Source organism: Mesorhizobium sp. WSM4821 (genome assembly GCF_055901555.1).
Window position 1 is genome coordinate 6,341,605 of the sequence record NZ_CM148371.1, and the last position, 227,926, is coordinate 6,569,530.

A 227,926-nucleotide genomic window follows, 5' to 3' on the forward strand; every position below is an offset into this window, starting at 1 on the left:
AAGTGGGCAGCGCCCCGGTCTCCGACGTGAATCCCGAGCAGGACCTGGCTCGTGTGTGACGTCCCGCGGTAGCGGTGGTCCGAAACAAACTTTCCGTGCGTGAAGGCGAAATCGCTTCCGACAAGGGCGCTGGTTCTGCCTGAGAACGGACCGGTGCGCAGCGGCACAAGTTCAAGGTCCACGCCGCTCATTGGCTGCGCAAGCTTTCAAAATCGGCGAAGGAAGCGTCGAAGTAGGTGATTCCCTGGCTCATTGCTCCGGCTCCGAGTGGGCTACGGCGCCGACTTTGGGGGTGAAGAGCAGGCGGAAGTCCGCTCCTTCTTTACTTCAGTTTGGCCTGGCGCAAAATGGATAGTCAGCATCGCCGCTCGGCGTCTATCATTCTATTGCCCGCCATAGCGAGCGGCGCCACGTTTAAGTTGCGTTGCCCTGGCAGGGCGTTGGGATACAGGAAACATCACGGGAGGCAAACATGCGCAACATCGTCCGGCTGATTGGCGCTTTGACTGCAGCGGCGTGTCTGCTTGTGCCCACAGTGCAGACCAATGCCCAGACATTGCCGAAGGACGTGCCGACCAAGGAAGAACTCGCCAACGACAACAATCTTTTCCTGAAGCTGGCGCGCAAATTTCTCAAGTGGGACGAGCCCGAGGAGCCGGTCAGGATTGCCGGACCCATTTATTTCGTCGGCACCAAGGGACTTGGCGCCTTCCTGTTCACCACCTCGGAGGGGCACATCCTGATGAACACCGGCATGCCCCCGTCAGGGCCGATGATCGTCGACTCTATTCGCAAACTCGGTTTCAAACCCGAAGACATCAAGATCATGATCAATGGCCACGCCCACGTCGACCACGCCGGCGCCTTCGCCTATTTCAAGAAGCTGACTGGTGCCGAAGTCACGATCATGAAAGACGATATCCCGCTGATCGAGAACGGTGGCCGAGGCGACTTCAAATATGCCGACGATTTTTCCTATGAGGGCGTCAAGGTCGACCGCGTGCTGACCGACGGGGACACAGTCAGGCTCGGTGATCTCCTGTTCACCGCCTATCACACGCCCGGCCATACGAAGGGCGCGACCACCTGGGTGCTGAACATGGTAATTGATGGAAAGCCCTTTGTTGTGGCGTTCCCCGACGGGGCCGGTTTCAACCCGGGCTACCGGTTGGCGAAGAACCCTATCTATCCCGGCATCAACACCGACTATCGCCGCACACACCATTTCCTTGAGCTGCTCAAACCCGACATCTGGCTGGCGCAGCACAACGAATATTACGACTTCGAAGGCAAGCGAAAGCGGGCCCAGACGGAAGGCGTGAGCGCATGGATGGATCCGGAAGGGTACAGGCGATTCATCGCCGGCAAGAAACGCGCCTTCGAAGACGAGGTCGACGTGGAATTGGGCGCTCCCAAAACCGGTAAAAAATAGAGCCTTTCTTGTACAAGTCCCTGAATTGCGGAGGAATTTCGATGCAAAATGCCCGTATCGCCTCAGCACCCTGGCAGGCGGCGCCAGTTATTTTAGCGATCGCGCTCGCCGCCCTGGAGGCATTGAGCCCCGCGCCGGCCACTGCGCAGGAAACTTCAGGTGGTAAGCCAGCGACGGTCACCGTCGGCAACTTCATCCGCGCCGAGACCGACTTCTACTTCAAGACGCGAGAGTTCGGCAAACTGAACCATAGCCGGACCATGGCCGCGATCGACGAGCAGGACGTGGTCCGGATGAACCGCGACACGCTTTACTCCTCCGGGGTGTTCGATCTCGATGCGGCTCCGGTGACCATTGCGCTGCCGGACCCTGGCAAGCGCTTCATGTCGATGCAGGTCATTTCCGAGGATCACTACACCCTCGAAGTCGTCTATGCGCCGGGGAGTCACACCTACACCAAGGACAAGGCGGGCACTCGCTATGTCTTTCTGCTTGTCCGCACGCTTGCCAATCCCGAAGACCCGGCAGACCTGAAGATTGCCAACGCCCTTCAGGATCAAATCAAGGTCGATCAAGCGAGTGTGGGAAAATTCGAGGCGCCGGACTGGGATTCCGCATTGCAAGCCAAGGTGCGCGATGCCCTGAATGCGCTCGCCCCCCTGCGCGAAGGTGACAAGGGCGCCATGTTTGGCACTCGAGAGGAGGTCGATCCAGTCGCACATCTCATCGGCACGGCCATCGGGTGGGGCGGCAATCCCGACTACGCTGCTGTCTACAGCAGCTTCTATCCGAAGGGCAACGACGGCAAGACAGTGCACAAACTGACCGTCAAGGACGTGCCGGTGGACGGCTTCTGGTCGATCAGCCTCTACAATGCCAAGGGTTTCTTCGAGAAGAACGACCTCAACGCCTATTCCATCAACAATCTCACGGCGAAGCCGAATCCCGATGGCTCTTTTGCCGTCCAGTTCGGCGGTTGTCATGATGACACAGCGAATTGCCTTCCGATCATGGAGGGCTGGAATTACACGGCGCGCCTCTACCGTCCGCGCAAAGAAATCCTCGACGGCGGTTGGAAGTTTCCGGAAGCTCAGCCGGTTACCGAGTGATGCGCGCAGATCCGCATTGATGAAACCAGCTCTCTGTGGAGAGGTAGAGTGCGATGAGGGGAAAACTCAGCATCCTGTCAGCGGCGACCCTGCTCTGGTTGTGCAATGATGCGGCCGCCATAGACGACGGGCCGCGCGGCTACCAGCTTGTGCCGGAGGGCACCAACGCGATCACGGTCATCGGTCTCTTTCAGGAAGGCAACCAGTCCTTCGGTCCCGGCACCGCGCTGAGCGGAGCCGACATTGATATCGATATCGGCCTCGTTCAGTACACGCGTTCATTCAACATAGCAGGTAATCTGGGAGCCCTGTTCGTTGTGCTTCCGGCCGGTAAGGTCTCTGGGACCCTGCATACTGCCGTTGGCGATCTCGAAGGTGAGAGTTCCGGCATCGGCGATCTCATCGTGGGTGGAGTTGTGGGCCTGTATGGCTCTCCGGCCCTGCCCAAGGCCGAGTGGGCCGCCTACGACCCGGGACTGTCGATAGGGCTGCTGGGCAAGGTGTATGCGCCGACCGGCGCATTCAGCGGCGACAAGACAATCAATCTAGGCGCGGATCGCTGGGTTGGACAGATCGGCCTGCCGATGAGCTACTATTTCGGAACGTCGATGCTTGATCCGGAGTTGGCAACGCTAGAGCTGGTGCCGTCGGTCACGTTCTTCAGCGACAGCGGTGATACCAGCCAGGACCCGATTCTCACACTTGAGGGGCATGCCACCCGCAATCTCGGCAGCCGGTTCTGGGCCTCCTTGGACGGACTCTACGTGTACGGTGGAGAGACATCCACGAACGGCATATCGAATGGCGACACGCAGGAGTCCTTCGCCCTGGGCGGGACGCTTGGGGTGAATGTGACGCCGTCGTTCTCGATCAAGTTCAGCTACGGAGAATTCGTGTATCACAATACCGACGGCTTGGACGGCCGGAGTTTCCGCGTTGTCTCGAACTTTGTCTTCTGACTTGACGCGCTTCCCCGGCAGGCGAATGTCTGCTTCGAAAATTCGGCCTGAACGCCGGCTTCTGGCGCTACTTGCTCGTTTATGAGCGACCGCGTCCACCACTCTGAGCAGGAGTTCTCGGCGATGGACGCCGTAACATACCTCCTGACTCACAAGGATTTCAGAAAGGCCATGAGATCCTTGTCCTCCTTCCATGAGCGAGGGGGTCGTGGCTGACCGACTTCGCAAAGAGCTATGGCGTTGGCTTTCAGCGTGAGGTCGATTTCGGCATAGATATTGGTGGTGCTGATCGAGACATGGCCGAGCCAGGCGCGAATGGTATTGATGTCCACGCCAGCGAGGACGAGGTGGCAAGCCGTCGTATGCCGGATCACATGCGGGGTTATAGTTCTGTCAGCCAGTTCCGACACCCGGGCCGCGCAACGCTGGATAAGGCGATAGACTCCGAAGCGGGTAAAAGGCGTTCCGAGCCTGCTGACAAACACGGCGTCATCGACCGAGCGACCGATTATCTCGTCTGCCAGAACTCGTTCGGTTTCAGGCCACAGTGGGCACTGGCGCGTCTTGTCGCCCTTCCCGTGCAGGGTGGCGAGATCGTGACCGCCGTTTCCGCGCCCGATCTGCAGATCGCGCACCTTCAGTTGCGTGGCTTCGGAGACACGCGCCCCGGTGTTGTAGAGAAAGAGCAGAAGCGCGTATTCGCTACGCCCCCGCCTTGTCTTGCGGTCGGGCACGGAGAGCATGGCCTCCATTTCCGCCCTGGTCAGCCATCCGACCGGTGGCGGCATCGACTTCTTCGACGCGATGGCCCGGATATGACCGCACCATTCGACATGGGCCGGATCCCGGCTGCCGATGAAGCGGGCAAACGCCCGGATGGCGGCAAGCCTCTGATTGCGGGTCCGGACTGAGCATCCGCGATCCTCCTCGATATGTGTCAGGAACTGCAGTACATGCCGGGAGGTGAGATCACGGACGGCCAGCCGGTCCACGGGCTTGCGCATCTTGCGGCTGACAAACGGCAGGAGAAGGCTGAAGGTGTCCCGGTAGCTCTTGCGGGTGTTCCGGGCCAGATTGCGTTCGGTGACGATATATTCGCACAAGAAGCGCCGGATCCATGGACCAAGGGTTACGTGTTCAGGCATCCTGACCTCCGGCCGCGTAGCGAGCAAAACGCAGCGACGCCTGCTGCAAAAGCTCCGGCGTCATCGACAGATAGATCTTTGTGCCCTCCAGATCGGAATGGCCGAGATAGGTGGAGAGTACAGGTAGCAACCGTTGCACATCCGCTCCCTGGCGATACCAGGCAGTCAGGCTGTGAACCGCGAAGCTATGCCGGAGGTCGTGCAGGCGCGGGATCTGTCGCCCGCCTGCCGTGCCGTGGACCCCGGCGATACGCCGCAGCGTGTCGAATGCGGCCTGAACGGTGCTGCTGGCGAGCCGCGTGCCGTCCCGATTTGCCAGAAGGAAGAAAGTCTCGCCTTGGGCAAGCTCGCCGCGCCGCCGCAGCGGCATATAGTTGGTCAGCACTCCTGCAAGCTGAGGTCCGATCGGAACAAGACGGCTCTTGTAGAACTTCGTGGCGCGTATGGTCAGAACGCGTTCCGCCAGATCGACGTCCGTCAGCGCGAGTCCCGTCGCTTCACTGAAGCGCAACCCGGCTCCGTATAGCAGGAGCAGCAGGGTCCGGAACGTTACTGCGTCGAGCTGAACTGCACCGCGCCGGCTTCTCTCGACGGTCGCCGGGTCCAGGAGCCGCCGCAACTCGTCATAAGAGTAGATATACGGCGGCTTCCGGGGCGGCGATTTCGGTTCGCTGTTCGGCAACGGCGAGCGCGTCGCATGACCACGGCTGACCGCATGACGCCAGAGGCCGACAAGCGCGTAAAACTTGTTCTCGCGATGTCGGGCCAGTGGCCCTTTGCCTGCCAGAAAGGCCAGAACCTGGTTCGAAGTAACCGCATCGCACGTGGCATCCCCGTTTGCGTATCGAAGGAGGTGGCGCAGGAGGTTCGCCCCGGTCGTGAACTTGGCGCCATGAGCCCGTCGCAAGAGGATGTATTGCTCGATCACCTCTCGGAGCATCATGCCAGCCCCTCCAGATCGAGAGCGGCCACCTCTCGAAGAGATGCGAGATCAACCTTGGCATAGATCGCGGTGGAGGACGGATCGCGGTGTCCGAGAAAGTCCCCGATCACCTTCATAGACATGCCCTGGTCCAGAAGATGCTGGGCTGCAGCATGCCGTAGAACATGCGTACCTCGTCGACCGGAGACGATGCCAATGCCCGCCAGCCGCTCACGGACCATCTTGCCCAAAGTCGTTCTGCCAAGCGGTCGGATCGGCGCATGCGCGGTGAAGAACAGGCTGCGCCCGAAGCCGGATGGCCGTGCCTCTTGTATGTAGCGCAGGATGGCATATCCGGCCTCATGCGACAGCGGCCAGAGATGGGTTCGCCCGGGCTTTGGACAGCGAACGCGGAGCATCCCGTTCTCCCAGTCCAGATCGTCCAGTTGCAGGCCGCGGATTTCCCCGGCCCGCAGCCCATAAACGATGAGCAGCATGAGGATGGCCCTGTCGCGCTTGTCGACAGGACGATCCCTTGCAACTGAGGCCATCAGGCGCAGCACGTCTACGCGCTTTATGCCCTTTGGCACGGTCTCGTCCGACATGAACCGGGGCGCCATGATCCCCGCGGCCAGCCCGGTCCGACACCAGCTGCTTGCTTCGGCAAACAGGAAGAACGCCTTCAGACGCTGAGCGTAATCGTGTATCGTTCGGCGCTTCCAGACTCCTCGCCTGTGCTCTGCCGCAATGACATCATCGATGTCAGTCATCCGGACGGCGTTCAGAGGAACACCCTTCCCAGCCAACCAGAACAAGAAGTGGTCGGCGGCGGCGCAGTAGTCTTGGATGGTCGCCGTGGAGAGGCCGCGCTCCCGGCGCAGCCACCTCTCAAAGATCACGATCTCTGCGTGATGTGGGTGATGCGTATGTTCGGGCTCGTCGAGCCATCCCAAGAATCGTAGCCATTGGGTTCCGCGACTGACAAAGCGTGTTCTCGCCTTGGACGAAGCTGCCCGAGCATATCGGTGTCCTTTTGGCAGCGCCCAGATAGCTGCTGCGGCTTCTATTTGGGGAATGCTGACTCGGCCGCCTTCTCGCAAATCCAGTAGTCGGATGAGGCTGAGTTGATCGTTCGCACTCTTACGCAAGGTTGTTCGGCAAGCGCCCAGTTCATTCAGGTGTCGAAGGTACTGCGCGCGCGGTTCGGACAGCGGTGCTGCTTGATATCTCTCAGCGGTTCGGGGAAAGAAGATTGCTTCAAACATACTTGTGCCTCCAGGTTGGTGGAGGCTCAAGCTTTCGCACCGAGCACCGTGATGAAAGCGCTGCTGCGTAGAAGGTGCCAATCATCCGCAGGTAAAGCAGCAATCCTGCCGTACGAGTTGGATGCGCAATGTCCTGCGGAGCGCGCGGAGGCCGAATGCACGCAGGTCCTCGTTGAAGTCGCCCATCCGCGGAGACAGGGCAAGCGCCTCGATGCCCGCTGCTTCAGCACGTTCGGTCAATGCCGCGAGCGCCGTGTCGCCCGCGGCGTCGGCGTCGCGGGCGATGTAGAGCCGACGCAGCGCTGGCGGGAGCAGAAGGGCGGCAAGGTGATTGGCCGAGAGCGCGGCCGCCATCGGCATGGCAGGCAGCGCACAGCGCAGAGACAGCATCGTCTCGATGCCTTCGCCGGTCACCATGACCTCGCCCGGCGCACCGAAGCGAACGGCATGGCCGAGGAGACCACCCATCGCCTTCCTTTGTGTGTCGATCGGAGCTTTGCCTAGCCGGACGGCATCGAAGCCGTCGGGATCGAGCCAGGTCCGATGCGCGCCGGTGATGCGGCCGTCGAGATCGGTGACGGCGGCGATCATCGCCGGCCAGGTCTCGGTCGGCGAATGCTCGTCCGGCCGGTAGTAGCAGTGCGGATGGAACCGCAGCGCTCTTGCATCGTGGACAGCCTTGATGCCGCGATTGCGCAGGTAGGTCTCGACGAGCGTCCGGTGGATCGGCTGCGACATGGCGAAGAGCCGCTGCGCCGCTTCCGGCGATCCGACGGGGATGGGTGTGCGAACGGGCCTTGGGGCGCCGTGCGGTTCAGCGCGCGGCAGGCTCAGAAAGCGTCGCGCCTCATCGACGACATCGCGGAAATCGATGAGACCGCAGCTCTCACGGATCACGTCGAGGAGATCGCCATATTCGGCCGAGGCGGCATCGGTCCAATGCCCGGCGGCGCCGGGACCGGATTCCGGCCCGCTGAGCCGGACGAACATCGACCGGCCGGGCGTGTTGCGAACGTCGCCCACCGTCCAGTAGCGGCCCTGGCGCCGCCCGTTGGACAGGTAATGGCGGCAGACCGCCTCGGCATCGCGGGCGAGGCAACGCGCCAGTTCGGAAGCGTCGCGGGGCATCACGACACCTCCCGCGCGCTGACATTATGTTGCGTCGACGCCGTCAATCGCCCGTGGGACAGCGCCCAATCGCGCGGGCGCAACATAACCCTCGGCGCAACATATTCGGTCTTATGTTGAACTGCACATAAGACTGACGCCGCCACCGGTGAGCACGGTGACCTTCTCGACGTCATCCGCGAGAGCTGCGGCTTGGTCGACTTCAAGGACATCGCCGACGAGGCGCGCGCCTTCCTCAGCATGCCGCCGCCTGGGTCACAGTGTCAATCGCCCCAACGGGCGGCACGAGTACCGACAGGGTCGGCCGAGGCAGCCCGCCGTCTCTTCGGCATGTCAAAGCCGATTTTGGGCACAATCGTGGAAGCGTATTTGCGCGAGCGTGGTATTTCGCTTTTGCAGAAAACCGAGAGCTTGCGGTTCCACCCCCGCTGCTACTATCGGTCTGACGAGCACGGCCCGACAGAGACCTGGCCGGCCATGATCGCCGCCGTCACCGATCTGGATGGTCGCATCACCGGGGCGCATCGGACCTGGCTCGATCCCGACGGCTTCGATGCCGTCCGGCTCGGCAAGGCTCCGATCGACACCCAAAGGAAGGCGATGGGTGGTCTCCTCGGTCACGCTGTGCGTTTCGGCTTGGCGGGCGAGGTGATGGCGGCCGGCGAAGGCATCGAGACGATGCTGTCGCTGCGCTGTGCGCTGCCTGCCATGCCGATGGCTGCCGCGCTCTCGGCCAACCACCTTGCCGCCCTCCTGCTCCCGCCGGCGCTGCGCCGGCTCTACATCGCCCGCGACGCCGATGCGGCGGGTGACGCGGCGCTCGCGGCATTGACCGAACGCGCCGAAGCTGTGGGCATTGAGGCGCTTGCCCTGTCTCCGCGGATGGGTGACTTCAACGAGGACCTGCGCATATTCGGCCTCGGCGCGCTCCGGCGGACATTGCGCATCCAGCTCGCGCCACAGGATGTCGTTCGCCTCATGCGCCGAAAAGCAGCCAAGACGAGGTGACCGTTGGCGTCCGGGTTGTCCTGGCCGATCCGGCGAGAGGCATCAGTACCGGTCCGGCTCGACGGTGGAAACCGCCCTTGGGCAGCGGTGGCAATCGTTGCTAAGAGCCCATCACCGACATTCGAGCATGGCAGGGCATACCTTAGCACCGCGCAGTGCAAGAGAGTTCGCCGTCGCGCCCCACGTTCGCCATTCAGCGGAATTGCCCACGATTCCTGAAAGCTGCCGCCCGTACTGGCGACGCTGAACATCCCGATGCTGGTGGGTTTGCAGACCGTCCGCTAGACATGGTGAGCGAAAAGGTCATCCCTGGCGCTTTCACAATGTGCTCGCTGGACGACGCAGTCTTCGTCTGGATCGTCCAAACGGCTGGCGAACATCGTTTCGACCTGCGCCTTCGAAGGCGCAACTCAATGGCCAGACGGCGAAAGCAGGGCGTGGCAACGGCCACCGCTACTCCGGCTTCAGCCGCTCAATCCTGATCTCGACCCGGCGGTTGATGTCACCAGCGCCGAGTCGCGCCTCGAATTCGACGGTGCGTATCAAGCCCGGCGTGGGATCATACGTCACAATTCCGCCCTCGACCACGCTCAGTCCGTCGGCGGTGGCCTGTGCCACGACGGCCTCCGCCTCGGGAACGTCCAGCCCGCCAGCCTGGGCGGCCAGGGTGGCAAGCTCGGGGCCGAGCGTGTCGCGGGCCGCCTGCGGGCTGGGTGTGATACGCCAGACGAACAGCAGATCCTCGCTGCCCTCCTCCCGCCCGCCATAGGTCTCGAGCTTCGATCCGGGCACGAAGAACCACGCCGGGAGATCCAGCCCTTCCGTCACCATCCATGTCGCATCCCGGCGAAACGGGCGCAGGTGCGCCACCGAAGTGACCCAGAGCGGGCGCATGACGGCGCCGATCCCGTCGGGCTCGAAGACCGGCAGCAGACGCTCGATCGCCGCCGCGGTTGCTGGGTCCGTCAGACCGGGCAGCCGCTCGGCGAACCGAACCTTCACTCGCGGCCAGTCGATTTCGACCGGCGCGCCGAGCCGCAGCATCTTGAAAGGATAGGTTTCGTTTTCGATCGCTCTGGCGAAAAGGTAGGCGATATCGCGCTCTACATTCTCGACCGCCCGGACCGCACGAATAGAATAACTTCCTGTCATCATGTCCGGCGGTTCCTCGCCGGTCAGCCGCAAATGCAGTTCGTGCGTCCATTCCGCGCGCCGCTGGTTGCCGCGGAAGCTATGTTCCTGGACACTCTGGATGCGAAAGACGATGTCCTCGTCCATAGGCGGGAAGAACCCCAGGCGCACGAGGTCTTCGGAGTTGTCCTGAGCAATCGCTCCGAAGGCGACGAGGAACGTCAGGACAAAGCCGCACAGTCTGAAAACCGCCATAGGTCGTCCTTCCTCCGGTGGGGCGAGTAGGGTGGATTACCTATGGGAGGCCGGCGGCTGTCAAGTTCGGGCTGACCGGCGCCCGGCAAGGCAACGGCGCAACGCTCCTGGCCGCCGTGGACGTTCAGCCGGCGACACCGTTGCGTTAGCTTAGCTAGTCGCTGGGCGCCTCTTTTCGAACTTCGTGGTGAAGCGCGACCATGCCGCTTCTGTAGGTTTTCACCTCTAGCAGATGAAGCGCTCCCGCCGCCTATTGCAGCCTTTTAAATCTACCTCGTATCTGGCAAGGTTGTTCAGCCAAGCCACCGGACAATTTCGTAGGCCAGCATCGAACGGTGAAAGCCCTTCAGATTTAATTCGCCAACTGTAACGGCTTCAACAAATGGCTCCACGGCGCCGAAGACCCGTTGGCTAACGAGGATCTGACGTGATTTGGCCTGCTCGCACAAGCGGGCGGCATGGTTTGGGATGGTGCCGATGACCGCATAATCCGAGCGCTGGTCGAAGCCGATTTGCCCGATGGTTGCGTGGCCCCGTGCTATACCGATCCCGAAACCAAGCAAATAGCCACGTTTGCGCCATTGTTCCGAATGCTCGTCAATTGCATCACGCATCCCCGCTGCCATACAGACGGCTTTTTCGGTGTGGTCAGCGCAGAGCAAAGGGTCGTTGAAGACGACAAGTAGACCATCACCGACAAAGCGCTCCAAAGTCCCTCCGTGGCGCGTGATTAACTCGCCTAGACAGGAATGGTATTCACCAAGAACTGTCATCACCTCTTCCGGTTCGGCTGTCTCGGCGAAGGCTGTGAAGCCGCGCAGATCGCAGAAAACTACTGTCACCTCGCGCCGGTGGCTTTGGAGAAGCGTGTCGCCATCGCCCGCTGCGACGATGAGGTCGGCGACCTGCGCCGGCAAAAATCGCCTGAGCCGGCCCATTCGCTCGATTTCCGTTACCTGTTCAGCCACCGTTTGTTCAAGGGAGCGATTCCATTCCGCCAATTGGGCGGCCTGATCCTCCAGGCGCTGCGCCTGGCGCTCGACCGTATCGTGAAGCGCCTTTTGGCGCAGCATCGAGCGTACACGCGCCAGTAGCGCTCTGTGCTCAAAGGGCTTGGTCAGATAGTCGTCCCCGCCGGCGTCCAATCCTTCAACCACGTCCCGCGTATCGGCCTTCGCGGTCACAAGAATGACCGGGATCGACCGCAAGGAGACGTCCTGCTTGAGCAGGCGAACAACACTTATGCCGTCGAGCTTAGGCATCATGATGTCGAGGAGGATCAGATCCGGCTTGAGATCACGCGCCTTCGCAAGCCCTTCTTCGCCATCCGCGGCAGTCGCCACTTGATAGCCGTTAGCTTCAAGGCGAACGCGCAAGATTTCGAGATTTTCTGGAGTATCGTCGACGCTAAGAATTAGAGGCGGATTGTGCAAGGTCCCATCCCTCTCTCACGCAAGGAATCCGCGAACCTTTGCCAGCAACTCCCGCGGGCTGAAAGGCTTGGCAAGGTAGCCATCGCATCCCGCAGCAAACGCTTTCGCCTCATCGCCCGACAACGCATAGGAAGTGACGGCAATGATCGGAATATGCCGGAGAGCCGGGTTGGCCTTGATACGGCGGGTAGCTTCATACCCGTCTATCACGGGAAGCTGAATGTCCATGAGGATCAGGTCTGGCCTCACGGCTGCTGCGGCGGCGACGCCCGCAGCACCGTCCGCGGCCTCTATCAGTTCGTATTCGGTGGTGGCCATGAGATCGCGGATGATCTGGCGGTTGTCCTCGGTGTCTTCCACCATCAGGATGCGTTTGCTCATGCCGCCTCCGCGCTTCCCCCTACCCGGATCGGTATCTTCAAGCGGAACGTCGAGCCTGAACCGGGGACGGACTCGACGTCTATGGTTCCGCCATGCATTTCGACGATACGCTTCGAGATCGCCAAGCCTAGACCCGTGCCGCCCTTCTGCCTGGTGCTGCTGCTGTCTACCTGCTGGAATTGTTCGAAGATGAGCGCCTGGTCCTTGGGCGCGATGCCGGGACCTGTGTCTCGCACTGTGATCTCGAAGTGTCCATCGATCGCATCGGCAACAATGTCGATCGCACCCGTTTCGGTAAACTTGACGGCATTGCCTGCAAGATTAAGCAGCACCTGGGTCAAGCGGCGTTCGTCCCCGCGTCCGATTGGAAGTTTCTCGGCAACAGTCGCCGCCAGCATGAGACCTTTCGCTCGCGCTAGCGGCTCCACCGCCGTAACGGTGGATCGAACAATCTGCCCGACGGAGTAGTCCTCGATCGCCAGCGTTAGCTGGCCGGCTTCGATCTTTGAAAGATCAAGCACGTCGTTTATGAGTCCCAAGAGATGTCGCCCGTTTGCTTGCACGCGCGCCACCGTCGTCTTTGCCTTGTCCGGGAGCTCGCCATAAATCCCATCGAACAACAGTTCGGTAAAGCCCAGAACTGAATTGAGCGGCGTCCTGAGCTCGTGGCTCATATTGGCGAGGAACTGGGACTTGTGGCGACTGGCTGCCTCCAGTTCTCGGCCTTTTTCCTCAACCTCGCGGAACAGCTTCGCGTTTTGAATAGCAAGTACCGATTGGGCCGCAAAGGTTTCCATCAGGTGGACGACTCGTTCGTCGAATTCCCCTGGCTGACGGCGCCTGACGACAAGGGCGCCGACGATCTTGTTCGGTCTGAGCAGTGGGACTACCAGGACGCCGCGATATCCGGCGCCGAGGACGATCTTCTGAACGGCAGAGGGTGTTCCTTCGCTGAGATCGGGTACCTGGACAGGCGCGCGGCGCCATGCGGCATCGCCGATCCCCAGGTCGTTCAGCCCGATGCCCTGGTCGGAAATCTCGGCAATTAACTCGTCACTCATCCCAAAAGTCGCGCGCAGGCGCAATTGTTGCCTCGTGCCACTGAACACGTAAATAGTGCCCGCATCCGTGTCCGATAGTTGCACCGCCTTCGCTACGATCGTCCGCAGCACCGTGTCGAGATCGAGCGTCGAATTGACCGCTTTGCTGAGCTCGCCGAGCGCTTCCAGTTCGCCGACCGAGCGTGCAAGCTCGGCCGTGCGTGCCTCCACCTCTTGATAGAGTAGCCCCAGCTGCTCGGACGTCTGGTTGACATTGCCGGCAAGCACTCCAAGCTCGTCACGATTAGCGACGATGACCTGTTGCGCAAACTCTCCAGCCGCCATCTGGCGAAGACGCGTTTCGATCTTCTTGACCGGTTCGATCAGCGACCATGAGATAATGTATCCAAGGCCGAGTGCCAAAAGGATGCTGCCGACGGCAAAGGAAATGACGATCGACCGGGAGGTGCCATACGCCCCCTCCGCCGTTTCGATGGCGGCCACCATGTCAGCCTCGGCGATGTTGACCAGTTGGTTAGTTAAACGCTCAAGTCGGTCGGCCAATGGGACGATCTGGGCCATCTGCGTCTTGCGCGCCTCAGCCGTATGGCCGGCGCGGACCAAGCCTACCACACGCGTCACTTCGTCTGTGAACCGGTTGTAGTCCTGTCGGACTTGCCCTAGTAGTTCCGCTTCTTCCGTAGCGACGAACTCCATACGGTCAAGGTCGTACCCAAACTGGCTGAGCTGGCGGACGGCCGTGTCCAGCATCCTGTCGTCCTGAAGCAAAAGCGCGGTCGAGATGCTGTAGAGCTGGTTTGTCGTGTCGTGCTGGACCTGGCGAAAAGCTGCGATCTTGCGCTGCAGCTTGATCAGCTCATTTGTTTGATTGTTGACCCCGCTCAGCACCTGCAACCCGACGGCCCCGAGCACGATCAGCAGGCCGACGATCGACAGGAACGCGATCAAGAGCTTGGTCTGGACGCGCGCCGGCAGCCGGGCAACCCAGCCAACAAGCCGGTTCGTTATGCTATTTGGATTCGTCCAAGAGGCTGAGAAGGTCATCCCGGAACTCCTCCAGGTCGAACCGGACACCAAGATACTGTACTCGCAAGATGCCACCGGGGTCCACGAGCGACGTCAACAAGGTATGGTCGACATCTCCGTTCGCCGCCTTCTTCGCGATGACCCCGTATTTCCGTCCCACCTCATGGACGACTGCCGGATCACCGGTAAGAAACGACCAGCCCTTCAGGTCGGCGCCAAAACTCTGCGAATATTCCTTCAAGACATCGGGCGTATCGCGCTCCGGGTCGACGGTGATCGAAACGAAGGCGATTTTGGGTCCGAATGCACTACCCAACTTTTCCTGCACGCTGGCCATATGGGCGGTCAGCATGGGGCAGACGTCGGTACAGTACGTATAGATGAATGAGACGGCGACCACCTTGCCGCGAAAGTCGTGCAGCGACACCTGCAAATTGTCCTGCGATACCAACGTAAAGTCCGGCGCCTGTCCGATCGTCGGCAGGCGCTCGTCGTGCGGCGCGTCGTGCGCGTGTGCCGACCCGGCCATCAGCGCCAGCAGCAAGATGCGCGCCGGCCACTCGCTCACGTTTTCATCTCGCGCTTGACCTCGTTGAAAAGGCGCCAATCCGTGCCGTTCGCGATGATCTCGTTTGGGCTCGACTTGACAATCCCGGCTTCATGCAGCCGCAGCGAGAAGAACCTCATCGTGTCCTCGGGATCGAAGTCGCGCCAATTGGAGTATGGGAGATCGCGGAGCGACTGCACGGCGTAGTCGTATTGTTCGGTGTGTCCGCCGTCCACCAGGAGGCGTGCCACCCGTTCCGGTTCGGCCGCGCAGATGTCGGCCGATTTGATGATGGCCCGGATGACGCGCTTGGTGGCCGCTGGATTTTTCTCGGCATAGGTGGCGTTGACCGCCAGCATGCAGCAGTAATATTGCGACCATGGCCGGTCCTTGGAACTGTCGAGGATGACGTGACCGACTTTGCGGGCGCGGAGGTCTTGAGCTTCAGGCGGAAAAGCCAGGAAGGCGTCGACCTTGCCCTTGGCGAAGAGCTCCGCCGGCTTTGCTTCGCCGACGATCCATTCGATGTCGCGTTGCGGATCGAGGCCGACATAGGTCGCCATGGCACTGACGAAGATATGCGGATCTGACGACAGGTTGCCGCCGACGCCGACTTTTCGGCCCTTGAGATCCGCGATGCTCTTGATGTCCTCGCGTCCGAACAGCTCGTAGCAGCCGACATGCACTCCGGAGATCACCTTGATCGGGGCGCCAGTGTCGACCGGAATGATTAGGGCTGTGGCAAAGTCAATGCCGAAGTCGATGTCGCCGCGCGCCAGCATCTCGGTCTGGGCGATACCGGCTTCGGCGGCCACGAAGCCGAAATCCGAGAGCCCCTCTGCGCGGATCAGATCCTCGGCGACGTACTGCGGAGCAATGCAGATACCAGGCGCCGCCGCAAAGCGGGCGATCGTGGTTTCAGGTGCCGCTTCGGCGGCGGCCGCGTTGCGGCCCTTTGCAAGACCCGCACCTGCGAGCGCAGACAGGCCTGTGAGGAAACGGCGACGGTTCTGGACAATCTGCACGAGTCTCTCCTTCCCTTGAAAAAGGCGCCGCGTGTCGTCGATAGGTCTACGTCTTCAGCTCACGCTTGAGCTCGTCGAGAAAGCGCCAGTAAGTGCCGTCGGTGATGATCGTTTGCGGGCCCGGCTTGACGATGCCCGTCTCCTGCATGCGAAGGGCGTAGAAGCGGATCGTATCCTCCGCATCGTATTCCCGCCATTTGTCAAAGCGCGCGTCGGTCATCGCCTGCAGCGCGTAGTTGTAGCTGCTAGCGAAGCGCTTTTCGACCACGACTCTGGCCACTTGCTCTGGATCAGACACACAGAGGTCGACGGCCTTCAGCATGGCGCGCAGCACGCGCTTCGTCGCCACTGGATATCTTTGAACAAATTCCGAAGTTCCGCAGAGCATGCAGCAGAAGTATTGCGACCACGGGCGGTCGATGCTCGTGTTTAGAATCACATGGCCCAGCTTCCTGATGCGCATTTCCTGCGGTTGGGGCGGTCCAGCGAGAAATGCATCAATCTTGCCGGCGGCAAACATTTCCACTGGGTTGACGTTCGGGGTGGCAACCCAGTCGATGTCGTTGTTGGGATCAAGCCCGACGCTTGCCGTCATGATCACCAGGAGCATGTGCGGAATCCCCAGAATTGCATCGACGCCGACGCGCTTGCCCTTAAGGTCCTTAACGCTGCGGATGCTGTCATTCGCGAACAGTTCGAGGCAGCCTGCATGCATGCCAGCCAGTACCGTGATAGGCACGCCGTTGGCGATCGAGCGGATATGTGCGGGCGGGAAATTCCAATCGAAATCCAGTTCGTTATTGGCTATCCAGTCCGCGGAATCGGGGCCCGTGCCTGATGTGAGGAACTGTACGTTCATGATGCCTTCGGCGCGCAGCAGCTCCTCCGAAACGTACATGGCCGCCTGGCAATCTGAGACATTGGGGAACGCGGGCAAACGGACGCTGGTGACTTCCGGCGGCGCCTCGGCCTGCGCTCGTGTCGTCGTGCCGATAAGTCCCGCGGCGCCTACTGCCGCAGCGCCGGCCAGGAAATGACGGCGGTTCTGGAAGACCTGCATGAGCCTCTCCTTCCCTCGATCGGTCGCACGGCGTGTTGGCGACTGCCTACGTCTTCAACTCCTTCTTCAGTTCGCTGAAGAAGCGCCAGTCGGTGCCTTGGGCCAAGAGCTTCTGGGGGGTGTTCTTGAGCATCCCGACCTCGTGGAGGCGCAAGGCGTAGAAGCGCAGGGTGTCCTCAGCGCTATACTCGCGCCAACCGTAGGGGAGCCCCTTTATGACCTGGAGGGCATGGTCATAGCGCCTGGTATAGCCCTGCTCCACCAAGTACTGGGCGGACTGCTCCGGCTCGCTGGTGCAGAAATCCGCCGCTTTCAAGATGGCGCGGAGGACGCGTTTGGTGGCCACTGGATACGTGCGGACGAACTCCCGGTTCCCAGCCAGCATGCAGCAGAAGTATTGCGACCAGGGCCGATCCACGGTGCTGCTAATCACCACATGGCCGATCTGCCGCTCCCGCATCTCCTGCGGTTCGGGGGGAAAGCCTAGGTAGGCATCGATCTTCCCCTCACTTAGGAGCCGGATGGACTCGGGTCCCGGATGCGTGACGAAGTGTATGTCCTTATGCAGGTCCAGGCCCACATAAGCCGTCATAGCGGCGAGAAAGACGTATCGGCTGGAGTCCAGCGCTGGCACGGCCACGGTTTTCCCCTTGAGGTCGCGGATCGACTGGATGCGATCGGTGCCGAACAGCTCAAAGCAGCCGACGTGGAGTCCTGCCAGGATGACGATGGGATCCCCCGCTTCCAGGCGGAGAAGGAGCGGGGCGGCGAAATGCGCACCGAGGTCGGCTTCACCAGAGGCGAGGGCCGGCGCGATGTCTGCGGTACCCTCTTTTTGGAGGTAGTGCACCTCGGTGAACCCTTCGCTGCGCAGCAGTTCTTCGGCTACATACTGGGGCGCCTGACAGATGCTGGGAATCCGGACGAGCCGGATCCGCGTCGTCTCTGGCGGTGGCTCTGAGGGGAGCGATTGCTGGACCCCAACTAGGCTCGCGGCGCCGGCTGCCGAAAGGCCGGCCAGGAAGCGCCGGCGGCTTTGGATGACTTCCATGTCCACGTCTCCCCTTGAGACAAATGGGATCAGGTTTTCAGCTCACGCTTCAACTCGTCGAGGAAGCGCCAGTCCGTTCCGTCGGCGATGATTTGTTGCGGGCTAGATTTGATCACGCCCGTCTCCTGCATGCGCAGTGTGTAGAACCGCAGGGAGTCTTCAGGATCGAATTCGCGCCAGCGGTCGTACCGGATATCCTTGAGCGTTTGGAGCGAGTAGTCATACGATGGGACGAAATCGCCATCGACCATCTGCCGGGCCACCCGTCGCGGATCCGACACGCAGAGGTCGGCGGCCTTGAGGATGGATCGCAAGACCCGCTTGGTCGCCACCGGGTACCTGTTCACGTAGTCCGTCGTCGCGGAGATCATGCAGCAGAAATACTGAGACCACGGGCGGTCGACGGCATTGTTGAGGATCGTGTGGCCGATCTTCTTGGCGCGCAGCTCCTGCGGCTGGGGCGGCGTCCCGAGGAATGCGTCGATCTTCCCTTGGACGAAGAGTTCCGTGGGCTTGACGTCTTCAGTCAGGACCCACTGGATATCGTTGACGGGATCGAGCCCGACATAGGCGGACATGAGGGACAGCCACACGTGTCGCGAGTTGTTGAAACCATCAACGCCCACTCTCTTGCCCCGCAGATCCGTGACGCTGCGGATACTCTCGTTGGCGATCAGTTCGAGGCATCCCGAATGCAGGCCGGTTAGCACCTTGATCGGCACGCCAGCATCGATCGACGCGATTTGGTTCGGCGGGAAGTTGACCGAGAAATCCGTCTCACCACGTGCAATCCACTCCGATTGGTCGATGCTCCTATCGCCTTCTACGTAGCGGACGTCGGTGAAGCCCTCTGCGCGCATCAGTTCCCCGGCGATGTAAGCGCCTGCCCAGCAGTAGGAACCACCAACCCACCGCGGCAGACGAACCGTGGTCGTTTCCAGCGGCGGTTCCGCGTGGAGTGACTCGGGAAGACCGACGATACCGGCAGCGCCTGCTATTGCAGCGCCAGCCAGGAACCGGCGGCGGGTTTGCATGATCTGCATCGGAACGATCCCTCTCTTCCGAACTGCAAAAAGGCAATTCTGGCCGGAACCGAGCAAAAGAGGTTTCGGCAGAGGCAGGTGGTCTCGTGAGCGCGACGAGTAGTTGTGGATCTAGCGCGCCCAGTCCGATGCGGGAGTCTTGTGCTCTCAGTCGCCGGCTCATCTATTAGCAATCGACGATATGCCACGATACGCTCAATTTGCGTTGGTTGCGAGCGCAAACTTACTCCGCCAAACGTCCTGCCACCGCCTCGCGGCCAGGAGACCGTTAGCGCGGTTGCGAATGCCACTTCGAGTTTACCGCGCGGCCGGACCAAGCCATCGACGTTGAGCCCCAAGAGGTACCAGACGCCGCGATATGCGGCGCCGAGGACGAACTTCTGAACGGCAGAGGGCGTTCCTTCGCTGAGATCGGGAACCTGGACGGGTGCGCGGCGCCACGCGGCATCACCGATCCCCAGGTCGTTCAGCCCGATGGCCTGGTCGGAAATCGCGGCAATTAACTCGTCACTCATCCCAAAAGTCGCGCGCAGGCGCAATTGTTGGCTGGTGCCACTGAACACGTAAATAGTGCCCGCATCCGTGTCCGATAGTACACCGCCTTCGCTACGATCGTCCGCAGCACCGTGTCGGGATCGAGCGTCGAATTGACCGCTTTGCTGAGTTCGCCGAGCGCTTCCAGTTCGCCGACCGAGCGTGCAAGCTCGGCCGTGCGTGCCTCCACCTCTTGATAGAGTAGCCCCAGCTGCTCAAGGCCGATGGTCGACAAGAATGCGATTGGGCGCTGGCGCAATCATCAGCAACCGTTCGCCGCGTCATGTGAATGCGCCGGCCAAGCAACGAGCAGCGCCAATAACAAGACGCGCGCCGGCCACATATTCATGTCTTCAACTCGCGCTTGAGCTCATTGAGGAAGCGCCAATCCGTGGCCTTGGCGATGATCTCCTGGGGACTCGCCGCGATAGCGCCGGCCTCGCGCAGGCGCAGTGCATAGAAGCGCACCGTGTCTTCCGCGTCATAGTCCCTCCACCGCTTGTAGGGGACCTCGCCGAGGGCTTGGAGCGCATAGTCGTAATTGGCGGTGAATTTTCCCTCGACGAGACGGCGCGCGACCATGGTGGGGTCGGCCACGCACAGATCGGCTGCCTTGAGAATGGCACGCATCACCCGCTTCGACGCGACTGGATTGGCGGCGACGAAGCCGGGATTGCCGGCCAGCAGGCAGCAGAAATACTGCGACCACGGCCGGTCGAGCGCACTGTTAAGGAGGACGCGGCCAGCCCCCTTGGCGCGCAGCTCCTGCGGCTCCGGCGGAAAGCCTAAAAAGGCATCGACATCGCCACGCAGGAATAATTCCTTCGGCTTCACCTCGGGATCGCTCACCCAGACGATGTCGCGCACCGGGTCCAGCCCGACATGGGCCGCTATGCTGACGATGAATAGATGCGGACTCGATCCGAGTGCCTGGACACCGACTTTCCTGCCCTTGAGTTGGAGGATGCTGTCGATGCCTGGCTGGACGAACAGCTCGAAACAGCCCGGATGAACGCCGCCCATCAATGTCAGCCGGTGCCCCTGATCGACGGCGACAATCGTGGGTGCAATGAAGTTCAGGCCGAAATCGATCTTGCCGCTCGCCGTGTCTGTCGCCATCACAGTGCCAGGCTGGGTCTCGACATAATCCACATGCGTGAAACCCTCGGCATGAAGCAGATCCTCCGCGACAAATTGCGGCGCGAGGCAGATGCCGAAGGTCTTGCTCAGGCGAATCCGGCTGGTCTCGGGCGGCGGGTCGGCGCTGGCCGGGGTCGCGGCGCCGACGAGGCCGACAGCACCGGCTGCCGAGAGGCCGGCCAGAAAGCGGCGGCGGCTTTGGATGATCTGCATCAGAACGCTCTCCGAACCGCGAAAACGAGCCTGGACCGGAATCGAGCAAAAGAAATCCGGCAGAGGGTGACATCTTGTCGGCGCGCCCGAAGGCCTGTGAGCTAGAGCGCGCTAGCCAGTGAAGCATTCATACACCCTATTTCGGCGGCTGTCAGTGGCGGCTTCGAGCTGCTTCTGGACGGCCGAGCTTACCGTCCCGGGGTGACCGGATCGGATCACGTCACGACAATATTCGCACTCGCCGAGGAACGCGACCCCCGGCCTTCGAGAGGGCGATCGGCCGGCAAGCGCTCCGACCGGCAATGCCTGCGGCCGGCTATTTTCCGCCGCCCTTCGGGCTTTGCAGCGCGAAACAAAATAGCCGGCCTGCGTCATCCTGCGCTGCCGCTTCGGCCCGCGCTTCGCTGCGGGTGCAGGTCATCGCGCCCGCCGGCTTTCGTCGCCAGAAGGCCGCGAAGGTCGCGGTCATATCCGGCGAAGGAGCATCCCATGACCGACCACGATCACGATTTCGAACCCGCCCACGCTTCATCCCCCATCGACCATGTCCTCACCGAGCTCCAGCTCTATGGCCACCGCCCGTTTTGCGATGAACCAGATCCTCGGCCACTTCCGGAAGGCAATGTCGTCGCCGGCGCGATCACCGATGTCTTCCAGGCGCTGGTGGTGGCACTCGCCGATACCCGACTCGAACCCGACCTCGATGATCTTCTCTGGTCGGCCGTCAATGTCTTTCACCGCGCCACCGGCCGCATTGAACGCGAGCTCGACGACAACGAGCAGGGGCAGCTCCGCAGCCAGCGCGAACAGGACGGCAGCGAAGTGAAATCGGTCGAACTGGAGCGCCTGACGGCCGAGGGCCAGACCCTGATCGAGCGCCGCAACGTCTTCGAGCTGATGCGTGACCATGCCGCCGATCTCTACGAACATCATATTGGAACGAGCTGGCGACCGCGCTCGGGATCGATGGTCAGCCATCGCAACCTGACGGCAGCGATGATCGACAGCCGCGATTTCCTGCACGCCAAGAAGCGCGCCGAAACGCAGGTCCTGCTACCACCAGGGCCGAAGATCGCCATCACCGGCGGACTCGACTTCAACGACCACAGTCTGATTTGGAACAAGCTCGACCAGGTTCACGCCAAGCACCCCGACATGGTGCTGATCCACGGCAAGTCATTGAAGGGCGCCGAGAAGATCGCCTCCCGCTGGGCGGACCATCGGCAAGTGCCGCAGATCGGTTTTGCGCCCGACTGGACGAGACATGGCCGTGCCGCCCCCTTTAAACGCAATGATCAGATGCTTGAGGTCATGCCAATCGGCGTGATGCTGTTTCCCGGCACTGGCATCCAACACAACCTTGCAGACAAGGCCCGCAAGCTCGGCATCCCAGTCTGGCAGTTCGTCGGCGAATGAGCGTCGCCGAACTGCCATAGCTTGCAAGAACGGTGCGGCACCGGCGAGAGTCAGGTGCTTTTGTGGGATTGCCTGCGCATTCCTTGAGAACGAGAATCTCATGACAACGAGGACCTTTGCTAATTTGAGAAAGCGCCGTTCGCATTTGCTTCGACCACGTCCCGCAGAGCTGCGGATTGGCCAACCCAAATGCCCGGCCCTGAGGCTATGCCTCTGCATCGACGGGTCCGTGGCCACGCAAGACGGGAATGCTTTTTTCCGTACGCACCAAAGCACCGGCGTCCACATTGCAGAGCGGTCTTTCGCGGGCGACAATTGCCGGCGATCAAGCCAGCTATGGCATTGGTAAGGCGCATTGTGCCGCCGCAACGGGCAGTCCCCTCTCTCGTTTGGCGTTCGCACTCGGCACGTCCGTGATGGAGGCTCCGGAGCGGCGAGAAAGGCTTCCTGCTGGCTCATCACCGGCGTTGGCTCACTTCACTATTGGCACGCGAGCAGCTCGGTCAGATCAAAGCTCCCCAGATTGAAGCGTTTGGACCAGGTCGGCGTAACAGGCCCTGCTTCAACGTCAGCAATCGGCATCGGTGCCATGCGTGCGCCATTGGCTCAGCTGACGAATCCGAACGTCGGCGCACAGGAGACATTGCCGCCGGTTGCCCAGCCAACGAGCATTGAAACCGGGATGAATGCGCCACATTCTCCGTTGATCCGTCTGTACCAGGTCGACCGCTCCAAACGGTCTCTCACTGGGCTGATCTGGCCGAAGGACGGCTGCGCCTCGACCGCCTAAGCCGCAACGGCGCGATCGCGACTTTCTTCCCCTGGGCTGCGCCCATTCCTCGCGGACAACAAAGTCGCTCCCGCGCCGTCCTCCGCTGCCGCTTCGGCCCGCAATCGGGTGCGGCGCCGGTCGCCTCCTGCCTGTGGATCGCCATCGAGACCGCAATGGTGCGGGCTCGGAAACAGTGATCAAGGAGAACGAACATGGCGACCATCGGCACTTTCAAGAGGGTTGGCAAGAAAGAGCTCACCGGCGACATCATTACCCTTTCGCTCCAGGCCAAGAACGTCCGCATCGTTCCGGCGGCTCACCGCGCCGGCGACAACGCACCCAGCCACCGCGTCCTGTATGACGGGTTTGAAATCGGGGCTGCCTGGTCCAAGCGCTCCAGCGAGGGCCGCGACTATCTCGGTTTGAAACTGGACGATCCGAGTTTCACCGCTCCGATCTACGCCAACCTGTTCGATGACGAGGAAGACGAAGGCTACGTCCTCATCTGGTCTCGCTCCAACGGCCGCCGCAACGGAGACTAGGCCGCCTGAGCACCTCGCCCGCCCGGACGACCGGGCGGGCCAGGTGCCTTTTAGGCGACCACTCGGCTCATGCCTGACCTGCGCTTGCGCAATCGCGCCGAACCAGACATGGCCCGGCTCTACTGGGTTCGGCCCGCCTCACAAGGCGGCTATGTGAATCTGGCGGTGCGCCACGCTGATCGCCACTTGCCGTCTGCTCCGCTTTGCTGAATCAGCACAGCGGTTTGCCGATTCTCCAACTACCCAACGTCCGTATCGCCACAGATGTTGACTGCGAACCCCTCGACCAGACGAGGGCATGTGGAGAGGACTTGGAACGTTGCAGGACAACTGGACCGGTCCGGCAGCCTATGCGCACATGCCGGATTATGAGGCCGCCGATTTCGCTGCCGAGTATCTGATCCGGAACGACGAATTCGTCGCCGAATGCAGCCAGCTTGTGTCGCGGGGCGCACATATTGGAGAGCTTCTCGGTCCGCCCGACTTCGCCGCCCGCTGGGGCGCGCGATTTCTCAATGGCCGCTGATGAGCTTCCGTCAGCTGACGATATCGTCTGGACGGAACAGGCCTCGCCGCGCGTGCTCCGCGCCACGCGGATGCCTGCCTCGATTGGTCCCTCGCATCAGAGCGTCTATCCCTCCAGGCTCAGCAGCGCCACCATTTGGAAGCAGGGTGACGGGTTTCAGCTGCTTTGGCCGGCTTCGGCGCGAACGCATCAGCTGGTTGCCGAGGGCTGCGACAGCTCATCGGGCATCAATGCCATTGTCCTGCCGCTCGACCCCGCCCTCGAGACGCGGCTCGATGCAGCGCGCCAGTTCTGGCGGGCATTGACCGGTCGACCGCTCGCTCCAGCCTACGGTGCACTGCCGTACCAGGCGAAGATCAGGCATATCCTCAATCTGCGCGCTCATGATGGTCGTCGGGCCGGCGCAACGTATCGTCAGCTCGCCGAGGCACTGTTGTCGAAAGAGCCGATCGCGCCACGGGATTGGCGCGATCATCATCTGAGGCACAAGGTCCGGGCGATCCTGCGGCGAACGGATCGCATGGTAGCCGGCGGCTATCGCGACCTTCTTTTCTATCCACACAGCCGCGGCCGAAAATCCGATCGCTGAAGCCTTTTCGCAGGGGTAGCAAAAACGCACCCCCTAATCTTTGCCCTCCCTTGTGCTTCCTCATTTCGACCATGCTCCATTTCGCGCGTCCCGGCAGGCCAGGACGACAGCAAAACCGAATGGAGATCGAGCGATGTCGAAGGGTCCCGCGGACGCGCCCCAGAAATACCTGCGCACGAAGGAGGCAGCACCTATTGTCGGGCTTTGCGCCCGCACTCTCGAAAAGCACCGGACGTACGGCACAGGCCCGAAATACCGCAAGATCGGCGGCCGTGTCCTCTACGATATCGATGATCTGCACGCCTGGATCGCGCTAGGCGCGCGCACTTCCACCAGCGATGCGGACGCGACCTTTGTCCCGCCGGCCAAGCCTCATGCGGCCCTTGCGCCAGCCTATGCCGCCCGCCGCGCTCGCGTCTCCTGAAACGCGGTGCAACGACAATGTGGCGGCACTTTCACGACCGCACCCGGCGTGAACTGCTTCATGCTCGCGCCACCGACATCGCGTCATGCGACGCACAGGAGTTGATGTCCTGGCCTGACTTTTCGTTGGCAACATCGCTGCGCGTGACACCGATCGATTGTCGCAAGGGCGAGATGTCGATCGGCACCGGGGCGACCATCGAGCCCAACATCCTGCGCGAGCGCTGCTTGTCCGTCGCTCATTGGCAGGCTGGCACCACCGTCCTGCTCGCCGCGGGCGGATGGCCGAATATCGCAAGGATCGACATCGATCCCGCCGACGTTTCGCCGAACCATAGGCGTCCGTCCCATGGCCGGCACGCCGCACGAGAAGCGCCCAGCTCCTACACCCGCCAGCGCCATGACGCTTGGCTGCTGCGCCGGCGGACTGGGCTATGAGTGTGCGCCCGGCGACCATCGCAGCGATGTTCGGCGGCGCGGTTCTCATAACCCTGCCGGCCTGGATTGGCCATCGGCCGCAGTTCATCTGGAACGCATCAGCGAGCGTTCCGATCGGGTTCTACCGGGTCGAGCCGTACGGCAGGATCGGTGTTGCCGACATCGCCATCGTCATGCCGCCCAAACCGCTGGCGGACTTCATGGCAAGACGCGGATATCTGTCGAAAAACGTGCCGCTGCTGAAGCGCGTGCTTGCCCTTGGTGGACAGACCGTTTGCCGTCGCCGCACCGCTATCATCGTCGGCGGCGTGACCTATGGACATGCGCGCGAGTATGACAGTCGCGGCCGAGCGCTGCCGCTCTGGCAGGGCTGCCGCGTGATCCCCGGTGACGAAGTCTTCCTCATGAACTGGGACGCAACCGACAGTTTTGACGGTCGCTATTTCGGGCCATTGCCGCTCACGTCGATCATTGGCCGCGCGGTCCCGCTGTGGACTTGCGACGACACCTTTTCAGCGCCGATCGCTTCTGATGATCCCGTGCCCGGCGGGCTGGCCAAGGCTCGCTCCACCCCTCTTCAACGCTCACGAAAGGAGTACTGCAATGGCCATGATTGGCACCTTCACCCGCAACGATGACGGTTTCTTTGGCAACATCACGACGCTGGCACTCGACGCAAAGCTCGCCATCCTGCCTGCCGAGAAATCGGATGCAGAAAACGCACCCGACCATCGCGTCTTCTGTGAAGGCATGGAGGTTGGCGCAGCGTGGGATCGTAGCGGCGACAAGGCCGGCGCCTATCTCTCCGTCTCGATAGACGATCCATCCTTCACGCAGCCATTACGCGCCAATCTGTTCCAGTCCGATGCGGAGAAGGGCGCCTGGCGCCTTTACTGGAGCCGGCCATCGAAGAGCAACCAGCGAGGCTGATCGGATGCTCTGGCTGCGCTTCAGCTGTCTTGCTGCGGTAAACCCGTTGTTCGATCGGGCGGCGATCAAACCGTTCGTCCCGGTCGCCCATCAGGCGGCCTACGCGCACAGCGAAGGTCAGGGCAAGCCGGGCGCTTGCCCACCGTTGCGGACGCTCATCGCATCAAAATTTGACGAGAGCCGGACCGGCCGGCGAAGGCTCGCCCGCGGCGGCACCGAGCACGGCGGCAAGCTGGCGGCGCACCAAAACAGCGGTGCTTGCGCTGTCATCTGCCAGGGCATCACAGCGCTTTGTGCATGCGTGATGCTGACCGTTTCAGGGTCCGCTATAAGCGCAGAACCTCGCCCGCATAAAGGACAGCCGGCGCACTCCAACGGCAGGACCTCGTCCACAGATCCCTGGTCGGCGCATATCCGCGAGGCAGCGAGACGATTTGCCATTCCCGAGCGGTTGCTTCGCGCCGTCATGCATGTCGAGAGCGCTGGTGATGTTCATGCGATGTCGAGCAAGGGCGCGATGGGCCTGATGCAGATCATGCCAGGAACATGGGAGGAACTGCGCATCAAGCATCATTTCGGCGATGATCCTTATCAGCCGCGCGACAACATTCTTGCCGGCGCTGCTTATCTGCGTGAGATGCTCGACCGCTTTGGCGGTAACGGCTTTCTCGCTGCCTACAATGCCGGCCCGGCGCGATACCAAAAGCATCTTTTGACCGGTCGCCCGCTGCCACGTGAGACGATCGACTACGTCAGGAAACTCGCGCCGCTGATTAGAGGTACCGTCTCCATTCCGCCGCGTGCACGACAAGGAGCAAACAAGGCGAGTGCACTCGATTCGTCGGTTTTTGTGCAAATCAGCGCCATCGGCAATGTCGCCGCGCGGCATGGCAAGTGCGGCGCGCTTGTTGCCGCAGAAACGATGTTCGCGGGCATCCATTTGCCCTCGATGTGCGCGACAAGGGCCGTTTCTGTCGTTGATCTGACCGCGGTCGAGCCACAGCCGGATGACACTGGATCCGCGTCAAAACCTCTCCTTGCCGGCCTGTTCGTGCAGCGTTCTTCACAGCGATTGCGATGATTGCCACATTGCTGGTCAATCGCATTGCGGCCTGCTTCGTCGCGGAAGTTGCGGCAGGATGGCTGGCAACGGAACGAGCGGATAGGGGTGGCAAGATAAAGGGCACGATGTGCGCTTGGGTCGAATGGCGAGAACGCAAGGGTTTCAGAGGCGGTTTCGCGATGTGCGCAGATTTCGCGCGATGTGCGCCAATCGCCACTTTCTGGATTCTTCCGCTAGATGCTGCACCTCGCGGGGAAAACGGCCATGAACCATGAGAACGACTTCCGCGTGCGGCCAGGTCGTATCCGTTCCAAGGCTGGCCAGCGCGCGCGACCCTTCATCTTTCAGGCGCTCGCGGCGGCACAGCGTGCCGGTGGTACCACTTCACGCAAAGGCCATTTGATCTCGCCGCGCCACTCGACTTTTGGACGGGGTCGCACGGCGAGTATCTGCGCCAATCGCCTCATCACCAGTCGCTCGCGCGGCGGCGTCGTCAAAGCCCGCGTGGTGCGTCAGTTCGGCCGCGCCGCGCCGCTCGTCGCCCATCTCAAATATCTTCGCCGCGAGGGCGTGACACGCGACGGCGAGGACGCGAGAATGTTTGGTCCCGATACGGACGAAGCCGACCACGATGGCTTTGCCGAACGATGCAAGGAAGACCGGCATCATTTTCGTTTCATTGTCTCACCCGATGACGCCGTGGAACTGGGCGACCTGAAAGGCTTCAGCCGCGACCTGATGGCCGACATGGAGCATGATCTCGGCACGAAACTCGACTGGATCGGCGTCGACCACTGGAACACCCAACACCCGCACGTTCACATTCTCGTCCGCGGTGTCGCAGACGACGGCGAGAACCTCGTCATCTCGCGTGACTACATCCGCCAGGGCATGCGCGACCGCGCCGGCGACATTCTCACCCAGACGTTGGGGCTCCGCACCGACCAGGACATCCGCCAAACCATCGAACGGCAGGTCGAGACGGAGCGCTGGACACAGCTCGACCGCCAGCTTGCCCGCGACATGGATCGTCATGGCATCATCGATCTCGCTCCGCCCGCGGACCGCCCGCCCGACGAGTTCCTGGCAGTCAAGGTCGGGCGGCTGCGCCGGCTCGAAAACCTTGGCCTTGCCGACGAAATCGGTCCCGGCCAGTGGATGTTGGCCGATGAGGCCGAGGCGACAATGCGCTCGCTGGGCGAGCGAGGCGATATCATCAAGCGCATGCACCGCAGTCTCGCCGAGCACGGCATCGACAGGGAACCATCGGGCTATGTTCTCGCAGCCGAGCAGGTCGAGACGCCGGTCACTGGTCGGCTGCTCGAACGTGGCTTGGATGACGAGCTGGGCGGTTCGGCCTATGCCATCGTCGACGGCATCGACGGACGTGTGCATCACGTGCGTTTTCATGATCTCGACTTAACCGGAGACTGCGCGCCGGGCTCGATCGTGGAGTTCTGGCGATATGAGGATGGGAAGGGACGTGCCAGTGTCGGGCTCACCGTGCACTCCGATCTTTCAGTCGAAGACCAAATCCACGCTTCCGGGGCGACATGGCTCGACCGGCAACTGGCCGCCCATCAGCCGGCCGAGCTCGGCGACGGTGGCTTTGGTCAAGACGTAAGACAGGCGCTTGAGGCCCGTGCCAATCACCTGATCGAGGAGGGCTTGGCCTGGCGCGAAGGGCAGCGCGTGATCCTTGCGCGCAACCTAATCGACACTCTGCGTAGCCGGGAAGTCGATGCGATTGGCTCACAGCTCGCTGCCGAAACCGGCCTGCCCTTCACTAAGGCAGCAGATGGAGATCATGTGACCGGCATCTACCAGCGGCGTATATCGCTCGCTTCCGGCCGCTTCGCGATGATCGATGACGGGCTCGGCTTCAGTCTTGTGCCCTGGTCGCCATCGCTCGACAGACAATTGGGCAATTATCTCTCTGGGGTGGCGCGCGGTGATGGCATCGGCGTGGATTGGAGCCTCGGAAGAAGGCGCGGCCTCGGGCTGTGAGGTTCCCAACTGGCGCGCAAATTCAGACCTTTGCTCTGTCTGGAATGCGCTGATCCAAGGCATTTCCAGCTTTCACTGCAAATGCTCGCGCGGCCATGAACTGCCATTTACTTCGCGCGAAGGGCACGGCGGTTTGTTTGCTCCCCAGACAACCACCATCCGCTGCGGCCCTGACCGGCCGCCTATGCGCTCAAGCGAAACCGCGTGACGTCGATGGCCGCATTCATCAGCGTCTGTGTGTAGCTTGCTTGTGGATTGCTGAAGATCGCCTCGGTTGGTCCTTCCTCAACGATCTTGCCCTGCTTCATGACGATGATGTAGTCGGCCATGGCGCGCACGACGGCAAGGTCGTGGCTGATGAACAGGTAGGACAGTTCGTGGTCGGCCTGCAGCTTACGCAGCAATTCGACGATCTGCTTCTGGACGGAACGGTCGAGCGCCGAGGTCGGCTCGTCGAGGACGACCAGCTTGGGCTTGAGGATCATCGCCCGCGCAATGGCGATGCGCTGACGCTGGCCGCCGGAGAATTCGTGCGGGTAGCGATTGCGCGCATTCGGATCGAGCCCGACCTCGCGCAAGGCCTCGACCGCGCGCAGATCGCGTTGCCTGCCCGACAGGGTCGGCTCATGCACCAAAAGCCCTTCGGTGATGACCTGGCCGACGGTCATGCGCGGTGACAGCGAACCGAACGGGTCCTGGAAGACGAGCTGCAATTCACGCCGCAGCGGTCGCATGGCCTGACGGTCGGCGGCGGAAATATCGCGATCGCCGAAGCGGATAACGCCATCGCTCGGCAGGAGCCGCAGCAACGCCCGGCCAAGCGTCGATTTTCCCGAACCGGATTCGCCGACGATGCCGATGGTCTGGTTTCGTTTCAGCCGGATCGAAATGCGATCGACCGCGCGCAGCATCAGCGGCTCTCCGGCAAGAAACCCGCCGCCGATCCTGAAAGTCACTTCGACATTGCGGCCTTCGAGCAGCACGGGCGCATTTGGTGGCGGCGGCGCCTTGGCTCCGGTCGGCTCGGCGGCCAGCAGCATCTTGGTATAGGCATGCTGCGGGCTGACGAAGATCGCCTCCGCCTCGCCCTCCTCGACGACCTCGCCGTAGCGCATGACATAGACGCGGTCGGCAAAGCGCCGGACAATACCGAGATCGTGGGTGATGAAGACGATCGCCATGCCGAGCTTGCGCTGCAGTTCGGCGAGCAGCATCAGGATCTGCGCCTGGATCGTCACGTCGAGTGCCGTCGTCGGCTCGTCTGCGATCAGGATGTCGGGATCGTTGGCCAGCGCCATGGCGATCATCACCCGCTGGCGCTGGCCGCCCGACATTTCGTGCGGATAGGATTTCATCCGCCGCTCGGGATCGGGAATATGGACCAGCCGCAAGAGCTTGAGCGCCTCTTCGCGTGCTTGCGCCGCGCCAAGCCCGCGATGCCGACGGATCGGTTCGATCAGCTGGTTGCCGATCGAATAAAGCGGATCGAGCGAGGTCATCGGCTCCTGGAAGATCATGCTGATCTTACGGCCGCGGACCTTGTTCAACTCGGACTTGCTCAGGGTCAAAAGGTTGCGGCCGCGATAGTCGACGACGCCTGTCGCCTCACCGTTCGAGGCCAGCAGGCTCATCGCCGCCATCATCGTCTGGCTCTTGCCGGAGCCGGATTCGCCGACCACGGCGACGGTCTCGCCTGCATTAACGTGGATGTTGATGCCCTTGACGGCTTCGACCGCGCCATCAAGCGTGCGGAAGCGGACCCGAAGGTCCTTGACGCTGAGGATGGTTTCGGAAGCGGCCATCTCAGCGATCCCTGGGGTCGAGTGCGTCGCGCAGGCCATCGCCGACGAAATTCAGCGCAAACAGCGTCGAGACGAGGAAGAAGGCGGGGAACAAGAGCAGCCAGTTGGCGGAACCGATGTTCTTGGCGCCGGTCGAGATCAGCACGCCCCAGCTGGTCATCGGTTCCTGCACGCCGAGCCCGAGGAACGACAGAAAACTCTCCAGGATGATGACATGCGGCACCAGCAGCGTCATGTAGATGACCACGGGGCCAAGCAGGTTGGGAATGACGTGGCGGATCAGGATGCCACGCTGGCCGACACCCATCGCTTCCGCCGCCTGGACATACTCCTGCCGCCGGATCGACAGCGCCTGACCACGCACGATGCGCGCCATGTCGAGCCACAGCACCGCACCCACCGCCAGGAACATCAGCACGAAGTTACGGCCGAAGAACACCACCAGCATGATGACGAAGAAGATAAACGGCAGCGAATAAAGCACATCGACGATACGCATCATCACCTCATCGATCTTGCCGCCGGCAAAGCCGGCCGTAGCGCCGTAGAGTACGCCGATGACGCCCGCGACGACCCCGGCGAGCAGGCCGATGGCCAGCGATATGCGCCCTGCCATCAGCGTGCGCGACAACAGATCACGGCCGGTATTGTCGGTGCCGAACAGGAAATATTGCTGCCTGATCGAAGCACTCATCACCGCTTCAAGGCCGTCAGGTGATTTGCTCTCCATCTTCGTGTCGTCGAAGGCATCGGAACGGTCGAGATAGCGGACATTGCGGTCGTCGATCGGCTTGGGCGATGTGATGGTGACGAAGATCCGATTGCCTTCCTGCCGCCACTGCTTGATATCGACGCGCATGCGCTTGATCGCCTCATTGAGCGCGGTTTCGATCTTGTCGGCCTTCGGATAGGCCTCAAAGCTCGGCGGCGTGCGCACATAGTCGGCGTAGATGGTGGTGTATCGATGCGGCACCAAAGAGGGCCCGAACGCGCTTATGACGGCGATGAAGGCAAGATAATACAGGCTGAACATGGCGGCGCGATTGGCCTTGAGACGCGCCCAGGCATCGCCCCACAGGGAGCGGCCGACGACGGCCGGAGCGGTGGCTGCGATGTCAGTCATAGCGCACCCTCGGATCGACGACCGCGTACATGACGTCGACGATCAGGTTGAAGACGATGGTGAACAGCGCGATGACCACCACGGTGCCCATGACCAGCGTGTAGTCGCGATTGAGCGCGGCATCGACGAAATAGCGGCCGACGCCGGGAATGGAGAAGATCGTCTCGACGATGATCGAGCCGGTGAGCAGTGCGGCCGCCGCCGGACCGGTGAAGGAGACGATCGGCAGTATGGCGCCGCGCAACGCGTGCTTGACGACCACCGACCAGTCGGAGAGGCCGAGCGCGCGCGCGGTGCGGATGTGGTGCGAGCGCAACGATTCGATCATCGAGCCGCGCATCAAGCGCGCGACGATCGCGATCTGCGGCAAGGCAAGCGTCAGCACGGGGCCAATCTTGTTGAGCAGGGCGCCGTCGCCCCAGCCGCCGATCGGCAGCAGCTTCCAGGTCAGACCGAACAAAAGCTGGATCACCGGCGCGATGACGAAGGTCGGGATGGTGCTGCCGGCGGCTGCCAGCGCAATGACCGAGTAGTCGGCAAGCTTGTTCTGGTTGAGCGCGGCAATCGTGCCGAGTATGCTGCCGAGCAGCAGCGCCAGGATCAGCGCCGAGGCGCCGATCTGGATTGAAACGGGCAGGCCCCTGGCAAACAATTCGGTGACGGTGAAGTCCGGCATGTTGTAGCTCGGACCGAAATTGCCGCGCAGCAGATTGCCGAGATAGTGGAGATATTGCAGCCAGAGCGGGTCGTTCAGGCCGAACTGCGCTTCCAGATTGGCCTTGATCTCGGGGCTCAGACCCCGCTCCTGATTGAACGGGCCGCCAGGCGCGACGCGTATCAGGAAGAACGCCATGGTCACGATGACGAACAGCGTCGGAATGGCGGTCAGGAGCCGCCTCAATACGTAACGCAGCATCGGTTCCCCGCTTTGCTGGCAGACCGGAACCGCCGCCCCTAACGCATGACCCCGACCGAAGGTTCGGAAAGGATCATGCGCAAAATCAACGTGTTACAGCGTCCGTTGCGCGTCCCGAAGGACGCGCGGCGCTGTAAGGGAGCGGCAGTTCGGCCAAGGAAATCAGTCCTTGGAGATGAAGCGCGACGGATGCACGGCCATGACGTTGTCCTCGTAGCCATGAAGCTTCGGGGAAACGATTTCCTTGTAGCTATAGTAGAGAAGCGGGATGTTGCCGACTTCGTCGACGAGGATACGTTCAGCCTCGGCGAGTTGCTTCATACGCTCTTCGGGCTTGCCGCCGGCGGCCGCCGCCTTGTCCATGGCCTCCTCGAATTTCGGGCTGTTGTAGACCGAATAGTTGTTGCCACTGGCCTTGCGGGAGATGCCGAGGAAGGTTTCCGGATCCTTGTAGTCCGCAATCCAGCCGGCACGCGCCACGTCATAATCGCCCTTCTGCTCGAGGAAGGAGTAGTGGGTCTTGGTGTCGGTGTTGAGCAGCGTGATTTCGACGCCGAGCGGCTTCAACTGCTCCTGAACCGCCACCGCAGTGTTCTTGTTGTTCTCCGAAGTGTTGTAGCGAATTTCCATCTTAAGCGGCTTCTCGGGCGTGTAGCCGAGCTTCTCGAGCACTTTCTTGGCTTCGTCCTCGCGGTCGATCTGCGACATGTCGGCGAACTTCGCCACCGCCGGCGTATAGCCTTCGATGCCTGGAGGCACCATCGAATAGCCGGGCAGCATCGAGTTCTGCCAGACCTTTTCGGCAATGAATTCGCGGTCGATTGCCATGGAGATGGCGTTGCGCAGTTCGACGTTGTCCCACGGCGCCTTGTCGATCTTGATCGCAAAATAGAATGTGCCGAGGTAAGGCCCGACGTGAATCTGGTCGCCAAACTTGGCCTTGAGGTCGGCGAGCTGTTCGGTCGGCAGGTCGTCGTAGCTATCGAGTTCGCCGGCCTCGAAGCGCTTCATCGCCGACGAACGATCTTCGGTCGGGATGTAATTGACGACATCGACCTTGACGGTCGCAGCGTCCCAGAACTTCGGATTCTTGACCAGCTTCATGTGGTCGTTGGGGACCCACTCCGCCAGTGTATAGGCGCCGTTGGAGACCAGGTTGCCCGGCTTGATCCAGTCGGCGCCGAGCTTTTCGATGGAGGCCTTGGAGACCGGATAGGCGGCCTGGTGGGTCAGCATTTCAAGGAAATAGGGCGTGGGCGCCTTCAGCGTCACTTCCAGGGTATTGGCATCGATTGCCTTGACGCCCATCTCCTCGGGCTTCGCATTCTTGGTGTTCACCTCTTCGGCGTTCTTCACGGGATAGAGCATCGAAGCGTATTCGGCGCCGGTGGCCGGATCTTCCAACCGCTGGAAAGCGTAGACAAAATCATCCGCGGTCACCGGAGCACCATCCGACCAGACAGCGTCCTTGCGCAGCTTGAAGGTGTAGACGGTGCCGTCATCCGATACGGTCCAGCTTTCGGCAGCGCCCGGAATGACATTCGCCTTCTGGTCTTGCATGACCAGCCCCTGGAACAGGTCACGCAAGACATTGGCTTCGTAGATGGTCGAAGTCTTGTGCGGATCGAGCGACTCGGATTCGGCGGCGGTGCCGCGGTTATAGACGACCTCGGCGAAAGCCGGCGTGTAGAACGTGCCGGCAGCCAAGGCCATGGTTGTGGCGAACACCGTCGCCTTCAGCATCTTTTTCAGCATGAAGTTCTCCCTGTCGAGGCGGCCTTCAGCTACGCCTCTTGAGTGTTGACGCCCCGAAACCGATTGGCATGGCCTCTTTGAGCGCGCCGCTGGTTCCCTTTCCGGCAGCTGGTGGTCGAACAGTAACGTGGAGATTTTTTATTTCAACAGACTCTCTGGGTCACCCAAAGTAAGGGGCGCCGACAGCTGCTTGGCGATCGGCAAAACAGCCGCCAAAACCATGACTTGGCCCCGTTTCCCCACTTCAAGCGTTCGGTACCGGTCAGAACCTGTCGTCGATTCCACTTTGCCGAAATGTTTTAATGCGCCTTTAAGCAACCATGGGTTACATCTTACGCGGACTTCGGTCTGTTCCGATGGGCGAATGGTATGCACAGGGTAAAAACCAAGACAACTTCCGTAACGCGGCGTAAAACGCGCCAGCTAACACTAAAATTATGCCAGTTTAGAGAGCCGTCCGGAACTTCCGCAATTGAATTCGCTTTGCTTTCGCCCATTTTCATTTTGCTTCTGCTCGGAATGGTTGCATACGGCATCTATTTTGGTGCTAGCAATTCCGTGCAGCAAATCGCGGCTGACGCCGCACGCACGGCAATCGCCGGGCTGAACGAAGCCGAGCGCCAGGCGCTGGTGACCAGCTTTGTCAACAACAATGCTGGCGGATATCCCTTCGTTGAATCCGGCAAGCTGACCTATCAGGCCAAGGACAGCACGGCCGACGGAAAACAGTTCGTGGTGTCCGTGCAATATGATGCCCGCAACCTGCCGATCTGGAATCTGTTCCCGGCATTGTCCATGCCTGGAACCACGATCTCACGCCGATCGACAATACGGGTCGGAGGCATCTGAATGACGGAAACTTTGCTGGAAAGGATCGGCCGGGCTGCCCGCTCGATGCTTGGCGACCTGAAGGCGAACTTCACCGTCATGACGGCGCTGAGCGCACCGTTCGCGCTGGCGCTGGCTGCCGTCGCCGTCGATGAAGGCTCGATCTATGTGGAGCGCCGGGAGGCGCAGGCAATGACCGATCTGGCGGCAATCACCGCCGCCTCGAACATCAACAACATAGAGGCCGCGGTGGTGACCACGCTCGGCGACAACGGAATGCCGGGTATCGTCGTTCAAAAAGTAGGACAGGCGATCGTTCCCACCCTTGGAAAGACCATAGTGTCGGTCACCGCCGGCCGATATTCGCCAGAGTCGTCGCTAGGCGTCGACAAGCGCTTCGAAGCCGGCAAGACGCCCCACAACGCCGTCCATGTCACGCTGCACAAGGTTGCCACCCGTTATTTCGCGAGTTCACTCATCCCCACGCCGGTGATCGGCACCCAAGCCATTGCCAGCATGACGGCGCAGGCGAGGTTTTCGGTCGGGTCCAGGCTTCTCAGCGTCAATGGCGGTATCCTCAACGCGCTTCTCAGCGGGCTGCTTGGTGGCAATATCTCGCTCAGCGTCATGGACTACAATGCGCTGATCTCGACCGACATCAGCGTGCTTTCCTTCGTCGACGCCCTTGCCGTCCAGTTGCAGCTGACGGGCGTCAGCTACTCGGAGGTGCTGGCGTCGAAAGCGACGGTGGGCCAGATCGTCACGGCCATGGCTAACGTCTCGCCGGTTGGCAGCACCAGCAAGCTCGCTTTGCAGACGATCGCGTCCAGGGCCACCAGCACGGTGAAGATCCCACTCAATCATCTTGTCGATCTTGGGTCAGCCGGCGAACTGGGCCTCGGGCAAGAGTCGGCCGGCCTGGCGATCGACGCCAATGCCATGGGCATGCTGACCAGCGCCGCTGCGCTGGCGAACGGCTCGAGGCAGGTCGACATCAATCTAGGCGCCACCGTCCCAGGGCTTACCTCCACCACCCTGTCCATCGCCATCGGCGAGCCCGCGCAAGTCTCGCCTTGGCTGACAGTCGGCGACGGCACGGTGGTGCGCACCGCGCAGACGCGGATCAAGCTGGTGGCATCCGTCGGCATCGGCAATTCGAATCTCGGCGGCGGCATCAGCCTCCTGTCCGTCAAGCTGCCGCTGCATGTCGAGGTGGCTCATGCCGAGGCCGAGCTGACCGACATCAGCTGCCCGACGGGGCATCCCGACAGTTTGAAGGTTTCCATTGCCGCACGTCCGGGCGTAGCCTCGCTGCACCTTGGCGCCAGCGACGCCGACAACAGTCCCACCGCCTTCGCCGACTTCAGCAATCCGCAGTCGTTCCAGGCTGCCGAGATCGCAGGCGTCAGCGTCAAGCTCCTTCTGATTAACCTTCCCCTGCTGCAAGTGAACGGTTCGGCAGCGGTCGCGATTACCAACACCGATCCGACGACGCTGACCTTCAACAAAACAGAAATCGCCAACAAGGCGATAAAGACGGCTTCCACGAAAAACCTGACGCAATCCCTCACCACGTCGCTGGTCAACAATTTGTCGCTTTCGGTCGGGGCGCTGGGTCTCGGGCTTGATGTGACTGCCCTGCTTGGAACGGTAAAGCCGGCAGTTGTGACGTTGCTGAACGGTGTGACTGCACCTGTCGACGCATTGGTTTATAACGTGCTTGCGGCACTGGGCGTGCGCGTCGGCGAGGCCGATGTCCGGATCATGGGCGCGACTTGCGGACGCTCCGCGCTCGTTCAATGAGAGGCCGGTAGAAAGATCAGCCGGCTCGTCCGAGAAAGCAGCTTAGCGGCGGCAGTGACAGAGCGTCGTCCTGCAAGGTGGCACCAGCACCAAGGTCGATCGTCTCTGCGACACCGATATCCTGCGGCAACGGCCAGCTGGCCGGCTCGTCGGCGAAATTGAAGACGCACAGCAGCTTTTCGTCGCCGCCTTCGCGCATGAAGGCAAGCACATCGCCCTCGGCATCGAGAAACTGGATCGAGCCCCGCACCAGCGCCGCATGCTGCTTGCGCAAAGCGAGCATCGCCCGGTAGCTGGCCAGAACCGACTTCTCCTCACCGTCCTGGACATCGACCGCACGGGCGCGATGGCTTGCCGGGACCGGAAGCCACGGCTTGCCGGTTGAAAACCCGGCATTGTCAGCGCCAGCTTCCCAGACCATTGGCGTGCGGCATCCATCCCTGCCCTTGAGCCCGGGCCAGAAGCGGATGCCATAGGGATCGCGCAGATCCTCGAACGCCAATTCCGCCTCTTCCAACCCGAGCTCCTCGCCCTGATAGAGGCAGATCGAGCCGCGCAGGCACGACAGCAGCGCGATCGAGAATTTCGCCACCCTCTCCGGATCGCCGCCGGGCCTTGTCCAGCGCGTCACGTGGCGAACGACGTCGTGGTTGGAAAACGCCCAGCACACCCAGCCGTCGGAGACCGTACTCTCGAAAGCCTCGACGCAGCCGCGCACATGCGCTGCCGAAAACTGCGGACCGAGCAGGTCGAAAGTGTAGCACATGTCGAGCTTGTCGCCGCCGGCGGTATAGGCGGCGAGCGTCTGCAGCGAACGGGTTTCGTCACCGACCTCACCGACAGCGGCGCGTCCCTCATATTCGTCGAGCAGCGCCCGAAACCGCCTGAGGAAGGCGAGGTTTTCCGGCTGCGTCTTGTCGAACAGATGCTCCTGATAAAGGTAGGGATTGGTTTCGGTGTTGGTGCCGGCGACGCTTGTCGCCAGTGGCGGGTTGCTGCGCAGCCAGCGGTCGTGGACATAGTAGTTCACCGTATCCAGCCGGAACCCATCGACGCCGCGCTCCAGCCAGAACCGCACCGTTTCCAGCAGGGCGTCCTGAACATCCTGATTGTGAAAATTGAGGTCCGGCTGCGAGGCGAGGAAATTGTGCAGGTAATATTGCCTGCGGGTCGCATCCCACTCCCAGGCTGGGCCGCCGAAGACCGACAGCCAGTTGTTGGGCGCGGTGCCGTCCGGCCTCGGATCGGCCCAGACATACCAGTCCGCCTTGGGGTTGTCGCGGCTCGCGCGGCTTTCGACGAACCATTCGTGCCGGTCGGACGAATGCGACAGGACCTGGTCGATGATGATTTTCAGGCCGAGACGATGCGCCTCGGCGATCACCGCGTCGAAATCCTGCGATGTGCCGAACGCCGGATCGACGGCTGTGTAGTCGGAAACGTCGTAGCCCATGTCGGCCATCGGCGACTTGAAGAAGGGCGACAGCCAGACGGCGTCTACGCCGAGCGACGCGACATGAGCCAGTCTTGAGGCAACGCCGCGCAGATCGCCGCCGCCGTCCCCGGTCGTGTCCTGGAAGGAGCGCGGGTAGATCTGGTAGATGACGCAGCCACGCCACCACCCGGCATTGCCGTCAGCCATCATATTTCTCCTCTGAGCGATGTCTTGCGCTCGATCATGAAGACGACAGTTCGCCCCGGCACGGGTTGTGAGATGTCTGCCTCGCTGGCGATGGCCGGGCGCCAGAAAAATCCCTCACGCTGCGGCAGCGTGAACATGCATTTGCGGCGGTCGCCGTTGATGGCGACTGCAAGGCGGCGATCTTCGCCACCGACGCCACCGAGCACCATGACAAGGCGGTGCCGCTCCGGATGGTGCCAGGCAGTTTCATCGAACGGCTCGCCCGTTTCGCTCAGCCAGGCAACGTCCGATGTTTCCGACCCGGCGGGCGGCTGTCCGGTCAGGAAATGCGTGTTGGAAAGCGCTGGGACCCAACGACGCATCGCCGCGAGCAAAAATGTGAATTGTTCCAGCGCCTGATCGCGCCCCATCCAGTCGAGCCAGGTGATCTCGTTGTCCTGCGCATAAGCGTTGTTGTTGCCATGTTGGGTGCGGCCGAATTCGTCGCCGGCGGTCAGCATGATCGTTCCGCGCGAGGCAAAAAGTGTCGCCAGTAGAGCGCGCCGGTCATCGAGGCGCGCCTTGGCGATGGCCGCATCGCCGGTTTGACCTTCGACGCCGTTGTTCCACGACAGGTTCTCGTTGTGACCGTCTCTGTTGTGCTCGCCATTGGCGTCGTTGTGCTTGTGCTGGTAGGCAACGATATCGGCCAGCGTCATGCCGTCATGGGCGGCGATGAAATTGACGCTGCGACTTGTCCGCTGGCTGGTCTTGGCAAAGACGTCAGACGAGCCGGCCAGCCGGGTCGCCAGCGCGCCGACCATGCCGCGATCGCCGCGCCAGAAGCGTCTGACGTCGTCGCGATATTTGTCGTTCCATTCAAGGAAGGGCGGCGGAAAATTGCCCAGCTGATAGCCATCCGGGCCGATATCCCAGGGCTCGGCGATCAGCACCCGGTCACAAAGCACCGGATCGTCCCGAATGGCCCTGAGCAATGGTGCCGCGGCGTCAAACCTGCCCTCGACCCGACCCAGAATGGGCGCCAGATCGAAGCGAAAACCGTCGACGCCGGCACCGCAGACAAAATGACGAAGCGTGTCGAGGACCATTTCCTGGACGACCGGATGGCCGCAGGCGACGGTATTGCCGGTGCCGGTGTCATTGATCAAACGGCCGTCTGCTGCATGCCGGTAGTAGGCACGACTGTCGAGGCCGCGCAGCGACAGCGTTGGTCCAAGCATGTCGCTTTCGCCGGTGTGGTTGAAGACAAGATCGAGGATGACGCCGATGCCGGCCTCGCGCAGCGTGGCGATCGTCTGTCGCAATTCCGCCAGACCGCCTGGCGCAAGGCGTGGATCGAGCGCCATGAAGGTCACGGGATTATAGCCCCAGGCGTTACGGAGCCGGAGCGGCGGCAAATGCCGCTCGTCGATCGATGCCGTCACCGGCATCAGTTCGATCGCCCCGACACCGAGTTTTTTCAGGTGCTCGACGATGGCCGGATGGGCAAGGGCTGCAATCGTCCCGCGCTGGCGCTTCGGGATGTCCGGATGCAGCATGGTGAAGGCGCGCACCGGCACTTCGTAAATCAGGCCGCCCGGCTGGAACAGCGGCGCCACGACAGGGACCGGCTTCGGCAAGTTCGCGGCAATCGCCTTCGGCAGAAGTGGGGCGGTATCGGTCCCCTCGCCGCGGCGAGCGGCGAGCCGGTCGTCATAGGCATAAGGCCTGTCGATCTCGACGGCATAGGGGTCGACCAGCAACTTGTCGGGATCGAACCACAGCCCTTGCTCGGGCACATAGTCGCCATCGGTGCGAAACCCGTATCGAGTGCCGGCGGCGAGGCCGGCGACGAAAAGCGCGTGAACGCCCTCGCCCTGCGGCTGGAGTTCGAGCCGGTCGACCTCCCTGTTGCCCTGCCCATCGAAGACCGAGACCCAGAGCCGACGAGCCGATCCCGACCATGCGGCAAAGCGGATGCCGCCTTCCGAGACAATTCCACCAAATCGCGGCCGATGATCGGCCGGTATTCTAGATGGCATCAGGTGATGACGCTCGGCTTGGCGCGGCCGGTATGGCTGCGAATCCCGGCAATATCATCGGCTGCCGCAATCAGATCGGCAAGCGCCTCCTGCGTGTCTAGATCGTGCCTGGACGTGTCCGGCTCGTAGCGCTCGATATAGACGCGCAGCGTCGCGCCTGAGGTGCCGGTGCCGGAGAGCCGGAAGACGACGCGCGATCCACCCTCGAACAGCACCCTGATGCCCTGGTTCTTGGAGACCGAACCGTCGACCGGATCGTGGTAGGCGAAATCGTCGGCGCTGGCGATCTTCATGCCGCGCACGCTGGTGCCGGGCAGCGAGCCAAGCTTGGCGCGCAATTCGTCGACAAGCGCGTTGGCGCGGTCGGTCTCGACCTCCTCGTAGTCGTGGCGCGAATAGTAATTGCGGCCATAGGTAGCCCAGTGCTCGGTGACGATCTGCTTGGCGCTTTCGCCGCGCACCGCAAGGATATTGAGCCACAAAAGCACGGCCCACAGCCCGTCCTTTTCGCGGACATGGCTGGAGCCGGTTCCGGCACTTTCCTCGCCGCAGATCGTCGCCATGCCGGCGTCGAGAAGATTGCCGAAGAATTTCCAGCCGGTCGGCGTTTCATAGATGCCGATGCCGAGCTTTTCGGCGACGCGGTCGGCTGCACCGCTGGTCGGCATCGAGCGGGCAATGCCTTTCAGGCCGGCCTTGTAGCCGGGCGCCAGATGGGCGTTGGCGGCGAGCATGGCCACCGAATCCGACGGGGTGACGAAAATGCCCTTGCCGATGATCAAATTGCGATCGCCGTCGCCGTCGGAAGCGGCGCCGAAGTCCGGCGCATCCGGTCCCATCATCTCGTCATAGAGATGCTTTGCGTGGACCAGGTTCGGGTCTGGGTGGTGGCCGCCGAAATCCTCCAATGGCTTAAAGTTGCGGCAGGTGCCATTGGGAGCGCCAAGCCGGCGTTCAAGAATCTCCTTGGCATAGGGGCCGGTCACTGCATGCATGGCGTCGAAGCGCATGCGGAAACCATATTTGAAATTGGCGCGGATAGCGTCGAAATCGAACAGGCTTTCCATCAGTTCGGCATAATCGGCGACCGGATCGATCACCTCGACCGTCATGCCGCCCGCCTCAACCGTGCCGATTTTGTCGATGTCGACGGTTGCGATATCGGCGATCTTGAAGCTGGAGATCAGCTTGGTCTTTTCGAAGATCGCGTCGGTCAGTTTTTCCGGCGCCGGCCCGCCATTGCCGGCATTGTATTTGATGCCGAAATCCTCGTGCGGGCCGCCCGGATTATGGCTGGCCGACAAAATGATGCCGCCGAAAGTCTTGTATTTGCGAATGACGTGCGAGGCCGCCGGTGTCGACAGGATGCCGCCCTGCCCGACCATCACCTTGCCGAAGCCGTTTGCCGCCGCCATGGCGATGGCCATCTGGATGACCTCGCGGTTGTAGAAGCGGCCATCGCCGCCGATCACCAGGGTCTTGCCTTCGAACCCGTCCAGCGCATCGAAAATCGACTGGATGAAGTTCTCGGCATAGTGCTCCTGCTGGAACACCGGTACCTTCTTGCGCAGTCCGGACGTGCCGGGCTTCTGGTCCAGATATGGTTTGGTGGCGACGGTTCGTATCATGCTTCAGGCAACCCTTTTCGAAAGCAGCAAGCGATAGAGTTCAACATATTTTTCGGCGCTTTTGTCCCACGACACATCAGCCTTCATGCCTTGCCGCTGCATCGACGTCCAGACCGTGGGATTGGCGTGCGCCTCCACCAGCCGGCGGATCGCGTGCAGCAAGGCGCCAGAATCGGCGGGTGCGAACTGGAAGCCGGTCGCCACGCCCGCTGAAACGGCCGCTTCATTGGCGTCGATGACCGTGTCGGCAAGCCCGCCGGTGCGGGCGACGACCGGCACGCAGCCATAGCGCAGGCCGTAGAGTTGCGTCAGCCCGCACGGCTCGAAGCGCGACGGGATGACGATGGCATCACAGCCGCCCTGCATGATGTGGGAGAGCCCCTCGTCGTAACCGACGACGACGCCGATGCGACCGCGATGGCGGGCGGCGGCGGCCAGCAGCGCACCTTCCAGACCGGCGTCGCCGGATCCCAGGATCGCCAGGCGCGCGCCCCTGGCAACGATCCCGTCGACGGCGGCCGCCAGTATGTCCATGCCCTTTTGCCAAGTGAGCCGGCTGACGACGCAGACGATCGGACTGTCGTCGCGGTCGAGGTTGAAACGATCCTCGACGGCGGTGCGGTTGGGGTGCCGCGCCTTCAATGTCTTGGCTGTATAGTTGGATACCAGATGCTTGTCGGTTTCGGGGTTCCAGGTCTCGGTGTCGATGCCGTTGACGATGCCGTAGAGATCGACGGAGCGCATATTGACGAGCCCATCGAGGCCCATGCCGAACTCCGGCGAGCGGATTTCCTGCGCATAGGTCGGGCTGACCGTGGTGATGGCCCAGGCGGCCTGCAGCCCGGCCTTGAGGAAACCGACGCCGCCATAATATTCGACGCCGTCGAGCGCCATGGCGGCCGCAGGCAAGCCAAGCTCGCCAAAGATGGCGGCGCCGAACTGGCCCTGAAAGGCGAGGTTGTGAACGGTGATCATCGACGGCGTGCCGACCGCCTTGCCGTAGCGCATATAGGCCAGCGTCATTGCCGACTGCCAGTCATGGGCATGGACGAGATCCGGCTGGTAGCCTGAGATGGCGCCGCCGGCGATGTCGCCGCCGGCCTGGCTCAAGGCTGCGAAACGGCGCCAATTGTCAGGCCAGTCGGCGCCGGTCGCATTGCCATAGGGACCGCCGGGGCGATTGAACAGATGCGGTGCGTCGAGCACGAACAGGTCGAGCCCGGCGATCTGGACGGCATGGACCGAAGCCTTGCCGCCCTGCAGCAGCGGATATTGGTGAATGGCCTTCTTTTTCTTGAAGGCATCCATCACCTGGGGATAGCCGGGAACAAGTGTGCGCATCGTCACGCCCTTGCCGGCGAGCGCGATCGGCAACGCGCCGGTCACGTCGGCAAGCCCGCCAGTCTTGATCAGAGGGAATATTTCGGGCGTGACCGAAAGGACCTGCATCCACTACAACCCCAATTTGTCGATCATGGCCTGCGTGACGAGGCAGATGCCCTTTTCGGAAACGCGGAAGCGCTTGGCATCGAGAGCCGGATCCTCGCCGACCACGAGCCCCTCCGGAATCCTTACGCCATGATCGACCACCACGCGCTTCAAGCTTGCGTTGCGGCCGACATGGCAGTCGGGCAGCATGACGACTTCCTCGAGCGTCGAATAGGAATTGATGCGCGCGCCGGTGAAGATCAGGCTTCGCTTCAGTGAGGCGCCGGAGACAATGCAATCGCCCGACACCAGCGAGGAGACGGCCATGCCGCGACGGCCATCCTCGTCATGCACGAACTTTGCCGGCGGCTTCAGTTCGGCATAGGTCCAGATCGGCCAGTCGCGGTCGTAGAGGTCGAGCTCAGGCGTAATATCGGTGAGATCGATATTGGCTTCCCAATAGGCGTCGACGGTTCCGACATCGCGCCAATAGGCCTCGTTCTCGGCGGTCGAGCGCACGCAGGATTTGGCGAAGCGATGGGCGATCGCCTTCCCATGTTCGACGATGTAGGGGATTATGTCCTTGCCGAAGTCGCGGCTCGAGCCGGGTTCGGCGGCGTCACGGCGCAATTGCTCCATCAGGAACTTGGTCTTGAACACGTAGATGCCCATCGAGGCCAAGGCAAAGTCCGGCTTGTCGGGAATGCCGGGCGGATCGGCAGGCTTCTCGATGAAGGAGATGATGGTGTCCTTGTTATCGACATGCATGACGCCGAAGCCGGTCGCCTCCATGCGCGGCACTTCGAGGCAGCCGACGGTGACATCGGCGTTGGCGTCGACGTGCTGGCGAAGCATCAGCTCATAGTCCATCTTGTAGATGTGATCGCCGGCCAGGATGACCATGTATTCGGGGCCGTAGGCCTCGATGATGTCGATGTTCTGGTACACGGCATCGGCCGTGCCTTCATACCATTGCGTTTCCGATACGCGCTGGCTGGCCGGCAGGATGTCGAAGCTCTCGTTACGTTCAGGCCGCAGGAAGTTCCAGCCGCGCTGCAGGTGGCGGATCAGCGAATGCGCCTTGTACTGGGTGGCGACGCCGAGGCGGCGGATGCCGGAATTGAGCGCATTGGAGAGCGCGAAATCGATGATGCGCGTCTTACCGCCGAAATAGACCGCGGGCTTGGCACGCCGGTCGGTCAACTCCCTGAGGCGGCTGCCGCGGCCGCCGGCGAGCACATAGGCCATGGCATCGCGCGCCAGCGGTTGGGTTCGTTTTATCTCTGCCATTTTTATCCTCCCAAGTTACTCGCTGCGAGATGATATCGCTCACTCCGGAACAAATTCGAGCAAGATCGTCGACAACGGCGGCAGCAGCATCGTCGCCGATATGCTTCCTCCCTCCGCCCGAGCCTCGACAGCGCCGCCATTGCCCTTGCCGGAACCGCCATAGTCGGCGGCGTCCGTGTTGATGATCTCGCGCCATTTTCCGGCCATCGGCAACGGCACGCGGTAATCGTCGCGCGGCACGGGCGTGAAATTGGAGATGACGGCGACCGGATTTCCGCCCGGTGCGCTGCGCAGCCAGGCAAAGACGGAGTTCGCGCTGTCGTCGACGATCAGCCAGGAAAAGCCCTCCGGCTCGCAGTCGCGCGCGTGCAAGGCCGGGCGCGAGCGATAGAGATAGTTGAGATCGCGCACCGTCTGCCAGACGCCGCGGTGGAGCCTGAAATCGAGCAAATTCCAGTCGAGCGCGCGCGCCTCGCTCCACTCGCGGCGCTGGGCGAACTCCTGCCCCATGAACAACAGCTTCTTGCCGGGGTAGCCCCACATGAAGGCGTAATAGGCGCGCAATGTCGCAAATTTCTGCCAGTCGTCACCGGCCATCTTGCTAAGCAGCGTCCCCTTGCCGTGCACGACCTCGTCATGGGAGAGCGGCAGCACGAAATTCTCTGAGAAGGCGTAGACCAGGCCGAAGGTGATGTCGTTGTGGTGGTGCTTGCGAAAGATCGGCTCCTTGGAGAAATACTCCAGCGTGTCGTGCATGAAGCCCATGTTCCACTTGAAGCCGAAGCCCAGTCCGCCCTCATGCACCGGCTGCGAAACCTTCGGCCATGAGGTCGATTCCTCGGCGATCGTCATCACGCCCGGATGGTGACCGTAGACCTCCTTGTTCATCCGCTGGAGGAAGCTGACCGCTTCGAGGTTTTCGCGCCCGCCCTTTTCGTTGGGGATCCATTCGCCGGCCTTGCGCGAATAATCGAGGTAGAGCATCGAGGCGACGGCATCGACCCGCAAGCCGTCGACGTGGTATTTCTCGGCCCAGAACAGCGCGTTGTTGACGAGGAACGAGACCACCTCGCGACGGCCGAAATTGTAGATCGCGGTGTTCCAGTCGGGATGAAATCCCTTGCGCGGGTCGGCATGTTCATAGAGCGCGGTACCGTCGAAATTGGCCAGGCCATGCGCGTCCACCGGGAAATGCGCCGGCACCCAGTCGAGGATGACGCCGATGCCGGCGCGGTGGGCGCCGTCGACGAACCGGGCAAAACCGTCCGGATCGCCGAAGCGGGCCGACGGCGCGTATAGGCCCGTCGTCTGGTAGCCCCAGGACGGATCATAGGGATGTTCGGAGATCGGCATGAATTCGATATGGGTGAAGCCGGTCTCGACGGCGTAAGGGATCAGCCGGCCTGCCAGTTCATCCCATGACAGGAAGCTGCCGTCGTCGTGAAGCTGCCAGGAGCCGGCGTGGACCTCATAGATCGACACCGCCTCGCGTCTGGGGTCGGCGTTGCGCCAGAAATTGCGGTGCGCCTCGTCGCCCCATGCATGCGCCGGCGGCAGCGCCGTCACTGACGCGGTCGCCGGGCGCAGTTCGGACCTGAAGGCGAACGGATCGGCCTTCAGCGGCAGCCTCACGCCATCGGGCCCGATGATCTCGTATTTGTATGGCCGGCCGGCGCCGATGTCGGGAATGAACAGCTCCCAGATACCTGTGTCGCGTCGGTCGCGCATCGTATGCCTGCGACCGTCCCATTCGTTGAAGTCGCCGACCACCGAAACGCGCCTGGCATTGGGCGCCCAGACGGCGAAGTGCACGCCGGACGCACCCTCATGATCGATGAGATGCGCACCGAGCTTGTCGAAGAGCCTGAGGTGCGAGCCCTCGGCGATGTAGTAGTCGTCGAGCGGACCGAGCACCGGACCGAACGAATAGGGATCGGTCAGCCACCAATCGCCGCCGGCATTGCGCGCATGATAGCGCAGCGGCTGGCGCTTTCTGAGCGACAGCCTGCCCTCGAAGAAGCCGCCTTCGTCGCGTCTGGAGAGTTCACCGGCTTTCTTGCCGGTCAGCGTATAGGCAGTGACGAACTCGGCATGAGGGACGAAGCAGCGGGCGACAAAGCCCTTGTCAACTTCGTGCACACCCAGGACAGCAAAAGGGTCGCCATGCGTACCTGCGACAATCGCCGCGACATCGCCGGCTGACGCCAGTCCATCCGGCCCGCTTGTCGCAGCGGTCGCGCGCGGCTTCCTCATCAGGCAGTGACCCTCCCCGGGCATCCGGACCACGTTGTGCGTGGCCTCATGCAATCATATCAGACGGGCACGTTCCAGATGTCTTTCGCATATTGGCGGATCGTGCGATCTGACGAGAACCAGCCGACGCGGGCGACGTTGCGGATTGCCCTGGCGTACCAATCCGGGCTGTTGCGCCAGACGGCGTCGACGTCGCGCTGGGTGGCGGCGTAGGCATCGAAATCGGCCGCCACCATGAACCAGTCGCTCTGATAGAGGCCGTTCATCAGGTCGCGGTAGCGTTCGGGATCGTCAGGCGAAAAGACGCCCGACGAAACGGCAGCCACGGCCTGCGCCAGTTCGGAAGAGGATTCGATCACGGATCGCGGATCATAGCCGTTGCTGCGCCGCTCGGCGACCTCGGCGGTGGTCAGGCCGAAGATGAAGATGTTGTCATCGCCGACGCATTCCTTGATCTCGACATTGGCGCCGTCGAGCGTGCCGATGGTCAGCGCACCGTTCAGCGCGAACTTCATATTGCCGGTGCCGGAGGCTTCCATGCCGGCGGTCGATATCTGCTCCGAAAGGTCGGCGGCCGGCATCATGATCTCGGCCAGGCTGACATTGTAGTTCGGCACGAACACCACTTTGAGCAAGCCGCGAACCGCCGGGTCGCGGTTGATGACCCTGGCGACGTCGTTGGCGAGTTTGATGATCAGCTTGGCGTTGTGATAGCTGGGCGCTGCCTTGCCGCCAAAGAACTTGACGCGGGGCATCCAGTCGCGCTCGGGATGGGAGCGGATCTGGTCGTAGAGCGCGACCGCCTCCAGAATGTTCAGGAGCTGGCGCTTGTATTCATGAATGCGCTTGATCTGGATGTCGTACAGCGCAGAGGGGTCGACCTTGATGCCGAGGCGGTCGGCGACGAGATTGGCAAGCCTGACCTTGTTTGCCCGCTTGACGGCCGCGAACTTGTCGCGGAAGGCGGCGTCGTCGGCAAAGGCTTCGAGCTCCTTGATCGCGTCGATGTCGTCGAGGAACCGGTCGCCGATCGCCTCGCGGGTGAGCGCGGTGAGACCGGGATTGCACTGGATCAGCCAGCGCCGCGGCGTGATGCCGTTGGTCTTGTTGTTGATGCGGTCGGGATAGAGCTTGTGGAGATCGGCAAACACCGTCTCCTTCATCAGCTCGGTGTGCAGGGCCGACACGCCGTTGATCGAGTGCGAGCCGACAAAGGCCAGATTGCCCATGCGCACCCGGCGGTCGCCGTTTTCCTGGATCAGCGAGATGTGGCTGATCTGCTCGTCCGAGAACCGGTTGGCGGCGCGCGCCTCCAACAGCACTTCGGCGTTGATGGCGTAGACGATCTGCATATGGCGCGGCAACAGCCGCTCGAACAGCGGCACCGGCCAGCTTTCCAGCGCTTCAGGAAGCAGCGTGTGGTTGGTGTAGCCGAAGGTGCGCTTGGTGATGTCCCAGGCCTGGTCGAAATCCATGCCGTGGACGTCCATCAACAGGCGCATCAGTTCGGCCACCGCGATGGCCGGATGGGTGTCGTTCAGATGGATTGCCGCCTTGTCGGGCAGCGACTGCAAGTCGCCATACTGGCTGAGATGCCGCTGGACAATGTCCTGCAGCGAAGCGGTGGAGAAGAAATATTCCTGCCTCAGCCGCAGCTCCTGCCCGGCCTTGTGAGAATCGGCGGGGTAGAGGACGCGCGACAAGGCGTCGGCCTTGTTGCTTTCGGCAAGGGCGCCGATGTGGTCGCCGGCATTGAACTTGTCGAGCAGGATCGGATCGACCGGCATGCCCGACCAGAGGCGCAGCGTGTTGACGCGTCTGGCCCGCCAGCCGACCACCGGCGTATCATAGGCGACGGCCAGAACATGTTCGGTCGGCTTCCATACGTGGCGCTCGAGCCGGCCGTCCTTCGAGGTGATCGATTCCACCGCGCCGCCGAAGCCGACCTCGAAGGAGCGTTCGCGGCGCTCGAATTCCCAGGGGTTGCCGTGATCGAGCCAGGTCTCGGGCAGTTCAACCTGCCAGCCGTCATGAATTTCCTGGCGGAACATGCCGTTGGCGTAGCGAATGCCATAGCCATGCGCGGGGATATCGACTGTCGCCATGCTTTCCATGAAGCAGGCGGCGAGCCGGCCGAGACCGCCATTGCCAAGGGCGGCATCCGGTTCGAGCGCGGCGATGATGTCGAGATCGACGCCAAGCGAAGACAGCGCCTCGCGCATGTTGTCCATCAGGCCGAGATTGGAAAAGGCGTCTCGCATGAGGCGACCGATGAGGAATTCGAGCGACAAATAGTAGACGCGCTTTTCCTGCTGGTCGTAGGCCTCTTTCGTCGCCTGCATCCAGTGATCGACGATATGATCGCGCACGACCTTGATCGAGGCGGTGAGCCAGTCGTATTGCGTCGCGACGCTGGTGTCCTTGCCGAGCCTGTATTTGAGGGCCTTCAAGACTTCGTCGGCGAGCGCCTTGGGATCGGAGTTTTCGAGGATGGGAGCTTCGGATGTCATCGCGCGCGTCATGCTGCCTCTTTGTGCGGTTGCCATGATCATACCGGCTTTCACTATTCCTCCCACCCCATGCTAGTGCATCTCACTAGATGTTCAATCGATTTAGCCTGCCACGGGGCCAACCGGCCCTGCGGCAATTTGGCGGCTCAGGCGGCCAGGGCTGCCTCCGGCGGAAGCTTCGCTCCGGTCATGAAGGCGACGGCGTCGGACATCGTATACTGCTTGGGATCGATGACACACAGGCGACGGCCCAGCCGATGGATGTGAATGCGGTCGGCCACCTCGAAGACATGCGGCATGTTGTGCGAGATCAGCACGATCGGCAGGCCGCGCTTCTTGACGTCGAGGATCAGTTCGAGCACGCGGCGGCTCTCCTTGACGCCTAACGCCGCCGTCGGCTCATCCATGATGACCATCTTCGAACCGAAGGCGGCGGCGCGCGCCACCGCCACGCCCTGGCGTTGGCCGCCCGAGAGCGTTTCCACGGCCTGGCTGATATTCTGAATGGTCATCAGGCCAAGTTCGGTGAGCTTGTCGCGGGCGCGCTTTTCCATTGCCGGCCGGTCGAGCATGCGCAGCCAGTCGCCGAGAAAGCCCGGTTTGCGGATCTCGCGACCGAGGAACATGTTGTCGGCGATCGACAGCGCCGGCGACAGCGCCAGGTTCTGGTAGACGGTTTCGATGCCGGCTTCACGGGCCTCGATGGGCGACTTGAACAGCACCTGCTTGCCGTCGAGCTCGATGATCCCCTCGTCCGGGATCACGGCGCCCGAGATCGCCTTGATCAGCGTCGACTTGCCTGCGCCATTGTCGCCGATCACGGCCAGGATTTCTCCTGGATAGAGATCGAAATCGCAGTTGTTCAGTGCCGTGACGCGGCCGTAGCGCTTGAGGAGGCCGCGTGCGGTGAGGATGGGCTCTGGGGTCATGGTTACACCGAAACCTTTCTGATCCACTGGTCGATTGCCACGGCGCCGATGATCAGCACACCGGTGAGCAGCACTTTCCATTGCGGATCGGCGCCCAACATGTTGAGGCCCATTGAGACGACGCCGACGATCATCGCGCCGAACAGCGTGCCCAGAATAGAGCCGCGTCCGCCGAAGAGGGAAATGCCGCCGATCACCGTCGCGGTGATCGCCTGCAAATTGTAGTCGGTGACGGCGGCGGACGGCGAGATCGAGCCATTGCGGCCGATTGAGACCCAGGCGGCGAAAGCGGCGATCAGCCCGGCAAGCGTGTAGACCGAGATCAACACCTTCTTGGTCTGGATGCCCGACAGCTTGGCCGCCTCCGGATCGTCGCCGACGGCGTAGACATGGCGGCCCCATGCCGTGTGATTGAGCACGTACCACAGGATCAGCACCAGCACGACCATGGCGATGACGCCGAACGTCAGCACCGCCGTGCCGACCTTGAAGTTCAGGCCAAACAGATGCAGCAGCGGCGCCTGGACATCGACGTCGGCGTCGCGGATCGTCTCATTGGCCGAATAGATGAAGTTGGTGGCCATGACGATGTTCCAGGTGCCGAGCGTGACGATGAAGGGCGGCAGCTTCATATAGGCGACCAGCAGCCCGTTGAGCAGCCCGCAGGCGCCGCCGGCGGCAAGCCCGATCACCACGGCAAGCAAGGTCGGCAGACCATAGGTGACCGCGCAATTGCCCATGATCACGGCCGAGATCACCATGATCACGCCGATTGACAGGTCGATGCCGGCTGTAAGGATGACCAGTGTCTGCGCAGCTCCGAGAATGCCGACGATGGCGATCTGCTGCAGGATCAGCGTCAGCGTGTAGGACGAAAAGAACCGCCCTCCGATCGTGAGGCCGAAAACAGCGATCGCCAGAACCAGCACGATCAGCGGCACCGCAGCCGGAGTGGAATGCAAGAAATGCTGGATGCGCTTGACGACCGACGTACCGTGCTCGTCAAAAGCAGCGACGCTGTCGCTGCTTGAGATTGCCTTCTCGAATTCCTGGACCTGGCTCATGTTTCCTCCCGTTGGGCTTCAGCTACGCCGACGCCCGTTCACCGTTCCCGATCTGCCGTCGGATTTGTTCGCGCTCGCGGTTGCGCATCGTCCACCCGAAGCGGCCGGGGATCAAGCCCCGGCCGATCGGTTGCGTTGCCTGTCAGAGCTGCATCAGCCCCAGCACTTGGCGAGGCCTTCCTTGGTGTCGATGGACTTGACACCGTCTGCGGGCTTGTCGGTGACGAGGTTGACGCCGGTATCGAAGAAATCCTTGCCTTCGGTCGGCTTGGGCTTCGTCCCGTCCTTGGCGAAAGCGGCAATCGCCTCGATGCCGAGTGCCGCCATCTGCAGCGGATATTGCTGAGAGGTCGCGCCGATCACGCCTTCGGCAACCGATTTCACGCCGGGGCAGCCGCCGTCCACCGACACGATCAGCACGTTGCCTTCGAGGCCCACGGCCTTGAGCGCCTGGTAGGCGCCGACGGCTGCCGGTTCGTTGATGGTATGGATGACGTTGATGCCGGGGTCCTTCTGGAGAAGGTTCTCCATCGCCTTGCGGCCGCCTTCCTCGTTGCCGTTGGTGACGTCGTGGCCGACGATGCGCGGATCGTCCTCGTCGCCGATCTTGTTGGGATCCTTCACGTCGATGCCATAGCCCATCATGAAGCCCTGGTCGCGCAACACGTCGACCGTCGGCTGCGAGGGCGTCAGGTCGAGGAAGCCGATCTTGGCGTCCTTCGCCTTGTCGCCGAGCGTCGCGGCGGCCCACGCGCCGATCAGCTTGCCAGCCTCCAGATTGTCCGTCGCGAACGTCGCGTCGGCGGCGTCGAGCGGATCGAGCGGCGTGTCCAGTGCGATCACGAGCAGACCGGCGTCACGTGCCTTCTTCACCGCCGGGACGATGCCCTTGGTGTCCGACGCGGTGATCAGGATGCCCTTGGCGCCGTCGGCGATGCAGCTTTCGATCGCCGCGACCTGGCTCTCGCTGTCGCCGTCGATCTTTCCGGCATAGGCCTTGAGGTCGACGCCGAGCTCCTTGGCCTTGGCGGCCGCGCCTTCCTTCATCTTGACGAAGAAGGGGTTGGTGTCGGTCTTGGTGATCAGGCAGGCGCCGACATCGGCGGCGGACGCAGCCGAAGTGAACGCCATCAGACCCAGTCCGGCCGCCGCAAAAACGGTAGACTTCAGTAGTGCTGTCTTGGTCACGATTTTCCTCCCAGTGGAACCATTCCGGCATCCAGACGACTTTTCCCAGCGCCGATGCCTGCCCCAACACAATACCAGGCCGAGGTCGCTGTCAATAATTAAATCACTCTTATTTATTATTGACAGCACTGCATCGTTCACCCATTCTGGCTCAAAAGCATTGCGGGGAAAACGGGAGGAACAGGGGTGGAGACCGGCATTACCAGGCACGGTTCGCCCGAGGCAGCCGACAGCCGAATTCATCGCGGCACCAACCAGAGCGGCATGCGCGACCACAATGAGCGGCTGGTGCTGTCGCTTGTGCGTCAGCACGGCAGCCTGGCCAAATCCGACATTGCGCGCATGACCGGGCTTTCGGCCCAGACGGTTTCGGTCATCATGCGCGAGCTCGAGGAGGACAACCTGCTCGTCCGCCAGGCGCCGTTGCGCGGCAAGATCGGCCAGCCGTCCATTCCGATGGCGCTCAATCCCGATGGCGCCTATTTCATTGGCCTGAAGATCGGCCGCCGCAGCGCCGAACTCGTGCTGATCGATTTTCTCGGCAATGTGCGCTCCATGCTGCAGCATTCCTACCGCTATCCGGCACCGCGCGAGACGGTGGAATTCGTCACCACCGGCATGAAGACGATGCGCGGCGAACTCACCCCGGCGCAGGACAAGCGCATTGCCGGACTTGGCATCGCCATGCCGTTTGAATTGTGGAACTGGGCCGATACGGCAGGTGCGCCGCGCGACGTCATGGACGAATGGCGCCACCGCGATATCCGCGCCGACATCCAGGCGCAGTGCGAGTTCCCGGTCTACCTGCAAAATGACGCCACCTCGGCCTGCGGCGCCGAGCTGGTGTTCGGCAAGGCGGGCGCGGCGCGCGACTTCATCTATTTCTATATCGGTGCCTTCGCCGGCGGCGGCATCGTGCTGAACGGTCACCTTTTCGGAGGGCCGACCGGCAATGCCGGCGCTCTTGGGTCGATGCCGGTGCCCGGACCGGACGGCAAGCCGACCCAATTGATCGACGTGGCATCGATCGCCATGCTGGAAAAGGCGCTCAACGCGCGCGGCGTCGAGGCCTCGCATCTGTGGACATCACCGGAGGATTGGGGCGAGATCGGCGTGGAGCTCGACGACTGGATCGCCTGCGCCTCGCGGGCGCTCGCCTATGCCATCGTGGCGGCGTCCTCGGTTATCGATTTCGAGGCAGCGGTGATCGACGGATGGATGCCGAAGGCCGTGCGGCGCCGGCTCGTCAATGCCGTTATCGAAGCCATCGGCAAGATCGACGGCGAAGGCCTGAAGCTCCCGGCCGTGCGCGAGGGGACTGTCGGCATTCATGCACGTGCGCTCGGCGGGGCCAGCCTGCCGCTTTCCGAGCGCTTCCTCATTGGTTCGACCATGATTTCCAGGAGCACCTGAAATGGAGGCGATCCGCGCCAAACACGCGCCGGACCGCAACGTGGTTGCGCTTGCCGGCGCAGACTTTTATCTAGGGGGGAGGTCCGCGCACGCGATCGTCGCGACAAGCGAGCCGCGGCTCTACGCCAACATCGTCATCCGCGAGGATGTAATCTATCCGCCGGAGAACAGGAAATCATGATCCTCTGTTGCGGCGAAGCCTTGATCGACATGCTGCCGCGCACCACGACGGAAGGCGAGCCGGCCTTTGCCCCCTATGTCGGCGGCGCGGTGTTCAACACGGCAATAGCGCTTGGCCGGCTGGGAGCGCCCGCCGGCTTCTTTTCCGGCCTGTCCTCGGATCTGTTTGGCGGCCAGTTCAAGGACGCGCTGAGGGCAAGCAGGGTCAGTTCCGACTATGCGCACACATCGCCCCGGCCGACCACGCTTGCCTTCGTACGGCTGGACAACGGTCAGGCGACCTACACGTTCTACGATGAAAACACCGCCGGACGCATGCTGACCATCGAGGATCTGCCGGAACTCGGCAGCGAGGTCGAAGCCATGCTGTTCGGCGCCATCAGCCTGATCTCGGAGCCGGCCGGATCGGCCTATGAGGAATTCATGCGGCGCGAGCACAGCCGCCGCGTCATGATGCTCGACCCCAATATCCGGCCAAATTTCATTCCGGACAAGGCCAGGCACCTCAGGCGCATCCGCTCCATGATGGCCATGGCCGACATCGTCAAGCTGTCGGACGAGGATCTCAACTGGTTCGGCGAAGCCGGCTCGCACGAGGACGTCGTTCGTAACTGGCTGGATCGCGGCCCGACGCTGATCGTTGTCACCCATGGCTCAGAAGGCGCTGCCGGCTACACCAGGGATCACAAGGTCACGGTCGTGCCGGACAAGGTCGAGGTGGTCGATACGGTCGGTGCCGGCGACACCTTCAACGCCGGCATCCTGGCCTCGCTGCACGAGCAGGGCCTGCTGTCGAAACAGGCGATCGCCGATCTGCCGGAAGACGCCATCCACAAGGCGTTGGCGCTCGGCGCCAAGGCTGCGGCGGTGACCGTGTCGCGGGCCGGCGCCAATCCGCCATGGCGGCAGGAAATCGCCTGATTTGGACGGCGATGCGCCCCGCTTGCCGATCACTTTATGTTTCGCCGGCCGGGCGCGACGCGATTTGAAGACCGCAGGATGCCCGACGAAGCCCGGATTTCCGGCATCTTCAAGGGCACGTCGCAAACCAGAGGTAACAGGCTGCGACACTTGAGCAATTCGCGGTTTTGCCCGCGCGGGTTTCTCGGCCGCGCCAAGTCTGCTACCAGCGGCCGGTTATCTGGCTAGGACCTTTTCGAGGCCGACATGCAGTTCATCGATCTTGGCGCGCAGCGCGAACGAATCCGCGACAGGCTGAAGGCAGCCATCGACCGCGTAGTCGACGAGGGACGCTATATCCTGGGACCTGAGGTCACCGAATTCGAAAACAAGCTCGCCGCCTATGTCGGCACCAAGCACGTTGTTGCCTGCGCCAACGGCACCGATGCACTGCTGCTGCCGTTGTTTGCGGCTGGCATCGGCCCGGGCGACGCGGTGTTCGTGCCGAGCTTCACCTTCGCCGCCACGGCGGAAGTGGTGGCGCTTGCCAAGGCCGAGCCGGTTTTCGTCGACGTCGATCCCAACACCTACAATATCGACGTCGCCAGCCTCGAGGCGGCCATCGCCATGATCAAGGCGGAAGGCCGGCTGAAGCCGAGGGCGATCATTCCGGTCGACCTGTTCGGGCTCGCCGCCGACTACGAGGCGATCATGGCCGTTGCCAACCGCGAAGGGCTGATGGTGATCGAGGATGCCGCGCAAGCGATCGGCGGCTCGATCGGCGGCAAGATGTTGGGTTCGTTCGGTGCGGTTGGCTCGACCAGCTTCTACCCGGCAAAGCCGCTTGGCTGCTACGGCGACGGCGGCGCGATGTTCACCAATGACGATGCACTGGCCGAACAGCTCCGCTCGTTCGCCTTCCACGGCAAGGGCGAAACCCAATATGACAATGTCCGCGTCGGCATCAATTCGCGGCTCGACACGCTGCAGGCGGCGATCCTGATCGAGAAGCTGGCCATTCTCGAAGACGAGATGGTTGCCCGGCAAGCGGTCGCCAACCGTTACGCCGAAGGCCTTGACGACATCGTCAAGGCGGCGGTCAACCTGGACGGCGGCCGTTCGGCCTGGGCGCAATATGCCATCGAGACGCCGAAGCGCGACGGGCTCAAGGCGCATCTCGGGGAAAAGGGCATTCCGTCGGTGATCTATTATGTGAAACCCCTGCACAGCCAGATCGCCTACCGCGACTACCCGCGCGCGCCGACCGGCCTTGCCGTTTCGGAGGAGTTGCCGAAGCGGATTCTGTGCCTGCCCATGCATCCCTATCTGAGCGCGGCCGACCAAGACCGGATCATCGAGACGATCCGCAACTATATCGGGTCGAATTCGGCGCACGTAGCCGCCGCTTAAAGTGTCTTCAGAGCCCGTTGCATCTACATTGGACGTGACGGAACGGATTTGCCCGCAAGGAAGGCATGATGCCGGCAATATCGGGCTGGCCTATGCGGGCGAGAGGGGTCGCCACTAACTGGCGCGTTCGCGTCCTGAGCCCCGCAGCGCGGGAATGCGCATTGCAGGTACCCTGCAAATCAGTCGCGGATGCCGCTACATTGTTAAGGGCACCTCCAATTGCACCGAGCATCAAAGACCCCGTGACCGAACAGCTCGCCCGCACCCTGGCCGAGCGCACTGGCGAGACGATTCACAAATGCTACCAGGCGTGCACTTGAGGAGTGGCGCTACCTGTAGAACAGGACCTTGCCACCAGGAATGAGTTGTCGGCAGAAGTCGTAGTCGGTGATGTTCCGAGTCAACAAGACAAGCCTCGATTTCGATGCCTGCAGATACAGAGTGCAGTAATGCAGGCAGCGCAGCCCGCGGCAAGCGAAACGCACCGCAGCTCGCAGTTTGGCCATGATTTGAAATTCAGTCCTGAAGGACGACCCGAAGCGAATGGCCTTGGCGTCAGCTTCCTGATCAAGCACGCGCTGAACCGTCTCTGGCGGCCGTCGTCATGCCATTCGCGAGCACGCCAATGATAGCGCGCCCGACACCGGAGCGTCCATCAACAGGAATCTTGCGTTTAGCCAGGGCGGGAATGCGGCAGATCAGGCTATGTGTTATCCAGTCGCATTCTGCCGTAACCTCTCGCCCGGTAGACGAGCACAGAGATCAGCCAACTCACCACGAAGATGCCGACAATCGCATAGCCGAAATTGGCAAGATTCTGATTGATACCTTCAACCATACCCCAAACTCCGCCTTGCAGACCAAGCTTGTCGGCGAGGATCCCGAGCGCCTCAATGCCACCAATGAAGATCGCGATCGCCGCTGAGGCAATTGTAATGGTGAGATTATACCAGAGCTTTCGCATCGGATTGACAAACGCCCATCTGTAGGCGCCCGTCATGAGAATGCTATCGGCTGTGTCCATGAGGGACATGCCTGCTGTGAAAAGAGCTGGAAAGATAAGAATCGACCACAATGACACACCCTGCGTTGCCTGGGTTGCGGAGATGCCGAGCAGGCCGATTTCCGTAGCGGTGTCGAAGCCGAGAGCGAAGAGAAAGCCGATCGGATACATGTGCCAAGAGCGAGAGACGATGCCGAACAGCGGGCGAAAAATGCGGGCGATAAAGCCACGCCCGGCAAGCAGGGCGTCGAGATCTTCGTCGACGATCTTTTCGCCGCGCCGCGCTCGGATGAAAGCCGCCCATATGCGTTTGAGGATGAACAGATTGGCGAGGCCGACCACGAGCAGGAACAAGGCCGAGACGCCGGTCCCGATCAACCCGCCGAGGTTATGAAACTCATCGAGTTCGCCTTGCATCATCGTGGCCGACGCAGCGATGGCAACGGAGCCCAAGACAACGATGCTTGAGTGGCCGAGCGAAAAGAAAAAGCCGGTCGCGTAGGGTGCCTTGCCCTCTTGCATCAGCTTGCGCACGACGTTGTCGATGGCTGCAATATGGTCGGCGTCGAATGCGTGCCTGAGACCAAACAGATAGGCGAGCAAAGCGGTGCCGAGCAGCGCCGGCCGGTCGGAGAAAGCGACCCAGGCCCACACCCATGCCGCGATGTTGGCGGCAATCAGCAAGACGTAGGTCATCACCGCCTTGGTTCTGACGCGGTCCGGCCGGTCGTCGAAAGGATTGGGCAGACGCCGCTCAGCTGACTCCTGGTTCATCGCTGGCGCCATGAGTGCGGCTGCTTCCGTCATTTTCACCCCTCCCCGCTCCATGGATGGCCAGCAAAGTCTTCGCTAAGATGTTGCACACCCAGGACCTAAAGCCGTAGCTGCGCCGCTTCATGGTGAAGCCATTCGTACCAGCCCCCGAGCCCTACCCCCGTCTTTGCAGACACGCTAAGCGTCACGATCTCGGGATTGATCCGGCGCGCGTTGGCGATGGCGCTTTCCACGTCGAAATCGACATGCGCCAGAAGATCGATCTTGTTGATGATCATGACCTTGGCAGCGCGGAACATGTGCGGATATTTCAGCGGCTTGTCATCGCCCTCGGTGACCGAGAGTATGACCACCTTTGCATGTTCGCCGAGGTCAAACATCGCCGGGCAGACAAGATTACCGACATTCTCGATCATGACCACGGAACCGAACGCTGGTCTCAGTTCGACCAGCCCCTTGGCCAACATATCGGCTTCGAGATGGCAGCCGGCGCCGGTGTTCACCTGGATGGCGGCAGCGCCCGCAGCGCGGATGCGTTGGCCGTCATTGGCAGTCGCCTGATCACCCTCGACGACTGAGATGAGCATGCGTTCCTTGAGATCGCGGATGGTGCGCTCAAGCAGCGTTGTCTTGCCGGAGCCGGGCGAGGAAACAAGGTTCAGCGCCAGGATCTCGCGACCGGCGAACCAGCCGCGATTGCTGGCGGCGAGTGCGTCGTTCTTAGCCAAGATTTGCGTTTCGAGTTCGACCACAGAGGTCGGGCCATGTCCGTGCCGTTCATGGCCCTGGCCGTGATCATCACCCGCCTGCCCGTGACCGGGACCGGCATGGTCGTGGCCAAGCTCGTCATGGGTATGACCATGAAAATGGCTGTGCTCGTGCGCATGATCGGGATGATGGTCGTGATCCGGGCTATGGCCGTCGCCATGATCATGCGGTTGGGCGTGGCTGTGGTGATGATCCTGACCGTACCGATGCTCCATTGCGCTGCCGTGCGCATGGGTATGACGATGCTCTCCGCGCAGAGCGGTTTCTTTGCCGGTCTGAAGGTTGAGGATTCGGGTTTCGTCCTTGGCGCCGCAGCCACAGGTTCCGCACATCAGGCAGCCTCCTCGATTTCCATTTCCCGGATCTTCAGCTCCTCGCCTGCCAGCCGGTCGATGGCATGGGAGCCGCAGGCACAAGCCTGGTAAAGGCTGGCGGTCTCGAACGTTGCGCTGCAGGTCCGGCAGCGGGCGCGCCCGGCGATTTTGCGAATGTCGAGCCGGGCACCGGCGAGCAATGTGCCCTGGGCGACGATGTCGAAGCAGAACAGGATGGCGTCCGGCATGACCCCGGATAACTGTCCTACATCAAGTGTCACGCGCCTGACGCGTCGACCCTTGGCGGCTTCCTCGACGATGGAGACGATGTTGCGCGTGATGCCAAGTTCGTGCACGGGCCTTCCTCAACAAATCCGCGGTAGTTGTTCGCCGACCAGCATGTCGACGATGCGCCGTCCGCCAAACAAGGTCTGCATGGTTACGCGCCCAGGCTCGCCGAGGCCGGCATGGCCGATGATTGCGGAGCCCTGGCCGTGCGGATGCGCCGATAATGCGGCAAGTGCGGCTTCACTTTCTTGGGCCGGCACCGCAATGACGATCTTGCCTTCGTTGGCGAGGTAAAGCGGGTCGAGACCGAGTATCTCGCAAAAGCCGCGCACTTCATCGCGCAGCGGCGTCGCCGCTTCATCGATCTCGATCGACACTGCGGAGGCGTCGGCGATCTCGTTGAGCACCGTGGCGATGCCGCCGCGCGTTGCATCACGGATACAGCGGGTGCCGGGGGCGGCGGCGAGCAGCAACTCGATCAGTTCATGCAGAGCCGCACAATCGCTCCTAATCGACGCTTCCAGCGCCATGTCGCCGCGCGCACACAGTATCGCCGCGCCATGATCTCCGAGCAGTCCGTTGACCAGGATAGCATCACCCGGTCTGACAAGATCGATGCCGAGTTCAAGCCCCGGCCGAATCACCCCAATCCCGGTGGTCGTTATAAAGATCTTGTCGCATGCGCCGCGCTGAACGACTTTAGTGTCGCCCGTGACGATGGCGACCCCGGCCTGGCGCGCCGCTTCCGCCATCGATAGCGCGATGCGGCGCAGCATCTCGAGCGCCATGCCCTCCTCGATGACGACAGCACAGGAAAGATACAGCGGCTTGGCGCCGCCGACCGCGAGGTCGTTGACAGTGCCGCACACAGCAAGCTTGCCGATATCGCCGCCGGGGAAGAACAGTGGGTCGACAACGAAGGAATCGGTGGTGAAGGCGAGGCGGTCGCCATGTGTTGCCAGCGTCGCCAGATCAAAGCGGGCCTGGTCTTCCAGCACTTGCGCAGCGCCAGCTGAGAAGGCGCTGATGAAGACATCGTCGATAAGGTCTTTCATCGCCTTGCCGCCGCCGCCATGGGCAAGCGTGACGGTCGGGATGAAAACGCGTCCCAGCACGCGTTTGGGCGGAGGTGGCCGCATGTTCATGATACGATCACCGGCTGGCCAGCGGACGACCGGACCGCGGTATGCTTCTTGACGCCGCCATATTGGTAGTAAGCAGCGCAAGCCCCTTCGGATGAGACCATGAGGGCGCCGAGCGGCACCTCCGGGGTGCACGCGGTGCCAAACACTTTGCACTGCCACGGCTTGATGACGCCCTTCAGGACCTCGCCGCACTGGCAGGATTTGGGATCGGCTATCTTGACACCAGGGATGGCGAACTTGCGCTCGGCATCAAAGCGGGCGTAGTCATCGCGAACCCTGACGCCCGAATGGTCGATTGACCCGAGTCCCCGCCATTCGAAGAACTCGCGCAGTTCGTAGACCTTGCCCACCGCAGTGAGAGCGGCGTTGTTGCCCGCCTCAGGAACAATACGGGCATACTGGTTTTCGATCTCGGCGCGGCCATCCTTGATCTGCTTGAGCACCATCCAGATCGATTGCAGGACATCGAGGGGTTCGAAGCCGGCGACGACCATGGGCCGCTTGTAGAAGTCAGCGATGAATTCGTAAGGGGCGGTACCGATGACCATCGAGACATGGCCCGGTCCCAGAAAACCGTCGAGATGCAGATCCGGGCTGTCGAGGATCGCCTTGATCGTCGGCACGATGGTGATGTGGTTGCAGAACACCGAAAAGTTTTCGATGCCGTCGGCTTCGGCCTGCAGCACCGTCAGTGCGGTGGACGGCATTGTGGTTTCGAAGCCGAGCCCGAAGAACACCACCTCTCGATCCGGGTTCTTCCGCGCCAACGACAGGGCGTCCATCGGCGAATAGACCATGCGTACATCCGCGCCATCGGCCTTTGCCTGTTGCAGGCTCTTCTTCGAGCCTGGCACGCGCATGGCGTCACCGAAGGTCGTAAAGATCACTTCAGGCCGTTCGGCGATGGACACGCAATCGTCGACCCTGCCCATCGGCAGCACGCATACCGGACAGCCCGGCCCATGCACGAGTTCGATGGCGTCGGGCAGCATGCCTTCCAGCCCGTAGCGGAAAATGGAGTGTGTGTGGCCGCCGCAGACCTCCATGATGTTGATCGGGCGCGTCCGGGCGATCTCGATGGTTGCGACAAGCTTGTCGATCTCCTTGATCAGCACTTTCGCCTTCTGCGCGTCGCGGAATTCGTCGGTGTATTTCATTGGGCGCTTCCTTTTGCGGCGGCGGAGCCGCGTTCGTCGGCAAGCAGCGTGTGCACGAGGTCCCACAGGATATGGTAGGCGGCGACATGGCATTCCTGGATGCGGTGGATCGAGGTCGACGGCACGACCAGCAGATGCTCGACGGTGCCCGATGTCTGCATGCGCCCGCCGTCGCCACCGGCCAGGCCGATGGTGTGGACGCCCATCTCCCTGGCCTTGGCGAAGGCCGCGACCAGGTTCTGCGAATTGCCGCTGGTCGAGATGCCGATCAGCGCATCGCCCTTGCGGGCGTGTGCAAGCAACTGACGCACGAAGACATGATCAAAGCCGAGATCGTTGCCGACCGCCGAAATCATCGCCAGATCGGCGACGAGATTGGTGGCCGCCAGCGCCGGCCGGCCGGCAGTAACCGGATGAACGAACTCCACCGCGACATGGGACGCATCGCAGCTCGAGCCGCCATTGCCCATGGAAAACAGCTGACCGTTGTTGCGGTAGACATCCGCCAGCGTGCGAGCGGCCGCAACAAGAATGGCGGCCTGCCCGGCGAAGAAGCGCTCATTGGTCTCGCGTGTGTCGCGGGCTTTCTCGGCAACGGAATGCAGCAGCGCCGCATTCATCTTTTCCGGGTCCTGGGTCTTGCCGTGCAGGAAAGGATAAAGCCCTTTCAGTTCGCTTTCGCTGGACATCTTCACATCCTCCTAGTGGACCGCCGACAGCCGCATGGACTCCATCTCGGCTTGCGCTTCGCCGAGTTCGGTGAGGATTTTCAGTGTTTCGGCTGCTTCACGCTCGTCGATGCGGCTCATGGCAAAGCCGACATGGATCAGCACCCAGTCGCCGACGCAGTCGTCGACCGAATGGTCTTCGTTGACGATGCAGGCGATGTTGATTTGTCGCCTGACGCCGCTGACGTCGACGGTCGCCAGTTTCTTTGCATGATCATCGATCTTGAGGATTTTTCCAGGGATGCCAAGGCACATTGTCAGCTCGCTTTCTGTCGGACACTGCCGGTGTCAATGAGACGTGCGGCCGCGATCACGGCCTGGCCGAACGCGACGCCGCCATCATTGGACGGTACGCGTGAGTGCGTCAGGACGTTGAAATTCATGTCTTCAAGCCGGCGGATGACCTGCTCGAACAGCACCTTGTTCTGGAAGCAGCCGCCCGACAGGGCCACCGTGCCAAAACGCGGCGGGGCGCCGTCTTCGTCGCGACGCGCGAGCTTCAATGCCATTGCGGCGATGGATTTCGCCAGACCCTTGTGGAAGCGCGCCGCGATGACGGGTGCTGGAGTTTTCAGGATCAGATCGCCAAAGACCGCGTTCCACATGCCGAGCGGCTCAATGTATGGCAGGCCTGAACCTTGCAGGTTGGGAATCGGCAACGGATAGGAGAGAGCGTCGCCCTCGTCGTCAAGCGCGTGCGCCGAGACCATCGCTTCCAGCCGCGCGGCCGCCTCGCCCTCGTAGGCCTGACGGTCGAAACAGATTCCGAGAGCGGCAGCGACTGCGTCGAACAGGCGGCCGCAAGATGATGCGTTGGGCGAATTGACGGACGCCTTGATCATGGCGTCGACGCTTGCCAGCGGCTTGGCGCTGAGCGCGGCAAACAGGTCCAGTTCGCCGAAATTCATGGCGAAGGCCGGCCATCCCATCTCGGACATGACATGGGCATGGAGGTTGCGCCACGGCTCGCGTATGGCTTTTGCCCCGCCTGGCATGGCGACCGGCTTGAACGTGCCAAGCCGTTCGAAGCGGCGATAGTCCGCGAGCAGGAACTCGCCACCCCAGATCGCACCATCCGATCCGTATCCGAGCCCGTCGAGCACGATGGCCAGGACAGGACCGGCGTTCAACGGCCGCCCGTTTTCAGCGAGGCAGGCGGCGGCATGCGCATGATGATGTTGAACCTCGACCAGCGGCAGGTTTTCGGATCTGGCGGTGGCGCGCGCCAGTTTCGCTGACAGGTATTCAGGATGCAGGTCCGCGGCCAAGGCCGCCGGGCGATGATCGAAAAGATCGCGATAAAGGACGAGGTTCTTGCGATAGTCGTCGTAGGTCAGTGCGTCTTCAAGATCGCCCTGGTGCTGCGACAGCACGGCGCGGGCGTCCTTGATCAGACAGAAGGTCGCTTTCAATTCAGCGCCGTAAGCCATGATTTCAGGCGCCGGCTCGAAGCCTGGCGGCAGCGCGATCGACGCAGGCGCATAACCGCGCGCGCGGCGCAGCAGGCGTAGTCTTCCGCCCATGTGGCGCACAACGGAATCGTCGATGCGGTTGGCGATATCGCGATTGTGGGTCAAAGCGTATGGTGCGATCGAGGACAGTTTTGCTGCCGCCTCAGCGTCATCGATAAGCTGTGGTTCGTCGGACAGGTTGCCGCTGGTCATGACCACCGGCCGGCTCATGCGCCTGAGCAAGAGCAGATGCAATGGGGTTGAAGGCAGCATGAACCCAAGGGTCTTCAGGCCGGGCGCGATCTCGTCGGGCAGTTTTTCGGGCCCGGTAGCGGCAAGCAGGACAATTGGCGCCTCGCGGCTTGCAAGGGCCGCCTCTTCTGCAGCACTGAGCGTGGCGTGGCGACGAACCACATCGAGGTCACGGGCCATCAGCGCGAAGGGTTTTGCGTCGCGGCGCTTGCGTTGACGCAGCAAGGCCACCGTCTCCGGCCGGGTGGCGTCGCAAGCAAGCTGGTAGCCGCCAAGTGCCTTAATGGCGACGATCTCGCCCTTCTGGATCAGGCTCAATGCGGCGTCCACGTCGTCGAGCATCGAATGCTGTTCGAAGGAGAAGGCTCGGCCATCGAAACGGATCAATCTTGCTGCCGGTCCACAGACATGGCAGGCCGTCGCCTCGGCGTGGAACCGGCGATCGGCAGGATCGCGATATTCGGCGCCGCAAGCCTCGCAGAGCGGAAACGGCGCCATGGTCGTGGTGGCGCGGTCGTAAGGAATGCCGCGAACGATGCTCAGTCTTGGCCCGCAATGGGTGCAGTTGGTGAAGGGGTAGCGGAAGCGCCGCAGGAACGGATCAAGCACTTCCGCCGCGCAGGCGCCACACATGGCCGCGTCGGGCGATATTTCGGTGCGGGCGGCAGCACTCGTGTCGCTGTCGACGATGACGAAGCCGAGCTCCAGTTTGCCGTCGCAAGGGCGGGTCTCGATCGCCGTGATCTCGGCCAGTGGCGGTGGCGACGCCCGCAACTCCTCGACAAGCGCGGCAATGGTCGACGAGACGCCGCGCACGCGGATCAACACGCCCTGGCTGTCGTTGAGCACGTCGCCGTCGAGGCCCAGCCGACTGGCAATCCGCCAGACTGTCGGCCGGAAACCGACGCCTTGCACACGGCCGCGGACCCTAATCTCGACACTGCTCGTCGCGTCGGCCATCCGCAGCGGCGTGTTCATGACGCCGCCTCCCACAGCAGGACGCGATTGTTGCCGGTATCGGCGATCGCCAGCGTTTTCCCCGATGTGGCCAATGCGAACGGCCAGCAAACGCTATCGCGGCTGGCAAAGCGCCAGCGATTGTCGCCCTTGTCGGCAAATCCGGACTGGGCGGCAAGACCGCAAGCAGCCCTGTCCATGCGCAGATCATCGAGCGGATAGCCGATCAACCGCGAATTGGCGGTGTCGGCGCAAACCAGGGTGCCGTCACGGATCGCTATGCCATAGGGCATGTTGAGTGCGCGATTGTTCGGATGATAGGAGGCCCTGTTGTGATCATTGCCGTCGAAGCCGGATTGACCCAGCACGAAGCTGCACGGCGCGCCGTCGGCGTTCGGCATGGAATTCCAGACCATGATGCGGTTGTTGCCGGCGTCCGCCACCAGAATTTTGTTGTCCTCGACAGCGATGCTGTGCGGCCAGCGCATGCCGACAGCACCGCCAATCCCGGAGGCATTGTCATCGCGGGTCGCTGCGTCGGCCTGGCCGAGCACCAGATCGGCAGGCTGGCCGTTGCGCTGGGGGATGGAGTTCCAGACCAGCACACGACGGTTTCCGGTGTCGGCAACAAACAGCCGGCCATTGGCAATTGTGACCCCATAACACCAGTTCAGCGTATCGGCCGCGGCGGTTGCCGCGCCACGGTTGGCGGCGCCGCTGGAAAAATCGGCCTGCCCGAGCACCAGGTCCGCCGGCTGGTTCGAATGCTCGGGCAGTGTGCGCCAGATCAGCACACGATGGTTCCATGCGTCGGCAATGGCGAGCACCTTGCCATCCGTCGATAGCCCCGTCGGCATATTCAACGTGGCGGGACCGAGCGGCCCATGCGCGTTGCGACCTTCGGAATAAAAATCAGGCTGGCCGATCAGCAGATCCGCGTCGGCATTGTCTGCAGACGGCACCTTGTTCCAGATCATCAGCCGATGATGGCCGGTATCGGCAACGAAAAACGGCCCACCGTCCGGTGCGAAGCAGACGCCACGCGGTCCAAACAGCGAATTTGGTTTGGGCCTGATGGGGTCTGGAAGTCCGTCGGAAGCGATCTGGTCACCGAGAACGGTTCGCGCACCGCGCGGATCGAGCAGCTGTTGTGTAACGGTGCCCGGGAGAGGACGGCAGTAATCGGGCGCCAGGGAGACGCGTATCATGACGACAGCCTCACCTCGACGCGGTTGCCGATGACGCGCACGGCATGCGGCTGAAGCGCCACTTCGGGGGCCGTCAGGCACTCGCCGCTGGAAAGATCATACTGGAAGCCATGATATGGACAGGTGATGATGCCTTCATCGACACTGCCGCCATCCAGCTCCATGCCAAGGTGGGCACAGGCATTCTGGAAGCAGGAAACGACCTCCTCCTGACGCGACAGAATCACATTCTGCCCGCCGACCACGAGGGCACTGATGCCGCCCTGCGGGATCTCATCAAGGCGACACACCAGATGCCAGCCGCCGACGGCGCCGAGCGCGAACGGGCTGACGAAGCGGACACTATCATTGTCGACAGCGTTGCTCATGCCCTTGATCTGAACGATATCGGTGATCTCGGGACAGGCTTCCTCGACTGCCTTTTTTACGCCGGCATGGAAAGTCAGAGCCGAGGCCGGACAGCCGTCGCAGGCACCGACAAACCGCACCTCGATTGCCGGCGGCCTGACATTGACCAACTCGACATTGCCCCCGTGCGAGGTGAGCATCGGGCGCACCCCGTCCAGCGCCGCCTCTACCCTCTCGCTGAGGCTGGGCTTGAGGATGTTGTGGCGGCGCAGCACCGCATAGACGACCTCGTCGGCAACCGCCTGCTTCATCGCCGCGAGCGCCGCCGGCTCGTCCTTCAACACCCGCACAAGGCGCCGCAACGCCTCCCCATGCAGGCCTTCTATGGCGCGGCGGTATGCCTCGACGGCGTTACGCTGCGTCTCGTCCCAGCTCGAAAAGATCGCCTCGACACGCTCGATGTCGCCGGCAAGACCGTCGAGATCCTCGCGCTTGGTCGGGATCTGATCGATGGCGTTCATATCAACGGTACTTGAGGTTCTTGAACAGGTACGGTTGCAAGGCACCGCCGATCAGGCAGGCGAGCGCAGCTGCGGGTGCCAGTGGCAGGCCGGCCTTGGCAAGGACAATGAGCAGCACGGCGGTTATCGTCGCCCCTATCGCTGTCTGGCGATAGACTTTGCCGGGTTCGGAGAAAAGCCTTCCCCGAAAGAAGAGGGTGATCGAACTTTTTGCCATTTCCAACATGATTGCCCCTCAGCCGATCAGCGCCAGAATTATCAGTCCGACGATTAGTCCCGGCACACCGGCGACCGGTCCGTAAAAACCGCCCATCATGGCGGCGAGTTCGTTGCCCAGCGACTTGCCGCCAATGGCGATACCGCCGATCGCTCCGCCGATGCCGGAGCAGACCAGTCCGATGATTAGCGCAAGCACCGCGCCAGCTGCCGTCAGTTCAACTCCTGCCACGTCAAAGCCTCCTTATGTTCGGTTCAGTTGAGTTGTCGGTGTTCCCCGCCACCCTGTTCATCGCGATCGCCAGGCGAGGCCGAGAGCAGTTCACGCTCGATCTGCTCCAGGGCTTCAGCGACGGTGCGGGCCTTCTCGGCCTGCCCGCCGGCGCTAAAGATCTCGCGGCTCTCGCGATAATATTCCCGAGCGGCGAGCACATTGGCGCGGTTGCCGTCCTGCGGCCGTTCCGGGTCATCGGGGAGGTTCCAGAGACAATTCGCCTTGTTGGAGACCGTGTTGGCGTATTCGAGCGGCATCGTGGCTCGCACGCGAACCTTCAGAGCCTCGTCATAGGCATCGAGAGCGCGCAGGTTGTTCTCGATCGTGTGGCTCGAGGACGCGTATTGCAAAGCATTGCCGAGGTTGTTCTGCAACATGGCGTACTCCGCAGGATGATCGATCAGATTGACGATCTTCAATCCTTCTTCGAATGCCTGCACAGCGAGCGCCTCGCGCATTTTGGATCTGGCATCGGTGAACGGAATGGAGAGAAACGCTGTCGCCAGATTGTTCTGAAGGATGGCGAATTCCTTTGGGAAGCGTGCCTTGTCGAACGTGCGCAGGGCCCGTTGATAAGCCGAGATGGCGTCGGTGATGCGCGCCTTGTGCTGCCCGGCAAGATTCTGGATGGCGAGACCGAGGTTCATCTCTGCCTCTGCCAGTTCTTCTGGCCGACCGAAGTCGACCAGGCATGGCATGGCCGCCTCGAAGGCGGCGCGGGCTTGTTGCAACGCTGCCGTTCCTTCGTCGGGGAGGATCAGAAGAGCCGTGCCCTTGCGGGCGAAGATACGAGCCGCAAGCAGGCGTTCGTCCTGCGGGCAGACCCTGAGCGCCCGATCGTAAAGGTCAACTGCCGCCAGGATCTGCTCAGCGTTCTTGGGGCGCTGCTGGAGGCCCATGGCGATCTCCATGAGCATCTCGGCACGCTCGGCGGGGCTCGCCGATTCGTCTTCTGCCGCAGCTATTGCTGCGCGCACCTCATCCTCGGCGCGAGTGCTTTGCAACTGAGTTCCTCCGCGGCTGCTTTGGCGCAGCTTATTTTCTTGGCAAAACGCTAGCTTAGTTTTCCGAAGCTGTCTACTTAAATTGCCAACTGATAACTTAGTTTACAAAAACATGTCCTTTGCCACCAGCGCGGCCTGCTCCAGCTCCCAGTGGGCGAAGAATTCGCGAGTCGATTCGTCGTCGTCGATTCCATGCTCGCGGAAGAAATCCGGCGCAAAGACCAAGCGGTCCCCTGCCCCGTTACGACGCTTCAGCAGATAGCCGCCAGAAGCAGCGTGACGAACAGGCAGGATTACCAGGTCGTCGTTGCGCCGCAGCAGGATGACGCTCTCCAGGCCCGCGAAGTATCGGTCGCATGTTGCCGCAGAAAGGTAGAGCCCGCCGCGGCGGATCTGCACACTGGCGGGGGGCACGCTCATCGGGGCTCCCTCGCCAGCCTTTCGCTGATGAGCACCTCGACGCGCCGTGAAACCTGCTCAGCCGACGCAGAGACATCGTCCGACAGCCCAATGCCGAAGCCGAGTTCAGCGGCCTCAATCAAAAAGACTGTCACGTCGTTCGGAAACTCTTCTCGGAAAATCTGCCGTCCGGCATAAAGGGCCGCGTCCCAGCGGAAATCATGAAGGTTGAGGCCGGCGACATAGGGACGTTCAAGCACGGCGCCAGGCACCTCGTGAATGGCGCCTGCTGTCACCCCGGTTTTTGACGCGTCGACCACGATCAAGCAGGTGCAACCGCGCGCGGCAAACATGACCGACATGCCGTCCGTCCCGGCGTCAAGCAATCTGACATCCGGTCCTTCGAGATTGCGCTGCCGCAATGCGCGTATGACCTCTACACCCACCCCATCGTCCTGCCGGTTCAGATTTCCGCAGCCTATGACGATGATCATTGCCTTGCACTCATATGCGCCAGAGCCGGCAGGACCACTGCGGTTCAACCGGAACGGCAAGTTGCGGGAGTTCGCAGAAGCGCCGGTGGACCAGATAGTACATGCAAGTCTCGCAGGCTTGCTCGATGCCGTCGTGCTCCACTGGCTTGAGGGTGAAGCCCGCGATCACCAGTCTGGCCGCCATGTCCCCGCCAGCCAGGCGCAAACGGCCAAGGATCTCGGCCGCGCTGTCCTGGCTGTCGGCGCGTGGAAAAACTTCCGTTTTCAGGCCGCCGGCAAGCAAAGAGCGGATTTGGCCCGCCACGCTCTCGTTAATTGCGTTCGCCACCGGTTCCTCCTTCCGCGCGGCCTGCTAGACCGCTTCAGGGGCCTAGATGCGCCAAAGCCTACACCACCAATCGGCATCGACCGGCACTGCCAATTCCGGCAGGTCGCACCATTCGCGGTGGACCAGGTAATACATGCATTCCATGCAGCGCTGCTTGTCGGGACCATAGGGCTGGTCGACGAAGCCGCTGATTACCATCTTGCCCTCGATGTCGTCGGCCTTCAGCTGACGCAGTTCGGTCAGTATCGCGGCAAACTCCCTTTCCGTTTCGGGAAAAGGTTCGGTCTGCGTCTTTAGCCCGCTTTGCATCAATTGGGCCATTTTGCGCAGCAGAGCATGCTGTTGCTCGCTATTCATTGCCTGCGCTCCCGGGTTCGTGTGCAGCGGATACGATCGCCCGGCGCGCGGCCGGACGATCGAGGCTGAGGGCGCTCGACGCGTTGCGTCGGATCAAGCCGTACGAAAGCGTGCGAGTTCTGTCCCGGTGCTGGCATCATGGGCGTGCACGGTACAGACAAGACACGAATCATACGAGCGGCAGACATGGCCGACCTCGACGGGATCGCTTGGATCCGCGATCGGCGTGCCGATCAGCGCCTGCTCGATCGGGCCAAGCTCGCCACCGTCCGATCTTGGGCCGACATTCCAAGTCGTCGGCGCGATGATCTGGTAGTTCTTGATCTTGCCGTTTTGCACCTCGATCCAATGACAAAGCGCACCGCGGATGGCTTCGGTGGCTCCCCAGCCGCGACCGTCCTTTTCTGTCGGCTTGACGTACCATGGGTCATTGAGGCGAAACTCGCGCAGCGCATGCTCGGCCTGCCGATAGAGCTTGACCCCCTCATGCATCCGGGCGAAGTGACGCAGCATGACACTGGCCCCGCCGAGCTTCTTGTACATGTCAAGAACGAGCGGGTCGTGATGCTGCCAGCTTTCTCCATGGGTGCCACCTGCGATCAACTGGCGGGCCAGAGGTCCGGCCTCGAGCCGACCGTTGTCGTCATGGCGCACTGCGGTCGACCATGAATACCGATTTTCGTATTCGACGGGATTCTTGCCGACGGCCTTTGTCGAGCGGTCGAACGGATGCTTTCCGCTCGGCTCGTCATACCAGGCGTGCAAAACGTCTTCTCTTGTGTGGACCTGGTCCATCAGCTTGTGGGTATCGGCCGCGCCATCGTAGACGCCGCTTTTCATCAGCAGGGAGGCGTTGCGGTTTTCGATCGTCGGCCGATTGTACTTGTCCTCATGCGGCAGGTAGCCCCACGAAACGTACTTTCCATGACCTTTGCCATATTTGTCGACACCGACGTCCATGCTCATTCGCCAAAACATGCCCAGGTCCGAGTTCGCGTGTTCCGGGCGCTCGTCGAGCCATGCCATGAAGTCGTCATAGGAGCGAATTTGCTCGTACCTTTCGAAGGAGCAGCCGAGCCAGACCGGCTCCATCCAGTTGCGGCGGAAATGCTCGAGGATAGACCAGGCCCGGGTTACGTCAGTAAGCGTGGGCGCACACATCACACCGCCAGGCACCATGTAGCTCGAATGCGGCCACTGGCCCCCGAGCAGGGCATAGATCTCGACGGGCCGGCCAGAGATTGTCACGCCAAGCTCATAGTTGGTGCCGGTGAATGGCGACCAACGCTTGACCGCTTCCTCATAGTATTTCGAATGCGAATAGTTCTTGTGGGTGTAGTCGATCATGAACAGGCCGTAGTGGTGTCTTGGCAAACTCTGCAGGCTTTCGACGATCTGCCCGAGATTGCGCGCAAGGATGGCGTTGCGGGGGACCTCGGCTTTCCAGGCCGTATCGAGCGCCCAGGCCGCGCAGGTCAGGTGCGAAGCGCCGCAGATGCCGCAAGCGCGCGGCGTGACGACCAGCCCCGCCTGCGGATCCTTGTCCCGCAAGATAATCTCGAACCCGCGAAACAGTTCGGCTTGCGTCCAGGCATTGACGACGACGCCATTTTGGATGTCGACGCGCACGTCGAGATCGCCCTCGACGCGGCCAACAGGAGAAATATCGAGTGATTGAACTGCGGCTGACATGGTCTTCCGGACCTCCCTGAAAAATTAGATTTCTGGCAATCGGTGACTTCAGACGACGAAGATGTCTTCCTCGGCCCAGCGCGGCGAAGCCGCCTTGGCTGCGGCCGTCAGCTTGATGTAACCGGTCTTGTCGACCCCGGTCGGCATGTCCTTTGGGACACCCATGACGGTCTGCGTCTTGAATACGGTTCCCGGAGCCAGATCGAAGAAAGGGAATTCGGGCTCGGTGCAGCCCATGCACGGCATCCCCGCTCGCGTCTTGGACGATTGCCGATTCCACAGAATCCGGTTGCAGGGCGAATGCGTCATCGGCCCGCGGCAGCCGAGGTCGTAGAACAGGCACCCTTTGCGCTGACCAAACTCGGTCGCAGATACCTTGTAGGCGAAATGCATGTTGCGGGTGCACCCCGTCTGCGTGAAGGAGGTAAAAAAGGTCTTCGGACGCTGGAACTCGTCCAGCGTGAGATCTCCGCCGCGGCCGGTAGCCACCGCGACCACGATTTGCGTGATCCAGTCCGGGTGTGCCGGACACCCCGGAATGTTGATCACTGGCAGGCCGGCCTTGGATTTGAAATCCTTGCCCAGGAAGCCGCCATGGCCCCGCTTGAGGAATTGCAGGCCTTCGCTTTCGGACGGGTTTGGCGCCGTCGCGGGGATGCCGCCCCACGTCGCGCAGTCGCCAACCGCGACGACAAAGTTGGCGACTTTGCACAGATCGCTTACCCAGTCGCGCATGGGACGCCCAGCGAAGCGGTTCCATTCGCCGGTCCCGTTGGGGGCGTTTACGACGGTGCCCTCGAACACGAAGATGTCGAGCGCCAGCGCGCCTGAGGTAAGCGCCTTCAGCATCTTTTGCAGGTTCTCGCCGAGTTCGAGCCCGAGCGAGGGATGCCACAGCACATTAATACCGAAGTCGGTAACCAGATCGCACGCGCTCGGTTCCTCGGCATTGAGAAACGACATCGTGTTGCCGGAGCATGCTCCGCCTTGGAGCCACAAAAGATTGGCCATTCTCTCCTCCACAGCCTGTAACGAAGCAATGCTGTATGCAGCGCCTCCAATTACGGTGAGGCAAGCGCCGTGCCAGCCGGGCAGGAGTATGAGGAAGTTGTTGGATTCCAATCCGTTAGCGTGCCTCACGGCGACCTGGCCGCGCTTTCGGCCCCGGTGCCAGGGTGCAAACTAACTTTGCTGGTGGAAACTAGGTTGTGGATGAACCCCAGGGCGTCACGGACTCTTTGCTATCCGTGACGATTGCCGCAGGCAGGACACGTGACTTCAAGCAGATAGCCATACCAGATCCCCTGGCAGCGACTGCACCAATGGCCCGTCGCCTGCTGTTCAGGCGCGCCGATCGTCCTGGCCATTGCCCCCAGCCCCAGATATTTGATCGGCTTGTGACGGCTTGAAGGCAGAACCCGTGATTGCGGAAAAGGAATTATGTCTGGCTGCGGCGGGGAAGTGGGGACGTCGGCTTCGCTCATGGCGCGCTCCTAAAATTCCACCCTCGGAAATTTGTCATATGGCGCGGATGATCGAATTGTCACCTCGTTTGAACAGCCACATGCTCGAGGCTCGTGCGAGCATCCAGCGCCATCGTGCCAAGCCAGCCAAGCCTTCATCGGTGTTGCTGGCCGGGTTCGTTCAAGCTGTAGCGTTTGATCTTGTTTGCCAGGCCAACCCGCGACAGCCCAAGTTCGTTTGCCGTGCGGCTCTGATTCCAGTGATTGCGAGCAAGCGCCCTGCTCACGATCTGCTTCTCGAGGCTTTCCACTTGATCCTTCAACGTCACTCCCTCCGGCAGAAAGGCAACCGCTTCCGAACTGCGCCGGGGCGTGGCAGTCAGCAGCGTCGCTGACATGTTGCGGGTCGTCAGATACTCACCATCCTTGGCCAGAGCCACCATGCGGCGGATTTCATTTTCCAATTCCCGGACATTTCCCGGAAATTCCCCGCCTGAAAGCTTTTCAATGGCGTTCGCCGTGATTCCCAGGATCTTCCGGCCAATTGCATCGGCATGTTTTGCCGCAAAAAACTCCGCCAGGGGTCCGATGTCTTCGGGACGTTCTCTCAGCGCAGGGACTTCGAACTCGAAGCCCTTCAGCCGGAAATAGAGATCCTGCCGGAACTCGCCGCGTGCGACCAGATTTTTCAGGCGCCGGTTGGATGCCACGATGATGCGGACGTCACAGTGTGTGACCCTGTCCGACCCAAGTGGCTTGACCTCGCCCTCCTGGAGAAATCGCAGCAGGCTCACCTGAAAGGACGGCGACACTTCGGAAATCTCATCCAGGAAAACCGTCCCGCCGTCGGCTGCGCGAAACAGACCCAGCCGATCCGAGATAGCCCCGGTAAAGGATCCACGCTTGTGTCCAAACAATTCCGACTGCAGCAATTCGTCTGGCACGCCTCCACAGTTCTGGACGAGAAGAGGACTTGCACGGCGCGTTGAGTTGTAGTGGATCGCCCTGGCAAGCAGTTCCTTGCCTGTGCCCGTCTCGCCTTCGATGAGGATCGGCAGCTCGGTCTTGGCCGCTTGCCTCGCCAGTTCGCACAATTCAGCCATCTTCTCACTGACATAGACGAGCTTTTCGAAACGCTGGCTTTCCGTTCTGAAGACGGCATTCTTCCGCTCACCGAAGATCAGTCCGTCGCCCGAGATCTTGAACTCTCGCGACAGGATACGATGACGGCGTGCCAGTTCGCGGGTTTCCAGCGCCCTTTCGACGACCAGGCCCAATTGCGAAGCATCAACCGGCTTCAGCAAAAACTGGTATATCGCCGCCTGTGACAACGCCATTTCCGAGATGCAGTCCGACTTCGAGGTCACATATAGGCGAATGATGTCGGGATGAGACACCCGAAGACTGGTGAGGAACGTGAGACCAGCATCTTCACCCTCATGATCCTCCGCAATAGCGAGATCTACGTGAATTGTGGCCATCGCCGTCAAGGCTTCGGAAAAGGAGTGGGCCAGGACGACCCGGTACGCGTAGCGCTCAGCCAAGACATGGAGGGGCCTTGCCCAGTCGCTGCCCTGCCGCGATACGATGACGACGGTGCCCGGTTCATCCATATAAGTTGGTTTCCATTTTGCTCACCTTGTTAGCAAAAGGGGGCGACGGCTTCAATTGCCTGAACGGTTGCTGCTCCTGCCAAACACGGCCGGGTTAGGCGCCGACGCACATTCGCCGCGTGAGAGACAGCAAAGCAGAACGGATCGAGGCGATCCATCAGCAGACCTTCGCTTCTGCGCCGAGCCGGGCCTAGTTTACTAGGCTGTCGCGGAACGCCCCGCCGGCCCGAGGCATGGCAGACGACCCGCGCAGCGATCCTGCTGCCGTAGCTTTGAGGAGCGTCCGCGGCTCCCCCTGCTGGGCTAGCGACGCTATAATCGTCAGGTTGGCCTGGCCACTTTGCCGCTGGCGATGAAATGCGGATTGGCGAAGTCCTCGTCATCGCTCTGGTTGCGCTTGCCGTAGGCTAGCGGCTGGCCGTCGAGCGTGCGCGTCATGCCGCCGGCAGCGCGCAGCACCGCGTCACCTGCCGCGGTGTCCCATTCCATGGTGCGGCCGAAGCGCGGGTAGACGTCGGCCTCGGCGGCGGCGACAAGACAGAATTTCAGCGACGAGCCGACCGAGACGATTTCGGCTGCGCCGACCGTGCGGATATAGGCTTCGGTCTCGGGCGTATTGTGGGATCGGCTGGCAACGATGGTCAGTGGCGCCACACCGGCCCTCGCCGAAATCGGCCGCCGGCCGATGATCTGGTAGTCGCCATTGACTTCAATTGCTTCCGCCCTGCCCGGCCGGCCGGAAAAGAAGCGACCGGTGCATGGCGCGAAGACAACACCGATCTCCGGCACGCCATGGCGAACGAGCGCGATGTTGACGGTGAAGTCGGTCCTGCGGTTGACGAATTCCTTGGTGCCGTCGAGCGGATCCACCAGGAAGAAGGCGTCGTCGAGGTCGGGCGGCAGAATGCCGGCCGCTGTCTCTTCCTCAGCCACGCAGGGGATGTCGGGGAACGCGGCACGCAGTCCAGCGAGGATGATCCTTTCGCTCTCGCGATCGGCCTCGGTTACTGGCGAACTGTCTGATTTCTGATCGACGGCGCAGCCGGCTTCGAAAACACGCATCACCTCGCGGCCCGCCGCCAAGGCAAGGCGCTGGAACACGCCGAGCATCAGTTCGTCGTCAGATTCCGCCGCCGCTGTCGTATTGGTTTTCGGCAATGTCGCGCTCATCCAGCCAGAGTTCCAGAGCCTCTACCATCTCCTCGGCAGATTTGCCGAGTGTCTTGAGATGGATTTCGGGTTTCTCAGGGGCTTCATATGGTGAATCGACGCCGGTGAAATTCTTGATTTCGCCACTCAACGCCCGCGCATAAAGGCCTTTCGGGTCGCGTCTGGCGCATTCCTCAAAGGGCGTGTCGACGAACACCTCGACGAATTCGCCGTCGGCCATCAATTCCCTGGCCATGCGCCGCTCGGCGCTGAACGGCGAAATGAAGGAAACGATGACGATCAGCCCGGCATCGGCCATCAGGCGCGCCACTTCGGCCACCCGCCGAATATTTTCAACGCGATCGGCGTCGGTGAAGCCAAGATCGCGATTGAGGCCGTGGCGGACATTGTCGCCGTCGAGGATGTAGGTATGGCGGCCGGTGGCGAACAGCTTCTTCTCGAAAAGGTTGGCGATGGTCGATTTGCCGGAGCCCGAAAGGCCGGTGAACCAGAACACCGCGGGGCGCTGGCTCTTCATATCGGCGCGGCCGTGCTTGCCGACATCGAGCGATTGCCAGTGGATGTTCTCAGCACGGCGCAGCGAATGCAGGATCATGCCGGCGCCGACAGTGGCGTTGGTGATGCGGTCGATCAGGATGAAGGCGCCGGTCGTGCGGTTCTCGGCGAAAGTATCGAAGGCGATCGGCGCCCGCGTCGAGATGTTGCAAATGCCGACCTCGTTCATTTCGAGCGACTTGGCGGCTTCATGGGCGAAGTCGTTGACGTTGACGCGGTATTTCAAGTCGGTGACGGTGGCGCTGGTCTGATCGGTCTCGGTGCGCAGGATGTAGGAACGGCCCGGCAGCAGCGCATGCTCATTGAACCAGACGATGTTGGCGGCGAACTGGTCGGCGACCTGCGGGCGCGCTGATGGCGACACCAGCATGTTGCCGCGCGAGACCTCGACCTCATCGTCGAGAACAAGGGTGATGGCCTGACCGGCGACCGCTTGGCTCAGGTCGCCGCCATGCGAGACGATACGCCGGACATGAGAAGACTTACCGGATTTGGCGACAACGACCTCGTCACCTGGTGAGATAGAACCAGACGCAATCGTGCCGGCAAAACCGCGAAAGTCGAGATTGGGGCGGTTTACATACTGCACCGGAAAACGGAACGGCAGTTCGACAACGGCTTCATCGACCGACACGGTTTCCAGATGTTCGATCAGCGTCGGGCCGGAGTACCATTCGGTCTTATCCGAGCGGCGGGTAACATTGTCGCCATAACGGGCGGACATCGGGATGGGCACGATCGTCTCGAAGCCGAGCTTGTGCGAGAATTGCCGATAGTCCTCGATGATCCGTTCGAACACGGCCTTGTCGAAGCCGACGAGATCGATCTTGTTGACGGCGAGCACGATGTGCCGGATGCCCAGCAGCGAGGCGATGATCGAGTGGCGCCTTGTCTGGCGCAGCACGCCCTGCCGGGCGTCGATCAGCACGATGGCCAGATCGGCGGTCGACGCGCCGGTTGCCATGTTGCGCGTGTATTGTTCGTGACCAGGTGTGTCGGCAACGATGAATTTGCGTTTCGGCGTGGCGAAAAAGCGATAAGCGACATCGATGGTGATGCCCTGCTCGCGCTCGGCCTCGAGGCCATCGACCAGCAGCGCGAAATCGACATCGTCGCCCGTCGTCCCGTGCTTGCGCGAATCCCGCTCGAGCGCGGCAAGCTGATCCTCGAAAATCTGCTTGGTATCCGAAAGCAGGCGTCCAATCAGCGTCGACTTACCATCGTCCACGGAGCCGCAAGTCAGGAAGCGCAGCAGCGACTTTTGTTCCTGCACCGCCAGATAGTCACGAATGCCGTCGGTGGAGGCGAGGCTCTTGGCCATGATGTGGCGCATGCTCAAAAGTACCCTTCGCGCTTCTTCTTTTCCATCGAACCGGCCTCATCACGGTCGATCAGGCGGCCCTGCCGTTCGGAGGTGCGCGCCGTGAGCATTTCGCCGACAATGGCCTCCAGCGTGTCGGCGTCGGATTCGATCGCGCCGGTCAGCGGATAGCAGCCAAGGGTTCTGAAGCGCACCAGCCGGTTCTCCACCGTCTCGCCCGCGCGTAGTTCCATGCGGTCGTCATCCCTGAGAATGAGCATGCCGTCGCGTTCGACGACCGGTCGTTCCTTGGCGAAATAGAGCGGCACGATCGGGATGTCTTCCTGGAGAATGTACTGCCAGATATCGAGTTCGGTCCAGTTCGACAACGGAAAGACCCGGATCGATTCACCGGTCGCGATGCGGGTGTTGAAAATCTTCCACATCTCCGGCCGCTGGTTCTTCGGATCCCAGGTGTGTTGGGCGTTGCGGAAGGAGAAGATCCGCTCCTTGGCACGCGACTTCTCCTCGTCACGCCGTGCCCCGCCGAAGGCAGCGTCGAAGCCGTATTTGTCGAGCGCCTGCCGCAGCGCCACGGTCTTCATCACATGCGTGTGGGTGTTCGAGCCATGATCGAACGGATTGATGTTGTCCCGCACACCATCCTCGTTGACATGGACCAGGAGATCGAAACCGAGCTTTTGTGCCATCTGATCGCGAAAGGCGATCATCTCGCGAAATTTCCAAGTGGTGTCGACGTGGAGAAAGGGAAAGGGCGGCTTGGCCGGATAAAACGCCTTCATCGCGAGATGCATCAGCACGGAAGAATCCTTGCCGACAGAATAGAGCATCACCGGCTTGGCGAAGGTCGCCGCAACCTCGCGAAAAATATGGATGGATTCGGCTTCGAGCCGCTGAAGGTGCGTAAGCGCGATGTTCATGGACTGTGAGCGTTCTCTTCGTGCCATCCAGATCTTGGATCGATGCATCAGGCGCAATTTTCAGCCGCCCGGCTCAAGCTTCACGTCTGGACAATCTTATTTTCGTTTAGGCGTTCTAGCAGATCGCCCTTGTTTATAACAATGCAAGACAGGCCTGCCCCAGAGTGGTTCGGGAATGAATTTTCCACGCAAGAGGCAGAACCCGGAAATTCCTGCTCAACGGGCTGATGGCATTGCGAACGTCAGAAAAATACTGCCCAGGTCAGGAAAGGCGCCCGGCAACCGCTTATACCTATTGCTATCGGTTCTCGCATCCGATGACGACAAGCTTCACGCGACGCCTTTCCCCGCTTCGCCCAGCCGCTCGCCGGCGTAGCGCTCGCGTCGAATCGAGGCCTACCACTACTCGTTCTGAAAAAAGCAATCGACCGTCCTGGCGAGGCGCTGTCGAAGTTCAGCGCCGAAGAGCTCAAGTGCCTTCCGACTCTAAGATGCTGCGAATGTCGGCCGCGATGCCCAGCCTGCTACGACGAAGTTTCAATTGGAACAAACAGCTTGCCACCGTTGTGATCGACCTCGATCATATCGTTCTTCTGAGCCAAACGGGTTGCAAATCCTTTGTGAAAGATAATGGCGTTCATATAGGCAAACGTCATTGCAAGCGCCTCGGTCCGCAACGGATAATCAACAAGTGAATGGATGAGAAGAAAAGATACGGAGAGAAACGCAGCCTTTTGAAGAGGATCCCGACGAACTTTAATAAGCGATATAAAAAGAATTGCGAAATAAAGCGCTATAAAAAGAACCGCAATAGCTCCGCCTTCGAAAGCGATTTCGAGATATTCATTGTGAGCATGATTTACGTATTGCTTAAAAATCATATCTTCCTTTTCGTATATTTGGTAGGCCTTTTGAAAATTTCCAAATCCAACGCCGGTTGCCCAATTCTCTTTGATCCCCTCAATGGTGGTGCGAGCAAACTCTCCTCGCCCGAAAGCGGGATCAATCGCGTCGGCATCGATCTTCGTCCATGCGCCGATCGTGTAGGCTGAAAGTCCTATGAAAATCGCCAGTATGCTCAATCCACTCGTCCTGGAACGCGCTGAAAGAAAGACGATGGATAGTACGGTGATCGCCAATCCAATCAGGACACCGGCACGCGAACCGGCGGCCAAAAGCAGCAGCAAAAGTGTGACCAGTCCGAGCGATCCAGACACAAGGTATCCGCGGAACAGACCGTAATAAACAACGAAGGGGATAGAAACAAAAAGTAGTGCCGAAAAATGGTTCTGGTTGGCAAAAAGCCCGGCATTGATCGTAAAAGGCAACAATCCCTCTATGGCGATGTCGTCAGAGAGCGAATATTGAATCGCGCCTGCCAAGCCATTGCAGATAACACCCATAAAAAAGAACGGCAGTAGTGCATGAACCTGCTCGGGACGCAAACGCAATACGCTCAAAAAAAACGCCGCCGACGCCACCAGATACAACAGGCATTCGATCGTCCGTCCAACTCCGACACTGACGAAACGAAATCGGGTCTCTCCAACCAGTCTGGAATCTGCGAGCAATAGTTCCGGTCGCAATCCGCTGATCATCGCCGCAGGCAGCGGAACAATTTGCAAAATCACCAGCGCCACAGCGAGGATAAGGAACCACAGGACAGCACGAGGGATTCTCTGGCCAGACGCCTGTGAAAAGACAGCCGCCGCCGAGATGATTGCCGCGACCTCAATTAGCGCGTCCGTATCGAGGCCGCTTGCGGTCCCTCCACCGATCAGCAGCGATAAAAAAAGAACCGATCCAAGGAGATATTTATCCCGTTCCGAGGGTCGATCGCTCAAGATGAAAGTCTCTCAATGCTCAATTTGTGCATTATCAACGTGCCGACATATCGAAAGCGCCAGCTCTCGGCAATGGCAGCAGTTTCCAACTTTAATAATTGCATGGGGCACCCAGCTGGTCCAACCGAAAAACCCTGACTCAGCGCTTGACGATTGTACGTACCCTCAGGAATATTGAACCGTGCTATTTCGCCAGCCTGCCCCACGCACCTGACAGACCAGAACAACTCTTTTGGAAGCTTCAGGTTTCTTGCAGAAGCGGCCATAGAAATCTTGTAGGAGCCAGGAGGCAATTCGATATACTGCTGAAGAGCTGTGTTCTTGACGGGCGTATTCAGGAAGCGAACCGTCGCTCCACCCTCACCTTCGACCGCATTTTGGGATGTTGCAAACGTTACTTCCAGGCCAGACTGGTCGCCGACCTGCCAATCAAAAGGCTTGCCGCTAGACACAGGTTCAAATGTGCTGTTGAAAATGTATCCGCCCAATTTCCGTTCTTGATCGGACAGGCTGAAAAGAAACAATCGATATGCTTGCTCATATTCCTTTTGACTGATGTAACCGTGGATTACATAGGACAATTCGCTTGAATTTGGTGGCGCGCTTGACCCAGTCAAATCGAGCAACAGCCGATTTGCGAAATCGAGCCCGTCGGGGGTTTTTCCCAGCGCAACCAACAGATTGGCTCTCCAGGGTGCCGCAGCACTGATGGCTGCCAGCACAGCCTCGTATCCATCGGGGTCCGATAGAATTGCCGGCAGCCCCTCGGCGATCGCCGGAAATTGATTTGGCCATCGCCGCAGCAAAATATCGATCTCGCCGACGGCCTTCGACAGATCGCCTGCTTCAATCGAGCGGCTTATTGATCTCTGGAGCGCGTGGATTTCAGTCTTGGATAATTTTCGAGCTTGATCGAAAAATTCATAGGCTTGGTCTTTTTCACCCTGTCGGTACGTGATCTCGCCAATCAGGCTGTAGAGACGTGCGTCCGCAAGGTCAAAACGAAGCGCGCCTTCGGCCTTGGCACGCAATGCGTCGAGATCGGGAGCATTGCTTATGTCATTTAGGTCGTCGGTAATCTCGCCTATTAAGGCATTGACATTCAACGGATACAGCGCGAGGGAAACCGTTGGCGTTTCGGTTTCAAGAAACCGACTTAGCCCGATCGATGAAACCGCCAACGCTAGCACGGATGCGACGAACCAAACGCCTGAACGCCGGAGATTTCGCATAGGCAGGCTGGTCTGCTCCGTCATCGACTTTGCCCTCAATTTTCGGAGTGCTCGTACCGTAGTCATAATACTGGTAGTTCATATATTTGTAGGCGTAGTTGTAATCGAACTTGTTCACCGCAAACTTCGACATCGCGGCTCCGACGACGTTCGCGCCGGCAGCTCGCAAGCGTTTCAATGCCGTCTTCGCCGACTTGCGTGTCACCTGGTTGGTGGAGATGACCATCAATGTGCCCTCGGCAAGCCGGCTGAGGATGGGCGCATCTGAAAGCCCGACAATCGGCGGGGCATCGATTATGACGAGATCGAAGCGCTTGCCGAGATTGGTAATAATCAATGCCATCTTCGGCGAAGACAACAGGTCCGCGGGGTTGGGCGGGATCGTTCCAGAGGTCAGGACAGTCACATTGGGATATTTCGTCGCCCTGAAAATGCTCGCCAGATCCTCCTTGCGGACGGTGTTCGTCAGGAGATTGCTCAGTCCGATTGTGTTGTCGAGGCCAAACAGCCGGTGAAGGTTGGGCTTTCGAAGATCGCCGTCGACGATGAGAACTCGCGCACCGAGCGCGGCAAAATCCTGCCCGAGCTTGAACGACGTAGTCGACTTGCCTTCCGACGGTTCCGAACTCGTGACCAACAGCGATCGCGGCGCGCCTTCGGCGCCGGAGAACTGCAATGACGTTCGAAGCGAACGGTAGGCTTCGGACAGCCCTGATTTTTGATCGGCGATGCTGGCCATGAGTTCCCGGTCATCGACAAGCGGCAAGATGCCGAGCATCGCCAATCCCAATTCCTTCTCGATCTGCTCAGGATTGGTAAAGGTGTTGTTCAACAACTCAATGATATAGATAATTGATGCGCTCATAGCGACGAAAAGAGCCAGAGCGATCGCAAGATTGATGCTCAGGCGTGGAGAATAAGGGCGATTGGGTAGCGTCGCGAAATCGACGATCGCAGCACTTTGTGTCTTGAGCTCAGAGCTCACACCAACCTCGTTCAGCTTGGCAATAAGGTTATCATACTGAGATCGATTCGAATCAACTTCTCGTTTCAAGATCGTGTACTTGATGTTTTTATCGTTGAAGATAACCTGCTGCATCTCCATCTCGGCAAGTTTTGACTTAAGGTCGGCCTCCTTGTTCTGAGCTTCCTGGTATTTCTGCCGTAGAGAATCGGTTATAGTCAAAACGCCATTGTCATAAAGCCGTTGCAGTTCCCTGATCTGCGCCTGAAGCTGCTGCATTTCGGGGAAGCCGGGTTTCAATATGCCCAACTTCTGCTGATACTGGCTGGTCAAATCGGCCAATTTTTCGGTGATCTTCTGCAGGCCTTCGCTTTCCAAGACTGGGCCGAGGCTCGCCCCGCGACCTTTGTCTATCTGGTCCACCATCCGTCCGGCATCGAGACGTTCCTGGATTGCTGTCGCCAGCGCGGCGTTCAGAGTCTCGATATTCGACCCTATCAGCGATTTTTCGTCGCCGGTTATCGTGATGCCTACATCCTTTGCATATGCAACGAGTTCCTCCTCGGACTTTTGAAGCTTCTGCTTTACCTGCAAAACCTGTTCCTGGATGAATTGCCGGGCCAAGTCTGAGGTTTCGCTGGTCTGATCAAGGCGCTGGTCTATAAAACTTTGCGCGACCTGATTGGCTATATCGCTTGCATATTTCGGTTTCTGGTCGGCAAACGTAATCGACAGCAGGCTTGTATTGGTGACCAGAGTGACCGTGAGGTCATCTAAAATGCGCCTGATCGCAATTTGCTCACGTTCCTCCGGGGTCTTCTCCTCTATGGAGGGCGATTTGGAAATTCCGAAAGCACGATAGAAAATATTGCTAAGCGAGAAGTTCGGCGTCGGAAACAGAAAGTCCGGTTTTTCACTGAGCCCTAGTTGGAATACCACGCGCTGCGCCAAAGCCCGACTTTTCAGCTTTTCCCGGGCAGTTTGAAAGGCCCGCATGTCGCTGGTTTCAGAAACCACCTCAATGTCTTGGAAGACCTTGGCCGAAGGAACCAGCACCTCTAATTGCGTTGTTGCCCGATATTTTGGCGTCTGCATCATGGTTACGATAACGCCAGCGACAAGCCCGCCCGCTACCATCATGACGATCAGCCACCGATACTGGACAACGTAGAAAAACAGTTTGAGTGGATTGAAGCCCTGTTCCTGCTCCGCGTAATCGCGACCATACGGGCTATAGTTTTGCGCACCGTCATAATACAGGTCAGCAGACAGGGCTTGGCCATGCCCTGGGCCGGCAATTTGATGCTGTCTATTGCGGTCAAGCATGGTGCGAAGTAATCCTAGATTATTTGTATCCTGAATTCTGACAGGCCATGGTTATATTCATGGGATCACCGCAATTCGGGCTGCGCTCGAGGCGACGCCAAGGGCGTCCTTGAGGTTGTTCATGGCAATTTTCGATTTCGAGGCGAAGACGACAATCTTGTCGCCGCCATAGATGCGCGGATTGCGGCTCTTGCCGGCACGAATCTGCTCCACATTGTAATTAGCGACCAGAGTATTTTGGCCGACATTGCGGTAGACAAAAACTTTTCCCGCATCGCCAACCGCGTTGAACCCTCCGGCAAGGGCGATCGCATCGATGAGAGAAGAATTGCTCGACACCGGAAAGATACCAGCCCTAGCGACTTCGCCATCGACGGTAATGCGCTGTCCGATCGATTCCTTGACGAAGACCGACACATCGGGCGACTGCAGATAGTTGGCGCCGTAGGCCGTTTCGATTTCCTGCTCCAGTTGACGGACGGTCTTCCCTGCCGCGGTGACGCTCCCGATAAGTGGAAGCGAAATCTGCCCGCCGGCGTCGACTTGAACGGTTCTGTTGAGGTTGTCGACCTGGAACACATTCACCTCGAGCACATCGTTCGGAGACAAGGGCTGCTCGTTGCCGTTCTGGGTGTTCTGCGGCGCAGGCAGGTCCTTTACGACCTGCAGGGCACCGCCGCTTGAAAGCGCCGCCGACGTTGAAGCCAATTGCAGCGCATCGATCGAAGTCGGCGAGGACGGTGTCGTCGATGAAGTGCTAGTGCAGGCAGACATCGTGAGCGAAGCGAGCAACACATAGGTCGTGCCTGTACAGCTTTTTGCGAAATGAAAAACGCTCATTGCGCTGCCCCCCCCTTCAACAAGCGACCCAAACCCGCAAGGCGACTGACGTTGCCAGGGCTTGGCTTTTTCGCGCGTGACTTTCCGACGGGCTCTAGAGGTCGGTTCGCCAATATTTCGCCTGGACGTTTCACCACCATATTGCGCGCCTCGTCTTCCCCACATCGCTTCCCAACAACGGCGACGGCCTGCGAGAGCCCTGGCGGCCTGCGGGTGGCGCCATGGGCGTCCGATGCGATAATATCTACCCTGCCTTCGTCAATCAGCTTTTCCGAGTAGTAAAGTGCGGTGCGTCCAAAAGCACCAACAATCGAGCCTGCCGTAAGCTGAATAAGGCAGCCGACTGCGTTCAACCTCTCGACAACATCGTAATTTGCCTTAATCCAGGTTAACCGCTCCGGATGGGTAAGAATCGGAATGAACCCGGCGGTTATGAGGCGCAGAGAAAGTTCTTCCAGTCTTGGTGGCAAAACGTGGTGCGGCGGTTCGAATAGAAAATAGCGAGACCTATTTAAAGTCGGCACATTTCCGAGCACCAATTGCTCCGGAAGATCGGGCGCTACATGAACGTCGGCACCAACATAAAGAGCAAGCGGTATCGCGGCGCGGCGTAACGCCTGGTCCAGCGCTTGAACCGATCGGGCAATATTTGCCGATCCGTTTTCGTACATGCCTGGCACGACATGCGGCGTACATGCCATATGGGTCGTTCCGTCGGCCACCGCCAGCCGCGCCATTTCCAGCGATTCGGCAAGACTGGGCGAGCCGTCGTCGAGACCGGGCAAGATATGGGAATGCAGGTCGATCATTGGCGTTTCCGGCTGCACCGACGCAACGTGGCAACTTCGCCCCCAAAAAACACAGATTCGTCACCCGCTGGAGTGCGAATGACGCATCTAGCAAGGTTGCGCAATGCGTTAGATGCCAGATCCAAGCCACTCGCCGACAGCGTTATCATAACCATGCAAGCTGAGATCGGCGCTACCGCGCCATCAGCCGCAGCCCCGCTTAGTTGGCCGAGGCGACTCACCGAAGATGAAGCGCATTCGGCTTCCACTCTAACAATCGAGCGGTATGGTTAATGAATCCCATCAACATCCCCGGCTCCAGCCGGCGCGCCAGAGCTATGGCGCACAGGGCGTCGGCAACGCAATACAGCAGTCAGATGCCTCTGCTGTATTGTCCTGTTGCGCCTAACGGCTGACGCCGTTGTCGTCATCCTGCGTTGCGGCCAAAACACCGGCGCCGAGAGCTGCACCGCCAAAAATACCAAGCGGAATGTTGGACCGAGCGCCGCCCGGGGCAATCTGACCCGTATGCTCAGGGCTCACACCAACGGCAGCGGTCTGCTCGGAGCCCACGACCCTCAGGCAGATATTGTTCTCAACACGGGAAATGTCGAGGCTTGAATTCGCCGGCACATCGAGGTTGCAGCCACCGACATTGACGGAAGCCGATCCCCTGGCACCGACCACCACGCGACTGCCGAAATCCAAAGCACCTCCCGCCTTGGCAGGACCATAACCCGCAGCTTGCGAAACCATTACGTCCCCATCGGCGCGCCCGATAGAACCGATTGAACTGGCTGTTGCCTGATAAATTGTCGTGCAGGTGCATGACGCATCCTGCGCAAAAGAAGAAACCGGGCCGAAACCTATCGAGGCGATAAATCCGGCCAACACACTTTTAACCATAAGGTTCATTCTTTCGATCCTTTTTGTCCCGCCACATCATCAGCCCCGCCCAGATCACTGAAGGTACAGTTCAAGCGCGTAACAGCTTTTTGCTTTGATTCCAACCAGTTTCGCAGGTGCGAAATGGCTTTTTGGTCTCTCCTGTGTTTCATTCGACACACTCGCTTGGCAGGTTTCAAGTCTACGATTTTCACTGCCGGACCGCTCGGGAACTGTCGGAAAGGCAGATCTGCTTCCTGGCCTTTGATGGCCACCATCACGCCAATGCTTGATGGAATTATGGTCGATCGTGTTTGACGTCAGGCGATTATCGTACATCTTGCCCTTTCGTTTCATGACGGTCGCATTTCGTGGCAACGCGGAGGGCAGTTGGTGAACCCGTGAGCTACAAGCCCGATAAGAAGGTTTTATAGGTCGAACCCGCCTGCAGGGCTGTCCGCACAAGATACCGTTCTCGGCAGGTTTCGCGGCCAAATCCGTGCCATCGGACGGGAGGCATTGCAAGACGACAGCATCACCAAACTTTGAAGCAACATTGCCGTTGCAAGGCGTCTCCTTGCCGACCGGCTTGCAGGTCAGGGCGAGCCCTTGGAAGTCCCGGCGCGCTGCCTGCGTTACCATGGCACGCATGGACCGCGGCTCGGTAAACGCCACGCCGCACAACACAATCTCAAGTCGAAGCGTACCGACGCTCTATATCTTTGTGTTTGAGCATCGGGGTTCCCCAAATCGGTACCCAACCCACTTTTGGGTCCGATGCTCTAGCGAAACGTCCGCACGCCCGAACCATTGATAATGGCTGATGGCCCGGTGTTTGGTTCAAAACTCGACGTTTGGCTCAAAAAACGTCGGCCCATTTCATCAAAGAGACCTTCTGTTCCGTCAACCGTTCCGCGGGCGGGAAATCGGAAACGATTTTCGGAAAGAGCCACCCGCAGAGTCAAATGTTAGGGCGCTTTTTAAGCGCCCAAAAGGACACCTGGCGCCCTACCGAGCCTCGCCGGCGGTGCTGTCCAGATATCGCGTCAGCGCACAGACCAGATGGTAGAAGATGCTTGCCGGCACGTCGCTGGCCAGTGACCGGCCACGCTCATCGATTCGGTCTACCCACAGGCCGAGCGGTGCTGGGTTGATGTGCCAACGGAACAGGCGACCGACACGCGCTTCGATCTCGGGCTTGAGGTCGGGGCCCCCTGAACCGTCCAGTGCAATCGCCGCCTTGATTGCTTCGGACTGCGGCCAACTGCGCGACACAAGGTCGAGTGGCAAGCCTTGCCGCGAGACGGCACCATAGGCAAGGCCGGTGGCGCGATTGAGGCCGTTTGCGATGGCCGAGGCATAGAGCTTTCTGGCAAAGCCGGTCAGTTCGCCTTGGCCGGTGCGCCCGGCAAAGTCAACCAGCAGCGAGGCCCATTCGAAATGGTGGCCGGGTTCCGTCCATGCGCCCTTGTCGCCCTCCGCCGGCCTCCACTCGGCGTCGAAATATTCGCCTAGCGTCCAGCTTTCCGGGTCGAAGAAATGGCTGCGAAACAGATCGACGATGCGCGCAGCGCGGCGAAGATAGGCGACCTCGCCGGTCGCCTGATACCAGGCCAGGAAAGCCTCGAGCAGATGCATGTGTGGGTTGGAGCGGCGATCGCCCTCGCCGCTCGACGTTTCGAGAAAACCGGTCATGCGGTGATCCTCGAGATGCGCGTCGAGAAACGAAAACGTTTCTTCGCCAAGCCGCAATGCATCGGGATTGCCGGCCATATGGGCATGCGCCAGCGCCAAGAGAACGCAGGAATGGTCGTAGGCATCCTCGGTGAAGTCGGCAACCGTTCCATCGATGTTAAGCGTGCGCACCCAGCCGCCATTGTCGGTGCGGCCGTTCCTGTTCATGAATTCGATGCCGTGGCTGATCAACCGGTCGGCAGGCCCGTCCCAGCCGCGCGCCTTGGCGACTGCGAACGCATAGATTTGCCTAGCCATGGTGCGCATGCGCTTGGGCTTCATCAGCGGTGTGGCGTCAAAGCCGAGAGCCTCGTGGAAGCCGCCATGGCGCTCATCGACCCCGACCGTGGACCACAGCGGCACCGTCTCTTCAAACAGCCAGTGGTGAACGCGGCGCCGCCAGGCGCCGCTTTCGATCACGCGGTCGTCTGCGGGCGTGAACCTGGTTTCCAGCCGACCACTCTTTTCGAGCTGCTCGACGATCTTCTTGACATTCTGGCTGCGGCTGACCGGGGCGACGAATGTGGCGTCTGCGGTCGAGACGATGGCAACGTCCTTCAAGCCGATGGCTGACAGCAAGCGACTGTCGCTGCGGATGTAGGAGTTTTCGCAGTCGATGGCGACGACATCGCCGACGATGACGTTGCCCTCTTGGTCGGAGGGACCAACGTCGAGCAGCGACTGCCAGGAACCCAGATCGTTCCAGCGGAAGCCGACCGGCACCATGGCGATGTCGCTGGCGCGCTCCATGATCGCATAGTCGATCGACGTCGAGGGAATGGCGGCGTAGAGTTCCAGAGGCATGTAGAGACCGGAAAGATCCGACGTGGCTGCCTGGTAGGCAATCTCGGCCGCCTTCCATATCTCGGGCTCGAAAGCCATGAAGGCGTCGCGCATGGCACTGGCGCGAAACAGGAAGATGCCGGTATTCCAGTAGAAATTACCCGCCGCCAGGTAATTCTGCGCGGTCGCGAGGTCTGGTTTCTCGACGAAACGCGAGACGTCCCAGATGCCATCCTTCTCGCCGGCGACCTCGATATAGCCGTAACCGGTCTCGGGGTGGCCAGGCTTGATGCCGAATACCACCAGCCGGCCCGCGCCTGCCGCGCCGGAACCGTTTTCCACGCTCTGCCAGAATTGCTCCGCGGTCGCGATCTCGTGGTCGGACGGCACCACCAGCACCAGGCTGTCGCCATATTCGGACAAGGTGTGCAGGGTCGCCAAGGCAACCGCAGCGGCGGTGTTGCGGCCGGTCGGCTCGAACAAGGGGCCGCCGCCGGAAAGGTTGAGGCCGGCGAGATCGGCGTGGACGCGGTCGGCGTGCCGCTCCGAAGCGATCAGGAACACCGGCGTTTCGCCGGCCGGCCGCGCCGTCAGCCGGCGCAGCGTCTTGGCCAGCATCGAGCCATCGCCCGAGAAATCATGGAACTGCTTGGGATTGTCCTCGCGCGACAGCGGCCACAGCCGTGAGCCAACGCCGCCGCTCATGACAAAACTGACGATCCGTTCGGTCATTGGATGATACCTCTGACATTTTCAAACAAAGCTAGGAGCGCTGCCGCGTAGTCTCGGCGGCCGTTTTTTTGCCGACTTTGCAGGACGGCGACTCTGTCGCGGACAACGCGTTGGCGCTGCCCGGCTTCAAGGAGACGCTGCGCCATACGTTAGCAATCTATTGAAAAAAGTATGACTATGGATTTTAGATTCCGGAAGGCAGTTCCCATCGGTTAACAGCGACTTCAAATGCCAGCACACTTAACGCGGGGCTCGGCAAAGTGCCCCGCAATGATAGGTGAAGGCCTTAGTGGCGAGGCTTTGGCTGATGTTGATGAGCGCTCGCCTCAAAGCCATTTTCACGACCGCTTTTGCAGGCGACGTAAAGAACCTGTGAACAGCAAAATCGTGGTCGAAAACTTCCATTTTGACCACTTCAAGACCGGTACTTTGAAGGAGAATCATGAACGATGCTGGGGAATAGCAATTGATATGCCCTATGTTCAGCGTCTGTTGCAGACCTTTTCGTGATGTTCGCGCATGAAGTTCGCAAGGAACTTCAATGTAAATCCATGATTTCGCTACTCTTGCAATCTCCGCTAACAGCTGCCGTGGCTCCATGACGTGTTCAATAACATGACTTGCGTACACGACATCAACGCTCTTGTCGGGAAAAGGCAACCGTGACCCGTCGTACTTAGACAGATGAACACTTGAAGGTACATTTTCGGCATTTTCATCGGGGTCTATTACATCGATCCCATAGTGGGAAGTAAACATAGCTCTCCTTGACAGCTCTATAAGAACAGCTCCTGTCCCGCATCCGACCTCAAGTACTTGTTCATATCTTTCATCCGGCAAAAGAGAACAAATGTTTTTAACTTTCTCAACTGCACATATTCTTTTCCATTGCTTTTGACTTTCGCTATAAGCACCCTCGTAGTGCGAATTATGATCAATAATTTTGAAAGGCTCTAGAATCATTCCCATTTCCTCGAATAGCAAACAAGATGGATGATGGTCCTACACTCGACACCAGGGTATCACCATCACCAAGTAGAGCAAGGCGCGGCGATCACTCTCCAGCCAATGCTGCGCTCGCGATGCAGTCGAGCGTCGAAATAGCTTCCTCAAGGAAAAACGCCGGCGCTTAGGAGTCGTAGAAATACCCCACCCGCCAAATCGAACCACGGCGCCAAGTTGTGGCTGGAGGCCCAGCCTCTGTGGACAAGTGCAGGTTCCTCGACAACAACAAATGCCATGAAGTTGCCGCGGCGCTCGACGATCCGACTGTTCGAGGAGTTTTGCGACCGAGGCCATGAGGGGAGCGCACAACAACGCTGCTGGTCGTGAAGACTGGCTGTCTTGACCTTGTTTGCGTCCGCCTTGGTGTGCAATATCGGAGCAAACTGGAGGAGAGATGTTGAGCCTCAAATCGTTGTTCCACAGGATGCGCGCATCGCGCGCAGGCCGCTATCTGAACATCCCATTCAGGGTCGCGGGGGCAGCAGGAGTTGTCGGGCCGCCAGTGTGGCGCGCTGCTAAATGGATATTCACATCTCGTGAAGATACGAACTATACTTATGAATTGACGGAATTGTCGCATACGTATCTTGCCCATGCCGTCGCCACTGTTACCGGATGCTCCTTTGAGGATGCCAAGGGGTACCTCAATGAGCCCCTAAACGACAAGGATTTGACTTCGCATATTGCCACCGGCATACAAGTATATTCCTCAGCGGCGGACAAGAGAGCTCACTTCGCGCGCCGTCTCGGATGGTATGCCGTCGTGAGGGCTATCAAGCCGGCCTTAGTGGTTGAAACTGGCGTAGACAAAGGGCTTGGGTCGGTTCTCCTTGCAGCGGCGCTCTTGAAGAACGGAACTGGCGAATATATCGGAACGGACATCGTTCCCGAGGCCGGACGTTTACTAAGCGGGCGCTATGCGTCCGTTGGCAAGATAGTCTACGGGGACAGCCTCAAAAGCCTTCGGCAGATCGACTGCGCGATCGATGTGTTCATAAACGATAGCGACCATTCGGCTTCGTATGAGGAGGCAGAATACTGTCTCATTCAAGAGAAGCTAAGCGCGCGCGCCATAGTGATCGGCGACAATTCGCATGTGACCAGTAAGCTGGAGGAGTGGTCAAGGGCAAACGGTCGCCGCTTCCTCTTTTGGGCCGAAAAGCCACACGACCATTGGTATCCCGGTGCCGGGATCGGCTTTTCGTACACATCCTAATCCGAACCACCGGCGAGCTATCCAGCCTAGCTGCGTGACGGCCCGCCGGGAGAAACGTCACATGAAAAGGGCGGGAGCGCGCTCGCGCCGCAGCAGGCGGGCCTTGAGCCACCGTTGCGCTGGAACCTCGAAGTGGCGGTGCACAACAACTGCCAATCCGAACACTGCCACAAGAAAGGCCAGCAGAAACAAAGGACTGGCGGCTACATGCTGCTTGTTGATGCCGAGCACGTCCAAGCCGGTGATCAACGCGATCTGCAAGGGGACATGGAGCGCGTATGTCCCGTATGTGGAGTTTCCGAGCCAGTCGAACCTCTCCATCCTCGGTGAAAAGATGGCATCGAGTGCGCCGGCGATTAGCGTGATGCTGGCGAACAACAGAACCAACTGACCTTGGTGGACACTACTGAGAATGGTCCACCGGGAGGCGAAAAAAACCGGGACCAGTGCGATGCCTGCTGCTAGCGACAGCCTCGGCGAGCGATGCACCATGAGGAAACAGACTGTGCCCAGATAGAACATCGTCGCGCATTTGCTGAACTCGCCTCCCAGTTTGAGAACGGCCAACGCAGCGGCAAGGACAACGAAGCCTGACGCGACCAAAATCGGCGCTGGTTTGAGAAGTGGTAGACTGAAAAAAAACAGCACGTAGATGGCGACTTCTACTGAGACGGACCATGATGGGGCGTTGAACGAGTACCCTGACTGAAATCCCCACCACTGGATCATCAGAGCGTTCAGACCAAAATGATAGGCGTCGTTTTCTGAGTAGATCTGGCAATGGCCAACCGCCTGCCAAGACCAAAATTGCAGCACGGCGACCATAACCAGTGTGACCGAATGAAGTGGATACAGCCGGGCAAAGCGGCTCACGAAGTATGTCCAGCCATCCGTACCAGCGGCCATGTAGGTCGCGGCAAACACGAAGCCGCTGATCGCCCAAAAGAATTCAACAGCCCACGCACCATGCTCGTACAGCGGCCAAAGCAGATCATAGAGAGGTTGCGCCGACCGGCTCTCGAACGCCGGGCCTCCGCCTGCGACCGGGTAGTAGAAATGCTGATAATGCCAGATCAGAACCGAAAACGCAGCACCACCTCGGCAAAGGTCAACGACTTTGTATCTTTGCAAGAGCTTCTTCCAGACCGTCTACCGCTACTCGACCTGCGTCGCGACCACGACACGAAATAGATGTGGCCGAGCCTTCTCGCTCATGCAGGCGGATTCTAGCTATCGCATGCAATTTTTCCTGGGCCATTACTGTCCCGCCTGAGTTAACTCATCAACCGATCCCATTACAGAACCGGAAACCTCAAAGATCGAGACCAGTCCCGAAAGGTAGTCCGAAAACATATCCTACGTTTCCCAAGAAAGTTTGTGAATAAAACTGTATTCTTCGCCGGTAGGCGAAACAGAAAAAAGCCCATAGCCTAAGGATTTCAGCGTAGTTATTGCGTCGCGGCTTTTCTGCGCACCGACGGTCGGGAAACGATGGTGAAACTCCACGAGTAACTGTTTTGGACGAATATCGGTATTCTCGAGATCCTCGATGACACGATATTCAGCTCCCTCGATATCCATCTTCAGTAAGTCAATTCGTTTGTGCCTAAGCTCCTGCATGATGGTAGTCAATCTCTTCACCGGCAAGGAGATCGATTGTGCATCCGTCCGCGGACGTTCCAGGATAGTATGGGAGACGTGATTGGGATTTTCTGGTGGGTTGAACAATATACTACCGTCGAAATCCGCAAGACCGTATTCATGAAGCTGGAACTGCTGAGGGAGGGCTTGCCCATGTACCCAAGTAATAGACTTTGGGGTTGGGTCGAACGCATGCACGTCCATTCCAAAGCGATGTATGATCCCAAGGTCAAACGACACATCTTGCCCAACGCCAAAGGAATAGACAATAGATTCCTTACCGAGAAACTTCCCAACAACATCCCAGCCGCCGTAGCTAGATCCAAAGCGCTCGTAGGCACATTTATAATCGGGCCTGACAAAAAAATCACGCCCTGCCAGATAGCGGACGGCGCGCTTAGCTGCCTGCAAGCCCATCATTCCAGACTTCCCTTTGGGTTTTCAACACCGCCCCCTAGGATCATTGCCATTTCGCGATCGAAGCGGCTGATAGAAAACCGTTTTTCCGCAGCTAACGCAGGCCCCTGACGGCGAGCTACAAAGGCTTCTGGGTCAGATAGCTTTTCGCGAAATAGGTCCCGCAACGCATCCAATATTGCCTCGGTTGAACCCACGGGTGTGAAACGCGCTGGATAATCACCCAGGGTCTCTCGCAACGCGGGAATGTCCGACACTACGATCGCTCTGCCCGCGCACATGGCTTGAATGATGGCTAGCGGCTGGCACTCGCTACGATATCGAGATGGAAGAGAGACGACATCAGCGCCGCCTATCATGGCGTTCGCACTATCGGGGGCCAAAAGGCCACGATACTCAAACCAACGTTCTGACTTTAGGGCAGCTAGCCGGTCGCGGACCTCCTGCTCACTCAGACTATCATCGCCAATCGGCCTTCCAATCGAAACCAAACGCACAGCATGTCCCTCTTCTGACAGCCTGCGCACTGCGTCCGCAAGCAAAAAGAAACCCTTGCTGGCCATGATATTGGAATTCCAAAGCACGACAAAAACTTGCGGATCATCCGCAGCCCTCGGCATATCGCCGATGCTGACGCCTGCCGACATGCAATAATTCTCACAAAGGTGAAGCGGCATCCCGGTAATCTTGCGCAGTGGTTGTAACAGGTGCGCCGAAGGTACGATGATCTCGCAACGTCTATAGAGCGCTCGCGCCAGTGGCGACAATGGCCGCGACATCAGTAGGTCGAGAATATCAGAGCCATGCGCGTGCACCACAACGCGCGCGCCCAGCACACGTGCCAGAAGGGCAGGTACGTCGCGCAGAAACCCCCAATCGGAACGTGAGCAGACCAAATAGAGAGTGTTTATCTGCCCACGAGCTACCGCGGCCCAGAGCCTCAGTACGGCGATAGCCCATGAAAAAACCGATCCAAGCCCGGACCCACTATAGACGTACTCCCTCCATGCAAATCCGGGTTGCTGCCGCACTACGCGTGCAGTGACTAACGCCTGCCCTGTGACGTCCAAATAGTCTGCAGACCAAAGACCGACAGTCCTAGCAGCCTGCATCGCCGATACTTTTGTTAACATTGTCGCTAATATACGTCTTCAAGATATTCTCAAATCTCCCTCGCATCAAAATTTCGAAATACGTTCGATCATTTGCTGAAACCGTGCTGACATGTCCTTAGTATTATAGGTCGCCTCAGTAGTCTCTATCGCACCAGAAGACAGCATGCAGAGTTTCTCCGGATCATTGATTGTCGTAACGATTGCTTCGGAGAGAGAGCAGACATCGCCCTGGGTGAAAGTAACGCCATTGAAGTTAACTCTCAGAGCAGCGTACTCCGGCATCTGCTGATTCGGGTTGTCGTGCAAAATTGCCGGTAACCCATAAGTAAATGCATGAATCAAACTCAATCCAACACTTCCAGCGTATATAAAAACCTTACATTTATTTACTATATCTGCGATTTTTTCTTCATCAGTCGTTGCGCCATGCCAGCAGACACGGGAACCTAGACCTAGTGCGTCGCATTCCTTCTGAAGTTTAAGCCCGTCTTCACCATCTCCAATCAGGTCTAACGTTACGTGCGAGCATTCCGGCCGCGCCAATGCCTCCAGAAGGAGGTTGGCACCAGATTTTGAAGTCAATCGGCCAATAAATAGCAGGTCGCGTGTACGATGCTCAACAATGTAAGGCAATCTTAATCGACTTATTGGTTCGGTGTTAACACCATTGTTGAGTGCGTAAATTGGCATCTTGCCGATACCAAATGTTCGACGATAAATAAACACTTCTTTATCTGTGTAAAATAATAGAACGTCAGCTAGCTTCATTAACCAATAACGCAGTTTAAGCCGCCACGTCTTGCTTGTCGATGACCAATAATGGCCCCACCATATAGATTTTGTGCCGATTATCCTTGCCTTTAAGAGAAGAACGATTGTTGAAAGCGTTCGGGGTGCCCCGCAGATTACCAGAAGATCAACATCAGTTAGTTTAATCTTCACCGCACCAACCTGCCAATCGAGACCTACACCAACGGAGCGAATACTACCTAACTGCCGAAACCAGCGCAGCTCGGCTGCGTCACTCGTCAAAACGCCAAGGCCTTCCCTTGAGGCGTAAACTACGAAACGATCGCCAAATTGCGATGCCAATCGCTCAAAAAAATCAACGCGATATACCGGTAGTGCCGGCTGCACCACGACTATCCGCCCTATTCGAGGATTTGTATTAGGCATCTGAAGTTGCTCATCACAAGGATCCGCCTCGTTCTTGAACCCGATCGGAACCCGCAAAGCTCCTATAAACACACGTTGTCTTCGCACAGAATTGCCAATCCCACGGCCCGCCAAACGCAGCTTATGTTTCGTTCTGCCGCATCAGGCTTCCGATAGCAAGCTCTACTGGACGAGCGTACGTCTCCGGCATAACGTCGTTCGAATCGTAAAAAAACTTGCCAGCCGGCTATACCGGATACTGAGTATTATGTTTTTCAAGTCCGTGTTCTGCATGGTATGCTTTCTGATTAGCTTGTGGCCCGCGACGGCGAAGACGCGCGCTCAGTTCAAGCTGTTCGAGACCCTGGTTTTCTCCGGCCGGCCGCCCGATTTCCGCCTGTTCGGGTTCGAACATCTCACCATCGTCGATCCCCATGTTCTTGGCTTTGACGTTCCCAAAGCCGGTCATGTGCAACAAGCTCTGGCCTTGCCGAGGAGTAACCAGCATTTAGTGATTGACATCGAACAATGGCCGTTGGACGGCTCCGATGCGGATAGGAAAGTGTCAATCGCCAAGTACCAGGCGGCGCTCAGCGCTTTCAGGCGGGCCGATCCAGGCGTCAAGCTTGGGCTTTACAGCGTTCTGCCAATACGGGACTATTGGCGAGCAATTGGCCGGCGAGGCGATGATGGATTCGGGGACTGGAGGTCTAGGAACACCGAAATCGCCGCCGCTCTTGTGCCGCATGTCGACGAGCTCTTTCCCTCCCTCTATACGTTTTACGATGATAAGGACGCTTGGGTAGTCTATGCGCGAGCCAACATCGAAGAGGCGCGAAGAATCTCGCAGGGAAAGCCGGTCTATTGCTTCCTATGGCCGCAATTTCACAAGACTTTTGCCTTTCTTCCAGGCGATTACTGGTATGCCCAACTGGATACCTGCAGGACATTCGCCGACGGGATCGTTATCTGGGGCACAATGACTGGCAAGGCAGGCTATTCGCCCGAGAGATGGGACGAAAAGGCGGAATGGTGGCAGGCCACCTTGAGGTTCCTTCGCGAGTTGGACAAGATTCCCTAGAGCCTGTCATACGCGGGCGTGGAACGAGCGTTGAGCGATTCTGTTCGGGCGAGAAAGCGCTGCCAGCGAGCGCTCGGGTTCGAAGTTCTTGCTGGCCGCCAACAGAACAGAGGTCAGTACAAACAGGCTGTCTGCCGCCCATATCGCGCCTGAAGTTTGGAGGAATGCGAAGGACACCATGTACATTATCGCGTAAAAGGTAAGCTGAGCCCGAAATTTCATTGCTCTAGAAATTGATATGCCAAATATAAGATAGAGCGGAACGGCCCCCACCAATCCAAGTGCCATAAGTACTTCGATGAGGATGTTGTGTGGGTAGAGGCCGGGGCCCCAGTTCATATCGATGAAGTGCTTCCCGATAATCGGGCTGTCGAGGAAGTCGGAAATCGCCGTACTTTGGACATTTAGGCGTGCCAACGCCCCTGTGTCCCATTGCGCGTTGACAAGATCGGTCATGCGTTTAACCAGAAAGTTGTCCTGAGGCAGGTACATCAGACCGCCAAGCGCGAAAGGCATCAGAATTGCTAAACGCGATGGACGGGCAATAGCGTAGACAGCCGCGGCAACGACCAAGCCAACGAACCCAGCTCGCGACCCCGATAGGAACAGAGCGACTCCTGCGCCGACCAGAATCGCGGCATACACGGCATACGCCATCAGGCGCGGTCTGTATTCGACCATGTAAAAGAGCGACGCAATCGCCACGGTACAGGTAAAGTGCCCAAGTGCAACCGCATTGACGAATTCGGAAGCATACCGAACGTTAAATTCGTCCCAACCTTGGGTGAATAAAAGTCCGCTCCGATATGCAAAGAAGTATGCCGGAAGAAATAATACTCCAGAACAGGTAAGCAGAAACACAATTCTCTTTTGGGACGTCAGTAAGTATTCAGAATACGATCCAAGAGCCACAGTCGGTATAGCGACTGACGCCAAGTAAACCTGGATAGCTACGAGCGCGTAATCGTTGTACTGATATGCATAGTCGTAAACAAGCCTAATAAAATACAATACCAGAAATGCTGCCAAAAGTCCATTGATCTTAAATCTCTTATCAGAAATTGCTTTCGCAATGAGGAATATACTTATTGATGCTATAAGTATCCTAATAACAATAGAAACTGTGCGATTATCTACGCCGGTAACGGTCGTGTAGATTCCCATCAGCGGGTAGCCCACCAATGCCCATAGAAACACGGTTTCCACTAACCGCTTTTGAATTGATATGAGCATTTCACTTACTCAGTTTTTTATCGCAAGAAACAAGCGGCATCGCAGAACCATGCGATGGAGCTGATTAGCCTGCGGGTCTTGTGGCGCTGATGACAAAGCCGGAACAGAAGACGCGCCAATTCAAGACTGAGCAGAGGTTCTCGAACAGAGCGACGCCGAGATAGGCGGGTAAGAAGAACGCGAAATAATCGCTAGCGCGATAAAACGGCATGATGTCGACTTTCTCGAATCCTTCACCGCGAAACAGTCCCGCCATTTCCGACGGAGAGCAACGGTCAAAAAAGGCCGGATAGCCGGTAATATCGACCGCAGACGGCCTGAGGTGAGGGATTAGCCTCTTTTGCAGGACGGGTCCGACGAGCCGCAGCGCTACCGAATACGGATGCCATTTCGATGGAATGTAGTGATGCATCACCCCCCCCGGCCGTAGGACCGAAAACATGGAGCGCGTCGCCGCCTTGTTATCCGGTACATGCTCCATCAGCGTGATCGAAATCAGCATGTCCGCTTCGACATCGACTGGCTGTTCGATCGACTGGACAACAAATTGATCGTAAATGCGATAGCAATCGGGCTTTTCCTCGATGTCGAGACCGATATAGGTGAAATCAGAACTCCGCTCGAGAAGTGGCCGGTCAATGCCGCCGACTTCGAGGATCGCCGACGGTTTTAGGCGCGCAACATCCTCAGCGATACGGCGCTCAAGCTCCGCTTTATAAGACGGCGCGCCGAAAACTCGGGGAAAGCGGCGTTCGAGCCATGCTGCAGCATTCCTGTTCCAACCGATAAATGTCTTGAGAATCACCGAGCTCCTTTTCCTGCCAAACCAGGTGAAACCTGGACATCGAAAATAGATCAAGATCTTGCCACAGGTTGCACGAGCCAGCCCCTAGGTCAGCTCGCTTTGTTCTTCTTTCTTAGTGAACTGCCTTCTGACGTGCTTCACGAATACATCAGAAAGAGGCGCCCCACCACGGAAGCTCGTTTCGCGGGCCGGATCGTCATTTACCGCAACGATTGCCTGGTTCGGATAGGTGATCCGAGGCACCTGTCCAAAAAAGGCTGCCCACAGATTGAAGTTTGAGCCTGCTCCGATGATCGCGCTGGCCTGGGCCATTTCCAGCATGTGCGTGACCGATTCCGCGTGATTGGCTCGGCGCACATTCGGGAGACGAAGCAGCGGAACAAGGTCCGTCTCATCTCCGTCGGAAAAGACATGAGCAGGCATGTTCGTGCCCAAACCCTCACGAAGGGCGACGAGGCTATCGCAATACCATTCGATCGGAAGCCTTTGATTGTGCGTCCCACCCTCGGCCCGGTTCACGTTGAAACGGGAGAAGTCGCCAAGGCGCACATGGACAGCGAGAAAAGGGGCGGCTGGTGCTTTCGGCAGGTATTTTTTGCGGGTGATCCTTCGAAACGCGCCATGAAGCACGGGACCGTAGCCGCGAACCTCATGGAAATACGTCTCGAAATTTGATCCCACGATATTCTTAAAGACAACCACCGTGTTACTGCCGTCACATGCCGCGGATGCAGCCGCCTCTGCCGGAACCTTTCGTGCGGTTGCGAGGAGTGTGGTGCGCCATGGCTCTCCCACATAGCCTTTGTTGGTAAAAAGCTTAAAATATTCGCGCTTGTCCCGCTCCCGGCGCAAATAGGGACCGATACGCGGACGGAACCAACGCGGTCCGAGCATCCGCGCATCGTTCTTTCGGCACCATATCTCACAGCGAGCCCAGGCAAGCATGCTGTGACCAAGGCCGAAGCGGCCAATATCGGGATAGCCGTAGAGATGTGCCATGAGCGTCTGCTTCCCTACCGAACCTGCTGGAAATCAATCAATATTATTCGGCAGATAGATCGCGTCAGCCCGACGGCCGAACGATTGTGATGCTGATTGCGGATAGCGCAGAGCCGATGGTCGAATGCTCTAGATGCGACGAACACGAGGCCCACCCTCATAACCTTGCGCTTCCGCTCTCTACTGCCTGCAAGCTGACCATTCTCGTTGCACGATCAGCCAGCACAAGGTGAATGGCATAGGTGACAGCGGTCGCCAGTGCGTACCAGATCATGACAGTAGCCGGATTGTCGACGCCCACCCAGCCGAGCCCGCCGAAGACGCATAAGGTGAAAAGGAACCGGCCTATCTCCCAAGTGAACTGAAGCGACTGGCGATCGATAACGACAAGGGTCATAGTCAACGCCGTGGCGACAAAGCGCACATACGCGATTGGAAATCCAATCACACAGAGCTTGCCGGCCACAACCCAGTCGGCGCCAAAGATGAGCGGGACGAGGTTTGGCGAAAGCACCATCCCGAGCACTGTCGGCAACAGACCGATGGCAAGAAGCTGAATGAGCGAACGTCGAAACGCTCCATTCAACCCTTTTTTGTCAGTACGGTAAAGTGTTGAGAGCTCGCCGGTGAAGACCTGCGAAACGGCCACCGAGATGACGCCAACCGGCATCAGGATAAACCGCTCGAGGAGTGCGTACTGTCCTGCGGTTTCCAGATTGAACAGTGCGAGAAAGGCGAATGGCGCGACCGCGGCACTAAGAGATGACAGAAGGGTTCCTGGGAAGGTGAGGAGGCCATATTTTTGGAAACGAATTGCCGTAAACTTCATCTCTGAAAAAGAAAGCGGAGAGATCAAAGTACGCCAGAGTCTGCCACTCTCAAAGAGAACACTGATGGCCCCAAAGGCTCTGCCGAACACATCGGCAAGAACGAGACCAACACCGGTAAAAGGAAGAAAGGCAAACCCAAGCGCACCAACTGAGAAGCCCACCGATTGCAGGATTTTAGAACGTGCGCTTAGACCATAGTTACGATCGCGAATGGGCAAGAAGGTGAGCATTTGGTAGATTCCCGCGACGGCCATCGCAACGGGTAGAAAGAAGACAATGCCCTGCAGGGGTGACAGGACGCCCGGTATCAACAAATCAACAGCGCCGGCGGCAAGAAAAGCGACCATGCTGGTCCAGATACAGAGCCGAAACGTCAATTTTAACAGATTTTCAAATACCCTTCCAGGTCGCGCGCTCAGAAGCGCGACCTCGTAGCGGAAAGCCACAAACATAACCGCCACGTTGAGTATCGAAACATAGATCTGATACCGGCCGAATGCTTCAGCATCATAGAGCCGTGTCAAGATGGGAAGAACGGCAACGGCAATGATCTGCGCGATGACGGACCCCGACAGGACGGTCAAGATGCTTCGGAACATTCCAAATCGCCAAATGTGAAAGTGTGAGCAATTTTCGCCTGCTCCTGGCGATTCCGGCTGACCAAGCGAGTTGTCGGGAAAAGCAAACTTGTCAGGCTAGCCTCCGGCGCCTTGGCAAGTTCTGAATCCAAGCTACTCGAAACACGAGTATGGCGAACGTTTCGCTCATTCATCTTGCTTTTCTTTTGCGAACGGCAACGAACTGATCATTGAGAACGCCATGAATCCATTCAGGCGCAGGCAAAACGTCTTCCAGCTTCTCCATCACTTCAGCCTTCCGCGGCCATCCCGGCTCGACGCCAAACAGGCGAAAGTCATCCACGACAACCGCGCAGAAGTGGTCCAGGTTCGCTTGGATAAGATCAAGCTCCTTCAACACCGGTTCGGGTTCGTCACCTTGACCGGTGATACCTCCGCTGAAATGACCGTCCAGAAAGATAAGTGCGTTGTTCACCCGTGCAGCTATTTCGGGCAGCAGCTTGGCGCCGTCGCCGAGCAACAATTCCACATTTTTCCGCCCTGCACAGCGCTTGCAGGCTTGGTGATACAGTGCTTCGTCAATTTCGACTGAGATCACCTTCTCGAACAGACGAGACATTCGCTTTGTCGTGACGCCCTTGTAAGAACCAATCTCCACCGCGGTCGTAGCACCAGTCATGTCCCTGCATGTTTTCATGTTGTGCAACTTCGTCAACGAATGCGGGACAAACTGTCTATTGCGCAGCTTCGCAACGACGTCGAGGACATAGCCTCCGATCGGCTCCAGAATGCTTTTGGGATCATTCATCAGACAGGGTTCTTCATGCTTGATTTATCGCCTTGTTTCGACAGGAACTGCCCGACTTTCCGCGCCGGCTTCGCAAAAAGCGCATAGTCGACAGGGCCTGATCCAAGCCAACGGCGGCGAGAACGCAGCGCTTCCAGATTGTGTCCGATGTGGGAACGGAAGCTGCTCGTGCTTGTCCCCCCAATCATCATGTCGACAAGGACCTGATCCAGTGTCGCGACCTTGAATCCATGAAGCTCGACCGCCCGCAGCATCCAATCGTAGTCGGAGGATACTTTCAGCGTCAGATCAAAGCGGCCAACCTTTTCAGCAACACCGCGTCGAACGTAAAAAGTCGGATGAGCTGGCATCCAACCCGACCGGAACCCGTTGCGAGGTCTGGGTTCTGCCCGCCAGCGGCGGACCACCCGCTTGCTGTCATGGTTGTCCACAAAATCGAGATGGCCGTGGACAATATCGGCGTCAGCGAGCGCCACGCTGATCTTGCCAAGCACGGAACGGTCATGGAACGCGTCGTCTGCGTTAAGAGCCCCGATTGCCTCGCCTGTGCAAAGTGCAAGCCCCTTATTCAAAGCGTCATACATGCCGCGGTCAGGCTCGCTGATGATTTGCAATCCTTGCCTGGTATAGGAGCGGACGATCGTGAGGGTTTCGTCGGTCGAGGCTCCATCGATGACGATCAGTTCCTTGTTCTCGTGATCTTGGGCAAAAAAACTGTCAAGCGTATGACGAATTGTTGCCGCCGAATTCCAGCAGACCGTTAGAACGGAAATCTTCATGTTCACGGGACTTTCCGCACTACTGTGCCGCCTTGCGACTGTGCTCTTCGTCAAGCCGGCGATGCTGGTGTTCGCGCGCCACTACCTTGAGATCGGACTGAACCATCTCGCGCACCATGTCACCAAGAGACGTGGTTGCCCTCCAGCCAAGCACACGTTCGGCCTTCGAGGGATCGCCGATCAGCAGGTCGACCTCGGTCGGCCGGAAGTAGCGTGGATCAACCTCCACCAATATCCTGCCGGTCTTCGTGTCGATACCCTTTTCGTCGATCCCGGAGCCGTTCCATTGAATGCGAGCCCCCACTTCGGCGAAGGCGAGTTCCACAAATTTTCGAACGGAATTTTTCACCCCTGTCGCCAAAACATAGTCGTCAGGAACGTCTTGCTGGAGAATTCTCCACATGCCCTCGACATAGTCGCGCGCATGCCCCCAATCGCGCTCAGCGGACAGATTGCCGAGATAGAGCTTGTCCTGAAGGCCAAGGCTGATGGCGGCAGCGGCTCGGGTGATCTTGCGCGTGACGAATGTTTCACCGCGCAGCGGGCTTTCATGGTTGAACAGGATCCCGTTGGAAGCGTGAATGCCATAGGCTTCGCGATAGTTTACTGTGATCCAGTATCCATAGATTTTAGCTGCTGCATAAGGCGACCGAGGGTAAAAAGGTGTCGTTTCCTTTTGCGGGATCTCCTGCACCTTGCCGTAGAGCTCGGACGTCGAAGCCTGGTAAAAACGCGTATTCTTTGTGAGCCCAAGCAAACGGATGGCTTCCAGGAGACGCAATGTGCCTATCGCGTCGGCATTAGCCGTATATTCCGCAGTCTCGAAACTCACCTGAACGTGTGATTGCGCAGCGAGATTGTAGATCTCATCCGGCTGCACTTCCTGAATGATGCGGATCAGGTTTGTTGCATCGGTCATATCGCCGTAGTGCAGCGAGAAGTTCACGCTGCTTTCATGCGGGTCCTGGTAGAGATGATCGATACGGCCCGTATTGAATGAAGACGATCGCCGTTTGATGCCATGGACTGCATATCCCTTAGCAAGCAAAAGGTCGACAAGATAGGCGCCATCCTGGCCAGTAACGCCAGTGATCAATGCAGTTTTTCGGCTCATTTCTTCCCTTTCGGCGGCTCTAGAAACACAACCAGAGCGTACTTCAGTTAAACGATCCGGCGTTCGACCAATGGAACCAGTTTAAATTCAACTTGGTTATTATCTGGATCCAAACCCGCTTAGCATCGTTTTTAGGGTCCTTAGCACAATAACGATATCCAGCCATGGCGAGAAATTCTTGATGTAATAGAAATCATAGTGCAGCTTCTCGACCTCGTCGTCGTCGTCCGACACATATCCCTGATTCACCTGAGCCCACCCGGAAATTCCTGGTCGAACGATATTTCGGTAGCGATAGAACGGCAGCGCCACCGAATAATGAGAAGACAACACCGTTGCCTCGGGCCTCGGCCCAATCCAGCTCATCTCCGAACGGACGATGTTTATCAACTGCGGCAGTTCGTCAATTCTGGTTCGTCGAAGGAAGCGACCGAGCCGCGTGACCCGGCTGTCACCCGGCTTCGTCACAGCAAGACTGCGAACATTTGCCGCCTCAGGTGCGCTTACGGTCATCGTTCGGAACTTGTACACCGTAAACGATCTTCCTCCGTAACCGAGACGCTCTTGGCGAAATATGGCAGGGCCAGGGGATTCCAGCCTGATCATTAGGGCGATCAGGATCAAAAACGGCGCCAGCAGCATCAGAGCCAAGACTGCACTGACCCAATCGATCGCCTGCTTGATTTTAATGTAGGCCTGATTCGGATTGAGCGAACCCAACGTGTTTTCGGATAAATGCTCGATTTCGACGCGACCAGTCAGCGATTCACTTATCTGCTTGACGTGATAGACGGGAACGCCTGCAAGAGCCTGGTCAGCTATGTAGCGTTCCCAATCATCGGATAGCTCGGCACGAAGGTCGGCAACGACGCCGCTTACGCGGTCAATGACAGTGTCGGGGGAGCCGAGCCAATGCCAATTCACTCCGCCAATCACTTCAAGACGATCCACAGCCCCGCCTGGAACCACGGCGAGGCTGTATGGATCCAGGCGCCGGCTCAAGATGCTCAAACCGAAATACCAGAAGATTGACAGCGTCAAACTACCCGCTGCCTGGAAAGCACTATAGTCAATTCGAAAGAGGAAAATTACCAAATACACAAGTCCGTAGGACAGAGCAAATGTCGGCATAATATAGCCGGCAGCCGCGACGCCCGGCAAATTGATTATTCGACGGAAGAACAAAAACCCTGCAGTATGTGCGACTATACCAGCAAAAATCGTAATCTGAATGTTCGAATAGTACAATATATTTGGATCAATCAGCATCCTGACTAGTGCGGGAGTCATAATTGCAAAAGCCAATCCACCAAGAAGTTGAAACCTGATCCGGTGTAGCAGGTGCCGTTGATTTTGCGGCTTTATGATGGGGGCGTTCAATTCTAGGCACCCTCTGGAAGATTGCCAATCAACTCGACTATTCTCAATTTTTGACTCGACAATTCTTATGACCCGACCGCACGGATTTCAATCAAAATACATCGACCGGTCAGATCGACATACCGAGCCGGACCAGCAGCCTTCACTTGACCCATCTATTTCGCCGGCTTAATCAAAATGTGTAGTCTCTCCAACAATGGCTACCGCACTCCCGGGTGAAACCCGAGAGCGAACTTTGCAACAGCTCGCACCGCACGACCGGGAGTCAATTGCGGCTATGCAATCGCGACGAGTTCCCTCGAATCCAGGTCAACAGGGATTTCGCCGTTCATGATGGCAACCAGAACCCGGGCCCTTCCGGCTGGATCGAGCCGATCAAGGCGACCGATCATCTCCGCGAAAGGACCTGAAAGAATCCGAACCGATGCGCCCGCAATCAAGCCTCCCCTGAAATCAAGCAGGCCGTCCTTGCCGGTCAGAGCTATGAACCGCTCCACCAACCCTGACGGGACCGGCAATGGGCGTTCTCCCTGCATGATGAGCGAGCGCACACCGAACGTCCCATTGACCGAGCGCCACCGCTGCAGCGCGACATCGAGGGCGATGAACATGTAACCTGGAAAATATGCCGCCGGTCGCGTCTCGATGCGCCGGGCATGACGTGTTGTCTTCTCGCAGCGAGGCACAAACGGGTCAAACCCCTGCATACGGAGGTGCCGTTCGGCGAGGTCTTCTTTTCCCGGAAACACGCTGGCGGCATACCAGCGTACAGCGATGCCGGTTGCGGTCCGTTGTGAAACATTCACCTTCGCCGTTGTTCCTTCCGAGCGAATCACACGTCTCTCTCTGGCGGTTCGGCATTTTCAGCGGGAACGGGTACGACAGCTTGAGGACACCAGCAAGCAACCATTTCGCGAGAATGATAGCTGTTGGTCGAAAAAATACTTCAATATGCCTATTAACTTTAGCTTCGCCTAATACACCTAGGCCAAATTAGTCCAGCCGCCTTCGTTTTAGCTATTCTAGCTACGGTATCGAGCAATTGCTTCGATGCGTAGCTTCCTGGCTACGCTGCCTTGCGGCGACTCACTGGGCTGTTCTGGTCGTTAATCTGTCGACTTGACCACAATGTGACGGAAGGCAGATGCCAATGGCGTTTCTGTCCAGGCCATTCATTGTTCGTCGTCGTCACGCCTGCCTGCGTTGACGAAAAGCCTCGACAGGGGGCAGCTGAACTGAATCATTCCCACGCAACCACATCACTGCGGTTGCGTAGACCCGATCAGCGCGGCGTCCGATTCATCGACCGGAGGTCAGGAGCGGTTGAGCAGCGACCAGACAGCTGGCACGAGGCTCGCTGCGAGGGCGACCTTGATCAGGTCGCCGACGATGAAAGGCACGACGCCGAACTGCCATGACTTTTCCGGGCCGATGAGCAGTGCCAGCCAGGCAAAGCCCATCGCCATCATGACGATTTCGGCAACCAGAATCGCGTTGAAGAGCTTGATCGGATGGCGATCCCAGCCGCGATCGGCGGCCCAGCCGACGATCGCCGCCATGACCACGAAGCCGGCAAGATAACCGCCGGTCGAGCCGACCATATAAGCGATGCCGATGCCCTTTTCCGGCGTGCTCTGGAAGACCGGAAAGCCCATGGCGCCCTCCGCCATGTAAAGAAGCAGCGTGGCGACGCCGAGGCGCATGCCGAAAGCCGCGGCGATTAGAAAGACGGCCAAGGTCTGCATCGAGATGTCGACCGGTCCGAGCACGACTTTCGTCTTGGCCGACAATGTCAGCACCAGCGTTCCAACGATCGCAAGCAAAAGCTGCGTTGCCAGGCGAGCCGCGCCCTTTTCAGGCAGAGCGAGAGAAACAAGCGGACGCATCGTCGTAGCAATTGCCATGGTCTTCCCCATTCCGGACTGCCGCAGATCGCGGCCTTGCGTTTTCCTATATTGGCTTCCGTGCTATGCGGCAATCGGTTTTGCCCACCACTCGACAGAGTTCACGATATTCGCATGGCGCTGAAATTCGACACAAGCTTCGACCCGTTCTACGGCCAGGGCTTAACCGTTGCGCCCGACGTGATTCGGGTTACCGCCCCAAATCCTAGCCCGTTCACCTTTCACGGCACCAACAGCTACATCGTCGGGCGCAAGACGCTGGCGGTGATCGATCCGGGGCCGGATGACGACGCGCATCTCAAGACATTGCTCGAAGTAATCGCAGGCAGGTCGGTCAGCCACATTTTCGTCAGCCACACGCATCGCGACCATTCTCCGCTGGCGGCCCGGCTGAAGCAGCGCACCGGTGCCATTGTCATGGCCGAGGGCCCACATCGCCCGGCAAGGCGCTTGCGCATAGGTGAGGTCAATCCGCTCGACGCCAGCGCCGACACCGCCTTTAACCCGGATGTCGCGCTTGCCGACGATACGGTGGTCAGCGGCGACGGCTGGGCAATCAGAACGGTGCTGACGCCGGGCCATGCCGCCAATCACGCTGCCTTTGCTCTGGAAGGAACCGGTGTGCTGTTCTCGGCCGATCACGTGATGGCTTGGTCGACCTCCATAGTTGCACCGCCCGATGGCGCCATGGCCGACTACATGATCTCACTGGATCGGCTGATCGACCGCGGCGACCACCTGCTGCTGCCCGGTCATGGCGGGCCGGTGACCGCGCCGCGCAGCTTCATGCGCGGATTGAAGAGCCATCGCAAAATGCGGGAACGCGCGATCCTGGAGCGGATCAGAAGCGGCGACCGGACGATCAAGGACATGGTCGAGGCGATCTATCGCGATACCGACCCGCGTCTCCATGGCGCTGCCGGACTGTCCGTGCTTGCCCATCTGGAGGATTTGGTGGCGCGCGGTTTGGTGAGCACCGACGGCGACCCCGCCATCGACGGCATTTTCACACCCGTCGCGTAGGCGCTACCCGGCCGGAGCCGTGCCCACCTGGCCGGCGACCTCCTGATCCAGCTCGGTGAGGAAATCAACGATGCGAGCCGCATTGTCGCCAAGGTCGTAGCGGCCGTAGCGGGAGGCCGAACGCATGTCGACGATGATCGCATCGCCATCTTCGGCAACGCGGATGGCGACATCTGCGGGAAGACCGACGACGAAGCTGCTGGCCAGGGCGTTGATCGTCACCTCGCTTTGCTCGTTCGCGTCGGGTAACGGCGCCGTAAGCCGCCAATCCCGCCGATCGAGCACGGTTTCGAGCGCCTGCAGGACACGATCGAAAGGCAGATTGTAGCTGCGTCCGGTGACTAGCGGATAGGTCTCGGCCTGCAGGCGCTGTTCCCCCGGGGTGGGTGGCGAAGGCGCGTTCATATCCCCGGTCCGGATGCTGGCGTTGAGCACCGGCGGATCGTCGAGATCCGTCGAGATGTCCCTGAGCGGCGGATAAACCGCTGCCCAGTAGGCAGCAACTCCATAAGGGGCAAGCACCAGAAGTGCGAGCAACGTGCCGACGGTAAGATCGCGACCGCCACGGTCGCCGAAATTCCACAGTCTCGAAAAGGCAAAGCCGGCGAACAGCAGCGCAAAGGCGGCAAGCAGCGCGACAATGCCGAGCACCCAAAGGAAGGCCGGCGTCTCGACAAGGTCAAATCGATGGCCGACAAGCACGGTCAGAAGCAGGACCGCCGAAAAGGCGCCTGTCCGCCGCGACCAGCCGGCCGCCCTCGACGTCTGTCGCTGGGAAATTTCCATTATTTTCGGACTGCTCCAACCCGAACGTATGAGCCCTTTGGCGGTGGCTTGAAGGCGAAAGCACCATCTCCGTCAATCCGTCGGAAGGCAATAGTCCCTGAATCGCTGACGCAAGGTGATCTTCTGGATCTTGCCGGTTGCGGTGTGGGGGATTTCGGCGACGAAGACGACGTCGTCGGGCATCCACCACTTCGCCACCTTTCCGTTCATGAAAGCGAGGATATCCGTCCTGGTCGGCTCCCGGCCCGGCTTGCGGACAACAACAAGTAACGGCCGTTCGCCCCATTTTGCATGTTGGATGCCGATGGCCGCCGCTTCCGCCACGTCCGGATGACCGACCGCGAGATTCTCGAGCTCTATGGTCGAAATCCATTCGCCGCCCGATTTGATTACGTCCTTGGCTCGGTCGGTGATCTGCATATAGCCGCCCGGGTCGATATGGGCGACATCACCGGTATCGAACCAGCCTTCTTCATCAAACTGCTCAGATGCGACGCCGCCATAGTAGGCGCGCGCGACTGCAGGTCCGCGGACCTTCAAGCGCCCGAATGTTTTGCCGTCCCAAGGCAACGGGTTGTTGTGGTCGTCCGTCACCTTCATTTCGACGCCGAAGGGCGGGTAGCCCTGCTTGCTCTGGACGTCGAGCCGGGCCTCGCCCTCGAGCCCGGCATAGTCCGGCTTCATCGTACACAGCGTGCCGAGCGGCGACATTTCGGTCATGCCCCAGGCATGGATGACCTCAACATCGTAATTGTCCTGGAACTTCCTCGTTATCGCACGAGGGCAGGATGAGCCGCCGATGACGACCTTCTTCAGGTAGGGGAGTTTCTTGCCGGTCTCCTCCAGATGCTGGAGCAACATCAACCACACCGTCGGTACGGCGGCGCTGAACGTCACCTTTTCGGTGTCGAGCAACTCATAGATCGAGGCACCGTCCATCTTGCAGCCAGGCATGACCAGCTTGGCGCCAATCATCGGCGCGCTCTGGCCAAGGCCCCAGGCGTTAGCGTGGAACATCGGCACGACCGGCAGTATGGTGTCGCGCGCCGAGAGGCCCATCGCGTCGGGCATCGCGGCGATCATCGCGTGCAGCACGTTCGAACGGTGGCTGTAGAGGACGCCCTTCGGATCGCCTGTCGTGCCCGAGGTGTAGCACATGCCGGCGGCGGTGTTTTCATCGAACGTCTTCCAGACGAAGCCGCCGTCGGCCTCGTCAAGCCATTCCTCATAGGCAACGACGTTCGGCAGCGCCGTTTGCGGCATATGCGCCTTGTCGGTCAGCACGATCACCTTTCTCAGCGATTTGACCGCGCCGGCGATCTTTTCAAGCAGCGGCATGAATGTCAGGTCTACGAAGATCGCCTTGTCCTCGGCATCGTTCATGATCCACACGATCTGCTCGGGAAAGAGGCGCGGGTTGAGCGTGTGATAGATCGCGCCGACCCCCATGATGCCGTACCAAGCTTCGATGTGTCGCGCCGTATTCCAGGCCAATGTCGCGATGCGGTCGCCAAGGCCAAAGCCATCACGCTCGAGTCGCTCGGCGACCTGCAAGGCGCGGCGATGAATTTCGGCATAAGTGGTTCGGACGATCGGACCCTCGATCGAACGCGAGACGATCTCGCGTTCGCCGTGCTGCCTGGCTGCATTGTCGATAAGCTTGTGGCAAAGCAGCGGCCATTCCTGCATCAGTCCGAGCATTTGTTCCTCCCTTTGTTTTTCATTCCATTGTGGGACGAACCAGCGGATTGTCTAGCCATAACCGGGCCCAAGCGATGCATTGATTGGCAAGACAGGGGAAACCGCCACAATCCGGCCATCGTCGGCGTTAACTTTGATTAATGGGCAGGGGTGTGTGAAAGAGGTTCGCATGGACGCGCAACTCGACGACAAGGCTCTCGAAAATACGCTTGCCGAAAGTCTGGCCGATTTGGCGCCGGACGCCATAACCATTACCGAAGACGAATTCGTCGAAGTTGTCGGCGGCGCCCTTGAGGCGGTCGGCGGCACGCTGCTGTTCAAGATGTGTGTTCAGAACGAAGGCGAGGGCCAGCACGTTGCCGCGGCATGCGTTGGCGATGGCGGTAACCGTCAGTTCCTGCTTCTCACCTTGCCGACCGGCGGTGGCGCGCTCAAGGTCGAAACCGTGTCGAGAAGCACCAATCCGGTCGCCGGTATTGCCGCCGCCTACGCCGGGTTGATGGACGCGTTTCAAGCTGCTGCCTGATCTGTCATCGTCAGAGCCGGCTCCACGAGAGATCTGGCAACGCCAAGGCGATGGTGTTCGCGCCTCGCATTCGACGGCGGCCTTGCGCAACGGAGGCGCACGACACACATTAAAGCGCGTCGCGTCTGAAGGAATGCGCTTACGTTTGTTTTTGTGCATGTCGTTATTCCAAAACCGCTGAACACTTTGGGCGACGTGCATTAGGTCGATGCAAGGAGAACCAGCCATGGACCAGATCGCCAATCCGTCGCCCGGCTTTCAACGCAACCCGGATAAGGTGATTACGGTCGAGCCTTACATCGGAACTGTGACCGTGCGCGCCGGAGACGCCGTCATTGCCTCGTCCACCAAGGCCAAGATGTTGACCGAGTCTCCCTACCCGTCAGTCCTCTATATCCCGTTCGAAGACATCGATTTCGAACAGCTTCGTAAGACGGACCTGTCGACTCATTGTCCCTATAAGGGCGATGCGAGCTATTGGAGCGTGCTGCCTACAGCAGAGGCAGGCAAGGATGCGATGTGGGGGTATGAGCACCCTTTCGACGAAATGGTCGAAATCCGCGACCACGGCGCGTTTTATCCCAACAAGGTAACGATCGAAACCGCGCCAGGCTGAGCAGAGGCGGCTCGATCCAGATCCTGTGCCGTCAATGCCGACGTCATCGGGCTGGAAAAGGGCCGCCAAAGGGAAGGCGCCGATCAAAGGCGGTATCGCTGCCGGAGCCCGCCTGCGTCCGAAGCGTTGGCCTGCCCCGGAGCCTGCCGATCAAGGCCGGGAGCGACATGCGCCACCACGAAACGGCTCTGGCTTGACGGGCTGGCTTCGGTTCGGCCTCGTCTCGACAAGCAGGCAGTTCCCTCGCCGGACATGATCTCCCCTATCATCGGGAAGAGCATCAACGAGCGTTCCCGGACGCTGCTTCCGCTTCGACATCAGGCGAACCCGTTCGAAGACAGGTGAACACCCGAAACCAGAATCGGAACTCCTGTGTCCACCCGTCGCAATGCGCCGTGAAGGCGCACCAGGCGATTGCGGTCGCGGCTGTCTTTCCCCAAAGAGCTTTCGCTGCCTCAGCAGCTTCAGGTACGGTCCATTTCTCCAGGGCGGCGTCGCGGCGGAAGGCGTCCATCAGATCGGGAGCGCTCGCCGCCGGATGGGGAGATGCCGTAAGAGCGTCCAGTGCTGGCAATTCCTTGGCGGTTGAAGGGTGACGGGCGGCGGACGCTTCGCTGCAAGTTGAGGGATTCTCGGCTGAAGCCGGAAGTTCGGTTGGACGGATCTTCATAGCTCATCTCCTTCTTCAGGCGCGGAAACAGCAGCCAGCCCGCGCCTGCGGAGCTTGGGACGCTGCTCGTCGTGAAATTGAAAGAACTGTTCCGGCATCGTCTGCTGGGCGATGCGCACCAGATCGTTGAGCGCCGAGCGGATTTGAGGCCAGGGGAACTCGGAGCATTCTTCCCAGGTCTCGCCCTCGCGCAACACCGCATCGAGCTTGCCCGCCACGCCGACGAGAGTCGTGGCGGGGGTGGTTGAGAACGCTTCCACCAAATCCTCTGCCCTATCGCCAGCCTTGCGCTCGGCCCTTAGCGCGGCGGCGTAACCGATGTCCTCGCCGGCTGCATCCCAGCGTGCCTGATGCCCCGCGAAATCAGCTTCGGCCTTGTCGCGGAGAGCCGCCATGTCCGGCCCTTTGCCGAGCACGTCATTGAGCGCCTCGATCGAGTGGAGCGTCACGTCCTCACCCTCGGGCAGGCGGACGGTCACACAAGGAAAGCCGACGCTCTCGACAAGTCTCGTCTCCAGGCGCTGCTGATTGCGGCAAAGCCGCTCGGTCAGCTTGTGGGCTGCCTGCCACTCCCGCCAAAGCGCCAGTGCTGGATCGGAAGGCACATTCGTCCTCCCGGCGTCGCCAGCGAACGCGTTATCTTCAAGCCTCCGCGCGGTGGTAGCCACCACTGTTCCCGCAAGCACTTGCCTGCGAGTGACGAAAGGCAGAGTCATGCTATTGTCGGAATCACCCATGATCCGAGCTCTAATCAGCTTGGGTTGTGGCCAGGCCGGGTAGGGTGTTGCACCACCTTATTCGGCCGCTGAACGCCACAGTTTTAAACGAGACGAGCGGCTTTATCAAGTCTTTTAGCATCAAATGATGCCTAAGGTATAATTGGATGATTACGAGTGAGCAATTGCGAGCAGCCCGCGCACTTTTGCAATGGGATCAAAAAGCCCTCGCGGCGAGATCAAAAGTCTCCATAGCAACGATCAAGCGGCTCGAGCCGCTCGCCGGCGCTTTGAAGGCCAATCAGGTTACAATCGAAGCGCTTAGGCGAGCATTGGAAGCCGGTGGCGTCGAATTCATCCCAGAGAATGGCGGTGGGCCTGGAGTGCGGCTTGCCCGACGAACGGACAGCAAATGATCATCATTACAGCACAACACGCAATGCGCGGATTTCCTCCCCGGATAGCCGACATTGAGCGCAACCGGCTGTCATTACCCGAAGAAGCTGACGTTCCTACCCACGCCCCTCAACCCGACGTCTGACCCGACCAACGCTCAGGACGCCAGAGCCTTCCCAACCTGCACCGCCGCCTGCGCGGCAGCCAGCCTGGCGATCGGGACGCGGTAAGGCGAGCACGACACGTAGTCGAGGCCAACCTTCTCGCAGAAATGAATCGACGCCGGATCGCCGCCATGTTCGCCGCAGATGCCGAGCTTGATCTCCGGCCGCGTCGCCCTGCCCTTTTCTACCGCGATCCGCACCAGTTCGCCGACGCCTTCAATATCGAGCGACACGAACGGATCCTGCTCGATGATGCCCTTCTGACGATAGGTCTCCAGGAACGAGGCCGCATCGTCGCGTGAGATGCCGAAGGTGGTCTGCGTCAGATCGTTGGTGCCGAAGGAGAAGAATTCGGCCGCCTCGGCAATGACATGGGCGCGGATCGCGGCGCGCGGCAGTTCGATCATCGTGCCGGTGAGATAGTCGATCTTGACGCCGGTTTCCTCCATCACGCTCTTGGCGACGGCATCGATCCGCGCCTTGACGTAGTCGAGTTCCTTCACCAGGCCGACCAGCGGCACCATGATTTCCGGAACCACCAACGCGCCGGCCTTCCTGCCGGCCTCGACGGCGGCCTCGAAAATGGCGCGCGCCTGCATCTCGGCGATTTCGGGATAGGAAACCGCAAGCCGGCAGCCGCGATGGCCAAGCATAGGATTGAACTCGTGCAGGGCCTCGGTGCGCTGCCTGAGCTTGTCGGGCGACACGTTCATGGCGGCGGCGACTTCGGCCACCTCTTCCTCGGTCTTGGGCAGGAATTCGTGCAGCGGCGGATCGAGCAGGCGGATCGTCACCGGCAGGCCGGCCATGATCTCGAACAGTTCGAGGAAATCCGAACGCTGCATGGGCAAGAGCTTGTCCAGCGCCGTTCGCCGGCCCTTTTCCGTGTCGGCCAGGATCATCTCGCGCATGGCCACGATACGGTCGCCCTCGAAGAACATGTGCTCGGTGCGACAAAGCCCGATGCCCTCGGCGCCGAAGGAACGCGCCATGCGCGCGTCAAGCGGCGTCTCTGCATTGGTGCGCACCTTCATGCGGCGCGCGGCATCGGCCCATTCCATGATGGCGGCGAAATCGCCCGAGAGCTCAGGCTGCAGCATCGGTACCGCGCCTTTCAGCACCTGGCCGTTGCCGCCGTCGATGGTGATGATATCGCCCTTGCGGAACGTCGACCCCATCGCCATCAGCGTACCGGCTCTGTAGTCGACGCGCAGCGAGCCCGCGCCAGACACACAAGGCTTGCCCATGCCGCGCGCCACCACCGCGGCGTGGCTGGTCATGCCGCCACGCGTGGTCAGGATACCTTCCGCCGCATGCATGCCGTGGATGTCCTCGGGACTGGTCTCGATGCGTACGAGGATCGCCTTGCGGCCTTGCGTCTTGAGCTCCTCGGCGTCGTTGGACGAAAAGACGATCTCGCCCGTGGCAGCCCCCGGAGAAGCCGGCAGGCCGATACCGATCACATCACGCGCCGCTTTCGGATCGATGGTCGGATGCAGCAACTGGTCGAGCGAGGCCGGATCGATGCGGGCGACGGCCTCCTCCTTCGAAATCAGCTTGTCCTTCGCCATTTCGACGGCGATCCTGAGTGCGGCCTTGGCGGTGCGCTTGCCGGATCTTGTCTGCAGCATCCACAATTTGCCGCGCTCGATGGTGAATTCGAGATCCTGCATGTCGCGGTAGTGCTTTTCCAGACGGTCGGAAATGGTGACGAAAGTCTGGAAGGCTTCCGGCATCAGCTTCTGCAGCGACGGCTTGTCGGAGCCGGCGGCAATGCGCGCCGCCTCGGTGATGTTTTGCGGCGTGCGGATGCCGGCGACGACATCCTCGCCCTGCGCGTTCACCAGGAACTCGCCATAGAGCATCTTTTCGCCGGTCGACGGATTGCGGGTGAAAGCAACGCCAGTGGCCGAAGTCTCGCCCATATTGCCGAAAACCATGGCCTGGACGTTGACCGCGGTGCCCCAGCTTTCGGGAATGTCGTGCAGGCGCCGGTAGGTGATGGCGCGGTTGTTCATCCAGCTCGAAAACACGGCGCCGATCGCGCCCCAGAGCTGCTCGTTCGGATCCTGCGGAAACGGCTTGCCGAGTTCCTCCTCGACCTTGGCCTTGTAGAGCGCGATCACGCCCTGCCATTCGATGGCGGTCAGTTCGGTGTCGAGTTCACGGCCGAGCCCGCCCTTCTGGTCTTCAAGGATTTCTTCGAACACCTCATGGTCGAGACCCATGACGACATCGGAATACATCTGGATGAAACGCCGGTAGCTGTCGTAGGCAAAGCGCGCATCGCCTGAATCGGCGGCCAGCGCCTCGACCGTCTCGTCGTTGAGACCGAGATTGAGCACGGTGTCCATCATGCCGGGCATCGAGGCACGGGCACCGGAACGCACCGACACCAAGAGCAGTTTCGAGGGATCGCCGAAACGGCGCCCGGTCAGCCGGCCGATATGATCGAGGGCGACCGCGACATCCGCTTCCAGCGAGGCCGGATAGCAGCGCTCATTGGCGTAGTAGGCGTTGCAGACCTCGGTGGTGATGGTGAATCCCGGCGGCACGGGCAGGCCCAGGCTACACATTTCGGCCAGGTTGGCGCCCTTGCCGCCAAGAAGGTTGCGATCGCCGGCACGGCCTTCCGCAGCGCCGTCGCCAAAGGTGTACACCCATTTGGTCATGCTTGCTCCCCGGTTGCAGGAGATTGAAAAGATTGACGAAGCCGAAGTTCCGCCGCGTCTTACCCGAGCGATATGATGCTGCAGTGTGAAAGGCAAGCGTCGGCAGAGCCAGTCGGCTTCTACAATCGATTAAGAAAAAGCGATGCCAAAAAGACTTGCGGCTCGGCGGCCATTTGATTAGAACATAACAGGAACCAAGGGCAACACCATGAGACTGACCGGAAAACTTGATTATCTGGAAATGCCGGCAACTGGTGGAACGCTGGACAGGCTGAAGGCTTTCTACAGTGCCGCCTTTTCCTGGTCTTTCACCGACTACGGCCCGACCTATTCGGCGTTTTCGGAAGGTCTTGACGGAGGCTTCCAGGCCGATGCCGACGACGCGCCCGCCAAGCCGCTTCCCGTGCTTTATTCTAAGGATCTGGAGGAAACCCTGGACGCCGTCGAAAATGCCGGCGGCACGATCGTCAAGCCGATCTTCTCGTTCCCCGGCGGCAGGCGGTTTCATTTCGTCGACCCGGCCGGAAATGAAATGGCCGTCTGGGGTGAATAGCCAAAAGAGACCGGATCCAGGCCGATGATTTCGAACCGAAACGCTCGCCGGCGGATTGGTCGCGGTACTCGTCATTCTCGGCATTGAGGTTTCCGTCGGCTCGTCTTATAAGGCCGCGCGCGCAGCGGGCACGTTCCGGCTGTTGGGGCGTAGCCAAGTGGTAAGGCATCGGTTTTTGGTACCGACAATCCCAGGTTCGAATCCTGGCGCCCCAGCCAAACTGCAAAGGTCCGTTCCGGGCACATAAGGTTACATTTTCTACCGGAGACAAAAGCGGGCGGCCGTTCACTATCCGGTTGTTGTCCGCCAAGCTGACAATCACGTTTCTCGGCCTGCCTCGCGGAAGTCCGGCGTCCAGACACTTGCGATGCGCAAGCCCGAAAATCGGCCCGATGAGGAAAGTGGTGCCGCGGACGGGCTTTCAGACGCTCACTGGTAGGGCATGCTCGCCCTCGTCCGCGAGCGTGGCGAGAAATGATCGCCGCCATTCTGCGGCGTCATTGCGCCTTATGCGCTTGAGCAGGGCGCCGTGCCTAGCAATCCTTTCCTCAAGAGGCATCGCGAGCGCTCTTGCGATCGCGTCAGCAACCTCGTCGGTGACATACGGGTTTACGATCAAGGATTCCGCAAGCTCTTCAGCCGCGCCTGCAAAACGCGACAATACAAGCACTCCGGGATTGGCTTCATCCTGGGCGGCTATGTATTCCTTTGCGACGAGGTTCATTCCATCACGTAGGGGCGTGACCAACCCGACCTGGCTGGCGCGCAATAGGCCAGCTAGCCGCGAGCGCGGTATAGCTCGGTGGATGTAGCGGATCGGGGTCCACGCCAAATCCGCGTATTTTCCATTCACGGAGCCAGCGGTTGCTTCGAGCTGTGCCCGTATCTCCGCATAGGCGCTGACCTCCTCGCGCGTGGGCGATGCAATCTGCAAATAGGTTACCGCCCGCTCGCATTCGGGGTGCCTTTCCAGAAGGCACGCGAAAGCCTGCATACGGCCGGGCAGACCTTTGGAGTAGTCCAGCCGATCGACGCCGATGATCTGCTTGAGACCCAGAATCTGGCGGCGCATGGAATCGATCTGTACATCCTCCGACGCCTCGTTAGCCATTCGTGCGAACGAATCGACGTCAATGCCTATCGGAAAGCACCTTGAAAACACGGTCCGGCCATTGGCCTCAGCGGCGCCATGTGCATCAAATATGGTCGAATTGGTCGCGTGCGCAGAGCGCCGAAAATTCGCCACGTCCGTCTCGGTCTGGAAACCCAGCACGTCATACTGAAGCAGATCATCGATGAGTTCTTCGCGGTCGGGCGTGGCGGCAAATAGGTCAGGCGGCGGGAACGGTATGTGGAGGAAAAAGCCGATCCGATTCCGGAATCCCAGCCGCCGCAACTCGGCGGCCAGGGGGATAAGATGGTAGTCGTGAACCCAGATCAGGTCGTCGTTGCCCGACAGCAGCACAGCGAGCGCCTTCGCGAAGCGTGCATTGATCTGCCTGTAGGCGCATAGAAACTCTCTCCGGTGGTTCACTAAGTCGAGCCGGTAATGGAAAAGCGGCCACAGCGTGCTGTTGGCATAGCCGTTGTAGTACAACGAAAACTCCTGGTGCGGCAGGGCAAGCGCAGCCGTCTCGATCCTCCCCACGCGTTCGAGCTGGATCAGCGGTTCGTCGCTCGCGGCAGAGTCCCGATACTCGGCGCTTGCTCCTAGCCATAGACCTCCACGCTCGGCCAGCGCATCCGCAATGCCTACTGCGAGCCCGCCGGCTTGCGACAGATCGCGAATATTCCCCAGCCTATTCGAGACGACAACCAGTCGACGCGACATGGCATCATTGGAGGCTTCGGTAAGGTTGTCATTTGGTCGCTGCACCAAGAGCAATTCCTAGGCGGGAAGGCCGCCTTGGGAACGGTCTGAGCATGCGATTGTTCCACGAAATTCACCTTGGAATTTCCCGGCGATACCAGACGAATAACAGCTCAAATCTGCCCATCACAGCCGCAAGCCTCCCGTCATGGGGCAACCACCGAAGCGACACCCATTTCCGGGAAATACATATTCTCAATCGGCTGGGATGAGGCCTCCAGCTGGGTTTTGATCCCCAGTTCGACCTGATGCACTGAGGCTGCAAAAGCGCGAAATCGACGCTGAGGATATAGGTCGTGGGCTTTTCCCCCGATCCATAAGCGGCCGCGCCATGGAGCGACCAATGAGGCGGCCCGTCTGAGGTGTTACCCATTGGCCTGCGCCTGATGCTAATCCAGTTGTTCCGATGAAACAAAGCAGTTCCGGTGCCAAGCGCAATCGATCCGTTGTGGGGGCATCCAAGTCTCTTTGATTATGCCGGTTTGTGCGCCGAAAGCCCCGCCATGGTGGGACCAAGACGCAGGCCGATCGGAGCGGGTGTCGCTAATGTCCCGTTTTGGCGGTGATGTCGTATGTGCCGTGGTGCGTTCTGCCGAACAGCATTTGATTGGCGACCGAGGTCGACAGCATCGCGATTAGAGCTGCCAACACCATGAACAGGATCCTGTTTCTGTCATCCATCGTCGATTTCGTCGCGATTTGAAAACCATACTGCACGACGCGCAAGGCTGCTCGCAACCTGCGAATTCGGTAATGCCAATGCCCGGATTCAAGGCTTCCGCGATCACACCATAGGCTAACGCGATCATACAGTTCACAATACAACTACAAGCGGTCGATTCCTTAGCCGATGTAGCCACTTGCGAAGGCCCGCGGCAGGTCGCTCCCGTGGCGGGCTTTTCGCATGGATTTTATCCAGGACCAGGTCTTGCGCGTTACGTGCAAGGTCTGGCGCTACCATGGTTTGCGAATGTCCTGGAGATGTTCCGTTGCTTTAGCCAACCAACAAAATACGTGATCATGAGCGCGTCAGTCGCCTCACCGGCTGGACTCCAGCGGCGAGTAAACACGCCCTCCATTCAAGGCGGCGGTCCCTCCCTGGGATGAGGCATCGGTGACCCTCAGCCACTCCCAAAGCCCGCGCCCCTCTGGCGGAGAGAGCGCGGGCCGATCGGAAGCCCGATCTTCGGCAAGCGGTTGTGGGCACCACCTGCCGCAAGCATCAACCCGTTAGAGATGACTAATGTTCCGTCAGGCCGTCAGAGGGCCGGGCAACGGCACTGATCCAACCGGTACTCAGGCTCGCTATTAGCGGTCGGCGAGCCAATGGATCATGTTTGCCATCAGCCTGCCGTAGAGCGGCCAGCCAAGAAAATCCTGCGAGAGCCAGTGCGGCCCGATATCGGTCGCCCAGGCAATCGTGCGGCCGCGGCCATGGTTGCGAACGGCAAGAAGCGGCCAGTCCGTGCCGCGATGGTGGCAGGTGGCGAGAAGTTCGGACAAGCCGTCCTGCCTGAACTCCAGTTTGTTCATGCCGAGGATGGGCGGCAAGGGCCCCTCGACGCCGGCGAAGATCGGATGCGACGACTGCAGGATGGAGGCCTGCAGGCCCTGCGGCGCCTCCATACCATCACAGAATGGCAGGCAGCGGACGGGCAGCACGTCCTCGACAGGCGTGTCGTGGAACCGCGCCGTTGCGAACATGCCTTGAAAGCCCATGTAGCCGCCGGCCAGCATCAGACCGCCGCCATTTTCGACATAGGTTTTCAGCACTTCGAGGCGGTTGACGCCGACACGCCCGGCGCGGGCATCCGGCGTGACCAGCAATGTCAGAGCGCCGACGTCGGAGATCACCACTGCCTGAAATTGGGCGAGCGCATCGAGGTCATAGGGAAACTCCGCCGCGCAGCGGTCGCCGCCGATCTGCGTGACGGCGATGCCTTCGGCAGCCAGTGCGGCGTTGAAGGCTGTTGCGCCATTTGTCGAGGTGGCACTGGTCAGCACATCGCCGCCGATAGCGACCGATGTCATTGCCGCAAAAGTTTCGCCTGCAAGCAATATCTTCATTGCCGCCCCTCACTGTTTTCATTCGAGAGAATTCAGGAAAGGCGCCGGACAGGCCGGCGCCCTCCCCGTGGCTTGAGCTCTAGAGAATCAGAACTTGAACTCGGCCAGATTGTCGGGGGTAACGATCTTGGCTGGACCCAGGATCAATTCGCCGCCGGCGCCAATCGTATATTCGCCGAGCCTGCCAGCTTTGAATTTCTCACCCTCCTTGCCGGTGATCTTGCACTGCGCAAGTGCCTGGGCCGTCTGATAGGTAAGATAGCCAAGATCGGTGACGTTCCACCAGATATCCTGAGCCGCCCCGTCCTTGATGTATTTCGAGATCAAAGTAGCCGGCGCGAGGCCGGTCAGCTTGACCTTGTCGATCATGCCCGCCTCCTCGAGTGCACGTGCGGCAGCCGGAAGGCCAATGCCTGCCGGGACGATGATCACCTTGAGGTCCGGAAAGGCCTGGACCAGCGCCAGCGCCTGTTGCTGGTTGATCTGTTCGCTTTCTTCGCCGTAGGCGACCTGCACCAGCTTCATTTTGGAAAACTTCGGTTCAGCAGCCATTTTCGCCTTCATGAATTCGATCCAGGCGTTCTGGTTGGTCGCCGTTGGCGTCGACGACAGGATCGCGAATTCGCCTTCACCGCCGCTGAGGTCGAATGCACTTTCCAGCATCATTTCGGCGAGACTGTCGCCTTTAACCTGATTGACAAACACCGCGCGGGCGTCGGCGGCCACGTCGGAGTCATACGAAATCACCCTGACGCCCTGCTGAACGGCGCGCTTCAGCGCAGGCGCGACGGCATTGGCGTCGTTGCCGGCAATTGCGATGACCCCGACCTTCTGCGACACGAGGCTGTTGATGAATTCGATCTGCGCCTCAGCAGTCGCCTGCGATGGAGCGACCTGGGTGGCGGTGCCGCCAATTTCCTTCGCTGCCTCCTGTGCACCTCCAAAGGCAACTTTGAAGTAGGGGTCAGTGTCGAGCTTGGGCAGGAAACCGACCGTTACGGGTTCCTTGGCGCATTCCTGGCTGAAGGCCAGCGAGGTCGGCGCAAGCAGAACCGCGGATGCGAGCAGGGCTGATCTAAACGCTTTCATTGTGACTCCTCCGTCAAAATTCGGGCTTGAATGAAGGGGCCCGAGATCACCCCTTTGTCTCGCGCATTGCGCGGGATCTGCTGAGCAGCTCCTGGGTGGAGCGCCAGTAATTGCCGACGAGCAGAGAACCGATCAGCAGCATGCCGATGATCATGCCCTGTGCATCGCCGCCGATCTGGCTGAGCGCCAGCACGTTGCGGATGATGGCGATAAGGACGAGGGCCAGCATGACCCCGGTCAGCCGACCCTTGCCGCCGAAGACGCTCACGCCACCGAGCAGAACGATGGTGATGACATCGAGCTCCATGCCGAGCGCATTGTTGGCGCGCGCGTTGGAGAGGCGCGCGGTATAGACGATGCCGGCGATGGCGGCGACGATGCCCGAGACGACGAACAGTTTCAGCACCATCCGGCGCGTGTCGATACCGGAATAGCGCGCCACTTCGGGGCTGCCGCCCAGCGCATAGATGCGCTTGCCGGCCGGCGTCTTCTGCAGCACGACCGCAAACAACGGCGCCAGCAGCAGGAACGGCACGATGGTCCAGGGTATCTGGGTCCCTGGCAGGTTGTTGATGCCGAAATCCACGACCGCAGGCGGCAGGATGTTAACCGAACCGGTGCCGAGCAGGATGTAGCCAATACCTCGATAGAGCGCCATGGTTCCGAGCGTCACAACCAAGGACTGCAGTCCCAGCCCAGAGACCAGATAGCCGTTGAAGGCGCCGAGCAGGGCGCCGGCTACGAGCGTCAGCGGGATTGCAGCAAGCGTCGGCACGCCGGCCTGGACGAGCAGGCCAAAAACGACTGATGCCAGCGCCAGAACCGACGCGATCGACAGGTCGATTTCGCGGGTGATGATGAGCAGCGTCATCGGCAGGATCAGCAGTGCCTTTTCCGAGGCGCTGGCGGCCAGTTGCGAGAGATTGAAGCCAGAGAGGAAATACGGCACGAAGATCGCAGCGTAGAGGAAGATCGCCAGGCAAGCGGTCGCCAGCAGCAGATCCCAGAAGTCGATCGAGCGGGCGAACTTTTTCATCTTGCCCTCGCCTGTCTTGCCCGCTCCGCGCGCCGCACGATGAAGGTATCAATGCCGATGGCGACCAGGATCACCAGACCGTAGACGCCCTGTAGCCACAGCGGGTCGACGCGCACCAGCGTCAGTCCGTTCTTGATGACGAGCAGCGTGAGAGCTCCCAGAATGATGCCGAGCAGCGTGCCCGAACCACCGCGGATGGCGACGCCACCGACCACCGCCGATGCGATCACGGTGAGTTCGAAACCAAGCGCGACCCGGGCATCGATGGTGGCGTAGCGGGATGCCCATAGCGCCCCGCACACGCCGCCGAGCAGGCCGGCCATGCCAAAGGCCAGCAGGATACGCCGATCGACGGGGATGCCGATGAGACGCGCGCCGTCCGGGTTGGAGCCGGTGGCGAAAAGTTCACGCCCGATGGCGGTGCGATAGAGCAGCAGGTAGCCTGCGCACAGGATAATGATGGCGATGACGACGATCAAAGGCACGCCGGCAATCTTCAGGCCGGTCATGTCGAGCCAGGCTTGCGTGACTTCGTCGGCGCTGATCTGGTCGCCAGCTGCCCAGATCGAATTGAAGCCACGAAAGATCGACATCGAAGCCAGTGTGACGACGATGGCTGGGATCTTTCCCCTGGTGACGACGAGGCCGTTGAGCAACCCGGCGACCCCACCCACGGCGCATGCGGTCGCAAGGCCGACACCGATGTCGAGCCCTGGATAGGCTTGAACCATGCTGGCCGCCATGTAGGCCGAAAGGCCGATCACCGCGGCGATCGAAAGGTCGATGTTGCGGGTGATCAGCACCAGCATCTGAGCGAGTGCTGCGACCACCAGCAGGGCAGCATCCGTAGATACGGCCGTCAGGTTTGCCGCACTCACCATGCGCGGGTTGATTATGGTGACCGGGATCGCGACCGCCAGCATCGCGGCGAGCAGGCCGAACTCGCGCCGTTTCAGTATGTCGAGCGGTCCCTTTCTTTTCTCCTCTTGGGCGGCGCGTTCCGCCTGCGCTGCCGGATCGATGCGTTCGCTGGGTTTCGTGGCCGCTTCCAGAACTTTTTCCTGGGTGGCTTCGCCCCTGGCGAACTCGGCCGTCCTATGGCCTTCGCGCAGAACGACGATGCGGTCGCACATGCCGATCAGCTCGGGCATTTCGGAGGAGATCAGGATGATGGCCATGCCTTGCGCGGCAAGGTCGGCGATCATTGCGTGCACTTCGGCCTTGGTGCCGACATCGATGCCTTGGGTTGGCTCGTCGAGGATGAGAACGCGCGGCTCGGTGCGCAGCCACTTGGCCAACACGACCTTCTGCTGGTTGCCGCCGGACAGTTCCTTCACCGGCTGCCCGTAGCCGGAAAACCGGAGCTTCATGCGCTTCAGCCAATCCGAAACCAGGTCTATCGCCCGGTCCGTGGCGTAGAAGCCGGAGGGGGCTGCCTTGTCGACGACGGGCAGCACTGCGTTGTCGAGGATGGAAAAATCCATCACCAGGCTCTGGCCCATGCGGTCTTCCGAAACATAGGCGATACGCGCATCCATGGCGTCGCGCGCCGATGCGAAGCGGACAGCTTCGCCGTCGACCAGGATTTCGCCGGCGTCGGGCTGGTCGATGCCGAACAGCACGCGCGCGATCTCGGTGCGGCCGCTGCCGACAAGGCCGCCGAGGCCGAGCACCTCTCCGGCGTGAAGTTTGAGGTCGATGCTGGAAAAGCCGCCGGCGCGCGAAAGCCCCCTCGCCTCCAGCACCAGTGCGCCGGTGGCGTGGTTCCGTTCCGGATAGAGGTCGCTCACTTCTCGGCCGACCATCATGCTGATGGCAGCTGCGCGGCCGAGCTCGGCCTTCGGCTTGACGCCGATGAGGCGCCCGTCGCGCAACACCGCAATGCGGTCGGCGATGCGGAAGATCTCGTCCATTCGGTGGCCGACGAACATCATCGCCACGCCATGCAGCCGCAGATCGGCAACGACGGTGAACAGCCGCTCCACCTCACGCTGCGACAGGGCGGCCGTTGGCTCGTCCATGATCAGCACACGCGCGTCGAGCGACAGCGCGCGGGCGATCTCGACCAGTTGCTGTTCGGAGGTGCGCAAGGCTGCGAGCCGCGTTTCGGGCGGCACGTCGAGGCCGACAGTCGCCAGCACCTTGCGCGCGCCGGCAAGCATGGCGGCGTTGTCGATGCCGCCGAAGCGATCGCGGAGCATGTGGCCTAGATAGATATTTTCCGCGACCGAAAGATCGGGGAACAGGCCGGGATGCTGGTGCATAACCGCAATGCCGGCGGCCTGGGCGTCGTGCGGCGTGTGGAAGACCACAGGCTTGCCATCGACCTCGACATGTCCACTGGTAGGGGAATACACGCCGGCTAGCAACTTCACGCAGGTGCTCTTGCCGGCCCCGTTTTCGCCCAGCAGCGCCAGCACCTCGCCAGAGCGCATTTCGAAGGACGCATCCTTGAGCGCAATCGTGCCGCCGAACGCCTTTGTCGCCTGAACCAGGGCAACGGGAGCAGCCACGCCCCTTTTCACCGCAGCATCGGCATCGCCATATGCGCCCAAGTGCAGCACCTCACCTCCCAGGCTTTGCTTCTTTTTTCAATTTGCTATATTAAATCACTCAGAACCGCAATCGCAAAATTGACTTCCACGGTGCTGGCGGGCACTGTCGCGTCGCGCACGGGCGCGGCTGGAGTTCCTCGATCGCAGCAATTCAAAGATGTAGCGACGCAGTGGTTCCGGGTGAATAACATGGGAAGGCACTAGTTTTGTCCGGAAAAGGCAGCAATTCCGTCAAGGTTCGGCATTACAACGAGCGCTTCGTGCTTGACGCCATCCGTCGCCTGAAGGAGGCCTCCAAGTCCGACCTGGCGCGCGCTGCAAATCTGACGCCGGCCGCGGTCGCCGCCATTGTCGACGGACTGGAGTCGTCCGGATTTGTAAAGCAAGTGGGAAAAAGGTTTGGGCAGCGCGGTTCACCGTCCACCCTCTACAGGCTTGCGCCGGAGCGAATCTACAGTGTCGGTATAAAGATCGGCCGGCGAGCGCTGGAAGCCGTGCTCGTCGACTTCGCCGGCGAGGTACGCGCCCGCGAGTCGCACGAATATCGCTTTCCCGATCCGGAGTTGGTGCTCAAGGCCGGCAACATGTCGCTGGCCAATTTTGACAAGCTGGTCGCCAGGCTTGGCGATGCCAGCATCGTCGGGGTCGGCATCGCCTCGCCCTATTTCCTCGGCGGCTGGAGCGAGGAGCTCGGCTTCCCCCACGATCTTGGCAGCCGTTGGGAAGCAATCGACCTGACGACTTTCTTCGCCATCAGGGCGAAAATCCCGGTCTTCGTGGAAAACGACGCGTCATCAGCGGCGCTGGCCGAACTCGTCCAGGGCGCCGGCGCGCGGTTTCGCGACTTCATGCATATATCGATCGACACGTTTGTCGGCGGCGGGCTGGTGCAGGGCGGGAAGGTGCATACCGGACCGCACGGCAACAGCGCCGCCCTCGGACCTTTGCCAGTATCGCCTTCAAGCCTCGATTCGGTTGCGGCCAAGCCGGCGCGCTACCAAAGCCTGCTCCATAGGGCTTCCATCTACGTGCTGGTCAATCATCTCAAGTCGCGCGGCGTCGAGATCAACCGGGTGCGGGAACTGGACCCATTGCCGCCGGGGGCGCGCGAGCCGCTGTTTGAATGGATCGATGATTGTGCGAACGCGCTGGTCGAGGCGATCATCGCCATCACCTCCGTCATCGACATCGAGGCGATCGTTCTTGACAGCATCCTGCCGCGGTCGATCCATCTCGAGCTCTTGGCAAGGGTGCAGACCCAGTTCAACATGGTCAGCGCCATCGGCATCGTGGCGCCGGAAATCGTTTCGGGACAATTCGGTTCCGAGGCCTCGCCGATCGGCGCGGCCATGTTGCCGTTCTCGGCACTTTTGGGTCCCGACAGCGGCGTGCTGATGATCGGCAAGGACAAAACAATGTTGCTGGGTAGCCTCTTGAAACTTGCCAGCCAAAGCTGAAGCTCATCGGGAATGCGCGGTAAATCGACCCGCTTGCAACGGTTTGGCGACCTTAAAGAACAGAACGGTCTGGACGAGGCGAGCGAAGCCCTGAGGGAGTGTTCATCCACCCTTGCGGCCGCTCCCACAGTAGAGCAAACTCGCTGAAACCATGAAACTCTTGGCTGGAATATTTTAAAGGAACTGGCTGCTCGCTCCCGCATCTCGGATTGGCGACCATCGTTTGAGGTTTCAGAATCGCTACTGCTCTCGCCGTCTCCGCCCTCCTGATGGTTTCAACAGTGCTCGTGCATTTCGAGATGGTCCAACTCGTCGCAAGAATGCAGCGTTCCTGGAACCTGCCTGCTCGTGTAGAACTGCTCGCATTCATCATACCTGCTTTTATCGCGCACCTGTTTGGCATTGGGCTCTATGCGATCGCATTCGCCTGGATGCACGCCCATCCGGAATTGGGAGCATTGATGGGCGATATCGGTTCGGACGCAGCTGACTTCTTCTATTTCTCGCTGACATGCTACACGACGCTTGGATTCGGTGAGGTCTACGCTGTTGGTCCGATGCGAATAACTGCTGGCATCGAGGGCTTGAACGGCCTGGTCTTGATCGCTTGGTCGGCCACATTCACCTTCGTTTCAATAGAGAAGGTTTGGCGCAAAGACCGCAAAAGCTGAAGGATCTAGGCAGCCAACGCGTGGAGACATCTGCCGCCTCGGTGCGGGAACTATGAAGAAGGAAAGACGGGGCATATTTTCCCTGCACCTTGCGCAAGGCGTTGTGTGGCCTGGACGCCATGGGGCAATTGTTCGAGACGCCCCGACCGAGCGAAGGCAGAGGCGCTTCGTGCGCGCAGTTGGGCACAAATCGAAAGAAACAAAACTTCGCCTTTCAGAGCCGAAATATGCATAGCGATAGCAATGCGATACGTATCCTGGCGGGCGAAGACATTCCGGCAAGAAGCCGATTTGGGTTCAGCAGGCGGCAGATTTCCCCGTATCGCATTGCTATCAACAGCTGATCGCGATCAAAATAGTGTAGGACAATGATCCGGAACCAGGCGGGTGGCCTCCGTGACAGGTCTCCAAAATCGCCATTGCAGCCGATTTCGACAGGCTTTGAAGATTTGCAGCCTGTCAATCGGCGACGAGCGAAACCTGTCGGGCCGTTTGCACCGCGTCCTGCTCGAAGTGCGTCACTCGTGCAGAGGCAAATGAACCAGCAAATATGCCGCGAGCAGCCCGACGGGAATCGCGCCGCCTCTACAAGCACCAACCAGTTGCGATCGGTAGTGCGCATCCGATGCTCACCATCGGACGGGCTTTGGAGGGTGAACTTGGAGTGCCCGCAACATGAAAGCCTTGCCCGCATGCGATTGTCAGTTTGCTGCTGCGGCGTGACAATGAAGTGCGATCGCGGCTCATCAGCCGTGTCGCGTCACAGTTGCTGCCGCAGATCGCTTGAAGACGATGGTGACCTTCGTTCCTTCGCTGGCGCCAGAGGTGACTTCGAACTCTGCTTTGGCATTCTCGGTCAGCGAGCGCGCGATCAGCGCGCCGAGCTTGCCGGGCTTGGGCCATGTTTCTCCTTCCGGCAGGCCAATTCCGTCGTCCGCAACTATGATCAGGCAGCCGTCGCCATTGGAGATGCTGCGCAAGGTTATCGTGCCACTTTCACGCCCTGGGAAGGCATGCTTGAGTGCATTTGTCATCAGTTCATTCACGACCAGTCCAATCGGCATGGCGACGTTGATTGACACCGGATATGTATCCACTTTCATGTCTAGGCGGATCCCCTCAGCTGCATGCGAGCCTATCACTGCGGACGCAATCTGGCTGAGATAGACGCCAAGATCGACCTCATCCGTCTGCTCGTCTGCCGACAGCGTCTGGTAAAGGATAGCCAAAGCGTCGACGCGCCCGGCGAGCCTCTCAAATTTTTTTTGGTCGGGCTCGGTCGCATTACGCGTTTCCAAACGGATCAACGCGGTGATCATCTGCAAGTTGTTCTTCACCCGGTGCTGCAGTTCGCGCAGCAGCGTGTCCTTCTCGCGTACGCGCTCCTCCACTGAGCGCGCCTCTTCAGATTCGCCATGGGATGACACGTCGACCAGAGCCACCAGTCGGAAGCAGTTCGTGCCGCTGTCGTCGACGATGATGTTTGAATAAACGTCGACAAGCGCCGGCTTGTCGCCCACGCGCTCCAGCCGGTAGGTACCGACGAAATCGGTTTCGTCGACCAAGGCATCGTGCAGAGGTCGGCCCTTGTGCTGGTGGACGCCAAACCCGGAAAGTGCTGCCCAGTTTTGCCGTGTAAGCTGGGCCGCCGTTAGGCCTGACACTTTTTCGAATTCCGGATTGGCATAGACGACACGCTCCCTTGCGCTCAGGTCCGAGACGGCAATAGCGATCGGCACTTGGTCAAGGAATTTCTTGAACTGCTCGCTTTCCAGCGCGTTGGCAAGGTCTGGAGTATCGAGCAATTGCTCGACTGCCTCGGCCTTGTCTGTTTCCGATTTCATCTAGGGCCTGTGCTTAGGGTTGGGACAATCATTTCCATTCAGGCCCTTCGCCCGCCACCGCTGCAAGGGGGCCCCATGGACCAAACCCCTCGCATGGGCTGGTGGCAACGCGTTCACGTGGTAGGAGACCCGTCCGACGACCCCGGCAACCGATCGCGAATGGCTTCCTCGGTTTTTTCCGCGGTCGATTCGACAACTTTGCCGACCTTGCCCACGAGGGTGTCGGCACTTCCATCCGAGGCTTGCCGATCGGCCTCTTCCTTGACCGTCTCGTAGGCCTCGGCGGCAACTTGCTTTGCTTGCTCGAGGCCTCTCTGGAAAGCTTCTTCTGCGCTGTCCACGAGATTGTCGCGGTAGGCGCCGAGTTGCTCGTCCTCTGTGGCTGTATGGGGCAGCATCACTCCAATAGCAGTGCCCAGAGCGAGGCCGACTGCAGCGATAGCCAGCGGTTCGCGCTCAAAGAGGTCCTGTGCCGATTGGCGCGTCCGAGCCGCTATCTCGCTAGCGCCTGAGCCGAGTTGGCCGGCGGTTGTCGTGATCCTCTCCTTGGCGTCCGTTGCAGCGTTTTCTGCAGCTTCGGCCGTACCGCTTGCAGCTGATGTTAGCGCATCGGCAGCGTCGGAGAGCATGGTCCCAATTCCGGAAGCTTCGCTGCGCTGGCGGAAATCATCACTACCCTGGTCGGAGAAAGCGTCAGGAGCCGTACCTGTCCGATAAGTGGCGGCAGCTGTGGTGGGCGCCGACGTACCGCCGCCAAGCATCAGCCAAGCCAGGCCGGTCCCAATCAACGTCAGCGGCAAGGGGTTGTCCCTGACTTGCGACTTGAGATTGCCAAGCATCGCGGATCCCTCGCCGGCGAACATCCCGGTAAATTCGTCGATCAATTGACCCGGTGTCATCTTGCTGCGGATCGTTTCGGCGGTGTCTGCTACTTTGGCTCGGGCGATCTCGGCGTCGCGTTCGAGCTCGGCTGCGGATTTGTCGCTCATCTGATTTGGTCCTTGATCACGCGCGCGTCGCGCTTGAGTTGGTCTTGTGTACGATCGGGCGTCAGCTCGGAAGGAGCCATGCTTTTCGTCCCAGAGCGCAAAAGAATGATTCCCAGTATCGCGACGACGACCCCGACCAGCAACGAGGACCATCCCGCTCCTAACCCGGCACTCGCCAAGGCGATTACAAGTGCTTGCAAGAGCACCATCAAGGCCGCCAGCAGGCATATGGCGCCCCCCAGAATCTCAGCCGCTCCCGCCCCGGCTTTGCTTATTTTTTCCGACATTTCGGCCCGCAACAGCCTACTTTCGGTTTGAAACAGCGTTGTGACCTGCTGCGCGAGATCACTCACGAGAGTTGCAAGGCCGCGACCTTCCCCGTTGTTGGTCATGGGTTCTGCTCCAGGCTTGCGTGGCCCTCATTGCCGGCCAAGGCATCGTCGCGCTGGCTGGATGGGGGCGGCGTCGGGTCAGAGGCCTGTGCCGATCGCAATCCCGCGTCTGCCGAGCTCGAAGCCGTTTGGGAAGACCGATCTGTTCCCGATCGGCTCTGTGTTCCGGTCGAGGCAGGTGGCGGGGAGCTCTTGATAAACCGTCCCAACGCCAGCCCCGCCAACACAGAGCCAGCAATCAGAGCCCCTGAATTTTCGCGGCCGAACGACCGCATCTCGCCAAGAACATCTTCGAATGGTTTGTCCTTCAGCGAGGATGAAAGGCGCTCAAGTCCACCGGCGGCATCAAGGGCGAACTTCGAAGCGGTCCGCTGATCGTTATTGGCCAGATGCTCGCTTGCCGCTCGCAGCGCTCCGCTGAAGGCCTTTAGGTTGGCACTGACATTGCGCTGTGTCTCCTCGGCCTTGTCGACAAGCACATCCTTGGCTTCCGACGTGTAATCGCCGGCCTTCCTGACAAGTTCATCGCGAGCATCGCCTAGCACCTCTGTCGCAGTCTGCGTTTCGTGCTGGAGCCGTTCGGACAGTTCGCTTTGGGCTGTTTCGAAATCGGCCGGTTTGCGGCCGCCCTGGTCGTCTTCGCGCTGCATGGTTTCTCCTAATGGAATCCGAGGAAGGAGAGGATCGCAAGCACAACGACAACAAGGCCGATGAGATAAATGACACTGTTCATGGCGGCAATCTCCTCCATTGCCTTACGAACTTGCCTGGGGCAAACAGGTTCCATCATTTCAAACTAAATTAGCGATACTGAATTTGGCGCCCTTAGCCGGCAAGCCTCGCACGAACCTCTAGCGGCGGTGCGCTCGTGACAGAGTGAGGCAAAGCACATTCAGCCAATGCGTCAGGCGGGTCACTATGAAGTGACGCCGGACCAGGATTGTTGTCCTTCGGCGCGGCGATGATCGCGGTGTCTCCTCGTTCATGGAGTGCTCCTAGCCTGCCCCTGACGGTCGGCTCCGAGGGAGCTACCCTCATCTCTCGCACAGTTCCGCACCTCCATTGCTGTCGGTGCGTTCGTGGCACACCGTCGTCTGCGTAACGGCAAGCTCACTGTCGCGCTCAGGCAGCTCATCCCCACAACAGAGCACTTCAGTGATTAATGGGATCAACTGGTGCTGCGAGTATGTGGCAATAGCCGTGATGATGCGCGTCCAACAGGGCCCTGTTCGCGGCCCTGCTGATCACGCGCCTTTTATCATGCGAATAGGCTCAGGCATTTTCACCGGACTTGGAGTTGCTCCTGTCGAGAGCATTCATGGAGCCGGCGCCTACCAAGCCGCCGCCCAAGTGGTGCCGGCCATCCTCCCCAACGTAGTGGTCGCCGACCCGTCAGCGCGACGCGCCACCTGCTCGGATACGCCGTGCTTAACCGGAGAAGGCAACATTCCCAGTCGCCACGTCGTGCATCGCCCAGACGATGCGAAGTTCCCCGGATTCAACAAGCTCCTTCATAATCGGGCTCTTTGAAGTGAGCATCTCGGCGGCGAGCTGCGCATTCATTTTCGCCACGGCCTGAACGAACTGCGCATTTTTGGAACTGCGCTCACCGTCGCTCGTGGTCGCGTCCACGGCGGGCCGGATATTGGCCAGGGTGGCAGTGAGATTTCCGAGTTGAACGTTGTCGACGGCTCCCTTGATGGCGCCGCATTCGGAATGCCCCAGCACAACTATCGCGCGAGAGCCGGCCACTTTAGTCGCGAATTCGAGGCTGCCAATAATGTCGGTATTGACGAAATTGCCGGCGATGCGGGCGCAGAAAATGTCACCGATGCGCTGATCGAATACGAGCTCCGGCGGCACGCGCGCATCCATGCAGCCGACAATTGCCGCAAAGGGCGCTTGCCCGGTCGATGTGGCCTTCACCTGAGCCAAGAGATCGCAATTGACCATCTTGTTCGCGACGAACCGTTCGTTCCCCGCCTTTAGAAGGTCAATGGCGGCGTCTGGGCTGACGCCTTGCTGGCGCTCACGGTTGTAAACAACGCATTCTGACGACTGAGCGTGTGCCTGGGCGGCAGCAAAGGTTGCTGCGGCAAGTGGCAGACAACCGCAGAAAACACGGCGAGTAAGCATCGGGACCCCCTTGAGTTAGCTAACTACAAGATGATCCTTGGATGCAATCGTTCGGTCAAGGAACGGACTTCTTACTGGTTAAGGATTTACACTAAAAGCCACCCGCGTTCGAAAGAAGAAGCCCGCGCCTCTGGCGGAGGGCGCTGGCCCGATCAGGCGGCGGCCCGATCTGCAGCGGACAACGGGACCGAGCACGGGAAGAGGCGAGTGTCGACGAGGCGCTGAAGGAGCCACTCGGCGTCTACTCCTATTGGGAGCGTCTTTTCGGCCACTTCGTGCGTGTGAACGTCAAGGTCTCTCCGCTATCGGTGGTCGACCGAAAGATTTCCCGGCGGCAAGGCGCCTGGCCCTTGCCGGCCAACGCCGCGACCCTGATCGATGAACTGCAACTGGCCAGCCTCGTGAGATCGATGACCTCGCTGCGGCGGACCAGGTTGGCGGACTCCGGCCAAAGCCTTCAGTCCCCGCCAGATGGCTCGATCCGTTTGACTTTCAACGCCGGGGCCTACCGGCGAGCATCAGCGTGGTGCAGGCAATTCTAGGACTTGGTTTCTCATAAGCCAGGCTCGAGATGACCCCGCCCGCGGTGATAGCGGATATCGGTCGCGAGCGCAGAGCCGGAGGAGAGGCCGAGGCGCTCATCAAGGGCCGGTCGAGGGCCAGACGCGCCGGCGCGACCGCGACCCCTTGCCTGCCCCCCTGCCGCGTGGAGGGTCATCGAGCCGGAGAGCACGCTGTGCCGGTGCGGCTGCGGTGAATGGCGATATCTGCGAGCCCGGCACAGCGCCAGGATAAGTTCGGCTGTCCTGCAGCACCTTAGATCGGATGCACCCATGCAACAGAGCCTGTTCCCCTTTTGCGCAGGGGTCAGGGCTGCTTTCGAGCGTCTGCTTTACGGCGCCCGTGATCGCACTGCGTCTCGTGGTATCTCGTCCAGGAGATTTGGGCCGGTGCTCGCGGGCATCTGACCATCGGGGGTAAGCTTGTCCACCGCGTCGGGCAATTCTCTTGTAAGGCGGTCGAGAAGCTCGTCTTGCGGCAATCCGGTTTGCTCAGCCAGATCGCGCAACGTTTGCGGATCGATAGCTTTCTCAACCTGGTCGCGGTTAATGGGCCGGTTTGATCCTTTACTTACCCAAGAATCGACCTGATCGCCCGCACCCGCATTTCTGAGACGGTCCAGGATTTCACCAAGCCCGCCAGAGGACCCAGCTTTAACGTTGGGGTCTGTCGAGTCCTTACCGGTTATCAACTCGCCGATCTTGTCCCTGTTCTTGTAGGCAAGCAGTCCAAGCAGCGCTATGGCGACTTTCCCGATATCGAGGCTCATTTCGCATCTCCTTCCATGAAGGAAAGACAAAGCATTTGGCTTTGAAAGGTTCCACGGCAGTTGCTGGTGGTCTATTGTCGAGAGCGTCTGGGCAATCGGGAAGCGCTTGATCGACCGACGATCCCGACGAAGCCCCCAAGGACCCAAGAAGGCGGCGGGTTAGGTAAGAATGGATCAGCTCTGGCACACCTCGCTGAGTGATGTCGGCGATGAGTATCGAGCACTGAACATTAGGAGTTCAGCTCGGTCGGTGCCGTCTGGCACTGGCCGTTCGCATTGCGTTCCCGTCGAGAAGAGTCACATTAGTGACAACTAAAAATACCATAACTCGCCGGATTGCCCCGTTCGCCAGAGATATTGCCGAGGTGATGCCTATTCGCTTCGGCAATATTGCTGCGCACACGCTTTATGCGGCCCTAGATCGGCGTGTCCCCTCATCGTCGATTTGGAGTCGCTCCGACGGCAATTTGTCCGTAGCAATGAGGCCGACCAACAGATCGAGGATTTCGCGGGCAAGCTTGGACTTGCACGAATAGTAGACGTTCTGTCGGTCGCGGCGACGAGCTACGATATCCAGCCGCCGCAGTCTCGCCAGGTGTTGAGACAAGGCGGATTGGCTTAGTCCAACGCGCATTGCAAGATCACCAACGGCCAACTCACCTTCGGCCAGATGAAATAACATCAGCAGCCGTTTCTCGTTGCCGACCAGAGCCAGAAATTCGGCCGCATAGCCGGCATTGGCAACCAATCGTTCCGAAACCATCTCTTGCTCCTGTATCAATCGAAGAGGAACTGTGTTGAAAGCGCTCGCCGGCTGCCCCGCGGGACTGGAGCCCGGCACCCGGAAATTACACATTTGAGTCGACCAACATTAGTGCGCGATCACGTAATGACAATGACACTGCCACTTATGCGTTGCGGCAAGGATTCGGAAATAAGACCCGCGCCACTGCCGCTGAAAGCACCGCGCTTGAGTGTGTCGGCCGGTTCCAGCGCCTCCTCGTAGTGCGTGGGAACTGTTGAGATAGCTCAGGTGGAGCAACACATCGGAGATGAATTGCGGATCGCCCAGGTCCATGGCCAGTTCGCGCGCTTCCAACAGCGGCGGCAGCGCCTTCCGGTAGCCCCGAGGGCACCGTAGGCGGGTCGCATCCGCACCCGCAGATTGATCGCCTGGGCGAGAGTTTTCGGATTTCGGGGCAGCGCGGCGACCGCCTTGCGAGCGCTTTCGAGGAACTGGACCGCGGCGGAATAGGCCGAGCGTTCCTCGGCCCGACCCGCCGCTTGCTGCAGATAGTCCGCGGCAGGTTCCCACGCCTCGGCACGAAGCGCGTGTTCGTGGTGGTTCAGCGATCCGCCATAGAGTCTGTCCATCGCAAGCAATGCTGCCCTATCTCGGGAGGTTCTGGTTTGGTCTCGGGCATGCTTTCCTCACACAATGTTCCCGCAATGTGACAATCGTGACGCAACCAGACGGAGGATTCGCCCGTAAGGTTTTGTGAATATTGCGAAAGGAGACCTGTATATGACTGGCGACCGCCGCGAAGGCACATTCGAAAAGCCCGTGACCGTTTCGCTGCCCTCGGGAAAAGTTCGTGTTTCGAGTACCCGCGAAGCTGCCGAAATGCTACTTTACGATTGGCCCGTAGGAGAAACCGGGCGCCGCATTCAGGCACGCATGGCGTGCATGAAGGTCATCGGTGGCGGCAGTGCCCCGGAGGTCGCCCGCGACGCATTTCTCAGCGCCGCTAAGGAAGCGAAAATCCTGAGTGCCTGACATCTCGCCATTGCGCGTTGCCATCTTCACCAACCCGTCTCCCTGAGACCCTTCGCCTTGATCTGTCCAGCATCCAGTTGATGCGCATGAAGAGACGCTGCGTCGACGTGTCCAGCAGCAGAAGGCACGTAGGACCGCGATCTGCGGCAGCTATGCGTGTTGATCGCGCGAGGTTGATAACTCGGAAATGGGGTGTTGTATCGTCGTGGACGCTCTGAAAACTCCTGGCATCACGGCCCGCCCGTCACTCGCGAGGTGGCGGACTCTTTTTGCGTGAGGTCGCTGTCATCCATGAAAAAGGGGGGCCTTGAGGCTTTGCGCCCTGGCCATGCATCGAGATCGCCGACGGCATAACGTAGGAAGAAGACTGGCCGCCGAGCGAGCGGTAGCATTCGAGCTTGTACTTCCAGGGCAGGCAGCGCGCTGCGACCTGCGTGTCGACGTGGACAGCTCGGGCCGGCGTCTCCACAAGATCGCTTGCGTGAGGCTATCGGCCGAGGCCCACCCGCTATTGCGAACGCTTGGACATTGTGCTCTCGCAATTGGCAAGGGCTTCCCCGGACGAGGGTGGACCAATCCGCGCGATGTCGAGAAACATGCTCGCCGTCGGCGTTGTTATGTTTCTTCCAGACGGTCCCGAGGGCGCTATCAGTCCACGAAACGTGGCATCAGCAGGCGGGGCAGCCAGAGAGAAATGGACGGAAAGAAAACGATAAGGATGAGAATTCCGAGCATGGGCAGGAGAAGAATGACTACGTCGCGCATCGCGTGCCGGATCGAGATCTGCCCGATAGAGCAGGCGATGAGCAGGCAGAGGCCGTAAGGCGGAGTGACGAGGCCGAAGGCGAGGCTGACGATGCCGATGATGGCGAAATGGATGGGGTGCATTCCGACGGACTGGGCGACTGGAAAGAGAACGGTACCAAGAATGACGATCGCGGGAATGGCATCGATGAAGCAGCCGATGACCAGGAACGCAATGGCGACTGCCAATCCCATCTCGGTAACGCCGAGATCCATTGCCTGGACGACGGCGACGAGCGCGGCGGGTACCTTGAAATAGGCGAGAATAAATCCGAAGGCACTTGCCGTCCCGATGCAGAACAATGCAATCGCGGCGAAGCGGCCGGTATCGTAAAAGATGCGCCCTATCTCCTTCAGGTCCAGTGTGCGATAGACCAGCAGGCCGAGCACTAGCGCATAAATGGCCGCAACGACTGATGCCTCTGTCGGCGTGAAGAAGCCGCCTACGATGCCGCCAACAATGATGACCGGCGTGAGCAGCGCCAGGAAGGCGCTGGCGGTGGCTTTGGCGAGTTCGCGAGCGGTGGCACGCTCGTGCATTCCCATCCCGCGCTGGCGCGCGTAGACGTAAACGGTCACCATCTGAGCAAGTCCGATCAGGACGCCGGGAACGACGCCGGCGAGAAAGAGCCCGCCGATCGATACAGACATGAGGCCGCCCCAGACGATCATCAGGATCGATGGCGGAATGATCACGCCCATGACGGAAGAGCAGGCCGTCACTGCGACAGAAAAGGAGGCGGTGAAGCCCTCTTTTTTCATCTGCGGAATGATCAGCGACCCGATGCCGGCGGCGTCGGCCGTAGAGCTCCCCGAAATTCCGGCGAAGAGCATGGATACCACTACGTTGACATGCCCGAGCCCACCCGGCAGGTGGCCGACGAGAGCACGTGACAGGCGGATCAGCCTGTCGGTAATCCCCGCGGCGTTCATCAGGTTGGCGGCGAGCAGGAAGAAAGGCACCGCCAGCAGAACAAATGCATTGTAGGATTTGAACATTGCCTGGAGGAGCAGGATCGGCGTCAGCCGCGGTTCCAAGAAAAAGATCGGTAGACAGGCCAGCGCCAGCGCGAAGGCAACCGGGACGCGCAACAGGATGAATAGTAGGAAGAGCCCGAACAGGATCGACGAGACGACGAGCGGGGTCACTGTGCGCGCGCCATCAGGATGCTCAAATCGCGAACAAGCTTTTCAAGGATAAACGCCGTGAAGAGCACCCCTGCGAGGGGCCAAGCGACATAGATCGAGTTCATGGGGAGGGCGGCGATCTCGGAAGTCTGAAACCAGCCGAACTCGATCAGCTTCCATCCGTACCAGACGAAGACCAGGGCAACGACCAGCATCAGCAGGTTAACGAGGATCCGCTTGGCTGCTTCGGTTCTTCGATTATTGCTGGTCGGCAGCAGGTCGAGGTCGAAATGCGAACCGTCGCGGACCGCGACGATCGCACCCACCATGATCATCCAGACAAAGCAGAAACGCGCAATTTCCTCGGTCCAGATGTAGCGGGGGAGAAGCCCGGTAAAGCGCGACAGAACCTGCATTGAAACAGGCACCAACAATCCGCCCACCAACACGCCTAGCACGATCTTGAGCGCATTATGAATCGCGTCGAGAACCCTGGTCATGGACGTTGCCGCCGTACGTTTCAGAGTGTGGCCGGATTGCCGGAGGGAGAAAGCAGGGCCAACCGCAGCTGACCCTGTGCAGTGCGAAGAGCCGGCGCTACTTGATCGCCTGAATCGCCTTCAAAACGTCGCCGGCACCGAGTTCCCCGGCATAGGCCTCCAGCACGGGCGTGGCCGCATCGAGCATCTTGTCGCGCTCGGTGAACTCGTGTGTCTGCAGCCATCCCTTCTCCTCCATCGCCTTGACTTTCGCGGAGTCCTCGCCGTTCTCGATCTCCCGGCCGAATTTTCCAGCCTCCGCGCCGGCTTCATCGATGCAGCGCTGCAGTTTCTCCGGCAGCTTCTGATAGGTTTTGTTTGAGATGAGCAGGGGACGGATGGTGATAGCGTGCTTGGTCAGAGACAAGTGCGGGCCGACTTCGTAGAACTTCATCTGCTCCACGCCCGCCGCCTCGTTCTCGCCGGCGGCAATCACACCGGTCTGGATTGCGTTGTAGACCTCGTCATAGGCGATTACCGTCGGCGCCGCGCCGAGGGCATCGAAGACCCGCGTCCAGATCGGCGCTCCCTGCATCCGGATCGGAAGGCCAGCCAGTTCTGCCATGTTGGTGACCGCTTTGTTGGCGAAGATATTCCGTGTGCCGCCTCCGGCATAGCCCAGAAGGCGGATGTCGGCCTTTTCTAGAATGTCGTCGGCCACCGGCTTGAGGGCATCGGCTTCCAGCACTTTGCGCCAGTGATCCTCGTCGCGGAACAGGAATGGCATGTCCATCAGCGGAGCCATCTGGGAGAAGGTCGACATATGCGCCGGTGACGCGACGGCGTAGTCGACCGAGATACCTTGATTCATGAAGGCGACGTAATCCTTTTCCAGACCGAGCTCCGAATTGAGATGCATTTCGAATTCGATCGGCTCGTCGGTATAACAAGCTTGAACCAGTTGTTCGAACTTGCGCATGGTCTTGGTGAATGCGTGATCTTCGTTGAATTGACTGGCGCCGACCAGCTTGATCTGGGCAGCTGCGGACGAGTCGATCACAAGTGGAACTACCCAGCCAAGACCGCAGGCAAATATCGTCAAAAATGACTTCCGAATATTTGGCATCGTTTTCCTCCCGACACGCCTCCGGCCAAACGCTGGTCGACGTGATCTTACAGCTCCGCTTTTTGCACAACCCTGCGCGCGGATGTTATCAGCCGAACTATATCTGCGCGGGCCGCCGGGTCAATAACTCTGCTTTGATAGGTCGAACCAGCGCATTTCTTGCCTCACGTGCAGAGGGACGCGAAATGCGCTGCAGCGATCTCCACCCATGGAACTGGCCATCTAGTCACAGACGAACGAAAGCTGTGAGCGGCAGATGATCGGAGGCGACCCGCGAAAGCGGCGTATCGTGGGCTTCAACGGTTGAGATCATTCCGTGCCGATTTGCCATGATCCGGTCGAGCGCCAGCAGCGGCAGACGCGATGGAAAGGTGGGAACCGCCGGCAGCGCGGGACCGAAAGTCGTGTGCAGCGTATTTAGCGCGGAACGGTTTCCTAGTCGCCATTCGTTCAAATCGCCAAGCAGCAGTGTTGGCTTTTCGTCCGGACTGTTCATGATATCGAGCACGACACGGGCCTGTTCGGAGCGCGATCGGCGCAGCAATCCGAGATGGGCTGCGATGATGCGCAGCGTTCGTTTCCCATCCAGATCGATTTCGGCAACCAGGGCTCCGCGCGGCTCCAGCCCCGGGAGCTCTATCTGATGGACATCGCGCACGATGCCGCGTTTTAAAAGCAGAACGTTGCCGTGCCAGCCGTGCCCTTTGCCGTTTCCGGACACCGGCACCGGCACCAGGCCTGTTTCCAATTCGAGACGTGGCAGGTCCAGAAGGCCGGCACGATCTCCAAAGCGATTGTCCGCTTCCTGCAACGCAATGACATCGGGGCCGATTTCCCGGATGACGCGACCGATTCGTTCAGGATCGAACTTTCTGTCGATGCCCACGCATTTGTGAACGTTGTAAGATGCGACCAAAGTGCCTGCGGGGCGTGTCCCTTCGGACGGCGCGGCCATCGCCCTGTGCTTTTTTCTGTCGCGAATGGATTTGAGCACACTTGCAGGCAAGCTACGTCCAGTTCTTTGCATGAATCTGCTGCTCGTCCTCACTGCCTTCAATACGTAGCTTTGTCTCACTCAAACAGGATCGGCAAGCATTGCCTCCATGCCCTGACGAGATGCGGCCATAAAGTGAGGTCGAACGATGGCTGCGTCACCCAAATTCCTCCGGCAGAACGAACAAACCGCTAAAGGTAGGGCGAACCAAGCCACAACACTCGGTCGAACAGGCGAACGATGAGTGGCCGGGCTCTCAGGGTTTCGATCGTGACGGGCGCCGCGGAGGCGATTGCCGATCCGATCCGCGCTTCAATCTCGGCGGCAAAGCCTGCATCAAGAACCTCCACATCAATTTCAAAATTCAGCCGCAGGGACCGGGCATCAAGATTGGACGATCCTATATAGGCCCAGACCCCATCGACCGACAGCAGCTTCGAATGATCGAACGAGCCCGCCGTGCGCCATACGCGGCAGTAGTGCTTCAGGACCTGATCGAATTGCGCTGTCATCGCGCGGTCGACAAGGAAGAGATTGTTCACCGCCGGCACCACGATGTCGATCTCGACGCCTCGCCTGGCCGCGGTCGTCAGAGCGCTGACCAGTTCCCGATCCGGCAGGAAATAGGGCGACATGATGCGGATCGATTTGCGAGCGACGGAAAATGCCCCGATCAGCAATTTGTGGTTCGTTTCGATGCTGGCGTCCGGCCCGGACGCAACCGCCCGCGCCAGCACTCGCTGTCCGTGAGCCGCGGGAAACGTGGCCACTTGCCAGATGTCGCCTTTCAGGTGCTCGCCGCTTGCGAAGCGCCAATCTTCGGCAGCAACCGAAAAAAGGTCGGCCACAACCGGCCCGGTGACCTGAAAATGCGTATCCCTCGCGCTGGAGGAGCCGGCGAACTCGGCTGAGAATCCTTTTCGGATGTTCATCCCTCCGGTGAACGCAATCGTTCCGTCGACAACCAGGATCTTCCGGTGCGTTCTGAGATTGGCGTAGGGAAGACGCAGGCCCATGACGATGTTGCCGTTGAACAGGGCGGCTGTGATTTTTGCCGCTCGCAGATGCCCAAGAATGCTGGGGACGGAGTAACGTGCCCCCACCGCATCGATCAGCACGCGAACGCTGACACCCCGCTGGACGGCTCCGGCGAGAGATTTCACGAAAAGCCGCCCAACATCGTCATTGTCGAAGATATAGGTCTCCAGAAGGACGCTGTGTTGAGCGCTATCAATCGCTCGGCACATTGCGGCATAGGCCTCGTCACCTGTCTCCAATATCGCAATTGCGTTCCCCGAGGTCAGGGCCCGCCGTGCCACCCTGTCGCCCAATGTCTTCAGGCCGGTGAAGCGTTGGCCGTACCGCTCGGCAATCAATTCCTCGGCGGCAATGTCGCGCTCATGTTTTGCGGAAGCCGCCTCGTTGGAAAGGGGCCGCATGGCGCTGATCGTTGCACGACGGATACGGTTTATGCCGGCAACGGCGTAGATGATCACGCCAAGGAACGGCGACAGGAACATCACGCCGACCCAACCTGTGGCGGCGCGGACGTCTTCCTTCGTCATTATGGCGTGGATGATGCCGATGGTCGCCATCACCACCGAAATGATCGCGAGGATCTGGGGCCAATGAGTCATTAAGGTCTGCAACATCGCCAGAACTATCCAGCGAGCGGTTGCAGAACGCAATGCAGCTCATTCCCGGCGCTGATACTCAATAGACCTTGGGAAGCCCACGCCGGCCTGCGGCAAACCTGTTCACGGCGCCAGGCGAAAGCGCCCATCAGCAGGTACATCGGCACCATTCCGTTCAACGGCGACGCACCTTGCGCGGCCGAGGCGTTGAAGCGGGAAGGCTGGAGATGGGTCGATATCGTGCTCGATGTATCCTATGGCACCTTCCAAGGCCTGAAGGCGGCGCAATCGCGAACCAGGTGTCGTTGTCCGAGGTCGAACAATCCGAGCTTAACCAACTCACCGCATGACGAGCCGACGGAATTCATCGAGGCCGAGGCCATCGACGGAAGACGGGCGGAGTGACGACGCCGAAGGCGAGGCTGGCGACGCTGATATGGCGAAATTGGTAGGTGTAACAGATTGGCCGGCCGGCCGGCACCACCAGGGACCAATCTGTACTTCCCACGTTCACGGCGTCGAAGCTGATTGCGAGAACAAATGATGGGCCCCGTCGAAAACCGCCCGGGGAAGGACTCGAAGCTCGCTTGCTTCGTACGGGAGATGCTCGAGATATTGCGTCGTGAGTCGGGCAACAGCTTGCGCCTGGGCCAAGTCGCGACGGCGCTTGATTGGCTCGCGATCAGCTCGTTTCGAGACCCAGAATTTGTGAGCGGCAAAAATCCGGGGATCGGGAACGATGAGGCGTAACGGTCCACCTTTTTCATCGATCGCGATTGCTTCGAAAGCAGGGGCATTTTCCAGCCATGCCAAGCCGGCGATCTCCGCAGCCACCAATTCGTCGTCGGCCTTCCCAACAGTCTGGCGACTCTGTTTCCACGCCGGGTTTGCAAGCGGCTTGATTAGATCGACCAGATATCCGTCGCGGTTTACTGCGCGGAACGTCGCGGATGAACGCTCGAAGGATCGATCGACCTTTCGCAAAAGGTTGATGAGCGCTCCAGCTTCGACGTTGGTCCCAGCCACGATTCTGAGGGATTGGCGCGCATCCATGAGGAGGTCAATGTCTTCCGTCGACGTGATCCCTGGGTCCACGAACACTCCGGCCGCCGCTTCGTAGGCATAGATCGCATTCGTTCCAGCAATACGAATGCCTTCGCCGAGAAGACCGGCTTCATCGATTGCCCTGATAATTCTTGCGGCGAGGAAGGGAACTCGTCCGAGCCTGAGCGCTCGATTGACAGCAGATTGACGCTCAATCTGCTCCTGTCGCGCGGAGAGCGTCTCTTGGGCAGACGCGCGAGCTACTTCCCAATCCGCTTTCTGAGCTTCGGTCGCTGGCGAGCGCCGACCTTCCACCTTCTGGCGTCGTGCACCGGTGGAGTCGTAGTAGCTTCGCATCAGGTGGTCGATGCCGTTCACGGTGTGCCAGACAAGGGATCCGCGAAAGCCCGTCGCCTTTCTTTGGGCCTCCTTAAGCGCAGTGAAGCGTTGGTCGGAATTGACTTTCTCGCGACGCTGGTCATTATTTAATTCAATAAAATCAGTCACCTCAACAGTTATCCCGAAATTTGCCCAGAAGTGTTGCACGCCACAATAGCCGGTGGAGCGACCCCGTGCAACAGTTCCTCTAAAATTCAATCGACACTGTTGATGTTACTGTATTAATTGCGAATTTATGCAGTCTGACGATCATCGCGATTGCGTCAGCTCATCACCGATGCCGGGGGCGTCCCCGATCCACCCAGATCCAGACCTTTCGGCGGCACTGGTCGATGCCCCACTCAACGATCGCAGAGGATCGCCACGCCGTTCCGATCACTAGCCCGGAAGTTCGCATCGGTATGTGCGGCCGTGGGTTGTAGATGAAGAAGGGCGCGGGCAACTACGACACTCAGTCCGCAGTCACCTTGTTGTTGATCCTGCAGCCCATTCCGACCGGTACCAGTCGACAAATTTCTTCAGCCCATCTTCTGTCGAAACGCTCGGCTTGAAGCCGAAATCCCGCTCCAGCGCGGTCATGTCCGCATAGGTCCGCTCGACGTCGCTGCTTTGCATCGGCTCGCTTTGGCGGATCGCCTTTACACCGAGCAGTTTTTCCAGAGTGTCGATGAAATCGGCCAGCCGTACCGGCCGGTTGTTGCCGACATTGTAGAGCCTGCTGGGCGGAACGTCGGCCGTGGGCGGCTTGTCGAGCACGGCAACGACGGCCCGCACCACATCGTCTACGTAAGTGAAATCCCGCCACATCTCGCCATCGTTGAACACCCGGATGGGCTTGCCCTCGAGCATCGCCTTGGTGAATATCCAATAGGCCATGTCTGGCCGGCCCCAGGGGCCGTAGACGGTGAAAAATCGCAAGCCCGTCTGCGGCACCCCGAAGAGATGGGCGTAGGTATGGCTCATCAATTCATCGGCTTTTTTGGTGGCGGCGTAGAGTGAGACCGGGCTGTCGACCTGATCGGTCTCGCTGAACGGAACCTTGCGATTGCCGCCATAGACCGAACTCGACGAGGCATAGACCAGATGCTCGAATGCGGGCTGCGCACGACAGAATTCGAGCATTTCGAGATGACCGACGACATTGGAGCGGACATAGAGCCGCGGATTGTCGAGCGAATGGCGCACGCCCGCCTGGGCGGCGAGATGGATAATCCTGGTTATGTCTTGCCCTGCCAGTGCCGTGGCGAGCGCGCCCTGTTCGGCGATGTCGATCTGATGAAACGAAAAATCCTTGCGGGGCTGAAGGCGGGCGAGCCGCCCCTCCTTAAGAGCCAGGTCGTAATAGTCGTTCATGTTGTCGACGCCGACGACCGCTTCCCCCCTGTTCAGAAGGTGATGGCAAACATGGCTGCCGATGAATCCCGCGGCTCCGGTGACAAGTACTGGCAACGAAATTCTCCATGCGTGGGGACTAGCACATGATCGCCAAATCGAGATCGATTTCGGAAAGGACCATCCGCGACAACAGCATCAAAATGCTACATCCGAATGAAGGGCGACGACCCAGTTCGTGCTATAGCCGAAAGCCCGGATAGGCGCTACCGACAAGCTCTGCGATCGACGCGTCAGCTCGCCTCGCGCATGGCCTCGGCCGCCTGCAGGTCGACCGAGACGAGCTGGCTGACGCCCTGTTCGGCCATGGTCACCCCGAACAGCCGGTTCATGCGGGCCATGGTGATCGGGTTGTGCGTGATGATGACGAAGCGCGTCTCTGTGGTGGCGGCCATTTCGTCCATCAGATTGCAGAAACGCTCGACATTGTGGTCGTCGAGCGGTGCGTCGACTTCGTCGAGCACGCAGATCGGCGCCGGATTGGTCAGGAACACGGCGAAGATCAGCGACATCGCCGTCAAGGCCTGCTCGCCGCCGGAAAGCAGCGTCATGGTCTGCGGTTTCTTGCCCGGTGGCCGCGCAAGGATTTCGAGACCGGCCTCGAGCGGGTCGTCGGACTCGATCAGCTGCAGTTCCGCCGTGCCGCCACCGAACAGATGCGAAAACAGCCGCTGGAAATGGCCATTGACGACGTCGAAGGCAGCCAGCAGCCGTTCGCGGCCTTCGCGATTCAGGCTCTGGATCGCCTGCCGCAGCTTGCGGATGGCCTCGATGATGTCCTCACGTTCGGAAACGATGGTCTCCAGCCGGTCAGACAATTCCTTCTGTTCTTCCTCGGCGCGCAGATTGACCGCGCCCAGCCGCTCGCGCTCGATCTTCAGCCGGTCGAGCTGACGCTCGATCTCGGCCATCTCCGGCATCGGGCTGTCGGCCTCCAGACCGGTATGACGGATAACCAGATGCGGCGGCGTGTTAAGCGTTTCCTGGATACGCGCTTCTACCTCGAGCCGCCTTTCGTCGGCAGCGGTCAGCCGCTCTTCGGCGCGGACACGGGATTCGCGCGCTTCGGCCAGCGACTGGATCGCCGATGTCGCGGCCTTGTCCAGTTCGGACTGCCGGTTCTCCGCTTCCTGCAAACGATCGCCGGCTGCCTGGCGCAGGCTTTCGGCCTCGGCAAGCTGCGACAGCAAGGCGCGCCGCTTGGCGTCGATCTCGTCGGGTGCGTCGGCCAGTCTTTCGCGCTCGGCCTCGGCCTCGGCCTTGCGTTCGCCGAGTGCTTCGATCTGCGTCGAGGCGTTTTCGGCGCGCTCCAGCCAGTTGCGGCGTTCCGCGCCGATGGCGTCGAGGCGGCGCACCCGCGCCTCTGCTTCCCGCCTCAAACCTTCATGGACGGCGCGTGCATCGGCAAGGGTGGCACGGTCGCGAGCGACGTTGGCGGTCGACTGTTCGAGCTGCAACTGCAGATCGCCGAGATCGGGAGCGCTTTGCAGCAGCATTTCCGCCTCGACAAAAGCCGCCTCCGTCTCTTCATGACTGTCGACGATGCGCGCGCGCGCCTCGTCAAGTGCTGCGCGTCGGCTCGACAGCTCGCCGCCGGCCTTCTCGGCCTCGGCCAGCACGTTGCGGGCGGCGTCCAGCCCATGCTGGGCATCACGCCCGGCCTGACGGGCGTTGCGCTCGGCCTCGCTCGCCTGGGCAAGCGCCTGTTCGGCATGGGCAAGAGCCTCTTCGGCCTGGCGCAGGATGCGGGTCGCGTGGACCGCCTCGGCGTCGAGTTCGGCCAGCCGATTTTTCTGCGCCAGCCGTTGCGCGGCCTTGGTCGGCGCGTCGGCGCTGGCGGTGAACCCGTCCCAACGCCAGAGCGCCCCTTCACGGCTGACCAGCCGCTGCCCAGGAGCAAGCAGCGCCTGCAGCCGCCTTCCGTCGTTTGCCTCGATGATGCCGATCTGCGCCAACCGGCGGGCCAGCTGCGCCGGCGCGCGGACTACACTGGCTAGGCTCTTGATGCCTTCGGGCAGTGCGGCGTCGCCGGGCCGGATCTCGCTCTGGCCCCAATGCACCGGCGCGCTGCGGTCGAGTGGCACGTCGAGATCCTCTCCAAGCGCCGCGCCAAGCGCCGTTTCGTAGCCGCGCTCGACGCTGATCTGCTCCAGGACGGAGGGGAAAAGGTCGCCGCTGGCGGCATTGAGGATCTTGGCCAGCGTGCGGGCCTCGGTTTCGATCCGCGCCAGTTCGGCCTTTGCATCCTGAACCGGCGGGCGGGCATCGCTTTCCGCCGCACGCGCCTCGGCGACAGCCTGTTCGGCGGCAATGGCTGCGGCTTCGGTCTCCTCCAGCAGCGCCTGGGCCTGTTCGACCAGAAGCCGCTTCTCGGCAGGATCGGGCAGGCCAGCGACCCTGGAGGCGATGTCGGACAATTCCCGGTCGACATCGGCGAGTTGGCGGGCGAAGCGGTCGCGGCGCTCGGCAGTGTCGCGCAGTGTTCGTTCGATCTGATTGCGGGAAGCGGCGGCCTCCGCCCGTTCGGCCGTCAACCCGGCGAGTTTGGCTTCACTCGCGGCAAGCGTCGACGCCGCCTGCTCGAAGGCGGCGCGGGTGTTGGCCTCGCGCTCGCCGGCGCCGGCGTTTTCGGTATTGAGCGCGGCTTCTTCGGTGACAAGGCGTTCGAGGATATCCGCATTGTCGCGGACCATCCGCTCCTCGCGTGCGATGTCGCCGTCGAGCTGCTGGAGCCGGCGGTCGAGTTCCTCATGACGGGCGCGGATGCGGCCGGCTTCCTCTTCGATCTGCGTCTTGGCGATCGACAGGCGCTGGAAGGCGGCAGCGGCGGCGGCTTCCGCATCGCGCAGGTCCGGTAATCGGTGGGCACCGATCCCTTGCTCCCTGGCGGCGGCCATCTGGGCGGCGGCGCGCTCGCCTACCAGTGCCGTGGCAATCGCCAGCGCCGAGCGCGCCTCGCCTTCCTGCGTCTTGGCCAGCGTCCAGCGCAGATGCAGCAGCGTCGCTTCGGCCTTGCGGATATCGGCCGACAGATTCTTGAACCGCGATGCCTGGCGGGCCTGGCGCTTCAGGCTTTCGATCTGGCTTTCCAGTTCGCCGACGACGTCGTCCAGCCGTTCCAGATTCTGCTCGGCCGCCTTCAGCCGCAGCTCGGCCTCATGGCGGCGGGTGTGCAGCCCCGAAATTCCGGCCGCCTCTTCCAGCAGGGCGCGTCGCGCCTGCGGCTTTGCCTGGATCAGCTCGCCGATGCGGCCTTGCCCGACCATCGAGGGCGAGCGCGCGCCGGTCGACTGGTCGGCGAAAAGCAGCTGCACGTCCTTGGCGCGGGCTTCCTTGCCGTTGATGCGGTAGAGCGAACCGGCCTCGCGCTCGATGCGGCGCGAAACCTGCAACTCGTCCGCGTCGTTGAAGGCGGAGGGAGCGGTACGGTCGCTGTTGTCGAGGAATAGCGTGACTTCAGCTGTGTTGCGGGCCGGACGCGTTCCCGAACCGGAAAAGATCACGTCGTCCATGCCGGACGCACGCATGTTCTTGTACGAGCTTTCGCCCATCACCCAGCGCAGCGCCTCGACAAGGTTCGACTTGCCGCAGCCATTCGGCCCGACGATGCCGGTCAGGCCGCGTTCGATGACGAACTCGCCGGGTTCGACGAAGGACTTGAAACCGAGCAGGCGAAGGCGCGAGAACTTCATTCGCGCTGCCCCATAAACGGGGTCGGCAAAAGTGTTCCGCGGTTTTGCAACAACAACCCGCGGCACGACAAAAAGGCGCGCACGCCGAAGCGTCGCCGCTTCGGCGCTGCCGAAACGTCAGAGCAGAGGGTCGATGATGGCCGACATTTCTGCAATCGACAGCGCCCCCTTGTAGGTCTTTCCGTTGATAAAGAAGGTCGGCGTCGAGTCGACCTTGAATTCATCGGCGCCGCGCTTCTGGACCGACCTCACATCGTCCAGAAGTTTCTGGTCCGTCAAGCAGGCCTCGAAGGACTCCTGTGTAAAACCGGCCATCTTGGAGATTTGCAGCAGGGCATCCTTGACATTGCCGCCACCTGCCCAGTTTGCCTGCTGCTTGAACAGAACGTCCACCATCGGGAAATAATTGTCCTTGGAGCAGCGCGCCAGCATGAAACCGGCCTCGGCGCTGGGGTCGAACGGAAATTCGCGCAGGATAAGGCGAGCCTTGCCGGTGTCGATATATTTCGTCTTCAGCTCCGGGAGTGTGGTTTCGTGGAAATGCGCGCAATGCGGACAGGTCATCGAGGCATATTCGACGATGGTGACCTTGGCGTCGTCCTTGCCCAGTTGCGCGTCGGGCAGTGCGCCGGGCTTCAGCAATGCCGCCATGTCCACCGTGCCTTGGGCTTCTGGCGCCTTGGCGGCGGCCGGAGCAGCCGGAGTGGCCGGCTTCGCCGGATCGGCGGGAGCAGCAGGCTCGACATCCTGCGCGACGGGTTTTTCGCCCGAGTCGCTGCATGCGCCGAGCAGAACCACCGCCGGAATGGCAGCCAGCGAAGACAGGAGGTTTCTGCGGGACAAGCTTTTGCTAAACGGGGGACGAAGCATACGAATCACCTGACAATGGTTGGATTTTGCAATGCAAAGGCTAGAAAAGGCGAGAGTTGGCGCGAATTAAGGCATTGCCGTCCCCATTCCAATCGCCAAATCTTGTAGACGCGATCACGAAAGCGCGAGTTCTTCACTTCTTTTGGCCGAGAATTGTGGCGCCGAGCCGCTCCAGCGAAGCGCGCAGCCCGTCATCCTCGATCAATCCGACAGTGCCCGACAGTTTTGCCTTCTCGGCCGCGGTCAGCGGCCGCAAGCTTGGCTTAGGCCGCCCCTTGTCCGCTGCCACCGGCTTTTGCACGATTCTGATGCGGCCGATAGCGTTGAAGCCGAGAAAGGCGTTGACCCGGTTGATGATCTCGCCGGTCTCGTGCTGCAGATGGAGCGCGGCCATGCCCTCGCAGGCGATGACCAGCACTGCCGGCTCGAACGGATCGTCTTCATGCATGCGGCGCGGCCACTGGATCTTTTCCGGGCGCGAGCAGCCGGCGAGTCGCGGCCCGGCAATCTCTTCCCACGACTGGACGAGCCCGATCGACATGCCGGCTCGCTTGCGCAACACCGGATCGAGGATCTCGGTTGCGAGATCGCTCACCGGAACGGGATTGCCGAAGGCTCTTTTCCCTGCCATGTGCGTTCTCCAGTCACGACCTTCACCATTTCATCGCTTAGGCCAGTCCTCGATCAATGGCACTGCACGACCAGACCCGCAAGACTGCATCCGGAGACAGCAGCAAAGCTGCGTCTGGGGACACCAGCAAAGCTGCGTCTGGGGATACCAACAAAGCTGGATCCGGAGATAGCGGCGAGATCGCGTTCCGCCTGCTTGCCTGGTACGACGCGCATCACCGCGATTTGCCGTGGCGCATCGCGCCTCGAGAGCTGGCACGCGGTACGCGGCCCGATCCCTACCGAGTCTGGCTTTCGGAAGTCATGCTGCAGCAGACCACGGTCGAAGCGGTAAGATCCTATTTCCAGGCCTTTGTCCAGAAATGGCCTGATATCAACGCGCTGGCCGCGGCACCGACCGAGGATGTCATGAAGGCCTGGGCCGGGCTCGGCTATTATTCCCGCGCGCGCAATCTCAAGGCCTGCGCCGATCTCGTGGCACGGCAAGGCGGCAGGTTTCCCGATACGCAAGCGGGTCTGAGGGCGTTGCCCGGTATCGGCGCCTACACGGCGGCAGCGATCGCGGCGATCGCCTTTGACGAGCCCGCCGCGGTCGTCGACGGCAATGTCGAACGGGTCGTTTCCCGGCTGTTTTCGATCGCCACGCCGCTGAGCGAAGCCAAGGGCGACATCCGCACCTATGTCGAGCGCATGGTTCCCGGAACCAGGCCGGGCGATTTCGCCCAGGCGATGATGGATCTGGGCGCGACGGTCTGCACGCCGCGCCGGCCGCGCTGCATGCTGTGCCCGCTGCGCGAGGATTGCAGCGCGACTGTTTCGGGCGATCCCGAACGCTTCCCGGTGCGCCTGCCGAAGGGCGAGAAACCATTGCGGCGCGGGGCTGCCTTCGTTGCGTTGAGGCCTGACGGCGCCATCCTTTTGCGCAAGCGCGCGGATAAAGGCCTGCTCAGCGGCATGACCGAGGTGCCGACCTCCGGCTGGACCGCGAGGGTCGACGGCGCCACCACCGACGCGGCGGCACCCTTCCCCGGCGACTGGCGGCTTGCCGGACGGATTGGCCATGTCTTCACCCATTTCGCGCTCGAGCTCGACGTCTTCAAGACGATGACCGATGGCGGCGCGCCGGTGGGGCACTTCTGGTCGCTAGCCCAGGAAATTTCCGGGGAAGCGCTGCCCACCGTCATGAAAAAGGTAATCGAAGCGGCGATACCGGGCGCGACGAAGAAGCAGAGTCCGCATTGAATTGCTCGCGCGTTGAATCGCTCGACATTGAATTGCATCGAACGAGGACAAGAATGACTGAAATCCGCCACATCGTTTTCGACATCGGCAGGGTGCTGATCCACTACGATCCGAACTTGCCCTTCAGCCGATTGATCCCCGACGCGCAGGAGCGGAAATGGTTCTTCGACAATGTCTGCACGCATGACTGGAACATCGAGCAGGATCGCGGGCGGACCTGGGAAGAGGCCGAGGCACTGGCAATCGCTCAGCATCCCCATCACGCGGAGAACATCCGCAACTTCCGCCGCCACTGGCACGAAATGGTGCCTCACGCCTATGACGACAGCGTCGCCATCATGATCGGTCTGATCGAGAGCGGCCATGATGTCACCATGCTGACCAATTTCGCTGCCGACACGCTTGCCGAAGCCCGGCGGCGTTTCGACTTTCTCAACCGGCCGCGTGGAGTGACCATTTCGGGCGAGATCGGCATGATCAAGCCGGATCGCGGCATTTACGACCATCACGTCGCCGCATTCGGCCTCGAGCCCGCGGCCACGCTGTTCATCGACGACAGCCAGAAAAATGTCGACGGCGCCAAGGCGGCCGGCTGGCAGTCGGTGCTGTTCACCGACGCCAGGACGCTCGAAGCGGACCTCGATCGCCTGGGGATCAGCGCGTGATTTGATTCCACTTCGACAGGCTCGACTGATTACCTCTTCAAACCGCGCAAAGATCTGAATTTGTATTTGTCCTCTGACTCGAAAGCGGGCAAGCCGACGGGTAAGACGGCGGTGTGACGGTGGTGCGGCCGCCGAGACACTAATTTTCTGGATCAATTCAAAGAGCTGCCGGATGGAACAAGCGCGAGGCAGCGGCCGTCAGCGTGACGGTTGTCGGCGTGACGGCTTTGTTGGTCAGGAGCAGGATGTGTATAATTAGTCCAATTTACACACATTGAGCGTCGCCATGCGAACCAACATCGAACTCGATGACAGACTGATGGCGGAGGCCATGGCCGCCTCCGGCCTCAAGACCAAGAAAGCGACGATTGAGGCGGCCTTGCGCACTTTGGTGCGCCGGCACCGGCAAGATATGGCTATCGCCGCCCTTGCCGGCGCCTGCTGGGACGGCGATCTTGACACCATGCGGGAAGGCCGTTTGCCCGATCAGAATCGATGATCGTTGTCGACAGTTCCGCCTGGACCCGCGCAATACGGACAGCGTCTCGGTCGGCAAGCTCAGGCATCTCGATGACACTCAGGAGATTCCGGTCGGAGACTTGATCCTGCTGGAAGTGCTACAAGGCGCGCGCAACGAACCGCATGCCCAACTGATCGAGCGACCTTCGACAGTTCGCTATTGTACCGATGTTGGGTCCGGCGACGGCAGTCGAAGCTGAACGGAACTACCGCATGCTTCGGCAGCGGGGCATCACCATCCGTAAGACAATCGATATGATCATCGGCACATTCTGCATTCAGGGCGGCCACGCGCTGTTGCATGACGACCGAGACTTCGACCCGATGGTTCATTACCTTGGTCTGCAACTCGCTTGACGAAGACCCGATGGCGGGACTGGCGGAGCGCTTCGCGGCACTCCTCGGTCAAGAAAGCAATCCTGCTTCCTTCGGAAACGATGTGCAATGAGATCGCGATGGCGTTATTGTCAGGCCCCTGCCCGCTCCATGCCGAGGCGGGCAATGCGGCGAAGCTCATCGATCGGGGTCAGGCCGCCGCTGCGCTCATAGTGCCAGAAGGTCCAGCCATTGCAGGCGTCCAGCCCCTGCACCTGCGCGCCGATCTTGTGGATCGACCCCGCACTGTCGCCGATCGCCACCGTCCCGTCGGCGCGTACCTTGGCGGCCCAACGCTTCTTGGCGTCGTAGAGCGTGGCGCCCGGCAGCACCAGTCCGGTGTCGATGAGGCTGACGAAAGCGACACGCGGCTCGGCGCGCTTGCCGGTTAGCACGGTAAGATCAGCGCCATTCAGCGGCCGGACTGCATCGATGCGCTCGTTGGCGGCGTCGATATAGGTCTGCTCGCGCTCGATGCCGACGAAATGACGGCCGAGGCGCTTGGCCACCGCGCCGGTGGTGCCGGAGCCGAAGAATGGATCGAGCACGATATCGCCGGGCTTGGTCGAGGCCATCATGATACGGGCGAGCAGCGCTTCGGGCTTTTGCGTGGGATGCAGCTTGTCGCCATTTTCGTTCTTGAGGCGCTCGGCTCCGGTGCAGATCGGAAACAGCCAGTCGGAACGCATCTGGATGTCATCGTTCGACGCCTTCAGCGCTTCGTAGTTGAAGGTGTAGCCCTTGCCCTTTTGATCGCGCGAGGCCCAGATCATCGTCTCATGGGCGTTCTGGAAGCGGCGGCCGCGGAAATTCGGCATCGGGTTGGTCTTGCGCCAGACGACATCGTTGAGGATCCAGAAGCCCAGATCCTGCATCTTGGCACCGACCCTGAAAATGTTGTGGTAGGAGCCGATGACCCAGATGGTGCCATTGGGTTTCAGCACGCGGCGCGCCGCCAGCAGCCAGGCGCGGGTGAAGGCGTCGTAGACCTCGAAACTCGCGAACTGGTCCCAGTCGTCGTCGACGGCATCGACCTTGGACTGGTCGGGCCGGTGCAGATCGCCTTCGAGCTGCAGATTGTAGGGCGGATCGGCAAAGATCACGTCGATGGATCTTTCGGGCAGGCGGTCGAGCGCGGCGACACAGTCGCCCTTCAGGATCGTATCCAGCCATTCGGACTGCTGGGGAGCATGGGAAAGCTCGTCGAGAAGACGCACGGCAGACATTGTGACACCCAAAGCACGCGTTACTGTTTACTCCCTGTTATGGTTACCGATCAGCGTAAATATTCGGTGAAGGCTGAGAGTTCGGACCTGAGGTAATTTGCGAAGACCGGCCTGTTGGTGTATGCCGCGCCGCCTGAGCATCTCAGCCTCCCTCCCGCTTTCCGGATTTGCCATGCCCCAGCCAGACCTTGTCATCTTCGATTGCGACGGCGTGCTCGTCGATTCCGAAATCATCGCCGCGCGCATCGAAGCCGAGCTTCTGACCTTGGCCGGTTACGAGATATCGGCCGAGGAGATTTCCGAGACCTATGCCGGACTGACCTTCAAGGACATCATGATGCGGGTCGAGGAGAAGTCCCGCATCCCGTTCCAGGCTTCGCTGATCGATCGTGCCGAAGACCTGGTGGATCGCAAGCTGCGCAGCGACGTGCGCGCCGTCGACGGGGTGCGCGAGGCAGTCGCCATGGTGACCGCGCCGCGCTGCGTCTGCTCGAATTCGCGCACCGAGCGGATCGAGTTCATGCTGGAGAAGGTGCATCTGCTGCCGTTTTTCGCCGGCCATATTTTTTCGGCGCTGGAAACACCGAGCGGAAAATCGAAGCCGGCGCCCGACGTGTTCCTCTTTGCCGCGGAAAAGCTCAAGGCCGAGCCGGCGAACACTTTCGTTATCGAGGATTCCGTGCATGGCGTGACCGGCGCCCGGACAGCCGGCATGCGTGTGATCGGCTTCACGGGAGGGGCGCACAGCTATCTTGGACATGCCGACGCGCTGACCGAGGCCGGCGCCGAAACGGTCATCCGCCGCTGGGCGGAACTGAACAGCGTGATCGCGGCCCTGTCGGAGTGGTCGGCGGATGCGTGAGGCAGCGCGTCCAGCCCGACGCGCGCCTCCAATGCAGCGCTTATTGCGTGGCGGCAGCCTTCTTCTTGTCGGTCTTCTTCGGCGGGCCTTCGTCATAGCCGGCAAACGCCTGGTAATCCCGTGCAGCCGGCTCCGGCACGACGACGTTCGAATCGGTGAAGACGAACTGGGTGGCGCTCGAGGGATCGGTAACCTGGACCTGATGTTGGTGAAGCTGCGAGTAAAGAATTTCCGTGCCACGCATCACGGCGACCCGGATCGGCATGGTGATGGTGCCCGGGCTGAACATCGGTCCCGGAACGACCTTGCCGGCGACGCCGATCTTCATCGTCAGCAAGCCGTTGGCACGGTTGCAGTCGCGGCTCACATCGGTGATCGAGGCCTGATAGATGACCTTGGCGGAATCGTCCTGCTGCTCGCTTGCGTCAAGCGCGGCAACTTCGGCGTCCTGGGCGGCGGCTTTTTTCTTGGCCTTTTGGTTGCCCTTGGCATAGGTGCTGAAGAAGGCGGTGCCGTCGCGCAGCGTCACTTTCGGACAATAGGCCTGCAATTGGCTGGCGAGAACCTTGGGGTCCGGCGGTGGCGGCGGCGTCGTGTCCTTCTTTCCAAAGCCGAGGATGCCATTGCCGCCTGATTGGCAGCCGGCGGCGGCAAGCATAAAGCCGGTGAGCGCCAGACCCGCGATAAAACGACCATTGAATGAATGAAACGCCATGAACTGCACTTCCCTCTCGCAAAGCGGGTGACGTATATCAACCGCGCGGCAAAAATGCGACTGAGCAAGCGCCGAAATTAACCACTTTGCCGAAGACGAAACCGCCCGGCAGCAATGGACATGTGACGATGCAATATGTGAGTACCCGCGGGGAAGCGCCCGTGCTTGGATTTTGCGACGCGGTACTGGCGGGACTGGCGCGCGATGGCGGGCTTTATGTGCCTGAGAGCTGGCCGCAGTTTTCTGCGGCCGAGATCCGCGCCATGCGCGGCCTTGCCTATCCCGACCTCGCCATTCGCGTGCTGTTGCCGTTTCTCGGCGGCGAGATCGCGATGCCGGTCTTCGAACGCCTGGTGCGCGAAGCCTATGCGACCTTTCGTCACCAAGCCGTCTGCCCGTTGGTGCAGACCGGGTCGAATATTTTCGTGCTGGAGCTCTTCCACGGCCCGACGCTTGCCTTCAAGGACGTGGCCATGCAGCTTCTCGCCCGGCTGATGGATCATGTGCTTGCCGAACGCGGCCAGCGCGCCACCATTGTCGGCGCCACGTCCGGCGACACAGGCGGGGCCGCCATCGATGCCTTCGCCGGGCGCAACCGCACCGACATCTTCGTTCTTTTCCCGCACGGCCGGGTCTCGCCGGTGCAGCAGCGGCAGATGACGACATCCACCGCCGCAAATGTCCATGCACTGGCGGTCGAAGGCAATTTCGACGATTGCCAGGGCCTGGTGAAGGACATGTTCAACGATCACGGTTTTCGCGACCGGGTGTCGCTGTCCGGGGTCAATTCGATCAACTGGGCCCGCATCATGGCCCAGATTGTCTATTATTTCTCATCGGCGCTCTCGCTCGGGGCGCCCGACCGGCCGGTTTCCTTCACTGTGCCGACCGGCAATTTCGGCGACATCTTCGCCGGCTACGCCGCCAAGAGGATGGGGCTGCCGATCGAGCGGCTGATCATCGCCACCAATGACAACGACATTCTGGCGCGCGCGCTGTCGAGCGGCGAGTATCGTACCAAGGACGTCTTTTCGACCACGTCGCCGTCGATGGACATCCAGGTCTCTTCGAATTTCGAGCGCTTGCTGTTCGAGGCGGCCGGCCGCAATGCCTCGACGGTGCGGCGTTACATGAGCGGCCTCAAGCAGTCCGGCGCCTTCACCATCGAGGCGGACGAGATCGCCAGGATCCGCTCCGAGTTCGATGCCGGCCGTTCGACGATGGACGAAGTGGCCGCCACGATCCGCTCGACGCTTACGGCCAGCGGCTATCTGCTCGACCCGCACACGGCCGCGGCCATGCATGTCGCGGTTGCAAACACCGTCAATGCCGTGCCCATGGTGGTGCTGGGCACCGCCCATCCGGCAAAATTTCCCGCCGCCGTCGAAACCGCCAGCGGCGTGTCGCCTGCCCTGCCCGCTTGGCTAGGCGGGTTGATGAGCGCCGAGGAAAAATACACGGTACTTCCATCCGACCTGAAAATGGTGGAAGATTATGTTAGCCGCCACACGCGGGCGGCAAGTTAGGGAGTATTTGCTATATGGGTGTTGAGGTAAGCCGTCTGTCGAACGGCCTGACGGTCGCCACCGAAACCCTTCCAAGCCTCGAATCCGTCGCTCTTGGCGCCTGGGTCAAATCAGGAGCCCGCAACGAGCGTAACGAAGAGCACGGAATGGCCCACCTGCTTGAACATATGGCGTTCAAGGGAACCAGAAGGCGCAGTGCCTTCGAGATCGCCTCGGAAATCGAGGATGTCGGCGGCGAGATCAATGCCGCCACCAGTGTCGAGACCACCTCTTACTATGCCAGGGTGCTGAGCGACGACGTGCCCCTGGCCGTCGATATCCTCTCCGACATTTTGCAGGAATCCGAATTCGACCCGCAGGAGCTGGAGCGCGAGCAGCATGTGATCCTGCAGGAAATCGGCGCCGCTCACGATACACCCGACGATGTCGTTTTCGACCGCTTCACCGAGACGGCCTTCCGCCACCAGACGATCGGCCGCTCGATCCTCGGCACGCCGGAGACCGTCAAATCCTTCACCTCGAAGCAATTGCACAAGTTCATCGAACGGCAATATGGCGCCGAGCGGATGGTGGTCGTCGCCGCCGGCGACATCAAGCACGACAATTTCGTGCGCGAGGTCGAGAAGCATCTCGGCGGTTTCCGCAGCAAGTCCGACAACACGATGCCGCAATATGCGCAATATGTCGGCGGCGATTTCCGCGAGGACCGCGACCTGATGGACGCGCAGATCGTGCTGGGGTTCGAGGGCCGCGCCTACCATGTCCGCGACTTCTACGCCTCGCAGGTGCTGTCGATGATCCTTGGCGGCGGCATGTCGTCACGTCTTTTCCAGGAGGTCCGCGAAAAGCGCGGGCTTTGCTATTCGGTCTATGCCTTCCACTGGGGGTTTTCCGACACCGGTATATTCGGCGTCCATGCCGCGACCGGGCAGAGCGACATCGCCGAACTGGTGCCGGTGGTCATCGATGAGCTGCAGAAGGCCGGCGAGAGCATCCTGCAGGAGGAACTCGACCGGGCACGCGCCCAGTACCGCGCGGGCCTGATCATGTCCGCTGAAAGCCCGGCCAGCCGCGCCTCGCAGATCGCCAGGCAAATGCTTCTGTTCGGCCGGCCGATCGCCAAGGAAGAGCTGATGGAACGGCTGGCGGCGCTGACGGTGGAGCGGCTGACGGACCTGTCGTCGCGGCTGTTTTCGACCAAGCCGACGCTGACTGCCGTCGGACCGGTGGGCACGCTCGCTCCCTACGAGGCGATCCTCGACTCGCTTTCGGGCACGCAGACCACGGCCCGAAAGCTCGCCGTCTAAGTCCATCAAAGCGTCATGTTCGCGCTCCCTTTCTTTCGCCGCGACCTGCCGGCACTGAAGGGCGACCAGGTCACGCTGCGCGTGCCGCTGACCAACGACTATCGCGAATGGTCGGCGCTGCGTGGGGAAAGCCGCGCCTTCCTGGAGCCGTGGGAGCCGCGGTGGAACCCCGACGAGCTCGACCGCACGGCTTGGCGGCATCGCCTCAGCCGCTATCGCGAAGATTACGCTCAGGGAACGGCGATAGCTTTCTTCATCTTCGAGAAAAGCAGCGGCAAGCTTGTCGGTGGAATCACCCTCGGCAACATCCGCCACGGCGTCGCGCAAAGCGGCCATGTCGGCTATTGGGTCGGCGAGCGCTACAGCGGCCGCGGCCTGATGACCGACGCGGTCAAGGTGGTGGTGCGCTTTGCCTTCGATGTGCTGAGGTTGCACCGGATCGAAGCTGCCTGTATTCCGGACAACGCCCGGTCTATCCGTGTGCTTGAAAAAGCCGGATTCCGGCGCGAAGGACTTCTGCGATCCTATCTCAGGATCAACGGCATCTGGCAGGACCATTACCTCTACGCCCGGATCGAGAACGATCCGCCGGGTGCGGGAACGAAGGACTGATTTTTGACGAATTTCCTGCGAATCGGGTCGCTGTTCGCCTTTGTCCTGGCGGCGATCGTCACGCTTTGCGCGGCGTCCTCGGCCTTTGCCGTCGAACCGATCAAGATCGCTCGCGACGACGTGGCGCTCGACCTTTCGGGCGCCGTCCAAATCTACCGCAACCAGGGCGAGAACTTCCAGGTGTCGACCGCGCCGGGACCGGACGGCATCGTGCGGCGCATCGAGGTCGAAGCCAATGATGCGCGCTCGACCGGCGACTGGGCGGTGTTCGCGCTTGCCAACACCACCGACCAGCAGCTCGACAGGCTGATCGTCGCACCGCATTTCCGGCTGGTGAATTCCGGCATCTTCTGGCCGGATCTCGGCTCGACCCGCATTGCCGCGATCACGCCCAGCGAGGGCTTCGCGCTCGACCGCCAGACCAGCCCCGACGCCGATGTGTTCCGGGTGACGCTGAATCCGGGAACGGTGGTCACCTTCATCGCCGAACTTGCCGCGCCCAAACTGCCGCAGGTCTATCTGTGGGATCCGGAATCCTACAAGGATTCGGTCAATTCCTACACGCTTTTTCGTGGCATCGTCATTGGCATCGCCGGTCTCCTGGCGCTGTTCCTGACCATCCTTTTCGTCGTCAAGGGGACCTCGATGTTCCCGGCAACCGCAGCACTCGCCTGGGCGGTGCTGGCCTACATCTGCATCGATTTCGGTTTTCTCAACAAGGTCATCGAAATTTCGCCCGGCAATGAGCAGATATGGCGAGCCGGAACGGAGGTGGCGCTTGCGGCGACCTTCGTGGTGTTCCTGTTCGCCTATCTCAACCTTAACCGGTGGCACGGCCATTTCAGCTACGGCGCGCTGGTCTGGATCCTGGGGCTGGTGCTGATCGCAGGCGTTGCAATTATCGATCCGGCGGTCGCCGCAGGCATCGCCAGGCTGTCCTTCGCCGCCACCGTGCTGACCGGCCTTGGCCTGATCGTCTTCCTCGGTATACGCGGCTATGACCGAGCCATCATGCTGGTGCCCAGCTGGGTGATGGTGCTGTTGTGGCTATGCGGGTCGTGGATGGCGGTCACCGGCATGCTCGACAACGACATCGCCCAGCCGGCACTGGGCGGCGGGCTGATCCTCATCATCCTTTTGATCGGCTTCACCGTCATGCAGCACGCCTTTGCCGGCGGCGCGCTGCATCAGGGCCTGTTTTCCGATCTCGAACGGCAGGCGCTGGCCGTTGCCGGATCGGGCGACACAGTGTGGGATTGGGACGTGATGCGCGACCGCGTCGTCACCAGGCCGGATGTCAGCATCCAGCTTGGCCTTGCGCCCGACAGTCTGGGCGGGGCTGCCCGCAACTGGCTGCCGGTGCTGCACGCCGACGATCGCGACACCTTCCGTACCACGCTCGACGTGGTGCTCGAACACCGGCGCGGCCGGGTGTCGCAGAATTTCCGCCTGCGCGGCGCCGACGGGCACTATCACTGGTTCGCGCTGCGCGCCCGACCGGTAATCGGATCGGACGGCGAGGTCATCCGCTGCGTCGGCACCATGGTCGACGTGACCGAGCAGAAGAAGTCCGAGGAGAGGCTGCTGCACGATGCCGTGCACGACAATCTGACCGGCCTGCCGAACCGCGAATTGCTGATGAACCGGCTGGAGGCGATCATCTCGATCGCGCGCACGGAGGAGAAGGTGCGTCCCACAGTCTTCGTCATCGACATCGACCGGTTCAAGCAGGTCAATGACGGGCTCGGCATCTCGGCCGGCGACACCATCCTGCTTACCATTGCGCGCCGGCTGCACCGGCTGCTCAAGCCGAAGGATTCGCTGTCGCGCTTTGCCGGCGACCAGTTCGCGCTGATGCTGCTTTCCGAACAGGACCCGGCCCGCATCGCGGCGGTCGCGGACGCCATCAAACAAGCGATCAACAAGCCGATCACCTTTGCCAAGCGCGAGATCATGCTTACCGCATCGATCGGGCTGGTCACCTGGACTGCGGCGCAGAGTTCAGCCGAGGACATGGTCAAGGACGCCGAGCTTGCAATGCACCAGGCCAAGCGTTTCGGCGGCGACAGGATCGAGCCGTTCCGCCCCGCCTTCCGCACCGTCGGGACCGACCGGCTGCAGTTCGAGTCCGACCTGCGCCGCGCCATCGAACGCCGCGAATTCACGCTCGCCTACCAGCCCATCGTGCGGCTGGAGGACGGCAGCGTTGCCGGCTTCGAGGCGCTTTTGCGATGGGATCATCCGCGCCGTGGCATGATCCCGCCGGGCGATTTCATCCCGGTCGCCGAAAGTTGCGGCCTGATCGTGCAGCTTGGCCTGTTCGCGATGCAACAGGCCGCCGAAGAACTAGCGGGATGGCAAAAACAGATCGGCGACGCACCGCTGTCGGTTTCGGTCAACCTGTCCAGCCGCCAGCTCATCCGTCGCGATCTGGTCAGCGACGTCCGCTCGGTGATTGCGCGAGCCAATCTGAAGCCGCGCTGCTTCCGCCTCGAACTCACCGAATCTCTGGTTATGGACAATCCCGAGCAGACAGCCCATGTGCTGACCAAGCTCAAGAAGCTTGGTATCGGCCTGTCACTGGACGATTTCGGCACCGGCTATTCATCGCTAGCCTATCTGACGCGCTTCCCCTTCGATACGATCAAGATCGACAAAAGCTTCGTCGACGATGCGACACCGAAACGCACGGTACTGCTCAGATCCATGGTCAACATGGCGCATGAGCTCGGCCTTTCGGTCGTGGCCGAGGGCATTTCGGACGAAAGCGACGCGCTCGAACTGCGCCAGATGGGCTGCGAATATGTGCAGAGCTTCATGTTCGGCGCGCCGATGCCCGGCGATCAGGTGCTGAAGGCGCTGAAGGAACAGTATCCGCTGGCTCAGGCGTGATTTGTGCCTGTCGTTGTCCGAAACTGCTGAGCACCCTCGGTTCGAGACCGAGGGCAGGCTTTGGGTGACATCATGCACCAGAGGTGAAAGCCTGAGGGATTGATATCCGCTTGCAATGGCAGAAGCGGAGCCTCCTATGCCCTTCCTTCTGGGCAGCCACATGACACTCCACATTCGGTGGGTCGTTCGCAGCTGCGCCACGTATTCAAACGGTCCCTGTCCTAGGCCATCACCACAAGCAAATCGTGTCCTTGCCAGGCACTTATGGTCAAAATCATATGGGATCAGGAGTGCATAGGCAGTGAGATTGGACGCCGACCAATGATGGCGCTGACCATGCGAGCCGTCACCGGTGCCAGCGTTAGGCCGAGATGGCCGTGGCCGAAAGCAAGTATGATGTTGCTGCCGCCACGCGAAGAGCGGATCACTGGCACTGAGTCAGGCATGGAAGGCCGAAAGCCGAGCCAGGTGCGGTCCGCTTTGCCCAGTGTCGGAAAGATTGCCCGCGCACCGCGTTCCAGAAGTTCGATGCGACGCGGACTGGGTGGGGCGTTCAGCCCACCTAACTCGACGGTTCCGGCAACTCGCAGCCGGTTGGCCATCGGCACCAGGTAGAAGCCGCGCGCGGTTGGGCAGACCGGGCGCGAGAGCAGCGGCGCCTGCATGTCGAACTCGACGTGGTAACCGCGCTCGGTATCGAGCGCTACGTGGTCGCCGGCTTGTGCAGCCAGCATCTTCGAATGGGCGCCGGCGGCAATGACGACGGTCTTGGCCATGAGATCAAGCGCTGCGCCCGTGACATGGACTTGCCGCTCGTCGCGCTCGATCCGTTCAGCTCTTGCGGTGATGAAACGAACCCCCGCCGCTGCTGCGGCTTTGGCCAGGCGTTCCATCATCGCGCCCGGATCTGTGAGATTGACCGCGTTGGGAAAAAGCACACCGCCACCCTCGAATGGCGGCAGCTTCGGCTCGATTGCCGCAACCTCATCGGCGGTCAGAAACTTCTGCCCGATACCGTATTTCGCACGCCAACCGATGTCGGCGGAAGCTGCGGCGAATGCCTGTTTCGAGGAATAGAGATAAAGGCAGCCGTTCTGCTTCAGCAGGTCATCAGCGCCGATCTGCGAGGCCAGTTCGCGCCACCCTGAAAGTGAATCGATAAGCAGTGTGGCGATCGCCGCAGCGTTCTTTTCCGCATTTTGTGGCAGCGACTGCCAGGCAAAGCGCAAGAGCCAGGGCATCAGCGCCGGCAGGGCCGAACGGCGGATTGAAAGCGGGCTGTCTCGTTTGAACAGCAGCGACGGAAGGTTGCGCAGCACAGCAGGCGTGCCGACCGGGATCACCGCATAATCGGCAACCGTGCCGGCATTGCCGTAAGACGCGCCAGAACCCGGCTTGTTTGGTTCGACAAGCGTCACCTCGCGTCCTTCGGCCGCCAGCCGCGTTGCGGTCGCCAGCCCGATGACACCGCCACCTATGATGGCAATCTCGGTCGAATCCCGTAGCATCGATTCAGACCATCGTATCGAAGAGGCGGCGATCGCCCGCAAGGATGTCGCGCAGACTTTCCAAGGCGCGGCGGAGATCTTCGCGAGAGCGGGCAGCACCGACATTGATGCGAACCGCGTGCGGAATCGAATCGCGACCCACCGCGAAGGCTTCCCCCGAAAGCACGCCGACGCCGCTCTGATGCGCCGCACGCGAGAATGCGTTGCCGTTCCATGGTTCCGGCAGCTGCAGCCATGCATGGGTAGCGACATCGTCAGTCATGACGTCGAAGCCTGACAGGATCTCCCTGACACTTGCCTGTCTATGCGCGAACTCGTTGCGCTGGCCGGCGATCACGCTGTCGACCAAACCGTCCTCGATCATGCGCGTGGCGATCAGCGCGTTGAGCGGACTGGTGCTCCAGCAATTGATGCGCAGCATCGCCGCAATGTCGGCGATCATCGATTTCGGCGCCAGCACCGCACCAAGCCGCAAGCCGGGCGCCACACATTTGGACAAACCGCCGATATGTATGGTGATGTCGGGATCGGATGCGACGAAGGCAGGCGGCGACAGTTCCTTTAGCGGGCGATAGACGTCGTCCTCGATAATCAGCACCTCATGCTTGCGCGCGATCTCCGCGATGGCCCGACGTCGCCCGGAATCAAGAGTGATGGTTGTTGGGTTGTGCAGTGTCGGCACCAGAAAAACCGCGCGCGGCTTATGTTCAGCACACATAGCCTCGAGCACTTCCGGGCGCATGCCGCCGCGATCCATGCCGACGGGCCTGAGGGTAAGGTCGAGCGAGCGGCAGAGCGCGCCGATTCCTTGATAGGTGACCGCATCCGCAAGGATGGTATCGCCGGGCCGCGCCAATGCACCAAGCACGCAAGCCAGGCCGTGCTGAGCGCCATTGGTCATGACGATCTGCGCCGGTTCGTTCACGCCGGCCATTGCCGAAAACCAGCCAGCCATCGCCTCGCGCGCCCAAACAGGTCCCTCCGGCGCGTGGAAATCCTGCAACGCCGCGTAGCGACGGTCGATCGGCAGTTGAGGCATCAATGTCGCCAGCGCCTGCAGATAGCCGGTGGTTGCAGGACGGTTGACGGAGAGATCGATGAAACCTTGCTCGTCGACCGGAGCGGATTGGAAGCTCGCTGTCATGGCGGGATCGGCGATGATCGAACCGCGCCCCGGCCGGCTTTCGACCAACCCGCGCTCCTGCAGGGAGGCAAAGGCACGTGTTACCGTTGTCAGGTTGACACCTGCCATGCGGGCGATGTCGCGCTGCGGCGGCAGCCGGTCGCCGGCGGCCAGCTTCCCTTCGGTGATCTTGTCAGCGATCAGGTCAGCGATCTGACGATAGATCGGCAAGTCGCCTGTCGTGAACTGTGATTTTTCGAACATGCGCTGTGGCGAATCCTCTCTGTCTGCCATTTAGTGCCACAAGGTACTCCGTCATGCAATCAGGCAGTTCTCTGGAACTTGTATGACATATAATTCGCATTATGAAAGGGAAACCCCCGTTGACGTGCTTCGAGAATGAGTGCTAGCCTAGGAATATTGAATTGTATGGTCATACAAATTAAAGTTGGGCACAACCCAAGCGACCAACAAAAAGAGGAGAACGACGATGACACTGCATGCCCTGAAACTGACGGCACGAATCCTGACTATCACGTCGGCTCTTCTGCTTGCCGGTGCCGCCCACGCGGAAACGCTGCGGCTTTCAACGTTGAAGCAGCCTGGCTCGGATGGCGAAGCAGCTGCGCTGAAATTCGCCAAGTTGGTCGGCGATCGCACGCAAGGTCGCATCGAGATCAAGGTTTATCCGGCCAGCCAGCTCGGTGACTGGACGGAGGTCTACGAACAAGTCATGCAAGGGGCGGTCGACATGGCGATGCAGCCGCTGGCGACCGCCGATGACAAGCGGCTGGCGATCACCTGGTTCCCCTACGCGTTCACCAACTACGACACAGCCAAGCAATCGCTGTCGCCGGGTGGCGCCGTGTTCGGCATCGTCAGCGAGGCCATCTCCTCCAAGGGCCTGACGCCGCTCGGCGTCTATGGCGAAGGCATGGGCGGCGCCGGTTTCGCGAAGGCCGTGGAGAACCCCGCCGATCCGGAATTGAAGCGCAATTTGAAGGTCCGGGTGTGGCCGGGCGGCACAACGCATCGCGTGCTTCTGGAACGCTTCGGCTTCAACACCGCTACACTGCCCTGGGCAGAGCTCTATACCGGCATGCAGACCGGCGTGGTCGATGGGCAGATCGGGGGCACAGCCGGCATGGCGCTGGAGTCTTTCAAAGACATCACCAAGACCTGGGTTCAGTACAACGATCATTTCGAAGGCGACTGGTTCATTGTGAATTCTGAAAAATACGCATCGCTGCCGGAAGCCGATCAGAAGATCCTGCTCGATGCGGCTCAGGAGGTTAGCGCCGCGCGCTTCGAGCAGGTCAAGGCGGCGGACGCCAAGCATCTCGAGACGATGAAGGCGGCGGGCATCGAGGTGGTGACGTTCGATGATGCGACGCTGGAAAAGCTCGCCACCGTGGCGCGCAAGGATGTGTGGCCGCAGATCGCCGACGAGCTCGGTGCGGAGACGCTTGGCCAGCTCAAGTCATCGCTCGGCATCAACTGATCCGAGGGTTTGGTCCCGACCGCTCGCTCGGCCGGGAACCACTCCGTTTGCGTTGCTTCGCTGGGAGGGCGATCCGTTGAAGGACGACGAAACCACCGTCGCAGTGGCACTGCCCGGAAGCATTCATTCCGGGGTCAACACGCCTCCCCTCCTCTCGGGAACGGCGCTTTCCATCTGGAACGTCAAGCTGCAGCTGCAGCGCTTCCTGCTGCTCTTGTGCGGCGCCGTCTTGACGGTGTTGATCACGGTTCAGGTCTTCACCCGCTACGTGATGGGCATCTCGCTGTTCGGCATCGAGGAACTGGCAAGCTTCGTCGCCGTCTATCTCTATTTCATCGGCGCCTCGCATGGCGCCTGGGAACGCGGCCACATTTCGGCCAGTCTGGTCGAACTCGTCCTGCCTGACGGCAGAGCTCGGGAGGCGATCGCGGCCTTCGCAAGCCTCATCACGCTCATACTGTGCGGCTGGATGGCGCTGTGGGCCTGGCAGTATCTGGCCTTCACGCTGAAGCGCGGGACGATGTCGCTCGAGACCGGCATTCCGATGGCGTGGGTGCACGGGGTCATGCCGGTGTGCCTTACATTGATGACGGTCTACTTCGCGGTCGAGTTCCTCGACCGTCTCCGCTGCTTCGGCAGGGGCGGTGCCCGATGAGCACACTGATCATCGTCGACGCGCTGCTGCTTACACTCCTCCTGGTCATCGGCGTCCCGGTTCCCTTCTGCTTCGCCGGCGCGGTGCTGCTGCTGATGACGTTCGGTGATCTCGGCGCCGCGACCTTCCTGGTCGGCGCTGGCTATTCGAAAATATCGTCGCTGGTGATCATCGCCATCCCGCTTTACATCCTCGCCGGTGGCATCATGAGCCAGGGCGGCATCGCCGCGCGCCTCGTGGACCTTGCTGACAGCCTGTTCGGGCGAATGAGGGGCGGGCTCGGCATCGTCGTCATCCTGACGACCGCCATATTTGGCGCGATTTCCGGAATGGCGTCGTCGGCAGTCGCCGCCATCGGCACCATCATGATCCCGCGCATGGAGGCGCGGGGCTATGACCGTGGCTATGCGACAGCGTTGGTCTCGGCATCCTCGGTGTTGGCACTACTCATCCCGCCCAGCGCCTCGATGATCTTGTATGGCTGGGTCACCGGAACCTCTATCCTCGCCTGCTTCCTAGCGCCGGTGGTTCCCGGCCTGCTGCTTTGCCTTTTCCTAGGCTTCTGGAATTTCGTGCTGACGCGTAGCATGCCCATCGCCGGGCCTGAAAAGACCGACGCGCGCGTATTCGCCCGGGAGGTTGCGCGCCGCACCAAGCGAGCCAGCCTCGGGCTGGTAATGCCAGTCTTGATACTCGGCTTCATCTATGGCGGTGTCACCACGCCAACCGAAGCCGCGGCAGTCGCCGTCGTCTACGCCATCCCGGTTTCGATCTACCTTTATAAGGACATCAATTGGCGTGATTTGAGCGAAGTGGTCTGGCGGAGCGGCCAAACGACGGGCGTGCTCCTGCTTTTGATTTTCTTTGCCGCCATGCTTGGCCGGGTTTGGACGCTGGAGAACGTGCCGCAGCAGATCATGGAGGGCTTTCTCACGATCAGCGAGAATCCGATCATCCTATTGCTGCTCGCCAACCTGTTCCTGATGATCGTCGGCATGTTCATGGAAGATGTCAGCGGCATACTGCTCGCCTCGCCGCTGCTGATGCCAGTGATGACGCAAGCCGGTGTCGACCCGATCCACTTTTCTGCGATTGTCGCCACCAATCTCGGCATGGGGCTGATCACGCCGCCGACTGCGCCGATCCTCTATTTCGCCGCGCTGATCGGCAAGGTGCCACTGGCGCGGATGCTGACGCCGACGCTGGTTTTCGTGTTCTTCGCTTACATGCCGGTGGTGCTTCTCACCACCTTCGTCCCAACCTTATCGATGACGCTGCCGCGGTTGGTGCTTGGACTGCCATGACCTCTGCGATCTGGCCGCTTGGACAGTTTCGCGTTTCTTATAACCGGCCAATCGGCCTCACCCGTATCGAACCCCTTGCCGACGACGATGCTCGGCGCCCAGCGATCAGCGATCGGCAGCCAGAAGTCACGGGCCAGAAGAACGGCTGCTCGAGGATGCGGCAGCCAATCGAATAGTCGGTGCGAAGATCGACCTGCTCCCGCCGATAGCGCGCCACTCGAACACGCATCTCGTCCAACGAAGACGCACCGTTGCGCTCGCCGAATGCGTCCCACGCAAGTGAAATCGGCACGATCGACGCATGGCCGAAGAGACCGCCACCGACGATGAAGTTGTTGGGGCTATGGAGCTTGAAGAGAAACAGCTCCCCTGGCTGCAAAGCCCGAAACTGCGACTATAGCGCGGCCATCTGGAAGAGACGAATCTCATCCTGATCGCCGCGCCGCACTGCGACCGACCGCCGGGTTGCCAAAAGTTGACCTCCTCGGCGTCCCGCGCGGAAAGGAACTCGAACCAGTCGAGATCCGTCACCCCCACATAGATCTTGATCGACCGGAGCTCATGTGAACGCGTCGCTTCGCTCGACGATGAGGGCCATCACCCGCTCTTCAGCCAATCGGGCGTTCTCGCGGTCGCGCGCGAAGTCCGGTAGTGAAAGCACCGTCACGGCCTCGCGCGTGGCCGCCGCAACACTGGCCATCGCCTCCTCTGCGCGTGCAAGCGGCAGTTCGATCGTACGAGCGAGCGTCAGGAAATCTCCCGGAATGAGACGATCGTCCTTCCCATTCAACTTCAACGCCATCCGATTCCCTGCGAGGCCGGGAAAAACCCTCGTGGTCACCGAGTCATAGAGCGGTGCGAACCTCAAGCTTTCAAACCGCCGTGCGCCTGGTGCGGCAATCTTAAGTAGCGCAACGTTCTTCAGGTGCATGTCGGCGTCGGCAATCAGCCAGGCGAACAAGGCTCGTCGAAACAGAGCCTGTAATCGGAATGTTCGGCGTCCCTCGGCGCCAAGCGGCACCACGCGTTGTGCCGGTGACACGGCATCCGCGGCCATGACCAGGCTCAGTGCGTCGGTCCTACAGTTTCTGTGATTGCTCGTGAGGTAGGCAGGATAAAGGCACTGAAACAGCGCGTGACGCAGCATCTCCTCGTCGAACCTTATCGAGTTGAAGCCGACGAAGATCGCGGGGGCTCCAATACCCCATTTGCCAGCGCCCTTGCTGAGGAGTATTCTTTCGCGCAAATAGCCGGCGGTGAGATCGGCTAAAAGGGGGGCGCATGGCCAGACTTGTTGCACTCTACAAGACGCCGAAAGACCTGAGCGCATTCGACCGCTACTATGTTTCGACCCACATTCCGCTGGCCAAAACGCTTCCCGGGTTGAGGAAATACGAAATCAGCGATGGCGGCGTCCATTCGCCGGGTGGGGTCCCGGGCTATCATCTTGTAGCTACGCTCCATTTCGCTTCCGTTGCGGATATTCAAGCGGCCTTGGCATCTCCCGAGGGTCAGGCCACGGCGGCCGATCTTGGCAATTTTGCAGACGGCGGAGTGGAGCTGTTGCTCTTCGAGACCAGGGAAGTCTGAGCCCCCCAAGCTCACCAGTAGCGGAAACGGCTGCTCAGCCCCGACCCGCCCTCCTCCCTAGCCGTTATCGTGCCAAGCAACGGGCATCTTCGAGGCGCCGGCGCGCGACCTCATCAAGATGATCGACATTCCTTGCTCGGCGAGGCTGTCGGGCATCCGCACGCGCATCTACCACCCTTCTACAGCGACATCCGCCGTCATCGACCCAGCGCTGACCGGAACAAAGGCGTTCCTGCGTTGTTCTCCAACCGTCCTGACGCTCGACGGGCTGGTTCATACGCTGGCCAAGGCGTCATGGCAGCCATGCGAAGACAAGGGATGGCGAGGCAAATGGATCCTGACGATCTCAATATAGAACCGATCGTCACTGTGTTCGGCGGAACAGGTTTTCTCGGGCGCAGGATCGTGAAGCGGCTCCTGGAAAGGGGTTTCACGGTCCGCGCCGCATCCCGCCATCCGGCTCGCGTTGGCCCGGTCTTTTCTTCGACTGCAAAGATGCCCGAAGCCGTCGAGGCGGATATATTGGATGCGTCTTCTCTCGGCTCGGCCATTAGCGGATCACAGGCGATCGTGAATGCTGTCAGTCTCTATGTGGAGCAGGGCGTCGAGACGTTTGAACGCGTGCATGTGAAAGCCGCCGCTGACCTCGCCGCCGCGTCGCGCGATCGCGAGGTCGGCCAGTTCGTCCAGATTTCGGGGATCGGCTCCGATCCTCATTCGGGATCGGACTATATTAGGGCACGTGGGCGCGGAGAAGTTGCCGTGGAGAGCGCATTTCCCGGTGCCTTCATCGTGCGTCCCTCCGTCATGACAGGACCTGACGACGCTTTCCTTACGACCATTGTGAGGCTGATACGCCTCCTGCCGGTCTATCCGCTGTTCGGCGATGGTGGCACACGGCTTCAGCCGGTCTATGTGGGAGACGTCGCGGAAGCAGTGAGCCGGCTGATCGACGGGCAAAACCAAAAGGGTTCATTGATGTTCGAATTCGGTGGTCCGCGAATCTACACTTATAAGGAACTACTTCGGCAGATCGCCCGACAGCTCGATACCCACATCAAGCTGATGCCGGTGCCGTTTGTGGTGTGGAACGCATTGGCTGGCGTCGCGGAACTCCTTCCGGCCGCGCCCATAACGCGCAACCAGATCGATCTTATGCGTCACGACAATGTGGCGGCATTCGACGCGCCAGGTCTGAAGGAACTCGACATCGAGCCGCGGGACATCAACGAAGTAATCCGCTTGATCGATCAGTGCCGTGACATGGGCTCGCGCTCGTCTCCCGCCTAGACCCTGTGATCCTTGCGGGAACCAATCGCCGCGCGACAGGTTGGTCGAGCTCGAAGCCATTGAAAGAAGGAAAACAACTATGGCCAGATGTGATCAATGCGGGAATGACTACGACAAGGCTTTCAAAGTGACGATGGCCGAGGAAACCTACACGTTCGACAGTTTCGAATGCGCGATCCAGAAACTTGCTCCGATGTGTCCGCATTGCAGATGCCGGATCATCGGACATGGGGTCGAACAAGACGACATCATCTACTGTTGCGCACATTGCGCCGCAGAGGAAGGTGCGAGCGCGCTGACCGATCGCGCACCTTGATGCAACGCTTTTGGCCTCCCATCGCAATCAGATGTGACCCGGCGCCAAAAGCATGATCTCCGCGCAATCGCCCCATGCGATTGATGTCGCGGTATATTGGCGCTGAGTTGAGGGGCACCCATCGGTGCCGATCATGATCCCTCCTCGACTGCAGCCCCTCGGTCTATTGTGCGGCTGGTCAAGGACTGCACGGGTCGTATCAGGCGGTAGCGTGAACGACGCGAATGTGGCGCTATCACATTCCGGTCGTCGGATCAGACGGCAAGATTCCACCCCAAGGCGGCTGTTGGTTTCGGGTACCAAGTTTCAGGTTTCCACTAGGCGTGACCGGCCGCCAGGCTGAGATGCGCGAGGTCGATACCGATCGAAGCGAGAATCCGGTCATATTTGCGCTCGATGTCGGTATCGAACAGTAGCTCCTCACTTGCCGGGCAGGTCAGCCAGCCGTTCTCGGCGATCTCGCTTTCCAGCTGGCCGGCACCCCAGCCCGAATAGCCGAGCGCCATCAGTGCGTGCCGGGGCCCACGGCCCGACGAAATGGCGCGCAATATGTCGACGGTCGCGGTCAGGCAGATGTCGTCGGAGACGGTCAGCGACGATTCCACCCGGTAGTCGCCCGAATGCAGGACAAAGCCGCGACTGCGGTCCACGGGTCCGCCGTTGCGCACGACGAAATCGCGGGCGTGCGCCGGCAAGCGGATCGCCTCCTGTTCGTTCAAGATGCCAAGTTGCACGAGCAGATCTGGAAACAACATCTGCTGCGTCTGGTTGATGACCAGGCCCATCGCGCCCTCATCACTGTGCGCGCAAATGTAGATGACCGAGCGCGTGAAGCGGTCGTCCTTCATGCCGGGCATGGCAATCAGGAACTGGTCGTCGAGAAAGCCGCGTCCGGCGGCCATCTTCTTGTGGCGCAACAAGTCCATAAACGGGAGCGTAACGCGTTTCCGGAGCGCCGAAAAGATGCGCCGCGCGCGATTTGGTCTCGGCTGCGCATCCAAGGTAACGCATAGCGGTGCCCGAGATCACGCAATGCTGTGCCCGAGGTCACGCAAATATGATAACAGCGACGCCATGAAATCATTGTGCAGCCATGAACGGTCGTTCAAATCACCGCCATGCAAAGCTTGAAAACCCTGCTGCTCAGCGCCGCTGTTGGATGTGGAGCCACCCTTCCTGCCGCAGCCTCCTCGTCGACCTGGTACGACACCGAAGGCGGCAAAGTGCGGCTTGTGACCAGCGGCAGGCCCGACCAGGCCGGGCGTATCCATGGCGTCCTCGATATCGCGCTCAAGCCCGGCTGGAAAACCTACTGGCGCGATCCGGGCGACGCAGGCGTGCCGCCGCAACTCGACATCTCGGCCAGCACCAACATTGCCGGCGCGACGTTTTCGTTTCCGCCACCCCAGCGCCATGACGACGGCTACGGCAAGTGGGCCGGCTACGACTATCCGATTTCGTTGCCGGTGACGTTCACGCTGTCGGCGCCGAACGAGTCGGCCGTTATCGATGCCGATATCTTTCTCGGCATTTGCGAGACGATCTGCATCCCGGTGCAGACGAGGTTGACTGTCGATCCCGGCTCCGATCCGGACAATGCCGAGGACGCCGCGCTGGTGAAGGCGGCGCTGGCAACCTTGCCTGCTCCTGCAGGGCCCGACTTCGGCATCAACATCCTGCCGGGAGATCACGAGACGCTGATTGTCGAGGCGAGCTTTCCGGGCAATCCGGAGGCGGCGGATTTCTTCGTCGCCGGCGAGCGGGATTACATGTTCGGCGTGCCGGTTCGCAGCGAAAGGGGCGGCAAGCTGGTGTTTGCCGTGCCGATCCTTGACAGGCCGACTACAACGCCGACCGATGGCGGACTTTACTACACGCTGACAACTGCCGACGGCGCGGTCGAAGGTCTGCTGCCTTTCCCGTGATCCCGAGCAGGGATGTTCAGGTCGAACATCCTCGCTCCAAGCTTCCCGACGGTTGCAGGAAACGTTTGAGTTCGCTATCGCAAGGACACTCCCTTCCATTTGTCAAATGAGGACCATCATTATGATTGCCGTTGGCGACAAGCTGCCCCAAACGATCTTCAAGACGATGACCGACGATGGCGCAAAAGCGATCACGACGGCCGAGATTTTCTCGGGAAAGAAGGTGGTGCTGTTCGGCCTTCCCGGCGCTTTCACACCGACCTGCAGCAACAATCATCTGCCTGGCTATCTGGACAATTACGACGCCATCCTGGCGCGCGGCGTCGACACCATCGCCGTCGTCGCCGTCAACGATGTTCACGTCATGGGCGCCTGGGCCCGCTTCAGCGGCGGTGAAGGTAAGATTCTTTATCTTGCCGACGGTAACGGCGAGTTCGCCAAGTCGACCGGCCTCGAAGCCGACCTTTCCGGCGGCGGCATGGGTCTGCGTTCGAAGCGGTTCTCGATGATCGTCGACGACGGCAAGGTCACCGCGCTCAACGTCGAGACAAAGCCGGGCGTTGATGAGTCCGGTGCGGCTCACATTCTCGAACAGCTTTCCGTTTTGGCGGCAGCATAGGGGCTCGTGCGCTAGCTTTTCGGAAGTGCTGCCTTTGGGGACCTCAACGATGTTCGACATCTTCTGGCGCGCAGTGGCGATCGGCATTGGCGCCACGGCGCTCATGGACCTCTGGGCGATTTTCCTGAACACGGTGTTTGCTCAGCCGCGGCCGAACTGGGGACTGGTCGGCCGCTGGGTCTGGCACCTGAGGGACGGCAAGGTCTTCCATGACGATATCGGCGACGCGGTACCCTACGCGCAGGAATCGGCGCTGGGCTGGGCCTTCCACTATTTTGTCGGCATCGCCTACGGAATCATACTGGTCGTGCTGACAGGTGCGGCGTGGCTGGCTGCGCCGACCTTCCTGCCGGCTTTCATTCTCGGCATCGTCACGGTCGGTGCCGGCTGGTTCCTGCTGGCGCCCGGCATGGGCGCAGGCTGGGCCGCATCAAAGCGCCCAAATCCAATGCAGATCCGCGCCCTCAACCTTGTGTCGCATACGGTGTTTGCGCTCGGGCTTTTCGGCACGGCGCTGCTGATCCGCTGAGAGCAGCGATCAGGCAGTCAATAGCTCTGGGTGGAACGGCGCATTTTCTTGGCTGCCGGCCGCTTGGCCTGGGTGCTTTGCTTGGCCGAAACGGTGGCGGGCGCGGGCCTTGCCGTCTTGTTCTTGAACGGCGCCATGCCGAGCCGCGCCAGCTCGTCGGCGCGTTCGTTTTCCGGATGACCGGCGTGGCCCTTGACCCAGTGCCAGACAACCTGGTGACGGTTGCGCGCCTCGTCGAGCGCCTGCCACAGCTCGACGTTCTTGACCGGCTGCTTGGCGGCTGTCTTCCAGCCGTTGCGCTTCCAGCCATCGATCCAGGAAAAAATACCGTCCTTGACATAGTTGCTGTCGGTGTAAAGATCGACGGCGCAGGGCTCCTTCAGCGCATTGAGCGCCGAGATGGCGGCCAAAAGTTCCATACGGTTGTTGGTGGTAGCGGCCTCGCCGCCCGACAGTTCTTTCGTGACGCCGTTGAAGCGCAGGACCGCCCCCCAACCGCCAGGTCCCGGATTGCCCGAACAGGCACCATCGGTGAAGATTTCAACGCGCTTGGTCATGTCAGTCCGTATTCGGAAGAAGAGCTGATCGCCCGGTGGAAGCGCATCCGCCTGACATATTCGGTCGGATCACGTTTTATGACCAGCCCGCCATTGGCAACAGTCAGCCAGTCGTAAAGGCGGGTCAGCATGAAGCGCAGCGCCGAGCCACGCGCCAGCATCGGCAGCGCGGCTTTCTCGCCGCCGCTCAAGGGCCGCACGCTCTGGTAGCCGGCAAGCAGCGCCGTACCTTTGGTCAGGTTGAAGGAGAAATCCTTCTCGAAGCACCAGGCATTGAGGCATGTGGCGACATCGTAGGCGTAGAGATCATTGCAGGCGAAATAGAAGTCGATCAACCCGGACAGTCTTTCGCCGAGGAAGAAGACATTGTCCGGAAAAAGATCGGCATGGATGATGCCTTGCGGCAGGCCTTTGGGCCAGCTCCGCTCGAAATCGGCGAAGTCGGCGTCGACCTCGGCCGCCAGTCCCGGCTCGACCTCGTCGGCGCGAGGGCGAGCGGCGCTCCACAGCTTGCGCCAGCCATCGATGGCAAGGGCGTTCGGGCGGGTCATCGGGAAGTCGGCGCCGGCAAGATGCAGTGCCGCCAGCGCCTTGCCGACCTCGCCGCAATGCGCTGATGTCGGCCGCCGCAGCGAAAGGCCTTCGAGGAAGGTGATGATGACCGCCGGCCGCCCGGCAAGCGTTCCGATGACGCCGCCATCATGCGCGGTCACCGGAAGCGGGCAGGAAATGCCCTTCCTGGCGAGATGGCCCATGAGTCCGAGGAAGAACGGCAGGTCGGCCTTGTCGACGCGCTTTTCGTAGAGCGTCAGGATATAGGAGCCGCTGGTAGTGTGCAGCAGGAAGTTCGAATTCTCCGTGCCTTCGGCGATGCCCTTGTAGGACAGGAGATCGCCGACCGGATAGGCCTTCAGGAACGCGCCGAGTTCGCTTTCGTTGACGTCGGTGTAGACCGCCATGGGCTGTTCACGCGGCCCCGTTGACGAAGGCCATGTCGGCCTTAGTCAGTTCGACATCGCGCAAGACCCGCATCACCGGAAAATCCTCGGTTTCCGTCGCCGTCACCGCCAGCTCGATCGTGACGTCGAAGCGCTGCCGGAACGCATCGATGATCTCGTCGACGATGATTTCCGGCGCCGACGCACCCGCCGACAGACCGAGCGTCGAGATGCCGGCAATGTCATTCCACGGAATTTCGGAGGCGCGCTGCACGAGAAGCGACATCGAGGCGCCGGCGCGTTCGGCGACTTCGACAAGACGCCGCGAATTGGAGGAGTTTGGAGCGCCGACGATCAGGAAGAGATCGGCGCCCGTGGCGGTCTCCTTCACCGCTTCCTGGCGGTTGGTGGTGGCATAGCAGATCGATTCAGCGGCGGGCGCCTGCAAATCGGGAAAACGGTCCTCAAGTGCCCGGATGATGCCGGCGGTGTCCTCGACCGAGAGCGTCGTCTGGGTGACGAAACCGAGCGCCTTCGGGTCGGCGGGTACCAAATTCGCAGCGTCGGCTTCGGTCTCGATCAGAGTGACGGCGCCGTCTGGCAATTGCCCCATCGTGCCGATCACTTCCGGGTGGCCGGCATGGCCGATCAGAAGCACATGGCGGCCGAGCCGCTGATGGCGCATCGCCTGCTTGTGAACCTTCGACACCAGCGGGCAGGTGGCGTCGAGATAGAAGAGGTTGCGCGCCTGGGCGTCCGCCGGCACCGACTTCGGCACGCCATGCGCCGAAAAGACGACAGGGCTCTGGCGATGCTCGGCCGGTATCTCGGAAAGCTCCTCGATGAACACCGCACCCAGGCTTTGCAGCCCTTCGACGACGTAGCGGTTGTGTACGATCTCGTGGCGGACATAGACCGGCGCGCCGTATTTCTTCAGTGCCAGCACGACGATCTGGATGGCGCGGTCAACGCCGGCGCAGAAGCCCCGCGGCTGGCAGAGCCTTATCGTCAGCGGTGGCTTTGTGGTCGTGTGAAGCATGATTCGGGGCCGGTTGCTCGTATCGTGAACTCAAGTCGTGAGCTCATGGCGCGAAATGAGGTGTGCACCCCTGCCCTGTCAAGGGTGCCGGTGGCGATCAGTCCTGTTTCACCGGGCGGCGAAGCCTGAAGATGAGGACGCCGGCAAGAGCGGCGGCAAGGCCGTACCAGGTTACGGCGTATTGCAAATGGCTGTTCGGCAGGTCGATGACGGTAACGCCGCCGACCGGCAGCCCACCCGGGTTCGGCGTGGCGTCCGCGTCGACGAAGAATGGCACCAGCCCCGCCCCGGCCGGCAGACCGGCGCTCGCCGCCATCGCGGCGCGATCCTTCCAGTAGAAGATGTTCTTGTGCGGATCATTGTCGGGCAGCATCATCGAGGGCTTCGCCGGCAGCGGGTTGCGGGCGAGCCCCGTCACTGTCACCTGGCCCGCTAGCTGGCTTTGCGGTCGCTTGGCCGCGTCCTTGAGATCGTAGGGCACGAAGCCGCGGTTGATCAGGACGAAGCGGCCATCTTCCAGATGCAAGGGAGTGAAGACATCGAAACCGGACTGGCCCTTCCAGGTCGCGAAGAAATGCCGCTCGCCTCGATGCAGGAAGGTGCCGGTTACCGTCACCGGCGTGTAGTCGACGTCGCCGGTGGCGGCGAACCGCTTTTCGACCTCGGCTAGCGGCACAGGCGCCGCGTGCGTGCGCTGGTCGATGGTCTGGAGAAGACCTTCCTTCCAGTACAGGCGCTGGACCTGCCAGGTGCCGAGCGCCAGCAGGGTAAACATCAGCACGAGACCGAGGCCCAGCAGCAATGCCGTCTTCGGCCGCGAACGGCTTGTGACGGAGCCGGACGTCGCGCTCATTCGCCGCGGTCCAGCCTGCCCTCGGCTGCCTTGTTGCGGTATTGCAGTGTCAAGAGCACACCCTTGATCAGCCTGAGCGCGCCCAGGCAAAGAACCAACGTCAGCGGTATCCACAGCACGAGATGCAGCCAGAGCGGCGGATTGAGCGTCACCTCCATCCACAGCGCCAGCCCGACGACGATGAAGCCGATGATCAGGATGACGAACACCGCCGGCCCGTCGCCGGCATCGGCATAGGAATAGTCGAGGCCGCAATTGGCGCAGCGTTTTGCGACGGTGAGGAAACCGGAAAACAGTCGTCCCTCACCACAACGCGGGCAGCGGCCATGAAGGCCGGCCGAAATCGGATCGATCGGTGGCCAGATCGCCTTGTCGTCGCTCATGCACTCATCCTGTAGCCTGTTCCATTAGGAAACTGCGCAAAGCCACGTTCCTTTCAAGCATGATCTTGTCCGAAAACCGGTGCCACCTTTCCGCGATCATGCTTTTGGAACCTTAGTGCCGTTCGCCCCAAAAGATAAGGCGGCCACGTCGCCGCAGCCGCCCCCTCGATTCCTCAAGAAGATTTCAGTGGCCTTCGATTACCGCACCGGCCGATGCCCAGACATAGATGGACGCGAACAGGAACAGCCAGACCACGTCGACGAAGTGCCAGTACCAGGCGGCCGCCTCGAAGCCGAAATGCTGCTTGGGCGTGAAATCGCCCTTCATCGCGCGGACCAGGCAGACCAGCAGGAAGATGGTGCCGATGATGACATGGAAGCCGTGGAAGCCGGTCGCCATGAAGAAAGTGGCGCCGTAGATCGAATCCCTGAAGCCGAACGGTGCGTGCATGTATTCGTAAGCCTGCACCATGGTGAACAGCATGCCGAGACCGACGGTCAGCACCAGGCCATTGATCAGCCCCTTGCGGTCGCCATGAATGAGCGCGTGGTGCGCCCAGGTCACGGTTGTGCCCGACAGAAGCAGGATGACGGTGTTGTAGAGCGGCAGGTGGAAGGGGTCGAGAACCTCGAGGCCCTTGGGCGGCCAGACGCCGCCGGTGAAGGCGGTGCGGGCGTATTGCTGTGCCTCGCCGGGAAACAGGCTGGCGTCGAAGAAAGCCCAGAACCAGGCGACGAAAAACATCACCTCGGAAGCGATGAACATGATCATGCCATAGCGCAGATGCAGCGACACGACACGCGTGTGGTGGCCCTCATGCGCTTCCTTGATGGTATCCGACCACCAGGCATACATCGTGTAGATGACGATCAAAAGGCCGATGAAGAACAGCCACGGATTGGCGATGTTGAAGCCGAAAATCGGGAAATCGCCGCCCTTGAGATACTGCATGTAAGAGACGCCGCCGATCGCGGTGACCAGCGCGCCGACCGAGCCTAGGAACGGCCACGGGCTCGGGTTGACGAGGTGGTAGTCATGTTCTGGTCTTGCGTGCGCGTCTGCCATATCAACCCCCGAGGCTTCCTTCGGTATGTGAAACTTTGCTGCTCTTGTCCTTGACCGGCGCTGATGACACCACCGGCTTGTCTTTCTCGTTCTTCTCGACTGGGAACATCGTGTAAGACAGGGTAATCGTCTTCAGGTCTTTCAGTTCCGGCACATTGACGATGTCGGGATCCACATAGAACACGACCGGCATGTCGAGTGTCTCGCCGGGCTTCAGCGTGGTGTCGGTGAAGCAGAAACACTCGACCTTGTTGAAGTAAGGTCCTGCCAGTTCCGGCTGCACGTTGAAGGTGGCGCGGCCGGCGGTGGCGTCGCTGAACTTGTTGGTCGCGCTATAGTGCGCCTGCGCCGTCTCGCCTATCTTGACGGTGATCGAGCGGGCGACCGGCTGGAACTGCCACGGCACGCCGGCTGTGTTGGCGTCGAAACGGATGGTGATATCACGGTCGAGCACGCGGTCGGCATATTGCTGCGTTGCGCGTTTTACGGTGCCGCCGTAACCGGTCGCCTGGCAGAACATCGCATAGAGCGGCACCGCGGCATAGGCCATGCCGATCATGCCGCCGAAGAAGGCGACGCAGACGCCGGCGACAATGCGGTTGGTGTTCTTCTTTTGGGGATGGGTCAATGCCTGGCCGTTCATCTCGAGCCTCACATCGTTCCGGTGAGGTTGTGACCGAATTTCACGACGGTCGCGATATAGAAGATGACGACAAGGACTGCCAGCGCCAGGCCGATGGCTACCGAGCGGTTGCGCCGGGCCTTCTGCTGGCGCTCCGTCAGCGCGACGAGTTCAAGCTTGTTGTCGGCCATGATCATGCTCCGCCCGTGGCCAGGGCACGCCCGACAACGCAGTCGGCAAGATAGATGGCGAAGATGGCGAAGAGGTAGAGCAGCGAATAGCCGAACAACGCCTTGGCCGGCTTCATCGCATGGTCGTCGTCGGCCATCCGCAGCACCTTCCACGCATACCAGACGAAGCCGGCGCCAAGCAGCACCGCAAGAACGCCATAGGCTGATGTGGTGAAACCGAGCGCCCAAGGCAGCACGCCAACCGGCGCAAGGATCAGCGCGTAGGCAAAAATCTGGCGTCGGGTCGAAGCCTGGCCGGCGACGTTCGGCATCATCGGGATGCCGGCCCGGGCATAGTCCTCGGACTTGAAGAGAGCGAGCGCCCAGAAATGCGGTGGCGTCCACAGGAAGATGATCAGGAACAGGACGACGCTTTCCAGGCTAATCGTTCCGGTCGCAGCCGCCCAGCCGATCACCGGCGGGATGGCGCCGGCAGCTCCGCCGATGACGATGTTCTGCGGCGTCCAGCGCTTCAGCCACATCGTGTAGACGACGGCGTAGAAGAAGATGGTGAAGGCCAGGAGCGTCGCCGACAGCCAGTTGACCAGCACGCCGAGCGTCATCACCGACAGGACAGACAGCACCAGGCCGAAACTCAGCGCCTCGCCGGGCCGGATACGGCCGGCCGGCACCGGACGGCCGGCCGTCCTGGTCATCACCGCATCGATATCGGCGTCATACCACATGTTGAGCGCGCCGGAGGCGCCAGCACCAATGGCGATAGCCAGGATCGCGATCACCGCCAGGAGCGGATTGATGGTCACGGGTGCCGCGACCAGACCGACAAAAGCGGTGAACACCACCAGCGACATGACGCGCGGCTTCAGCAGGGCGAAGAAATCGCCCGCCGTCGCTTCCGACATGCGAAAGCCCGGTTCATCAATCAATTGGTCGTCGACAAGGGCCATGCGTACTTAAAGTCCATCATTCCGTTGGCCAAAACCGCCGGGCGGGCCGGCGGTTTCGTATTCGCACAGGCTGCCGCCTATTTGATCTTCGGCAGCTTTTCCCACTGGTGGAAGGGCGGCGGCGAAGGCAGTTGCCATTCGAGCGTCGTCGCACCCTCTCCCCATGGGTTGGCGCCGGCCACCCGCTTCTTCTGGAAGGCCTCGAACACGCCGTAGAGGAAGATGACCACGCCGACAGCCGAAATGTAGGAGCCGTAGGACGACACCATGTTCCAGCCGGCAAAGGCATCCGGATAATCGATGTAGCGGCGCGGCATGCCGGAGAGGCCGAGGAAGTGCTGCGGGAAGAAGACGAGGTTGACGCCGATGAAGGTGATCCAGAAGTGGGTGTTGGCAATGACAGGCGAATACATGTAGCCGGTCATTTTCGGGAACCAGTAGTACCAGCCGGCGAAGATGGCAAAGACGGCGCCCAGCGACAGCACATAGTGGAAATGCGCGACCACGTAATAGGTGTCGTGCAGCGGGCGGTCGAGACCGGCATTGGCAAGCTGGACGCCTGTAACACCGCCGACGGTGAACAGGAAGATGAAGCCGATCGCCCACAGCATCGGGGTCTTGAGCGAAATCGACCCGCCCCACATGGTGGCGATCCACGAGAAGATCTTCACGCCCGTGGGCACCGCGATGACCATGGTGGCGAAGACGAAATAGCGCTGCGTGTCGAGCGACAGGCCGGTCGTGTACATGTGGTGCGCCCAGACGATGAAGCCGACCGCGCCGATCGCGACCATGGCATAGGCCATGCCGAGATAGCCGAAGATGGGCTTCCTCGAGAAGGTCGAGACGATGTGGCTGACGATGCCAAAGCCCGGCAGGATCAGAATATAGACTTCAGGGTGTCCGAAGAACCAGAACAGGTGCTGGAACAGGATCGGATCGCCGCCGCCATCCGGCGTGAAGAAAGTGGTGCCGAAATTGCGATCGGTCAAAAGCATGGTGATGCCGCCTGCCAGAACCGGCAGCGACAAAAGCAGCAGGAAGGCGGTGATCAGCACCGACCATGCAAACAGCGGCATCTTGTGCATGGTCATGCCAGGCGCGCGCATGTTGAATATGGTGGTGATGAAATTGATGGCGCCGAGGATCGAAGAAGCACCGGCGATGTGGATCGACAGGATCGCCAGGTCCATGGCCGGTCCGGGCTGCCCGGATGTCGACAGCGGCGGATAGATCGTCCAGCCGCCGCCGACGCCGTAGGCGCCAGGCGCGCTCGGCACGAAGGCCGAGATGATCAGCAGGATGAAAGCCGGCGGCAGCAACCAGAACGAGATGTTGTTCATGCGCGGGAAAGCCATGTCCGGCGCGCCGATCATGATCGGCACCATCCAGTTGGCGAAGCCGCCGATCAGCGCCGGCATGACCATGAAGAAGATCATGATCAGCGCATGCGCGGTGGTGAAGGCGTTGTACATGCTCTTGCCGCCGTCGAGCGCGGCGTCGGCGTTCAGGCCGTAGACCATCTGCGCCAGGCCGGTGAAGATCTGGATTCCCGGGTCCTGCAGTTCCATGCGCATGACGACCGAAAGGGCACCGCCGACGCAGCCCGCGATGATCGCGAAGATCAGGTAGAGCGTGCCGATATCCTTGTGGTTGGTCGAATACACCCACCGGACCCAGCCATGGTACGGCTTGTGGGTGTGATCGTCATGAGCTGCAGCGTCTGCCATGTTCGGCTCCGTTCCCTGATCTTTTGTGGCCGCGGCATCAGTTGCCGGCGGCCGCTACCTTGTTTGTGCCGTCGACCTTGGCCATCAGCGCCTTGTTGGCGGCGGGAAGATCGGTGCCGGCTGCGGCCAGCCAGGTCTTGTACTGGTCGTCGGAGACGACGCGGATCGCGATCGGCATGAAGGCGTGGTCCTTGCCGCAGAGCTCCGAACACTGGCCGTAATAGAGGCCTTCCTTTTCCGCCTTGAACCAGACCTCGTTGATGCGGCCCGGAACCGCGTCGGTCTTGATGCCGAAGGACGGCATCGCAAACGCGTGGATCACGTCGGTCGCCGTCACCAGCACGCGGGTCATGGTGTTGACCGGCACCACCAGCTCGTTGTCGACGGCGAGCAGGCGCGGATAGACAGCACGATCTTCCTTGCCGGCCGCCGCGCGGTCTCCATCCGCAAGGATCGCCGAGTTGAAGGAAAGCGTGTTTTCGATCTGGTATTCGTAGTCCCAGTTCCACTGGTTTCCCGTCGCCTTGACGGTCAGCTTGGCCTCTTCCGGCGGGGTGTATTGCGCGGTCAAGAGCTGGAACGAGGGGATCGCGAGGCAGAGCAGGACAACCACCGGTCCAACCGTCCAGATCACTTCGATCAGCGTGTTGTGGCTGGTGCGCGACGGGGTCGGGTTGACGCTCGCGCGGAATTTCAAGATGCAGTAGGCGATAAGAGCGAGCACGAAGAGCGTGATCGGCACGATAAACCACAGCGTGTACTGCTCGAACCAGGCGATCTGCCGCATAATCTCGGTGGCGGCGGGCTGGAAGGTCACCTCCCACGGCGCAGGCTGGGCCGCATGGGCGGAGGCACTTGTGAACAGTGTGGCTGCGGCCCAAGCGCTTGCTAGGAATTTGGCGCCTGCTAGGAATTTTCTCATTGCCCTCATTATCTCCCAGTTCCTCGCGATCGGACCGCAAGAATATCGAACAACGCCGGGACGGGAATCCCGGACAGTCCCAAGGGTGGTTCAAACCATACTCTATTTGCCTCCGCAAGAAAGGAGCGGAGGAAACCGTGCGGCATTTTTGCGCGCAAGCGCGGCTGGGCCTTTTGGCGGCAGCCGCCGCGGTGGCGATCGCGCAGCCCTAGCGGCGGGAGTGTCCCGGCAAAATACGCCGGCCGGTCGCAATTCGGGCGAATTTGGTACGGAAAAGCGCATAATTGTCTTGGTCGAAGCAGCTGGCAGTGGTCCCCTCCTTTACTTGCCCTTGGCGCGGCTTAAAGTGCCGTGATTCGCAATGGAGCCGTCATGAACTCTTGGCTTTCGAAACTTGGGCTTTCGAAACTTGGGCTTTCGAAACTTGGGCTTTCGAAACTTGGGCTTTCGAAACTTGGGCTTTCGAAACTTGGGCTTTTGAAACTTGGGCTTTCGAGGACCTCGGCGAAGGTCATCGTTCTCGCTGCCGTGTCTGGTGTTGGCTTGTTTGGCATCGGCCTGGCCGGCGTCAGCCAGGGCAATGCCGCGCAGCCAAGCGGCAAGGTGCGCTCGACGCATGGCGCGTGGTCGATCATCTGCGACACGCCGGCCGGCGCCACATCGGAACAATGCGTGATGATGCAGAACGTCGTCGCCGAGGACCGTCCCGAGATGGGGCTTTCGGTCGTCGTGCTGCGCACCGCCGACAACAAGGCCGAAATCCTGCGCGTGCTGGCACCGCTTGGCGTGCTGCTGCCCAACGGGCTCGGCCTCAATGTCGACGGCAAGGACATCGGCCGAGCCTATTTCGTGCGCTGCTTCCAGGACGGCTGTTATGCCGAGGTCATCCTCGAAAAGCCGCTGCTCGACACGCTGAAGACCGGAACGTCGGCCACCTTCATCGTCTTCCAGACGCCGGAGGAAGGCATCGGCATTCCGGTCGAGCTCAAAGGCTTCGCCGACGGCTTCGCCGCCCTGCCCTGAGACTGCGCCAGGATCCTGATATCCTAACAACGAAAAGAGATTGTGACCGGCTTTGGCAATGACCGTGGTCATTGCCGATTGTCTGGGCGTACCTTCGCGCCTACATCGTGAAGACAACCCCTTTCCACGGACGGACCTGCCATGAACAGCCTCATCGGCCAATTCGACATTTCAGATGATCGCATCAAGCAGATCGTCGCCGAGACCATCAACGGCGCCGACGACGGCGAGTTGTTCCTCGAATACAGCGAGAGCGAAGCGCTGATGTTCGACAATGGCCGGCTGAAGACCGCCAATTTCAACACCGACCAGGGCTTTGGCCTGCGCGCCGTCGCCGGCGAAGCGAGCGGCTACGCGCATTCCAGCGATCTTTCCGAAGCGTCGCTGCTGCGCGCGGCCGACGCCGTCTCGACGGTCAAGGGCGGCTATTCCGGAACGCTCGCCGCGGCGCCCGCACGCACCAACCGTCATCTCTACGGCGACGAGAACCCGATACCCTCGCCCTCCTTCGAGGCGAAGGCCAAGCTGCTTCAGGAAATCGACGGGTGGCTGCGAGCCGAGGATCCGCGCGTGCGGCAGGTGACCGCCTCGCTCGCCGCCTCCTGGCAGCATGTCGAGATCGTGCGTGCCGACGGCCAGATGGTGCGCGACATTCGCCCGCTGGTCAGGATCAACGTGTCGGTGGTGGTCGGCAGTGGCGACCGCCAGGAGAGCGGCTCCTACGGCATGGGTGGACGCAAGGGGTTCGGCGAATTCCTGGTCGAAGAGAGCTGGAAGCACGCGGCCAAGGAGGCGCTGCGGCAGGCGCTGGTCAACCTCGAAGCCATCCCGGCGCCCGCCGGCACCTTCGACATCGTGCTCTCCAGCGGCTGGCCGGGCGTCATGCTGCACGAGGCCGTCGGCCACGGGTTGGAAGGCGATTTCAACCGCAAGAAGACATCGGCATTCGCCGGGCTGATGGGCCAGCAAGTGGCCGCGAAAGGCGTCACTGTCGTCGACGATGGCACCATGGCCGAGCGGCGCGGCTCGCTGACCGTCGATGACGAAGGCACGCCGTCGGCCCACAACGTGCTGATCGAGGACGGCAAGCTTGTCGGCTACATGCAGGATCGCCAGAATGCCCGGCTTATGGGTATGGAGGCCACCGGCAATGGACGGCGCCAAGGATACGCGCACCAGCCGATGCCGCGCATGACCAACACTTACATGACATCAGGCGACATGGAGCCGGGAGAGATCATCGCCTCGGTCAAGAACGGGATCTATGCCGTCTCCTTCGGCGGTGGCCAGGTCGACATCACGTCGGGAAAATTCGTGTTCGGCTGCACCGAGGCCTACATGATTGAGAACGGCAAGGTGACGCAGCCGATCAAAGGCGCCATGCTGATCGGCAACGGGCCGGACGCCATGCACCGGGTTGCCATGGTCGGCAACGACATGAAGCTCGATACCGGCATCGGCATGTGCGGCAAGGCCGGACAGGGCGTGCCGGTCGGCGTCGGCCAGCCGCATCTCAGGATGAACCAGATGACGGTCGGCGGGACAAGGGTTTGATGGCAGCGGTCGCTGATTTGTCCCAGCACTCGGAGGAGGTGTCTCAATGGCTACTGCGAGAAAGTTCATAGTCACGGTCTCGGCCAAGGGACAGGTCATCGTGCCCAGTGCAATCCGGAAGCAAGGGGATGGGGTGCCGGCACAGATCTTCTTTTCGAGGAAACCCCGGAGGGCGTGCTGCTCAAACCTATGCCTACCTTTGCCGCTACGCGGCCAGCGGACGTATACGGGTCCCTGGCCCACGACGGCAGGCCAAAGAGGCTGGAGGAAATGGACGCGGGTGTGCTCGCCGAAGCACGCCGCTCGGAACTGCCCTAAAGCCATGACGTCGGCGGCTTCGGCAGGATGGTCGGGATCGACAATGTCGAGGCGTGTCGCATTGTCCTCATTCCAACGCCAGAGCGCGACACATGTGCCGCCGGGCGACATGAAGGACGGATAGACCACCCCGTGCAGACCGGTTGCGAGCTGGCGATCCCGCAATGTGTGCGTCTCGGGCATAGACCCTCGATCGATGATGTCGCGCCATTCGCATTGGTGAATGTCCGCCGATACGCCGAGTTCAGTCAGCGTATCGACATCTGTCAGGTCGGCGAGCCGCGCGCCCAATTTATGGGCGATCAGCGCCGGATGCTGGACAAAGCCCTGATTGTATTCCGCCCAGGCGGTGGACATTTCCCGCGCGGCATAGATCGTTGCGGCACCCAGGGGATTCCAGCGACCGCCGAAGCGGGCAGCGCCTGCACCGGAAAGCGGCAGCAGCGCCCAGCACGCCACGAAGTCACGCCATAGGGTCAGCCTGGTTTCAGGCATACTTGCCGGAACGGACAGCCTCCAGATAGGCAAGCACCTTGTCCGTCTTGCCTTCACGAACGAGATCGTAGGCGGTCTTTCCCGCCCAGCCGGGGATCGGCTGATGCTTGAACCAGATTGCGGCGCGTTGCTCGTTGCCGGCCATTTCGCCCGCCATCGACAGAATGCGAACGACGGGACTGAAGGCAGCGTCGACCTTGCGTGCGCCGGCCTTCGCGGCAAGCGTGTTGCGCGCGACACCGATCAGGCCGGCCAGTTCCGTCAGGTTGACGCCGAGCAGTTCGGCCACCCGGCTTGCCGAGAGAAATGGCGTGCGCTCCTCGCCGAAGCGCGACACTGGAATGTCGAGAGCTACAGCCATGGCGATTTCCTACCACATTTTGACAATCTACGAGAATTCAAGCTCAACGGATGCCCAACTTGGACCCGTGCCCGTCTATCGCCTCCGCCTCGGCTTCTCCAGCAGCGCGACAGCCTCGACATGTGGCGACCAGAGGAACTGGTCGATCGGGGTGACGCGTTTGAGCGTATAGCCACCGTCGATCAAAATGCGCAAATCCCGCGCCAGCGTCACCGGATTGCAGGAAACGGCGGCGACCAGCGGCACGTCGGAACGGGCGATCTGCTTCGACTGGTCCTCGGCGCCGGCGCGGGGCGGATCGAACACGACGCCATCGAAGGCGTTCAACTCCTTGACTGTGAGCGGCCGCCGGAACAGGTCGCGCCGTTCGCTGGTCACCCGCTTCAATCCGGTGGCGAAACGGAATGCCCGGTCGAGCGCCGAAAGGGCTGCCGCATCGCCCTCCACCGCATGGACTTCCGACTTCGCGGCGAGGCGCAGCGCAAAGCTGCCGCATCCGGCGAAGAGATCGGCGACCTTCTTGGCACGTGCGAGATGCTGGCCGACGATATCCGCCATCGCCTGCTCGGCGGCCTCGGTCGCCTGAAGGAAGGCGCCCGGCGGGACCGCGACAGCGGTGCCGCCGAACATGACAATGGGCTTTTTGGGCTCGATGATGACCTCGCCGTCGACCGAAAGCCTGGCCAATCCCTCGGCGATGACGAAGTTGGAGGCGATGCGGCGCTGGTGCTCACCAAGCCTGCCGGAATCGTGAACCGCGACATCAAGGCCGGAACCGGTCATCGTGACAGTCATGCGAAACGACTTGGTCGTTGCGCAAACCAGTTCGGCGAGTGCTTTCAGGCGGTCGAGCTTTGCGATGATTCCCGGCAGCGAGATCGGGCATTCCTGGATGGAAATGATTTCCGACGACAGCGCGCGAACAAAGCCGAGCCGCATGCCGGCCTCGCTCCGTCGGGCGGTGAATACGACACGGCGACGCGTCTGCGGCGCGCACGACACCAGCGCGTCGACGTTGCAGACAATGGCCTTGCTATTCAGTGCATGCGCAACCTTGTCGCGTTTCCACAGCTGGTAAGCTTCAGCCTCGAGATGCTGGATGGCGCAGCCGCCGCATTCGGTGAAATGCCGACAGGCGGGATCGATGCGAAGCGGCGACGCCTCCAACACCGACATCAGCGTGGCGCGCTCCCTTTCACGCGCGGCGGTGACGGTTTCACCGGGCAGCGTGAACGGAATGAAAACTTCGCCGGTTTCAGTCTCGGCGATGCCGTCGCCCTGGGAACCCAATCTCGTGATCGTGAAGCGCGCGCTCATCGGCCCCCGATCCCCCAGTTCTTGACCCCGGCGAGCAGGAATTCGCGGTTGCCATCGCCGCCCTCGATCGGCGACAGATGCAGGCCCAGTGAGCGCCAGCCGGGGACGCCGTCGAGCCAATCCTGCAGCAAGCCGGCGACCCGCGCGGCGTCGTAAGGGTCTTTCAGCAGGCCGCCCTTGCCGATCGCCTCGCGGCCGGCCTCGAATTGCGGCTTGACAAGAAACACGCCCTTGGCGCCGTCGTTGGCGACAGCGAGCGCCGGCGGCAGCGCCAGTTTCAACGAGATGAAGCTGACATCGCAGACAATGAAATCCGGAATGCGACCGGCAAGATCGGCGGCCGAAAGATCACGAGCGTTCAATCCCTCGATCTCGGTCACGCGCGGATCGCCAGCGATATCCGGATGCATCTGGCCATGCCCGACATCGATTGCCGTGACATGCACCGCGCCGCGTTCGAGCAGCACCTGGGTGAAGCCGCCGGTCGAGGCGCCGACGTCGAGCGCCTCGCTGCCGGCGGGATCGAGACCGAAATGGTCGAGCCCGGCGATCAGCTTCAGCGCAGCGCGCGACACGTAACCCTGCGCCGGATCATCGATGGCAATGAGGCAATCAGCCAAGACGGTCTGGCCGGGCTTGCGGGCGACGGTGCCGTCCACCGTCACGGTGCCACGCTCTACCGCGTCACGGGCGCGCGAGCGGCTGGGAAACAGACCGCGCTGGACGAGAAGTTCGTCGAGCCGCTGGCGTGCGCTGGCTGGCAGAGGGGCGTTCATCTTTCTTCATTGGCGAAAGCGTGTCACGAAGGCAAGAACATTGGGAAAGACAACGAACATCTCCGGAATCAGCGAACGCATCAGGCTACCCCACAATCAGTTGAATATCGCACCAGGTCCGGCACAATGTGGGAGGTATGCCGTTTGCCGCCAGAACGCGAAGGAGGACGGATGCTGACCGGAACCTGCCATTGTGGCGCGGCCCACTGGACGCTGGAGGGCGATCCCGGCTCGATCACAGCCTGCAATTGCACGCTTTGCCGCCGCTATGGCGCGCTCTGGGCTTACGATTATGTTGATGAACGCATCCACCTTGCGGGACCGACAAGTGCTTATACGCGCGCTGGCGAGCATGCCTCGTCGCTCGAGATTCTGTTCTGTCCGACATGCGCCTGCGTCCTTGCCTGGCGTGGTTTGCGGTCCAGTCCCGCCGGTCGCACTCGAATCGCCGTCAACATAAGACTTGCGCCGCCTGACGCCGTCGCCGATCTCCCAATCGACCATTTCGACGGTCTCGATAAATTCGAGGATCTGCCGAGCGATGGCCGCTGCGTGCGCGATATGTGGTTCTAGCTCCTAATTTAGAACCTCCTCCGCGAGGCCCGACGTTCGACTGCCGGCATCAAACCGTCGTTGCCGGAGGCTTCCTTGCGAGGATGCAGCGCCGGCGGCCTCCGGCACAACGACGAGCTGCGGCATCTGTCCATAGGAAAAACCGCCGCGGATCTCACCGATCTTGCCGGCGACGATGTCCATCACCGCTTTTTCGAGGTTCCGATCATAGGCCGTTTCGGCCGCGGCCGGCATGGCAATGATGGCCAAAAGCGCCACGCCGCAAAGAAGCGCTTTCATTGGTTCGGTCTCCCTGCCTGATCAAATCCTAGCAGGGTGCAGTTGAAAAACGGCCAAGAACACGGTGAGCAAACCGCCAAATGGCAGCGTAAACAGTAAGTTACGACCGCCCGCCGGCAAACTGATTCAAGCCGTTGAGATTTTGATTCAGGCGCTTTGCGCGCTGGCGGTGTGTCCCAGCGCCACAAAGACGGTGCGCACGATGCCGGCGGCATCCAGCCCGGCGTCGGCATACATCTTTTCGGGCCTGGCGTGATCGACAAAGGCGTCGGGCAGCACCAGCGGGCGTACCTTCAGGCCGCTTTCCAGCAGCCCTTCGTGGGCCAGGAATTGCAGCACATGGCTGGCGAAGCCGCCGACTGCGCCCTCTTCCACCGTCACCAGCACCTCGTGCGAGCGCGCCAGCCGCCGGATCAGGTCCTGGTCGAGCGGCTTGGCGAACCGAGCATCGGCGACCGTGGTGGAAAGCCCCGCCGCGCCGAGCTCCTCGGCCGCAGCCAGGCAATCCTGCAGCCGCGTGCCGAAGGACAGCAGCGCAACCTTGGTGCCCTCCCGCACGATACGGCCCTTACCGATTTCGAGGACCGAACCACGCTCCGGCATGTCGACGCCGACGCCGTTGCCGCGCGGGTAGCGGAAGGCGATGGGACCGTCATCATAGCTTGCCGCCGTGCGCACCATGTGGCGCAGTTCCGCCTCGTCCGCCGCGGCCATGACGACGAAACCGGGCAGTGTCGCCAGAAAAGTGGTGTCGAAGGCGCCGCAATGGGTCGCCCCGTCGGCACCGACAAAGCCGGCACGATCGATCGGAAAGCGCACCGGCAGGTTCTGGATCGCCACGTCGTGGACCACCTGGTCGTAGGCGCGCTGCAGGAAGGTCGAATAGATCGCGGCGAAGGGTTTGAGGCCTTCGGTGGCGAGGCCGGCAGCGAAGGTCACCGCATGCTGTTCGGCGATGCCGACATCGAAGGTCCTCGACGGGAACACCTCGCCGAAGAGGTCGAGGCCGGTGCCGTTGGGCATCGCGGCGGTGACGGCGACGATGCGTTCGTCTTCCCGGGCCTCCTGGATCAGGCTTTCGGCAAAAACCTTCGTGTAGCTTGGCGCGTTGGCCGGCGCCTTGGCCTGCGCGCCGGTAATGACGTCGAACTTGTTGACGCCGTGATATTTGTCGGCAGCCGCCTCGGCCGGTCCATAGCCCTTGCCCTTCTGGGTCACGACATGGATCAGCACCGGGCCGTCGGCATTATCGCGGACATTCTTCAGCACCGGGATCAGGTGTTCGAGATTGTGTCCGTCGATCGGGCCGATGTGATAAAAGCCAAGCTCCTCGAAAAGCGTGCCGCCGGTGACGTAGCCGCGCGCATGTTCGACCGCCCGCGTGATCGCGCGATCGGCGCGCTCGCCGAGATAGGAGGTCAGCTTCTTGCCGAAATCGCGCAAGCCCAGATAGGTCTTGCCCGACGCAAGACGAGCCAGATAGGCGCTCATCGCGCCGGTCGGCGGAGCGATTGACATGTCGTTGTCGTTGAGGATGACGATCAGCCGGGCATCGAGGGCGCCGGCATTGTTCATCGCCTCAAAGGCCATGCCGGCCGACATGGCGCCGTCGCCGATGACGGCAATGACATTGTTGCGGCCATCGGCGAGATCGCGCGCCATTGCCATGCCGAGGCCGGCGGAAATGGAGGTCGAGGAGTGGGCGGCGCCGAACGGATCGTATTCGCTCTCGGCGCGGCGGGTGAAACCGGACAGGCCGCCCTCTTGGCGCAGCGTGCGGATGCGATCGCGGCGGCCGGTCAGGATCTTGTGCGGATAGGCTTGGTGACCGACGTCCCAGATCAGCCGGTCGTCCGGAGTGTTGAAGACATAGTGCAACGCAACCGTCAGTTCGACCACGCCAAGGCCGGCGCCGAGATGTCCGCCGGTGTGGGATACGGCATCGATCAACTCGGCACGGAGCTCCGATGCCAGCTGCGGCAGATCACCTTCATCAAGCGTCCGAAGCTCGGCCGGAATGCGGACCTTGTCGAGGAGTGGCGTATGGAGTTTTGCGTTCACTGGTGGCAGGGCCTGCTTTTTATTCATGTGCGAAATAGGCCGCTGACCGGCGAATGTAAATGCGCGTCAGTGACGCGGCGTAGATTCGAAAGTGCCGGAACGTCCCTTGCGCGCCCAAAAGGACGCGCGGCGTTCTAATTGTCCGGCAGCGGAATGAACTCTTCCTCATCTCCAGGAACGATATCGAAGCGACCTGTCTTCCATTCTTCTTTCGCCTGTTCGATGCGTTCCTTGGACGATGAGACGAAATTCCACCAGATGTAACGCGAGGAGCCGAGCGAGGCGCCGCCGAACAGCATGAAATGGGCGCCGCTCTCCGACGACACGACGATCTCGTCGCCGGGCCGGAATACCAGCAGTCGCTCCGCCGGAAAGCGGTCGCCGCTGATCGAAACCTCGCCTTCCAACGTATAGATGGCGCGCTCCTCGGCATCGGCAGGGATTTTGACGCTCGCGCCGGGTGCCAGCCTGAGATCGGCGTAGAGCGTGTCTGAAGCGGTCATGACCGGAGACCGCAGCCCGGAAAATGCGCCGATGACGATGCGTCCGCCGACGCCTTCGGCGTCGATTTCGGGCAGACTTATCGCCGCCGTATTCTCGAAAACCGGCGCGACTTCCTCCTTGCCGTCCGGCAGCGCCAGCCATGTCTGCAGGCCGGAGACCGACATCGGCGCGCCGCGCAGCTCTTCGGGCGTGCGCTCGGAATGAACGATGCCGCGGCCGGCGGTCATCAAATTCACGTCGCCGGGCTGGATCACCATTTCGGTGCCCAGCGAATCGCGGTGCCGGATCTTGCCGTCGAACAGGTAAGTGACCGTCGACAGGCCGATATGCGGATGCGGACGGACATCTAGCGCCTGGCCGGCCCGCAGGATCGCCGGGCCCATGCGGTCGAAGAAGATGAAAGGCCCGACCAGCCGTCGCTTCGCGGTCGGCAAGGCGCGGCGAACCTGGAAGCCGCCAATGTCCTTGGCGTTTGGAATGACCATCAGTTCGATCTGGTCGCTGGCGAAGGCGTCACCCGGCAGAGGGTCGTTTCCAGGGAAGAAGCTCATGTGGTCTTTCTCAAGCGAAGCGGAGTGCAGACCTGGCTTTCGCCTTGGCCGCCACCTCTTCGCGATTGCGCGGATGCTGCGTCGTCTCGAGGCTGTCGAGCAATTCGCGCGCCGATGCGGCGATGGCCTCGACGGCGTGGTCGAACGCATGCTGGTTCTGCTTCGACGGCCGCGTCGTTCCGCTCAGCTTGCGGACAAACTGAAGCGCGGCATCGCGGACCTCGTCATTGGTTGCCGGCGGATCGAAATTGAACAGGGTCTTGATGTTTCTGCACATCGTTTGCAATCTCCTCTCGTCCTGGAGCCGTTTCAATCGGGATGAGTTTTACCCTCAATCATGATCGTGCCCAAAAGCCGGTAAGGCGCGACCGTCGCCCGGGGCGATGGCTCAGTCTGCATCCAGCGGCTCTGTACCCACCGGCTTGCCATCGCGCGAAAGCCTGATCTTCTCGACCTTGTCCTCGGCCGCCTTGAGCAGCCGGTCGCAATGTACTTTCAGCGCCTCGCCGCGCTCGTAGATGCGGATCGACTGGTCGAGCGGCACGTCGCCGCGCTCCAGATCATCGACGATTTTCTCCAGAGCGTCGAGCGCCTGCTCGAAGCTCATCGCCTTGACGTCCTCGTTGGTCTCACCAGCCATCGTCTATCCTTTCATCAGTCGTCCGACATGGGCGGCGACCGAAAATGCCAGTCCCTGCAGATCGTAGCCGCCCTCGAGCAGGCTGACGAGCCGGTTGTCGCTGTGGCGACCGGCACGTTCGATCAACTGGCCGGTCGCCCAGTCGAAGTCGTCCTCGGTCAGGTTGATCTCGGCCAGCGGATCGCGATGGTGGGCATCAAAGCCGGCAGAAATTATGATGAGGTCGGGTAAAAAATCATCGAGCGCCGGCAAGATGCGCGACAAGAAAGCATCGCGAAAGACATCGCTGCCGGTCTGCGGCGCCAGCGGCGCATTGACGATGTTGCCGGCGCCGGTTTCGCTTACAGCCCCGGTTCCCGGGTAAAGCGGCATCTGGTGCGTCGAGCAGTAGAGCACCGACGGGTCGTCCCAGAAAATGTCCTGCGTGCCATTGCCGTGGTGCACGTCCCAGTCGACGATGGCGACGCGCTCGGCCTGGTGCTGCTTTTGCGCGTAGCGCGCCGCGATCGCCGCGGTGTTGAACAGGCAGAAGCCCATGGACGTTGTCTTTTCGGCGTGGTGGCCGGGCGGCCGGGCGGCGACAAATACATTGGCGGCGCGGCCCTGAAAGACATCGTCGACGGCGGCGTTGGCGGCACCGATCGCCGTCACGGCCGCTTGCCAGCTTTTCGGGCTGGCCGTGGTGTCGGCGTCGACGCGGGCAATGCCTGTATCGGGTATGGCGGCACGGACCTTCTCGACGAATTCCTGCGGGTGCGCGTAGAGGATAGTGGCCTCGTCGCCTTCCGGGGCCTGGGCACGATCGAGGGCCGCAAAGGCCTCGTCTTCGAGCACGCGCTCAATGGCGCGTAAGCGGTCGGGCCGCTCCGGATGACCGGGCGGGGTTATGTGTTCAAGGAAGATCGGGTGCGTGTAGAGCCTCGTGACCATGCCCCGATATAGGCGCGCTTGACGGTTTTGACCATGTTTTCGCGCAGCCAAGGGCGAACGTTCAACAGGGTTTAAGCGGCCGGCGTCGGCTGGCTCAAGCGCGAACGATCGAAAGAAGCCAGCGCCTCATCCCTGAGTTGCCTGAATTTCGAGGAGGCCTCGGTCAGCCGCCTGTCCCAGTCGGGGTCCGGAACCTGGTCCTCGATGGTCTTGAAATAGACCTGCATCAGCGAAGCGACGGCGAACGGTTCGATGAAGGCGGCCTTGAAGGCCCAGGCAAAGACGATGGCCAGCACGAAAGCCCAGCCGTCGAGTTGGCCCGGCATGAAATACAGGATCGCTCCTGCCGGCGCCAGCATAGCCAAGAAGATGACGAAGGACACGCCCCACATGATGACGGCCAGCCAGATGGCGTTCTTGACCATGGTCTTGCCGTTCTGCGCGTAGAGCACGACCCCTTGCCGCGCCGTCTCAAAGGGCGAGGCGGAACTGATACGGATGTTGTAGCCGAGGATGATCTCGTCGACATAGGTCAGCGACAGGCGGATGACCGTATTGATGAAGCTGACCAGTCCACCGAGTCCGGGAATCGGCAGGAACGCTGCAACGCCGCCGAGCAGGCCGGTGATGGCGCGGATGGCGCCCTTGACCAATTGGTCGAGCACGAAAAGGATGTTGGCCTCGGCGAAGCGTTCCTTCACGACATCCCTGGCATAGGCGATCTGGTTCTGGCCGCCGGGCACGTCGCGGCCGTCGATCAGGTGGACCATCACTGCGATATGGCCGGCCTTGACGATGTAGAGGATGTATTCGCGGATCCAGTACACGGTGACCGAGACGACGCCGAAGCCGACCACGCCGCCCCACAAGGCAAACGACAGCGGTCCGTCAGGATCTGTGGAGATGTGGCCGACGCCGTAGCCGACGCTGGCGCCCGTGCCTGTCGCCATGATGTAGGCCAGTGTGATGCCGAAATAGACGATCATGCGCAAGACAATGAAAGGCCACGTCCGCAGCATGATGGACACCGACTTGCCGACTTGGAAATCCCACATGCCCCAGCCCTCCCCTCAGAGATGATTGAGAAGATGACCTCAAGCTGGCGGTTGTCAATCTTGGGCCGAACCCATGGATGCCGGCTGGTTCAAGTTCTGCGGCCTGCCAGCTTGCTTGAGCAGCCCCTCAAGAAGCACGTTGAAGGCCTTCACCGCCTTTTTCGACGTCGCTTCGGGGTCCTCCGAATTTGCGATCCACTGGGCGGCATGTAGCGAGGCGCCGCTGATCAACCTTGCTGCGGCTTCAGGATCAACGGCAAGGATGGTTCCCTCATCGCTCAGCCTTTGCAGGTTCTCGGTCATCGAGCGGATGCATTCATTCTGGCTCGGCCATTGCGAAGGATCGCCGAGCACCGCCGGTCCATCGCGAAGGACAATGCGCTGGATCTCCGGTTCCAGCGCCATCTCGATATAGGCCGTGCATTCGTCGACAAAGCCCTGCCAGAGATTGTCCGCCCTTGCCGAAACGATTTTCAGCCGGGCCAGCATTTCCGCGTCGATCTCGGCGATGACCGCCTGCAGAAGCCCCTTCTTGTCGCCGAAGTGATGATAGAGGGCGCCGCGCGTCAGCCCGGCCGACGCGGTGAAATCGTCCATCGAGGCTTCGGCATAGCCCAAGGTGCCAAAGGCGTGGCGCGCCGCGGCGACCAGTTTGGCGCGAGTCTCGGCGATCATCTCCTTGCGCGGTCTGTGCACCATTCGCCCCATTCCTTCACATACGTCTCGTATATTGTTTGACATACGCAGCGTATGCCATTATCTCATTTGCATACGCTACGTATATAAGTGGCTCGACCTCAAAAATCCAGGAGTGTTCTCATGCCCAATCCCTATCGCGAAATCTTCAAGGCAAAGGGAGTCAAGGGCTTCGCTGCAGCCGGCTTCGTTGCCCGGCTGCCGATCGCCATGGCTCCGATCGGCATCGTCGCGATGCTTTCGCAGACGCACGGCGAGTACTGGCTGGCCGGCGCCGTCTCCGCGATATTTGCGCTGGCCAATGCGTTCGTCGCGCCGCAGGTATCGCGGTTAGTTGACCGGCTCGGCCAGTCAAGGATCGTGGTGCCCACCACGGTCATTTCCGTGCTCGCTTTCGCGGTGCTGATTGCGGCGGCCAATCGGGACTGGCCGACCTGGACGCTATTCGTATCGGCGCTGCTGGCCGCCGCGATGCCCAGCATTCCGGCAATGGTGCGCGCGCGCTGGACGGAGATCTTCCGGGATCGCCCCGAGATGAACACCGCGTTCGCCTTCGAGTCGGCGGCCGACGAGTTGGTCTATATCGCGGGGGCATCGCTATCGGTGGGCCTGAGTGTCGCCCTTTTCCCGGAAGCGGGGATGCTGGCGAGCACATTGTTCCTCGCTTTCGGCTCGACGGCCTTCATCCTGCAGCGCTCGACCGAGCCGCGCGTACGTCCGGTGGAACATGGCTCGAGCGGCTCGGCTATCCGCCTGCGGCCGGTCCAAATCATCACCTTGGCCCTGATCTTCATCGGCGCGACCTTCGCGACCACGGAAGTGAGCACCGTTGCAATCACCAAAGAGCTTGGCCAGCCAAGCGCGGCGAGCCTCGTCATCGGCGTCTACGCGCTCGGATCGTTCGTCGTCGGTATTGTCATCGGCGCCCTGAATCTCAAGGTGCCGCTGCAGATTCAGCTTGCCATCGCGGTCGCCATCATCGCGCTGACCACGCTGCCGTTGCTCGTCGCCGACACGGTGCCTCTCCTGGCGCTGGCCGTCTTCGTCAGCGGCGTGGCGATCTCGCCGACCTTCATCACCGCATTCGGCCTGATCGAGCGGCGCGTACCGGAGGCAATGCTGACCGAGGGCATCACCTGGGTCATGACCGGCATAGGCATCGGCATGGCGCTTGGCTCCTTCGCCGCCGGATGGGTGGTGGACGTCCTTGGCGCACAGAGCGGGTTCCTGGTGTCGGTGGCGGCGGGCACAATCGCACTGGCCATTGTTCTCGCCGGCCAGCGCAGCCTTGCCGTGCCGGATTGCGACACCTCCGCATGCGACGCAGCCGCCGTTCCCGCGGAATAGCCGCACATGCGCCCGGTCCAGCTCACGGACCGGACGCAATTCTCTTTGAAGAAGCCCGGCTTTTTAGGACTTTTCAAGCCGGTTGCGAATCTCGTGCCCGTCAACAACGACAACAGGACTCCCCAATGCCTCCACCATATCAGGGTTCAGATGGGGTATGGTCTGAGCGCGCCCAACCATTGGCGGGCACTCTCCAGCGCAATAAACGGCCGAATTGGTGACACGCAGAATCTCCCACAACGCTTTGTAGAGACGCGGATCATCTGGCGGCCGTGCGACGGTGAAGCCGGAACATCGCGACGCGTCAGCAGGATCAAGGTTGAGATAGAGGTCGGCTTGAGCAAGGGTCGGCGAGACCTCGTAGGTGACGACCCAGCATGAGAATTCAGGCTCACGCCTGTTGATAAACGGCGCGAAGGCGTCGTCTACGATCGATGTGGGGAAATAGCTCTGCTCCCCATCATTAAAACAACCGAGATATGCCTCGAAGCTCATCTCAATTGCCTCCAGTAGCCTAGAGAATCTCGGTTTTCGCTATATGGATGCCAAAGCCTTCGAGGCCAACATAATGGCGTTCGCGCGAGGCGATCAGGTTGATCGAGGAGATGCCGAGATCCTTGAGTATCTGGGCGCCCAGCCCGATCTCGCGCCACTCGTTCTCGCGGCGGCGCGCCTCTTCATGGTCCTCGCGGTCGCCGGGCGCGGGGCGCTTGCGCTCCTGATGGGCGACGCCGACCGAGCCCTCGCGCAGATAGACGATGACGCCGCGCTTGCGCTCGCCCATCGCCGTCATGATGCCGTCCAGCCGGTGGCTGGTGCCGAAGACATCGCTCACGACATCCTCGGAATGCAGCCGCACCGGCACATCCTCGCCGTCGCGGATGTCGCCGAAGACGATGGCGACGTGATGCATCGAATCCCAGGGCAGCGTGTAGGTGAAGACCTGCGCCTTGCCGCCAGGGGTGTCGATGTCGGAACAGGCGACGCGCTCGACCAGCGTTTCCTTGCGCTGGCGGTAGGCAATGAGGTCGGCGACCGAAATCTGCTTCAAACCGTTCTTTTCGGCGAAGCCCTGCACCTGCGGGCCGCGCATCACCGTGCCGTCGTCGTTGACCAGTTCGGAAATGACGCCGACCGGCGGCAGGCCGGCGAGCTTGCATAAATCGACCGCGGCCTCGGTATGGCCCGAACGCATCAGCACGCCGCCTTCGCGCGCGATCAGCGGAAAGATGTGGCCGGGGCGAACGAAATCCGAGGCGCCGACATTGCCGTTGGCAAGGTTGCGAACGGTCAATGTGCGGTCGTCGGCCGAAATGCCTGTCGTGGTGCCGTGCTTGAAATCGACGCTGACGGTGAAGGCGGTGGTGTGGGCCGAATCATTGTCGGCGACCATCGGCTGCAGGTTGAGGCGCTTGGCCTCCTCGCGCGGCATCGGCGTGCAAACGATGCCGGAGGTGTTGCGGACGATGAACGCCATCTTTTCCGGCGTGCAATGGACGGCGGCGACGATCAGGTCGCCCTCGTTCTCGCGCCCGTCATCGTCCATGACAACGACGATCTCGCCGCGTTCGAAAGCGCGCAGGGCTTCGACGATTTTCTTCTGGTCATAAGGCATAGGCGCTCGTTTCACTCGCGAAATAGGGGAGTAAGGGAGTAGGGCAGTACGGCAGTAGGGGAAAGGAAAAAATGTCGCGGGCGCTGCGTAACATACTGCCCTACTGCCCTGTTCCCTTCCCTGTCTGTCCTCGATGACGCAGATAGTGATCGGCGATGGCGCAGGCAACCATCGCCTCGCCGATCGGCACGGCGCGGATGCCGACGCACGGATCGTGCCGGCCCTTCGTCATGATCTCGACGTCGTTGCCGTCCTTGTCGATCGACTTTCGCGGGGTCAGGATCGACGAGGTCGGCTTGACGGCGAAGCGCGCGACGATCGCTTGGCCGGTAGAGATGCCGCCAAGAATGCCGCCGGCATTGTTGGACAAGAAGACCGGCTTGCCGTCATTGCCCATCCGCATCTCGTCGGCGTTCTCTTCGCCGGTAATGCGGGCGGCCTCGAAGCCGTTGCCGATCTCGACACCCTTGACGGCATTGATCGACATCAGGCCCGAGGCAATGTCCTGGTCGAGCTTGGCGTAGATCGGCGCGCCGAGGCCTGCCGGAACGCCGTCGGCGGCGATCTCGATAACCGCGCCGACCGAGGAACCCGCCTTGCGGATACTGTCAAGGTAGGTGGCAAAGATGGCGACCGATGCCGGATCCGGCGTGAAGAACGGATTTTCGGGGTCGCCGACGAAATTCCAGTTCCAGTTGGCGCGATCTATTTGTTTTTCGCCCATCGATACCAGCGCGCCGCGCACCACCATGCCGGGCACGACCTTGCGGGCCAAGGCTCCGGCCGCCACCCGTGCCGCCGTCTCGCGGGCCGACGAGCGGCCGCCGCCGCGGTGGTCGCGCAGGCCGTATTTGGCGTCATAGGTGTAGTCGGCATGGCCCGGCCGGTACTGGCGGGCGATCTCGCCATAGTCCTTGGAGCGCTGGTCGACATTCTCGATCATCATCGACACCGGCGTGCCGGTGGTGATCATGGTCTCGCCGTCCTCATCCAGGATGAAGCCGGACAGGACCTTGACCTCGTCGGGCTCGCGCCGCTGCGTCACAAAACGCGATTGACCCGGGCGGCGCCTGTCGAGCTCGGCCTGGATCTCCGCGCGCGTGAAGCGAATGCCGGGCGGACAGCCGTCGACCACGCAGCCCAGCGCTGCACCATGGCTTTCGCCCCAGGTGGTGACGCGGAACAGATGGCCGAACGTGTTGTGAGACATGAAAACCAGCCCTGCCGGCAAAGCCGCCGGCTTAGCGCATGACCCCGAAATCGGAGCGATTTTCGGGAAGAATCATACGAAAAATCAAAAAGTGCCACCTTTGCGCGCCCGAGAGGACGCGCGGCGCTGTAGTCTGCCTTCTATTGGCGTTTCCCGCAGTGGTCAAACTGTGATCTGGCGGATTTAGTTTTGACACATTCGGTTGGTTTCTGCTTCCCTCGAGCCGTCTGTTGAACACCCGCCGCATCGTGCCGGCGCAATGATAAGAGGACGATGATGCGTATCCTGATCGGCGCCGTTGCCGCCACATTGCTGATTTCCACCGCCACCTTCGCGGGGCAGACCGAAGGCCTGATCAAAGAGGTCGACAAGGACACGTTGACGCTGACACTCGACGACGGCAAATCCTACAAGCTGAATGCCGAAACCGATATCGATGCCCTGAAACCCGGCATGGATATCGTGATCGCCTACGACGAGACAAACGGCGAGAACGTCATCACCGACATGCAACTGCCGGACAGCGGTTCAGCCGAATAGAGTCTGTCCGGCTGATCCATCCCAAAAGAACTGCCGGGAACGAGCGATCCTTCCCCGAAGGTCGGGCTTGAGGGATATATCAGCAAGGGATGCGAATTATTGCCTCAAAACCGTTCTCGCGACCACGAGCAGGCGACGCAATTTCGAGGTTGGCACCCATTCGCTGGATGAGCATCGCAGCGATGGCCAGACCAAGGCCTGCACCCGTCGCTGTGGTCGCGCCACGCTTGAATCGCTTGGTCAATGACTGAAGCTCTGCAACCGGGACCACCGGTCCCGGGTTTGCGATGGCGATGGTTCCGTCAATACGGACGGAAACTGTTACCGGGGTGTGGGCCTGTCCATGAATGAGCGCATTCTCTATCAAGTTGCGAAGGGCGATAGCGAAGGCGTCGACGTCAACCTTGCGGATCAACGTGCCGCAGCCGTCGATATCGAGAATAAGTCGTCCGGCATTTTCCGGCCTTCGCCCGAAGTCCTCCACGACCAGCCGGACAGCCGGGACGAGATCGATCGCATGATCTGCGATACCGATCCCCGCTTCGGCCCGCGCGAGCTGCAGTAGTTTTTCGACGAGATGGCCGAGACTTGACAGAGATGTCTCGATGCCACGGGCTCGCGTTTTCGCCAGGCCCTGGGGAAGCTCAGCGATCAGCCTCTGCGTCTGGGCGAGCGCACCTGCGATCGGCGTGCGCAACTCATGTGCACTGTTGGCGGCGAACTCGCGCTCGGCGTCGAGGGCCGTGCGCAGACGTTCGAGAAGGCGGTCGACAGAGGCGGCGATGGTGTCCAGTTCGACCGGGAGACCGATCATTCCCATCGGTGAGAGATTGCCGCCGTCGCGCACTCCGATCTCCCGTCGCAGTACTTCGATCGGGCCCAGCGACCGCCGGATCACGATCCAGATGACGGCCATGCTCAAGGGCGCGAGCACGAGGAGCGGAATGACAAGCGACAGTGCGCCTTCCATGGTCGCTTCGCGGCGATGAGCGAGCGGATCGGCAATCTGAAGAAACAGCGTGCCGCTGACGGCCTCCTGCGTATAGATGCGGTGCCTAGCAGTGTCCCAGAAACCGCTACCCAAAGGCGCGTCGAACGGTTGCGCCGGCGCGTCATGCGAATGCATAAGTACACGCCCCTCACGGTCGCGAACCTGGTAGATTAGATACTCTTCGTGCTCGAGCGCGCCGTCGCCCATGCGACGCGGGTCTGGGGAATGCGCGCGCTGAAACAGATCGTCGACCACGAGCGGCATCAGGCGCTGCGCCGTTTCCTGCAGCGCGCTGTCGAAGACCTCGTCGAACTCCTCGCGCATCACCAGCGCGCCGAAGGCGGCGGCGCAAAGCCAAAACAGGAGCGTTGCGCCGCCCAACCACAGCATCAGCTTGCGCGTCATGCTGGCCGACTTCGTCATGTGTCCGCGAGCCTGTACCCAACGCCACGCACGGTCGCTATTTGGTCCGCGCCGATCTTCCTGCGGAGCCGGCTGACATAGACCTCCACCGCATTGCTCGCGATCTCCGAACCGAAAGAATAGAGCGCGTCCTCGATCTGCGTCTTCGACACGATTGCACCGGGGCGCTGCATCAAACAGTCAAGCACCGCCCATTCCCGCGCAGTCAAGTCGACTGCCTTGCCGTCGCGGTCGATGCGTCGCTCAGCCGGCACTATGATCAGCGTCCCGAGAGAAAATGTGGGTTCGGGACGGAGCCCGTAGCGACGGGCCACGGCATGGATGCGCGCGGAGAGTTCGCCAAGATCGAACGGCTTGACCAAATAGTCGTCGGCACCTGCGTTGAGCCCCGCGATACGATCCGATATCTGATCGCGGGCCGTCAGAATAATGACGGGGGCCATATCCAGCCGCTTCCGTGCCTCGCGCAAGTAGTCGATGCCGTTGCCGTCCGGCAGGTGAAGATCAAGAAGGACAAGCCCGTAGGAGGCCACAGCAGCGTAATCCCGCGCTGCTGACAGCGTCCTGGCCCAGTCGACCGCGTGACCATCGGCCGCCGCATGTTCGCGCACAGCACTGCCAATGGCCTTGTCGTCTTCGATGAGCAGTATTCGCATCAGGTGTGCCGCGGTTCCAGGGCGAGGGCAAGACTCTTCCCTTATACGACAGAACCTGACGCCACGCTGAATAGCCGTCGCGCAATATAGACGGAAGCTTTCAGGTTGCTGTCAGCTACGGCTGCCAGAAGGGCCGGCATTGGAACAACCCAATGGAGAGACCCCCATGAAGAACATCCTGATCGGAGCACTTTTCCTGAACGTGACTGCCGCCGGCGCTGCACTGGCCGGCGAGAAATGCGATGTGCCGATCGCCGATTGGCAACCGCGCGAAGCGCTACAAACCAAGCTTGAAGCCGACGGATGGCAGATCCGTTCGATCAAGACGGAGGACGGTTGCTACGAGGCTTATGCCGTCGATTCGAAGGGGAACAAGGTCGAAGCGTACTTCGATCCCAAAACCTTCAAGCGTGTGGACGGCGAGAGCGAAGGCTGAACCGATGCGCGCCACCGTGAACGTCTGGGATCCGTGTGTCCGGATCTTCCACTGGAGCCTCGTGGCCAGCTTTGCGGTGGCGTGGTTATCCGCCGATGAGATCAAGGATCTGCATGAATGGGCCGGCTATATGGCGGCAGCACTCATCACATTCCGACTGGCGATTGGTTTCGCCGGGTCGCGATATGCTCGCTTCACGCAATTCATCCGCAGTCCGAAGGAAACACTCTCCTACACCGGGGATGTGATCTTCAATCGCGAAGCGCGCTATCTTGGCCACAATCCGTTGGGAGCATTGATGGTTGTTGCCTTGCTGGCCTCGACGGTACTCGTTGCCGGCACGGGCTGGCTACAAACGACTGACGCCTTTTGGGGCATCGAATGGGTCGAGGAGGCACATGAGATGCTGGCTGACGTCATGCTGGCTCTGGTTGCGCTTCACGTCGGCGGCGTCGTCCTGGGGAGCTTCCGTCACGGCGAGAACCTCGTGCGCGCCATGATCACCGGGCGCAAGCCCGCTCCTGAACCCGGCGATGTCGCGTGACAGGCAATCGTCCAGGCGCTGCAAGCGCAGCGTCCGTGTTGAACAATCTTTCTGGGCCGGAACTGGAACGCACCGTTACAGGAGCTTTTGTTCGGGCCGGCCTTCTTCTCGGGCCCATGGCACTGGCCCTGGGCTTTTTACTGCTGCCATCCGATCTGTCGCATGACCGCAGGCACTTGAACGCCCGCTGCTCATCAGACGTCCGGCTACAGGGTGTGAGGCACAAGTATCCGGAAATTCAGAATCCGTTCGGAGTTTTGCCATGACTTTTGCCCAGTCGGCCAATGCAATTTTCCGCCGCCTAAGGCCGTTCGTCGTGCTCTTTCTCGCCGCACAGTTCCTGATCAGGCTTGCTTTGACCGTGGTCTCAATCGGCAATCTTTCGTTCGATCCGCTGGATTGGATGGTTCCGTTTCTCACCGGATTCTGGTTCGACATCGTCACGCTGCTTCCAGTCCTCGCGGTCTTCCTCGTCTTCCCTCTTCTCCTGCCGGCCTCGTGGGCTGGAAAGCGGTTCGATCGCGCGGTCGGGCTCTTAGCCTTCGCACTCTTCCTGTTCCTGATGGTCATGCAGGGGTTTGGCGAATATTTCTTCTGGGATGAGTTCACGACCCGCTTCAATTTCATTGCGGTCGACTATCTGGTCTACACGCAGGAAGTGATCCAGAACATCATGGAGAGCTATCCGGTCGTGCCGCTGCTTGCTGGCATCGGCTTGTTGGCAGCCGGCGGCACCTTCCTGTTCCGCCGTCAGGTGACGGCAGGGTTCGCGCCACATCCCCCCTTTATGAACCGCTTGGCGGTCTTGGCGGCGACAACGGGAGCGGCCGTCGCGGGCGTGTTGCTGACGCCCGATTCGATCACGCGGCCGATGCCGAGCGCGATCGCCCGCGAACTCGGCGGCAACGGTCTCTATGGTCTGGTCAGCGCCTTCTTCTCCAATGAGATCGATTTCGCGAATTTCTACCGAACCTTGCCCGACGGACAGGCGGCCGAACGGGCACGCGACCTTCTGGCCGAAAACCACGAGCCGTTCGAAAGTGCCGACCTGAACGACGTCACACGCGACATCCGGGCCGAGGGCCCGATGCTGCGCAAGAACGTTATCCTGGTCGGGATGGAGAGCATGAGTGCCGAGTTCATGGGCGCATTTGGAAATCCGAAAGGGTTGACGCCCAATCTCGACCGGCTGGCGTCCGAAGGTCTGCTTTTCACAGAAATGCGAGCGACGGGCACGCGCACGGTGCGCGGGCTGGAAGCGATTGCGCTTTCAGTGCCGCCGACCCCGGGACAATCGATCCTGCGTCGCCCAGGCAGCGACAATCTCTTCACCATTGGCTCGGTGTTCCAGGATTCCGGTTATGACACGCGTTTCATCTATGGCGGCTACGGCTATTTCGACAACATGAATGCGTTCTTCTCCGGCAACGGCTTCGGCATTGTCGACCGCGGCACGATGAACGCTGCCAATGTGCATTTTGCCAACGCGTGGGGGGTCAGCGACGAGGCCCTCTATGACGAGGTGATCCGCCAGGCCGACGCTTCGGAGAAGGAAGGCAAGAACTTCTTCAGCTTCGTCATGACCACATCGAACCACCGACCATTCACCTATCCGGACGGTGCAATCGACATCCCGTCGCCGGGTGGTCGCGATGGGGCGGTCAAATATTCCGATCATGCGATTGGCAAGCTGGTGGACAAGGCCGCGGCAAAACCGTGGTTCAAGGACACAGTCTTCGTTTTCGTCGCCGACCATACGGCAAGCGTCGCCGGCAAGATCGAACTCGACATGAATAAGTACCACATACCATGCATCATCTGGTCGCCAGGCTTTGTCGACCCTCGGCGGATCGACCGCTTGGCGAGCCAGGTCGATATTGCGCCGTCGCTGCTCGCCATGCTGCACACCAGCTACCGCAGCCGCTTCTTCGGCGACGACCTGATCAATGCGGACGAACCCGAGCGGCCGGTCTACATTTCCAACTACGAGAAGGTGGCGATGATCCTGCATGGTCGCACGACAATCCTCGAGCCCAAAAAGCAGATCGTCCAGCTGAAGGGTGACGAGGTGGTGCGGCAAGAGGCCATCGATGAGGAAGCCGTCGACGATACGGTGGCCATCTATCAGTATGCCTCGCATTGGCGCGATATTTCACGCCGCATTCCAAGTGCTCTTGACAGCGTCACACTGGCATCTGGCCGGCGTTCTGTTGGGCAGCCAGCCAGACCCAAAACTGCTGCGCACTTTTTGGGCGACATGCATTAAAGCCACTCCAGGCCTCTGCCCTCCAGCCTGAGCAAGCGATCTTGCGGCACGTCCAGCCTAACTGCCTCTTTCGCGGACATCCCCAGCACCAGGCGGAACAGCGCGCGCACGACGCCACCATGGGTCACGCAGACCGTGTTGCGGTCGAGCGCATCGAACCACGGCTTCACCCGTTCGAGCAGCATCTGGTAACTTTCGGCGCCCTCGCCAGGCGGCTGGAAATTCCATTTGTCGAGGCGGCGCTGCCTGGTCGAACCGGCTTCCTTCGCCTCGAGTTCGGCAAAAGTGAAACCTTGCCAGTCGCCAAAGCTCAACTCCACGAGCAGCGGCTCGGTGCGATAGGCGTGCGGATCGAGCTTCATCGCCGCGCGCAGGCGCTCCATCGTCTCGCGCGTGCGTCCCATCGGGCTTGAGACAAAGTCGAAATCCTGGGGGTTATGGACGAATTCGGCCAGCCGTCGCCCGTTGCGGCTCGCCTGCTCGCGGCCGAGCGCGTTGAGGTCGGTGTCGGCCTGTCCCTGCAGCCGGGCCTCGGCGTTCCATTCGGTCTGGCCGTGGCGCGCGATGTAGACGAGCGGATACATCAGGTCTTCCGGGGTTCGGGCCAGACTTGTTCGCCCAGATTGGGTCGCCAGATTGGAATCACACGGGGGGTCAGTCGGAAGACTATTCCTTGACGGTCGAAATATCAGGCGCGTCGACCGCCTTCATGCCGACGACATGGTAGCCGGAATCGACATGGTGGATCTCGCCGGTGACGGCGCGTGAAAGATCGGACAGGAAATAGACGCCGGAATCGCCGACCTCCTCTTGCGTCACCGTCTGCTTCAGCGGCGAATTGTATTCGTTCCACTTCAATATGTAGCGGAAATCGCCGATGCCGGAGGCGGCCAGCGTCTTGATCGGCCCGGCGGAGATGGCATTGACGCGGATCTTCTTGGCGCCGAGGTCGACGGCCAGATAGCGCACGCTGGCTTCGAGCGCCGCCTTGGCGACACCCATGACATTGTAGTGCGGCATCACTTTTTCCGCACCGTAATAGGTCAGCGTCAGCAACGAGCCGCCATCGGTCATCAGCGCTTCGGCGCGCTTGGCGATGGTGGTGAAGGAATACACCGAAATGTCCATGGTGCGCAGGAAATTGTCGCGCGTCGTCTCGACATAACGGCCCGTCAGTTCGTCCTTGTCGGAAAAGGCGATGGCGTGGACGAGAAAATCGAGCTTGCCCCAATGTTTGGCGATATCGTCGAAAACCGCATCGAGGGTTGCCGGATCGGTCACATCGCAATGGCCGGCGATATGGGCGTTGAGTTCCGCCGCCAGCGGCTCGACGCGCTTCTTGAACGCCTCGCCCTGATAGGTCAGCGCGATCTCGGCGCCGTGGTCGACGCAGGCCTTGGCGATGCCATAGGCGATCGACCGATTGTTCGCGACGCCAAGGACAAGCCCCCGCTTGCCGGCCATAATGCCTTGTCCACTCGCCATGTGAGCGCTCTCCGCAAGATTTTCCCGCTTGTGGAGTGCCTATCGCACAGGCACAGAGACCCTTCAAGCGCTCAAGACGGACAGTTCGGGGGACAAAGGCGTCCAGTCAGCGTTTTCGGTTGCGCATCAACGCTTCGAGATCGCTGTCGCCACCTTCAGGCAGCATCAGCCGCACATGGGCGTAAAGATCGCCGTGACCGCCAGTTTTTTCCGGCAGGCCCCTGCCCTTCAGCCGCAGGACCTTGTCCGAGCTCGACCAGGCAGGAACATTGACCGCAAGCCGGCCCATCGGCGTCTCGACCGCCACCTTGGCGCCCAGCACGGCATCCGCCAGTGCAACCGGCAGATCGGCATGGAGGTCGCGGCCTTCGACGCGGTAGCGCGGATGCCGCCGCAGGCGGATCTTGACCAGCGCATCGCCCGGCTGCCCCGGCCCTTGCTCGCCCTGGCCTTTCAGCCGGATGGTCTGGCCGTCCTCGACATAGGCCGGAAGCTTGACGGCGACTTTGCGGCCGTCGGGGAACATCGCCGTAACCTTCTCAGCAGTCGCCGCTTCCTCGATGGTGATGTCGAGCGTCACGTTCAGGTCAGCGCCGGAGGGCGCCTGCCGGCCCGCACCCATGCCGGCACCGCGGGAGAAGGTCTCGCCGAAAATCTGGCTGAAAATGTCGCTGTTGCCGTCGAACGGATCGCCGCCCGGACGGCCCGAGCGAAACTCGAAGCGCGAGCCGCCCGGCCCTTGCTGCCGGCGAAAGCCGGAGAAAGGATCGCCGCCTGCGGCACCCTCGAAACCCTGGAAACGCGGCTTGCCGTCGGCGTCGATCTCGCCGCGATCGAAAGCCGCCCGGCTCTTCTCATCGCCGACGATCTCGTAGGCCTGGTTGGCCGCGGCAAAAAGATCTTTCGCCTTGGGATCATCCGGATTCTGGTCCGGATGATACTTCTTGGCGAGTTTTCGATACGCCGATTTTATGTCCTTGGCCGATGCGTTCTTGGCAACGCCCAGCACCTCATAGGGGTCGCGCATGCTTCCTACCTTGGAGAAGGAGTGAGTTCACGATTGCCCCCTATATGCGCTCGCATAGGAAGAAATTCCAGTAGCGTGCGGCCATATGATGGCGGAAATTCAGAGCGCCTTGAAGTCCTGCATCCGCCAGGCGCCGGCGCCGGCCAGGCACACCTCACCCTTAAACAGGGCGACGCCGTCGAAGCTCTCGCGCGAGGCGGTGAAGCGGCGGCAAAGCTGGCCGTTGTCCTCAGACTCCGCCAGTTCGGTGATCGAGCCGCGCGAACCGGTATCGGAATTCGCCCAGGGAACGGCCTGCCCGGCAAGCTCCTGGATGTCGGCGGAAGACACAGCGTTACGGATCGTCGCCTCGTCCGAGGCGCGATCCTGATCGAACGGCGAGGCAGAAGCAGTCGTGCTGCTGGTGAGGATCGTGCGGTCGACCTCCGCCTGCTCCAGGCTGAAGCCGCCGGCACCGCAGGCGGCAAGCGGCAGAACGACCAACGCGATCGCGGCGGCCTTGACCGCAACCTGGGCGCTGGCCGAAGCGATAAGGCTCCATTGCCTGCTGTCAAAAGGTTGCGCGATAAGCGACAATCGGCAATCTCCCCAGCCGGCAATGGAATTTGAAAAAACTATGAGCGAAACTGAGTTAACAAGCAGTGACTTTACCGAGGCTGCCGAGCCATTCCGCCTCTTTGCCGCATGGCTCGACGACGCGACGAAGAGTGAGATCAACGATCCCAACGGCGTGGCGCTGGCGACGGTCGATGCCGAGGGCATGCCGAACGTGCGGATGGTGCTGCTTAAGGGGTTCGATGAAAGCGGGTTTGTCTTCTACACAAATTTCGAAAGCGCCAAGGGCCGCGAGATCCTCGGCAGCATGAAGGCGGCGATGTGCTTCCACTGGAAATCGCTGCGCCGGCAGGTGCGGGCGCGGGGGCCGGTGGAGATCGTCACCGAGGCAGAAGCCGACGCCTATTATGCCACGCGTCCGCGCGGCAGCCGCATCGGCGCCTGGGCGTCGAAACAGTCGCGACCGCTGGAGAGTCGCTTTGCGCTGGAAAAAGCCGTTGCCGAATACACGGCGCGCCATGCCATTGGCGAGATCCCACGGCCGAAACACTGGTCGGGCTTCCGTATCGTGCCGCAGACGATCGAGTTCTGGCACGACCGGCCTTTCCGGCTGCACGACCGCATCGTCTTTTTGCGCAACGCCAAGGGCGGCTGGAACAAGGCGCGGCTTTATCCCTGAGACCTTCCGAAGACGGTACGGAATTCATGCCGTTTCAAGTCGCAAAGAGGTGAACCATGAGTCTGTTCCTGGCATTCCTCGGCGTCTCGTTCATCGTCATCGCTACACCCGGACCGGACACTGCCATCACCATTCGTAACACGCTGCTCGGCGGTCGCGCCGGCGGCGTGTCCACCGCGCTTGGCATCGCCAGCGGCCAGACGATCTGGGCGCTGGCCACCAGCGCCGGCATTGTCGCCCTGCTGGTCGCTTCGGAGCCGCTGTTCCTCGCCGTCAAATATGCTGGTGCTGCCTATCTCGTCTATCTCGGCGTCAAGGCGCTGCAGGAGGCGCTGCGGCCGTCCCACCGGGCGGAGGCGCTGGCCATCGCCAGGCCTTCGCGGCGGCTGAAGGCGGCAAGCGCCTTTCGCCAAGGCCTGATCAGCGATCTCGGCAATCCAAAAATGGCCGTGTTCTTCGCCAGCCTTTTGCCTCAGTTCGTGCCACCGGGCGGAGAGAGTTTTATTTCTCTGTTCGGCCTCGGAGCAGTCTTCGCTGTCATGACCTTTACCTGGCTGGCGCTGTACGCGACGGTCGTCGCCAAGGCGGGAGATTTCCTGCGCCGGCAATCGATCCGCCGCGTCATCGAAGGCGTGACCGGAGCGCTGCTGCTCGGTCTTGGCATCCGTATCGCGACCGAGCACCGCTAGATGGAGCGCACTTCACGCGAGCGTCGTACGCCCTCGATCGTGCGGCGAGACTGCGTCTGTTTTCCGAGGTGGTGGTTGGCGCGCAAGATCTGACGGGGCTACGCGCCAGTGACTTCAATTTCCAGCCGGGCGTCCATAATCATCACGGATTGCCCGGTTAGAGCGGCGCGCGCCGGAAGCGGTTCTTGGTCTTCACGCGGAGACTACTCCGTCGCTATCTCGTCCGGCCACATCTGGGCGCCATGCAGGACGCGCAGGACGCGAACCGTGTCGGCCGTCACGGCATAAGCGGCGATATAGGGCGTGCGCGCGACGACAAGCTCGCGCGTGCCGGCGATCCGGCCGGGTCGCCCGCTTTCCGGAAAGTCGATGAGGCGGTGAGCCGCAAGGACGATCAGTTGGTCGACGTGAACGGCGGCCCTGGGATTTTCAGCTTCGATATGCGTGAAGATATCGTCGCGATCGGCGAGTGCAAACCGCGCCCAGACGAGCCTCAAGACTCACCTGCCTCCGCCTTGCGAAGCGCTGCCGCCCGCCTTCCAGCAAAATGGGATTCGGCGTCGGCGTCTTCAACATCCGGCCGGGTGTCCTCGAGCGCCTGCAGAACTTTCGCTCGGAACCAAGCATCGTGGGCATCACTGTTGCTGACGAGCTCGAGCGGCAGGGCGCCCTCATTCGCGGTCCGGGTCAATAGGATACGGACGGCATCGGAAACCGTGAGCCCCATGTTTTCCAGAACCGCGGTAGCGCGATCCTTCACCTCGCTGTCAATTCGGGTCTGGACTAGTGCGTTCGATGCCATGGCAGTCTCCTTCGCTAACAGTCAATGTAATGCATCTGCATGACATATGCCAGACTCTCAATCGGCATGAGGTTTCCGCGCGGATCGGCACGACAACCTCGCCCGGGATCGGATGGACCACCTATTGAAAGCTCACGCCTAGTAGCCCAGCCTATCCCTTCTTCCTGGTCATGAAAGCCATCAAGGCGGCGCGGGCCTCGTCGGACTTCAGCCGCTCGCGGAAATGCTTGCTTTCCTGGCCGATGCGGGCAACAAGCTCCTCGCGCGAACCGCGCATCAGGTCACGCGCGATCTTCAGCGCCTGCGGCGGCTTGGCCGCGATCTGGCCGGCGGCGGCAAGCACGGAGGCTTCGAGCGCTTCTTCCTCGACCACCGCGTAGATCAGTCCGGCGGCTTTTGCTCGCTCGGCCGAAAAGCCTTCGCCAAGGCCAAGCAGCGCGAAGGCGTCTTGCCGGCCCAGAATTTGCGGCGCAAGCAGGCTCGACCCCGCCTCGGGCACCAGGCCGAGATCGACGAAGGGCGTGCGGAACACTGTGCGCGGCGTGGCGAAGGTCAGGTCGCAATGCAGGTTGAGCGTGGTGCCGATGCCGACCGCAATGCCGTCGACGCCGGAAACCATGGGCTTTTCCGCCCTGGCCAGCGCCATCAGGAAATCCCAGACCTCCGTGCCACCCTCGCCGCCGGTCGCCACGATCATGAAATCGGCAAGGTCGTTGCCGGACGAGAAGGCGCCTGGCACGCCGAGGAAGACATGGACGCGGACCGCCGGATCGGCATCGCCCTCGGCAAGGGTTTTGGACATTCTCGCATACATGGCGCGCGTCAGCGCGTTCTTCTTGTCCGGGCGGTTCATGCGGATGATCTGGACGGCGCCCTGGCGCTCGACGAGGATATGCTCTGTCACGGATGATCCTTTGTGAACGTCAGGCCCTTGTGAAACGCCAAGCTTCGTGAAAGGTCAGGCAGAAATCAGTGCCTTGCCGGCGGCGGCAAGGCTTTCGGCGCCGCCGATGACGCGCTCCTTCAGTGCGCCCGCCTCGCCAAGCAGGTTTTCGGCGAAGAAGCGGCAAAGGGCAATGCGGCTTTGATCGGCAAGCGCGCCGCGTGCCAGATAGGCGCCGCCCGCCGCAAGCGAGATCAGCCTCAGATAAGGCGTCGCCCCGGCCAGCGCCTCGTCCGAGCGCCCCTCGGTCAGCCGCCCCTGCAGGAAGCGCGTCGCCTGGCCGAGGTCGTCGAGCGCCTGATCTAAACCATCGGCGGTGCGGCCAAAACCCTCAAGATTCGAGGTCCGCACCTGATTGGCGACCGCTTTCAGTTCGGCGATGTAGCCATGCACATGTTCGCCGCTGCCAAGCGGCAGCTTGCGCACTACCAGGTCGATCGCCTGGATGCCGTTGGTGCCTTCGTAGATCGGCGCGATGCGCGCATCGCGATAGAGCGCTGCCGCACCCGTCTCCTCGATGAATCCCATGCCGCCATGCACCTGCAGGCCGAGCGAGGCGACCTCGACGCCGACATCGGTGGAGAAGGCCTTGGCCAGCGGCGTCAACAGATTGGCACGCTCCTGCCAGTGGGCGGCTTCATCGCCGGCAGATATACGCGCACTGTCGATGGCATGGGCACAGGAATAGCTGATGGCGCGCGCAGTCTGGGTCAGCGCCTTCATGGTCAAGAGATTGCGCTGCACATCCGGGTGATGGACGATTGGCGCCATGCCATTGCCATCATAGCTTGCAGCCTTGCCCTGCCGGCGGTCATTGGCGTAGGCGAGCGCCTTCTGCGTGGCCGTTTCGGCGACCGCCACGCCCTGCATGCCGACGGCCAGCCGCGCGTTATTCATCATGGTGAACATGCAGGCGAGGCCCTTGTTTTCCTCGCCGATCAGCCAGCCGATTGCGCCTGGCACCAGCCCCTCGAAACCATCGCCATATATCATGGTGCAGGTCGGCGAGGCGTGGATGCCCAATTTGTGCTCCAGGCCGGAGCAGAACACGTCGTTGCGCGCGCCCAGCGCGCCATCGTCGCCGACCAGGAATTTCGGCACCAGGAACAGCGAAAGGCCACGCGTGCCTCCTGGCGCGTCCGGCAGCCGCGCCAGCACCAGATGGATGATGTTGTCGGTGAAATCGTGCTCGCCATAGGTGATGAAGATTTTTTGCCCAAAGATGCGGTAGGTGCCGTCGCCGGCCGGCTCTGCGCGGGCACGCAAGGCATTCAGGTCCGAGCCCGCCTGTGGCTCGGTCAGGTTCATCGTGCCCATCCATTCGCCGGAGACGAGCTTTTCCAGGTATTTCGCCTTCAGCGCCGGCGAGGCGTGCTTGTCGAGTGCTTCGACCGCGCCCATGGTCAGCGTCGGGCCGATGCCGAAGGCCATGGCGGCGGAGTTCCACATTTCGAGCGCTGCCACACCCAGCATGGTCGGCAGCGCCTGGCCGCCAAATTCCTCCGGTGCGGACAGCCCGTTCCAGCCGCCGTCGATCCAGCGACGATATAGCTCCTTCCAGCCGGCCGGCGTGGTGACGGCGGCGCCGCTCAGCACCGCGCCTTGTTCATCGCCGATCTTGTAGAGCGGCGCGACCTCCTCCGTCGCGAAGCGGCCGGCTTCCGCCAGAATGGCGTCGACGAGGTCTTCGCCAAGCTCGCCAAAGGTGCCGGCGTCGAGCGCTGGCTTCAGGCCGGCCACATGCTTCAGCGTGAAGGCGATTTCCTCGACTGGTGCCCGATACATGCCGCTCGTTCCTCCTCTGTCCGGCAGGGTCAAATTAAGATCCGTGCCGGCATAAAACCACCCGCTTTGGGCCGATGCTCCCACCGTCTTTTTACGTAAACGTCAAATTTTGTCACGCAGATTTTGCAATTGCTGCGGCGCCCAGGGGTCTAGATTTCTAACCATGGCACCTTTTTCACAACCAGCATCACCGCCGACCGGGGTCACTGGCGGTAGGGCGGCTGGATTTAGAACGGGTCGGGTCCCGGCGGCACGCTATAGTTGGGCAAAAAGCCGGACGGTTCGACCGAAAAAATAACGGAAACGACGCCCATGCTCGCCAGACTTGGCGCATATCGCTGCATCGAATGCGGCCTGCCCTACCGGGCGGCAGGTTTTTTCTACCATCGGGGCAAGATCGAGGACGGCGCCGCCTATTGGTCGGATCGCGGCATTCTGTGTCGCCCCAATGCTCGCTGGCCATCACCGCAAACCGCCAGGCCGAGGGAACGCTGCCGCAAACGTTTCCTTGATCACTCGACAACCCTAACGTTGGCGGCGAGACGCCTCTGGCGGTTGCCCAGACCGAGGCGGGCGCCCGCGTCATCGAAACCATTCTCGGCAAGATCGCCTGGGGCCCCGCCGCCTGATGCTGCTGTGGCGTCTGTCAGGCAGGCAGCACGCCCCCCAACTCAACCTCTTCCGGGCTCGAAGCATTTCCTTAACCATGACGGTTCAGGATCGGGCTTTGGCCAGCAAGGATCTGCCGTTTGAAAACGCCGGCGCACCCTCTTCGCCGCTTCAAGTCTTTGTTTGTGCACGTCGTCATCCCAAAACCGCTACGCGCTTTTGGGCGACCTGCACTGGCGCTTCTCGCCATCACCGCCGCGATGGCGCTGGCGCAGGCGGCAAAAGCCTCCGATTTCTCCCGACCGTGGAAGAATCCTGACCGGGCGCTGGTGATCGACGCCTACGAATACAATTCCATCGATTGGGCTAAGCTTATCACCGACAAGCGCATCGTCGGCTTCATCAACAAGGCGTCCGACGGGATGCCGCCAGCCTATTTCTGTTTTGGCGACGAGACCGAGACGAGGCTCTGCAAGGCGCTGTGGAAGCGCCATGCAGTGGCACAGGAACTGTTCCAGACGCGCAAGGTGGTGGCCACGGCGCTCGGCCTGAAATGGGGCGCCTATCATCTCGGCCGCCCCGGCAACCCTGTGGGACAGGCCAACAACTTCATCGATTTCGCGAAACCCGGGCCGGATGACCTGCTTGCCCTCGACATCGAGGACGACGACCCCGCGCAATGGATGTCGCTTGAGGATGCCGAGGAATTCGTGCGCCATGTGCATCGGCGGCTTGGCCGCTTTCCGGTGCTCTACACCAACGGCAAGACCGCCAGGCACATCGCAGACAACAAGTACAAGTATCGGCTTCTGTCGCGGCTGCCGCTCTGGTACGCGCGCTACAAGCCCGACATCGACGTGCATTTTCCAATGGGCAACTGGCAAGGCTACGCACTGTGGCAGTTTTCGGCGAAAGCCAATTGCGGCCGGTTCCGCTGCCCCTACCGGGTCGCGGGCACGCCAAACGATATAGATGTCAACGTCGCACCGATGGATGGCGAGAAACTGCGCGCGCAATGGCCGTTCGGCGGGCTGATCGACGTGCAGCCGGATTACCTCGCCTCGATACCGGTGCCTCTCTCACGCGAGGCCGGGCTGGCCGGTGGCACCATCACCTACGCCACCGTGGCGATAGCGCCGTCCTTCGCAGAAATGGTCGCCGTGTTCAGCGCACGCTGGGCCAAATTCCGCACCAGCTTTCAGATGCCCGCTGTGAAGACGGCATCACGCGCTCCGCGCGGAATTGCCGAATATATGGCCTTGACGCGGAAAGAAAATCGCTCCGCATCAGCTCTTGAAGCTGTGCCCGTCGCCAGCGATCCGGTCAGCACCGCCTCGACCGAGTTCGACCACGGGGGCTGAAATCTGGAAACCTGTTCGAGATGTCAGCGCGCCTGCTCGCGCGCGATGGCCTGCCAGCCAATATCGCGGCGGCAGAAGCCTTGCGGCCAATCGATACGGTCGAGTGCGGCATAGGCCCGTCTCTGCGCCTCGCCGACCGTGCCGCCGACAGCGGTGACGTCGAGCACGCGGCCGCCATTGGCGACCAGCGCACCGCTGTTGATGGCGGTGCCGGCATGGAAAATCTCGACGCCGTCGCGCGCGGCCGTTTCGACGCCGCGGATGACCGAGCCCTTTTCCGGCGTGCCGGGGTAGCCCCTGGCCGCCATCACCACGGTGAGTGCCGTCTCGTCACGCCAGCGCACCGAGGTATGCGCAAGCTGGCCATCGGCGGCAGCGTTGAGCAGGACCAGGAGATCATCCTTCAGCCGCATCATCAGCACCTGGCATTCCGGATCGCCGAAACGGGTGTTGTATTCGATCAGCTTCGGCCCCTTGTCCGATATCATCAGCCCGGCAAACAGCACCCCCGAAAATGGCGCGCCAAGTTCGGCCATGCCGCGCATGGTCGGCTCGACGATCTCGCGCATGGTGCGCTCGATTATCTCCGGCGTCATCACCGGCGCCGGCGAATAAGCGCCCATGCCGCCGGTGTTCGGGCCGATGTCGCCATCACCGACGCGCTTATGGTCCTGCGCGGTGCCGAACGGCAGCGCGATGGCGCCATCGCACAGGCAAAAGAAACTCGCTTCCTCGCCGACGAGAAACTCCTCGATCACCACCTCCGCACCGGCCTGTCCGAAGGACCCTTCGAAACAGGCATCGAGCGCGGCCAGCGCCTCGGCCAACGTCATGGCGACGGTGACGCCCTTGCCGGCGGCCAGTCCATCGGCCTTGATGACGATCGGCGCGCCCATCCTCTCGACATAGGCCCTGGCCGACGCGAGGTCGCCGAAACGGCCATAGGCGGCGGTTGGTATATCGTATTTCGCGCAAAGGTCCTTGGTGAAACCCTTCGAGCCTTCCAGCCGCGCCGCCGCCCTGGACGGGCCGAAGACGCGAATGTCTGCGGCGCGAAGGTCGTCGGCAATGCCAGCAACCAGCGGCCCTTCCGGCCCGACCACGACGAGATCGATCTTTTTCTCCGTGCAGAAGCGGGCCACCGCCGCGTGATCGGCAATGTCGAGCGCCACCAGCTCGGCTTCCTGGCCGATGCCCGGGTTGCCGGGAGCGGCGTATAGCTTCGTCAGCAGCGGCGAGGCCGCGATCTTCCAGGCCAAGGCATGTTCGCGGCCGCCGGAGCCGATCAACAAAACACGCATGCCCAGGTCCCTTGCCATTCCTCGATCAGGACTGCGCTATTGCGCCCCGGACGACGGGTCAAGACATTTGGGAGTTTTTGACACGACTTGAACACGAGAACGTGCGGCGACAGGGCCCTGCGCGGGGTGTTTTCCGCCCACGGCATTCCGCATCAACCACATAGCTCGCGGACGAGGCTTGACGCTTTCCGCCTCTGCTGCCACTCCAGCACAATGGAAACCGTCCAGTCGAAAGCGGCCCAGGGCCGCGTCGCCGATGCGCCGAGCGGCCACTGGGTCTACCGCGTTCTGCCACGCTGGCTATGGCCCTATGCGCAGCTCGCGCGATGGGACCGGCCGATCGGCTGGCAGTTGCTGCTGTGGCCGTGCTGGTGGTCGGCGGCGCTTGCGGCAAGCGCCTATCCTCGCCCCAGCGACCCGCTGCTCTCGCTGCTGCCGGCGCCATGGTATCTCGTACTGTTCCTGATCGGCGCCATCGCCACGCGCGGCGCCGGCTGCACCTACAACGATCTGGTCGACCAGGACATCGACAACCAGGTGGAACGGACGCGCTCGCGGCCACTGCCTTCGGGAAAGGTCACACGCCGGCAGGCCTGGGCGTTTCTCGCCATCCAGGCTTTGGTCGGCCTCGCAGTGCTTGTGCAGTTCAACAGCTTCGCCGTCCTGCTCGGCATCTGTTCGCTCGTCGTCGTCGCCATCTATCCATTCATGAAGCGGCATACCAACTGGCCGCAACTGGTTCTCGGCCTTGCCTTTTCCTGGGGTGCGCTGATGGGATGGGCGGTCGAGTTCGGCGATATCGATGGTCCCGCCGTCATGCTCTATATCGGCTCGATCCTGTGGGTGATCGGCTACGACACGATCTATGCGCATCAGGACAAGGAAGACGACGCCATCGTCGGCGTGGGCTCGACCGCGCGCCTGTTCGGCGACAACACCAGGGTCTGGCTTGCCGGCCTTTATGGCGGCGCGTTGGTGTGCTTCGCCATCGCCTTTGCATCGGCGCAGGCGCCGATGCCGGCGCTGGCCGGGTTGATCGCCGCCGGCGCCCATATGGCGCGGCAGATAGCAAGGCTGAACATCGACGATCCGGACCAGTGCCTGCGTCTGTTCAGGTCGAACAACCAGGTCGGCTGGCTGATCTTCCTTGGCCTGATCGGCGGCGCGGTGTGGGTGGCGGTGAAGCCGCTGGTGTAGGAGCCTTGTTCCCCTCTCGCCCATGAAGGCCAAGAAGCGGGAGAAGGAAGAGCTGCAGGGACTATTCCCGCGAAATGATCTCCTGGCCGCCGATGACCAGCCTGAGGCCAAGGTCGCCGGCCCTGCGGCGGGCGAGGAAGCGCGGTCGGCGCGTGTTCGAAACACGGCCCTTGCGGCGATCCTGCGCCGGAAGCGCCTTGATGGCGGCGCCAAGCGATTCCTCAAGCGTGCGGGCGACGCCGTCGGCTTCTATCAGCAGCATCGGCAGACGGTAGGCATCGGCCCAGGCGCGCCAGTCCGCGGCGACATCGTCGAGATCGTCGGCCACCAGCAGCGGCACCGACAGCATCGGATCATTGTGCAGAAGCTCCAGCGTCACCGTCACATTGCCATCCGGATCCTCCATCGCGCGGGCGGCCACACCGCGAAACGCGTTGGCGGGCAGGGCGATGATCGCCGGCACGCCGCTCATCTCCAGCGTGCGGCGAATGACGGCGCCGCGGTGGTCGATGGTGAAGGTAACGTCGCCATAGTCGTCGCGCGTGGCGTAGCTCACCACCTGCGGCAGGCGGAATGGGTCGAGGCGCATGTTGCGGCCGGCCCAGACTGGCTTCAGTCCAGTGTTCATGTAATGCCTTCCTGTTTCTCCTGAGAGCCGGTTTTCCGGTGCTCCGGGCCGGTTTTTCCGGCCTCGTTGTGGGGAAACATTAGCGCGGGCTTCTTACCGCCCCGCTTAAGAAAGTCAGTTAAATTTTGCTGACCTCAGGCGATGGTTATCGGAATACGACCAGGCACAGGACGTGGAAAGGATCAGATAACCTTACCAGGATTCATGATGCCGGCTGGATCGAAGGCCCTCTTCACCCTGCGCATCAGGTCGATCGCCATTGGCGGCGCCGTCGCGATCAATTCGTCGCGCTTCAACTGGCCGATACCGTGCTCGGCCGAGATCGAGCCGTGAAGGCTGCGCACGACGTCGTGCACGGCCTGGTTCATGGCTTGGTAGAGGCAGAGAAACGCGTCGTCGTCGCCTCCGACCGGCCGGGAAATGTTGTAGTGGAGATTGCCGTCGCCCATGTGGCCGAAACAGACCTCGCGCGCACCAGGGCTGACGGATTGCACGGCGCCGGCCGCCTTTTCGATGAATTGCGGGATGGAGGCCACTGGCACCGAGATGTCGTGCTTGATCGAGGCGCCTTCGGGCCTCTGCGCGTCAGGCAGCACCTCGCGGAAATTCCAGAAGGCGTCGCCCTGGGCGATGCTCGCCGCGATCACCGCGTCACCGACGATCTCCTGCTCGAGGCCGGCTGAAAGCACCTCCTCGATCAGGACCCTCGCATCCTCCGCCGAGCGGCCCGAGGAGACCTGCATCAGCACATACCACGGCCAATCCCCGGCCAGCGGCCGCACGACGCCTTGCGCGTGGGCAAGCGTGAAGTCGTAGGGCCTCTGGCCGATTAGCTCGAAAGCGGTGAGTGCGGCGCCGGCGCGGTCCATCGCCAGGCTGAACAGAGACAGCGCCGCCTGCGGCGACGACAGGCCCGCAAAGGCCACCTCGCGCCCCTTGGGCTTGGGGAAAAGCTTGAGCACGGCGGCGGTGATGACGCCGAGCGTGCCCTCCGCTCCGACAAACAGGTTCTTCAGATCGTAACCAGTGTTGTCCTTCTTCAGCTTGCGCAGGTCATCGAACACCTCGCCGGTCGGCAGCACCACTTCGACGCCGAGGCAGAGCTCACGCGCATTGCCGTAGGCAAGGACGCCGGTGCCGCCGGCATTGGAAGAGAGGTTGCCGCCGATCTGACAGGAGCCTTGCGCGGCAAGCGAAAGCGGAAACAGCCGGTCGGCGGCATCGGCCGCTTCCTGCAGGGTCTGCAGGACGACGCCGGCCTCGACGGTGGCCGTGTTGGACAGGACGTCGATCTCGCGGATGCGGTTCAGCCGCGACAGTGACAGCATGATCTCGCGGCCGGACGTATCCGGCACCTGTCCGCCGACCAGCCCGGTGTTGCCGCTTTGCGGCACGATGGGCGTTCCCGTCTCGGTCGCCAGCCGCATGATGCGGCTGACCTCGTCGACGCTGCCGGGCCTCAGCACCAAAGCCGTCCTGCCATGCCAACGACCGCGCCTCTCAATGAGGTAAGGCGCGATATCCTGCTGGTCGCGAAGCGCATATTTGTCGCCGACGATGGCTGCAAAGCGGTCGATGAGGGCGAGGTCTAGGTCCGGGGATATTTCGTTCATCAGTGGAAACTACGGTCCTGCATCGATCTTGTCACGAGGGGCGGCGGCGCGCGAAAGGCGGTCGTTGATCGCCTCGCCCAGCCCGTCGAACGGGATAGGCTCGACGGCGATTGTCTTGGCGCCGCTGCGATCGAGATCCTGCATATGGACGAAGAGATTGGCCGCCGCCTCGCGCAGGTCGCCTGCCTCGGACAGGTTGCGCAAGGCGACAGCGCCTTGCCAGCCTTCGGCACGGCGGGGGCCGAACGCCAGCAAGGCTTCGCCCTTTGCCACTTTTGCGGCGTTGACCCGCACCGCGGCACCCGGCGCATAATGCGAGGCGAGCATGCCCGGAGCCTCGATGCCCGCCGCACCGCGCGACAGCGTCACGCCGGCGGCGGCTTCGATGTCCTCGGCGGCAATGCCGCCCGGCCGCAGCAGCCGCAGCTTTCCGCCCTCGACCTTGACGATCGTCGATTCGAGCCCGACCGACGTCGCGCCGCCATCGACCACCAGCCTGATTTTCGAACCGAGATCGGCCGCCACGGCCTCGGCTGTCGTGGCGCTGATCTTGCCTGAGGAATTGGCGCTGGGCGCGGCAAGCGGGCGGCCGAGCCTGGCGATCAGTTCGCCGCCAAAGCCCTTCGGCATGCGCAGCGCGATCGTATCCAACCCGGCCGTGACCAGCGGATGAATACCGTTGCCGGGCCGTTGCGGCAACACCAGCGTCAGCGGTCCCGGCCAGAACGTCAGCGCCAGTCTTTTCGACAGAGGATCGAACAGCGCGATGCGCTCGGCCATCGCCAGATCGGCGACATGCGCGATCAGCGGGTTGAAGCGCGGCCTGCCTTTGACCTCGAAGATGCGCGCCACGCCCGCGCCATTGGTGGCATCGCCGGCCAGCCCGTAGACGGTTTCCGTCGGAATGGCGACGACGTCGCCGCCTTCGAGCAGCGCCAGCGCCCGCTCCATCGCCTCGCCGGGGGCAAGTATCTCAGCCACTCTCGTCACCTCACAGTTGCCGGGGTGCGTAGTACGGTGACGTTCAGAGGGCAAGTCCGGCACGTTGGCGAATGATTGATCGTTAAAATGCCGTCTTTCCCCGCAAGCCCGCATCAATTCCCGGACGGTATGGTGCCAGCCTGTTGGGCAAGGGGAACTGTCATGGTCTGGGTGCGTATCGTGGGAGCGCTTGGTCTCACTCTGGCGGCGGGCGGAGCGCAGGCTTCGTCCTTGGTCGTCCTCGGAGCATCGACGTCAACGCCGTCCGTCGTCACGCTCAGCGCACCTGAGCCAGCGAAGGCGGCTGAGAGCATAAAGGCCGGCTCCTCGACGCCATCGATCGTGGCGCTCGGCAAACCGGTGCCCGATGTCACTTATGAAAATGTTGCCGCGATCCCGAGCCAGCCCAGGCCCAAACATGATTTCAGGCAAAGCCCGATGATCATTCGCGGCGGTATCGTCGGCGACGCCTTCGCAACCCCTGCCCCCAGCCCCGCAGCTGCCGCGACCACCGCTGCCGCAGCACCTGCGGCCGGTTCCAGTTCCGACAAAGAGACAACGGCAACGAACCGCGAGCCCGAGACGCCGCAGCCGGCACCCATTCCCGATATCGACCAGACCGAATAACCGTTCGAGGTCAGGACGACGCGCGCGCCGTCCTGGTTCAGCAGGTAAAATCCCGTCGCCTGAAAAACCTCAGGCCGCGACCTCGTTGTCCGCGTCGTCGGTGGAGTCCTCGTCGACCTCTTCCTCTTCGCCGGTATGCTCTTCGTGAGCATCCGGGGCTTCAGCCTTCACGCTGTCGTCGTCTTCCTCATCGTCATCTTCTTCGTCTTCCTCCTCGTCATCCGAGAGGGTAGCGTCGCCTACAGCGCCTTCCTCGCCCGTCGCTTCGCTTTCGTCGTCGTCACCCTCCTCGTCGTCCGCCAGATCGGCGGCTTTGATCGCGGCAGCAGCGGCCCGGTCGAGGACCGTTTCGGAAGCGGACTCAAGCGTCTCGGCGGGAGTTTCTTGTGTCACTTCGATGTCGCGAGCGGAATTCATGGAGGCCTCCGTGGGGTTGGGGAACATGTCCTTGTGCCACGCAGAGATCATCGTCATATGACTGTAAGCCGGCTCGAATCGCCGGTTGGAAGAAATTGTTCTCCCAGACCTCAGCCGGCGATCTTCGAAAAATCCGCGACCTGGTCGGTCGCTGCCCGGATGCGCGCCAGCAACGCCAGACGATTGGCACGAACGGCCTGATCCTCGTCGTTTACGAGCACTTGTTCAAAGAATGAATCAACCGGTTCGCGCAAAGCGCTAAGCGCCAGCATGGCGGCGGAAAAGTCTTCGTTCTGAATCGCCTGACCGGCTTCCTTCTCGGCCTGATTCACCGCCGCAAACAGCACTTTCTCGGCATCTTCGCGGAATAGAGCCGGCTCAACAGTGTTTGCGATAGTGGTTTTCTTTTTCTCCTCGGCGGCCAGGATGTTGGCCGCACGCTTGGTGCCGGCGAGCAGGTTCCTGCCGTCCTCGGTGTCGAGAAAAGAGCCAAGCGCTTCGACGCGGCGGACGATTTGCAGGAGGTCGTCATTTTGTGATTGGCCAATCTCCCCCCTTGCGCGGGAGATGCCCGGCAGGGCAGAGGGGGGCAGCGTAGAGCGCCCTTCCTCGGCTGAACTTTGAGACGCCGGCGGGACAGCGCGCCCCTCTGTCGGCTTCGCCGACATCTCCCCCACAAGGGGGGAGATCGGGCGCAAACCCGCCGCCAATACAGCATCGATCAGGTCGTGCCGCGCACCCTGGTCGCGGAGATAGACTTTGAGGCGGTCGTGGAAGAAGGCGAGGAGGTCGATCACTTCAGCGCCGACCTGTTTGCCGCTGAATTCCCGCATTCCTCGCCCTATTGCAAAACCTTCACCTATCGTGCGGACAATGTTCTTCATGGACTGATGGATGGAGGGAACATGAGATTCTGAGACACCAACGATGCTCAATCGAGTTTTGTTCTCGACCAGAATCCTGATCACTCCCAGCGCCGCTCTTCTCAGCGCATAGGGATCCTTCGATCCCGTCGGCTTCTCGTCGATCGCCCAAAACCCGACCAGCGTATCAAGCTTGTCGGCGAGCGCGACGGCCATGGAGACCGGATCGGTCGGCACGCGGTCGGACGGTCCCTGCGGCTTGTAGTGTTCCTCAATCGCGGCGGCCACCGAAGGATGCTCGCCCTGCAGCCGTGCGTATTTGCGACCCATGGCGCCCTGCAGTTCCGGAAACTCGCCGACCACTTCGGTGGTGAGATCGGCCTTGGCCAAGACGGCGGCCCGGCGAGCCAGCGCGGTAATCTCCCCCCTCAAGGGGGAGGTCGAGTTCGCGACGATCGGCGCCAACTCTTCGGCCAGCCGGGCAATGCGCTCAACCCGCTCACCTTGCGTGCCGAGCTTGGCATGGAACGTCACATTGAGATGGTCGAGGCGGGCCATGCGCTGGTCGAGCGGCTTTTTGAGGTCGAGCCCGAACTTTCCCGCCGATGCCTGCAACTGGTCGAGATCAGGCAGGTCGCCCTGGTCGGTCTCCCAGAAATAGAGCGCGTCGGACAGGCGGGCACGCACCACCTTGCCGTTGCCGTGGGCGATCTCCTTGCCGCCATCCTTGGCCTCGATGTTGGCGGTCAGGATGAAGCGGTTGGAAAGCCCTTCGCCGCCGCCCTGCGGCCGCGTCACGAAACACTTCTGATTGGCGCGGATGGTCAGCCGGATCACCTCGGCCGGAATGGCGAGAAAGTC

The 227,926-nt window shown here is 60.9% G+C and carries 213 protein-coding genes, 1 tRNA gene and 9 pseudogenes (2 of these 223 running past the window's edge); 67 read left to right on the forward strand and 156 right to left on the reverse strand.

All coding sequences use genetic code 11. From position 1 onward, the window contains the following. Window positions 1–191, reverse strand: the start of a protein-coding gene (locus AC0NID_RS31010; protein WP_473459436.1) for a helix-turn-helix domain-containing protein. The gene continues 691 nt to the left of window position 1, outside the view; the window shows 191 of its 882 coding nt (coding positions 1–191); its start codon is at window positions 189–191; the stop codon falls past the left edge of the window. 281 nt (window positions 192–472) lie between these two features. On the opposite strand from AC0NID_RS31010, the gene bla reads away from it, so the two are divergent. Genes bla through AC0NID_RS31025 form a run of 3 tightly spaced genes read left to right on the forward strand, consistent with a single transcriptional unit; the run spans window position 473 to window position 3,500 of the window. After that, entirely contained in the window at window positions 473–1,432 is a 960-nt protein-coding gene (gene bla, locus AC0NID_RS31015; protein ID WP_473459438.1) for a subclass B3 metallo-beta-lactamase, read from the forward strand. 41 nt (window positions 1,433–1,473) lie between these two features. Next, a complete protein-coding gene (locus AC0NID_RS31020; RefSeq protein WP_473459440.1) occupies window positions 1,474–2,541 on the forward strand; it encodes a DUF1254 domain-containing protein in 1,068 nt (355 codons plus the stop codon). A gap of 53 nt (window positions 2,542–2,594) precedes the next feature. Further along, a complete protein-coding gene (locus tag AC0NID_RS31025; RefSeq protein ID WP_473459442.1) occupies window positions 2,595–3,500 on the forward strand; it encodes a transporter in 906 nt (301 codons plus the stop codon). A 149-nt stretch (window positions 3,501–3,649) separates the two neighbouring features. Here AC0NID_RS31025 and AC0NID_RS31030 read toward each other — a convergent pair whose 3' ends face one another. The 4 genes from AC0NID_RS31030 to AC0NID_RS31045 all read right to left on the reverse strand — a co-directional run bounded on the left by AC0NID_RS31030 (window position 3,650) and on the right by AC0NID_RS31045 (window position 7,960). Beyond that, the gene (locus AC0NID_RS31030) at window positions 3,650–4,645 is read right to left on the reverse strand and encodes a tyrosine-type recombinase/integrase (protein WP_473459444.1); all 996 of its coding nucleotides are present in this window, start codon (window positions 4,643–4,645) and stop codon (window positions 3,650–3,652) included. After that, the gene (locus AC0NID_RS31035; protein WP_473459446.1) at window positions 4,638–5,588 is read right to left on the reverse strand and encodes a tyrosine-type recombinase/integrase; all 951 of its coding nucleotides are present in this window, start codon (window positions 5,586–5,588) and stop codon (window positions 4,638–4,640) included. Before AC0NID_RS31035 ends, AC0NID_RS31030 begins: the two co-directional genes overlap by 8 nt. Continuing rightward, complete coding sequence (locus tag AC0NID_RS31040) at window positions 5,585–6,832, reverse strand: tyrosine-type recombinase/integrase (protein ID WP_473459448.1); 1,248 nt, start codon at window positions 6,830–6,832, stop codon at window positions 5,585–5,587. The genes AC0NID_RS31035 and AC0NID_RS31040 overlap by 4 nt, the downstream gene beginning before the upstream one ends. Window positions 6,833–6,913: 81 nt before the next feature. Beyond that, a complete protein-coding gene (locus AC0NID_RS31045; RefSeq protein ID WP_474033375.1) occupies window positions 6,914–7,960 on the reverse strand; it encodes a DUF7146 domain-containing protein in 1,047 nt (348 codons plus the stop codon). A 132-nt stretch (window positions 7,961–8,092) separates the two neighbouring features. Between AC0NID_RS31045 and AC0NID_RS31050 the strand changes: the two are divergent. Then, window positions 8,093–8,968: pseudogene (locus AC0NID_RS31050) on the forward strand (DUF7146 domain-containing protein); the annotation flags it as partial. 453 nt (window positions 8,969–9,421) lie between these two features. Here the strand turns inward: AC0NID_RS31050 and AC0NID_RS31055 are convergent. The 12 genes from AC0NID_RS31055 to AC0NID_RS31110 form a co-directional block, all read right to left on the reverse strand. After that, a complete protein-coding gene (locus AC0NID_RS31055) occupies window positions 9,422–10,354 on the reverse strand; it encodes a hypothetical protein (RefSeq protein WP_473454058.1) in 933 nt (310 codons plus the stop codon). Window positions 10,355–10,647: 293 nt separating this feature from the next. Continuing rightward, complete coding sequence (locus AC0NID_RS31060) at window positions 10,648–11,787, reverse strand: response regulator (RefSeq protein ID WP_473454059.1); 1,140 nt, start codon at window positions 11,785–11,787, stop codon at window positions 10,648–10,650. Between the two features lie 15 nt (window positions 11,788–11,802). After that, complete coding sequence (locus AC0NID_RS31065) at window positions 11,803–12,168, reverse strand: response regulator (protein ID WP_473454060.1); 366 nt, start codon at window positions 12,166–12,168, stop codon at window positions 11,803–11,805. Then, window positions 12,165–14,273, reverse strand: coding sequence for a sensor histidine kinase (locus tag AC0NID_RS31070; RefSeq protein ID WP_473454061.1), 2,109 nt, complete (start codon window positions 14,271–14,273; stop codon window positions 12,165–12,167). Before AC0NID_RS31070 ends, AC0NID_RS31065 begins: the two co-directional genes overlap by 4 nt. Beyond that, on the reverse strand, window positions 14,239–14,823 hold the full coding sequence (locus AC0NID_RS31075; protein ID WP_473454062.1) for an SCO family protein: 585 nt from the start codon (window positions 14,821–14,823) through the stop codon (window positions 14,239–14,241). The genes AC0NID_RS31070 and AC0NID_RS31075 overlap by 35 nt, the downstream gene beginning before the upstream one ends. Next, complete coding sequence (locus AC0NID_RS31080) at window positions 14,820–15,827, reverse strand: ABC transporter substrate-binding protein (RefSeq protein ID WP_473454063.1); 1,008 nt, start codon at window positions 15,825–15,827, stop codon at window positions 14,820–14,822. The genes AC0NID_RS31075 and AC0NID_RS31080 overlap by 4 nt, the downstream gene beginning before the upstream one ends. Before the next feature lie 46 nt (window positions 15,828–15,873). Further along, on the reverse strand, window positions 15,874–16,887 hold the full coding sequence (locus AC0NID_RS31085; RefSeq protein WP_473454064.1) for an ABC transporter substrate-binding protein: 1,014 nt from the start codon (window positions 16,885–16,887) through the stop codon (window positions 15,874–15,876). 46 nt (window positions 16,888–16,933) lie between these two features. Continuing rightward, window positions 16,934–17,938 carry an ABC transporter substrate-binding protein gene (locus AC0NID_RS31090; protein WP_473454065.1) on the reverse strand — a complete coding sequence of 335 codons (1,005 nt, stop codon included), beginning with the start codon at window positions 17,936–17,938 and terminating at the stop codon, window positions 16,934–16,936. Window positions 17,939–17,967: 29 nt separating this feature from the next. Next, window positions 17,968–18,981 carry an ABC transporter substrate-binding protein gene (locus AC0NID_RS31095; protein WP_473454066.1) on the reverse strand — a complete coding sequence of 338 codons (1,014 nt, stop codon included), beginning with the start codon at window positions 18,979–18,981 and terminating at the stop codon, window positions 17,968–17,970. Between the two features lie 511 nt (window positions 18,982–19,492). After that, window positions 19,493–19,750, reverse strand: a complete 258-nt coding sequence (locus AC0NID_RS31100; protein ID WP_473454067.1) for a hypothetical protein — start codon at window positions 19,748–19,750, stop codon at window positions 19,493–19,495. Window positions 19,751–19,860: 110 nt separating this feature from the next. Then, window positions 19,861–20,868, reverse strand: coding sequence for an ABC transporter substrate-binding protein (locus AC0NID_RS31105; protein WP_473454068.1), 1,008 nt, complete (start codon window positions 20,866–20,868; stop codon window positions 19,861–19,863). Between the two features lie 316 nt (window positions 20,869–21,184). Next, a complete protein-coding gene (locus AC0NID_RS31110; RefSeq protein ID WP_473454069.1) occupies window positions 21,185–21,337 on the reverse strand; it encodes a hypothetical protein in 153 nt (50 codons plus the stop codon). Between the two features lie 20 nt (window positions 21,338–21,357). Between AC0NID_RS31110 and AC0NID_RS31115 the strand changes: the two genes are divergently transcribed. The 10 genes from AC0NID_RS31115 to AC0NID_RS31160 all read left to right on the forward strand — a co-directional run bounded on the left by AC0NID_RS31115 (window position 21,358) and on the right by AC0NID_RS31160 (window position 29,574). Beyond that, window positions 21,358–22,284, forward strand: coding sequence for a DUF2493 domain-containing protein (locus AC0NID_RS31115; protein WP_473454070.1), 927 nt, complete (start codon window positions 21,358–21,360; stop codon window positions 22,282–22,284). 984 nt (window positions 22,285–23,268) lie between these two features. Continuing rightward, a complete protein-coding gene (locus AC0NID_RS31120) occupies window positions 23,269–23,598 on the forward strand; it encodes a DUF736 domain-containing protein (protein ID WP_473454071.1) in 330 nt (109 codons plus the stop codon). A 298-nt stretch (window positions 23,599–23,896) separates the two neighbouring features. Continuing rightward, window positions 23,897–24,124: a transcriptional regulator domain-containing protein gene (locus tag AC0NID_RS31125; protein ID WP_473454072.1), complete on the forward strand. Its 228-nt coding sequence runs from the start codon at window positions 23,897–23,899 to the stop codon at window positions 24,122–24,124. Next, window positions 24,114–24,713: a DUF2285 domain-containing protein gene (locus tag AC0NID_RS31130; protein ID WP_473454073.1), complete on the forward strand. Its 600-nt coding sequence runs from the start codon at window positions 24,114–24,116 to the stop codon at window positions 24,711–24,713. Before AC0NID_RS31125 ends, AC0NID_RS31130 begins: the two co-directional genes overlap by 11 nt. A gap of 133 nt (window positions 24,714–24,846) precedes the next feature. Continuing rightward, complete coding sequence (locus AC0NID_RS31135; protein ID WP_473454074.1) at window positions 24,847–25,137, forward strand: helix-turn-helix transcriptional regulator; 291 nt, start codon at window positions 24,847–24,849, stop codon at window positions 25,135–25,137. A gap of 104 nt (window positions 25,138–25,241) precedes the next feature. Next, window positions 25,242–25,574: a DUF2840 domain-containing protein gene (locus tag AC0NID_RS31140; RefSeq protein ID WP_473454075.1), complete on the forward strand. Its 333-nt coding sequence runs from the start codon at window positions 25,242–25,244 to the stop codon at window positions 25,572–25,574. Window positions 25,575–25,600: 26 nt separating this feature from the next. Next, window positions 25,601–26,212 (forward strand): S26 family signal peptidase, encoded by a 612-nt coding sequence (locus AC0NID_RS31145; RefSeq protein ID WP_473454076.1) that lies wholly within the window; start codon window positions 25,601–25,603, stop codon window positions 26,210–26,212. Next, window positions 26,178–26,504: a DUF736 domain-containing protein gene (locus AC0NID_RS31150; RefSeq protein WP_473454077.1), complete on the forward strand. Its 327-nt coding sequence runs from the start codon at window positions 26,178–26,180 to the stop codon at window positions 26,502–26,504. The genes AC0NID_RS31145 and AC0NID_RS31150 overlap by 35 nt, the downstream gene beginning before the upstream one ends. 4 nt (window positions 26,505–26,508) lie before the next feature. Beyond that, window positions 26,509–27,585 (forward strand): lytic transglycosylase domain-containing protein, encoded by a 1,077-nt coding sequence (locus AC0NID_RS31155; protein WP_473454078.1) that lies wholly within the window; start codon window positions 26,509–26,511, stop codon window positions 27,583–27,585. Between the two features lie 246 nt (window positions 27,586–27,831). Next, a complete protein-coding gene (locus AC0NID_RS31160; RefSeq protein WP_473454079.1) occupies window positions 27,832–29,574 on the forward strand; it encodes a relaxase/mobilization nuclease domain-containing protein in 1,743 nt (580 codons plus the stop codon). Window positions 29,575–29,756: 182 nt separating this feature from the next. Here the strand turns inward: AC0NID_RS31160 and AC0NID_RS31165 are convergent, their stop codons facing one another. The 4 genes from AC0NID_RS31165 to AC0NID_RS31180 form a co-directional block, all read right to left on the reverse strand. Further along, on the reverse strand, window positions 29,757–31,376 hold the full coding sequence (locus AC0NID_RS31165; protein ID WP_473454080.1) for an ABC transporter ATP-binding protein: 1,620 nt from the start codon (window positions 31,374–31,376) through the stop codon (window positions 29,757–29,759). A 1-nt stretch (window position 31,377) separates the two neighbouring features. After that, entirely contained in the window at window positions 31,378–32,499 is a 1,122-nt protein-coding gene (locus tag AC0NID_RS31170) for an ABC transporter permease (protein ID WP_473454081.1), read from the reverse strand. After that, entirely contained in the window at window positions 32,492–33,415 is a 924-nt protein-coding gene (locus AC0NID_RS31175; protein ID WP_473454082.1) for an ABC transporter permease subunit, read from the reverse strand. Before AC0NID_RS31175 ends, AC0NID_RS31170 begins: the two co-directional genes overlap by 8 nt. A 162-nt stretch (window positions 33,416–33,577) precedes the next feature. Next, window positions 33,578–35,170, reverse strand: coding sequence for a peptide ABC transporter substrate-binding protein (locus AC0NID_RS31180; protein WP_473454083.1), 1,593 nt, complete (start codon window positions 35,168–35,170; stop codon window positions 33,578–33,580). Window positions 35,171–35,539: 369 nt separating this feature from the next. On the opposite strand from AC0NID_RS31180, the gene AC0NID_RS31185 reads away from it, so the two are divergent. Further along, window positions 35,540–36,019, forward strand: a complete 480-nt coding sequence (locus AC0NID_RS31185) for a TadE family protein (protein WP_473454084.1) — start codon at window positions 35,540–35,542, stop codon at window positions 36,017–36,019. Further along, window positions 36,020–37,801, forward strand: coding sequence for a pilus assembly protein TadG-related protein (locus AC0NID_RS31190; RefSeq protein WP_473454085.1), 1,782 nt, complete (start codon window positions 36,020–36,022; stop codon window positions 37,799–37,801). 16 nt (window positions 37,802–37,817) lie between these two features. Here AC0NID_RS31190 and bglA read toward each other — a convergent pair whose 3' ends face one another. From bglA to AC0NID_RS31240, 10 genes are all read right to left on the reverse strand, one after another. Beyond that, window positions 37,818–39,443: a beta-galactosidase BglA gene (gene bglA, locus AC0NID_RS31195; protein ID WP_473454086.1), complete on the reverse strand. Its 1,626-nt coding sequence runs from the start codon at window positions 39,441–39,443 to the stop codon at window positions 37,818–37,820. Beyond that, window positions 39,443–41,464, reverse strand: coding sequence for a glycogen debranching protein GlgX (gene glgX, locus AC0NID_RS31200; protein ID WP_473454087.1), 2,022 nt, complete (start codon window positions 41,462–41,464; stop codon window positions 39,443–39,445). The genes bglA and glgX overlap by 1 nt, the downstream gene beginning before the upstream one ends. Further along, a complete protein-coding gene (locus AC0NID_RS31205) occupies window positions 41,464–43,092 on the reverse strand; it encodes an alpha-D-glucose phosphate-specific phosphoglucomutase (protein ID WP_473454088.1) in 1,629 nt (542 codons plus the stop codon). Before AC0NID_RS31205 ends, glgX begins: the two co-directional genes overlap by 1 nt. A 3-nt stretch (window positions 43,093–43,095) precedes the next feature. Beyond that, the gene (gene glgA / locus AC0NID_RS31210; protein ID WP_473454089.1) at window positions 43,096–44,541 is read right to left on the reverse strand and encodes a glycogen synthase GlgA; all 1,446 of its coding nucleotides are present in this window, start codon (window positions 44,539–44,541) and stop codon (window positions 43,096–43,098) included. Window positions 44,542–44,544: 3 nt separating this feature from the next. After that, on the reverse strand, window positions 44,545–45,810 hold the full coding sequence (glgC, locus tag AC0NID_RS31215) for a glucose-1-phosphate adenylyltransferase (protein ID WP_473454090.1): 1,266 nt from the start codon (window positions 45,808–45,810) through the stop codon (window positions 44,545–44,547). 39 nt (window positions 45,811–45,849) lie between these two features. Then, window positions 45,850–48,063, reverse strand: coding sequence for a 1,4-alpha-glucan branching protein GlgB (glgB, locus tag AC0NID_RS31220; protein ID WP_473454091.1), 2,214 nt, complete (start codon window positions 48,061–48,063; stop codon window positions 45,850–45,852). Window positions 48,064–48,122: 59 nt separating this feature from the next. After that, a complete protein-coding gene (locus tag AC0NID_RS31225; protein ID WP_473454092.1) occupies window positions 48,123–50,585 on the reverse strand; it encodes a glycogen/starch/alpha-glucan phosphorylase in 2,463 nt (820 codons plus the stop codon). Between the two features lie 134 nt (window positions 50,586–50,719). After that, window positions 50,720–51,502 (reverse strand): ATP-binding cassette domain-containing protein, encoded by a 783-nt coding sequence (locus tag AC0NID_RS31230; protein ID WP_473454093.1) that lies wholly within the window; start codon window positions 51,500–51,502, stop codon window positions 50,720–50,722. Window positions 51,503–51,504: 2 nt separating this feature from the next. Continuing rightward, window positions 51,505–52,566 (reverse strand): ABC transporter permease, encoded by a 1,062-nt coding sequence (locus tag AC0NID_RS31235; RefSeq protein WP_473454094.1) that lies wholly within the window; start codon window positions 52,564–52,566, stop codon window positions 51,505–51,507. Window positions 52,567–52,719: 153 nt separating this feature from the next. After that, window positions 52,720–53,697 (reverse strand): substrate-binding domain-containing protein, encoded by a 978-nt coding sequence (locus AC0NID_RS31240; RefSeq protein WP_473454382.1) that lies wholly within the window; start codon window positions 53,695–53,697, stop codon window positions 52,720–52,722. Window positions 53,698–53,940: 243 nt separating this feature from the next. On the opposite strand from AC0NID_RS31240, the gene AC0NID_RS31245 reads away from it, so the two are divergent. The 5 genes and pseudogenes from AC0NID_RS31245 to AC0NID_RS31265 all read left to right on the forward strand — a co-directional run. After that, complete coding sequence (locus AC0NID_RS31245; protein ID WP_473454095.1) at window positions 53,941–55,167, forward strand: ROK family transcriptional regulator; 1,227 nt, start codon at window positions 53,941–53,943, stop codon at window positions 55,165–55,167. Continuing rightward, window positions 55,166–55,348: pseudogene (locus tag AC0NID_RS31250) on the forward strand (RbsD/FucU domain-containing protein); the annotation flags it as partial. The gene AC0NID_RS31245 and the pseudogene AC0NID_RS31250, both read left to right, overlap by 2 nt. Next, window positions 55,345–56,268 carry a carbohydrate kinase family protein gene (locus tag AC0NID_RS31255; protein ID WP_473454096.1) on the forward strand — a complete coding sequence of 308 codons (924 nt, stop codon included), beginning with the start codon at window positions 55,345–55,347 and terminating at the stop codon, window positions 56,266–56,268. The pseudogene AC0NID_RS31250 and the gene AC0NID_RS31255, both read left to right, overlap by 4 nt. A gap of 246 nt (window positions 56,269–56,514) precedes the next feature. Continuing rightward, window positions 56,515–57,657, forward strand: coding sequence for a DegT/DnrJ/EryC1/StrS family aminotransferase (locus AC0NID_RS31260; RefSeq protein ID WP_473454097.1), 1,143 nt, complete (start codon window positions 56,515–56,517; stop codon window positions 57,655–57,657). Between the two features lie 218 nt (window positions 57,658–57,875). Next, window positions 57,876–57,981: pseudogene (locus tag AC0NID_RS31265) on the forward strand (type II toxin-antitoxin system VapB family antitoxin); the annotation flags it as partial. Window positions 57,982–58,360: 379 nt separating this feature from the next. Here the strand turns inward: AC0NID_RS31265 and AC0NID_RS31270 are convergent. Together AC0NID_RS31270 and hypB are read right to left on the reverse strand one after the other, a co-directional pair. Next, window positions 58,361–59,434 (reverse strand): HoxN/HupN/NixA family nickel/cobalt transporter, encoded by a 1,074-nt coding sequence (locus tag AC0NID_RS31270; RefSeq protein WP_473454383.1) that lies wholly within the window; start codon window positions 59,432–59,434, stop codon window positions 58,361–58,363. Between the two features lie 98 nt (window positions 59,435–59,532). Next, a complete protein-coding gene (gene hypB, locus AC0NID_RS31275; protein WP_474033376.1) occupies window positions 59,533–60,162 on the reverse strand; it encodes a hydrogenase nickel incorporation protein HypB in 630 nt (209 codons plus the stop codon). A gap of 36 nt (window positions 60,163–60,198) precedes the next feature. On the opposite strand from hypB, the gene AC0NID_RS31280 reads away from it, so the two are divergent. Then, window positions 60,199–60,627 (forward strand): hypothetical protein, encoded by a 429-nt coding sequence (locus AC0NID_RS31280; RefSeq protein WP_473454412.1) that lies wholly within the window; start codon window positions 60,199–60,201, stop codon window positions 60,625–60,627. Here the strand turns inward: AC0NID_RS31280 and hypA are convergent. From hypA to AC0NID_RS31435, 31 genes are all read right to left on the reverse strand, one after another. Further along, on the reverse strand, window positions 60,534–60,872 hold the full coding sequence (gene hypA / locus AC0NID_RS31285; protein WP_473454098.1) for a hydrogenase maturation nickel metallochaperone HypA: 339 nt from the start codon (window positions 60,870–60,872) through the stop codon (window positions 60,534–60,536). The two genes, AC0NID_RS31280 and hypA, sit on opposite strands and share 94 nt — an antisense overlap. A 9-nt stretch (window positions 60,873–60,881) precedes the next feature. Continuing rightward, window positions 60,882–61,949 (reverse strand): hydrogenase expression/formation protein HypE, encoded by a 1,068-nt coding sequence (gene hypE / locus AC0NID_RS31290; protein WP_473454099.1) that lies wholly within the window; start codon window positions 61,947–61,949, stop codon window positions 60,882–60,884. Next, complete coding sequence (gene hypD, locus AC0NID_RS31295; RefSeq protein WP_473454100.1) at window positions 61,946–63,106, reverse strand: hydrogenase formation protein HypD; 1,161 nt, start codon at window positions 63,104–63,106, stop codon at window positions 61,946–61,948. Before hypD ends, hypE begins: the two co-directional genes overlap by 4 nt. After that, window positions 63,103–63,795, reverse strand: a complete 693-nt coding sequence (locus tag AC0NID_RS31300; protein ID WP_473454101.1) for a D-sedoheptulose-7-phosphate isomerase — start codon at window positions 63,793–63,795, stop codon at window positions 63,103–63,105. Before AC0NID_RS31300 ends, hypD begins: the two co-directional genes overlap by 4 nt. 12 nt (window positions 63,796–63,807) lie before the next feature. Continuing rightward, the gene (locus tag AC0NID_RS31305; protein WP_473454102.1) at window positions 63,808–64,089 is read right to left on the reverse strand and encodes a HypC/HybG/HupF family hydrogenase formation chaperone; all 282 of its coding nucleotides are present in this window, start codon (window positions 64,087–64,089) and stop codon (window positions 63,808–63,810) included. A 2-nt stretch (window positions 64,090–64,091) separates the two neighbouring features. After that, window positions 64,092–66,515 (reverse strand): carbamoyltransferase HypF, encoded by a 2,424-nt coding sequence (hypF, locus tag AC0NID_RS31310; protein WP_473454103.1) that lies wholly within the window; start codon window positions 66,513–66,515, stop codon window positions 64,092–64,094. Further along, entirely contained in the window at window positions 66,512–67,702 is a 1,191-nt protein-coding gene (locus AC0NID_RS31315) for an NHL repeat-containing protein (protein WP_473454104.1), read from the reverse strand. Before AC0NID_RS31315 ends, hypF begins: the two co-directional genes overlap by 4 nt. Further along, window positions 67,699–68,571 carry a NifU family protein gene (locus AC0NID_RS31320; protein ID WP_473454105.1) on the reverse strand — a complete coding sequence of 291 codons (873 nt, stop codon included), beginning with the start codon at window positions 68,569–68,571 and terminating at the stop codon, window positions 67,699–67,701. Before AC0NID_RS31320 ends, AC0NID_RS31315 begins: the two co-directional genes overlap by 4 nt. Before the next feature lies 1 nt (window position 68,572). Further along, window positions 68,573–68,797, reverse strand: coding sequence for a hypothetical protein (locus AC0NID_RS31325; protein WP_473454106.1), 225 nt, complete (start codon window positions 68,795–68,797; stop codon window positions 68,573–68,575). A gap of 9 nt (window positions 68,798–68,806) precedes the next feature. Next, window positions 68,807–69,019, reverse strand: a complete 213-nt coding sequence (locus tag AC0NID_RS31330; RefSeq protein ID WP_473454107.1) for a hypothetical protein — start codon at window positions 69,017–69,019, stop codon at window positions 68,807–68,809. 23 nt (window positions 69,020–69,042) lie between these two features. After that, window positions 69,043–70,065: a hypothetical protein gene (locus AC0NID_RS31335; RefSeq protein ID WP_473454108.1), complete on the reverse strand. Its 1,023-nt coding sequence runs from the start codon at window positions 70,063–70,065 to the stop codon at window positions 69,043–69,045. A gap of 102 nt (window positions 70,066–70,167) precedes the next feature. Next, window positions 70,168–70,485 carry a hypothetical protein gene (locus AC0NID_RS31340; RefSeq protein ID WP_473454109.1) on the reverse strand — a complete coding sequence of 106 codons (318 nt, stop codon included), beginning with the start codon at window positions 70,483–70,485 and terminating at the stop codon, window positions 70,168–70,170. Then, entirely contained in the window at window positions 70,482–70,958 is a 477-nt protein-coding gene (locus AC0NID_RS31345; RefSeq protein WP_473454110.1) for a hydrogenase maturation protease, read from the reverse strand. Before AC0NID_RS31345 ends, AC0NID_RS31340 begins: the two co-directional genes overlap by 4 nt. A gap of 10 nt (window positions 70,959–70,968) precedes the next feature. After that, window positions 70,969–71,286: a hypothetical protein gene (locus AC0NID_RS31350; RefSeq protein WP_473454111.1), complete on the reverse strand. Its 318-nt coding sequence runs from the start codon at window positions 71,284–71,286 to the stop codon at window positions 70,969–70,971. A 42-nt stretch (window positions 71,287–71,328) separates the two neighbouring features. Next, complete coding sequence (locus tag AC0NID_RS31355; RefSeq protein ID WP_095774158.1) at window positions 71,329–71,643, reverse strand: hypothetical protein; 315 nt, start codon at window positions 71,641–71,643, stop codon at window positions 71,329–71,331. 93 nt (window positions 71,644–71,736) lie between these two features. Further along, on the reverse strand, window positions 71,737–73,335 hold the full coding sequence (locus AC0NID_RS31360; protein WP_473454112.1) for a nickel-dependent hydrogenase large subunit: 1,599 nt from the start codon (window positions 73,333–73,335) through the stop codon (window positions 71,737–71,739). 48 nt (window positions 73,336–73,383) lie between these two features. After that, complete coding sequence (locus AC0NID_RS31365) at window positions 73,384–74,346, reverse strand: NADH-quinone oxidoreductase subunit B family protein (RefSeq protein ID WP_473454113.1); 963 nt, start codon at window positions 74,344–74,346, stop codon at window positions 73,384–73,386. A 230-nt stretch (window positions 74,347–74,576) separates the two neighbouring features. After that, a complete protein-coding gene (locus tag AC0NID_RS31370) occupies window positions 74,577–74,819 on the reverse strand; it encodes a hypothetical protein (RefSeq protein WP_473454114.1) in 243 nt (80 codons plus the stop codon). Between the two features lie 134 nt (window positions 74,820–74,953). Beyond that, window positions 74,954–76,411, reverse strand: a complete 1,458-nt coding sequence (locus AC0NID_RS31375; protein ID WP_473454115.1) for a sigma-54 dependent transcriptional regulator — start codon at window positions 76,409–76,411, stop codon at window positions 74,954–74,956. Between the two features lie 321 nt (window positions 76,412–76,732). Beyond that, on the reverse strand, window positions 76,733–77,521 hold the full coding sequence (gene cysQ, locus AC0NID_RS31380; RefSeq protein ID WP_473454385.1) for a 3'(2'),5'-bisphosphate nucleotidase CysQ: 789 nt from the start codon (window positions 77,519–77,521) through the stop codon (window positions 76,733–76,735). 10 nt (window positions 77,522–77,531) lie between these two features. After that, window positions 77,532–79,469: a sulfate adenylyltransferase subunit CysN gene (gene cysN / locus AC0NID_RS31385; RefSeq protein WP_473454116.1), complete on the reverse strand. Its 1,938-nt coding sequence runs from the start codon at window positions 79,467–79,469 to the stop codon at window positions 77,532–77,534. Between the two features lie 2 nt (window positions 79,470–79,471). Then, entirely contained in the window at window positions 79,472–80,377 is a 906-nt protein-coding gene (gene cysD / locus AC0NID_RS31390; RefSeq protein WP_473454117.1) for a sulfate adenylyltransferase subunit CysD, read from the reverse strand. A gap of 524 nt (window positions 80,378–80,901) precedes the next feature. Continuing rightward, window positions 80,902–82,221 (reverse strand): O-antigen ligase family protein, encoded by a 1,320-nt coding sequence (locus AC0NID_RS31395; RefSeq protein WP_473454118.1) that lies wholly within the window; start codon window positions 82,219–82,221, stop codon window positions 80,902–80,904. Next, a complete protein-coding gene (locus AC0NID_RS31400; protein ID WP_473454386.1) occupies window positions 82,218–83,411 on the reverse strand; it encodes a tetratricopeptide repeat protein in 1,194 nt (397 codons plus the stop codon). Before AC0NID_RS31400 ends, AC0NID_RS31395 begins: the two co-directional genes overlap by 4 nt. Further along, window positions 83,365–85,743: a GumC family protein gene (locus tag AC0NID_RS31405; protein ID WP_473454119.1), complete on the reverse strand. Its 2,379-nt coding sequence runs from the start codon at window positions 85,741–85,743 to the stop codon at window positions 83,365–83,367. The genes AC0NID_RS31400 and AC0NID_RS31405 overlap by 47 nt, the downstream gene beginning before the upstream one ends. 57 nt (window positions 85,744–85,800) lie before the next feature. After that, a complete protein-coding gene (locus tag AC0NID_RS31410; RefSeq protein ID WP_473454120.1) occupies window positions 85,801–86,583 on the reverse strand; it encodes a polysaccharide biosynthesis/export family protein in 783 nt (260 codons plus the stop codon). Beyond that, complete coding sequence (locus AC0NID_RS31415; RefSeq protein ID WP_473454121.1) at window positions 86,580–87,392, reverse strand: tyrosine-protein phosphatase; 813 nt, start codon at window positions 87,390–87,392, stop codon at window positions 86,580–86,582. Before AC0NID_RS31415 ends, AC0NID_RS31410 begins: the two co-directional genes overlap by 4 nt. 384 nt (window positions 87,393–87,776) lie before the next feature. Further along, on the reverse strand, window positions 87,777–88,286 hold the full coding sequence (locus AC0NID_RS31420) for a hypothetical protein (RefSeq protein ID WP_473454122.1): 510 nt from the start codon (window positions 88,284–88,286) through the stop codon (window positions 87,777–87,779). Further along, window positions 88,283–88,534, reverse strand: a complete 252-nt coding sequence (locus AC0NID_RS31425) for a hypothetical protein (protein ID WP_473454123.1) — start codon at window positions 88,532–88,534, stop codon at window positions 88,283–88,285. The genes AC0NID_RS31420 and AC0NID_RS31425 overlap by 4 nt, the downstream gene beginning before the upstream one ends. Window positions 88,535–89,264: 730 nt before the next feature. After that, window positions 89,265–91,505, reverse strand: a complete 2,241-nt coding sequence (locus AC0NID_RS31430) for an AGE family epimerase/isomerase (protein ID WP_473454124.1) — start codon at window positions 91,503–91,505, stop codon at window positions 89,265–89,267. Window positions 91,506–91,745: 240 nt separating this feature from the next. Beyond that, window positions 91,746–92,468 (reverse strand): methyltransferase domain-containing protein, encoded by a 723-nt coding sequence (locus AC0NID_RS31435; protein ID WP_473454125.1) that lies wholly within the window; start codon window positions 92,466–92,468, stop codon window positions 91,746–91,748. Window positions 92,469–92,907: 439 nt separating this feature from the next. Here AC0NID_RS31435 and AC0NID_RS31440 point away from each other — a divergent pair, with 439 nt between their 5' ends. Further along, window positions 92,908–93,726, forward strand: a complete 819-nt coding sequence (locus AC0NID_RS31440) for a class I SAM-dependent methyltransferase (RefSeq protein ID WP_473454126.1) — start codon at window positions 92,908–92,910, stop codon at window positions 93,724–93,726. Window positions 93,727–93,783: 57 nt separating this feature from the next. On the opposite strand, the gene AC0NID_RS31445 is transcribed toward AC0NID_RS31440, so the two are convergent. From AC0NID_RS31445 to AC0NID_RS31460, 4 genes are all read right to left on the reverse strand, one after another. Further along, window positions 93,784–94,857 carry an acyltransferase family protein gene (locus AC0NID_RS31445; RefSeq protein WP_473454127.1) on the reverse strand — a complete coding sequence of 358 codons (1,074 nt, stop codon included), beginning with the start codon at window positions 94,855–94,857 and terminating at the stop codon, window positions 93,784–93,786. Between the two features lie 225 nt (window positions 94,858–95,082). Next, entirely contained in the window at window positions 95,083–95,787 is a 705-nt protein-coding gene (locus tag AC0NID_RS31450) for an FkbM family methyltransferase (RefSeq protein ID WP_473454128.1), read from the reverse strand. Further along, window positions 95,784–96,431: a glycosyltransferase gene (locus AC0NID_RS31455; RefSeq protein WP_473454129.1), complete on the reverse strand. Its 648-nt coding sequence runs from the start codon at window positions 96,429–96,431 to the stop codon at window positions 95,784–95,786. Before AC0NID_RS31455 ends, AC0NID_RS31450 begins: the two co-directional genes overlap by 4 nt. A gap of 531 nt (window positions 96,432–96,962) precedes the next feature. Next, window positions 96,963–98,039, reverse strand: a complete 1,077-nt coding sequence (locus AC0NID_RS31460; protein WP_473522252.1) for a glycosyltransferase family 4 protein — start codon at window positions 98,037–98,039, stop codon at window positions 96,963–96,965. Between the two features lie 283 nt (window positions 98,040–98,322). Here AC0NID_RS31460 and AC0NID_RS31465 point away from each other — a divergent pair, with 283 nt between their 5' ends. Next, the gene (locus AC0NID_RS31465; RefSeq protein ID WP_473454131.1) at window positions 98,323–99,135 is read left to right on the forward strand and encodes a hypothetical protein; all 813 of its coding nucleotides are present in this window, start codon (window positions 98,323–98,325) and stop codon (window positions 99,133–99,135) included. 6 nt (window positions 99,136–99,141) lie between these two features. On the opposite strand, the gene AC0NID_RS31470 is transcribed toward AC0NID_RS31465, so the two are convergent. The 10 genes from AC0NID_RS31470 to AC0NID_RS31515 all read right to left on the reverse strand — a co-directional run bounded on the left by AC0NID_RS31470 (window position 99,142) and on the right by AC0NID_RS31515 (window position 109,565). Continuing rightward, window positions 99,142–100,368, reverse strand: a complete 1,227-nt coding sequence (locus AC0NID_RS31470; protein ID WP_473454132.1) for an O-antigen ligase family protein — start codon at window positions 100,366–100,368, stop codon at window positions 99,142–99,144. Window positions 100,369–100,432: 64 nt separating this feature from the next. Next, a complete protein-coding gene (locus AC0NID_RS31475; RefSeq protein ID WP_473454133.1) occupies window positions 100,433–101,173 on the reverse strand; it encodes a methyltransferase domain-containing protein in 741 nt (246 codons plus the stop codon). 84 nt (window positions 101,174–101,257) lie between these two features. Then, window positions 101,258–102,172 (reverse strand): hypothetical protein, encoded by a 915-nt coding sequence (locus tag AC0NID_RS31480; protein WP_473454134.1) that lies wholly within the window; start codon window positions 102,170–102,172, stop codon window positions 101,258–101,260. A gap of 157 nt (window positions 102,173–102,329) precedes the next feature. Beyond that, window positions 102,330–103,601 carry a lipopolysaccharide biosynthesis protein gene (locus AC0NID_RS31485; protein WP_473454135.1) on the reverse strand — a complete coding sequence of 424 codons (1,272 nt, stop codon included), beginning with the start codon at window positions 103,599–103,601 and terminating at the stop codon, window positions 102,330–102,332. A gap of 169 nt (window positions 103,602–103,770) precedes the next feature. Next, window positions 103,771–104,388 (reverse strand): hypothetical protein, encoded by a 618-nt coding sequence (locus tag AC0NID_RS31490; RefSeq protein ID WP_473454136.1) that lies wholly within the window; start codon window positions 104,386–104,388, stop codon window positions 103,771–103,773. Next, complete coding sequence (locus tag AC0NID_RS31495; RefSeq protein ID WP_473454387.1) at window positions 104,388–105,167, reverse strand: glycosyltransferase family 2 protein; 780 nt, start codon at window positions 105,165–105,167, stop codon at window positions 104,388–104,390. Before AC0NID_RS31495 ends, AC0NID_RS31490 begins: the two co-directional genes overlap by 1 nt. Window positions 105,168–105,186: 19 nt before the next feature. Next, window positions 105,187–106,281: a GDP-mannose 4,6-dehydratase gene (gene gmd / locus AC0NID_RS31500; protein WP_473454137.1), complete on the reverse strand. Its 1,095-nt coding sequence runs from the start codon at window positions 106,279–106,281 to the stop codon at window positions 105,187–105,189. A gap of 99 nt (window positions 106,282–106,380) precedes the next feature. Continuing rightward, window positions 106,381–107,661, reverse strand: coding sequence for a sugar transferase (locus tag AC0NID_RS31505; RefSeq protein ID WP_473454138.1), 1,281 nt, complete (start codon window positions 107,659–107,661; stop codon window positions 106,381–106,383). Window positions 107,662–107,936: 275 nt separating this feature from the next. Next, window positions 107,937–108,497, reverse strand: coding sequence for a transcription termination/antitermination protein NusG (gene nusG, locus AC0NID_RS31510; protein ID WP_473454139.1), 561 nt, complete (start codon window positions 108,495–108,497; stop codon window positions 107,937–107,939). A gap of 477 nt (window positions 108,498–108,974) precedes the next feature. Next, on the reverse strand, window positions 108,975–109,565 hold the full coding sequence (locus AC0NID_RS31515; protein ID WP_473454140.1) for a biotin transporter BioY: 591 nt from the start codon (window positions 109,563–109,565) through the stop codon (window positions 108,975–108,977). A 114-nt stretch (window positions 109,566–109,679) separates the two neighbouring features. On the opposite strand from AC0NID_RS31515, the gene AC0NID_RS31520 reads away from it, so the two are divergent. Then, on the forward strand, window positions 109,680–110,588 hold the full coding sequence (locus AC0NID_RS31520; protein ID WP_473454141.1) for an MBL fold metallo-hydrolase: 909 nt from the start codon (window positions 109,680–109,682) through the stop codon (window positions 110,586–110,588). A gap of 3 nt (window positions 110,589–110,591) precedes the next feature. On the opposite strand, the gene AC0NID_RS31525 is transcribed toward AC0NID_RS31520, so the two are convergent. Both AC0NID_RS31525 and AC0NID_RS31530 read right to left on the reverse strand, forming a co-directional pair. Beyond that, entirely contained in the window at window positions 110,592–111,374 is a 783-nt protein-coding gene (locus AC0NID_RS31525) for a DUF1499 domain-containing protein (RefSeq protein WP_473454142.1), read from the reverse strand. A 72-nt stretch (window positions 111,375–111,446) separates the two neighbouring features. Beyond that, window positions 111,447–113,075, reverse strand: a complete 1,629-nt coding sequence (locus AC0NID_RS31530; RefSeq protein WP_473454143.1) for a fatty-acid--CoA ligase — start codon at window positions 113,073–113,075, stop codon at window positions 111,447–111,449. 169 nt (window positions 113,076–113,244) lie between these two features. Here AC0NID_RS31530 and AC0NID_RS31535 point away from each other — a divergent pair, with 169 nt between their 5' ends. Together AC0NID_RS31535 and AC0NID_RS31540 are read left to right on the forward strand one after the other, a co-directional pair. Beyond that, window positions 113,245–113,601 carry a hypothetical protein gene (locus AC0NID_RS31535; protein WP_473454388.1) on the forward strand — a complete coding sequence of 119 codons (357 nt, stop codon included), beginning with the start codon at window positions 113,245–113,247 and terminating at the stop codon, window positions 113,599–113,601. Window positions 113,602–113,827: 226 nt separating this feature from the next. Continuing rightward, window positions 113,828–114,217: a DUF427 domain-containing protein gene (locus tag AC0NID_RS31540; RefSeq protein WP_473454144.1), complete on the forward strand. Its 390-nt coding sequence runs from the start codon at window positions 113,828–113,830 to the stop codon at window positions 114,215–114,217. Between the two features lie 666 nt (window positions 114,218–114,883). Here AC0NID_RS31540 and AC0NID_RS31545 read toward each other — a convergent pair. Further along, entirely contained in the window at window positions 114,884–115,624 is a 741-nt protein-coding gene (locus AC0NID_RS31545) for a hypothetical protein (RefSeq protein WP_473454145.1), read from the reverse strand. A gap of 146 nt (window positions 115,625–115,770) precedes the next feature. Between AC0NID_RS31545 and AC0NID_RS31550 the strand changes: the two genes are divergently transcribed. Continuing rightward, window positions 115,771–116,019: a helix-turn-helix domain-containing protein gene (locus AC0NID_RS31550; RefSeq protein ID WP_473454146.1), complete on the forward strand. Its 249-nt coding sequence runs from the start codon at window positions 115,771–115,773 to the stop codon at window positions 116,017–116,019. A 137-nt stretch (window positions 116,020–116,156) separates the two neighbouring features. Here the strand turns inward: AC0NID_RS31550 and ppdK are convergent, their stop codons facing one another. Beyond that, window positions 116,157–118,835: a pyruvate, phosphate dikinase gene (gene ppdK / locus AC0NID_RS31555; RefSeq protein ID WP_473454147.1), complete on the reverse strand. Its 2,679-nt coding sequence runs from the start codon at window positions 118,833–118,835 to the stop codon at window positions 116,157–116,159. 208 nt (window positions 118,836–119,043) lie between these two features. On the opposite strand from ppdK, the gene AC0NID_RS31560 reads away from it, so the two are divergent. Next, entirely contained in the window at window positions 119,044–119,388 is a 345-nt protein-coding gene (locus AC0NID_RS31560) for a VOC family protein (RefSeq protein WP_473454148.1), read from the forward strand. Between the two features lie 143 nt (window positions 119,389–119,531). Continuing rightward, window positions 119,532–119,606 (forward strand) — tRNA-Gln (locus AC0NID_RS31565). 203 nt (window positions 119,607–119,809) lie between these two features. Here AC0NID_RS31565 and AC0NID_RS31570 read toward each other — a convergent pair. From AC0NID_RS31570 to AC0NID_RS31595, 6 genes are all read right to left on the reverse strand, one after another. Further along, entirely contained in the window at window positions 119,810–121,264 is a 1,455-nt protein-coding gene (locus AC0NID_RS31570) for an alpha,alpha-trehalose-phosphate synthase (UDP-forming) (protein ID WP_473454389.1), read from the reverse strand. A 537-nt stretch (window positions 121,265–121,801) separates the two neighbouring features. Next, window positions 121,802–121,939: a hypothetical protein gene (locus AC0NID_RS31575; RefSeq protein WP_473454149.1), complete on the reverse strand. Its 138-nt coding sequence runs from the start codon at window positions 121,937–121,939 to the stop codon at window positions 121,802–121,804. A 627-nt stretch (window positions 121,940–122,566) separates the two neighbouring features. Further along, the gene (locus AC0NID_RS31580) at window positions 122,567–123,325 is read right to left on the reverse strand and encodes a glutamine amidotransferase (protein WP_473454150.1); all 759 of its coding nucleotides are present in this window, start codon (window positions 123,323–123,325) and stop codon (window positions 122,567–122,569) included. 87 nt (window positions 123,326–123,412) lie between these two features. After that, on the reverse strand, window positions 123,413–124,414 hold the full coding sequence (locus AC0NID_RS31585; protein WP_473454151.1) for a rhamnose ABC transporter substrate-binding protein: 1,002 nt from the start codon (window positions 124,412–124,414) through the stop codon (window positions 123,413–123,415). A 46-nt stretch (window positions 124,415–124,460) separates the two neighbouring features. Further along, window positions 124,461–125,450, reverse strand: coding sequence for an ABC transporter permease (locus tag AC0NID_RS31590; RefSeq protein WP_473454152.1), 990 nt, complete (start codon window positions 125,448–125,450; stop codon window positions 124,461–124,463). After that, on the reverse strand, window positions 125,447–128,014 hold the full coding sequence (locus AC0NID_RS31595; RefSeq protein ID WP_473454153.1) for an ATP-binding cassette domain-containing protein: 2,568 nt from the start codon (window positions 128,012–128,014) through the stop codon (window positions 125,447–125,449). The genes AC0NID_RS31590 and AC0NID_RS31595 overlap by 4 nt, the downstream gene beginning before the upstream one ends. Window positions 128,015–128,211: 197 nt before the next feature. Between AC0NID_RS31595 and AC0NID_RS31600 the strand changes: the two genes are divergently transcribed. Both AC0NID_RS31600 and AC0NID_RS31605 read left to right on the forward strand, forming a co-directional pair. Then, on the forward strand, window positions 128,212–129,462 hold the full coding sequence (locus tag AC0NID_RS31600) for an ROK family transcriptional regulator (protein ID WP_473454154.1): 1,251 nt from the start codon (window positions 128,212–128,214) through the stop codon (window positions 129,460–129,462). Between the two features lie 281 nt (window positions 129,463–129,743). Next, on the forward strand, window positions 129,744–130,133 hold the full coding sequence (locus AC0NID_RS31605; RefSeq protein ID WP_474033377.1) for an ion channel: 390 nt from the start codon (window positions 129,744–129,746) through the stop codon (window positions 130,131–130,133). Between the two features lie 746 nt (window positions 130,134–130,879). Here the strand turns inward: AC0NID_RS31605 and AC0NID_RS31610 are convergent. The 8 genes from AC0NID_RS31610 to AC0NID_RS31645 form a co-directional block, all read right to left on the reverse strand. Further along, window positions 130,880–131,977, reverse strand: coding sequence for a sensor histidine kinase (locus AC0NID_RS31610; RefSeq protein ID WP_473454156.1), 1,098 nt, complete (start codon window positions 131,975–131,977; stop codon window positions 130,880–130,882). 113 nt (window positions 131,978–132,090) lie between these two features. Next, entirely contained in the window at window positions 132,091–132,966 is an 876-nt protein-coding gene (locus tag AC0NID_RS31615) for a hypothetical protein (protein ID WP_473454157.1), read from the reverse strand. Further along, window positions 132,963–133,358 (reverse strand): phage holin family protein, encoded by a 396-nt coding sequence (locus tag AC0NID_RS31620; RefSeq protein ID WP_473454158.1) that lies wholly within the window; start codon window positions 133,356–133,358, stop codon window positions 132,963–132,965. The genes AC0NID_RS31615 and AC0NID_RS31620 overlap by 4 nt, the downstream gene beginning before the upstream one ends. Next, window positions 133,355–134,008 (reverse strand): hypothetical protein, encoded by a 654-nt coding sequence (locus AC0NID_RS31625; RefSeq protein WP_473454159.1) that lies wholly within the window; start codon window positions 134,006–134,008, stop codon window positions 133,355–133,357. The genes AC0NID_RS31620 and AC0NID_RS31625 overlap by 4 nt, the downstream gene beginning before the upstream one ends. 778 nt (window positions 134,009–134,786) lie before the next feature. Beyond that, window positions 134,787–135,494, reverse strand: coding sequence for a carbonic anhydrase family protein (locus AC0NID_RS31630; protein ID WP_473454160.1), 708 nt, complete (start codon window positions 135,492–135,494; stop codon window positions 134,787–134,789). A gap of 892 nt (window positions 135,495–136,386) precedes the next feature. Beyond that, window positions 136,387–136,824, reverse strand: a complete 438-nt coding sequence (locus AC0NID_RS31635; RefSeq protein ID WP_473454161.1) for a YidB family protein — start codon at window positions 136,822–136,824, stop codon at window positions 136,387–136,389. Between the two features lie 406 nt (window positions 136,825–137,230). Beyond that, window positions 137,231–137,587: an ArsR/SmtB family transcription factor gene (locus AC0NID_RS31640; protein ID WP_473454162.1), complete on the reverse strand. Its 357-nt coding sequence runs from the start codon at window positions 137,585–137,587 to the stop codon at window positions 137,231–137,233. Window positions 137,588–137,853: 266 nt separating this feature from the next. Then, a complete protein-coding gene (locus AC0NID_RS31645; RefSeq protein WP_473454163.1) occupies window positions 137,854–138,198 on the reverse strand; it encodes a hypothetical protein in 345 nt (114 codons plus the stop codon). Between the two features lie 151 nt (window positions 138,199–138,349). On the opposite strand from AC0NID_RS31645, the gene AC0NID_RS31650 reads away from it, so the two are divergent. Continuing rightward, a complete protein-coding gene (locus AC0NID_RS31650; RefSeq protein ID WP_473454164.1) occupies window positions 138,350–138,601 on the forward strand; it encodes a DUF982 domain-containing protein in 252 nt (83 codons plus the stop codon). A 648-nt stretch (window positions 138,602–139,249) separates the two neighbouring features. On the opposite strand, the gene AC0NID_RS31655 is transcribed toward AC0NID_RS31650, so the two are convergent. From AC0NID_RS31655 to AC0NID_RS31700, 10 genes are all read right to left on the reverse strand, one after another. Then, window positions 139,250–140,554 carry a TRAP transporter large permease gene (locus AC0NID_RS31655; RefSeq protein WP_473454165.1) on the reverse strand — a complete coding sequence of 435 codons (1,305 nt, stop codon included), beginning with the start codon at window positions 140,552–140,554 and terminating at the stop codon, window positions 139,250–139,252. Beyond that, complete coding sequence (locus tag AC0NID_RS31660; RefSeq protein WP_473454166.1) at window positions 140,551–141,033, reverse strand: TRAP transporter small permease; 483 nt, start codon at window positions 141,031–141,033, stop codon at window positions 140,551–140,553. The genes AC0NID_RS31655 and AC0NID_RS31660 overlap by 4 nt, the downstream gene beginning before the upstream one ends. 97 nt (window positions 141,034–141,130) lie before the next feature. Further along, entirely contained in the window at window positions 141,131–142,072 is a 942-nt protein-coding gene (locus AC0NID_RS31665) for a TRAP transporter substrate-binding protein (protein WP_473454167.1), read from the reverse strand. 292 nt (window positions 142,073–142,364) lie between these two features. After that, window positions 142,365–143,165 (reverse strand): endonuclease/exonuclease/phosphatase family protein, encoded by an 801-nt coding sequence (locus AC0NID_RS31670; protein ID WP_473454168.1) that lies wholly within the window; start codon window positions 143,163–143,165, stop codon window positions 142,365–142,367. 158 nt (window positions 143,166–143,323) lie between these two features. Next, window positions 143,324–144,784 carry a phospholipase D-like domain-containing protein gene (locus AC0NID_RS31675; RefSeq protein ID WP_473454169.1) on the reverse strand — a complete coding sequence of 487 codons (1,461 nt, stop codon included), beginning with the start codon at window positions 144,782–144,784 and terminating at the stop codon, window positions 143,324–143,326. Between the two features lie 492 nt (window positions 144,785–145,276). Then, window positions 145,277–146,317: a GSU2403 family nucleotidyltransferase fold protein gene (locus tag AC0NID_RS31680; protein ID WP_473454170.1), complete on the reverse strand. Its 1,041-nt coding sequence runs from the start codon at window positions 146,315–146,317 to the stop codon at window positions 145,277–145,279. Window positions 146,318–146,671: 354 nt separating this feature from the next. Continuing rightward, the gene (locus AC0NID_RS31685) at window positions 146,672–147,658 is read right to left on the reverse strand and encodes an NAD-dependent epimerase/dehydratase family protein (protein ID WP_473454171.1); all 987 of its coding nucleotides are present in this window, start codon (window positions 147,656–147,658) and stop codon (window positions 146,672–146,674) included. A gap of 176 nt (window positions 147,659–147,834) precedes the next feature. Continuing rightward, on the reverse strand, window positions 147,835–151,293 hold the full coding sequence (gene smc, locus AC0NID_RS31690) for a chromosome segregation protein SMC (RefSeq protein WP_473454172.1): 3,459 nt from the start codon (window positions 151,291–151,293) through the stop codon (window positions 147,835–147,837). A 117-nt stretch (window positions 151,294–151,410) separates the two neighbouring features. Beyond that, complete coding sequence (locus AC0NID_RS31695) at window positions 151,411–152,163, reverse strand: DsbA family protein (RefSeq protein WP_473454173.1); 753 nt, start codon at window positions 152,161–152,163, stop codon at window positions 151,411–151,413. Between the two features lie 133 nt (window positions 152,164–152,296). Beyond that, window positions 152,297–152,794, reverse strand: coding sequence for a DUF721 domain-containing protein (locus AC0NID_RS31700; protein ID WP_473454174.1), 498 nt, complete (start codon window positions 152,792–152,794; stop codon window positions 152,297–152,299). A gap of 56 nt (window positions 152,795–152,850) precedes the next feature. Between AC0NID_RS31700 and mutY the strand changes: the two genes are divergently transcribed. From mutY to vapC, 4 genes and pseudogenes are all read left to right on the forward strand, one after another. Beyond that, entirely contained in the window at window positions 152,851–154,035 is a 1,185-nt protein-coding gene (gene mutY / locus AC0NID_RS31705) for an A/G-specific adenine glycosylase (protein ID WP_473454175.1), read from the forward strand. A 53-nt stretch (window positions 154,036–154,088) separates the two neighbouring features. Next, on the forward strand, window positions 154,089–154,700 hold the full coding sequence (locus AC0NID_RS31710) for an HAD family hydrolase (RefSeq protein ID WP_473454176.1): 612 nt from the start codon (window positions 154,089–154,091) through the stop codon (window positions 154,698–154,700). Between the two features lie 286 nt (window positions 154,701–154,986). Beyond that, window positions 154,987–155,199 carry a type II toxin-antitoxin system VapB family antitoxin gene (locus AC0NID_RS31715; protein WP_473454177.1) on the forward strand — a complete coding sequence of 71 codons (213 nt, stop codon included), beginning with the start codon at window positions 154,987–154,989 and terminating at the stop codon, window positions 155,197–155,199. Further along, window positions 155,196–155,576 (forward strand): annotated as a pseudogene (gene vapC / locus AC0NID_RS31720) (type II toxin-antitoxin system VapC family toxin). The gene AC0NID_RS31715 and the pseudogene vapC overlap by 4 nt, the downstream one beginning before the upstream one ends. Window positions 155,577–155,686: 110 nt before the next feature. Here the strand turns inward: vapC and AC0NID_RS31725 are convergent. Continuing rightward, the gene (locus AC0NID_RS31725) at window positions 155,687–156,820 is read right to left on the reverse strand and encodes a DNA methyltransferase (RefSeq protein WP_473454178.1); all 1,134 of its coding nucleotides are present in this window, start codon (window positions 156,818–156,820) and stop codon (window positions 155,687–155,689) included. Window positions 156,821–156,992: 172 nt separating this feature from the next. Between AC0NID_RS31725 and AC0NID_RS31730 the strand changes: the two genes are divergently transcribed. Further along, a complete protein-coding gene (locus AC0NID_RS31730; protein ID WP_473454179.1) occupies window positions 156,993–157,682 on the forward strand; it encodes an HAD family hydrolase in 690 nt (229 codons plus the stop codon). Between the two features lie 40 nt (window positions 157,683–157,722). On the opposite strand, the gene AC0NID_RS31735 is transcribed toward AC0NID_RS31730, so the two are convergent. Continuing rightward, window positions 157,723–158,397: a hypothetical protein gene (locus tag AC0NID_RS31735; protein ID WP_473454180.1), complete on the reverse strand. Its 675-nt coding sequence runs from the start codon at window positions 158,395–158,397 to the stop codon at window positions 157,723–157,725. A 128-nt stretch (window positions 158,398–158,525) separates the two neighbouring features. On the opposite strand from AC0NID_RS31735, the gene thrC reads away from it, so the two are divergent. The 4 genes from thrC to AC0NID_RS31755 are packed head-to-tail and all read left to right on the forward strand — an operon-like array spanning window position 158,526 to window position 164,734. Then, window positions 158,526–159,923: a threonine synthase gene (gene thrC / locus AC0NID_RS31740; protein ID WP_473454181.1), complete on the forward strand. Its 1,398-nt coding sequence runs from the start codon at window positions 158,526–158,528 to the stop codon at window positions 159,921–159,923. A gap of 14 nt (window positions 159,924–159,937) precedes the next feature. After that, entirely contained in the window at window positions 159,938–161,230 is a 1,293-nt protein-coding gene (locus AC0NID_RS31745) for a M16 family metallopeptidase (RefSeq protein WP_473454182.1), read from the forward strand. A 15-nt stretch (window positions 161,231–161,245) separates the two neighbouring features. After that, window positions 161,246–161,842, forward strand: coding sequence for a GNAT family N-acetyltransferase (locus tag AC0NID_RS31750; RefSeq protein WP_473454183.1), 597 nt, complete (start codon window positions 161,246–161,248; stop codon window positions 161,840–161,842). 3 nt (window positions 161,843–161,845) lie between these two features. Then, entirely contained in the window at window positions 161,846–164,734 is a 2,889-nt protein-coding gene (locus AC0NID_RS31755) for an EAL domain-containing protein (protein WP_473454184.1), read from the forward strand. Between the two features lie 284 nt (window positions 164,735–165,018). On the opposite strand, the gene AC0NID_RS31760 is transcribed toward AC0NID_RS31755, so the two are convergent. Together AC0NID_RS31760 and AC0NID_RS31765 are read right to left on the reverse strand one after the other, a co-directional pair. After that, window positions 165,019–166,242, reverse strand: coding sequence for an NAD(P)/FAD-dependent oxidoreductase (locus tag AC0NID_RS31760; protein WP_473454185.1), 1,224 nt, complete (start codon window positions 166,240–166,242; stop codon window positions 165,019–165,021). Between the two features lie 4 nt (window positions 166,243–166,246). Next, on the reverse strand, window positions 166,247–167,629 hold the full coding sequence (locus tag AC0NID_RS31765) for an aminotransferase-like domain-containing protein (protein WP_473454186.1): 1,383 nt from the start codon (window positions 167,627–167,629) through the stop codon (window positions 166,247–166,249). Window positions 167,630–167,855: 226 nt separating this feature from the next. Here AC0NID_RS31765 and dctP point away from each other — a divergent pair, with 226 nt between their 5' ends. The 3 genes from dctP (at window position 167,856) to AC0NID_RS31780 (ending at window position 170,825) form a co-directional block, all read left to right on the forward strand. Continuing rightward, window positions 167,856–168,866, forward strand: coding sequence for a TRAP transporter substrate-binding protein DctP (gene dctP / locus AC0NID_RS31770; RefSeq protein ID WP_473454187.1), 1,011 nt, complete (start codon window positions 167,856–167,858; stop codon window positions 168,864–168,866). A 76-nt stretch (window positions 168,867–168,942) separates the two neighbouring features. Beyond that, window positions 168,943–169,521, forward strand: a complete 579-nt coding sequence (locus AC0NID_RS31775) for a TRAP transporter small permease (RefSeq protein ID WP_473454188.1) — start codon at window positions 168,943–168,945, stop codon at window positions 169,519–169,521. Continuing rightward, window positions 169,518–170,825 (forward strand): TRAP transporter large permease, encoded by a 1,308-nt coding sequence (locus tag AC0NID_RS31780; RefSeq protein WP_473454189.1) that lies wholly within the window; start codon window positions 169,518–169,520, stop codon window positions 170,823–170,825. Before AC0NID_RS31775 ends, AC0NID_RS31780 begins: the two co-directional genes overlap by 4 nt. 559 nt (window positions 170,826–171,384) lie before the next feature. Here AC0NID_RS31780 and AC0NID_RS31785 read toward each other — a convergent pair. Together AC0NID_RS31785 and AC0NID_RS31790 are read right to left on the reverse strand one after the other, a co-directional pair. Further along, window positions 171,385–171,786, reverse strand: a complete 402-nt coding sequence (locus tag AC0NID_RS31785) for a HipA domain-containing protein (protein WP_473454390.1) — start codon at window positions 171,784–171,786, stop codon at window positions 171,385–171,387. A gap of 12 nt (window positions 171,787–171,798) precedes the next feature. Next, window positions 171,799–172,020 (reverse strand): annotated as a pseudogene (locus tag AC0NID_RS31790) (3'-5' exonuclease family protein); the annotation flags it as partial. 86 nt (window positions 172,021–172,106) lie between these two features. On the opposite strand from AC0NID_RS31790, the gene AC0NID_RS31795 reads away from it, so the two are divergent. From AC0NID_RS31795 to AC0NID_RS31805, 3 genes are all read left to right on the forward strand, one after another. Next, entirely contained in the window at window positions 172,107–172,415 is a 309-nt protein-coding gene (locus AC0NID_RS31795) for an EthD family reductase (protein ID WP_473454190.1), read from the forward strand. A 118-nt stretch (window positions 172,416–172,533) separates the two neighbouring features. After that, complete coding sequence (locus AC0NID_RS31800) at window positions 172,534–172,770, forward strand: hypothetical protein (RefSeq protein ID WP_473454413.1); 237 nt, start codon at window positions 172,534–172,536, stop codon at window positions 172,768–172,770. Next, entirely contained in the window at window positions 172,746–173,705 is a 960-nt protein-coding gene (locus AC0NID_RS31805) for a complex I NDUFA9 subunit family protein (protein WP_473454391.1), read from the forward strand. The genes AC0NID_RS31800 and AC0NID_RS31805 overlap by 25 nt, the downstream gene beginning before the upstream one ends. A 633-nt stretch (window positions 173,706–174,338) precedes the next feature. Here AC0NID_RS31805 and AC0NID_RS31810 read toward each other — a convergent pair. Next, window positions 174,339–174,947 carry a YqgE/AlgH family protein gene (locus AC0NID_RS31810; protein WP_473454192.1) on the reverse strand — a complete coding sequence of 203 codons (609 nt, stop codon included), beginning with the start codon at window positions 174,945–174,947 and terminating at the stop codon, window positions 174,339–174,341. Between the two features lie 192 nt (window positions 174,948–175,139). Between AC0NID_RS31810 and AC0NID_RS31815 the strand changes: the two genes are divergently transcribed. The 3 genes from AC0NID_RS31815 to AC0NID_RS31825 all read left to right on the forward strand — a co-directional run bounded on the left by AC0NID_RS31815 (window position 175,140) and on the right by AC0NID_RS31825 (window position 177,094). Beyond that, window positions 175,140–175,946 carry a protein-disulfide reductase DsbD domain-containing protein gene (locus AC0NID_RS31815; RefSeq protein WP_473454193.1) on the forward strand — a complete coding sequence of 269 codons (807 nt, stop codon included), beginning with the start codon at window positions 175,140–175,142 and terminating at the stop codon, window positions 175,944–175,946. A 118-nt stretch (window positions 175,947–176,064) separates the two neighbouring features. Further along, window positions 176,065–176,565, forward strand: coding sequence for a redoxin family protein (locus tag AC0NID_RS31820; RefSeq protein WP_473454392.1), 501 nt, complete (start codon window positions 176,065–176,067; stop codon window positions 176,563–176,565). Window positions 176,566–176,614: 49 nt separating this feature from the next. Beyond that, the gene (locus AC0NID_RS31825; RefSeq protein ID WP_473454194.1) at window positions 176,615–177,094 is read left to right on the forward strand and encodes a DUF2938 domain-containing protein; all 480 of its coding nucleotides are present in this window, start codon (window positions 176,615–176,617) and stop codon (window positions 177,092–177,094) included. 17 nt (window positions 177,095–177,111) lie between these two features. Here the strand turns inward: AC0NID_RS31825 and rnhA are convergent, their stop codons facing one another. From rnhA to coxB, 11 genes are all read right to left on the reverse strand, one after another. Further along, window positions 177,112–177,651: a ribonuclease HI gene (gene rnhA, locus AC0NID_RS31830; RefSeq protein WP_473454195.1), complete on the reverse strand. Its 540-nt coding sequence runs from the start codon at window positions 177,649–177,651 to the stop codon at window positions 177,112–177,114. After that, window positions 177,648–178,610, reverse strand: a complete 963-nt coding sequence (locus AC0NID_RS31835; RefSeq protein ID WP_473454196.1) for a homoserine kinase — start codon at window positions 178,608–178,610, stop codon at window positions 177,648–177,650. The genes rnhA and AC0NID_RS31835 overlap by 4 nt, the downstream gene beginning before the upstream one ends. A gap of 7 nt (window positions 178,611–178,617) precedes the next feature. Beyond that, on the reverse strand, window positions 178,618–179,628 hold the full coding sequence (ispH, locus tag AC0NID_RS31840) for a 4-hydroxy-3-methylbut-2-enyl diphosphate reductase (RefSeq protein ID WP_473454197.1): 1,011 nt from the start codon (window positions 179,626–179,628) through the stop codon (window positions 178,618–178,620). Between the two features lie 97 nt (window positions 179,629–179,725). Beyond that, complete coding sequence (locus tag AC0NID_RS31845) at window positions 179,726–180,481, reverse strand: SURF1 family protein (RefSeq protein WP_473454198.1); 756 nt, start codon at window positions 180,479–180,481, stop codon at window positions 179,726–179,728. Continuing rightward, window positions 180,478–180,864 (reverse strand): DUF983 domain-containing protein, encoded by a 387-nt coding sequence (locus tag AC0NID_RS31850; RefSeq protein WP_292163941.1) that lies wholly within the window; start codon window positions 180,862–180,864, stop codon window positions 180,478–180,480. Before AC0NID_RS31850 ends, AC0NID_RS31845 begins: the two co-directional genes overlap by 4 nt. Window positions 180,865–181,048: 184 nt before the next feature. Further along, window positions 181,049–181,930, reverse strand: coding sequence for a cytochrome c oxidase subunit 3 (locus tag AC0NID_RS31855; RefSeq protein WP_473454199.1), 882 nt, complete (start codon window positions 181,928–181,930; stop codon window positions 181,049–181,051). A 1-nt stretch (window position 181,931) separates the two neighbouring features. Further along, window positions 181,932–182,573 carry a cytochrome c oxidase assembly protein gene (locus tag AC0NID_RS31860; protein ID WP_473454200.1) on the reverse strand — a complete coding sequence of 214 codons (642 nt, stop codon included), beginning with the start codon at window positions 182,571–182,573 and terminating at the stop codon, window positions 181,932–181,934. Between the two features lie 8 nt (window positions 182,574–182,581). Next, on the reverse strand, window positions 182,582–182,743 hold the full coding sequence (locus AC0NID_RS31865) for a hypothetical protein (RefSeq protein ID WP_126039715.1): 162 nt from the start codon (window positions 182,741–182,743) through the stop codon (window positions 182,582–182,584). 2 nt (window positions 182,744–182,745) lie between these two features. Then, window positions 182,746–183,690 carry a heme o synthase gene (locus AC0NID_RS31870; protein WP_473454201.1) on the reverse strand — a complete coding sequence of 315 codons (945 nt, stop codon included), beginning with the start codon at window positions 183,688–183,690 and terminating at the stop codon, window positions 182,746–182,748. A 77-nt stretch (window positions 183,691–183,767) separates the two neighbouring features. Continuing rightward, window positions 183,768–185,420: a cytochrome c oxidase subunit I gene (gene ctaD / locus AC0NID_RS31875; protein WP_473454202.1), complete on the reverse strand. Its 1,653-nt coding sequence runs from the start codon at window positions 185,418–185,420 to the stop codon at window positions 183,768–183,770. A 37-nt stretch (window positions 185,421–185,457) separates the two neighbouring features. Next, the gene (coxB, locus tag AC0NID_RS31880) at window positions 185,458–186,342 is read right to left on the reverse strand and encodes a cytochrome c oxidase subunit II (RefSeq protein WP_473454203.1); all 885 of its coding nucleotides are present in this window, start codon (window positions 186,340–186,342) and stop codon (window positions 185,458–185,460) included. A gap of 351 nt (window positions 186,343–186,693) precedes the next feature. Between coxB and AC0NID_RS31885 the strand changes: the two genes are divergently transcribed. From AC0NID_RS31885 to AC0NID_RS31895, 3 genes and pseudogenes are all read left to right on the forward strand, one after another. After that, a complete protein-coding gene (locus AC0NID_RS31885; protein WP_474033378.1) occupies window positions 186,694–187,365 on the forward strand; it encodes an invasion associated locus B family protein in 672 nt (223 codons plus the stop codon). 141 nt (window positions 187,366–187,506) lie between these two features. After that, window positions 187,507–188,919: a metalloprotease TldD gene (gene tldD / locus AC0NID_RS31890; protein WP_473454205.1), complete on the forward strand. Its 1,413-nt coding sequence runs from the start codon at window positions 187,507–187,509 to the stop codon at window positions 188,917–188,919. 46 nt (window positions 188,920–188,965) lie between these two features. Then, window positions 188,966–189,237 (forward strand): annotated as a pseudogene (locus tag AC0NID_RS31895) (AbrB/MazE/SpoVT family DNA-binding domain-containing protein). Here the strand turns inward: AC0NID_RS31895 and AC0NID_RS31900 are convergent. The 4 genes and pseudogenes from AC0NID_RS31900 to AC0NID_RS31915 form a co-directional block, all read right to left on the reverse strand. Further along, window positions 189,234–189,732 (reverse strand): annotated as a pseudogene (locus AC0NID_RS31900) (RES family NAD+ phosphorylase). The pseudogenes AC0NID_RS31895 and AC0NID_RS31900 sit on opposite strands and share 4 nt — an antisense overlap. Beyond that, window positions 189,725–190,093 carry an antitoxin Xre/MbcA/ParS toxin-binding domain-containing protein gene (locus AC0NID_RS31905; RefSeq protein ID WP_473454206.1) on the reverse strand — a complete coding sequence of 123 codons (369 nt, stop codon included), beginning with the start codon at window positions 190,091–190,093 and terminating at the stop codon, window positions 189,725–189,727. Before AC0NID_RS31905 ends, AC0NID_RS31900 begins: the two are co-directional and overlap by 8 nt. Window positions 190,094–190,168: 75 nt before the next feature. After that, complete coding sequence (locus tag AC0NID_RS31910) at window positions 190,169–191,410, reverse strand: class I SAM-dependent RNA methyltransferase (protein WP_473454207.1); 1,242 nt, start codon at window positions 191,408–191,410, stop codon at window positions 190,169–190,171. Then, window positions 191,407–192,186, reverse strand: a complete 780-nt coding sequence (locus AC0NID_RS31915; protein WP_473454208.1) for a TlyA family RNA methyltransferase — start codon at window positions 192,184–192,186, stop codon at window positions 191,407–191,409. Before AC0NID_RS31915 ends, AC0NID_RS31910 begins: the two co-directional genes overlap by 4 nt. Window positions 192,187–192,357: 171 nt before the next feature. Between AC0NID_RS31915 and AC0NID_RS31920 the strand changes: the two genes are divergently transcribed. Further along, window positions 192,358–192,759, forward strand: coding sequence for a GFA family protein (locus AC0NID_RS31920; protein WP_473454209.1), 402 nt, complete (start codon window positions 192,358–192,360; stop codon window positions 192,757–192,759). Window positions 192,760–192,762: 3 nt separating this feature from the next. On the opposite strand, the gene AC0NID_RS31925 is transcribed toward AC0NID_RS31920, so the two are convergent. From AC0NID_RS31925 to AC0NID_RS31960, 8 genes are all read right to left on the reverse strand, one after another. Next, window positions 192,763–193,038 carry a hypothetical protein gene (locus AC0NID_RS31925; RefSeq protein WP_473454210.1) on the reverse strand — a complete coding sequence of 92 codons (276 nt, stop codon included), beginning with the start codon at window positions 193,036–193,038 and terminating at the stop codon, window positions 192,763–192,765. A 147-nt stretch (window positions 193,039–193,185) separates the two neighbouring features. Next, window positions 193,186–195,126, reverse strand: coding sequence for a 1-deoxy-D-xylulose-5-phosphate synthase (gene dxs, locus AC0NID_RS31930; protein ID WP_473454211.1), 1,941 nt, complete (start codon window positions 195,124–195,126; stop codon window positions 193,186–193,188). Window positions 195,127–195,233: 107 nt separating this feature from the next. Beyond that, window positions 195,234–196,154 (reverse strand): pirin family protein, encoded by a 921-nt coding sequence (locus tag AC0NID_RS31935; protein ID WP_473454212.1) that lies wholly within the window; start codon window positions 196,152–196,154, stop codon window positions 195,234–195,236. A 10-nt stretch (window positions 196,155–196,164) separates the two neighbouring features. Then, entirely contained in the window at window positions 196,165–196,431 is a 267-nt protein-coding gene (locus tag AC0NID_RS31940; protein ID WP_126039692.1) for a DUF2277 domain-containing protein, read from the reverse strand. A gap of 111 nt (window positions 196,432–196,542) precedes the next feature. After that, window positions 196,543–196,794, reverse strand: coding sequence for an exodeoxyribonuclease VII small subunit (locus tag AC0NID_RS31945; protein ID WP_140498064.1), 252 nt, complete (start codon window positions 196,792–196,794; stop codon window positions 196,543–196,545). A gap of 3 nt (window positions 196,795–196,797) precedes the next feature. Continuing rightward, window positions 196,798–197,724, reverse strand: coding sequence for a histone deacetylase family protein (locus AC0NID_RS31950; protein WP_473454213.1), 927 nt, complete (start codon window positions 197,722–197,724; stop codon window positions 196,798–196,800). 71 nt (window positions 197,725–197,795) lie between these two features. Further along, window positions 197,796–198,779 (reverse strand): hypothetical protein, encoded by a 984-nt coding sequence (locus tag AC0NID_RS31955; RefSeq protein WP_473454214.1) that lies wholly within the window; start codon window positions 198,777–198,779, stop codon window positions 197,796–197,798. Window positions 198,780–198,833: 54 nt separating this feature from the next. Beyond that, window positions 198,834–199,475: a TetR/AcrR family transcriptional regulator gene (locus tag AC0NID_RS31960; protein WP_473454393.1), complete on the reverse strand. Its 642-nt coding sequence runs from the start codon at window positions 199,473–199,475 to the stop codon at window positions 198,834–198,836. A gap of 123 nt (window positions 199,476–199,598) precedes the next feature. On the opposite strand from AC0NID_RS31960, the gene AC0NID_RS31965 reads away from it, so the two are divergent. Next, on the forward strand, window positions 199,599–200,822 hold the full coding sequence (locus tag AC0NID_RS31965; RefSeq protein ID WP_473454215.1) for an MFS transporter: 1,224 nt from the start codon (window positions 199,599–199,601) through the stop codon (window positions 200,820–200,822). Between the two features lie 63 nt (window positions 200,823–200,885). Here AC0NID_RS31965 and AC0NID_RS31970 read toward each other — a convergent pair whose 3' ends face one another. The 3 genes from AC0NID_RS31970 to aroC all read right to left on the reverse strand — a co-directional run bounded on the left by AC0NID_RS31970 (window position 200,886) and on the right by aroC (window position 203,647). Continuing rightward, complete coding sequence (locus AC0NID_RS31970) at window positions 200,886–201,317, reverse strand: hypothetical protein (protein ID WP_473454216.1); 432 nt, start codon at window positions 201,315–201,317, stop codon at window positions 200,886–200,888. A gap of 19 nt (window positions 201,318–201,336) precedes the next feature. After that, window positions 201,337–202,437 carry a 3,4-dihydroxy-2-butanone-4-phosphate synthase gene (gene ribB / locus AC0NID_RS31975; RefSeq protein WP_473454217.1) on the reverse strand — a complete coding sequence of 367 codons (1,101 nt, stop codon included), beginning with the start codon at window positions 202,435–202,437 and terminating at the stop codon, window positions 201,337–201,339. 100 nt (window positions 202,438–202,537) lie between these two features. After that, entirely contained in the window at window positions 202,538–203,647 is a 1,110-nt protein-coding gene (gene aroC / locus AC0NID_RS31980) for a chorismate synthase (RefSeq protein ID WP_473454218.1), read from the reverse strand. A gap of 276 nt (window positions 203,648–203,923) precedes the next feature. Here aroC and AC0NID_RS31985 point away from each other — a divergent pair, with 276 nt between their 5' ends. Next, a complete protein-coding gene (locus AC0NID_RS31985) occupies window positions 203,924–204,187 on the forward strand; it encodes a DUF1344 domain-containing protein (RefSeq protein ID WP_473454394.1) in 264 nt (87 codons plus the stop codon). Between the two features lie 79 nt (window positions 204,188–204,266). Here the strand turns inward: AC0NID_RS31985 and AC0NID_RS31990 are convergent, their stop codons facing one another. Then, window positions 204,267–205,601 (reverse strand): sensor histidine kinase, encoded by a 1,335-nt coding sequence (locus AC0NID_RS31990; protein WP_473454219.1) that lies wholly within the window; start codon window positions 205,599–205,601, stop codon window positions 204,267–204,269. Continuing rightward, window positions 205,598–206,257 (reverse strand): response regulator, encoded by a 660-nt coding sequence (locus AC0NID_RS31995; protein ID WP_473454220.1) that lies wholly within the window; start codon window positions 206,255–206,257, stop codon window positions 205,598–205,600. Before AC0NID_RS31995 ends, AC0NID_RS31990 begins: the two co-directional genes overlap by 4 nt. A 166-nt stretch (window positions 206,258–206,423) precedes the next feature. On the opposite strand from AC0NID_RS31995, the gene AC0NID_RS32000 reads away from it, so the two are divergent. From AC0NID_RS32000 to AC0NID_RS32010, 3 genes are all read left to right on the forward strand, one after another. Next, entirely contained in the window at window positions 206,424–206,693 is a 270-nt protein-coding gene (locus AC0NID_RS32000) for a PepSY domain-containing protein (protein WP_473454221.1), read from the forward strand. Window positions 206,694–206,697: 4 nt separating this feature from the next. Further along, window positions 206,698–207,237: a cytochrome b/b6 domain-containing protein gene (locus AC0NID_RS32005; RefSeq protein ID WP_473454222.1), complete on the forward strand. Its 540-nt coding sequence runs from the start codon at window positions 206,698–206,700 to the stop codon at window positions 207,235–207,237. A gap of 262 nt (window positions 207,238–207,499) precedes the next feature. Beyond that, window positions 207,500–209,503, forward strand: coding sequence for an LTA synthase family protein (locus AC0NID_RS32010; protein ID WP_473454223.1), 2,004 nt, complete (start codon window positions 207,500–207,502; stop codon window positions 209,501–209,503). On the opposite strand, the gene AC0NID_RS32015 is transcribed toward AC0NID_RS32010, so the two are convergent. From AC0NID_RS32015 to AC0NID_RS32030, 4 genes are all read right to left on the reverse strand, one after another. Continuing rightward, on the reverse strand, window positions 209,500–210,087 hold the full coding sequence (locus AC0NID_RS32015) for a histidine phosphatase family protein (RefSeq protein ID WP_473454224.1): 588 nt from the start codon (window positions 210,085–210,087) through the stop codon (window positions 209,500–209,502). The two genes, AC0NID_RS32010 and AC0NID_RS32015, sit on opposite strands and share 4 nt — an antisense overlap. A gap of 82 nt (window positions 210,088–210,169) precedes the next feature. Next, window positions 210,170–210,988 (reverse strand): enoyl-ACP reductase FabI, encoded by an 819-nt coding sequence (gene fabI / locus AC0NID_RS32020; protein ID WP_473454225.1) that lies wholly within the window; start codon window positions 210,986–210,988, stop codon window positions 210,170–210,172. 106 nt (window positions 210,989–211,094) lie between these two features. Then, the gene (locus tag AC0NID_RS32025) at window positions 211,095–212,015 is read right to left on the reverse strand and encodes a DnaJ C-terminal domain-containing protein (RefSeq protein ID WP_473454226.1); all 921 of its coding nucleotides are present in this window, start codon (window positions 212,013–212,015) and stop codon (window positions 211,095–211,097) included. A 99-nt stretch (window positions 212,016–212,114) separates the two neighbouring features. Continuing rightward, the gene (locus AC0NID_RS32030; protein WP_473454227.1) at window positions 212,115–212,591 is read right to left on the reverse strand and encodes an RT0821/Lpp0805 family surface protein; all 477 of its coding nucleotides are present in this window, start codon (window positions 212,589–212,591) and stop codon (window positions 212,115–212,117) included. A 40-nt stretch (window positions 212,592–212,631) separates the two neighbouring features. Between AC0NID_RS32030 and pdxH the strand changes: the two genes are divergently transcribed. After that, window positions 212,632–213,249 (forward strand): pyridoxamine 5'-phosphate oxidase, encoded by a 618-nt coding sequence (pdxH, locus tag AC0NID_RS32035; RefSeq protein ID WP_473454228.1) that lies wholly within the window; start codon window positions 212,632–212,634, stop codon window positions 213,247–213,249. Window positions 213,250–213,305: 56 nt separating this feature from the next. Continuing rightward, window positions 213,306–213,938, forward strand: a complete 633-nt coding sequence (locus tag AC0NID_RS32040) for a LysE family translocator (protein WP_473454229.1) — start codon at window positions 213,306–213,308, stop codon at window positions 213,936–213,938. A gap of 203 nt (window positions 213,939–214,141) precedes the next feature. On the opposite strand, the gene AC0NID_RS32045 is transcribed toward AC0NID_RS32040, so the two are convergent. The 4 genes from AC0NID_RS32045 to AC0NID_RS32060 all read right to left on the reverse strand — a co-directional run bounded on the left by AC0NID_RS32045 (window position 214,142) and on the right by AC0NID_RS32060 (window position 217,468). Continuing rightward, on the reverse strand, window positions 214,142–214,435 hold the full coding sequence (locus tag AC0NID_RS32045; RefSeq protein WP_473454230.1) for a type II toxin-antitoxin system RelE/ParE family toxin: 294 nt from the start codon (window positions 214,433–214,435) through the stop codon (window positions 214,142–214,144). Beyond that, on the reverse strand, window positions 214,432–214,740 hold the full coding sequence (locus AC0NID_RS32050; RefSeq protein ID WP_473454231.1) for a type II toxin-antitoxin system RelB/DinJ family antitoxin: 309 nt from the start codon (window positions 214,738–214,740) through the stop codon (window positions 214,432–214,434). The genes AC0NID_RS32045 and AC0NID_RS32050 overlap by 4 nt, the downstream gene beginning before the upstream one ends. Before the next feature lie 151 nt (window positions 214,741–214,891). Next, on the reverse strand, window positions 214,892–215,644 hold the full coding sequence (locus tag AC0NID_RS32055) for a crotonase/enoyl-CoA hydratase family protein (protein WP_473454232.1): 753 nt from the start codon (window positions 215,642–215,644) through the stop codon (window positions 214,892–214,894). 54 nt (window positions 215,645–215,698) lie between these two features. Then, window positions 215,699–217,468 (reverse strand): acyl-CoA dehydrogenase, encoded by a 1,770-nt coding sequence (locus AC0NID_RS32060; RefSeq protein ID WP_473454233.1) that lies wholly within the window; start codon window positions 217,466–217,468, stop codon window positions 215,699–215,701. 312 nt (window positions 217,469–217,780) lie between these two features. Between AC0NID_RS32060 and AC0NID_RS32065 the strand changes: the two are divergent. From AC0NID_RS32065 to AC0NID_RS32075, 3 genes and pseudogenes are all read left to right on the forward strand, one after another. Next, window positions 217,781–217,980: pseudogene (locus AC0NID_RS32065) on the forward strand (hypothetical protein). A gap of 36 nt (window positions 217,981–218,016) precedes the next feature. Beyond that, window positions 218,017–218,097, forward strand: a complete 81-nt coding sequence (locus tag AC0NID_RS32070) for a hypothetical protein (protein ID WP_474033486.1) — start codon at window positions 218,017–218,019, stop codon at window positions 218,095–218,097. Between the two features lie 240 nt (window positions 218,098–218,337). Continuing rightward, entirely contained in the window at window positions 218,338–219,438 is a 1,101-nt protein-coding gene (locus tag AC0NID_RS32075) for a glycoside hydrolase family 25 protein (RefSeq protein WP_473454395.1), read from the forward strand. Between the two features lie 23 nt (window positions 219,439–219,461). Here AC0NID_RS32075 and purD read toward each other — a convergent pair whose 3' ends face one another. Further along, on the reverse strand, window positions 219,462–220,739 hold the full coding sequence (gene purD, locus AC0NID_RS32080; protein ID WP_473454234.1) for a phosphoribosylamine--glycine ligase: 1,278 nt from the start codon (window positions 220,737–220,739) through the stop codon (window positions 219,462–219,464). Between the two features lie 213 nt (window positions 220,740–220,952). On the opposite strand from purD, the gene ubiA reads away from it, so the two are divergent. Continuing rightward, the gene (ubiA, locus tag AC0NID_RS32085; protein WP_473454235.1) at window positions 220,953–221,936 is read left to right on the forward strand and encodes a 4-hydroxybenzoate octaprenyltransferase; all 984 of its coding nucleotides are present in this window, start codon (window positions 220,953–220,955) and stop codon (window positions 221,934–221,936) included. A 61-nt stretch (window positions 221,937–221,997) separates the two neighbouring features. On the opposite strand, the gene AC0NID_RS32090 is transcribed toward ubiA, so the two are convergent. From AC0NID_RS32090 to AC0NID_RS32100, 3 genes are all read right to left on the reverse strand, one after another. Next, a complete protein-coding gene (locus tag AC0NID_RS32090) occupies window positions 221,998–222,564 on the reverse strand; it encodes a DUF6101 family protein (protein ID WP_473454236.1) in 567 nt (188 codons plus the stop codon). A gap of 182 nt (window positions 222,565–222,746) precedes the next feature. Beyond that, window positions 222,747–224,177 (reverse strand): FAD-binding oxidoreductase, encoded by a 1,431-nt coding sequence (locus tag AC0NID_RS32095; protein WP_473454237.1) that lies wholly within the window; start codon window positions 224,175–224,177, stop codon window positions 222,747–222,749. Window positions 224,178–224,186: 9 nt separating this feature from the next. Further along, the gene (locus AC0NID_RS32100; RefSeq protein WP_473454238.1) at window positions 224,187–225,158 is read right to left on the reverse strand and encodes an L-threonylcarbamoyladenylate synthase; all 972 of its coding nucleotides are present in this window, start codon (window positions 225,156–225,158) and stop codon (window positions 224,187–224,189) included. A gap of 162 nt (window positions 225,159–225,320) precedes the next feature. Here AC0NID_RS32100 and AC0NID_RS32105 point away from each other — a divergent pair, with 162 nt between their 5' ends. Next, window positions 225,321–225,785 carry a hypothetical protein gene (locus AC0NID_RS32105; protein ID WP_473454239.1) on the forward strand — a complete coding sequence of 155 codons (465 nt, stop codon included), beginning with the start codon at window positions 225,321–225,323 and terminating at the stop codon, window positions 225,783–225,785. 69 nt (window positions 225,786–225,854) lie between these two features. On the opposite strand, the gene AC0NID_RS32110 is transcribed toward AC0NID_RS32105, so the two are convergent. From AC0NID_RS32110 to glyS, 3 genes and pseudogenes are all read right to left on the reverse strand, one after another. Next, on the reverse strand, window positions 225,855–226,202 hold the full coding sequence (locus tag AC0NID_RS32110) for an ATPase (modular protein) (protein WP_473454240.1): 348 nt from the start codon (window positions 226,200–226,202) through the stop codon (window positions 225,855–225,857). 110 nt (window positions 226,203–226,312) lie between these two features. Next, the gene (locus tag AC0NID_RS32115) at window positions 226,313–226,660 is read right to left on the reverse strand and encodes a DALR anticodon-binding domain-containing protein (RefSeq protein WP_473454396.1); all 348 of its coding nucleotides are present in this window, start codon (window positions 226,658–226,660) and stop codon (window positions 226,313–226,315) included. 3 nt (window positions 226,661–226,663) lie between these two features. Next, window positions 226,664–227,926 (reverse strand): annotated as a pseudogene (gene glyS / locus AC0NID_RS32120) (glycine--tRNA ligase subunit beta); its annotated part runs 807 nt beyond the window's last position; the annotation flags it as partial.

What these genes read in the sequence shown, in the direction of transcription:
- AC0NID_RS31305 (WP_473454102.1), bottom strand. Translation starts at nt 64,089, where the DNA reads ATGTGCCTTGGCATCCCTGGAAAAATCCTCAAGATCGATGATCATGCA.
- AC0NID_RS31615 (WP_473454157.1), bottom strand. Translation starts at nt 132,966, where the DNA reads ATGAGCGACAAATCCGCAGCCGAGCTCGAACGCGACGCCGAGATCGCC.
- AC0NID_RS31815 (WP_473454193.1), top strand. Translation starts at nt 175,140, where the DNA reads ATGCAAAGCTTGAAAACCCTGCTGCTCAGCGCCGCTGTTGGATGTGGA.
- AC0NID_RS31490 (WP_473454136.1), bottom strand. Translation starts at nt 104,388, where the DNA reads ATGAATGATCCCAAAAGCATTCTGGAGCCGATCGGAGGCTATGTCCTC.
- AC0NID_RS31675 (WP_473454169.1), bottom strand. Translation starts at nt 144,784, where the DNA reads ATGTTGCAGACCTTAATGACTCATTGGCCCCAGATCCTCGCGATCATT.
- AC0NID_RS31650 (WP_473454164.1), top strand. Translation starts at nt 138,350, where the DNA reads ATGACTGGCGACCGCCGCGAAGGCACATTCGAAAAGCCCGTGACCGTT.
- AC0NID_RS31110 (WP_473454069.1), bottom strand. Translation starts at nt 21,337, where the DNA reads ATGACCGCGACCTTCGCGGCCTTCTGGCGACGAAAGCCGGCGGGCGCG.
- ubiA (WP_473454235.1), top strand. Translation starts at nt 220,953, where the DNA reads ATGGAAACCGTCCAGTCGAAAGCGGCCCAGGGCCGCGTCGCCGATGCG.
- AC0NID_RS31945 (WP_140498064.1), bottom strand. Translation starts at nt 196,794, where the DNA reads ATGGCTGGTGAGACCAACGAGGACGTCAAGGCGATGAGCTTCGAGCAG.
- AC0NID_RS31315 (WP_473454104.1), bottom strand. Translation starts at nt 67,702, where the DNA reads ATGATACGCGTCTCCCTGGCGCCCGATTACTGCCGTCCTCTCCCGGGC.
- AC0NID_RS31035 (WP_473459446.1), bottom strand. Translation starts at nt 5,588, where the DNA reads ATGATGCTCCGAGAGGTGATCGAGCAATACATCCTCTTGCGACGGGCT.
- AC0NID_RS31865 (WP_126039715.1), bottom strand. Translation starts at nt 182,743, where the DNA reads ATGGCCGACAACAAGCTTGAACTCGTCGCGCTGACGGAGCGCCAGCAG.
- AC0NID_RS31280 (WP_473454412.1), top strand. Translation starts at nt 60,199, where the DNA reads ATGTCCGTGCCGTTCATGGCCCTGGCCGTGATCATCACCCGCCTGCCC.
- AC0NID_RS31545 (WP_473454145.1), bottom strand. Translation starts at nt 115,624, where the DNA reads ATGGGTGATTCCGACAATAGCATGACTCTGCCTTTCGTCACTCGCAGG.
- AC0NID_RS31855 (WP_473454199.1), bottom strand. Translation starts at nt 181,930, where the DNA reads ATGGCAGACGCGCACGCAAGACCAGAACATGACTACCACCTCGTCAAC.
- AC0NID_RS31255 (WP_473454096.1), top strand. Translation starts at nt 55,345, where the DNA reads ATGATCCTCTGTTGCGGCGAAGCCTTGATCGACATGCTGCCGCGCACC.
- AC0NID_RS31480 (WP_473454134.1), bottom strand. Translation starts at nt 102,172, where the DNA reads ATGGCACATCTCTACGGCTATCCCGATATTGGCCGCTTCGGCCTTGGT.
- AC0NID_RS32075 (WP_473454395.1), top strand. Translation starts at nt 218,338, where the DNA reads ATGGCGCTGGCGCAGGCGGCAAAAGCCTCCGATTTCTCCCGACCGTGG.
- AC0NID_RS31640 (WP_473454162.1), bottom strand. Translation starts at nt 137,587, where the DNA reads ATGGTTTCGGAACGATTGGTTGCCAATGCCGGCTATGCGGCCGAATTT.
- AC0NID_RS32015 (WP_473454224.1), bottom strand. Translation starts at nt 210,087, where the DNA reads ATGTATCCGCTCGTCTACATCGCGCGCCACGGCCAGACCGAATGGAAC.
- AC0NID_RS31845 (WP_473454198.1), bottom strand. Translation starts at nt 180,481, where the DNA reads ATGAGCGCGACGTCCGGCTCCGTCACAAGCCGTTCGCGGCCGAAGACG.
- AC0NID_RS31905 (WP_473454206.1), bottom strand. Translation starts at nt 190,093, where the DNA reads ATGGCTGTAGCTCTCGACATTCCAGTGTCGCGCTTCGGCGAGGAGCGC.
- AC0NID_RS31575 (WP_473454149.1), bottom strand. Translation starts at nt 121,939, where the DNA reads ATGGATGACAGAAACAGGATCCTGTTCATGGTGTTGGCAGCTCTAATC.
- AC0NID_RS31135 (WP_473454074.1), top strand. Translation starts at nt 24,847, where the DNA reads ATGTCGAAGGGTCCCGCGGACGCGCCCCAGAAATACCTGCGCACGAAG.
- AC0NID_RS32110 (WP_473454240.1), bottom strand. Translation starts at nt 226,202, where the DNA reads ATGAATTCCGCTCGCGACATCGAAGTGACACAAGAAACTCCCGCCGAG.
- AC0NID_RS31670 (WP_473454168.1), bottom strand. Translation starts at nt 143,165, where the DNA reads ATGCAAAGAACTGGACGTAGCTTGCCTGCAAGTGTGCTCAAATCCATT.
- AC0NID_RS31120 (WP_473454071.1), top strand. Translation starts at nt 23,269, where the DNA reads ATGGCGACCATCGGCACTTTCAAGAGGGTTGGCAAGAAAGAGCTCACC.
- AC0NID_RS31725 (WP_473454178.1), bottom strand. Translation starts at nt 156,820, where the DNA reads ATGTCTGCCGTGCGTCTTCTCGACGAGCTTTCCCATGCTCCCCAGCAG.
- AC0NID_RS31175 (WP_473454082.1), bottom strand. Translation starts at nt 33,415, where the DNA reads ATGCTGCGTTACGTATTGAGGCGGCTCCTGACCGCCATTCCGACGCTG.
- mutY (WP_473454175.1), top strand. Translation starts at nt 152,851, where the DNA reads ATGGCACTGCACGACCAGACCCGCAAGACTGCATCCGGAGACAGCAGC.
- AC0NID_RS31585 (WP_473454151.1), bottom strand. Translation starts at nt 124,414, where the DNA reads ATGAAAGCGTTTAGATCAGCCCTGCTCGCATCCGCGGTTCTGCTTGCG.
- AC0NID_RS31620 (WP_473454158.1), bottom strand. Translation starts at nt 133,358, where the DNA reads ATGACCAACAACGGGGAAGGTCGCGGCCTTGCAACTCTCGTGAGTGAT.
- glgB (WP_473454091.1), bottom strand. Translation starts at nt 48,063, where the DNA reads ATGAGGAAGCCGCGCGCGACCGCTGCGACAAGCGGGCCGGATGGACTG.
- AC0NID_RS31700 (WP_473454174.1), bottom strand. Translation starts at nt 152,794, where the DNA reads ATGGCAGGGAAAAGAGCCTTCGGCAATCCCGTTCCGGTGAGCGATCTC.
- cysD (WP_473454117.1), bottom strand. Translation starts at nt 80,377, where the DNA reads ATGAACATCGCGCTTACGCACCTTCAGCGGCTCGAAGCCGAATCCATC.
- fabI (WP_473454225.1), bottom strand. Translation starts at nt 210,988, where the DNA reads ATGGCGAGTGGACAAGGCATTATGGCCGGCAAGCGGGGGCTTGTCCTT.
- AC0NID_RS31420 (WP_473454122.1), bottom strand. Translation starts at nt 88,286, where the DNA reads ATGAACCTTATGGTTAAAAGTGTGTTGGCCGGATTTATCGCCTCGATA.
- dxs (WP_473454211.1), bottom strand. Translation starts at nt 195,126, where the DNA reads ATGAATAAAAAGCAGGCCCTGCCACCAGTGAACGCAAAACTCCATACG.
- AC0NID_RS31795 (WP_473454190.1), top strand. Translation starts at nt 172,107, where the DNA reads ATGGCCAGACTTGTTGCACTCTACAAGACGCCGAAAGACCTGAGCGCA.
- AC0NID_RS31115 (WP_473454070.1), top strand. Translation starts at nt 21,358, where the DNA reads ATGACCGACCACGATCACGATTTCGAACCCGCCCACGCTTCATCCCCC.
- AC0NID_RS31540 (WP_473454144.1), top strand. Translation starts at nt 113,828, where the DNA reads ATGGACCAGATCGCCAATCCGTCGCCCGGCTTTCAACGCAACCCGGAT.
- AC0NID_RS31145 (WP_473454076.1), top strand. Translation starts at nt 25,601, where the DNA reads ATGTTCGGCGGCGCGGTTCTCATAACCCTGCCGGCCTGGATTGGCCAT.
- AC0NID_RS32060 (WP_473454233.1), bottom strand. Translation starts at nt 217,468, where the DNA reads ATGTATCGGGCACCAGTCGAGGAAATCGCCTTCACGCTGAAGCATGTG.
- AC0NID_RS31365 (WP_473454113.1), bottom strand. Translation starts at nt 74,346, where the DNA reads ATGGCCAATCTTTTGTGGCTCCAAGGCGGAGCATGCTCCGGCAACACG.
- AC0NID_RS31360 (WP_473454112.1), bottom strand. Translation starts at nt 73,335, where the DNA reads ATGTCAGCCGCAGTTCAATCACTCGATATTTCTCCTGTTGGCCGCGTC.
- AC0NID_RS31095 (WP_473454066.1), bottom strand. Translation starts at nt 18,981, where the DNA reads ATGCAGATCATGCAAACCCGCCGCCGGTTCCTGGCTGGCGCTGCAATA.
- AC0NID_RS31340 (WP_473454109.1), bottom strand. Translation starts at nt 70,485, where the DNA reads ATGAGCGTGCCCCCCGCCAGTGTGCAGATCCGCCGCGGCGGGCTCTAC.
- AC0NID_RS32025 (WP_473454226.1), bottom strand. Translation starts at nt 212,015, where the DNA reads ATGCGCGACCCCTATGAGGTGCTGGGCGTTGCCAAGAACGCATCGGCC.
- AC0NID_RS31415 (WP_473454121.1), bottom strand. Translation starts at nt 87,392, where the DNA reads ATGATCGACCTGCATTCCCATATCTTGCCCGGTCTCGACGACGGCTCG.
- AC0NID_RS31430 (WP_473454124.1), bottom strand. Translation starts at nt 91,505, where the DNA reads ATGACCGAACGGATCGTCAGTTTTGTCATGAGCGGCGGCGTTGGCTCA.
- AC0NID_RS31955 (WP_473454214.1), bottom strand. Translation starts at nt 198,779, where the DNA reads ATGTGGGATTTCCAAGTCGGCAAGTCGGTGTCCATCATGCTGCGGACG.
- AC0NID_RS31715 (WP_473454177.1), top strand. Translation starts at nt 154,987, where the DNA reads ATGCGAACCAACATCGAACTCGATGACAGACTGATGGCGGAGGCCATG.
- AC0NID_RS31240 (WP_473454382.1), bottom strand. Translation starts at nt 53,697, where the DNA reads ATGGCGTTCACTTCGGCTGCGTCCGCCGCCGATGTCGGCGCCTGCCTG.
- AC0NID_RS31590 (WP_473454152.1), bottom strand. Translation starts at nt 125,450, where the DNA reads ATGAAAAAGTTCGCCCGCTCGATCGACTTCTGGGATCTGCTGCTGGCG.
- AC0NID_RS31450 (WP_473454128.1), bottom strand. Translation starts at nt 95,787, where the DNA reads ATGATGGGCTTGCAGGCAGCTAAGCGCGCCGTCCGCTATCTGGCAGGG.
- AC0NID_RS31860 (WP_473454200.1), bottom strand. Translation starts at nt 182,573, where the DNA reads ATGAACGGCCAGGCATTGACCCATCCCCAAAAGAAGAACACCAACCGC.
- smc (WP_473454172.1), bottom strand. Translation starts at nt 151,293, where the DNA reads ATGAAGTTCTCGCGCCTTCGCCTGCTCGGTTTCAAGTCCTTCGTCGAA.
- ispH (WP_473454197.1), bottom strand. Translation starts at nt 179,628, where the DNA reads ATGCTTCACACGACCACAAAGCCACCGCTGACGATAAGGCTCTGCCAG.
- AC0NID_RS31180 (WP_473454083.1), bottom strand. Translation starts at nt 35,170, where the DNA reads ATGCTGAAAAAGATGCTGAAGGCGACGGTGTTCGCCACAACCATGGCC.
- AC0NID_RS31525 (WP_473454142.1), bottom strand. Translation starts at nt 111,374, where the DNA reads ATGGAAATTTCCCAGCGACAGACGTCGAGGGCGGCCGGCTGGTCGCGG.
- AC0NID_RS31130 (WP_473454073.1), top strand. Translation starts at nt 24,114, where the DNA reads ATGGCCGCTGATGAGCTTCCGTCAGCTGACGATATCGTCTGGACGGAA.
- AC0NID_RS31495 (WP_473454387.1), bottom strand. Translation starts at nt 105,167, where the DNA reads ATGAAGATTTCCGTTCTAACGGTCTGCTGGAATTCGGCGGCAACAATT.
- AC0NID_RS31735 (WP_473454180.1), bottom strand. Translation starts at nt 158,397, where the DNA reads ATGGCGTTTCATTCATTCAATGGTCGTTTTATCGCGGGTCTGGCGCTC.
- AC0NID_RS31745 (WP_473454182.1), top strand. Translation starts at nt 159,938, where the DNA reads ATGGGTGTTGAGGTAAGCCGTCTGTCGAACGGCCTGACGGTCGCCACC.
- AC0NID_RS31225 (WP_473454092.1), bottom strand. Translation starts at nt 50,585, where the DNA reads ATGACGCGCGCGATGACATCCGAAGCTCCCATCCTCGAAAACTCCGAT.
- AC0NID_RS31965 (WP_473454215.1), top strand. Translation starts at nt 199,599, where the DNA reads ATGCCCAATCCCTATCGCGAAATCTTCAAGGCAAAGGGAGTCAAGGGC.
- AC0NID_RS31155 (WP_473454078.1), top strand. Translation starts at nt 26,509, where the DNA reads ATGCTCTGGCTGCGCTTCAGCTGTCTTGCTGCGGTAAACCCGTTGTTC.
- ribB (WP_473454217.1), bottom strand. Translation starts at nt 202,437, where the DNA reads ATGCCTTATGACCAGAAGAAAATCGTCGAAGCCCTGCGCGCTTTCGAA.
- AC0NID_RS31325 (WP_473454106.1), bottom strand. Translation starts at nt 68,797, where the DNA reads ATGTTGGAAATGGCAAAAAGTTCGATCACCCTCTTCTTTCGGGGAAGG.
- AC0NID_RS31870 (WP_473454201.1), bottom strand. Translation starts at nt 183,690, where the DNA reads ATGGCCCTTGTCGACGACCAATTGATTGATGAACCGGGCTTTCGCATG.
- AC0NID_RS32040 (WP_473454229.1), top strand. Translation starts at nt 213,306, where the DNA reads ATGAGTCTGTTCCTGGCATTCCTCGGCGTCTCGTTCATCGTCATCGCT.
- AC0NID_RS31915 (WP_473454208.1), bottom strand. Translation starts at nt 192,186, where the DNA reads ATGAACGCCCCTCTGCCAGCCAGCGCACGCCAGCGGCTCGACGAACTT.
- AC0NID_RS31160 (WP_473454079.1), top strand. Translation starts at nt 27,832, where the DNA reads ATGAACCATGAGAACGACTTCCGCGTGCGGCCAGGTCGTATCCGTTCC.
- AC0NID_RS31695 (WP_473454173.1), bottom strand. Translation starts at nt 152,163, where the DNA reads ATGCTTCGTCCCCCGTTTAGCAAAAGCTTGTCCCGCAGAAACCTCCTG.
- tldD (WP_473454205.1), top strand. Translation starts at nt 187,507, where the DNA reads ATGAACAGCCTCATCGGCCAATTCGACATTTCAGATGATCGCATCAAG.
- AC0NID_RS31185 (WP_473454084.1), top strand. Translation starts at nt 35,540, where the DNA reads ATGCACAGGGTAAAAACCAAGACAACTTCCGTAACGCGGCGTAAAACG.
- AC0NID_RS31730 (WP_473454179.1), top strand. Translation starts at nt 156,993, where the DNA reads ATGCCCCAGCCAGACCTTGTCATCTTCGATTGCGACGGCGTGCTCGTC.
- bglA (WP_473454086.1), bottom strand. Translation starts at nt 39,443, where the DNA reads ATGGCTGACGGCAATGCCGGGTGGTGGCGTGGCTGCGTCATCTACCAG.
- AC0NID_RS31090 (WP_473454065.1), bottom strand. Translation starts at nt 17,938, where the DNA reads ATGGAAGTCATCCAAAGCCGCCGGCGCTTCCTGGCCGGCCTTTCGGCA.
- AC0NID_RS31150 (WP_473454077.1), top strand. Translation starts at nt 26,178, where the DNA reads ATGGCCATGATTGGCACCTTCACCCGCAACGATGACGGTTTCTTTGGC.
- hypD (WP_473454100.1), bottom strand. Translation starts at nt 63,106, where the DNA reads ATGAAATACACCGACGAATTCCGCGACGCGCAGAAGGCGAAAGTGCTG.
- AC0NID_RS31935 (WP_473454212.1), bottom strand. Translation starts at nt 196,154, where the DNA reads ATGAGCTTCTTCCCTGGAAACGACCCTCTGCCGGGTGACGCCTTCGCC.
- AC0NID_RS31070 (WP_473454061.1), bottom strand. Translation starts at nt 14,273, where the DNA reads ATGACCTTCTCAGCCTCTTGGACGAATCCAAATAGCATAACGAACCGG.
- AC0NID_RS31260 (WP_473454097.1), top strand. Translation starts at nt 56,515, where the DNA reads ATGCAGTTCATCGATCTTGGCGCGCAGCGCGAACGAATCCGCGACAGG.
- AC0NID_RS31990 (WP_473454219.1), bottom strand. Translation starts at nt 205,601, where the DNA reads ATGACGAAGTCGGCCAGCATGACGCGCAAGCTGATGCTGTGGTTGGGC.
- AC0NID_RS31645 (WP_473454163.1), bottom strand. Translation starts at nt 138,198, where the DNA reads ATGGACAGACTCTATGGCGGATCGCTGAACCACCACGAACACGCGCTT.
- AC0NID_RS31810 (WP_473454192.1), bottom strand. Translation starts at nt 174,947, where the DNA reads ATGGACTTGTTGCGCCACAAGAAGATGGCCGCCGGACGCGGCTTTCTC.
- AC0NID_RS31610 (WP_473454156.1), bottom strand. Translation starts at nt 131,977, where the DNA reads ATGAAATCGGAAACAGACAAGGCCGAGGCAGTCGAGCAATTGCTCGAT.
- AC0NID_RS31300 (WP_473454101.1), bottom strand. Translation starts at nt 63,795, where the DNA reads ATGTCCAGCGAAAGCGAACTGAAAGGGCTTTATCCTTTCCTGCACGGC.
- AC0NID_RS31630 (WP_473454160.1), bottom strand. Translation starts at nt 135,494, where the DNA reads ATGCTTACTCGCCGTGTTTTCTGCGGTTGTCTGCCACTTGCCGCAGCA.
- AC0NID_RS31370 (WP_473454114.1), bottom strand. Translation starts at nt 74,819, where the DNA reads ATGAGCGAAGCCGACGTCCCCACTTCCCCGCCGCAGCCAGACATAATT.
- bla (WP_473459438.1), top strand. Translation starts at nt 473, where the DNA reads ATGCGCAACATCGTCCGGCTGATTGGCGCTTTGACTGCAGCGGCGTGT.
- dctP (WP_473454187.1), top strand. Translation starts at nt 167,856, where the DNA reads ATGACACTGCATGCCCTGAAACTGACGGCACGAATCCTGACTATCACG.
- AC0NID_RS31375 (WP_473454115.1), bottom strand. Translation starts at nt 76,411, where the DNA reads ATGGATGAACCGGGCACCGTCGTCATCGTATCGCGGCAGGGCAGCGAC.
- AC0NID_RS31455 (WP_473454129.1), bottom strand. Translation starts at nt 96,431, where the DNA reads ATGTCGGCAGGCGTCAGCATCGGCGATATGCCGAGGGCTGCGGATGAT.
- AC0NID_RS31625 (WP_473454159.1), bottom strand. Translation starts at nt 134,008, where the DNA reads ATGCAGCGCGAAGACGACCAGGGCGGCCGCAAACCGGCCGATTTCGAA.
- thrC (WP_473454181.1), top strand. Translation starts at nt 158,526, where the DNA reads ATGCAATATGTGAGTACCCGCGGGGAAGCGCCCGTGCTTGGATTTTGC.
- AC0NID_RS31520 (WP_473454141.1), top strand. Translation starts at nt 109,680, where the DNA reads ATGGCGCTGAAATTCGACACAAGCTTCGACCCGTTCTACGGCCAGGGC.
- AC0NID_RS31800 (WP_473454413.1), top strand. Translation starts at nt 172,534, where the DNA reads ATGATCGACATTCCTTGCTCGGCGAGGCTGTCGGGCATCCGCACGCGC.
- AC0NID_RS31765 (WP_473454186.1), bottom strand. Translation starts at nt 167,629, where the DNA reads ATGTTCGAAAAATCACAGTTCACGACAGGCGACTTGCCGATCTATCGT.
- AC0NID_RS31485 (WP_473454135.1), bottom strand. Translation starts at nt 103,601, where the DNA reads ATGTTCCGAAGCATCTTGACCGTCCTGTCGGGGTCCGTCATCGCGCAG.
- AC0NID_RS31025 (WP_473459442.1), top strand. Translation starts at nt 2,595, where the DNA reads ATGAGGGGAAAACTCAGCATCCTGTCAGCGGCGACCCTGCTCTGGTTG.
- AC0NID_RS32090 (WP_473454236.1), bottom strand. Translation starts at nt 222,564, where the DNA reads ATGAACACTGGACTGAAGCCAGTCTGGGCCGGCCGCAACATGCGCCTC.
- AC0NID_RS31535 (WP_473454388.1), top strand. Translation starts at nt 113,245, where the DNA reads ATGGACGCGCAACTCGACGACAAGGCTCTCGAAAATACGCTTGCCGAA.
- AC0NID_RS31750 (WP_473454183.1), top strand. Translation starts at nt 161,246, where the DNA reads ATGTTCGCGCTCCCTTTCTTTCGCCGCGACCTGCCGGCACTGAAGGGC.
- AC0NID_RS31950 (WP_473454213.1), bottom strand. Translation starts at nt 197,724, where the DNA reads ATGGTCACGAGGCTCTACACGCACCCGATCTTCCTTGAACACATAACC.
- AC0NID_RS31435 (WP_473454125.1), bottom strand. Translation starts at nt 92,468, where the DNA reads ATGATTCTAGAGCCTTTCAAAATTATTGATCATAATTCGCACTACGAG.
- AC0NID_RS31030 (WP_473459444.1), bottom strand. Translation starts at nt 4,645, where the DNA reads ATGCCTGAACACGTAACCCTTGGTCCATGGATCCGGCGCTTCTTGTGC.
- AC0NID_RS31985 (WP_473454394.1), top strand. Translation starts at nt 203,924, where the DNA reads ATGCGTATCCTGATCGGCGCCGTTGCCGCCACATTGCTGATTTCCACC.
- AC0NID_RS31465 (WP_473454131.1), top strand. Translation starts at nt 98,323, where the DNA reads ATGTTTTTCAAGTCCGTGTTCTGCATGGTATGCTTTCTGATTAGCTTG.
- AC0NID_RS31970 (WP_473454216.1), bottom strand. Translation starts at nt 201,317, where the DNA reads ATGAGCTTCGAGGCATATCTCGGTTGTTTTAATGATGGGGAGCAGAGC.
- AC0NID_RS31270 (WP_473454383.1), bottom strand. Translation starts at nt 59,434, where the DNA reads ATGAACCAGGAGTCAGCTGAGCGGCGTCTGCCCAATCCTTTCGACGAC.
- AC0NID_RS31780 (WP_473454189.1), top strand. Translation starts at nt 169,518, where the DNA reads ATGAGCACACTGATCATCGTCGACGCGCTGCTGCTTACACTCCTCCTG.
- AC0NID_RS31470 (WP_473454132.1), bottom strand. Translation starts at nt 100,368, where the DNA reads ATGCTCATATCAATTCAAAAGCGGTTAGTGGAAACCGTGTTTCTATGG.
- coxB (WP_473454203.1), bottom strand. Translation starts at nt 186,342, where the DNA reads ATGAGAAAATTCCTAGCAGGCGCCAAATTCCTAGCAAGCGCTTGGGCC.
- AC0NID_RS31020 (WP_473459440.1), top strand. Translation starts at nt 1,474, where the DNA reads ATGCAAAATGCCCGTATCGCCTCAGCACCCTGGCAGGCGGCGCCAGTT.
- AC0NID_RS31925 (WP_473454210.1), bottom strand. Translation starts at nt 193,038, where the DNA reads ATGAAAGCGCTTCTTTGCGGCGTGGCGCTTTTGGCCATCATTGCCATG.
- AC0NID_RS31635 (WP_473454161.1), bottom strand. Translation starts at nt 136,824, where the DNA reads ATGAGCCTCGATATCGGGAAAGTCGCCATAGCGCTGCTTGGACTGCTT.
- AC0NID_RS31995 (WP_473454220.1), bottom strand. Translation starts at nt 206,257, where the DNA reads ATGCGAATACTGCTCATCGAAGACGACAAGGCCATTGGCAGTGCTGTG.
- AC0NID_RS31085 (WP_473454064.1), bottom strand. Translation starts at nt 16,887, where the DNA reads ATGCAGGTCTTCCAGAACCGCCGTCATTTCCTGGCCGGCGCTGCGGCA.
- AC0NID_RS31345 (WP_473454110.1), bottom strand. Translation starts at nt 70,958, where the DNA reads ATGATCATCGTCATAGGCTGCGGAAATCTGAACCGGCAGGACGATGGG.
- AC0NID_RS31835 (WP_473454196.1), bottom strand. Translation starts at nt 178,610, where the DNA reads ATGGCGGTCTACACCGACGTCAACGAAAGCGAACTCGGCGCGTTCCTG.
- ppdK (WP_473454147.1), bottom strand. Translation starts at nt 118,835, where the DNA reads ATGACCAAATGGGTGTACACCTTTGGCGACGGCGCTGCGGAAGGCCGT.
- AC0NID_RS31425 (WP_473454123.1), bottom strand. Translation starts at nt 88,534, where the DNA reads ATGGTGGCCATCAAAGGCCAGGAAGCAGATCTGCCTTTCCGACAGTTC.
- AC0NID_RS32105 (WP_473454239.1), top strand. Translation starts at nt 225,321, where the DNA reads ATGGTCTGGGTGCGTATCGTGGGAGCGCTTGGTCTCACTCTGGCGGCG.
- AC0NID_RS31405 (WP_473454119.1), bottom strand. Translation starts at nt 85,743, where the DNA reads ATGCTTGACCGCAATAGACAGCATCAAATTGCCGGCCCAGGGCATGGC.
- AC0NID_RS32000 (WP_473454221.1), top strand. Translation starts at nt 206,424, where the DNA reads ATGAAGAACATCCTGATCGGAGCACTTTTCCTGAACGTGACTGCCGCC.
- AC0NID_RS31760 (WP_473454185.1), bottom strand. Translation starts at nt 166,242, where the DNA reads ATGCTACGGGATTCGACCGAGATTGCCATCATAGGTGGCGGTGTCATC.
- AC0NID_RS31320 (WP_473454105.1), bottom strand. Translation starts at nt 68,571, where the DNA reads ATGAACGCCATCGATCAGATCCCGACCAAGCGCGAGGATCTCGACGGT.
- AC0NID_RS31515 (WP_473454140.1), bottom strand. Translation starts at nt 109,565, where the DNA reads ATGGCAATTGCTACGACGATGCGTCCGCTTGTTTCTCTCGCTCTGCCT.
- purD (WP_473454234.1), bottom strand. Translation starts at nt 220,739, where the DNA reads ATGCGTGTTTTGTTGATCGGCTCCGGCGGCCGCGAACATGCCTTGGCC.
- AC0NID_RS31105 (WP_473454068.1), bottom strand. Translation starts at nt 20,868, where the DNA reads ATGCAGATCATCCAAAGCCGCCGCCGCTTTCTGGCCGGCCTCTCGGCA.
- AC0NID_RS32005 (WP_473454222.1), top strand. Translation starts at nt 206,698, where the DNA reads ATGCGCGCCACCGTGAACGTCTGGGATCCGTGTGTCCGGATCTTCCAC.
- AC0NID_RS31055 (WP_473454058.1), bottom strand. Translation starts at nt 10,354, where the DNA reads ATGGCGGTTTTCAGACTGTGCGGCTTTGTCCTGACGTTCCTCGTCGCC.
- gmd (WP_473454137.1), bottom strand. Translation starts at nt 106,281, where the DNA reads ATGAGCCGAAAAACTGCATTGATCACTGGCGTTACTGGCCAGGATGGC.
- AC0NID_RS31140 (WP_473454075.1), top strand. Translation starts at nt 25,242, where the DNA reads ATGTCCTGGCCTGACTTTTCGTTGGCAACATCGCTGCGCGTGACACCG.
- AC0NID_RS31230 (WP_473454093.1), bottom strand. Translation starts at nt 51,502, where the DNA reads ATGACCCCAGAGCCCATCCTCACCGCACGCGGCCTCCTCAAGCGCTAC.
- AC0NID_RS31660 (WP_473454166.1), bottom strand. Translation starts at nt 141,033, where the DNA reads ATGACCAGGGTTCTCGACGCGATTCATAATGCGCTCAAGATCGTGCTA.
- cysN (WP_473454116.1), bottom strand. Translation starts at nt 79,469, where the DNA reads ATGCGCCACATCATGGCCAAGAGCCTCGCCTCCACCGACGGCATTCGT.
- AC0NID_RS31045 (WP_474033375.1), bottom strand. Translation starts at nt 7,960, where the DNA reads ATGCCCCGCGACGCTTCCGAACTGGCGCGTTGCCTCGCCCGCGATGCC.
- AC0NID_RS31805 (WP_473454391.1), top strand. Translation starts at nt 172,746, where the DNA reads ATGGATCCTGACGATCTCAATATAGAACCGATCGTCACTGTGTTCGGC.
- AC0NID_RS31170 (WP_473454081.1), bottom strand. Translation starts at nt 32,499, where the DNA reads ATGACTGACATCGCAGCCACCGCTCCGGCCGTCGTCGGCCGCTCCCTG.
- AC0NID_RS32095 (WP_473454237.1), bottom strand. Translation starts at nt 224,177, where the DNA reads ATGAACGAAATATCCCCGGACCTAGACCTCGCCCTCATCGACCGCTTT.
- AC0NID_RS31410 (WP_473454120.1), bottom strand. Translation starts at nt 86,583, where the DNA reads ATGAGCGTTTTTCATTTCGCAAAAAGCTGTACAGGCACGACCTATGTG.
- AC0NID_RS31940 (WP_126039692.1), bottom strand. Translation starts at nt 196,431, where the DNA reads ATGTGCAGAAACATCAAGACCCTGTTCAATTTCGATCCGCCGGCAACC.
- AC0NID_RS31710 (WP_473454176.1), top strand. Translation starts at nt 154,089, where the DNA reads ATGACTGAAATCCGCCACATCGTTTTCGACATCGGCAGGGTGCTGATC.
- AC0NID_RS31355 (WP_095774158.1), bottom strand. Translation starts at nt 71,643, where the DNA reads ATGAATAGCGAGCAACAGCATGCTCTGCTGCGCAAAATGGCCCAATTG.
- rnhA (WP_473454195.1), bottom strand. Translation starts at nt 177,651, where the DNA reads ATGACCAAGCGCGTTGAAATCTTCACCGATGGTGCCTGTTCGGGCAAT.
- AC0NID_RS31580 (WP_473454150.1), bottom strand. Translation starts at nt 123,325, where the DNA reads ATGAAGATATTGCTTGCAGGCGAAACTTTTGCGGCAATGACATCGGTC.
- AC0NID_RS31560 (WP_473454148.1), top strand. Translation starts at nt 119,044, where the DNA reads ATGAGACTGACCGGAAAACTTGATTATCTGGAAATGCCGGCAACTGGT.
- AC0NID_RS31235 (WP_473454094.1), bottom strand. Translation starts at nt 52,566, where the DNA reads ATGAGCCAGGTCCAGGAATTCGAGAAGGCAATCTCAAGCAGCGACAGC.
- pdxH (WP_473454228.1), top strand. Translation starts at nt 212,632, where the DNA reads ATGAGCGAAACTGAGTTAACAAGCAGTGACTTTACCGAGGCTGCCGAG.
- AC0NID_RS31040 (WP_473459448.1), bottom strand. Translation starts at nt 6,832, where the DNA reads ATGTTTGAAGCAATCTTCTTTCCCCGAACCGCTGAGAGATATCAAGCA.
- AC0NID_RS32050 (WP_473454231.1), bottom strand. Translation starts at nt 214,740, where the DNA reads ATGGCATCGAACGCACTAGTCCAGACCCGAATTGACAGCGAGGTGAAG.
- aroC (WP_473454218.1), bottom strand. Translation starts at nt 203,647, where the DNA reads ATGTCTCACAACACGTTCGGCCATCTGTTCCGCGTCACCACCTGGGGC.
- AC0NID_RS31165 (WP_473454080.1), bottom strand. Translation starts at nt 31,376, where the DNA reads ATGGCCGCTTCCGAAACCATCCTCAGCGTCAAGGACCTTCGGGTCCGC.
- glgX (WP_473454087.1), bottom strand. Translation starts at nt 41,464, where the DNA reads ATGCCATCTAGAATACCGGCCGATCATCGGCCGCGATTTGGTGGAATT.
- AC0NID_RS31205 (WP_473454088.1), bottom strand. Translation starts at nt 43,092, where the DNA reads ATGATACGAACCGTCGCCACCAAACCATATCTGGACCAGAAGCCCGGC.
- AC0NID_RS32010 (WP_473454223.1), top strand. Translation starts at nt 207,500, where the DNA reads ATGACTTTTGCCCAGTCGGCCAATGCAATTTTCCGCCGCCTAAGGCCG.
- AC0NID_RS31850 (WP_292163941.1), bottom strand. Translation starts at nt 180,864, where the DNA reads ATGAGCGACGACAAGGCGATCTGGCCACCGATCGATCCGATTTCGGCC.
- glgA (WP_473454089.1), bottom strand. Translation starts at nt 44,541, where the DNA reads ATGCAGGTCCTTTCGGTCACGCCCGAAATATTCCCTCTGATCAAGACT.
- ctaD (WP_473454202.1), bottom strand. Translation starts at nt 185,420, where the DNA reads ATGGCAGACGCTGCAGCTCATGACGATCACACCCACAAGCCGTACCAT.
- glgC (WP_473454090.1), bottom strand. Translation starts at nt 45,810, where the DNA reads ATGGCAGAGATAAAACGAACCCAACCGCTGGCGCGCGATGCCATGGCC.
- hypE (WP_473454099.1), bottom strand. Translation starts at nt 61,949, where the DNA reads ATGAACATGCGGCCACCTCCGCCCAAACGCGTGCTGGGACGCGTTTTC.
- AC0NID_RS31065 (WP_473454060.1), bottom strand. Translation starts at nt 12,168, where the DNA reads ATGAGCAAACGCATCCTGATGGTGGAAGACACCGAGGACAACCGCCAG.
- cysQ (WP_473454385.1), bottom strand. Translation starts at nt 77,521, where the DNA reads ATGCTCGGCGTGTTCCAGCGCCTTGCCTTGGCGGCGGGCCGCGAGGTG.
- AC0NID_RS31550 (WP_473454146.1), top strand. Translation starts at nt 115,771, where the DNA reads ATGATTACGAGTGAGCAATTGCGAGCAGCCCGCGCACTTTTGCAATGG.
- AC0NID_RS31910 (WP_473454207.1), bottom strand. Translation starts at nt 191,410, where the DNA reads ATGAGCGCGCGCTTCACGATCACGAGATTGGGTTCCCAGGGCGACGGC.
- AC0NID_RS31125 (WP_473454072.1), top strand. Translation starts at nt 23,897, where the DNA reads ATGTGGAGAGGACTTGGAACGTTGCAGGACAACTGGACCGGTCCGGCA.
- AC0NID_RS31920 (WP_473454209.1), top strand. Translation starts at nt 192,358, where the DNA reads ATGCTGACCGGAACCTGCCATTGTGGCGCGGCCCACTGGACGCTGGAG.
- AC0NID_RS31825 (WP_473454194.1), top strand. Translation starts at nt 176,615, where the DNA reads ATGTTCGACATCTTCTGGCGCGCAGTGGCGATCGGCATTGGCGCCACG.
- AC0NID_RS31530 (WP_473454143.1), bottom strand. Translation starts at nt 113,075, where the DNA reads ATGCTCGGACTGATGCAGGAATGGCCGCTGCTTTGCCACAAGCTTATC.
- hypF (WP_473454103.1), bottom strand. Translation starts at nt 66,515, where the DNA reads ATGAACACGCCGCTGCGGATGGCCGACGCGACGAGCAGTGTCGAGATT.
- AC0NID_RS31190 (WP_473454085.1), top strand. Translation starts at nt 36,020, where the DNA reads ATGACGGAAACTTTGCTGGAAAGGATCGGCCGGGCTGCCCGCTCGATG.